This window comes from Shewanella halotolerans (assembly GCF_019457535.1).
Classification (GTDB): Bacteria; Pseudomonadota; Gammaproteobacteria; order Enterobacterales; family Shewanellaceae; genus Shewanella; species Shewanella halotolerans.
Window position 1 is genome coordinate 1,670,060 of the sequence record NZ_CP080417.1, and the last position, 230,686, is coordinate 1,900,745.

The 230,686-nt window shown below is 52.8% G+C and carries 185 protein-coding genes, 2 tRNA genes and 3 rRNA genes (2 of these 190 cut by a window edge); 117 read left to right on the top strand and 73 right to left on the bottom strand.

Annotated elements, in window-relative coordinates; genetic code table 11:
* The 10 genes from K0H81_RS07235 to K0H81_RS07280 form a co-directional block, all read left to right on the top strand.
* Nucleotides 1-1,377: the 3' portion of a DNA polymerase II gene (locus K0H81_RS07235; protein ID WP_258406411.1), read on the top strand. The gene continues 1,035 nt to the left of window position 1, outside the view; only the last 1,377 of its 2,412 coding nucleotides appear in the window; its start codon lies beyond the left edge, outside the window; the stop codon is at nt 1,375-1,377.
* A 233-nt stretch (nt 1,378-1,610) separates the two neighbouring features.
* Nucleotides 1,611-2,822 carry a porin gene (locus K0H81_RS07240; protein ID WP_144200525.1) on the top strand — a complete coding sequence of 404 codons (1,212 nt, stop codon included), beginning with the start codon at nt 1,611-1,613 and terminating at the stop codon, nt 2,820-2,822.
* Between the two features lie 848 nt (nt 2,823-3,670).
* Nucleotides 3,671-6,301, top strand: coding sequence for a TonB-dependent receptor (locus K0H81_RS07245; protein ID WP_220060390.1), 2,631 nt, complete (start codon nt 3,671-3,673; stop codon nt 6,299-6,301).
* Nucleotides 6,302-6,411: 110 nt separating this feature from the next.
* Complete coding sequence (locus K0H81_RS07250; protein ID WP_258406412.1) at nt 6,412-7,371, top strand: class I SAM-dependent methyltransferase; 960 nt, start codon at nt 6,412-6,414, stop codon at nt 7,369-7,371.
* Between the two features lie 502 nt (nt 7,372-7,873).
* Entirely contained in the window at nt 7,874-8,656 is a 783-nt protein-coding gene (locus K0H81_RS07255) for a DUF3450 domain-containing protein (RefSeq protein ID WP_011866275.1), read from the top strand.
* Complete coding sequence (locus K0H81_RS07260) at nt 8,656-10,011, top strand: MotA/TolQ/ExbB proton channel family protein (protein ID WP_144200531.1); 1,356 nt, start codon at nt 8,656-8,658, stop codon at nt 10,009-10,011. The genes K0H81_RS07255 and K0H81_RS07260 overlap by 1 nt, the downstream gene beginning before the upstream one ends.
* A complete protein-coding gene (locus tag K0H81_RS07265) occupies nt 10,011-10,538 on the top strand; it encodes a MotA/TolQ/ExbB proton channel family protein (protein ID WP_011866273.1) in 528 nt (175 codons plus the stop codon). Before K0H81_RS07260 ends, K0H81_RS07265 begins: the two co-directional genes overlap by 1 nt.
* Before the next feature lie 13 nt (nt 10,539-10,551).
* Nucleotides 10,552-10,956 carry an ExbD/TolR family protein gene (locus tag K0H81_RS07270; protein ID WP_011866272.1) on the top strand — a complete coding sequence of 135 codons (405 nt, stop codon included), beginning with the start codon at nt 10,552-10,554 and terminating at the stop codon, nt 10,954-10,956.
* Nucleotide 10,957: 1 nt separating this feature from the next.
* Complete coding sequence (locus K0H81_RS07275; protein ID WP_144200533.1) at nt 10,958-11,575, top strand: energy transducer TonB; 618 nt, start codon at nt 10,958-10,960, stop codon at nt 11,573-11,575.
* A gap of 2 nt (nt 11,576-11,577) precedes the next feature.
* Complete coding sequence (locus K0H81_RS07280; protein ID WP_220060392.1) at nt 11,578-12,825, top strand: tetratricopeptide repeat protein; 1,248 nt, start codon at nt 11,578-11,580, stop codon at nt 12,823-12,825.
* A gap of 59 nt (nt 12,826-12,884) precedes the next feature.
* On the opposite strand, the gene K0H81_RS07285 is transcribed toward K0H81_RS07280, so the two are convergent.
* Nucleotides 12,885-13,394 (bottom strand): GGDEF domain-containing protein, encoded by a 510-nt coding sequence (locus K0H81_RS07285; RefSeq protein WP_220060393.1) that lies wholly within the window; start codon nt 13,392-13,394, stop codon nt 12,885-12,887.
* Nucleotides 13,395-13,473: 79 nt separating this feature from the next.
* On the opposite strand from K0H81_RS07285, the gene K0H81_RS07290 reads away from it, so the two are divergent.
* From K0H81_RS07290 to K0H81_RS07315, 6 genes are all read left to right on the top strand, one after another.
* Nucleotides 13,474-15,315, top strand: a complete 1,842-nt coding sequence (locus tag K0H81_RS07290; protein WP_220060394.1) for a DUF885 domain-containing protein — start codon at nt 13,474-13,476, stop codon at nt 15,313-15,315.
* Between the two features lie 91 nt (nt 15,316-15,406).
* Nucleotides 15,407-15,685 (top strand): peptidylprolyl isomerase, encoded by a 279-nt coding sequence (locus tag K0H81_RS07295; RefSeq protein WP_220060395.1) that lies wholly within the window; start codon nt 15,407-15,409, stop codon nt 15,683-15,685.
* 7 nt (nt 15,686-15,692) lie between these two features.
* On the top strand, nt 15,693-16,238 hold the full coding sequence (locus K0H81_RS07300) for a GNAT family N-acetyltransferase (RefSeq protein ID WP_220060814.1): 546 nt from the start codon (nt 15,693-15,695) through the stop codon (nt 16,236-16,238).
* 48 nt (nt 16,239-16,286) lie between these two features.
* Nucleotides 16,287-16,517, top strand: coding sequence for an RNA-binding S4 domain-containing protein (locus K0H81_RS07305; RefSeq protein ID WP_186300566.1), 231 nt, complete (start codon nt 16,287-16,289; stop codon nt 16,515-16,517).
* Between the two features lie 33 nt (nt 16,518-16,550).
* Nucleotides 16,551-16,937 carry a ribonuclease E inhibitor RraB gene (locus tag K0H81_RS07310; RefSeq protein WP_220060396.1) on the top strand — a complete coding sequence of 129 codons (387 nt, stop codon included), beginning with the start codon at nt 16,551-16,553 and terminating at the stop codon, nt 16,935-16,937.
* A 109-nt stretch (nt 16,938-17,046) separates the two neighbouring features.
* Nucleotides 17,047-19,017 carry an NERD domain-containing protein kinase family protein gene (locus K0H81_RS07315; RefSeq protein ID WP_220060397.1) on the top strand — a complete coding sequence of 657 codons (1,971 nt, stop codon included), beginning with the start codon at nt 17,047-17,049 and terminating at the stop codon, nt 19,015-19,017.
* 3 nt (nt 19,018-19,020) lie between these two features.
* Here the strand turns inward: K0H81_RS07315 and gcvA are convergent, their stop codons facing one another.
* Entirely contained in the window at nt 19,021-19,944 is a 924-nt protein-coding gene (gcvA, locus tag K0H81_RS07320) for a transcriptional regulator GcvA (RefSeq protein ID WP_220060398.1), read from the bottom strand.
* A 111-nt stretch (nt 19,945-20,055) separates the two neighbouring features.
* Here gcvA and K0H81_RS07325 point away from each other — a divergent pair, with 111 nt between their 5' ends.
* The 10 genes from K0H81_RS07325 (at nt 20,056) to K0H81_RS07370 (ending at nt 36,194) form a co-directional block, all read left to right on the top strand.
* Nucleotides 20,056-20,820 (top strand): TSUP family transporter, encoded by a 765-nt coding sequence (locus K0H81_RS07325; protein ID WP_220060399.1) that lies wholly within the window; start codon nt 20,056-20,058, stop codon nt 20,818-20,820.
* Nucleotides 20,821-20,987: 167 nt separating this feature from the next.
* Complete coding sequence (locus K0H81_RS07330; protein ID WP_220060400.1) at nt 20,988-23,264, top strand: hypothetical protein; 2,277 nt, start codon at nt 20,988-20,990, stop codon at nt 23,262-23,264.
* Nucleotides 23,265-23,273: 9 nt separating this feature from the next.
* The gene (locus K0H81_RS07335; RefSeq protein ID WP_220060401.1) at nt 23,274-25,082 is read left to right on the top strand and encodes a toxin-antitoxin system YwqK family antitoxin; all 1,809 of its coding nucleotides are present in this window, start codon (nt 23,274-23,276) and stop codon (nt 25,080-25,082) included.
* Between the two features lie 105 nt (nt 25,083-25,187).
* Complete coding sequence (locus tag K0H81_RS07340; protein WP_220060402.1) at nt 25,188-27,506, top strand: toxin-antitoxin system YwqK family antitoxin; 2,319 nt, start codon at nt 25,188-25,190, stop codon at nt 27,504-27,506.
* Nucleotides 27,507-27,616: 110 nt separating this feature from the next.
* Complete coding sequence (locus K0H81_RS07345; protein ID WP_220060403.1) at nt 27,617-28,660, top strand: toxin-antitoxin system YwqK family antitoxin; 1,044 nt, start codon at nt 27,617-27,619, stop codon at nt 28,658-28,660.
* 140 nt (nt 28,661-28,800) lie between these two features.
* Nucleotides 28,801-29,130 (top strand): hypothetical protein, encoded by a 330-nt coding sequence (locus tag K0H81_RS07350; RefSeq protein ID WP_220060404.1) that lies wholly within the window; start codon nt 28,801-28,803, stop codon nt 29,128-29,130.
* A gap of 280 nt (nt 29,131-29,410) precedes the next feature.
* On the top strand, nt 29,411-30,271 hold the full coding sequence (gene yghU / locus K0H81_RS07355) for a glutathione-dependent disulfide-bond oxidoreductase (RefSeq protein WP_220060405.1): 861 nt from the start codon (nt 29,411-29,413) through the stop codon (nt 30,269-30,271).
* Nucleotides 30,272-30,496: 225 nt separating this feature from the next.
* Nucleotides 30,497-31,639: an exonuclease SbcCD subunit D gene (locus K0H81_RS07360; protein ID WP_144200556.1), complete on the top strand. Its 1,143-nt coding sequence runs from the start codon at nt 30,497-30,499 to the stop codon at nt 31,637-31,639.
* Nucleotides 31,636-34,692, top strand: coding sequence for an AAA family ATPase (locus K0H81_RS07365; protein ID WP_220060406.1), 3,057 nt, complete (start codon nt 31,636-31,638; stop codon nt 34,690-34,692). Before K0H81_RS07360 ends, K0H81_RS07365 begins: the two co-directional genes overlap by 4 nt.
* A 245-nt stretch (nt 34,693-34,937) precedes the next feature.
* On the top strand, nt 34,938-36,194 hold the full coding sequence (locus K0H81_RS07370; protein ID WP_144200791.1) for a peptidoglycan DD-metalloendopeptidase family protein: 1,257 nt from the start codon (nt 34,938-34,940) through the stop codon (nt 36,192-36,194).
* Nucleotides 36,195-36,269: 75 nt separating this feature from the next.
* Here the strand turns inward: K0H81_RS07370 and K0H81_RS07375 are convergent, their stop codons facing one another.
* The 3 genes from K0H81_RS07375 to K0H81_RS07385 all read right to left on the bottom strand — a co-directional run bounded on the left by K0H81_RS07375 (nt 36,270) and on the right by K0H81_RS07385 (nt 38,952).
* On the bottom strand, nt 36,270-36,776 hold the full coding sequence (locus tag K0H81_RS07375; RefSeq protein ID WP_220060407.1) for a M48 metallopeptidase family protein: 507 nt from the start codon (nt 36,774-36,776) through the stop codon (nt 36,270-36,272).
* A gap of 75 nt (nt 36,777-36,851) precedes the next feature.
* Nucleotides 36,852-37,292, bottom strand: coding sequence for a DUF3010 family protein (locus tag K0H81_RS07380; protein WP_220060408.1), 441 nt, complete (start codon nt 37,290-37,292; stop codon nt 36,852-36,854).
* A 316-nt stretch (nt 37,293-37,608) separates the two neighbouring features.
* Nucleotides 37,609-38,952 (bottom strand): DEAD/DEAH box helicase, encoded by a 1,344-nt coding sequence (locus K0H81_RS07385; RefSeq protein WP_220060409.1) that lies wholly within the window; start codon nt 38,950-38,952, stop codon nt 37,609-37,611.
* Nucleotides 38,953-39,204: 252 nt separating this feature from the next.
* Here K0H81_RS07385 and rssA point away from each other — a divergent pair, with 252 nt between their 5' ends.
* The 6 genes from rssA to ribA all read left to right on the top strand — a co-directional run bounded on the left by rssA (nt 39,205) and on the right by ribA (nt 45,397).
* On the top strand, nt 39,205-40,152 hold the full coding sequence (rssA, locus tag K0H81_RS07390) for a patatin-like phospholipase RssA (RefSeq protein WP_220060410.1): 948 nt from the start codon (nt 39,205-39,207) through the stop codon (nt 40,150-40,152).
* A gap of 177 nt (nt 40,153-40,329) precedes the next feature.
* Complete coding sequence (locus K0H81_RS07395; RefSeq protein WP_220060411.1) at nt 40,330-41,067, top strand: hypothetical protein; 738 nt, start codon at nt 40,330-40,332, stop codon at nt 41,065-41,067.
* A 250-nt stretch (nt 41,068-41,317) separates the two neighbouring features.
* On the top strand, nt 41,318-43,435 hold the full coding sequence (gene nrdD, locus K0H81_RS07400) for an anaerobic ribonucleoside-triphosphate reductase (RefSeq protein ID WP_220060412.1): 2,118 nt from the start codon (nt 41,318-41,320) through the stop codon (nt 43,433-43,435).
* Between the two features lie 121 nt (nt 43,436-43,556).
* Nucleotides 43,557-44,030: an anaerobic ribonucleoside-triphosphate reductase-activating protein gene (gene nrdG, locus K0H81_RS07405; RefSeq protein ID WP_220060413.1), complete on the top strand. Its 474-nt coding sequence runs from the start codon at nt 43,557-43,559 to the stop codon at nt 44,028-44,030.
* Between the two features lie 158 nt (nt 44,031-44,188).
* Complete coding sequence (locus K0H81_RS07410) at nt 44,189-44,545, top strand: YibL family ribosome-associated protein (RefSeq protein ID WP_011866244.1); 357 nt, start codon at nt 44,189-44,191, stop codon at nt 44,543-44,545.
* Between the two features lie 234 nt (nt 44,546-44,779).
* Nucleotides 44,780-45,397, top strand: coding sequence for a GTP cyclohydrolase II (ribA, locus tag K0H81_RS07415; protein ID WP_220060414.1), 618 nt, complete (start codon nt 44,780-44,782; stop codon nt 45,395-45,397).
* A gap of 57 nt (nt 45,398-45,454) precedes the next feature.
* On the opposite strand, the gene K0H81_RS07420 is transcribed toward ribA, so the two are convergent.
* From K0H81_RS07420 to K0H81_RS07510, 19 genes are all read right to left on the bottom strand, one after another.
* On the bottom strand, nt 45,455-45,931 hold the full coding sequence (locus tag K0H81_RS07420) for a hypothetical protein (RefSeq protein WP_220060415.1): 477 nt from the start codon (nt 45,929-45,931) through the stop codon (nt 45,455-45,457).
* A gap of 144 nt (nt 45,932-46,075) precedes the next feature.
* Complete coding sequence (locus K0H81_RS07425) at nt 46,076-46,426, bottom strand: VF530 family protein (protein WP_220060815.1); 351 nt, start codon at nt 46,424-46,426, stop codon at nt 46,076-46,078.
* Nucleotides 46,427-46,525: 99 nt separating this feature from the next.
* Complete coding sequence (locus K0H81_RS07430) at nt 46,526-48,937, bottom strand: S8 family serine peptidase (RefSeq protein ID WP_220060416.1); 2,412 nt, start codon at nt 48,935-48,937, stop codon at nt 46,526-46,528.
* Between the two features lie 680 nt (nt 48,938-49,617).
* Entirely contained in the window at nt 49,618-49,932 is a 315-nt protein-coding gene (locus K0H81_RS07435; protein ID WP_434086882.1) for a rhodanese-like domain-containing protein, read from the bottom strand.
* Nucleotides 49,933-50,024: 92 nt separating this feature from the next.
* Nucleotides 50,025-50,237, bottom strand: coding sequence for a YgaP family membrane protein (locus K0H81_RS07440; protein ID WP_011866238.1), 213 nt, complete (start codon nt 50,235-50,237; stop codon nt 50,025-50,027).
* A gap of 11 nt (nt 50,238-50,248) precedes the next feature.
* Nucleotides 50,249-53,503 (bottom strand): efflux RND transporter permease subunit, encoded by a 3,255-nt coding sequence (locus tag K0H81_RS07445; RefSeq protein ID WP_220060417.1) that lies wholly within the window; start codon nt 53,501-53,503, stop codon nt 50,249-50,251.
* 30 nt (nt 53,504-53,533) lie between these two features.
* Nucleotides 53,534-54,550 carry an efflux RND transporter periplasmic adaptor subunit gene (locus K0H81_RS07450; RefSeq protein ID WP_220060418.1) on the bottom strand — a complete coding sequence of 339 codons (1,017 nt, stop codon included), beginning with the start codon at nt 54,548-54,550 and terminating at the stop codon, nt 53,534-53,536.
* Between the two features lie 114 nt (nt 54,551-54,664).
* The gene (locus K0H81_RS07455; RefSeq protein ID WP_144200582.1) at nt 54,665-55,375 is read right to left on the bottom strand and encodes an SIMPL domain-containing protein; all 711 of its coding nucleotides are present in this window, start codon (nt 55,373-55,375) and stop codon (nt 54,665-54,667) included.
* Between the two features lie 74 nt (nt 55,376-55,449).
* Complete coding sequence (locus tag K0H81_RS07460; protein ID WP_220060419.1) at nt 55,450-55,836, bottom strand: VOC family protein; 387 nt, start codon at nt 55,834-55,836, stop codon at nt 55,450-55,452.
* A 105-nt stretch (nt 55,837-55,941) separates the two neighbouring features.
* Nucleotides 55,942-57,258, bottom strand: a complete 1,317-nt coding sequence (locus K0H81_RS07465) for an OmpP1/FadL family transporter (RefSeq protein ID WP_220060420.1) — start codon at nt 57,256-57,258, stop codon at nt 55,942-55,944.
* Nucleotides 57,259-57,636: 378 nt separating this feature from the next.
* Nucleotides 57,637-59,088 (bottom strand): sodium/proline symporter PutP, encoded by a 1,452-nt coding sequence (gene putP / locus K0H81_RS07470; RefSeq protein ID WP_220060421.1) that lies wholly within the window; start codon nt 59,086-59,088, stop codon nt 57,637-57,639.
* Nucleotides 59,089-59,495: 407 nt separating this feature from the next.
* Nucleotides 59,496-60,200, bottom strand: coding sequence for a DUF3379 domain-containing protein (locus K0H81_RS07475; RefSeq protein WP_011866231.1), 705 nt, complete (start codon nt 60,198-60,200; stop codon nt 59,496-59,498).
* Complete coding sequence (locus K0H81_RS07480; RefSeq protein WP_144200587.1) at nt 60,193-60,756, bottom strand: sigma-70 family RNA polymerase sigma factor; 564 nt, start codon at nt 60,754-60,756, stop codon at nt 60,193-60,195. The genes K0H81_RS07475 and K0H81_RS07480 overlap by 8 nt, the downstream gene beginning before the upstream one ends.
* Before the next feature lie 84 nt (nt 60,757-60,840).
* Nucleotides 60,841-62,481, bottom strand: a complete 1,641-nt coding sequence (locus tag K0H81_RS07485) for a BatD family protein (RefSeq protein ID WP_220060422.1) — start codon at nt 62,479-62,481, stop codon at nt 60,841-60,843.
* Nucleotides 62,475-64,526, bottom strand: a complete 2,052-nt coding sequence (locus K0H81_RS07490) for a VWA domain-containing protein (RefSeq protein WP_220060423.1) — start codon at nt 64,524-64,526, stop codon at nt 62,475-62,477. The genes K0H81_RS07485 and K0H81_RS07490 overlap by 7 nt, the downstream gene beginning before the upstream one ends.
* Nucleotides 64,523-65,542 carry a vWA domain-containing protein gene (locus tag K0H81_RS07495; protein ID WP_220060424.1) on the bottom strand — a complete coding sequence of 340 codons (1,020 nt, stop codon included), beginning with the start codon at nt 65,540-65,542 and terminating at the stop codon, nt 64,523-64,525. Before K0H81_RS07495 ends, K0H81_RS07490 begins: the two co-directional genes overlap by 4 nt.
* Nucleotides 65,530-66,024, bottom strand: a complete 495-nt coding sequence (locus tag K0H81_RS07500) for a DUF4381 domain-containing protein (protein ID WP_220060425.1) — start codon at nt 66,022-66,024, stop codon at nt 65,530-65,532. Before K0H81_RS07500 ends, K0H81_RS07495 begins: the two co-directional genes overlap by 13 nt.
* Nucleotides 66,025-66,954: a DUF58 domain-containing protein gene (locus tag K0H81_RS07505; RefSeq protein ID WP_220060426.1), complete on the bottom strand. Its 930-nt coding sequence runs from the start codon at nt 66,952-66,954 to the stop codon at nt 66,025-66,027.
* Entirely contained in the window at nt 66,954-67,910 is a 957-nt protein-coding gene (locus K0H81_RS07510; protein WP_011866224.1) for an AAA family ATPase, read from the bottom strand. The genes K0H81_RS07505 and K0H81_RS07510 overlap by 1 nt, the downstream gene beginning before the upstream one ends.
* A gap of 408 nt (nt 67,911-68,318) precedes the next feature.
* On the opposite strand from K0H81_RS07510, the gene fadI reads away from it, so the two are divergent.
* From fadI to K0H81_RS07525, 3 genes are all read left to right on the top strand, one after another.
* The gene (fadI, locus tag K0H81_RS07515; RefSeq protein WP_220060427.1) at nt 68,319-69,629 is read left to right on the top strand and encodes an acetyl-CoA C-acyltransferase FadI; all 1,311 of its coding nucleotides are present in this window, start codon (nt 68,319-68,321) and stop codon (nt 69,627-69,629) included.
* Nucleotides 69,630-69,633: 4 nt separating this feature from the next.
* Nucleotides 69,634-71,754 (top strand): fatty acid oxidation complex subunit alpha FadJ, encoded by a 2,121-nt coding sequence (fadJ, locus tag K0H81_RS07520; protein WP_220060428.1) that lies wholly within the window; start codon nt 69,634-69,636, stop codon nt 71,752-71,754.
* 164 nt (nt 71,755-71,918) lie between these two features.
* Nucleotides 71,919-72,119, top strand: a complete 201-nt coding sequence (locus K0H81_RS07525; protein ID WP_258406413.1) for a hypothetical protein — start codon at nt 71,919-71,921, stop codon at nt 72,117-72,119.
* Nucleotides 72,120-72,548: 429 nt separating this feature from the next.
* On the opposite strand, the gene K0H81_RS07530 is transcribed toward K0H81_RS07525, so the two are convergent.
* The 3 genes from K0H81_RS07530 to K0H81_RS07540 form a co-directional block, all read right to left on the bottom strand.
* Nucleotides 72,549-73,151, bottom strand: a complete 603-nt coding sequence (locus tag K0H81_RS07530; RefSeq protein WP_220060429.1) for a hypothetical protein — start codon at nt 73,149-73,151, stop codon at nt 72,549-72,551.
* 151 nt (nt 73,152-73,302) lie between these two features.
* Entirely contained in the window at nt 73,303-77,580 is a 4,278-nt protein-coding gene (locus tag K0H81_RS07535) for an EAL domain-containing protein (protein WP_220060430.1), read from the bottom strand.
* A gap of 616 nt (nt 77,581-78,196) precedes the next feature.
* Nucleotides 78,197-80,986, bottom strand: a complete 2,790-nt coding sequence (locus K0H81_RS07540; RefSeq protein ID WP_220060431.1) for an insulinase family protein — start codon at nt 80,984-80,986, stop codon at nt 78,197-78,199.
* A gap of 211 nt (nt 80,987-81,197) precedes the next feature.
* On the opposite strand from K0H81_RS07540, the gene sixA reads away from it, so the two are divergent.
* Nucleotides 81,198-81,668 (top strand): phosphohistidine phosphatase SixA, encoded by a 471-nt coding sequence (sixA, locus tag K0H81_RS07545; RefSeq protein WP_144200613.1) that lies wholly within the window; start codon nt 81,198-81,200, stop codon nt 81,666-81,668.
* 333 nt (nt 81,669-82,001) lie between these two features.
* Here the strand turns inward: sixA and smrB are convergent, their stop codons facing one another.
* On the bottom strand, nt 82,002-82,529 hold the full coding sequence (gene smrB, locus K0H81_RS07550) for an endonuclease SmrB (protein WP_220060432.1): 528 nt from the start codon (nt 82,527-82,529) through the stop codon (nt 82,002-82,004).
* Between the two features lie 79 nt (nt 82,530-82,608).
* On the opposite strand from smrB, the gene prmB reads away from it, so the two are divergent.
* From prmB to K0H81_RS07580, 6 genes are all read left to right on the top strand, one after another.
* Nucleotides 82,609-83,553 carry a 50S ribosomal protein L3 N(5)-glutamine methyltransferase gene (prmB, locus tag K0H81_RS07555; RefSeq protein ID WP_011866214.1) on the top strand — a complete coding sequence of 315 codons (945 nt, stop codon included), beginning with the start codon at nt 82,609-82,611 and terminating at the stop codon, nt 83,551-83,553.
* 131 nt (nt 83,554-83,684) lie between these two features.
* Nucleotides 83,685-84,779, top strand: coding sequence for a chorismate synthase (gene aroC / locus K0H81_RS07560; RefSeq protein WP_220060433.1), 1,095 nt, complete (start codon nt 83,685-83,687; stop codon nt 84,777-84,779).
* A 218-nt stretch (nt 84,780-84,997) separates the two neighbouring features.
* Entirely contained in the window at nt 84,998-86,161 is a 1,164-nt protein-coding gene (locus K0H81_RS07565) for an MFS transporter (RefSeq protein WP_220060817.1), read from the top strand.
* A gap of 20 nt (nt 86,162-86,181) precedes the next feature.
* Nucleotides 86,182-87,333, top strand: coding sequence for an ATP-NAD kinase family protein (locus K0H81_RS07570; RefSeq protein WP_220060434.1), 1,152 nt, complete (start codon nt 86,182-86,184; stop codon nt 87,331-87,333).
* Between the two features lie 22 nt (nt 87,334-87,355).
* On the top strand, nt 87,356-87,637 hold the full coding sequence (locus tag K0H81_RS07575; RefSeq protein ID WP_220060435.1) for a YfcL family protein: 282 nt from the start codon (nt 87,356-87,358) through the stop codon (nt 87,635-87,637).
* 2 nt (nt 87,638-87,639) lie between these two features.
* Entirely contained in the window at nt 87,640-88,164 is a 525-nt protein-coding gene (locus tag K0H81_RS07580; protein ID WP_011866209.1) for an RNA methyltransferase, read from the top strand.
* An 82-nt stretch (nt 88,165-88,246) separates the two neighbouring features.
* On the opposite strand, the gene mnmC1 is transcribed toward K0H81_RS07580, so the two are convergent.
* Entirely contained in the window at nt 88,247-90,250 is a 2,004-nt protein-coding gene (mnmC1, locus tag K0H81_RS07585) for an FAD-dependent 5-carboxymethylaminomethyl-2-thiouridine(34) oxidoreductase MnmC1 (protein ID WP_258406414.1), read from the bottom strand.
* Between the two features lie 175 nt (nt 90,251-90,425).
* Here mnmC1 and fabB point away from each other — a divergent pair, with 175 nt between their 5' ends.
* Nucleotides 90,426-91,637 (top strand): beta-ketoacyl-ACP synthase I, encoded by a 1,212-nt coding sequence (gene fabB / locus K0H81_RS07590; RefSeq protein ID WP_220060437.1) that lies wholly within the window; start codon nt 90,426-90,428, stop codon nt 91,635-91,637.
* Between the two features lie 141 nt (nt 91,638-91,778).
* On the opposite strand, the gene K0H81_RS07595 is transcribed toward fabB, so the two are convergent.
* Nucleotides 91,779-92,516, bottom strand: coding sequence for a YciK family oxidoreductase (locus K0H81_RS07595; protein WP_011866206.1), 738 nt, complete (start codon nt 92,514-92,516; stop codon nt 91,779-91,781).
* A gap of 260 nt (nt 92,517-92,776) precedes the next feature.
* On the opposite strand from K0H81_RS07595, the gene K0H81_RS07600 reads away from it, so the two are divergent.
* From K0H81_RS07600 to K0H81_RS07610, 3 genes are all read left to right on the top strand, one after another.
* Nucleotides 92,777-95,263 (top strand): VolA/Pla-1 family phospholipase, encoded by a 2,487-nt coding sequence (locus K0H81_RS07600; RefSeq protein WP_220060438.1) that lies wholly within the window; start codon nt 92,777-92,779, stop codon nt 95,261-95,263.
* Nucleotides 95,264-95,391: 128 nt separating this feature from the next.
* The gene (gene sohB, locus K0H81_RS07605; RefSeq protein WP_220060439.1) at nt 95,392-96,423 is read left to right on the top strand and encodes a protease SohB; all 1,032 of its coding nucleotides are present in this window, start codon (nt 95,392-95,394) and stop codon (nt 96,421-96,423) included.
* A gap of 138 nt (nt 96,424-96,561) precedes the next feature.
* On the top strand, nt 96,562-97,575 hold the full coding sequence (locus K0H81_RS07610; protein WP_220060440.1) for a helix-turn-helix transcriptional regulator: 1,014 nt from the start codon (nt 96,562-96,564) through the stop codon (nt 97,573-97,575).
* On the opposite strand, the gene K0H81_RS07615 is transcribed toward K0H81_RS07610, so the two are convergent.
* The 3 genes from K0H81_RS07615 to K0H81_RS07625 all read right to left on the bottom strand — a co-directional run bounded on the left by K0H81_RS07615 (nt 97,572) and on the right by K0H81_RS07625 (nt 102,663).
* Entirely contained in the window at nt 97,572-98,807 is a 1,236-nt protein-coding gene (locus K0H81_RS07615; protein WP_220060441.1) for an SO2930 family diheme c-type cytochrome, read from the bottom strand. The genes K0H81_RS07610 and K0H81_RS07615 overlap by 4 nt on opposite strands.
* A 51-nt stretch (nt 98,808-98,858) precedes the next feature.
* Nucleotides 98,859-101,510: a parallel beta-helix domain-containing protein gene (locus K0H81_RS07620; RefSeq protein ID WP_220060442.1), complete on the bottom strand. Its 2,652-nt coding sequence runs from the start codon at nt 101,508-101,510 to the stop codon at nt 98,859-98,861.
* A 559-nt stretch (nt 101,511-102,069) separates the two neighbouring features.
* Nucleotides 102,070-102,663: an arylesterase gene (locus tag K0H81_RS07625; protein ID WP_220060443.1), complete on the bottom strand. Its 594-nt coding sequence runs from the start codon at nt 102,661-102,663 to the stop codon at nt 102,070-102,072.
* A gap of 34 nt (nt 102,664-102,697) precedes the next feature.
* Here K0H81_RS07625 and K0H81_RS07630 point away from each other — a divergent pair, with 34 nt between their 5' ends.
* Together K0H81_RS07630 and K0H81_RS07635 are read left to right on the top strand one after the other, a co-directional pair.
* Nucleotides 102,698-103,438, top strand: a complete 741-nt coding sequence (locus tag K0H81_RS07630) for an ABC transporter ATP-binding protein (protein ID WP_220060444.1) — start codon at nt 102,698-102,700, stop codon at nt 103,436-103,438.
* Nucleotides 103,438-105,888 carry an ABC transporter permease gene (locus K0H81_RS07635; RefSeq protein ID WP_220060445.1) on the top strand — a complete coding sequence of 817 codons (2,451 nt, stop codon included), beginning with the start codon at nt 103,438-103,440 and terminating at the stop codon, nt 105,886-105,888. The genes K0H81_RS07630 and K0H81_RS07635 overlap by 1 nt, the downstream gene beginning before the upstream one ends.
* 99 nt (nt 105,889-105,987) lie before the next feature.
* On the opposite strand, the gene K0H81_RS07640 is transcribed toward K0H81_RS07635, so the two are convergent.
* Together K0H81_RS07640 and folX are read right to left on the bottom strand one after the other, a co-directional pair.
* Nucleotides 105,988-106,917 carry a TIGR01777 family oxidoreductase gene (locus tag K0H81_RS07640; protein WP_220060446.1) on the bottom strand — a complete coding sequence of 310 codons (930 nt, stop codon included), beginning with the start codon at nt 106,915-106,917 and terminating at the stop codon, nt 105,988-105,990.
* Nucleotides 106,918-107,013: 96 nt separating this feature from the next.
* Complete coding sequence (gene folX, locus K0H81_RS07645; RefSeq protein WP_011866196.1) at nt 107,014-107,379, bottom strand: dihydroneopterin triphosphate 2'-epimerase; 366 nt, start codon at nt 107,377-107,379, stop codon at nt 107,014-107,016.
* 75 nt (nt 107,380-107,454) lie between these two features.
* Here folX and K0H81_RS07650 point away from each other — a divergent pair, with 75 nt between their 5' ends.
* Together K0H81_RS07650 and K0H81_RS07655 are read left to right on the top strand one after the other, a co-directional pair.
* Entirely contained in the window at nt 107,455-108,585 is a 1,131-nt protein-coding gene (locus K0H81_RS07650; protein WP_220060447.1) for an AI-2E family transporter, read from the top strand.
* Nucleotides 108,586-108,649: 64 nt separating this feature from the next.
* Nucleotides 108,650-109,573 carry a class I SAM-dependent methyltransferase gene (locus tag K0H81_RS07655; RefSeq protein WP_220060448.1) on the top strand — a complete coding sequence of 308 codons (924 nt, stop codon included), beginning with the start codon at nt 108,650-108,652 and terminating at the stop codon, nt 109,571-109,573.
* Between the two features lie 74 nt (nt 109,574-109,647).
* Here K0H81_RS07655 and K0H81_RS07660 read toward each other — a convergent pair whose 3' ends face one another.
* From K0H81_RS07660 to ackA, 4 genes are all read right to left on the bottom strand, one after another.
* Complete coding sequence (locus K0H81_RS07660) at nt 109,648-109,872, bottom strand: hypothetical protein (protein ID WP_011866193.1); 225 nt, start codon at nt 109,870-109,872, stop codon at nt 109,648-109,650.
* Nucleotides 109,873-110,607: 735 nt separating this feature from the next.
* A complete protein-coding gene (locus tag K0H81_RS07665) occupies nt 110,608-111,039 on the bottom strand; it encodes a hypothetical protein (protein WP_144200647.1) in 432 nt (143 codons plus the stop codon).
* A 327-nt stretch (nt 111,040-111,366) separates the two neighbouring features.
* Nucleotides 111,367-113,505, bottom strand: a complete 2,139-nt coding sequence (pta, locus tag K0H81_RS07670; protein ID WP_011866191.1) for a phosphate acetyltransferase — start codon at nt 113,503-113,505, stop codon at nt 111,367-111,369.
* Between the two features lie 96 nt (nt 113,506-113,601).
* Complete coding sequence (gene ackA, locus K0H81_RS07675) at nt 113,602-114,798, bottom strand: acetate kinase (protein ID WP_220060449.1); 1,197 nt, start codon at nt 114,796-114,798, stop codon at nt 113,602-113,604.
* Between the two features lie 195 nt (nt 114,799-114,993).
* On the opposite strand from ackA, the gene yfbV reads away from it, so the two are divergent.
* Nucleotides 114,994-115,437 carry a terminus macrodomain insulation protein YfbV gene (gene yfbV, locus K0H81_RS07680; RefSeq protein WP_220060450.1) on the top strand — a complete coding sequence of 148 codons (444 nt, stop codon included), beginning with the start codon at nt 114,994-114,996 and terminating at the stop codon, nt 115,435-115,437.
* Nucleotides 115,438-115,443: 6 nt separating this feature from the next.
* Here the strand turns inward: yfbV and pflA are convergent, their stop codons facing one another.
* The 3 genes from pflA to K0H81_RS07695 all read right to left on the bottom strand — a co-directional run bounded on the left by pflA (nt 115,444) and on the right by K0H81_RS07695 (nt 120,664).
* Complete coding sequence (pflA, locus tag K0H81_RS07685; protein WP_220060451.1) at nt 115,444-116,184, bottom strand: pyruvate formate lyase 1-activating protein; 741 nt, start codon at nt 116,182-116,184, stop codon at nt 115,444-115,446.
* A 103-nt stretch (nt 116,185-116,287) separates the two neighbouring features.
* A complete protein-coding gene (pflB, locus tag K0H81_RS07690; RefSeq protein WP_144200652.1) occupies nt 116,288-118,570 on the bottom strand; it encodes a formate C-acetyltransferase in 2,283 nt (760 codons plus the stop codon).
* Nucleotides 118,571-119,131: 561 nt separating this feature from the next.
* Nucleotides 119,132-120,664, bottom strand: a complete 1,533-nt coding sequence (locus tag K0H81_RS07695) for a DUF3360 family protein (RefSeq protein ID WP_144200654.1) — start codon at nt 120,662-120,664, stop codon at nt 119,132-119,134.
* 961 nt (nt 120,665-121,625) lie between these two features.
* Here K0H81_RS07695 and focA point away from each other — a divergent pair.
* Complete coding sequence (focA, locus tag K0H81_RS07700; RefSeq protein WP_220060452.1) at nt 121,626-123,152, top strand: formate transporter FocA; 1,527 nt, start codon at nt 121,626-121,628, stop codon at nt 123,150-123,152.
* A 171-nt stretch (nt 123,153-123,323) separates the two neighbouring features.
* Here focA and K0H81_RS07705 read toward each other — a convergent pair whose 3' ends face one another.
* The gene (locus tag K0H81_RS07705) at nt 123,324-124,238 is read right to left on the bottom strand and encodes a LysR substrate-binding domain-containing protein (RefSeq protein ID WP_220042774.1); all 915 of its coding nucleotides are present in this window, start codon (nt 124,236-124,238) and stop codon (nt 123,324-123,326) included.
* Between the two features lie 343 nt (nt 124,239-124,581).
* Here K0H81_RS07705 and yfcC point away from each other — a divergent pair, with 343 nt between their 5' ends.
* Complete coding sequence (gene yfcC / locus K0H81_RS07710; protein ID WP_220060453.1) at nt 124,582-126,111, top strand: putative basic amino acid antiporter YfcC; 1,530 nt, start codon at nt 124,582-124,584, stop codon at nt 126,109-126,111.
* Between the two features lie 72 nt (nt 126,112-126,183).
* Here the strand turns inward: yfcC and K0H81_RS07715 are convergent, their stop codons facing one another.
* Both K0H81_RS07715 and K0H81_RS07720 read right to left on the bottom strand, forming a co-directional pair.
* Nucleotides 126,184-128,871 (bottom strand): TonB-dependent receptor, encoded by a 2,688-nt coding sequence (locus K0H81_RS07715; RefSeq protein ID WP_220060454.1) that lies wholly within the window; start codon nt 128,869-128,871, stop codon nt 126,184-126,186.
* Between the two features lie 979 nt (nt 128,872-129,850).
* Nucleotides 129,851-130,918 (bottom strand): methyltransferase, encoded by a 1,068-nt coding sequence (locus K0H81_RS07720; protein ID WP_220060455.1) that lies wholly within the window; start codon nt 130,916-130,918, stop codon nt 129,851-129,853.
* A 256-nt stretch (nt 130,919-131,174) separates the two neighbouring features.
* Here K0H81_RS07720 and K0H81_RS07725 point away from each other — a divergent pair, with 256 nt between their 5' ends.
* Nucleotides 131,175-131,831, top strand: a complete 657-nt coding sequence (locus tag K0H81_RS07725; protein WP_220060456.1) for a TetR/AcrR family transcriptional regulator — start codon at nt 131,175-131,177, stop codon at nt 131,829-131,831.
* A 62-nt stretch (nt 131,832-131,893) separates the two neighbouring features.
* Here the strand turns inward: K0H81_RS07725 and cysK are convergent, their stop codons facing one another.
* A complete protein-coding gene (gene cysK / locus K0H81_RS07730) occupies nt 131,894-132,862 on the bottom strand; it encodes a cysteine synthase A (RefSeq protein WP_220060457.1) in 969 nt (322 codons plus the stop codon).
* A 263-nt stretch (nt 132,863-133,125) separates the two neighbouring features.
* Between cysK and K0H81_RS07735 the strand changes: the two genes are divergently transcribed.
* Nucleotides 133,126-134,418: an RDD family protein gene (locus K0H81_RS07735; protein WP_220060818.1), complete on the top strand. Its 1,293-nt coding sequence runs from the start codon at nt 133,126-133,128 to the stop codon at nt 134,416-134,418.
* 189 nt (nt 134,419-134,607) lie between these two features.
* Here K0H81_RS07735 and cysZ read toward each other — a convergent pair whose 3' ends face one another.
* Complete coding sequence (cysZ, locus tag K0H81_RS07740) at nt 134,608-135,381, bottom strand: sulfate transporter CysZ (RefSeq protein WP_144200669.1); 774 nt, start codon at nt 135,379-135,381, stop codon at nt 134,608-134,610.
* Between the two features lie 188 nt (nt 135,382-135,569).
* Here cysZ and smc point away from each other — a divergent pair, with 188 nt between their 5' ends.
* From smc to K0H81_RS07815, 14 genes are all read left to right on the top strand, one after another.
* Complete coding sequence (smc, locus tag K0H81_RS07745; RefSeq protein ID WP_220060458.1) at nt 135,570-138,995, top strand: chromosome segregation protein SMC; 3,426 nt, start codon at nt 135,570-135,572, stop codon at nt 138,993-138,995.
* Between the two features lie 23 nt (nt 138,996-139,018).
* Nucleotides 139,019-140,029: a cell division protein ZipA gene (gene zipA, locus K0H81_RS07750; RefSeq protein ID WP_220060459.1), complete on the top strand. Its 1,011-nt coding sequence runs from the start codon at nt 139,019-139,021 to the stop codon at nt 140,027-140,029.
* A gap of 68 nt (nt 140,030-140,097) precedes the next feature.
* Nucleotides 140,098-142,440 (top strand): NAD-dependent DNA ligase LigA, encoded by a 2,343-nt coding sequence (gene ligA / locus K0H81_RS07755; protein ID WP_258406416.1) that lies wholly within the window; start codon nt 140,098-140,100, stop codon nt 142,438-142,440.
* Nucleotides 142,433-142,744, top strand: coding sequence for a hypothetical protein (locus tag K0H81_RS07765; RefSeq protein WP_220060460.1), 312 nt, complete (start codon nt 142,433-142,435; stop codon nt 142,742-142,744). Before ligA ends, K0H81_RS07765 begins: the two co-directional genes overlap by 8 nt.
* Before the next feature lie 121 nt (nt 142,745-142,865).
* Nucleotides 142,866-143,336 carry a DUF2919 domain-containing protein gene (locus K0H81_RS07770; protein WP_220060461.1) on the top strand — a complete coding sequence of 157 codons (471 nt, stop codon included), beginning with the start codon at nt 142,866-142,868 and terminating at the stop codon, nt 143,334-143,336.
* Nucleotides 143,337-143,835: 499 nt separating this feature from the next.
* The gene (locus K0H81_RS07775; RefSeq protein ID WP_434086883.1) at nt 143,836-145,044 is read left to right on the top strand and encodes a cyclic di-GMP phosphodiesterase; all 1,209 of its coding nucleotides are present in this window, start codon (nt 143,836-143,838) and stop codon (nt 145,042-145,044) included.
* Between the two features lie 63 nt (nt 145,045-145,107).
* Nucleotides 145,108-146,007, top strand: a complete 900-nt coding sequence (locus K0H81_RS07780; RefSeq protein ID WP_220060463.1) for an SDR family oxidoreductase — start codon at nt 145,108-145,110, stop codon at nt 146,005-146,007.
* 193 nt (nt 146,008-146,200) lie between these two features.
* Nucleotides 146,201-146,833 (top strand): thiol:disulfide interchange protein DsbA/DsbL, encoded by a 633-nt coding sequence (locus K0H81_RS07785; RefSeq protein ID WP_220060464.1) that lies wholly within the window; start codon nt 146,201-146,203, stop codon nt 146,831-146,833.
* A gap of 299 nt (nt 146,834-147,132) precedes the next feature.
* Nucleotides 147,133-147,399, top strand: coding sequence for a DUF4212 domain-containing protein (locus tag K0H81_RS07790; RefSeq protein WP_011866169.1), 267 nt, complete (start codon nt 147,133-147,135; stop codon nt 147,397-147,399).
* An 11-nt stretch (nt 147,400-147,410) separates the two neighbouring features.
* Entirely contained in the window at nt 147,411-149,129 is a 1,719-nt protein-coding gene (locus K0H81_RS07795) for a sodium:solute symporter family protein (protein WP_144204479.1), read from the top strand.
* A 138-nt stretch (nt 149,130-149,267) separates the two neighbouring features.
* A complete protein-coding gene (locus tag K0H81_RS07800; RefSeq protein WP_220060465.1) occupies nt 149,268-149,888 on the top strand; it encodes a class I SAM-dependent methyltransferase in 621 nt (206 codons plus the stop codon).
* Nucleotides 149,889-150,009: 121 nt separating this feature from the next.
* A complete protein-coding gene (locus K0H81_RS07805; RefSeq protein WP_220060466.1) occupies nt 150,010-151,857 on the top strand; it encodes a DUF294 nucleotidyltransferase-like domain-containing protein in 1,848 nt (615 codons plus the stop codon).
* Between the two features lie 48 nt (nt 151,858-151,905).
* A complete protein-coding gene (locus tag K0H81_RS07810) occupies nt 151,906-152,538 on the top strand; it encodes an exonuclease domain-containing protein (protein WP_258406417.1) in 633 nt (210 codons plus the stop codon).
* A 154-nt stretch (nt 152,539-152,692) separates the two neighbouring features.
* Nucleotides 152,693-153,277 (top strand): lecithin retinol acyltransferase family protein, encoded by a 585-nt coding sequence (locus K0H81_RS07815; protein ID WP_220060467.1) that lies wholly within the window; start codon nt 152,693-152,695, stop codon nt 153,275-153,277.
* A 111-nt stretch (nt 153,278-153,388) separates the two neighbouring features.
* On the opposite strand, the gene K0H81_RS07820 is transcribed toward K0H81_RS07815, so the two are convergent.
* The 5 genes from K0H81_RS07820 to dapA form a co-directional block, all read right to left on the bottom strand.
* Nucleotides 153,389-154,456, bottom strand: coding sequence for a ketoacyl-ACP synthase III (locus K0H81_RS07820; RefSeq protein WP_220060468.1), 1,068 nt, complete (start codon nt 154,454-154,456; stop codon nt 153,389-153,391).
* Nucleotides 154,457-154,555: 99 nt separating this feature from the next.
* Nucleotides 154,556-155,227 (bottom strand): GntR family transcriptional regulator, encoded by a 672-nt coding sequence (locus tag K0H81_RS07825; protein WP_220060469.1) that lies wholly within the window; start codon nt 155,225-155,227, stop codon nt 154,556-154,558.
* Between the two features lie 106 nt (nt 155,228-155,333).
* Nucleotides 155,334-156,899: an aldehyde dehydrogenase (NADP(+)) gene (locus tag K0H81_RS07830; protein WP_220060470.1), complete on the bottom strand. Its 1,566-nt coding sequence runs from the start codon at nt 156,897-156,899 to the stop codon at nt 155,334-155,336.
* A 26-nt stretch (nt 156,900-156,925) separates the two neighbouring features.
* A complete protein-coding gene (locus K0H81_RS07835) occupies nt 156,926-157,927 on the bottom strand; it encodes a 4-hydroxyproline epimerase (protein ID WP_144204472.1) in 1,002 nt (333 codons plus the stop codon).
* A 20-nt stretch (nt 157,928-157,947) separates the two neighbouring features.
* The gene (gene dapA / locus K0H81_RS07840) at nt 157,948-158,862 is read right to left on the bottom strand and encodes a 4-hydroxy-tetrahydrodipicolinate synthase (RefSeq protein WP_220060471.1); all 915 of its coding nucleotides are present in this window, start codon (nt 158,860-158,862) and stop codon (nt 157,948-157,950) included.
* Nucleotides 158,863-159,065: 203 nt separating this feature from the next.
* On the opposite strand from dapA, the gene K0H81_RS07845 reads away from it, so the two are divergent.
* From K0H81_RS07845 to K0H81_RS07855, 3 genes are all read left to right on the top strand, one after another.
* Nucleotides 159,066-160,106 carry a proline racemase family protein gene (locus tag K0H81_RS07845; protein ID WP_220060472.1) on the top strand — a complete coding sequence of 347 codons (1,041 nt, stop codon included), beginning with the start codon at nt 159,066-159,068 and terminating at the stop codon, nt 160,104-160,106.
* A gap of 14 nt (nt 160,107-160,120) precedes the next feature.
* Nucleotides 160,121-161,434 carry an NAD(P)/FAD-dependent oxidoreductase gene (locus tag K0H81_RS07850; RefSeq protein WP_258406418.1) on the top strand — a complete coding sequence of 438 codons (1,314 nt, stop codon included), beginning with the start codon at nt 160,121-160,123 and terminating at the stop codon, nt 161,432-161,434.
* Nucleotides 161,435-161,595: 161 nt separating this feature from the next.
* Nucleotides 161,596-162,186 carry a uracil-DNA glycosylase family protein gene (locus K0H81_RS07855; RefSeq protein ID WP_220060474.1) on the top strand — a complete coding sequence of 197 codons (591 nt, stop codon included), beginning with the start codon at nt 161,596-161,598 and terminating at the stop codon, nt 162,184-162,186.
* Nucleotides 162,187-162,260: 74 nt separating this feature from the next.
* Here the strand turns inward: K0H81_RS07855 and K0H81_RS07860 are convergent, their stop codons facing one another.
* Both K0H81_RS07860 and K0H81_RS07865 read right to left on the bottom strand, forming a co-directional pair.
* On the bottom strand, nt 162,261-165,200 hold the full coding sequence (locus K0H81_RS07860; RefSeq protein ID WP_220060475.1) for a ricin-type beta-trefoil lectin domain protein: 2,940 nt from the start codon (nt 165,198-165,200) through the stop codon (nt 162,261-162,263).
* Nucleotides 165,201-165,923: 723 nt separating this feature from the next.
* A complete protein-coding gene (locus K0H81_RS07865) occupies nt 165,924-167,243 on the bottom strand; it encodes an aminopeptidase P family protein (protein ID WP_220060476.1) in 1,320 nt (439 codons plus the stop codon).
* Nucleotides 167,244-167,416: 173 nt separating this feature from the next.
* Between K0H81_RS07865 and gmhB the strand changes: the two genes are divergently transcribed.
* The 7 genes from gmhB (at nt 167,417) to K0H81_RS07900 (ending at nt 175,873) form a co-directional block, all read left to right on the top strand.
* On the top strand, nt 167,417-167,971 hold the full coding sequence (gene gmhB, locus K0H81_RS07870; protein WP_220060477.1) for a D-glycero-beta-D-manno-heptose 1,7-bisphosphate 7-phosphatase: 555 nt from the start codon (nt 167,417-167,419) through the stop codon (nt 167,969-167,971).
* Nucleotides 167,972-168,588: 617 nt separating this feature from the next.
* Nucleotides 168,589-170,133 (top strand): 16S ribosomal RNA (locus tag K0H81_RS07875).
* Between the two features lie 254 nt (nt 170,134-170,387).
* A tRNA-Ile gene (locus K0H81_RS07880) sits at nt 170,388-170,464 on the top strand.
* Nucleotides 170,465-170,578: 114 nt separating this feature from the next.
* Nucleotides 170,579-170,654 (top strand) — tRNA-Ala (locus K0H81_RS07885).
* A 273-nt stretch (nt 170,655-170,927) separates the two neighbouring features.
* A 23S ribosomal RNA gene (locus K0H81_RS07890) occupies nt 170,928-173,820 on the top strand.
* Nucleotides 173,821-174,112: 292 nt separating this feature from the next.
* Nucleotides 174,113-174,228 (top strand): 5S ribosomal RNA (gene rrf, locus K0H81_RS07895).
* The 16S, 23S and 5S rRNA genes sit together here with 2 tRNA genes alongside, the layout of an rRNA operon.
* Before the next feature lie 721 nt (nt 174,229-174,949).
* A complete protein-coding gene (locus tag K0H81_RS07900; RefSeq protein WP_258406419.1) occupies nt 174,950-175,873 on the top strand; it encodes a patatin-like phospholipase family protein in 924 nt (307 codons plus the stop codon).
* A 103-nt stretch (nt 175,874-175,976) separates the two neighbouring features.
* On the opposite strand, the gene K0H81_RS07905 is transcribed toward K0H81_RS07900, so the two are convergent.
* A complete protein-coding gene (locus K0H81_RS07905; protein ID WP_220060478.1) occupies nt 175,977-176,732 on the bottom strand; it encodes a DUF2057 domain-containing protein in 756 nt (251 codons plus the stop codon).
* Nucleotides 176,733-176,896: 164 nt separating this feature from the next.
* Here K0H81_RS07905 and K0H81_RS07910 point away from each other — a divergent pair, with 164 nt between their 5' ends.
* Both K0H81_RS07910 and corA read left to right on the top strand, forming a co-directional pair.
* On the top strand, nt 176,897-177,265 hold the full coding sequence (locus tag K0H81_RS07910; RefSeq protein ID WP_220060479.1) for a hypothetical protein: 369 nt from the start codon (nt 176,897-176,899) through the stop codon (nt 177,263-177,265).
* Nucleotides 177,266-177,426: 161 nt separating this feature from the next.
* Nucleotides 177,427-178,374: a magnesium/cobalt transporter CorA gene (corA, locus tag K0H81_RS07915; protein ID WP_144204376.1), complete on the top strand. Its 948-nt coding sequence runs from the start codon at nt 177,427-177,429 to the stop codon at nt 178,372-178,374.
* Between the two features lie 73 nt (nt 178,375-178,447).
* Here corA and K0H81_RS07920 read toward each other — a convergent pair whose 3' ends face one another.
* A complete protein-coding gene (locus K0H81_RS07920) occupies nt 178,448-178,756 on the bottom strand; it encodes a DUF3135 domain-containing protein (protein ID WP_220060480.1) in 309 nt (102 codons plus the stop codon).
* 89 nt (nt 178,757-178,845) lie between these two features.
* On the bottom strand, nt 178,846-180,111 hold the full coding sequence (locus K0H81_RS07925; protein WP_220060481.1) for a cyclic di-GMP phosphodiesterase: 1,266 nt from the start codon (nt 180,109-180,111) through the stop codon (nt 178,846-178,848).
* A 120-nt stretch (nt 180,112-180,231) separates the two neighbouring features.
* On the opposite strand from K0H81_RS07925, the gene K0H81_RS07930 reads away from it, so the two are divergent.
* Nucleotides 180,232-180,927 (top strand): 2OG-Fe(II) oxygenase, encoded by a 696-nt coding sequence (locus K0H81_RS07930; protein WP_220060482.1) that lies wholly within the window; start codon nt 180,232-180,234, stop codon nt 180,925-180,927.
* Here K0H81_RS07930 and K0H81_RS07935 read toward each other — a convergent pair.
* Together K0H81_RS07935 and K0H81_RS07940 are read right to left on the bottom strand one after the other, a co-directional pair.
* Nucleotides 180,924-182,273 carry an ATP-binding protein gene (locus K0H81_RS07935; RefSeq protein WP_220060483.1) on the bottom strand — a complete coding sequence of 450 codons (1,350 nt, stop codon included), beginning with the start codon at nt 182,271-182,273 and terminating at the stop codon, nt 180,924-180,926. The two genes, K0H81_RS07930 and K0H81_RS07935, sit on opposite strands and share 4 nt — an antisense overlap.
* Entirely contained in the window at nt 182,264-182,938 is a 675-nt protein-coding gene (locus tag K0H81_RS07940; RefSeq protein WP_011866145.1) for a response regulator, read from the bottom strand. The genes K0H81_RS07935 and K0H81_RS07940 overlap by 10 nt, the downstream gene beginning before the upstream one ends.
* Before the next feature lie 239 nt (nt 182,939-183,177).
* Here K0H81_RS07940 and K0H81_RS07945 point away from each other — a divergent pair, with 239 nt between their 5' ends.
* The 3 genes from K0H81_RS07945 to K0H81_RS07955 are packed head-to-tail and all read left to right on the top strand — an operon-like array spanning nt 183,178 to nt 186,271.
* The gene (locus K0H81_RS07945; RefSeq protein WP_220060484.1) at nt 183,178-184,032 is read left to right on the top strand and encodes a putative selenate ABC transporter substrate-binding protein; all 855 of its coding nucleotides are present in this window, start codon (nt 183,178-183,180) and stop codon (nt 184,030-184,032) included.
* 4 nt (nt 184,033-184,036) lie between these two features.
* On the top strand, nt 184,037-184,702 hold the full coding sequence (locus tag K0H81_RS07950) for an ATP-binding cassette domain-containing protein (RefSeq protein ID WP_220060485.1): 666 nt from the start codon (nt 184,037-184,039) through the stop codon (nt 184,700-184,702).
* Nucleotides 184,703-184,756: 54 nt separating this feature from the next.
* A complete protein-coding gene (locus K0H81_RS07955; protein ID WP_220060486.1) occupies nt 184,757-186,271 on the top strand; it encodes a PhnE/PtxC family ABC transporter permease in 1,515 nt (504 codons plus the stop codon).
* A 60-nt stretch (nt 186,272-186,331) separates the two neighbouring features.
* Here K0H81_RS07955 and K0H81_RS07960 read toward each other — a convergent pair whose 3' ends face one another.
* Together K0H81_RS07960 and K0H81_RS07965 are read right to left on the bottom strand one after the other, a co-directional pair.
* Complete coding sequence (locus tag K0H81_RS07960) at nt 186,332-186,667, bottom strand: hypothetical protein (RefSeq protein ID WP_220060487.1); 336 nt, start codon at nt 186,665-186,667, stop codon at nt 186,332-186,334.
* Nucleotides 186,668-186,763: 96 nt separating this feature from the next.
* Nucleotides 186,764-187,540: a hypothetical protein gene (locus tag K0H81_RS07965; protein ID WP_220060488.1), complete on the bottom strand. Its 777-nt coding sequence runs from the start codon at nt 187,538-187,540 to the stop codon at nt 186,764-186,766.
* 337 nt (nt 187,541-187,877) lie between these two features.
* Here K0H81_RS07965 and K0H81_RS07970 point away from each other — a divergent pair, with 337 nt between their 5' ends.
* Nucleotides 187,878-189,512 carry a sensor histidine kinase gene (locus K0H81_RS07970; protein WP_220060489.1) on the top strand — a complete coding sequence of 545 codons (1,635 nt, stop codon included), beginning with the start codon at nt 187,878-187,880 and terminating at the stop codon, nt 189,510-189,512.
* Complete coding sequence (locus K0H81_RS07975) at nt 189,512-190,864, top strand: sigma-54-dependent transcriptional regulator (protein WP_186300683.1); 1,353 nt, start codon at nt 189,512-189,514, stop codon at nt 190,862-190,864. Before K0H81_RS07970 ends, K0H81_RS07975 begins: the two co-directional genes overlap by 1 nt.
* An 82-nt stretch (nt 190,865-190,946) precedes the next feature.
* Here K0H81_RS07975 and K0H81_RS07980 read toward each other — a convergent pair whose 3' ends face one another.
* The gene (locus K0H81_RS07980; RefSeq protein WP_258406420.1) at nt 190,947-191,480 is read right to left on the bottom strand and encodes a protein disulfide oxidoreductase; all 534 of its coding nucleotides are present in this window, start codon (nt 191,478-191,480) and stop codon (nt 190,947-190,949) included.
* A gap of 33 nt (nt 191,481-191,513) precedes the next feature.
* The gene (locus K0H81_RS07985) at nt 191,514-192,107 is read right to left on the bottom strand and encodes an acyl carrier protein phosphodiesterase (RefSeq protein WP_220060490.1); all 594 of its coding nucleotides are present in this window, start codon (nt 192,105-192,107) and stop codon (nt 191,514-191,516) included.
* A 179-nt stretch (nt 192,108-192,286) separates the two neighbouring features.
* Between K0H81_RS07985 and K0H81_RS07990 the strand changes: the two genes are divergently transcribed.
* The 9 genes from K0H81_RS07990 (at nt 192,287) to K0H81_RS08030 (ending at nt 200,138) form a co-directional block, all read left to right on the top strand.
* Nucleotides 192,287-192,445 carry a hypothetical protein gene (locus tag K0H81_RS07990; RefSeq protein ID WP_220060912.1) on the top strand — a complete coding sequence of 53 codons (159 nt, stop codon included), beginning with the start codon at nt 192,287-192,289 and terminating at the stop codon, nt 192,443-192,445.
* 71 nt (nt 192,446-192,516) lie between these two features.
* Complete coding sequence (gene queA, locus K0H81_RS07995; protein WP_220060491.1) at nt 192,517-193,554, top strand: tRNA preQ1(34) S-adenosylmethionine ribosyltransferase-isomerase QueA; 1,038 nt, start codon at nt 192,517-192,519, stop codon at nt 193,552-193,554.
* A gap of 168 nt (nt 193,555-193,722) precedes the next feature.
* Nucleotides 193,723-194,847, top strand: a complete 1,125-nt coding sequence (gene tgt / locus K0H81_RS08000; RefSeq protein WP_011866134.1) for a tRNA guanosine(34) transglycosylase Tgt — start codon at nt 193,723-193,725, stop codon at nt 194,845-194,847.
* 27 nt (nt 194,848-194,874) lie between these two features.
* Nucleotides 194,875-195,207, top strand: coding sequence for a preprotein translocase subunit YajC (yajC, locus tag K0H81_RS08005; protein WP_041406650.1), 333 nt, complete (start codon nt 194,875-194,877; stop codon nt 195,205-195,207).
* Nucleotides 195,208-195,246: 39 nt separating this feature from the next.
* Nucleotides 195,247-197,097: a protein translocase subunit SecD gene (gene secD, locus K0H81_RS08010; RefSeq protein ID WP_220060492.1), complete on the top strand. Its 1,851-nt coding sequence runs from the start codon at nt 195,247-195,249 to the stop codon at nt 197,095-197,097.
* 13 nt (nt 197,098-197,110) lie between these two features.
* Nucleotides 197,111-198,058 carry a protein translocase subunit SecF gene (secF, locus tag K0H81_RS08015; protein ID WP_220060493.1) on the top strand — a complete coding sequence of 316 codons (948 nt, stop codon included), beginning with the start codon at nt 197,111-197,113 and terminating at the stop codon, nt 198,056-198,058.
* A gap of 172 nt (nt 198,059-198,230) precedes the next feature.
* Nucleotides 198,231-198,548, top strand: a complete 318-nt coding sequence (locus K0H81_RS08020; RefSeq protein ID WP_011866130.1) for a putative signal transducing protein — start codon at nt 198,231-198,233, stop codon at nt 198,546-198,548.
* A gap of 70 nt (nt 198,549-198,618) precedes the next feature.
* Nucleotides 198,619-199,530 (top strand): precorrin-2 dehydrogenase/sirohydrochlorin ferrochelatase family protein, encoded by a 912-nt coding sequence (locus tag K0H81_RS08025; protein ID WP_220060494.1) that lies wholly within the window; start codon nt 198,619-198,621, stop codon nt 199,528-199,530.
* 68 nt (nt 199,531-199,598) lie between these two features.
* Nucleotides 199,599-200,138 carry a YaeQ family protein gene (locus K0H81_RS08030; protein WP_220060495.1) on the top strand — a complete coding sequence of 180 codons (540 nt, stop codon included), beginning with the start codon at nt 199,599-199,601 and terminating at the stop codon, nt 200,136-200,138.
* A gap of 112 nt (nt 200,139-200,250) precedes the next feature.
* On the opposite strand, the gene K0H81_RS08035 is transcribed toward K0H81_RS08030, so the two are convergent.
* The 3 genes from K0H81_RS08035 to K0H81_RS08045 form a co-directional block, all read right to left on the bottom strand.
* The gene (locus K0H81_RS08035; protein WP_011866127.1) at nt 200,251-201,687 is read right to left on the bottom strand and encodes a carbon starvation CstA family protein; all 1,437 of its coding nucleotides are present in this window, start codon (nt 201,685-201,687) and stop codon (nt 200,251-200,253) included.
* A gap of 119 nt (nt 201,688-201,806) precedes the next feature.
* A complete protein-coding gene (gene btsR, locus K0H81_RS08040) occupies nt 201,807-202,517 on the bottom strand; it encodes a two-component system response regulator BtsR (protein WP_220060496.1) in 711 nt (236 codons plus the stop codon).
* Nucleotides 202,514-204,211, bottom strand: a complete 1,698-nt coding sequence (locus K0H81_RS08045) for a sensor histidine kinase (protein ID WP_220060497.1) — start codon at nt 204,209-204,211, stop codon at nt 202,514-202,516. Before K0H81_RS08045 ends, btsR begins: the two co-directional genes overlap by 4 nt.
* Before the next feature lie 157 nt (nt 204,212-204,368).
* Between K0H81_RS08045 and K0H81_RS08050 the strand changes: the two genes are divergently transcribed.
* Nucleotides 204,369-204,611, top strand: coding sequence for a YecH family metal-binding protein (locus tag K0H81_RS08050; protein ID WP_220060498.1), 243 nt, complete (start codon nt 204,369-204,371; stop codon nt 204,609-204,611).
* 7 nt (nt 204,612-204,618) lie between these two features.
* Here K0H81_RS08050 and K0H81_RS08055 read toward each other — a convergent pair whose 3' ends face one another.
* From K0H81_RS08055 to suhB, 6 genes are all read right to left on the bottom strand, one after another.
* Nucleotides 204,619-204,963 (bottom strand): replication protein RepA, encoded by a 345-nt coding sequence (locus K0H81_RS08055; RefSeq protein ID WP_220060499.1) that lies wholly within the window; start codon nt 204,961-204,963, stop codon nt 204,619-204,621.
* Nucleotides 204,950-205,618, bottom strand: coding sequence for an AAA family ATPase (locus tag K0H81_RS08060; protein ID WP_144204358.1), 669 nt, complete (start codon nt 205,616-205,618; stop codon nt 204,950-204,952). The genes K0H81_RS08055 and K0H81_RS08060 overlap by 14 nt, the downstream gene beginning before the upstream one ends.
* Before the next feature lie 113 nt (nt 205,619-205,731).
* Nucleotides 205,732-206,034 (bottom strand): PilZ domain-containing protein, encoded by a 303-nt coding sequence (locus K0H81_RS08065; protein ID WP_144204357.1) that lies wholly within the window; start codon nt 206,032-206,034, stop codon nt 205,732-205,734.
* 303 nt (nt 206,035-206,337) lie between these two features.
* Nucleotides 206,338-206,742: a phosphate-starvation-inducible protein PsiE gene (locus K0H81_RS08070; protein WP_011866120.1), complete on the bottom strand. Its 405-nt coding sequence runs from the start codon at nt 206,740-206,742 to the stop codon at nt 206,338-206,340.
* Between the two features lie 108 nt (nt 206,743-206,850).
* The gene (locus tag K0H81_RS08075; RefSeq protein WP_220060500.1) at nt 206,851-208,023 is read right to left on the bottom strand and encodes an NnrS family protein; all 1,173 of its coding nucleotides are present in this window, start codon (nt 208,021-208,023) and stop codon (nt 206,851-206,853) included.
* Nucleotides 208,024-208,365: 342 nt separating this feature from the next.
* Nucleotides 208,366-209,169 (bottom strand): inositol-1-monophosphatase, encoded by an 804-nt coding sequence (gene suhB / locus K0H81_RS08080; RefSeq protein ID WP_144204355.1) that lies wholly within the window; start codon nt 209,167-209,169, stop codon nt 208,366-208,368.
* 157 nt (nt 209,170-209,326) lie between these two features.
* Between suhB and trmJ the strand changes: the two genes are divergently transcribed.
* The 20 genes from trmJ to K0H81_RS08180 all read left to right on the top strand — a co-directional run bounded on the left by trmJ (nt 209,327) and on the right by K0H81_RS08180 (nt 230,300).
* Nucleotides 209,327-210,085, top strand: a complete 759-nt coding sequence (gene trmJ, locus K0H81_RS08085; protein WP_220060501.1) for a tRNA (cytosine(32)/uridine(32)-2'-O)-methyltransferase TrmJ — start codon at nt 209,327-209,329, stop codon at nt 210,083-210,085.
* Nucleotides 210,086-210,089: 4 nt separating this feature from the next.
* Nucleotides 210,090-210,911 carry a serine O-acetyltransferase gene (gene cysE, locus K0H81_RS08090; protein WP_220060502.1) on the top strand — a complete coding sequence of 274 codons (822 nt, stop codon included), beginning with the start codon at nt 210,090-210,092 and terminating at the stop codon, nt 210,909-210,911.
* 196 nt (nt 210,912-211,107) lie between these two features.
* The gene (gene iscR, locus K0H81_RS08095) at nt 211,108-211,569 is read left to right on the top strand and encodes a Fe-S cluster assembly transcriptional regulator IscR (protein WP_011866115.1); all 462 of its coding nucleotides are present in this window, start codon (nt 211,108-211,110) and stop codon (nt 211,567-211,569) included.
* 77 nt (nt 211,570-211,646) lie between these two features.
* Nucleotides 211,647-212,861, top strand: coding sequence for an IscS subfamily cysteine desulfurase (locus K0H81_RS08100; protein WP_011866114.1), 1,215 nt, complete (start codon nt 211,647-211,649; stop codon nt 212,859-212,861).
* Nucleotides 212,862-212,897: 36 nt separating this feature from the next.
* Nucleotides 212,898-213,281, top strand: a complete 384-nt coding sequence (gene iscU / locus K0H81_RS08105) for a Fe-S cluster assembly scaffold IscU (RefSeq protein WP_011866113.1) — start codon at nt 212,898-212,900, stop codon at nt 213,279-213,281.
* Between the two features lie 14 nt (nt 213,282-213,295).
* Nucleotides 213,296-213,619 (top strand): iron-sulfur cluster assembly protein IscA, encoded by a 324-nt coding sequence (iscA, locus tag K0H81_RS08110; protein ID WP_011866112.1) that lies wholly within the window; start codon nt 213,296-213,298, stop codon nt 213,617-213,619.
* Nucleotides 213,620-213,634: 15 nt separating this feature from the next.
* Nucleotides 213,635-214,156: a co-chaperone HscB gene (gene hscB, locus K0H81_RS08115; protein ID WP_220060503.1), complete on the top strand. Its 522-nt coding sequence runs from the start codon at nt 213,635-213,637 to the stop codon at nt 214,154-214,156.
* A 72-nt stretch (nt 214,157-214,228) separates the two neighbouring features.
* Entirely contained in the window at nt 214,229-216,091 is a 1,863-nt protein-coding gene (gene hscA / locus K0H81_RS08120; protein ID WP_220060504.1) for a Fe-S protein assembly chaperone HscA, read from the top strand.
* Nucleotides 216,092-216,099: 8 nt separating this feature from the next.
* Nucleotides 216,100-216,435 (top strand): ISC system 2Fe-2S type ferredoxin, encoded by a 336-nt coding sequence (gene fdx, locus K0H81_RS08125; RefSeq protein ID WP_011866109.1) that lies wholly within the window; start codon nt 216,100-216,102, stop codon nt 216,433-216,435.
* A gap of 120 nt (nt 216,436-216,555) precedes the next feature.
* Entirely contained in the window at nt 216,556-216,747 is a 192-nt protein-coding gene (iscX, locus tag K0H81_RS08130; protein ID WP_011866108.1) for a Fe-S cluster assembly protein IscX, read from the top strand.
* A 205-nt stretch (nt 216,748-216,952) separates the two neighbouring features.
* Nucleotides 216,953-217,384 (top strand): nucleoside-diphosphate kinase, encoded by a 432-nt coding sequence (gene ndk / locus K0H81_RS08135; RefSeq protein ID WP_011866107.1) that lies wholly within the window; start codon nt 216,953-216,955, stop codon nt 217,382-217,384.
* A 143-nt stretch (nt 217,385-217,527) separates the two neighbouring features.
* Nucleotides 217,528-218,658, top strand: a complete 1,131-nt coding sequence (locus K0H81_RS08140) for a 4-phosphoerythronate dehydrogenase (protein WP_220060505.1) — start codon at nt 217,528-217,530, stop codon at nt 218,656-218,658.
* Nucleotides 218,659-218,660: 2 nt separating this feature from the next.
* Nucleotides 218,661-219,677, top strand: a complete 1,017-nt coding sequence (locus K0H81_RS08145; protein WP_220060506.1) for an aspartate-semialdehyde dehydrogenase — start codon at nt 218,661-218,663, stop codon at nt 219,675-219,677.
* Between the two features lie 200 nt (nt 219,678-219,877).
* Nucleotides 219,878-222,577: a FimV/HubP family polar landmark protein gene (locus K0H81_RS08150; RefSeq protein ID WP_220060507.1), complete on the top strand. Its 2,700-nt coding sequence runs from the start codon at nt 219,878-219,880 to the stop codon at nt 222,575-222,577.
* Between the two features lie 240 nt (nt 222,578-222,817).
* Complete coding sequence (gene truA / locus K0H81_RS08155; protein ID WP_220042702.1) at nt 222,818-223,603, top strand: tRNA pseudouridine(38-40) synthase TruA; 786 nt, start codon at nt 222,818-222,820, stop codon at nt 223,601-223,603.
* Nucleotides 223,604-223,683: 80 nt separating this feature from the next.
* Complete coding sequence (folC, locus tag K0H81_RS08160; RefSeq protein WP_220060508.1) at nt 223,684-224,982, top strand: bifunctional tetrahydrofolate synthase/dihydrofolate synthase; 1,299 nt, start codon at nt 223,684-223,686, stop codon at nt 224,980-224,982.
* A complete protein-coding gene (gene dedD, locus K0H81_RS08165; RefSeq protein ID WP_220060509.1) occupies nt 224,983-225,657 on the top strand; it encodes a cell division protein DedD in 675 nt (224 codons plus the stop codon).
* Between the two features lie 203 nt (nt 225,658-225,860).
* Complete coding sequence (locus K0H81_RS08170; protein WP_011866100.1) at nt 225,861-226,349, top strand: CvpA family protein; 489 nt, start codon at nt 225,861-225,863, stop codon at nt 226,347-226,349.
* Between the two features lie 87 nt (nt 226,350-226,436).
* Complete coding sequence (purF, locus tag K0H81_RS08175) at nt 226,437-227,951, top strand: amidophosphoribosyltransferase (protein ID WP_011866099.1); 1,515 nt, start codon at nt 226,437-226,439, stop codon at nt 227,949-227,951.
* A 231-nt stretch (nt 227,952-228,182) separates the two neighbouring features.
* Nucleotides 228,183-230,300 (top strand): methyl-accepting chemotaxis protein, encoded by a 2,118-nt coding sequence (locus K0H81_RS08180; RefSeq protein WP_220060510.1) that lies wholly within the window; start codon nt 228,183-228,185, stop codon nt 230,298-230,300.
* A 158-nt stretch (nt 230,301-230,458) separates the two neighbouring features.
* Here the strand turns inward: K0H81_RS08180 and K0H81_RS08185 are convergent, their stop codons facing one another.
* Nucleotides 230,459-230,686: the 3' portion of a hypothetical protein gene (locus K0H81_RS08185; RefSeq protein ID WP_220060511.1), read on the bottom strand. 48 nt of this gene lie beyond the right edge of the window; the window shows 228 of its 276 coding nt (coding positions 49-276); its start codon lies off the right edge, out of view; it ends in the stop codon at nt 230,459-230,461.

The window sequence follows — 230,686 nt, forward strand, 5'->3', positions numbered from 1 at the left end:
ACCGACTGTCGCCTGGTGTGGGAGATCTTTGCCAAAACCGATCTGCTGGCCTTTGTGATGGAGCGTTCGCGTCTAACCGGCTTAGAGCTTGGCCGGGTAGGCGCCTCGGTGGCCGCGTTTAATAATCTTTATCTGCCCCATCTGCACCGCGCCGGCTATGTCGCCCCCTGTGTGCCGGTCAGCGATGGCATAGAGAGCCCAGGCGGCTATGTGATGGATTCCAAACCCGGGCTCTATCAACATATATTGGTGCTCGATTTTAAGAGCCTTTATCCCTCGATTATCAGAACCTTCTTAATCGATCCCAAGGGGCTGGTGGAAGGATTAAAAGAAGGGGCTAATGCTGGGGTAAAGGGAGCAAGTGAAGGCAATGATACCGTGCCTGGCTTTTTGGGCGCCCAGTTTAGTCGCAATTCTCCTATTCTGCCTGAGCTTATCGCAAGCCTGTCTGCCAAGCGCGAAGAAGCCAAGCGCGAAGCCAACGCCCCCCTGTCCCAAGCGATAAAGATCATCATGAACTCCCTCTACGGCGTGCTGGGGTCTCGCGGCTGTGTGTTTCACGATGCGCGCCTGGCAAGCTCAATTACCCTTAGGGGTCATGAGATCATGAAGCAGACCAAGCAATGGATTGAGGCGCTGGGCTTGACCGTTATCTATGGCGATACCGACTCTACCTTCGTACATATCTCCTCGCCCGAGCGTGTCGGTGATATCGATGCCTTTGCCAGGGAGTTGGTCGCATCGATCAACGAGAAATGGCGACTCAAGCTCAAGCAGGAGTTTCAGTTAGATTGTTATCTCGAGCTTGAATATGAGCGACATTTCGAGCAGTTCTTCATGCCGACACTGCGTGGCTCTACCGAAGGCTCCAAGAAGCGTTATGTTGGCGCCTACCTGCAGGAGGACCAAAGCCTCAAGCTGGTGTTTAAGGGGATGGAGCAGGTGAGGAGTGACTGGAGCCCCTTGGCGCGGGAGGTGCAGGCCGAGCTCTATTATCGACTGTTTGCCAAGCAGGATGTGCTCGGCTATTTAAAACAAATTGTGGATGCGCTGCAGCAAGGAAAGCTCGACGACAAGCTGATTTTTTCTAAACGTCTCAGGCGCAACATCGAAGACTATACCGCTAAGTCATCACCCCACGTGAAGGCGGCGACCCTCTGGTGCCAGCGAAGTGGCGATGACAGTCATGGTAAGCGTGGCGAAAAAATTAGCTACCTGATGACGCAAAATGGCGCCGAACCTGTACAGCATCTACTCGGAAAGATCGATTATCAGTATTATCTGGATAAACAGATCGCACCCATTTCTGATCCCATACTTTCAATTTTAAACACTAGTTTCAATAATCTTGTGGCCAAGCAAATGTCGTTAATTTAGTTGTTTTCTGGTTGTTGAGATAGTGATGAGTTGTTAACGTTTGGTGTAAAGTCTGAGTTTTCTGGAATTCTTTAGTTAACTTGGTGAAAAATAGCGCCGTTATTGTGATATTCGTCTTTGAGGGAATGCTAATCTTTTGCTAGTCTTTAGCTGAAATTGGAACGAAATAAAACAACGGAATGTCGCACAATAAGATAAAGCAAACTGAACATAACAAAAGGTTAGACTAACAGATGAAGAAGAGTGTAATAGCAACAGCGTTAGCGGTTGTCATTTTTGTCCCCGCTGCATCCGCTATCGAAATCTATAAAGACGATAAAAATGCGGTAGAAATTGGTGGTTTTATTGATGCCCGTGTTATTAACACTCAAGGTTCAACTGAAGTGGTTAACGGTGCGTCACGGATCAATTTTGGTTTCACCCGTGAGATGAGCGACGGCTGGAAGGCGTTCACTAAGCTGGAGTGGGGTGTTAACCCATTCGGTAACAGTGAAATCGTTTACAGCAGTGAGAGTAACTTCGAATCTAAGAGCGGTGACTTTCTTAATAATCGTCTCGGTTATGTCGGTATCGCCCACGATCTCTATGGTAGCCTGACCATAGGTAAGCAGTGGGGTGCTTGGTATGACGTGGTTTACAACACTAACTACGGTTTCGTATGGGACGGTAACGCTGCCGGTGTTTACACCTATAACAAGGCAGATGGTGCGGTAAACGGTGTGGGTCGTGGTGACAAGATCGTTCAGTACCGTAACAGCGTAGGCGATCTGAGCTTTGCGGTTCAGGCGCAGCTAAAGAACGATAAGTTCTATACCTGTGAATATGATCCTAACCTGTCTACCGACTGTAAAGAGCGTTGGGACAGCCAAGATCCTGTCTTAGATTCAGAAGAAGTTAAGTACAACTACACCTATGGTGCGTCTGCGACCTATCAGGTTAACGACAAGCTTTCTGTCTCTGCCGGTATCAACCGTGGTGAGTTTGATGTCACCTTCAGAAAGACCTCTGAGCAGATCACCGCAATCGACGTGATCTACGGTATGGGTGTGACTTGGGGTAACTGGGACGCCGACGGTTTCTACGGCGCGGCTAACTTCAACAAGAACGAGAACCACGATACCGATAACCTGGGTCGTCTGATCAAGGATTCATATGGTGTCGAAACGCTGTTCTCTTACAAGTTCGACAACGGTTTCCGTCCCTTTGTTTCGTACAACATCTTGGACGCGGGTAAGGACTATGTGATCCAGCCTAACAACGTTGACCCTAACTCGTCGTTCAAGCGTCAGTTCGTGGTTGTTGGTCTGCACTATGTGTGGGATGCCAACACTGTGCTTTATGTTGAAGGCCGTAAAGACTTCAGTAAGTTTGAAGGTGCCGATGCTGAAGCCCAGGCTAAATTCGAAGAAGACGGTATAGCCATAGGTATTCGTTACACTCTGTAATACACCTTGTGATTAAGAGTGAAAGTCTGATCAATTCAAAAAAAGCGCCTAATAGGCGCTTTTTTATTACCCTTCTAAAATCCCAATTCTTATCTGTTTGATGGCGAGTGATACTTCCGCCTTAAGCCCTTCCATCCATTCTATTTATGAGAATTTGAACGCCGCCATTTAAGTGTCTATCAAGAGTCGAAGCTAGGTCTCATTGCCTGACTCTAGACTAGTCTCGATCTGCGCTGATTCTAGTCATAGTCGGGTCTTGGTTTAAACTTAGTCCTTACCTTATTTGATCTTAACTACCCCTGATGCTGCCAAATTTTGGCCTTATGTGAGAGTTACTGCGATTTAACCTTTACCAGCAGGTTGATTTGTAATCAATTCTTTACGTGCGGTTGCCGATTTTACCCAAATGACAGCGTGATTTTACAATTAAGCTCTTTGTGACAACTACCTATATTTAACATCTTGTCGATCATTAGTTTGATAAACCGCTAATTAATAACTTGGCTAATTTAGTTTGTTCTGCTTATGGCTTATGCACGCTTTTGTCTTGTATTTGATTGTTTTTATTTGGTTTATATGTGTCGTCTCTCTAGTTGTAATGCTTGGTAACGGCAATATTAGCCAAAAATCGTCGACTTGTTACAGCTAACAAAAATCTGACTTATTGTGACAGGCGTCTACAAATTGAGCGATCGCCAATTAAATCTGTGAAAATAGTGATGCGATTGTTGATTAAATGTTTCACATGTGGTTCTATTTGTTGGCGAATGTGCACAAGTGTAACGATTGGTGTTTATTTGTGTTTACTTTCACACAAAAATAAAAAATAAAGTCCAGGGAGAAACAACATGTATAAGAACAGCTTATTAGCTAATTCAGTGCGTTTCGCACTAGTTAGCGGTGCAGCTATGACAGCTTTTACTGCCCCAGCAGTATTCGCGGCAGACGAGCAAGCTGCAGATAAAGTTGAACGTATTGAAGTTACTGGTTCACGCATTAAGCGTAGTGATCTTGAAGGTGCTTCACCTGTAACAACGATCACTGCAGACGATATGAAAGTTGAAGGTAACTTTACAGTAGCCGATGCGCTACGTAACAGTAACTTAAACTCTTTTGGTTCATTCTCTGAGCGCTCAGGTAGCTCTGCTCAGTCTCAAGCAACAATCAACCTACGTGGTGCTGGTTCAAGCCGTACCCTAGTTCTGATCGATGGTAAGCGTTTCCCAGGTTCACCTACTCTAGGTGGTTCTTCTGCTAACCTTAACGCCATCCCTATGGCAGCGGTTGAGCGTATTGAAATTCTAACCGACGGTGCTTCTTCTACTTACGGTTCTGACGCGATTGCTGGTGTTGTTAACATCATCATGAAGAAGAACTTCCAAGGTATCGAATTCAACGTTGGTGGCGGTTCACGTGACCGTGATGGCGGCCTGACAAGTAAAGAATTCTCTGTGGTTGCTGGTTATGAAATGGACAAGGGTAACATTACCTTTGCATTCGACCACCAAGACCGTAAGGGTATCGCTGACGGCGACCGTGCTTTCTCAGCTCCTTGGATGCGTGACCTGAACGGTGACGGTGAAATCCAGGCTTACAGCGAAACTGATGGCTGGTCTATCTATGGTGCAACCATTGCTTCTCCAGACTTCTCAGAAGCTCAAGCTTCACCACTTTGTGATGACTTAGCAGCACAATACGGCGACAACGTATTCAAGACTGTTAAAGCTGACGATGACTGGGGCCCAGGTTCAACTTACTGTATGTATGCATACGGTAACGTTTCTTACAACAAAGCTTCTGTTGACCGTAACACTGTATATGTAGATGCAAACTATGAAATCGCTGAAGATGTAGAGTGGTTCGGTCGCATCATGTTCACTCAGAACAACTCTTTCGGTCGTTATGCACCTCCAGCTGCTGCTTGGAACAATATGTCTGCCGATAACCCACATAACCCTTACGGCGAAGAAACTAAAGGTTACTTCCGTTGGGTTGGTATCGGTACTCGTGACGGTAACGTAGATGACTACAACCAAGATTACCTGACTGGTCTTCGTGGTTCTATCAGCGCGTGGAACGATGCGACTTGGGAATTCTACTACCACTACAACAAGGCCGATAACAAGTCTATCGGTGAATACTACCTGAGCTACTCTGGTCTTGCTTACAACGAAGCTAACGGAATCGATCTAGGTTCTGAAGCCGGTGTAAACAACATGAAGGCCACTACTCTGACTCAAGACCGTGCTACCTTCCACCAGTACAATGCTGGTATCGGTTTCGATGCATTTGAACTGCCAGGTGGTGCTGTTGCGCACTACTTCGGTATGGAGTACTTCGAGCAAGATTTCGCTTCTATCTATGACGCGCAATCTGAAGCGGGTCTGATCGGTGGTAGCGCCGGTAACTCTGCTGGCGGCGACCGTCAAGTATGGGCTGCATTCTATGAAGCGGCTATGCCTCTGACTGACACCATCGAACTGAACATCGCAGCTCGTTACGATGATTACAGCGATTTCGGTAACAACGTAGCGCCTAAGGCATCTGTCCGTTGGCAAGCTCTGGATAACTTAGTTGTACGTGCTTCTTACTCTGAAGCGTTCCGCGCACCAGCTCTGGATCAGCTATATGCTGCAACCACTTTCAGTGCTGATGACGGTACTGACTACCCATACTGTGTATCTAACGGCATTGCTGATTGTCCAGAGAAGCAATACGATACTTACATCCGTGCTAACAAGGACCTAGGTCCTGAGACTTCTGAGTACATCAACTTGGGTCTTGCATGGGATATCGTAGATAACTTTGGTATTAAGGTTGACTACTTCGACCTGAAGATTGATGACGTTATCAGCCGTCGCTCTATCACTAACGTAATGCGTGGTATTGCAAGTGGTAACCTGGCTCCATCTGATACCTTCTACGTAGTTCGTGCTCCAGGTGAAGCAGGTAAACTAGGTAAGGCATTAGAAGTTGGTACTGGTTATGGCAACAGCGATAAGCTACAGATCAAAGGTATCGACGTTGGTCTAAACGGTAACTTTGAAACTGATTTCGGTGACTTCGGTATCGCATGGACTAACAGCTTCGTTCTTGAGTATGTTGAAGAAGTTGAAGGTGGTTCAGGAGCAATCGACACTGCTGGTTGGTCAGGACAGCCTGAGTACAAGTCTGTATTTACTACTACTTATACAATGGGTGACCACCGCGTATCTTGGAACATGAACTACACTGACAGCACTTACGAGTCAAGCAAGTCAGTTGGTGACACTATTGTTCCAGAAGGTAGCTTAGATTCATGGTTGATCCACAACATCAGCTACACCTATGATGCAGGTTCTTTCGGTGCAATTATGCTAGGTGTTAACAACCTAACTGACGAAGATCCTGTTCTATCTTCAGACGGTAAGTTCGAAAACGCTGACCTGTACAACAACTATGGCCGCGAATACCGCGCAAGCTACACTCTGAAGTTCTAAGAGTAAGCTAATAGTTTTAGTATAAATATCTGATAAAAAGGCCCTATTTAGGGCCTTTTTTTATGGTATTAATAAAAGCCGATAACAAAAACGACAAAAGGGCGAGCATTATGAGCCATCATTGGGACGAATACTGGCTACAGGGACATCTGACATCTTTTGGTGACAGTTTTTCTGGCAATTACTCTGGCGTGCTAGAGACAAATTGGCATCAGGATTTTAATGCCTTAGCAGATAACTTTAAGGTGCTGGATCTCGCTACTGGCAACGGGGCACTACCGCTGCTATTGAATCAACATTTCAAAGGCGCTAATAAGAAAGGTGAAGTAATAGGTGTAGACCTTGCCCAAATAAACACTAATTTAGACGCGTTAGCGTTAAATGAGGAGGTGAGGGTATCACTGCTTTCCCACATAGATTGTTCGTGCTTGGCTTTTGAGGACAATAGTTTTGACCTAGTTATCTCTCAATATGGTATAGAGTACTCTGATTTAGCCCTTTCCATTCCGGAGGCGATTCGTGTGCTTAAGCCCGGAGGTAGACTTAGTTTGGTGACGCACCATAGCCGTTCGATGATCATTAATCGTAACCGGCGAATATTGAATGTTGTCAGTCAGCATTCGATCACCAAAGTATTCGAGACCATGGAATCGCTCATTTTGCAGATGGGCTCGCTTATCAACGCAGAAGATGTTCAGCGCATCAAGCAAGATACCGAGTGCGAGCGATTGCGCCACCAATTGAATCAGGAGATTTCAACCCTGGCTCAGTCCGATGAGGAAGGACTGAAGGACAGTGAGTTGCTTACCTATGTGGCGAGCCTTTTTCAACAAGGTCTCTTTTGGCCCTTGGCAAAGAAGCAGCAATATCTAATATTTGCTCGTCAGCAGATTGAAACATTAAGAGATCGTCTCGGCGAGCTTGTCGAAGCATCTTTAGATGAATTGGCACTTTCAGCCATGTTAGCTAATCTAATTGAACTGGGTGCGAACTTAAGCAGCATTAACCAGATTGAAGACAACGAAGGTCAGATATTGGGTTGGAAGATTGTCATAAATAAAACTATCTAGTATCTGCGGGACTCAATTCGCTATATGTATAAAAGATGTTTCAGATAGACCACGTGGTAATACCAGCACAACATAATTTGATGCAAACGTTTGCGATAAAGTTATTTGGTTAACAATATGTTAATGGTTTGCTCTGTTTTTGTTGTGGTGTTTATCTGATTAAAATCATATGGTTAACTGTTAATTGTTGATTAAGTCGGCTCATGCGAATTAGATTTGTAAATATTGACTTGTTTGAAAAAACACCTCTTGTGTTATTTTCAGCCCCTAAGAGCTTTTTCTGCTAGTTTTAGCCGTTTCCAAATGTTGACACAGGTCAACATTTTGTGAAATGATGCCTGCGGGTCTACACCTTGATTGGTGTAGAAAAGGGAAGATAATAACTAACAATCACAAGAGAAATGCACACTTATGGTGGCGGAATTCATGCAAATATAAGCAGAAAACCCGTGTTACCAATAAGTTAAACCTTTTATTTTTCACTTCAAATTGGTTGGGAACTATGTCCAAGGTAAGCAATAGAACTAAAATCGCTACGGCGCTCATTGGCGCGCTGGCCTTAGCAGGCAGTAACTTAGTGGTTGCCGATCCACTTTCTGATGTTCAGAAAGCGGATGCGAAAATTCATGCAGATGCAGCCGCATCTCAAAAGAAAGTTGATAAGTATTACGATCAAGCGCAAGACATGGCGTTTGAATATGGCCAAGTTGCAGACACTCGTGAGTCAACTAAGTCATACAACGATTATGTAGCTGGCCTGGTAGCAGACCAAGAAGCCACCATGAAGCTTATTCAAGAAGACATCAACGGTGTTGATAAGCTACGTCAAGGCGTTGTACCGCTAATGTTCAAGATGGTTGATGCACTAGAGCAGTTTGTTGCTCTGGATCTGCCATTCAACAAAGAAACTCGTGAAGCCCGTATCAAGCGTCTTCGTGAAACCCTAGATACCGCTAACGTAACATTGGCTGAAAAATACCGTCTGATCCTTGATGCTTATAACATCGAGCGTGAATATGGTTCTAAGTTGAATGTTGAAACCGGTAAGCTGCAACTTGACGGTAAAGAGATCCTGGTAGATTTCATCAACTTCGGTCGCGTTGCCTACTATGCACAAAGCCTAGATCAAAAGTCTGCATGGATGTTCAATCCTGAGACAAAAGCATGGGATAAGCTAGAAGATAGCTATCTACGTAACATTACTAAAGCAATTCGCCAGGCTCGTGGCCAGGGTGCTCCAGATATGTTCGCGTTACCAATCCCAGCTGCGGAGGCTGCACAATAATGAAAAAGTTAATCTCTACAGCAATCGTTGCTGCAAGTCTGTCTTTAACTGCTGGCATGGTGAGCGCTGCTGATGCGCCTAAGAACATTGACCAGCTACTTAAGCAAGTTCAAACCGATCGTGCTAACGCTGCTAAAGTAAACAAGAAGCGTGAAGCCGAGTTCCAAGCCGAGCGTGGCGATAAAGCTGCACTGCTAAAGCGTGAAAAAGCGGCGCTAGCGGCTGAAGAACAACGCGGTAAAGATCTTTCTCAAGCATTTGCCGATAACGAGCGTAAAATTGCTCAGTTAGAAGAAGACCGTAAGATTGCTCAAGGTGACTTGGGTGAGATGTTCGGTGTTGTTAAAGGTGAAGCCGGTGATTTCGCTGGTAAGCTTGTTTCATCAAACGTAAGCGCTCAGTTCCCTGGTCGTGATGCTTTCATCGCTGAGCTAGGTGCACGTAAAGAACTGCCAAAAATCGAAGAGCTAGAGAAGTTCTGGGAAGAGCAGCTATTCGAAATGGCTGAGTCTGGTAAAGTGGTTACTTTTGACGGTGCCGTAACTGGTATCGACGGTAACGTTCACAACACCAAGATCACTCGTGTTGGTGCTTACAACCTGCTAGCAGATGGTCAATATGTTGTTTATAACGCCGATCTAGGTCTGGTTCAGCAGCTTTCACAACAGCCTGGTAGCGAGCAAGTTGCCAGCGTTAAAAACTTTGAAGGTCAAACTTCTGGCGTTCACAAGCTGTTCGTTGACCCTGCACGTGGTGTACTGCTAAACGTGTTCACTCAGAAGGCAACTATCGAAGAGCGTATCGAAGCCGGTGGTACTATCGGTTACATCATCATCGGTCTGCTTGTTCTTGGTGCCCTGATCTCTATCGAGCGTCTGGTTACTCTGTATGTTGTTGGCGCGAAAGTTAACGCACAACGTAAGAACATCGACAACCCAGGTAACAACCCACTGGGTCGCGTACTTAAGGCATACCACGACAACAAAGATGTTGACGTTGAAACGCTTGAGCTGAAACTTGACGAAGCGATTCTGAAAGAAACTCCAGCACTTGAGACTCGTATCTCTATCATCAAGGTGCTAGCGGCTATCGCACCTATGATGGGTCTACTGGGTACAGTAACAGGTATGATTGCAACCTTCCAAAGCATCCAGCTATTCGGTACTGGTGATCCTAAGCTAATGGCTGGTGGTATCTCTATGGCACTGATGACGACCGTACAAGGTCTGGTTGCTGCACTGCCACTAATGCTAATGCACGCTATCGTGATTGCACGTAGCAAGTCAGTTGTTCAAGTACTTGAAGAGCAAAGTGCGGGTATCGTTGCCGAGCACGCTGAGAAGAGGAACGCCTAATGATGCTATACCTGATGGACATCTGGGATTCCGTCAGGGGCTTCATGGCCTCCGGGGGCGACGTCCTCTGGTTGGTTGCGGCAGTGCTATTCCTCATGTGGGTGTTAATGCTTGAGCGCTATTGGTATCTCAATCTGATTGCGCCAAAAGAGCACAAAAACATTATCACCGCATGGGACAAGCGAGAGGATTCAACCTCTTGGCATGCACACCGTATCCGTGAAGCTTGGGTATCCCAAGCGAAACAAGATATGAATGCTCGTATGCTGATTATCAAAACCTTAGTAGCCATCTGTCCAATGATCGGTCTACTAGGTACCGTAACCGGTATGATACAGGTATTCGATGTGATGGCAGTTCATGGGACGAGTAATGCTCGTATGATGGCAGCTGGTATTTCAATGGCAACCATGCCGACAATGGCGGGAATGGTCGCAGCGTTATCGGGAGTATTCTTTAGTACTCGCCTAGACGCCAAGATGAAAATCAGTATGGAAAAGCTAAAAGATAGCCTGCCACACCACTAGAGAGAGATTGAACATGGCACGTAAAAAGCATTCAAGTATAGAAGAAGAAGCGCAAATTGATATGACACCGATGCTCGACATCGTGTTTATCATGTTGATCTTCTTTATCGTAACAACGTCGTTCATTAAGCCATCTGGTCTTGACTACAACAAGCCAGAGGCTTCTCAAGCGACAACTCAGAAGTCGGCAAACATCTTTATCGGTGTGAGCAAGACAGGCGTAATTAAGATGGAAAACCGTCAGGTTGATATCGAGCGTGTAACAGCAAACGTTGAGCGTATGTTGGCTGAATCACCAGAAGCGGCTGTATTGATCGAAGCTGATAAAGAAGCTGAACACGGCATTGTTGTAAAGGTTATGGACAATGTGAAGAAAGCTGGAATCAACAAGATTTCGGTATCAGCGGGGAAAGACTAATATGCTGAGAGGAATAGTATCATTATTAATTGGTGGTGCTGTTACTTTCGCCCTGTTTGTTTTCATGGCCTTCTTGGTCAGTGGCGGCGCGAAACGCGCCGACACTGCGACTGAATCTCCGGTTATTGAGATCAGTATGGATAAACAGGATACGAAAGTGCAGGACAAGCCTAGGGTCAAACCTAAGCCACCTACACCACCTGAGCAGCCACCTTTACCAGATACGCCACCGCCTGATAGCTCATCAGACATAGACACCAACATGTCTTTCAACATGAGTGGTGTAGTAGCGGGTGCCGCATCTACCGGCTTCAAGCTGGGTAACATGATGACTCGTGACGGTGATGCAACACCTATCGTTCGTATCGAGCCACAGTACCCGATTGCTGCAGCACGTGACGGTAAGGAAGGTTGGGTACAACTTAGTTTTACCATCAACGAACTTGGTGGTGTAGAAGATGTGCAAGTGATCAACGCCGATCCTAAGCGTATCTTCGATAAAGAAGCTAAGCGTGCACTGAAGAAGTGGAAGTACAAGCCAAAAATTGTTGACGGTAAAGCCCTTAAGCAACCTGGTATGACGGTACAACTAGACTTTAAACTTGATGGAGGCAAATAGAGATGCAAAAGGTTAATACACTTGCAGCCGCACTATTGCTTGCCATTGGGGGAAGCCTAGTCGTCGCACCAGCGGCAAGCGCTGCCGAAAAATGCCCCATTGAGAAGCGCCAGTCTAAGGCCGTAGGCCAAAGCTCGGCAAAGAAAGTCCAAAAGTCTTTCGAAGCTTATCAAGAAGGCAATATCGACGAAGCGATTGCCGTATTGCTTGAAGCCAGCCCACGCGATGCTTTTGATAAGGCCTATATTGCCCGTATGTTGGGTAACTTTTATGCCGAAAAAAATCAGATGGGTACGGCGATCAAGTATCTGAAGCAAGCCGTTGACGCTGACATTCTTGGCGGTACAGACCATGGTGCAACCCTACGTCTATATGCCGACCTGTTGATTCAGGAAAAGAAGTTTAAAGAGTCTATCCCTTACTACTACGAGTGGATGAAGTTTACCTGTAAAGAAGATCCACAAGTGTATCGTCGTATAGGTATCGCTTATTCTGAACTCAAAGAGTGGGATAAGGTGCTCGGCGTTGTCGATAAAGGTCTAGCTATCAGTACTAAGCCAGATAAAGGCTTGTACCAGATGAAGCTGACGGCTTACTTCAACAAGAAAGATTATAAAAATGCGATTAAAGTCCTAGAGACTATGGTGCCGCTTTTCCAACAAGATGGCCGTCTATGGGTACAGTTAGCGCAGTTTTATTTGATGACTGAAAGCTATGATAAGTCATTAGCAACCTACGACTTAGCTTATAAGAATGGATTTTTAGAGACTGCGGGTAACATCACGCGTCTGTCTCAGCTGCTGGCGCAAAATGGTTCACCATACCGCGCGGCGAAAATCTATGAAAAGCATATGAAGAGTGGCCTGATTAAGGAAGATGAGAAAACCTTATCTATCCTAGGTGGCTTCTATCACAATGCTAAAGAGCTAAAGGAAGCGGCTGATTATTATGGTAAGGCTGCTGCCATCAATAACGATGGTAAACTTTACCTTAAACAAGCCCGTCTTCTGACCCTGCAAGAGAAACACAAAGAGGCGATCCCTGTGCTGAAAAAAGCATTGGCTGCCGGCGGTGTGAGTGCAGGTGAAGTCGAGTTTGAGCTAACCTTGGCTTATCTAGGTACCAAGCAGATTAAAGCGGCATACAATGCCTGCTTGAAGGCTGCTAAGGATGAGAAGACTAAGCGTTCAGCGACAAGTTATCTCGCCTATATCAAGGAAAAGGCACGTATCTATAACGTTGCACTTTAAGCCTTAAAATAAAAAGCCCCGCAAGGGGCTTTTTTTATGCCTGTAGACAGGTAAACCCGTTAGTTCAGGCAATGCATCGCAGTATGATGTTCCTTCTGTCCCTCTAGGGTGTGGGTTAATGAGCGGACATCTTCAAACAGGTTTTCGATGTTGAGATCGCTCTCGGGTTGGCAGAGACAACCGGCCAGCTCATAGTCGATGCGATTGCTGTGTTTGCGTTGATAATCCTGGTTAAAATCCTTTATTTTCTGTTCTATGCGGGCGATAACGATTTCGGTTCCTTCTCTATCTATGTTAAACAGCCCCAAGGCAAAGTTATCCTGATTCAGTCTGGCGACCATATCTGTCGTCCTAAGTATCGCTTCTTGAACCTGTTTCATGAATAATTCCAGTAAATGAGGTTGCTTTACTGTTTCATGAATGTGTGGGCAAAGATACAATAAGGCCAGCGTCTGGCGTTCGCGCATGTGGCGGTGCCACTCACGGTTAAATACCTCCATAAAATAGGTTTGGTTGTAGACGCCAGTTTCGGGATCTCTGAATCCAGAATTACTAAATGAGTAAATCATTAGCTCGCTCCTCAGATACACCTAAGGTAATTATAGAAAACAACACTCACTTGCACAGAATATGAAGGATATAACTCGAATGAACAAAACGCTTCTCGCATTGACGATATCAGCTTTGGTGGCCATAGTGGGCTGCTCAGACAAGGAAACCAGTGCAAGCCAGGCCAAGAGCAATGCCCCAGCGCCAGAACAGACTATTGCGCCTCAGGTACAAAGCGCAGAGCAGGAATACCTTGCCTTAGTGGATCGTTATTTCAACGACATGCTCAAGCTAGAGCCAATGTACGCGACATTTGTCGGCGTCAATGACTACAACGACCAGTTTGGCGGCGATCTGACCGAGGAGTATCTCAAGGCGCGTCACGAGCTTAACAGTCGCTACCTGAAGGCGGTTAAGGCGATCGATCGCAGTGACTTACCCGAGCCGCTGCAGCTGAGCTACGACATGTTTACCTATGACAGAAACATGGCGCTGGTGTCCGAGACCTTCCCATCCTATTTCATGCCGATGAACCAGTTCTACAGCACAGTCATTACCATGGTGCAGCTGGGCAGCGGTGAGAGTGCTCAGCCATTTAACACGGTTAAAGACTATGAAAACTGGCTATCGCGTCTATCGGGCTTCATCAACTGGACTAAGTTGGCCCAGGCACGCATGGACGAGGGGATTGCCAGCAAGGCCGTGCTACCAAGAGTCTTGGTCGAGCGCATCATTCCGCAGTTGGATGCCCAGTTAGTCGAGCAGCCGAGCGACAGCCTCTTCTATGCGCCTATCACTAATCTGCCCGAGAGCTTTAGTGAAGAGGAAAAGCAGAAGCTGACTCAGCAATATGACACTCTGATCGGCAAAGAGCTGATCCCAGCACTAGCGTCCCTCAAGCAATATTTCCAGGAAACCTATCTGCCTGTGGCTAGAGCCAGCGATGGTTGGTGGGGGCTGCCTAACGGTAAACTCTGGTACCAGCACCTAGCCAATGCCCACACCACGACCACCATGCCGGTCGATGAGATCCATCAGATTGGCCTTAATGAGGTGGCGCGTATTCTCAGTGAGATGGATAAGGTGAGAGAGCAGGTGGGCTTCAAGGGCGATCTCAAGGCCTTCTTTGCTTCACTGTCTTCTGAGCCGCAATACTTCTTTAGCGAGCGTCAGGGGCTGATCGATGGCTACATGGTACTGAAGGACAAGATCAACGCCGTATTGCCTAACTACTTCAATGTCATGCCTAAGGCCGACTATGTGGTCAAGCCGGTTGAGAGCTTCCGCGAGCAGTCAGCGGCCGGTGCATCTTACGAGGCACCAGCGGTCGATGGTTCACGTCCTGGCGTCTTCTACATCAACACCTACAACCTGAAGGCGCAGCCTAAGTGGGGGATGACGACGCTGTCACTGCACGAAGCGGCACCTGGGCATCACTTCCAGATCGCCATCAAGCAGGAGTTGACCGGTGTGCCCGAGTTCCAACGCTTTAGCGGCTATACCGCCTTCGAAGAGGGCTGGGCATTGTACGCCGAGTATCTCGGCATCGAGATGGGCCTGTTTGAAGACCCTTACCAGTATTTCGGTAAGCTATCCGATGAGATGCTGCGCGCCATGCGTCTGGTGGTCGACACTGGCCTGCACGCCAAGGGTTGGAGCCGCGAGCAGGCGATTCAGTATATGAAGGATAACTCGCCGATGGCCGAAACCGACATCATCGCCGAGGTCGAGCGCTACATGGCGATCCCTGGTCAAGCCCTCTCATACAAGGTGGGACAGCTGAAAATCTTGGCCCTGCGCGCCGAGGCGGAAAAGGCTTTGGGTGACAAGTTCGATCTTAAAGGGTTCCACGATCAGATCTTAACCTCAGGCTCGCTGCCGATGGCGGTAATGGAGCAAAAAATCCACCGCTGGATAAAAGCTCAGGGCGCTAAGGCATAATCTGAGGGTTACACCTTTTTAAACCCAGCAAATGTTTTATACTTGCTGGGTTTTATTTTATTCATTTTTAGGGAAATCAAAGGAGTGCCACATGGTACAAGCAACAGCACGTCATCTATTGGTTAGCAGCGAAGAAGAGTGCGCACAGATCAAGCAGCAGATCTTAGCTGGCGCAGATTTCGGCGAGATGGCCAAAGCTCATTCCTCTTGTCCGTCAGGGGCGCAGGGCGGCGACCTGGGGTCATTCGGTCCAGGCATGATGGTACGTGAGTTCGACGAGGTGGTCTTCAGTGCGCCGCTAAACGAAGTGCAAGGCCCAGTTAAGACCCAGTTCGGCTACCACCTGCTCGAAGTGACCAGCCGCGGTTAATCTCTTGATCGTCGAGTTATATACAGACAACTTAAAAATCCGCTCGCTCATACCTGAGGACTGGCCACACTTCTTGTCGGTCCATCAGGATGAGCGGCAAAGTCGCTATGTCAGGGCGCCTCAAACCGAACCTGTCTTACGGGAGAAGTTTGAGCAGCGTCTCGCGCCTTGGGATTACGAGTCTGGCGCCTGGCTGACCCTGGTTATCGAAACCATTGAGGATGGTGAGTTTATCGGCTTTACCGGCTTTTACGGCGTCGATACCAGTCTGGGTCAGATCGAGGTGGGCTATATGCTAAGCAATAGTGGCCAGGGGCGCGGTTATGCCACCGAGAGCCTCAGGGCGGTGATCGATTGGGCCTGTCTGCAGTTTAATGCCCATAAATTTATCGCGCTTTGTACTGACCAGAATCTGGCCTCGGCCCGGGTGCTTGAGAAGTGTGGCTTCGTCCTTGAGGGCACCTTAAGGCATAACTTCAGGCTAAATGATGCCTGGGTGGACGATCGCTATTATGGATTGCTCGCCTCGGAGCGCAGTGATAGCCCGCAATAGGCCAGAGTGATATACTCCCGCCGACTCAGTTAAATAAAGGTAGTTAGCGTGACCACAGAAGCCCAAACCTTAACCCTGTTACCGGGTGAAGAGTTTATCGAACTCTATAAAGTATTGAAGGTGCAATCCATGACCTCAGCTGGCGGCGAAGCCAAGATGGTGATCAGCGAAGGCCTGGTGACCGTCGACGGTGAAGTCGAGACCCGTAAACGTAAGAAGGTGATTGCCGGACAGGTGGTCAGCTACAACGGCGAAAGCGTGACAATCGTCGCTGAGTGATTCATCGCCAAGAGATCCAGAAGGAGTCAAACTATGCAGTTCCCAGATGATGATAATGGCAAGATGTTAGCCGCCATGGCCGAGGCCGGTATCGATTTAACCAAGGCCTTGGATGTGGATTTTTTCCTGATCTTTGAAGATCAGCGCGACGCCGAATCTGCGGTGGAAGAACTTTCCCAATCAGAGCTCGAAGGTGAGTTGGAGTTACACCTCAACGACGAGCTCGGCAAGTGGGAATTGATTGTCTGCATCAACATGGTGCCGGAATATCAGGCCATCGTCGATCAGGAGGTTGAGCTCAACGAGTTTGCCGCCGAGTTCGGTGGGGCGACTGACGGCTGGGGCGTGATGCAGCATCAGGAAGGTGACGATGAGTTTGCCGACCATGACCATGAATGCGATGACGACTGTCATCATTAATCGCGACTAATTTTAAAAGCGACTAATTTATTAAGCCACTATTTATAGTGGCTTTTTTTTGCTGTAACGTAAGCTACAGGATAAGCAAGCCTAGTATTAGGGAGAGCAGATGGCGAAGCAGATCAGTTTTGGGACCCCGGTCAACGACGCCGAGCGCTGGGCATTTGCCATGCTGGCTGACGAGTTGCCTGATAACTACATCTTGCTGACCAATGTGGAGATCCCCACCAAGTCGGGACAGGCGATGGAGGTCGACGCACTGGTGATCGGCGAGTGGGGCGTCTATGTGGTCGATGTGAAGGGCTATATCGGCCGCCTGGACGCCGGTCTGCATGCCTGGTCACTCGATGGCCGTCAGGTAGATAACAGCCTGGCCAAGGCCAACTATGTGGCCCGTGTGCTGGCGGGCAACGTCAAACACAAGATTCCCGTGGGCGTCTATGCCCCCTGGTGCCAGGGGATGGTGTTCGTCACCGGGCGAAAAGGCGAGGAGATTGAGCTTGAGAAACAGCAGGGCTCCCTGAGTATCTATACCCCGAGTCAGATCGTTGCCGCGCTGACTAAGGAGTGGGGCCTGACGGCGCCGCATAAGCATCAGGTGACCGACAAGCAGAAACAGATGGTGCTTGAGACCATAGGCCAGGTGGCCCTGGTTGAGCAGCGCAACAATAAGATCCAGGATTTCGTTAAGCTCAAGTGTCTCTTCATCCAGAGCGGCCTTGAGGTGTGGCAGGCGGAGTACAGCCCCGGCGGTTGGACGGCGCCCTGGCTGCTCAAGGTATTAGTGCCGACTCAGTTTGAGAACAGCGATGAGTCGCTGCAATATGAGCTGCGTCTGCGCGATGAGTTTAAGCGGCTGCAGACTTTGGCTGGTTGTAGCGGTGTGCCGCAATGCGCACCTCTTATTCAAGATGGCGAGCAGTTGGTGTTGCCCATTCGGATGCCACGGGGCGTGCCACTGGATGTGCTCGAACATGAGCTGTTAACCACCTATCAGCTACTGGAGATCCTGCGCCGCGCCGTCTCTGGCCTGCAGCAGATCCATCGCCGAGGAGTCACGGTTGGCGGCTGGCAGAGTAACTGTCTGTTCGTCTCGGATCTCGGCGATGTCGAGTTTATCGATATCAAGGACAACCTCAATGCCAGCCAAGATATCGCCGCCTTCGCCGCCAGTTTTCTTTCATTGGCGGAGCAGACTCGTCAACCGAGGATCTATCAATGGTTTCGCCAGGCCGCCAGTGGAGGTACCACAGATCTGGACATGATCCGCTGTGATATCGCGGCATTGATCGACAACGGCGTCTGCGACACCCTGCCGGAGAGGATCGAGATCGCCAGCGGCGCCATTATCGATCATCACTATCAGCTGGAGCAGTTCATCGCCGCCACAGAGCACAGCCAGTTCTGGCGCGCGCGCCATCTTCAGGGCAATTATCCCTGCGGCGTCTCCATCTATGCCAAGGTGGAGACCGACTGGCTGATGCTCAGCAGCCTCTATCGCAGCCTGTCGAAACTCTATCACCCCCATGTGGAGCAGGTGCTGAATTTCGGTCAACTGCCCCAGAGCGATGAACTGTTTATCAGCCGCGCCTGGGAGCGCGGCGTGTCGCTGGATGAGCTAAGGGATATTCAACTTGGGCAACCGGCAACCTGGTTTACTCAGTTATTGTCGGCGCTGCAGTATCTGCATCAGATGGATATCTATCACGGGGCCATCTGTCCGAAAAACATCATCTGCAGCGACGATAAGGCCGTACTGGTGAACTTCGGCATAGGGCTGGATATCGCCACCAGTCATTATGCTCGCCGTTACGCCGACCCTCAGCTGTGGGCCGCCGAAGGGGAGGCGGAGAAGGACCTCTACGGTCTGGTGGCAAGCTTTATCGCCACCCTGACGCCGGTCAAACTCCAGGGAGATGGTGGTCAGGCCGGGATCATCAAGGCGCTGCATGCCTTCGACCGGGAGTGGTTTGGCGAGAAGACCTTCGATACCTGCCTCAAGGTGCTCAACTTCGAGTTCGATGTGGGCCAGGGCGTTAACTATCTCGAGGCCTTCGACGCGAGCGATCTGCTCGAGTAAGTTCTAGCTTAGATCGTCGCTTTGGTGGCGGTATGGGGCAAAGATCTCCAGCAGCCAGTCGATAAAGGCCTGGACCTTGAGTGGTCGCTCACTTTGCTTTGACGGCGGTAGATTAGGCGTCAACACATAGTAGGCGTAGGGGCTGGTAAATTGGGTCGCTAAGGGGATCACCAGGCTGCCCTCTGCCAGCTCCTTTTCGATGAAGAAGCGGGGGATCAACGCCAGTCCCATGCCACTGACCGCCGCCTGACTTAGCATGTAAAAGTGCTCCATCCCCAACATCTTGTCTGTGGTCAGCTTAAGTCCCACCTTCTCGGCCCACAGTGGCCAGAGCTCGGGGCGGGTGGTGTGCTTCAGTAGCGTCTGGCGGTTGATAGCTTGAAGGCTGTCTATCTGCTCGGCAAGCTGCGGCGCGCAGACCAGGCAGAGATCTTCATCCATTAGCTTAAGCACATGGCAATGGGTCGGGCGCACCGTGGCGCTACGAATGGCCACATCATACTTATCCCGTTTGAAATCCACCTGAAAGTCGCCGATGGAGAGATCCACATAGAGGTGGGGATGGCGGGCCTTAAATTCCTCTAGTCTCGGGATCAACCAGTTGATGGTGAGGCTGGGCAGGACGTTGATCGACAGTGCCTGCGCGATACCCGGTTGTGACCTTAGCTCCTCTGTGGCCTGGCTGATGCTTTGCAGTGCACTGCTGATATGGCGCAGGTAACGCTCGCCCTCAGGCGTGAGACTGAGCTGTCTATGCTGGCGGGTGAACAGGCTGACATCTAAGTAAGACTCTAGTGTTTTTATCTGCTTACTGATGGCGCCATGGGTGACAAAGAGTTCGTTCCCGGCGCGGGTAAAGCTTAGGTGCCTTGCCGCCGACTCGAAGGCGCGCAGGGCATTGAGGGGCGGGAGTGTCAGTTGATTCATCTTCTAATTGTGAGATTATTTCACGCTATGGCGAGGATAACTCCTTTGCTAAATGGATGCAAAGCGCGTTTAATAGCGGCCAATTGTGAATAAACCTTTTATAGAGTCGCTATGTCCCTCGAACTGAGTTATGAACTGATGGCACTGCTGTTTGCGGTAGCCGCCCTGGCCGGTTTTATCGACTCCATCGCCGGAGGCGGCGGCCTGATCACCATTCCTGTGCTAATGTGGGCCGGCCTGCCACCCACGGCAGCGCTGGCGACCAATAAGCTACAGGCCTGTGGCGGCAGTTTCTTCGCCAGTTTCTACTTCGTGCGTAAGGGAATGGTGGATCTCGGTAAGATGAAATTGGCCATCTGCTGCGCCTTTCTTGGCGCGGCGCTTGGGACGGTGGCGGTGCAGCTAATCGATGCCAGTGTGCTGAAGCTGCTGCTGCCCTTCTTGATCCTGGCGATCGGCTGCTACTTCCTGTTTTCCAAGTCCATCAGTGAAGAGGATAAGCATCAGGTGATGTCGCCAACCCTCTTTGGCCTGACAGCCGCGTTAGGGGTAGGCTTCTACGATGGTTTCTTCGGTCCGGGCACCGGCAGTTTCTTCGCGCTGGCCTTCGTGTCGCTCGCCGGATACGGGCTGGCGAAGGCGACAGCCCATGCCAAGGTGCTCAATTTTTCTACCAACATCGCCTCGCTGATCTTCTTCGCCCTAGGCGGCAAGGTGCTCTGGCTGCTGGGCGGCGTGATGCTGTTGGGTCAGGCGATTGGCGCTACCTTGGGTTCGCGGATGGTGGTGACTAAGGGCAGCAAGATCATCCGCCCGCTGGTGGTGACCATGTCGATCGCCATGAGTGGCAAGTTGTTGCTGGAGCATTATCTATAGTCTTTTTTCTGACATAAGAGGGCTGTTGTCACCGTAAGTCAGTGACTTAGGGGAGCTGACAGCGGAAATCGAATGCTGTGTATTTCACCTGAGTTTTGTGTAGAATGGCTGGAGGTTTAGTTTAATCTCATTACATTTCAGTAACATGCAAAGCCAGGGAAGTTAGGATGGCCTTTAGCCAAAACAGGATTGTTTGTACGGCATTGACGCTCTGTTTGAGCCTGTTCGCGTCTCAGAGTCATTATTGTGAGGCGAATAGCCGGGAAACGGATGCCCGCCCCCATGAATATCAAGTCACCAAGAGTACCCTCTATGTTCATGGTGACAGCCAGCAAGTCGGCGTCCGGGCCCGCGCGCTCCTCAAGTATCAAACAGATTCGACAGCAAGTAGCGGCAATGGCGTCAGCCTCTCTGTTATCCCGACTATGCTGCAGTATCAAGACCCTGCCTATCGACTCAATATCAATAGTTTCGATGATGCTGGCCGCGGCGCGGCGCTGGCCAAAATAGTGCGTCAGGGAGTGCGGTTAAGCGTCGGCGACAAGGTCGCTACAAACCAAAGTCAGGTGCGTTTCAAGGCCCAGGATGAGTGGGATGCCTATCTGGCCAAGCAGGGCAAAGAGGCTGCCAGGGCGCTGGCACCGCTGAAATCCCTGTTCATGCTCAATCCGCTCATTCCCCAGACTCAATGGCAAGCAAAGGCGCCTAGTGTGGGTGACACCCTTAAGCTCGGCAACCTGTTTCTAATCGCAGCGAGTGAGTTAACACGCTGGCAGATAACCGCCATCGAGGGGCAATGGGTGACGGCGACGCTCGAGCAGAGCAGTGTGCAACAAGGAATAGAAAACCGGCGCTATGGCCTGCTGAGGTTCAACAGGCGTAGCGGCTGGCTAGATAGGCTCTTGTTGGTGGAACAGCAGGAGAAAGGCGATAGGAGGCAGACGCGTCGCTGGCTGCTGGCACCTAAATCGACTCTCTATGTGAGCGACATGCTGTGGCAGGATGATGGAAGCACTATCGATGATAGTGGCTTCCCCCTTGAAGCTGATGACGATCTCTTTGAGATCCCAACCTTGCCCATGACGCCAGACGACCCTGATGCGACCCTCCCTATGATGGAGTCAGACCAAGGGATTATGTCAGCGGGTTGGGGCGGTGATGATATCGAGCTGCGCTATGTTCATGGCCTAGTCGCTGGGGACTTTGCCACCTCGGTCAAATACCAAAATATCCAGCTTATCGACTGGCGCGATCGGGTGATAAATCTACCCTTGTGGCGCCATAGTGCCCGCGGCGCCAGCGCCCTGGAGGGCGTGGTCAGTTCAGGGGTTAATCTGCTGCCGCTCGGCTGGGGCGAGAGCCGGGCCAAGTTGGAGGAGCTCTATCAGGTCCGCGCCGAGGTGAGTTTTACTCCGGTACGCACTTACACTGAGCAAGTCTCCTGGCAGGCGCTGTTGAAGCAGCCTTACCACTTTGGCGAGGCGACGCTAACAATCAGGGCTCTGAACAAACCCGGTCGCTATCGCCTGGTTGTGACTAATCGTGGAGTTAACAGCCTGTCGCCTGACTTCAATGGTCTAAACGGCAAGTTGGGCTTCGAAGCGCCAGTAGGTCTGCGGCCTAAGTGGCTGACGAGTACAGAGCAACTGTTGCTCGATGAACTCTTTTTTCGCGAGCAGGCCTCTCATGTCTACATCTTGCAGTTAGCCCAGGTGCCCACATCACTCTCAATCCTCCATGGCGAACAGCTAAGAGATAGGGTGACAACTAAAGCGATCACCTTCGTGACTCAGTCAGACTTTGAGGCGAACCTCGCCAATCCACCGCTAACGCCAGCCTCAAGGGGCAGCTTTAACAGCGATGCATCTGCTAAGTCGAGAGAGAGATGGCAGTTGGCTGAGCCATCGGTCGCCTCGCGCACAGGTAACGATCTCTATATTCCCATGCCGACCGCCCTTGCCGAGGTGTGTCGGCCGCAGATAGATAAAGGGTTTAACGAGGCTGGTAAGCCGGTACAGTGGCGCCTTATCGATAACGGTCAGGGGCAGAGCGCCTATGTGCTGGCTAGCCAAGATGGCAGCCGGCGCTATTTCTACGACAAAAGCATCCAGGGCAGCATTGTCTGTCAAGGGCGCCCTCAGTGGCTGAGTATTGGGCAGGGCGATAAGCGTCGTCCCTGGCTGGTGGATCTAACCCCTTGGCTATCTAATCTGGATAAGCGCAAGGCTAAGGTGAGTCGTTTGTATCGTTCGCTGCTGATAACAGACGCCGAAGGGCGACCACTGTCGCCGCGTCTGCCTAAGGATGCCGAGGGGCTGGAGAAGGCCTTGGTTGAGGGACGATTTCTTAGCGTCGATGGCGCGGCGAGCAGCGCCGCCTATCTCAGTGTCGGCGATGAGCCTATGAGCTTTCCCTATCAGTTTAAGCTCAAGCCTCTGCCCTAGGAGATGAGAATGCAGCGTATCTTACTGTTTCTGCTTGTCTTGTGTTTAAGCTTGGGCGCCGCCGAGGCGAGCATCTGGCTCAATAAGGACTGGCAACCGACCGAGCTAAAGAGCGAGGCCAAGTTTTATCTCAAGAAACCGCTCGAGCCTCTGCCCGGCTCATCCTTGGGGCGGTTTCGCTTCGAGCCCTATTATCTCGGCACCAAGATCAAGCAATTTAGTGGCGCCCTAAGCAGTGATCGTCTGGGAGATGAGGGCACTCATCCCGTGGGGCTTTATCGCTTCTTCGCCAGCGATGGCGCCTTGATCGAGCAGGGCGAATTTAATGACCAGGGTCAGCGCCAAGGCCTGGTGAAGATTTACGATGAGCAGGGAAAACTCAGCTGCGACTGCCGCTTTGATAGGGGCGAGAGAGAAGGCACGCAGAAAGAGTATTACCCTACAGGCGAGCTTAAGCGCGAGTCTGTTTATCACCAGGGCAAGCCTGTGCAGCAGGAGATGGTCTATACGCCGACCGGGGCGCCGGTGCGAGTCCTCTGCCATACCGGGCAGTGCAGTGACCGCTTCTATAACCCGCAGGGTCAGCTGACTATGGAAAGCCAGAAGCGCGATGGGCGCAAGCATGGCACCGAAACCTACTGGCAGGATGGCAAGGTGGAGGTGACCCAGGACTATCGTAACGGCAAGGAGGAGGGCGATTACTTTGCTTATTTTCAAAGTGGTCAGCTCAAGCAGCATCACAGATGGAAAAATGGCATCAAGACGGGCGAGCAGCTGAACTATTTCGAAGATGGTCGCCTGGCTAAACGCGAGATCCTCGATGAACGTGGCCGCACGGAGAGCGTGGTCGAGTATCGTGACAATGGCGAGCGCTATCTCGAGGCGGAATATCGCTACCTTGCCGATGGTGACCGCCAAGAGGTGAGGCGCTTCTATCAAAAAGAGGTCTTGGTCAAGCAGATAGAGCAACACAAGCTGAGGCAGTGGCGTCTGGTCAGCCAATATCTTGAGGGCGAGATAATCGGCCGCGAGGAGACACTGGCGGGTAAGCTCACCGGATTAAAAATTGAGGCCAAGCTTGGCGGGAGCATTAAGCTTAGCGGTAACAACAGGCTTGGCGGGAGCAATAGGCTTGGCGCAAACAATAGTCACGCCGCTAATAATAACCACAGCCGGAGCAATCAAGTCGCCTGGATAGAGAAGATCCACTATCTCGATGGCGTGAAGCAGGGAAAGGCCGAGAAACGAAGCGGCGATGGCAGGCTCATCTATCAGGGAGAATATGCCGCCGATAACCAGGTGGGTGATTGGGTGATGCAGAGCCGCGAGATGCTCACCCAGTGCCACTATAACCGTCATGGCCGGCTCGATGGCGAGTATTTATCCCTGGGAGAGGCGGGTCAGGTGTTGGAGCGAATTCACTATCGCGATGGCGAGCTGACCGGCAAATTTGAGCGCTACTATAGCGACGGCGAGATCTACGCGCGAGGCCAATATCTTAACGGTCAGCGTGACGGCGATTGGATAGTGCCGTCGAGCGAGGGGGATTATTCGCCGCGCCCCGTGGCTAGGCGCGAGTATTGGCAAGGCCGATATCGGGCAGGTAAGCAGGTGGGGAAATGGCAGCGTTTCAGCGCCCAGGGCTATGGGCTGGCTATCGCGAAGTTTGATGAGCAGGGGCGCCTGCATGGCACTCAGTATGCGTTTTATGATGATGGCGCCCTGAGCAAGCGAAGCGAGTATCGCCACGGCGAGCCGACCGAGGCTGAACAAAGCTGGCCCTATCGCACTCAGCATGAGCTGATCTTTCGGCGATAGCAGCAGGGCCTGGCTGCTCACAGTATTATTCAGTAAATATTATTTTTCAGAAGTCTTTTAGAAACATGTTTTTAGGAACAAATGGTTAGGTACAAGGAAGCTCATATGCACTCTAATCGCGCTTACTCTGTGTTGTTGGCTGGGATCGGCCTGGGCGTGTCTAGCTTTATCGCCAGCCCCGTGGCGGCGAGTCAGAATATTTCCAGCCTGATGGTGGAGATCCGCCAGCAGGAAGGGATCGCCACCTACTACAACCTGGCCACCGGCATGGCGCTGAGTGGTCAGGTGACCCTAGTGCGAGATAATCAAGGCTATACCCTGGGGGAGTTTGCACAGGGCGTGCCCAATGGTCGCTGGCAGGTCTATCTGCCCAACAATCAGAAGTTGGTGGACGGTGAGTATGTCAGCGGCCTGCAATCGGGACGCTGGCAGTTGTTTAGCCCAAATGGCGAGCTGAGTGAGGAGCAGTTCTATCTCAACGGCGTGCCAAGCGGCGAGTGGGCCGAATATGATGACTTGGGTAATCTGTATCAGAAGACGGTCTATGAGGCCGGAGTAAAGACCCAGGTGCTGCGTTATTTCGCCAGCGGTAAGCTTAAGGCTAAAGAGGCCTATGTCGATAATCTGCGCCACGGAGTGTGGGAGACCTACCATGCAAACGGCGTGCTGGCTCAGCGACAGCAGTATGCCAACAACCAGTTGTCCGGCCCTTATCTTGCGCAAAACAGCGAGGGGCAGGTGATAGAGACTGGCACGCTAGATGCCAACGGCGAGCGTCAGGGCCGCTGGCAGACGTTCTATGATGATGGCACGCCAGAGCGTGACGAGCATTACGTCGCCGGTCGCCTGCACGGCGAGAGTCTAAGCTACTATCCCAACGGCCAGTTATCGCTGCAGGGGCAATATAGTGAGGATCTGCGCCAGGGCACTCTGGTGCATTACAGCGACACCGGGGTCAAGCTCGAGGAGGAAAATTACCTCAATGGCGAACATGACGGCATTCAGCGCTATTTTAACCGCGCCGGTATCCTGGTGAGTGAGCTGAGCTATAAGGCGGGCCTGCAGGCAGGCGTGCAGAAGACCTATTTTGACGACGGTAAACCTAAGAAGGTGATTCGCTACCAGGATCAGATACTGGCCGACAACGGGCAGTATCCCTTGCATGGCCTGCAGCAGCGCTTCGATTCGGCGGGAAACCTGGTGGCCACTGAGCATTACGATCTGGGGCTGAAAGATGGCAAGTTCGAGACCTATCGACAGGGCAAGTTGCAGCGTCAGGAGCAGTGGCGTCAGGGCGCGCGTCATGGAGATTTCATCGCCTATTACGATAATGGCAAGCTGCGCAGCCTAGATCAGTATCAGGACAATCGCCAGACAGGCAGGGCCGAGCGCTATTTCGACGACGGCACCCTCAAGGAGCGCGGTACGCGCATCGAGGGGCAATGGGTCGGCAAGTATGAATCCTTCTATGAGACGGGTAAACCCAGAGAACTTATCCATTACAGCGATGAGAAAGTATCCGGCCGCAGCCGCTATCCGCTTCATGGCGCGTTTTCCCGCTGGTATGCCAACGGCGATCTCAACGAGGCTGGCGAGTACAAGAATGGCGAGAAACAGGGTACCTGGCGTCAGTATCGTCAGGGCATAGTGAGCCGCGAGATGACCTTCGAGGCGGGCAAGCTAAACGGGCCTTACAGCGAGTTCGATAACGGACGTCGCCGGGTAACAGGTCATTATCTTGAGGATCGTAAGGAGGGTGAGTGGACCGAGTATCGCTACCAGGAGAAAGATCCCAGCTTTGGCCCTATTCCCGAGGGCAACATCTATCGCGTCAGCCATTATCGCCAGGACAAACTCGATGGCGAGCGGGCCTATTACAGCTTCAAGCAGGTGCGTTATCGCAGCGAGCAGTATCAGGCGGGTGAGCTCAGCGGCCACTACAGCGAGTATTACGCCAATAACGGCCAACTCAAGCGCGAGGGCGAGATGCTAGACGGAGAGCAGGTTGGACTCTGGCAAAGCTGGTTTGAAGACGGCGTGCTGTCGGAAAGCGGCGAGTATCTTGCGGGTAAGCTTCACGGCGAGTACGCCAAATATTACCCCAATGGCCAGTTAAAGGTGCGTGCCCACTACCAGAAAGACAAGCTCAGCGGCGAGCAGCTGAGCTACTTCCAAACGGGTAAGCCCCAGGCCAAGGAGCAGTGGCTGGATGGGCAACGTGAAGGCGAGGCCAGCTATTTTCACGCTAATGGCAAGCGGGCCGAGCAGGGGGCCTTCCTGCGCTCTCGCAAGGAAGGCTTGTGGCGCGCCTACTGGCCAAGTGGTGAGCTGCGCAGCGAAGGCAGCTATATCGCCGATCGTCAGGCCGGCGACTGGGCCTTCTATGATCAATTCGGCAAGCTGATCAAGACGGAGCATCACTAGATGAGGGGGAGATTCGTGCCACCTATCCAAAGGACGCTGGAACAGATCAATTCGAGCAAGGCTGGAACAAGCACTCGAGCGAAGCAGGAACAAGATGGAGCCGGGATAAGATGAAGCCAGGCGTTAAGCTTATCTCCCCGGCGTTCTTGGCCTTATTGCTGTTACCCGGTTGTCATCAGGCGCCTCAGCTGCCTATAGATGAGCAGTTACTTACGCCTATCGCGTGCAGTAAGCAGCAGGTTTACGGGATCTGGGTCGAGACCGACTGCCTAACAGGCTATCGCGGCAAGCCCTTTAGCGGCATAGCGACTCGGGGCGAGCCGGCGACTTACTTTGGCGCCACCCAGTATCTCGAGGGGAAACGTCATGGATTTAGTTTCTCGGCCGAGGGCAGCCGTATCCTGTCCCAGAGTTGGTATCGCCAAGGGATAAGAGAGGGTGAGCACTTGGACTATCATGTGCAAAGCCAGCGGCCGAAACGTCAGGTCATCTACAAGAATGGCGAGGAACAGGCGGTCGCCCTGTTCGATGAGGCTGGCATCATAGAAAGTTATCGCCGCCTGGAGGGCGAAAAGACAGTCGAGTCCATCACCTATGGGCAGGGACGCCCCTGGACGCACCTCTTCTTTCAGGACGGCGAGCAGCGTGAGCGCCTGCGTCACTATTTCCCAGACGGCAGCTTGGCCAGTGACGTCCTGTTTCGTAAACAGGATCTTAAGCGGCTAAGCGAGATAACCTTCTATGCCAGCGGCAAGGTAAAGACGCGCTATGCCTATGATAGGCAGAGCAATCTGGCCGCGCAGCAGACCTACTGGCCAAACGGTCGCCTTCAATCTCAGCAGCAATATGGCTTCGATCCGCTTATCGAGCGCCACGGTGAGCAGCGCCGTTTCTGTCAGTCTAGCGGCGCGCTGGAGGAGCTCGCTCACTATGAGATGGGCGTCGAGCATGGGCGATTCGAATGGTATCACTGCAATGGCCAGCTGATGAATGCCAAGCAGTTTCGACAGGGTGTCCTGGTGGATACAGAGGTGAAGACCTTCGATGAATCGGGCAACCTGATTAAACGCGAGCGCTTCGACGGCCAAGGGGAATTACTCGAGGCGTTTTACTTTAACGCTGCGGGTCAGCAGATCTATTATGAGCGGCCTTGATTCAGGCGCTATTATTTCGGGGGCTAAGATCCGGGCGCTATGATCCAGGGGCTATGATCTAGGTCCTGTTTTGTTATCTCAGGGAAAGGTAATATAGCCGTCTTATTTTTCGTCAGATTCGATGCGATACTTTAATTTACGTGACGCGCAAACCAGATAGCACCACCGCCATGTTGCAGCTGATCGATCAGGTCAAGCAGGCGATGCCGCTCAATGAGCCCGAGACCTTCGTCTGTGGCCCTCAGGGTTCCTGTATCGGTTGCCCCAAGAAGTTACTCGAGCTGGTCGACAGCGAGATGCGCTATTGGGAAAGCGCCATCCAGCAGGGGGACACGCCATTACTCGGTGAGGTGAGCCGCTTCGCCAAGTTGTGCCGCAATGTGCATCGCGGACTTGCCCGCAGCGGGATCTTAGAAAGATACCAGGCCAAACAGGCCGGCGAGTCGGATGCTGATGCGGATTCGGATTAAGTCATTCAGAAACGCCTTTTATTGAGCGAACGCCTGTCAGTTGTGGCCTAGCGGCGAATGGCGATTTTCTTTCATGCCAATTCAGTTGGCCCTATAGCCAAAGGTTCTATCCAATTGACCCCACTAGGGTTTAAATTGTCGGCATACGCCCCGAGATCACTCCAGGACAGAGTATGTCCCCAGCGGGCATGGCGCGAAGCGATCGCGACACTATTTCGAAATTATTTCGAAACTATTGCGACGCGATCGCGATACCAACTAATAAGATAAAGGAAGCAGTATGTCAGATACCTACATTCCCCCGAAAGTGTGGACCATGGACAGCGAAAATGGCGGTACCTGGGCCAGCATCAATCGCCCCACGGCGGGCGCCCGTCATGAGGCCAAACTGCCCCAGGGCGAGCATGGCTTGCAGCTCTATTCTCTGGCGACACCCAATGGCCAGAAGGTCACCATAATGCTCGAGGAGCTTCTCGCCCTCGGCGCGGATGCCGAGTATGACGCGCATCTTATTCAGATAGGTGAGGGCGAGCAGTTCTCCAGCGGCTTCGTGGCGGTCAACCCCAACTCTAAGATCCCCGCCTTGCTGGATAAGACGGGTGACACTGAGGTTAACGTGTTTGAGTCGGGTGCAATCTTGTTCCACCTAGCTGAGAAGTATGGCCATTTCCTGCCAGCGACTGGTCCTGAGCGCACTCAGGTGCTCAACTGGCTCTTCTGGCTGCAAGGTGCGGCGCCCTACCTCGGCGGCGGCTTCGGCCACTTCTACGCCTATGCGCCGGAAAAGTTTGAGTATCCTATCAATCGTTTCTCCATGGAGGTAAAGCGCCAGCTGGATCTGCTGGACAAGCAATTGGCCGAGCACACTTATATCGCCGGGGACAATTACTCCATCGCCGATATGGCGATCTGGCCCTGGTATGGCAATCTGGTGCTGGGTCATGCCTATGACGCGGCTGAGTTCCTCGACGTCGACAGCTATGTGCATCTCAAGCGCTGGGCCGAGCAGATCGCCGCGCGGGATGCGGTGAAGCGCGGTCGTATCGTCAATCGCACCTGGGGCGAGCCCTGGGAGCAGCTGGCCGAGCGTCACAGCGGCGCCGATATCGACGCCGTGCTGGCGTTGACGCCGGAAAAATAGCTTAGGCATACAAGCTTGGTAAACAGAGAAGGCCCACCCGTTAAGGTGGGTCTTTTTTATTTAGAAGAAACGCTGGCCAAGAGTTTATGGCAGGGCAGGTTTTGGCCTAATGCAATAACCATCGACTAGAAAGCCTAGGCTGGCGCATTGCCTAATGGGGTGACATTTCTTACTATAGCCAGCAGAGCTTCTCTTCCTATCCTCCTCATTTTTAAACGAGAAAAGATGAAATTTATCCATACCTCAGACTGGCATATCGGCCGTCAGCTGCACAATCAGAGCCTGCTGGACGATCAGCGTCATGTGCTCGATCAGATAGTCTCCCTGGCTAAGACCCATGAGGTCGATGCCCTGATTGTCGCCGGTGATATCTACGATCGCTCCGTGCCGCCGGCCAACGCTGTGGCCCTGCTCGATGAGGTGCTCAACGAATTTATTGCCCTTGGGATCGACGTCATCATGATCGCCGGAAACCATGACGGCCATGAAAGGCTGGGGTTTGCCGCACGCCAGATGCAGGCCAGCGGTTTGCATATCATTGGGCCATTGGCGCCCAAGGTCAGCCCCATAAGATTAAGCTCAGGCAGCGGTGATGCCATCTTTTATCCGCTGCCCTATGCCGAGCCTGCCACCGTCAGACAGCAATTGGAATGCGAGGCCAGCAGCCATGAGGAGGCAATGGTCGAGCTGCTCAAGCAGGTGCAGGACCATGACAGTCAGGGATTGCCTAAGGTGGTGATAGGCCACTGTTTCCTCGACGGCGGCAGCGAATCGGATTCGGAGCGACCACTGAGTATCGGTGGCGCAGACAAGATCTCGCCTAAGCATTTCGTGCCCTTCGACTATACGGCCCTGGGCCATCTCCATGGCCCGCAATACAAGGGGGCGGAGCAGGTGCGCTACTCTGGCTCCATCCTCAAATACTCCTTCAGCGAGCAGCATCAGAACAAGTCGGTTACCCTGGTGGAGCTCACGGCAGACAGCCAGGCTGTCATGACACTGCTGCCGCTCAGCCCACTTCGCGATGTGCGCATCATAGAGGGCGCCCTCGATGACTTGTTGCAGCAAGGGGTAAAAGATCCCGGCCGAGAGGATTATCTGATGGTGCGACTACTGGATAAACACGCCATCTTAGATGCTATGGGTAAGCTCAGAAGCGTCTATCCCAACGTGCTGCATCTGGAGCGCACCGGCCTGATGGCCAATAATCAGCAGCTGGCTATCGCCTCGGATCACATCAAGAAAGGTGAGCTCGAGATGTTTAAAGATTTCTTCAATCAGGTCTCCGGCGATCCACTTAACGAGGCGCAGCTTGAGCTGATCACTCAGACCCTGGATGAGCTGCACAAAGGGGAGGCGGCGCAATGAGACCACTGCGACTGACCATGACCGCCTTCGGCCCCTTCGCCGACGAGCAGACCATAGACTTTTCCGCCCTGGGCAGTAACCCGCTGTTTCTGATCAACGGCCCCACGGGGGCGGGTAAGACGACGATTCTCGATGCCATCTGTTTCGCCCTCTATGGCAAGACCACGGGGGATGAGCGCGAAGGCACCCAGATGCGCTGCGACATGGCCGATGAGCAGAAGCTGACTCAGGTCAGCTTCGAGTTTGAGCTGGGCAGCACGCGTTATCTCATTCGCCGCGTCCCCGAGCAGCCAAGGGCCAAGAAGAGTGGTGATGGCGTGACGCTGCAAAAGAGCGAGGCCCAGCTGTCTCGCTTCGAACAAGATGGCAGCGAGACCCTGCTGGTGGCGGCCAAGGTGTCTGATGCTACCGCGCAGATAGAGCAGTTAACCGGCCTGGATGTGGATCAGTTCCGTCAGGTGATGGTGCTGCCCCAGGGCAAATTTCGCGAGCTCTTGATGGCCGACTCTAAGGCTAGGGAGAAGATCTTCAGCCAGCTGTTTCAGACCCACATCTATCGCCGCATCGAGGAGCGCCTCAAGCAGCAGGCTGCCGGAATTCGCCGCGACGTCGAGGCGATGCGTAATCGCCGTGGTGGCATTCTGGAGGGCGCTTCGCTTGAGAGCGATCAGGCGCTTATGGAGGAGCAGGCGCTCATCGCGCCCGAGCTGGAACTCGCCCAAGCGCAAAAGCAGCAAGCCGAGCAGGCACTGCTGACGGCCAACCAGAATCTGGACAAGGGCCTCAAGCTGCAGAGTGATTTCAATCGCCTGCAGGCGCTGCAAAGCGAGGGCGAGGGGCTCAAGGCCCGCCAGCTTGAGGCGACTTTGTGGCAACAGAGGCTGCAGGCGGCCGGTCGAGCCAATAGCCTGAGCCCCCTTTACCGGGCGATGCAGTCCCGCCTCGGCGAGCAGCGCTCGGCAAGCCAGCACTTAGGTGAGTGTCAGCAGATTCAAGCAAGCGCCGAGCAGGCATTGAATCAGAGCCAGCAAGCATTCGAGCAGCTGGGCGCGCTCGAGCAAGAGCAATTGAGCCAGCAGCAGCGCTTGACCCAGCTCGAGGCACTAGCGCCTCAGCTTGAACAGCTCAATCAACTGAACCAGCGACTCGCCGATGGCCAGGCTAAGATGCAGGCGGCCGAGGCGAGTGGTAAGCAGAGCGCCAAGCAGCTAGACGAGCTTAATCAGGCCCGTCAGGAGATGGTGAGTCGCCGCGAGACCCTAAAACGTGACGCCGAGCCCCAGCTCGCGTTGCAACAATTTCTAAGCGACGGCCGTGCCCAGCTCAAGGTGTTTGAGCGCTGGCAGCAGCAGGGGCAGGAAATAGCGGCGCTCGAGCAGAAGTTATTGGCGGCTAAGACAGCAGGCAGTGAGCTTGCCGAAAAGCACCAGCAGGCGATCGATGCCCATAAGCGTCTGGAGCTTAGTTGGCATCGCGGTCAGGCGGCGCGCCTGGCGGCAGAGTTATCGCCAGGCGAGCCTTGCCCCGTCTGTGGCAGCCTGGAACACCCAGAGCCTGCCATGGGCGAATTTGACCTGCCGAGCGACGAGGCGCTGGCGAGCGCCAAGCAGCGAGAGAGCGACGCGCTCAATCTGCTGCATCAGGCCAGAAGCGAGTATAAGCTGCTCCAGCAATCCCTTTCGAGCCTGCAGCTAAGTGCATCTCAGCTACAAGAGGAGCTTGGCGAGGCGGCAGACTTGTCGTTTGATGAGCATCAGGCGCGACTTGTAGATCTAAGCGACGGGTTCGAGCGGGCCAAGGCGGCGCAGCAATCACTTGCCCAGCTAGAGACTCAGCTTGAGCGCAGCGAGCACCAGGGACGAGAGCTACAAACCGCGCTGGATGAGGCGCGTGCCCACTACGGCAAACTGGCTGAGCAGCTGGCCAGCGACAAGGGGCAGTATCAGCAGATAAGCGCGGCCATTCCACAGGGCTTTAGCGACCTGGCGACGCTCAGCACGGCCATTGCTGAGCTTACCAAGTCCATCGCAGAGCTTAAGGCGCGCCAGCAATCGGTGAGGGCGGCCCATGCCAAGGCGGAGCAGGACAACGCGGCGGCCAAAGCTTCGATGGAGGCGGCCAGCCGTCGTCTTGGTGAGGTGAATGCCCTAGCCGAGCAGGAGACCCTGAGTTTCCAACAGGCGCTAGCGGCTTCGGAATTTGAAAGCGTTGCCGCCTTCGAGCAGGCCTGCCTGACCGAGGCCGAGCAGGCCGAGCTGTCCAATCAGATTAAGGCGTTCGAGCAGGCGCTTATCACTCATCAGGCCAACCTGTCTCAGCTCCAAGAGGCCTTAGCCGGTTGTGAGGCGCCGGATAATAGCGCGCTCGAGCAGCAAAAAATGGACGCCGAGCAGGTGATGCAGCAGGCCTTGGCTCAGTGGCAGAAACTGAGCGCCAGGGCGGCGCAGCTCCACCAGACCCAGGAGCAGCTTAAGGCGCTGGATCTTAAGGCTGGCGCTCTCGAGCAGCAATACAGCGTGGTCGGCACCCTAGCCGATGTGGCCAATGGCAACACGGGTAATAAGATAAGCCTGCAACGCTTCGTGCTGAGCGTATTGCTCGACGATGTCTTGCTGGAAGCCAGCCACAGGCTACAGCTGATGAGTAAGGGGCGCTATCGTCTACTTCGTAAGGAGGAGCGGGCCAAGGGCAACAAGGCCTCTGGTTTGGAGCTGGAGGTGGAAGATGCCTACACCGCCAAGGTGCGCTCAGTGGCGACCCTGAGCGGCGGCGAGAGCTTTATGGCGGCTCTGTCCATGGCCCTTGGGTTGTCGGATGTGGTGCAGGCCTATGCCGGCGGCATTAAGCTCGATACCCTGTTTATCGACGAGGGCTTCGGTAGCCTGGATCAGGACTCTCTCGAGCTGGCCATCAGAACCTTGATGGATCTGCAATCGGCCGGTCGCATGGTGGGGGTGATCTCCCACGTGACCGAGATGAAGGAGCAGATCGCTAGCCGCATCGATATCCTTAAGAGTGCCGAGGGTAGCGAGATTAAATTAGTTTTACCTTAAGCTAGATTGAAAGGGTGCTGATATCAGTGGGATTTTCAGCACTTTTTTAGTTTTTTTGTCTGTTTGGTCGCCAAAAACCTCTGTTTATTCCATTAAATTGTGTTGTCGATCGGTTTGTAAATGCCGTTATTTTTGATATAACTTGGCATCGACCCCATGTTTTATGGGGTTTTGGGGTCTAATGATAAGCATAATAATGAAAAATGAGGCACAGGTTGCGCGCAGGTAAAATTTCTTTTTTGAGCATGTCTCAATCCCGTATCATGGCGTTACCCTCGCCCCACAAGAAGATCTTATTGGCGGCTGGGCTGGTCGTGGGCGCGGCGCTGCTCTGGCCAAGCCAGAAACAGGCCCTGCCACAACGCATTCCGGTGGCGCTGGATATTGAGTCTCTGGTGACTAACCTGCACCTGGGCGACGAAGCGGTCGAAACCGTGTCTCATGCCGATTTTGTTAAGACTATAGTGTCTGGCGATACCCTCAGTGGCTTGTTTGTCGAGGCTAATGTGGATCAGCAGACCATGTACAAGGTATTGGAGGCGGATCTGAACATCCTGGCCCTAGATACCCTCAAACCCGGCAACATCATACGTTTTTGGCTCGATGACTCGGGCCAGCTCGAGAAACTCGAACTCTACTTCAATGCGGCGCGTCAGGTGGTGTTTAGCCGTTACGAGGAGGGAGGATTCAGCGTCGATGAGATCAATATCGAGGGGATCTGGCAGGACAGGGCTTTAAGCGGTGAGATCCAGGGCTCTTTCTATCTGTCGGCTCAGCGTATCGGCCTGAATGCCGGCGAGATCCAGCGTATCGAGACGCTGCTGAAAGAGAAGCTGAATTTTGCCCGGGATCTGCGCGCGGGCGATCGATTCTCTGTACTTAAGAGCGATCAATATATCGATGGTGAGGTGACGGGTAACAGCGACATTCTCGCCATCACCATAGAACGTGGCCGCAGCACGATCAACGCCTACCAGAATAGCGACGGCAACTTCTATGACGATCAGGGCCGCAGCCTGGCAAGGGCCTTCCAGCGTGTGCCGCTACAGAAGAACTACCGTGTCAGCTCGCGCTTTAATCGCCATCGTCACCATCCGGTTACGGGTCGCACCGCGCCCCATAACGGCACAGATTTCGCCACGCCGATTGGCACTAAGGTGGTAGCCCCTGGCGATGGTATCGTCTCTTTGGTGACCGACCATAGATATGCAGGTAAATATGTGGTGATCGACCACGGCAACAAGTACCGTACCCGTTATCTGCATCTCTCGAAGGCCTTGGTGCACAAGGGCCAGCGAGTGTCTCGAGGCCAGGTGATCGCCCTGTCGGGAAAGACGGGCCGCATCACAGGACCACATCTGCACTATGAGTTTCATATCAATGGCCGCCCCGTGGATCCTATGAAGGCGGATATCCCTATGGCGAGTAAGCTATCGAAGAAGCAGATGGGCGAGTTTGCTCAGCTGGTAAAGGTGCGTCAGATGATGATGGGCCAAAGCTAAAACGCTAATTAATACCGATTGATTTAACGGCTTATCGAAGAGAAAAAACGCCACATGATGTGGCGTTTTTTATGGTTAGGCTTTCTCTTGGGCCTCGAGATCTAGCATGGTGAGCCATAGCCGCAGGTCAAATTCCAGCTGATGATAGTCGCCCAGCATATGACAGCAGAGCTGATAGAAGGCCTTGTTGTGATCCTTCTCTTTAAGATGTGCCAGCTCATGTACCACTACCATGCGCAGCAAGGGCTCGGGCACCTCCTTGAGGCGGGCGGCGATGCGGATCTCATTCTTAGACTTGGTCTTGCCGCCGTGATTCTTGGCGACATAGCTGTGCAGGCCGAGAGCCTGCTTCTTGAGGGTGATCTTATCGTCAAAGATCACCTTACTCAGGGGCGAAGACTTCTTAAGATAGCGGTTCTTTAGCGCCATGGTGTAGTCATACAGGGCCTTGTCGCTGCGGATCGTGTGACCATCGGGGTAGCGGCGTTCGAGGACGCTCCTCAGTCTATTGGTCTCGACCAATTCGTTGACCTGGCTGATAAGCTCGGGCCGATAGCCTTGCAGATAGGGCAGTGATGACATAAGCGAAAGCCTAGTGGATGACGGCTAAGGTGAAGCGATTAGAAAACGCCGGGCGCGATGCGCCCGGCAAAAGGCTTAATCTTTCTTGGTGAAGATGCACTTGTTTTGATAGCAGTAGGCGACCTCGAAGGCGCTCTTTTGGAAACGCTTGAGATCCAGTCCTTCGAAATCCACCATAGGTGGATTGCGCTTGAGCTGCTCCTTGATGTTGACCGGTGAGATCAGCTGCACCGGCAGGCCGCAAAGCTGAATCGCCGCTTCCATCTTGAAGCTGGTGGCGCTGCCCGCCAGTTTGCCTTTCTGCTCGCGCTCTATGATGGCGACCTGATCGACCTTGTAGTCTTGCATCAGCTTGCTGAAGGCGAAGTGGAACTCTTTGATCGACTCAGTGCTGGCCGAATTAGAGATGGTCAGTGAGCGAGAACGGCAATCAGGGATGTTAAAGGTCTCACCCTCATAGCTCAACAAACAGATGATGGCTTCGCCACCTTTTAACTCAACGCCACAAACTCTCATGATAACCCTAATATAAAAAAATCAATGGCGGCTATTGTAACCTTAATTGGCCCGATTGAGCACTAGTTGATAGGTGAAAATCGCCGCTATCGTCTGCCGCTCGATTTAAATAGGGTGGTATGTGCCATAGATAACCGCCCGACACGATTAGCGTCGGGAGATGTAGCACAAATACAGAATAGATGCAGAAAGGGTACAGAACAGATAGAGAGCAGATAGACGATAGATAAAACGGGCAATAAAATGCGGCCCTCAGTGAATACTCAGTGACCGCTAAGTGACCGCAAATCATAGGTTTTTGGCTCGGGGCCAGGCGTTAATCTTCAGGGGTATCCTGCAGTTTCGCCTTGGGCTTTCGCAGCATAGGCGCATCGCCTACATCGACGCCTGTGATGAAGCGCTTATCCCGCGGCTTCGGCGGCTTGGCGCTGCTGGCGGCTTTAGCCTTCTTGGCCTTAGGTTTCGCCTGTTGCTTACCCAGGCGCTTCTCTTGGCTCGGCTTGTCTTTTAACCCCTTAAACTTAGGCGCCAACTCCTCCAGCTCGCTGAACTCGAAGCTTTTACGCAGGAAGTTTTGTACCTGCTTGAAGTTGACCCAGTCTTTCGGACCTACCAGGGAGATGGCATCGCCCTTGGCGCCGGCGCGGCCGGTACGACCGATACGGTGAATATACTCTTCGGCAAACTTTGGCATGTCGAAGTTGATCACCAAGGATACGTTAAGCAGATCCAAGCCGCGGGAGGCCACGTCTGTGGTGACCAATATCTGCTGCTGACCGCGGCTGAACTGGTCCATAATCTGGTTGCGCGCCGCCTGTTTCAGCTCGCCGCTGAGGGAGCTGGTGCTAAAGCCCTGTTCGGCCAGCACGCCGGCCAGGCGGTCGGTATCGCCACGGGTCGCGGTGAAGATGATCACCTGCTTGTGGGGCTCAAGCTGTAGCAGACGGGTGAGCAGCTGCTCCTTGTGGCTCAGGTTGTCGCACAGGTAGATCTTCTGGGCGATATCCTGGTTCTCCACATGGGAGGCGCCTATAGCCACATGCTCCGGCTCCTTGAGCAGCTCGGCGGCAATCTCGTTGATCTGACCGTGATCTAAGGTTGCCGAGAACATCAGGGTCTGGCGACGCTTGTGATCGGCGGCCTGGTTGATGGCTCTAAGCTGCTCGGCGAAGCCCAGGTCCAGCATGCGGTCGGCCTCATCCAGGATAAGCAGCTCGAGTCCGTTGAGGTACAGGTGACGCTGAGCTAAGTGATCCGCCAGACGGCCCGGTGTCGCCACCACGAAGTGGGGGTCTCTGGCCAGGGCCTTGGCCTGATCGTTAAAGTTTTCACCGCCGAGGATCTTGATCGCCTTGTATTGGGTGTTGGCGACCAGTAGGCGCAGTTGACTGTAGACCTGGGTGGCCAGCTCTCGGGTCGGTAGCAGGATCAACACCCTGGGATCGCGCTTGCTTAGCGCCTTGGTGGCGATGACACGCTGCATTGCTGGCAACAGGAAGGCCAGGGTCTTGCCCGAGCCCGTCTTAGACGATGCCATAAGATCTCTTCCCGATAAGCCTACGGGTATCGATTGCGTTTGGATCTCGGTCGGCGTGTCGATGCCCATGTGTTCAAGGCTGGTCAGTAGACGTTTATCGAGTGAAAAATCTGAAAATTGCAATGCTGTGCTCCGAAATATAGATAGGGGCGCATTATACATCGCCGTGAGCGATTCAGCCATGACTTGCGCGCTGGCTCGTCGCCAGTCAATGCTAAGGCGCAGCGCTTAGATTAATTTTTACCGCTATGGGCTGTGCCAGTGCCTAGATTGGCTTATGATGAAAACTAAAGACAATAAGACGCGACTTTCTCAAGCTATTTATTTAAGTGACTAGCTCAAGTGGCTCGCGTCCTCGGGAGAGAAACAAAGAAGATGGCGAATATCGGCATTGCACTGGGCAGTGGTGCGGCGAAAGGATGGGCCCACATAGGGGTGCTAAACGAGCTGGCGAACATGGGAGTCTTCCCTAACAAGGTGGCCGGCTGCTCTATCGGCGCCGTGGTGGGCGCCGCCTATGCGCAAGATAACCTTAACGATCTGCAGGCCTGGGTGACCAGCTTTTCCAGCTGGGATGTGTTGGGGCTGATGGATCTGAGCTGGCGCAAGGGGGGACTGATTGGCGGCGAGAAGGTGTTTGACGTTATGCAGCAGCATATCGGCAACCTGGATATCGAGCAGATGCAGATGCCCTTTGCGGCGGTGGCGACCGATCTCTATACCGGCCAGGAGATCTGGTTCAAGCAGGGTAGCCTGCGTCATGCGGTGCGTGCCTCCTGCTCTATGCCGGGGATCTTGCCGCCGGCACGCATTGGCGAGCGCTGGCTGGTGGATGGCGCCGTGGTTAACCCTGTGCCCGTGTCGGTGAGCCGGGCAATGGGCGTCGACCTAGTGATTGCCGTGGATCTTAACGCCCACAGGAAGACCCGCCAACAGCAGCTGCCAGTGGCTATCTCTTCCGATGTGAAGGCCAGTCAGGCTGAGCAGGTGAAAGCCGAGAAGGAGCTAGAGAGCGGCTTCATGGATCTCCTGGCCCGGGGACGGGATTATGTCAGCGGCTTGACCGACAAGTTTTCCCTCGGTAATCGCAGTGAGCCAGGCATGTTGGCTGTGATGTCCCAGTCGATGGATATCCTGGAGCAGCGCCATAAGCGGGTGCGCCTGATGGGAGATCCGCCGGATATCCTGATCACCCCTAATGTGATGGAGATTGGTACCATGGAGTTCCACCGCGCGGGCGAGGCGATCGAGGCGGGGCAAGAGGCGGTCAAGCAGGTGGCTCATATCATCCGCGCCCGTATCGATGAGCTGGAGCGTCATTAATAGCCTAAGTATTAGTTTAAGTAATAGCTCTTAGGCGTCAGTCCTTATAAACAGGAGTTGTTTAAATAAGCAGCTAACATTCCCTAAGGCTTGTCTCTTTAGGAGCTCTGGCTAGGTCTTTGGCCTGGTTTTTGCTGCTTGCAGGGATATTTCTCTGCAGTAGTCGGAAAATTGACAATGAATTCAATTAGCCAGGCCATTAATGGTTCACAAGCCAATCTGATCGCCAACAGCTATGGCCTAGAAACACACGGCCAAGAAGCACATGCCCCTGATACACAGGGTCAGGACACACGTGATGTCGACGGCTCATCGGCCAGCGACAAGGTGACCCTGTCAAATCAAGCCTCCAAGACGAAAACGACAGGCCCAGATATCCCCCAGGAGGCGGTATTTCTCTCGCCAAGGGCGGAGCGGGCGCAGAAGATAGAGGCGATGGCCAAAGACTTCTTTTCCAAGGGGCAATTTGGCATAGGCGATATTCCCAAGTTAATTCAGCGTCTGCATCAGGACGGCATCTTGTCGGAAAATCAGCTTAATCGCCTGAGCCAGGCGGGCTTTGAGATCCCAAGGAGCGAAGGCTCGCAGCCGTCGCTGCTCGACTTTATCGCCAGCCAGCGCGAGCAGCTCAAGGAGAGTAAGCCCGATAGCGTGATGATCGCCATGCTCGATGACGCCGAATCTGTGCTCAAGCAGATGGACAGCCTCGACACTCAGGGACTGAACCAGAAGGCGGCGCGGGTATCGGCACAGTTGTCTGTGTTCGTACAGGGCGATCAGGGGCTGACGCCAAGTGATAAGTCTATGTGGCAGGGGCTTAAATCTACCATGCAATTGGCGGCCGCGTCGGGAAGTTCGCAACAGGCTTCCGGGCAATTACAGCGTTATCTGGCACTATCTAAACGAATTACGTAATTTATTCACAGTTTGTCCCATTTTTATCCCGCATCTAGCTCCCTTTGCCGACTGGGTCAAGGCAAGTTTTAACGATAAGTGGCCCAGTTGGCAGTAATCTTGTGTCACAAAATTCCATCCGCAAATTAATGATCTGGATCAAGGTACTTGAGCCTAACTTGTAGCTTAATGCGCTACATATTGTGTTCATCGTCTATATTAACACTATATATGGTGTTAATTTGGCCGTTACTTGAGGAGATATTGAACAATGCCAGTGGTTATTAAGCGGGATGGTTACCGCACGCCTTTTGACGAAACAAGGATTCGAGATGCAGTGGTTGCTGCAGCAAGTTCGGCAGGTATTGATGATGTTGCCTATGCCACCGAGGTGGCCTTACAAGTACGCCAGTCGGTGGCCGAGCTCGAGCAGGTGGATATTCACGACCTGCAAGATGCGGTAGAAAATCAGTTGATGGAAGGCCCCTATAAGCAACTCGCCAGGGTCTATATCGAGTATCGCCATGACAGGGATATCCATCGTGAGTTGAGCAGCCGTCTCAACCGCGAGATCCGTGGCTTGGTCGAGCAGAGCAATGCGGCGCTGCTGAATGAGAACGCCAACAAAGATTCCAAGGTGATCCCCACCCAGCGTGATCTACTGGCGGGCATTGTGGCCAAACACTATGCCACACGCCATATTCTGCCTAAGGATGTGGTGGCGGCCCATGAGTCGGGTGAGATCCATTATCACGATCTCGACTATGCGCCTTTCTTCCCCATGTTTAACTGTATGCTGATCGATCTGGCCGGCATGTTGACCCATGGTTTCAAGATGGGTAACGCCGAGATCGAGACTCCTAAGTCAATCTCGACTGCGACTGCGGTAACTGCGCAGATCATCGCTCAGGTGGCCAGCCATATCTATGGCGGTACCACCATCAACCGTATCGACGAGGTGCTCGCGCCTTTCGTCGCCAAGAGCTATGACAAGCACTATCAGGTCGCGCTGACCTGGGGGATCACAGATGCCAAGGCTTTTGCCACGGCGCAGACGGAGAAAGAGTGCCACGACGCCTTCCAGTCGCTGGAGTATGAGGTCAACACCCTGCACACGGCCAACGGCCAGACACCTTTTGTCACCTTCGGCTTCGGCCTGGGCACCTCCTGGGAGTCGCGCCTCATCCAGTCTTCCATGATGAAGGTGCGCATGACGGGCCTGGGTAAGAACCGTAAGACGGCGGTCTTCCCTAAGCTGGTCTTCGCCATTCGCGACGGCATCAACCACAAGGCGGGCGACTGCAACTATGATATCAAGCAGATGGCGCTCAAGTGTGCGTCGATGCGCATGTACCCGGATATCCTCAACTATGAACAGGTCGAAAAGGTCACCGGCTCCTTTAAGACGCCTATGGGGTGTCGCAGCTTCCTAGGTACCTACGAGGAGGAGGGCGAGCTGGTGCACGAAGGGCGTAACAACCTTGGCGTGGTCAGCCTGAACCTGCCGCGAATCGCCATCGAGGCTAAGGGCGACGAGACGCGGTTCTATCAGCTGCTGGATGAGCGTCTGGCGGTGGCCCGCCGCGCCCTGGACACTCGCATCGAGCGTCTACACGGCGTGAAGGCGAGGGTAGCGCCAATTCTTTATATGGAAGGCGCCTGTGGCGTGCGTCTGCGTGCGGATGATGAGATCAGCGGCATCTTTAAGAATGGCCGCGCTTCTATCTCCTTGGGTTACATCGGCCTGCATGAGACCATCAATGCCCTCTATGGCAGCGAGACCCATGTGTATGACAGCGAGGCTCTACGCGGCAAGGCGCTTGCCATTATCGAACACCTCAAGGCGGCCACCGTGCGTTGGCGCGAGGAGTCGGGCTATGGCTTCAGCCTCTACAGCACGCCGAGCGAGAACCTGTGTAGCCGCTTCTGCAAGCTGGATACCGAGGCCTTTGGGGTGATCGACGGCGTAACGGATCGCGGCTACTACACCAACAGCTTCCACCTGGATGTGGAGAAGAAGGTGAATCCGTACGATAAGTTGGATTTCGAGCAGCCCTATCCGGCACTCACCAGTGGCGGCTTCATCTGCTACGGCGAATACCCTAACATGCAGCACAATATCGAGGCGCTGGAAGATGTGTGGGATTATAGTTACAGCCGGGTGCCTTACTATGGTACCAACACCCCGATTGATGAGTGCTACGACTGTGGCTTCACCGGCGAGTTTAGCTGTACCAGTAAGGGTTTTACCTGTCCTAAGTGTGGCAACCATGAGCCGAGCCGAGTGTCTGTAACCCGCAGGGTGTGTGGCTACCTGGGTAGCCCGGATGCCAGACCTTTCAACTATGGTAAGCAGGAAGAAGTTAAACGCCGGGTGAAGCATCTCTAATGAGATGAGGGTAGCAGCACCAAGGTTTTTGCTGCTGGCGTAAAGTGAATATTGAGAGTGAAAGAAAAGATGAAGATAGCAAGGCGCCCCGGGGCACTTGCTATCTTTGTATGAGGGGCACATGAACTATCATCAATATTTTCCCATCGACGTGGTCAATGGATCCGGCACCAGGGCGACCCTGTTTGTCTCGGGCTGCGAGCATCAGTGCCGGGGCTGCTACAACCAGTCGACCTGGAATCCTGACTCGGGCCATCTGTTCGACGAGGCTATGCTCGAGCAGGTGATTAAGGATCTCAATGATACCCGCATTGTACGCCGCGGCCTGTCGCTCTCTGGCGGCGACCCGCTGCATCCGGGCAATCTCGATGTCATTCTGACTCTGGTGAAACGAGTAAAGCAGGAGTGCCGGGGCAAGGATATCTGGCTGTGGACCGGCTATAGACTCGATGAACTCAGCCCGGCCCAACAAGCGGTTATCGCCCATGTGGACGTGCTGGTGGATGGCAAGTTTGAGCTGTCGCTCGCCGATCCCAGTCTGGTGTTTCGCGGCAGCAGTAATCAGGTTATTCACTATCTCACCGAAAAACGCTGAATTTAGCAGCAGATACTGCTGTGGCTAGGATGCTGCCGATGCCGGATGACTTGTTCGTACCTTCCTCATTAGTGGTATAATGTTCGCCAAACTGGCAAATGCTGCCTATTTTTATCTGAGTGGCATTTGTATATTCGCGAGATTTTTAAGGCAAGTTAATGAATTTAAAGCAAGAGTTACAGCAGTTAAACGATCGTCTCGACAAGTATCGTCGTAAATTAGATGCGGCGGAGAAGCGTGGCGATCAGGCGGTGATTTTGCAATTTAAGCAAGAGATCAATGCGGTAACTAAGCAAATTACCCATGTTAAACAGCAGCAGAGCCGTCAGTTGAACAAGCGCGGCACAGAGGTGAGCGAACTTGCCTTTAGCCGTGCGCTGACCAAGGCCGAGCAGGCCGATATGGGTAAGCTCAAGCGTTCGGTGAAGGGCTTGATCGTTGTGCATCCCATGACGGCCCTTGGACGTCAGATGGGACTGACTCAGGTGACTGGATACGCGCCTAAGGCTTTCTAGGCCATAGAGGATTTTGATGGCGGCGTGAGCGACTTCATAGCCTTGCCGCCACTTAGGGCGTATCCTTATAAGCCAAAGCGGTTGCGGTGAAGCAATAACCGATTTCATCACTCGGGTATTTCACTGTTAGGCAAAAACACATAGAATGCTCGGTCTGAGAAAGGGGAGAGTCTCTCCTTCTGGTTTTCATTTTTCGTTCGCATCTCAGACAGAGCGAGTTGTAAAGGTTATTTCATGTCGATTAAGTATGTCGCCACCTCAAAGCTTCCCACCCCTTGGGGAGTATTTGCCATGCATGGTTTCGAAGATACAGAGACGGGCAAAGAACATGTGGCGCTCACCTTTGGCGAGTTAGATGCGAGCCAGCCCATCCTGGGCAGAATTCACTCCGAGTGTCTGACCGGCGATGCCCTGTTCAGTCTGCGCTGCGATTGTGGTTTTCAGCTACAAACCGCGATGCAAAATATCGCCGAGGCGGGTCAGGGATTTATTCTCTATCTGCGTCAGGAAGGCCGTGGTATCGGTCTGCTCAATAAGATCCGTGCCTACGAGCTGCAGGATCAAGGCGCCAATACGGTGGAAGCTAACGAGCGTCTGGGCTTTGCCGCCGATATGCGCAAATATGACATGATCAAGCCCATGCTTGAGAAAATTGATGTGCAGCAGGTGAAGCTGATGACCAATAATCCCCGCAAGGTGAAGGCGATGAAGGAACTTGGCATCGCGGTGATCGAGCGTGTGCCACTGCAGGTAGGTAAGAATCGTTATAACGAGGCCTATCTTAAGACCAAGTCGACCGAGCTGGGTCACATGATGTCTGAATATCACTTCACCGAAGAGCATCAAGACTAATCCTGCCTGTGCCGACGGCGACCTTAGTGTGTCGCCGTCGGCAAATGTTTTGTTTTCTTATGCTCTAGTTTGAACCGGTTTTTCTTTGGCCTTAAGCAGAGTCATCAACTGAGTAGAAGTGATGGCTATCTGATCCTGCAACATTTTTCGTTTCAACTCGGCAGTTTCAGAATCGTCTCCCTGTAGGGCCTGAAGCTCTAGCTGTAACTCTTCGAGTTTCTGTTTCAATTCTTTGATCTTCTTGTCGATCTCTGACAGGTTTTCGTCCTCTTCTGCTTCCTTTGCCTTGCGCGTTTTGTCCGTCTTGGCTGCCCCGTTATCATGCAGCGCCTTACCAGTGGAATAGGCTAGGGCCTTCTTGCCGGCCTCAGACAGGCTGACTCTGTCACTGCTGGACTGAGTTTGTTCACTCTGGTTTCGGTTGCTTGGGTTTTGAGCCGCCTCGGGCGCATTGGGATCGCGCACCTCGACTGAACTTAGGCTCTGGGGGCCCAGACTTTGGGCGCCGAAGGAATTTATACCGTTCACATTCATCAGCTTAACCTTCCTTGTTACTTCATTAAATAGATGGAATTAAAAGTATGCCTGACGTTAGTATCGGCAGGCAGGGCAGAAGCTTAAGCGGATTTTGATGTGATTAATCTGATGAGGCTCGATTTTCTGGTGAAATCACCTGGTTTAGTCGTCAGATTTGCCCCAAATATGTTGGTTGACGCCGCTGCTGCCTGAGCTTTCCGCCTCATCGCCAGCAGTGGGTTTAGGCTTGGGGGCATCTATAGGACGACTGGGATCGCCGCGTAGGTGCGCCGGGATAGGCTCGCCAATCATCTTGAGGTAGAGGCGCTCCACCTTTTCCCTGGCCCACTGGGTCTTACGCAAGAACTTGAGGCTGGATTTGATGGATGGGTCGTGATTAAAGCAGCGTATGTCGATGCGTCTGCCAAGCTCTTCCCAGCCGTAGTGGTCGACAAGGTCTGTGAGTAGGGCTTCGAGTTTGATGCCGTGTAGTGGATTATTCGCCTGAGTCATGGTGATAGCTGAGTAAAAAATTTGACCCATTATATCAGCTTATCCAAGGCGTTTTCGATAAAAAAGGGGACCCTGAGGTCCCCTATCTTGATGATGCGATTATTGGAAGCTTAGCTGCCACGCATCGATAGTGCCTGTGTCGCGACGGGCGCTATCAACTGCCTTCAGTGTCCAGGTGCCGGCAGATTCAACGCCAGACATGTCGACTGTGTAGCTCTTGATGATGTTGTCGGCACTGCCGCCGCTGTTGTCATGTAGCACGGCTACCTGACCGCTTGGGCTGTGCAGTTCAACCTGTAGATCGCCGATGTAGGTGTGGGTAATGTTAACCGTTACCGTTACCGTGCCTGAGTCGCCGCTGCGAGCCACATCGATTGGGCTGCTGATACCCGCAGTGTTGTTATCAGGGATCGCATAGCTGGTGTTGTTGGTATAGGTGGCTGGGCCGCCTGTGTTACCGCCAGTGCTCTGCTCTGTGTAGCTGGCTGTCAGGCTAACACCGCTAAAGTCGCTATAACCTTGAACCATTACATAGTAGGTACCCGCCTGTGGCGTGCTCACTGGGCAAGACTCGCTGTTGCCGCCTTTCCATGGACGACAGTCGTAGCTGCTCAGAGTCGGCGCCGCGCCATACTGGACGTAAAGGTCGGCATCGCCGGTGCCACCGCTCATGGCGAAGTTCAGATCGCTGGCACCGGCTGGTACGTCGATAGAGAAGTGTAGCTCGTCGCCTTTCACGCCAGTCAGGTTGGTCTTAGCCACGCCATTTTCCAGCACGTTGCCACCGCTGCCTGTACCTGGATCGGTTGGGCCATTACAAGAGGCATCTAGGTACTCTTTGGCGGCAACCGCGTTAACCAGACCGTAACCAGTTTTGTCGTCGCGACCGGCAATATCGAGATCTTCAGCCGTTGCTGTTAGCGCAGCACGCACCTGAGCGGCGCTACACTCTGGGTGGTAGCTCCAAACCAGTGTTGCAACACCCGATACGTGTGGCGTCGCCATAGAGGTACCGTTGTAGTACTCGTAGTCTTCACCACTAGTGTTAGCTACTGTGACGTTAGTGCCTAGGTGAGCACGTAGTGCCTGACCCGTGGCGCGATCGACAGACACAGAAACCATTGGGGCTTCGTTGTTGGTGTCAACCAGGAAGGGGTTTTGCAGACCTGGCAGCGCGGTGTTACTGAACACGATAGCTGCTTGGGCGCCGGCGTTGTTACATGCCTTGACCGCGTCGAACTCTGGATAGCTTGCGCCTTGGTTGCCAACACGCTCAACCAGACAGACTTTGCCAGTCATGTCGCCACAGTTAAAGACACCGCCTGATACGCTACACTCGGCCAGTTCGGCAGTGACAGAACCTGTGATAGGGGTGCCAACATAGTTGCCGCTGCTGTCTTTCACATAGCGGTTATGGGGCACTACGCCATTGTCGAAGTATGACTGACCACCGGCTGTGATGTTAGCCAGACGACCTTCACCGCGTGTAACGGTTGATAGGATCGCTTCACCTGGACCTGAGATCTCCACCTGGTTGGTGTACTGAGAGAAGGCCGCGTGATCTTTGTTGTTATCTACTGCCGCTACAGACATAACCGCATCGTATGATGCTGGGTAGCTGTGGGTGTTGTTACCGTCGTTGCCGGCCGCTGCGATCAGCAGCACGCCGTTGTTGGCGTGAGCGGCTAGGGCGTTTTTCTCTGTGGTGGTTGACTGAGAGCCACCCAGAGACATGGTCACTACGTTCGCGCCGTTAGCCACACAGGTGTCAACCGCCGAAACCAATGATGAAGAGTAGCCCCAACCATCAGAGTTAAATACTTTCACCACGTGGATGTTGGCGTTCTGGTTTGGCATCACACCGACCACGCCGTCGTTGTTGGCGATTGCAGCTATGGTGCCCGCTACGTGAGTACCGTGAGCGTTATGAGCGCCTGGCTCATACCAGTTCCCCGTACCTGAGTTGTTGGTACCTGTGACATTGTTGCCGCTCAGCTCGCTGTGGCTACGGTCGTAACCCGAGTCGATGATACAGATGGTGCGGTTACCGGCCATGCTGTCGCTCAGGCTGGTGGCGCCCACAAAGGTTTGACCCCAAGGTGTGGTTTCGCTCAGCAGGTGGCGCGGCATATCTTCTTCGACATAATCAACGTCGGCGCGCAATTTCAGGGCCTTGACGCCATTGTTATCCAGCTGGGCCGAGTAAGCATTTGAGCGACCGATGCGCTTCATCTGCTTAGCCTTAACGCTGTTCAGTGCTCTGTGCTGAGAAAAGACTTCGTTGGCTCTTGGCTGATAGTCGTTCAGGCTGTTGGCATCGGCCTGTGCGGCGGCCTGGGCATTCTTAAACTTGACGATATAGCGCTTAGGCAGGGGAGATGCTTGATTGATACGAGCATTATCTGCCTGAAGGTGGAGTCCTTTCGTAGGCGCCGCATTGACGTTTGCTGCAATTGCCAGGGCAAGCGCAGACAAAGACATAGCGACCGCAGTTGTCTTTTTAACTGTCATATTGTCTTCCATTTTAAAAGTTAGAATTAATAATTATTATTGGAGTGCATAGCAGCATGACTGCCATCATATGCGTTACTCGACAGTGAATTTATCTGGTGGTGAAACATTTGTAAACAGGCTGTTAAGTTGGCGCTTGGGTAAAAGAAGCGATCTGGTTTGAGCATTTTTATGCAGAAAATATTCAGTGAATACGATTGTTTCGCCGATGGGATAGTGTGTTTTTGAGTATTTATTCGAATTTTAAGACTGTTTATTTGTCTGGATTGGTGCCTGATCGCCAGCGACGTAAAATTGACCTTAATTTATAACTTATTGTAATTATAGAATAATCGTTATTCCATAATTGTAATAACATATAGCGAATAGTTATATGTTGTTTCAATTGTTACAATTGGGCAGCGTCCTAATGTCGCGAAATCCTTAGCCTTCTATTGGGTGAGGCATGCATTATCTGTGAAAAGGCGCCTGTTTAAGAAGGTCGCTAACGGACCAGCTTGCTAATGAGCGAGGCTGCTAGTCAACAAGGCTATTAGTGAACAAGGCTATTAGTGAACACGGCTACTAGTAAATAATACTGGAAATAAAAAAGCAGCCAATGAAAAAGGCAGCTAATGAAAAAGGCACCCAGGGGTGCCTTAGTCGGTTTAGGGATGTCTGAGCGTTAAGCTCATCTTCTCCTAGTGCTTAGCCAGGCTCTGATAGCCGCCGCCATTATAGGTGTTGTCGTAGCCGAGTTTTACCAGACTCTCCTGAGCGATGCCGCTGCGACGGCCGCTGCGACAATAGAGCACCACAGACTGATCTTTGGCGATGCCGCGCTTGGTAAACTCTTCGGCAATGTTTTCAAAGGGAATATTAATCGCGTTCTCTAGATGTCCCTCGGCAAACTCCTCCGGGGTTCTGACATCAACGACCATGGCCCCTTGCTGTATATGCTCCCAGGCAACCTTAGGGTTTTTCTCTTCGCCATAGCTTGGCGCCGATACGCCCATGATGGCGACAAATAGCAGCGCCATCAGGCTGATGATTGATTTGGGTAGCATCTTATTGGCTTGTCTCACGTTGGCTCCTTGTGATCTGTGAGTTATTTCATGCGGGCCAATTCCGCTTCCGTCTTGATCCCCATCTTCTTCATTAACATGGCGGCCGGACAGAAGCCGGTAAAGGCGCTTTGAAATAGATTAGCGCCTACAAAAGCCGTTAGCCAGATAAAATTAGGGTGGACAAAGGTCGTGAGCAGTAAAGACAACATGACCATAAAGCCTGCAAAGGCGAAAATACTACGTTCAACAGACATACTGTATCTCCTTAAGATTGCGGATTAACCGCGGCAAAGTATTCGGGACGGTGACGCATCACGGCGTAATAGAGCACGGGGATCACCACCAGGGTTAACAGGGTTGAAACCAAGATGCCGAAGATCAGGCTGATGGCCAGGCCGTTGAAGATCGGATCATCTAAGATGAACAGGGCGCCTATCATGGCGGCCAGTCCCGTCAACATGATGGGCTTAGCCCTGACGGCGCCAGAATGGATCACCGCCTGCTCGAAGGGCACACCTGCGGCGGTTTCCTGATTAATAAAGTCCACCAAGAGGATGGAGTTACGCACGATAATGCCCGCCAGGGCGATCATGCCTATCATAGAGGTGGCGGTAAATTGAGCGCCAAGCAGAGCGTGACCCGGCATCACCCCAATGATGGTGAGCGGAATAGGCGCCATGATGATCAGCGGCACGCTGTAGGAGCGGAACTGACCCACCACCAGGAGGTAGATGGCGATCATGCCCACGCCATAGGCGATACCCATATCTCTGAAGGTCTCATAGGTGATCTTCCACTCGCCGTCCCAGAGCACGGCTATGCTGTCCAGCCCTGAGGGTTGGTTGACATAGTGTTGATCGAAGCCCAGACCACCCTCTTGATTGATGCTGCCGGCGATCTCAAACATGCCATAGAGAGGGCTGTCCAGTGGACCCGCCATGTCGGCGACCACCATGATCATAGGGATCATGTTCTTGCGTATGATAGGCGCGTCTATGGCCCGCTTGTGTATGGTGATCAGCTCAGAGACGGGCACAGAGTTACCCGAGGCGTTGGTTAGCCTGAGGTTGAGTACCTGCTCGAGATCTACCTTGGCGCCTTCCTCCAGCTGAAGCTTGATAGGCACAGGCGACTTCTGATTCGGCTTGTGCAGGTAGCTCACCGCCTTGCCGCCCACCGAAGTGGCCACCAGATCGACGATATTGCTGTAGGGCACGCCCATCAGGCTGGCCTTGGCGCGGTCGATATTGACCTGCCATTTCTGCTGCGCAGCCGGCAGGTAGATGTCGATATCCACCACATCCTGGGTATCGTGGAACAGCTGCTGCAGTGCATTGGCTGCGGTCTCACGCATCTCGGCGTTAGGGCCATAGACCTCGGCCAGGATCGGCGACCATACAGGTGGGCCAGGGGGCACTTCCACCACCTTGACGTTGGCATTGTATTGTTTGGCGGTGGCCTGCAGCGCGCGGCGCACCTCGGAAGCTATGCTGTGGCTGTCTCTGTCGCGATCGCCTTTATCGACCAGATTGACCTGAATGTCGCCCAGCTCCTGACTCTGTCTGAGGAAGTAGTGACGCACCAGGCCGTTAAAGTTCATCGGCGCGGCGGTGCCGGCGTAGAGCTGGTAATTGTCTACCTCTTCGACCTTATCCAGCTCCATGGCCAGGGCCTTGAGTACGCGCTGGGTCTGCTCGATCGGCGTGCCTTCTGGCATATCCAGCATCACCTGAAACTCCGACTTGTTATCGAAGGGCAGCATCTTGAGCACCACCAACTGACCCACAGGCAGGGAGACGGCGATCATGATCAGCAGGGCAATGGCGGCGCCCAAGCCAATCCTCGCCTTACCGGCCTGCTTGCCTCTGACGAAGGGGGAGATCAGCCTAGTAAACAGCCTCAGCATGCGATCGTCTACGTCATGCTCACCATCACCGCCTTGGTGTTGATGACCCTTGAGCAGCTTAGTGGCCAGCCAAGGGGTGACGATGAAGGCGATGGCCAGGGAGATCAGCATCCCCATGCTGGCATTGATGGGGATCGGGCTCATGTAGGGGCCCATGAGACCAGAGACGAAGGCCATGGGCATCAACGCGGCGATCACGGTAAAGGTTGCCAATATTGTCGGGCCGCCCACCTCATCGACGGCGACGGGGATCAACTCCACGAAGGAGCGTTTGCCCAGCGCCATATGTCTGTGGATGTTCTCCACCACCACAATGGCGTCATCTACGAGTATGCCGATAGAGAAGATCAAGGCGAACAATGAGATACGGTTAAGGGTAAAGCCCCAGGCCCAGGAGGCAAACAGGGTGATCGCCAGGGTGATGATGATGGCGATGCCCACCACCACAGATTCGCGTAGCCCCATGGTGAGGAAGACCAAGATCACCACGGCCGAGGTGGCAAACACTAGCTTTAGGATCAGGGTGTTGGCCTTGTCGCCCGCCGTCTTACCATAGTTGCGCGAGACTGTGATGTTGACATCGTCGGGTACCAGTATGTTGTCTATCTTGTCCAGACGCTCGAGGATCACATTGGCGATATCCACGGCGTTCTCACCCGGCTGCTTGCCGATGGCGATGGTGACCGCAGGATAGATGGCCGACTTATCGCCGTGCCAGGCGTGCTGGACCGGGATGTCGCTGTTGAGGCTTATCTTGGCGATATCGCCCAGATACACGGGGGCGCTCTGGCCCGACTCGTCCTGATACACGGCGACAACCAGCTGCTCAACCTCTTGTTTCGATTTTAAAAACTGCCCAGTCTGAACCTTGATCTCTTGATTATCCTGCACCAGAGATACCGGCATGGAGACATGGTTATTGCTCGACAGGCTACGGTTGATATCGTCGTAGGTGAGGCCATAGAAGCTCATCTTGGCGGGATCGATGCGCACGTTGAGGCTGATCTCATGGCTGCCGACGCTGTAGATCTCGCGGGTGCCCGGAATGCGTTTCAGCTCGCTCTCCAGCCCCTTGGCTATATGGGTCAGCTGCTCGGCAGATTGCGCCCTGTCTTTCGACCATAGGGTCAGGCTGACGATGGGCACATCGTCGATGCCGCGGGGCTTGATCTGTGGCTCGCCCACGCCTGCCTGGCTGGCAACCTTGTCCTTGTTGGAATAGACCTGATTGTAGAGCTTAACGATCGCCTCGTTGCGCGGGATCCCCACCTCGAAGATGGCGATGATCAGTGCGCCGTCTGGCTGTGAGAAGGAGTAGAGGGTGTCTATTCCCTTGATCTGCGAGATCACCTCCTCCATGGGCTGGGTCACCAGATGCTCGACCTCGCTCGGCGTGGCGCCGGGGAAGGGGATGTAGATGTCGGCAAAGGTGACATCTATCTGCGGCTCTTCCTCTTTTGGGGTCACCATGACGGCGAACAGACCCAGCAGCAGGCCAAGCAGGGCCAGCAAGGGGGTGATAGCGCTCAGCTGGAACATGGCCGCCAGGCGTCCGGAAAATCCCAGACGTTTTGGGCTGTGCTGATTATCTTGGTGTCGATCTTGCTGATTCATATCTATACGGCTCCTATTCGATCACCAGATCTATTGTTTCAGCTTCAGCAGTACTTGATAGGCGTCTACGGCGATGGTATCGCCATCACTCAGGCCCGACAGCACCTCGAAGCTATCGCCCTGCTTGTTGCCCAGGCGTACCTGATTGAGCATAAACTGATGGTTCTGCATCAGATAGACCGCGCTCAGTTCGTTGTTGTAGATCACCGCAGACTCAGGGATGGTCAGGGTATTGCGATCGCCGGCGTTGAAGCTGGCCTTGACCCACATGCCCGGCATCAGGTTGGGCTCCTGAGGCGGCAGGTTGATACGTGTCTTATAGCTGTGGCTCTTGGCATCGGCGAAAGAAAAGATCGTTAGAGCGTCCGATTCGAGCTCCTTGCCGTTGGTCAGCACTAGCTTCATCTTAGGATTGGCACGCAGCGCATCTATGTAACGCAGGGGTACATGGGTGACGGCGCGCATATGCTCGGTGGCAAAGCCGCTCAGCAGTGCCTGGCCGGGTGACACGGTTTCGCCCACTTCTACATGGCGCTTGGTGACCACGCCGGCAAAGGGGGCGCTGACAGTGGTGTACTGCAGAGACTCGTTGGCCTGGATGATACGGGCCCTGGCAGCGCTGACGGCCTGAGCCGAGGCGCGGGCGTTGGCGATGGCCTGATCCATATCACCTTGGGAGATGGCGCCTTGGGGGAACAGCTGCTCATAACGCTTACGCTGTTTCTGCGCCTCTTCGTTTTGGGCTTGGGCGCGGGCAAAGTCGGCCTCGGCGGCCGCTAGCTCGGCGCCCTGTGCCTTACTGGTGATCTCCAGCAAGGATGCGCCCTGGGGCACGATATCGTTGACGTCATAGTTGATCTTGATGATGCGGCCAGAGGTTTGAGCCGATACAGTCGCCGATTTTACCGCCTCAAGTTGTGCATCTAAGGTGATCCACTGGGGCTGAGAGTGTTTGGCTACCGTCATGGTGGGCAGTTCGCTGGCGCCAGATACCAGGCTGACGAGTGACAGCAAAATGCCGATGGAAAGTGTGTGTTGTACTTGCATGGAAGATCACCTCTTAAAACTTCATAAGAAAATTCTAATGGACTTTTTAAGCTTGTGCAATCTTTTATTAGAAAAATACGATTGAAGGGGTGAAAATCCTTTGCCCCTTTAAAACTAATCGTTTAAGTAATAGGTCAGGGTCGACACCACCCTGACTTTCTTGATGCTCGGGGTGTTGCTGTCACGGTTGCTGATGGTAAATTGCCCCTGAGATGCCTGCTTTATCTTGCCAAGCTGTGAGGCGGAGTCCTTGGCAAACTTCTCGGCGGTTTGGCGGGCATTTTCCGTGGCCGTCTGCACCATCTGCGGCTTGAGATCATTCAGGCCGGTAAAGAGAAACTCGGTGCGGCCGTTGTAATCCTGATTGGAGATGGCGATCCCTTCCTTGGTCAGCTCGATAAGGTTGCGTTGGGTGCCTAGCAGCAGGTCTACCCGCTTGGTATAGAGGGATACGGTGACCTGAGCCGCATAGCGATACTTGACGTTAGGATCCACATATCCTTGGGCCTGCCTGTCTTCGATAGAGGGGAGGGAGCTTGAGATCTCATCTTGCGTAAAGCCTTGTTTAATCAGGAAGGCGATCACCTTATCTGTCTTACTCTGCACCTCCTGATAGAGATTATTGAGATCATTGTCGACCTGGGTGAAGCGGATGGGCCAGATGGCGGTATCAGCCTTTACTTCGACTTCGGCGAGGCCCTTGACCGTGACGGTTCTTTCCATGGCGCGCATCTTGATGATGCTGTCGCCAAGGCTAGTGCCTAATAGATAGAGACCGGCGCAGATGAAGCCGCCTAAGAGAATACTTGCCAGTGATTTTTGCATGGATAAGCGTCCGATTTGCTATGGGGTAACGCCAGCATATGCTTGTTTCGTTTGGTTTTCCAGGGAAACAGCGCTCAGGTTTGGGTGCTGGGTTGCCAGAGCTCGACCTTGTTGCCGTCGGGGTCGATAAACCAGCCGAATCGGCCAAATTCTGAGTCCTCGGTCTCGGCCAGCAGCTCGGCGCCGCCTTCGGCCACCTGACATAGGGCCTCGTTGAGATCGTCAACGATCAGGTTAAACATAAACTCTTTGCTTGAGGGGTGAAGATAATCTGTGTCTCTCCCCATTGGGGTCCAGACGCTGTAGCCGGTGGCAGCCATAGGCATCAGATTGTTGAGGTAGAAGGCCGCGCCGCCCCAGTTTTCTACCGGCACCTGCAGGTAGGTTTTGTACCACTGTGCGAGCCGCTGGGGATCGTCACTCTTGAAAAATATGCCACCTAAACCAATTACTTTTGCCATTGTCCATCTGTCGTCACGGGAACTTTATATTAACTGTAGAAAAGTTTTCCGATAACTACAAAAAAGCCGCAGTAGGCTGCGGCTTTTTGGGGACACTGGTACAAGTTAGAACTTGTAGTTGTACTGCATTGAGTAGTAAGTGGCGTTCGAGCGTGTGGTCGCGTGAACCATGCCGGTATCAGGACCGATTGGCAGACCGCCTGTGATGGCGCTGTGCTCGATAAGATCTACATCTTCACCGCGGATGAAGGCGACACCGAAGTCCAGGCTCGCATGTTTGCCCAGGTTATAGGTGGCACCGGCGGTGAACCACTGGCGGTCAGAGTCAGGGATAGAGATAGAGCTGACTTCGCCAACGACGCCTTGGTCAAACATGTAACCGGCGCGCACTGTCCAGTCCTGATTGAGGGTGTAGGTGCCGCCGACGCTGAACAGCCAAGAGTCATCCCAGGCGTAGGTCTTGAGGCTAGCCTCAGGCGCCACAGGCACGCCGCCTATGGTACCGTCGGTCACAGTGATCTCTTTGAAATCGCCCCAAGTGGTCAGCTGCGCCGTGTAGTGCAGGGCAAACTTCTCGGTCAGCTGATGGAAACCCGCCACCTGGAAGATATCCGGCATAGGGATGTTGATCTCATCGAAGGCCACGTTGGCACCGGCAACTGGGTTATACATGTTGATGTCGCCCGTCGCCTTGAAATCTGGGCTGAAACGGTAGCTCATACCGAATCTGTGATCGGCATTGATCTCATACACAGCGCCTATGATGCCGCCAAATGCTACGCCGTCGGCGTCCACATCCACAAGGTCTTGCTGTACTGCACCGGCTTGAGTCGGTACCAGGCCGCCGCGGGTCAGGGTGCCTTGACCATAGATCACATCGACGCCGGCACCGACGCTGAAGTGGTCGTTAAAGCGGTAAGAGGCGCTCAGGTTGAAGTTGAGCGTGGTCACTTCTGTTTTACCCAAAAGATCCAGCGGCGCAGGCAGGCCGTTAACCAGCTGCTGTGACATAGGGGTAGTGTCTGTGCCTGTGCCGAAGTTGCTAAACATGGCAACACCGTAGGCAAATTTGTCGTTTACCGGGCTGACATAGTAGAAGTTAGGGATGATCTTGGCTTCTGCCGCATCCTCGACGTGACCATAGTGGATCTGTCCAAGAGCTGAATCTATATAGACATCTTTTACGCTGACTTCGACATCGGCGTAGGTCAGGCCCATAGAAAGTTGCTTCTCGTCAAACAGGGCCATGGCCGCTGGGTTGCGAGACAGCACTGAGGCGTTGTCAGCGATCACGGCATCACCGGCAAAAGCGCGGCCGACACCAGTGGCTGACTGGCTGTTGAGTTGGAAACCGGCGGCCATCGCCTGTGAGCTAGCGAGTGTGACGGCTACTGCGAGTATTGTCTTGTTGAAACGCTTCATAGTTTGTTCTCGTTATTGTCGGCCCGGCCGCCACGACTCATGCTTGTGCCTGAGTCGTGGCGGCCAGGTCCATTTTATAATTCCCGTGCATAGTAGGGATGAGGTGTTACCTCAACAACTCCGACCAGATGCAACTTTTTGTTGATTTTGTGTTAAATGGATGGCCAGTTTTATGCAGGAAAGTTAGCTGTTGTTTGAAGAGGTGCTTGATGGCGCTATGCCACGTAGATTCTGGGTTTGATTAAGGTTTTGCTAAAGGTTAACGGGTTGTGAAATGGCAAATTGTAAGTAAAATTTATGCGGTATAAAAAAAGCGTACACTTGTACGCTTTTTTGATCTTCCGCTCATTTTTACGTCAGCGAAGTGGGAGCCTTGCCTCAGAGTTTCTGGCTAAATTGCTCAAATTGTTCGCGGGTGCTGTCTGCTGGCGCCGAGACCAGGCTGACTAAGACACCGGCCAGGGTGGCGAAGAGGAAACCAGGTAGGATCTCATACAGGTCGAAGATACCGCCTGTGCTCTGTTTCCACAGCACCACTGTGATGGCGCCAACGACGATAGTGGCTACCGCGCCATTGCGGCTATAGCCACGCCAGAAGAGAGACAGGATCACCACAGGGCCAAACGCCGCGCCGAAACCTGCCCAGGCATAGCTCACCAGGCTCAGTACGCTGCTCTCAGGGTTCAGGGCGATGACGCCAGAGATGACGGCTATGGTCAGCACGCCGATACGGCCAATCATCATCAGCTCCTTGCTGCTGGCATCGGGTCTGAGCCACTTCTTGTAGAAGTCCTCGGTGATCACACTAGAGCAGACCAGCAGCTGTGAGTCGATGGTGCTCATGATGGCCGAGAGAATCGCCGCCACCAGTAGGCCGCCTATCCAAGGGTTAAAGGCGGCGTGAGCCAGGTGGATAAAGATGGTCTCAGGGTTATCGATAGGCTGATCGGCAAAGTAGAGGGTGCCGGCAAGACCGGTCGCCAGTGCGCCCATCAGCGCCACTATCATCCAGCTCATGGCGATACGGCGCGAGACCTTAAGGTCGTCGGCGCTGCCGATGGCCATGAAGCGCGACAGGATATGGGGCTGACCGAAATAACCAAGACCCCAGGCAAGCAGCGATGCCAGGCCTATCATAGTGGTGTTGTCGCTTAGCAGTGACAGCATGGCAGGATCCAGGCTATGGATGCCGTTCTGGGTCTCAGGCTGGCTGAAGATGGTAACCGGCACGATCAGCAGGGCGATCAACATCAGACAGCCCTGGAAGAAATCGGTCCAGCTCACGGCGAAGAAGCCACCGACGAAGGTGTAGGCCACTATGATGCCAGAGCCGATAAGCAGGGCCAGATTGTAGTCAAGGCCAAACACCTTCTCGAACAGTATGGCGCCGCCCACCATTCCTGATGAGGTGTAGAAGGTGAAGAAGACCAGGATGGTGACCGCCGAGACCAGCTTAAGCACAGACTGCTTGTCTTCGAAGCGTTTCTCGAAGAAGTCCGGCAGGGTGAGGGCATTGTCGGTAAATTGGGTGTAGATCCGCAGGCGTTTGGCCACGAATAGCCAGTTTAGCCAGGCGCCAAATACTAGGCCTATGCCGATCCAGGCTTCCCCCAGGCCGCCGAGATAGACGGCGCCGGGGAGCCCCAATAGCAGCCAGCCGGACATGTCCGAGGCACCCACGCTGAGTGCGGTGACGGCCGGTCCCATGGAGCGGCCACCCAAAATATAATCGTCGACAGAGTCGGTTGCTTTATATGCCCAAAGGCCAATGCCCATCATCAGGATGAGGTAGCCGAAAAAAGTAATTAATATCGGTAATTCAATATTCATGCTTTCGCCATATTGTTCTCATGCCAATGCCTTTGTTAGCCGGGATGTGAGCCCAGAGCCAAAGCGCGCTGACATGTCTGTTTTAAATGAGCCTGTATGCTAGCAGATGTTTGAGCGCTAGCCCAAATTTGCCGTGAAATGTGATCAAGATCTAGGCTTTGTCGGTCGATTAATTGCCAAGTTATGCGGAGATGTTGTGGCTTTGTTGGTCATATTGGCAGATTGCGGCTCGTATATGTTAGTGGCCGTGGGGTTAAAACAGAGTTTGCAAGTGCAAGTACAAGTGCAGGGGAGTCAACCTGAGGTCGACTCCCTGTATGTAGTATCCCAGATCACCGAGCGAACTAGAATTCGCTTTGGATGCTAGTCTAGTGATTGGTCTAGTCACTGGTCTAGTGGTAGCAGCCCTAGATGAAAGACTCTTTCACTTCGTCTCTGACAAAGTCCAGATCTGTGGCATGCTCGCCGACCAGCAGGACGTAGGCGTTGTCTGACTTGAAGCCCATCCCCTGATAGCGGTTGTCGGCAAAGGCCTCCTCGAGCACCATGCGATCCTCCAGCGGCACGATAAACAGGGTGACCTTGCCCTGCTTGCCCTGCATCACCAGATGGATACTTTTGACCCCTTGGAAGTCACAGTAGGTGCTGTAGAGCACGCGACCGGGCTGCTCGGTAAAGTGGGCATGCTTCAGGCTGGTCAGCGAGGCCAGCTGAGTATTGACCTCATCGACGCTGATGTTCTCTTCACTCTTCATCGCCATCTCTTCATGATAGACATGGGCCAGGGCGTGCTGTCCCAGATCCACCGGGGCAAGACGCAGCAGGGTGAAGCTGATGCCGGCGATGAAGGCGATAGAGGCCACCAGGGCCAGGGTAAAGCCTGTCTTGCGGCGATCCACCTGATGCTGATGCAGCTGTTGGTTGAGCAGCAGTTTAGCCTCGAGATCCTCTGGCACCTCTATTTTGAGGGCGGCCTCGAGTTTCTTGTCTAATAGCTTGAGATCGTTGACAAAGGCAGTGCGCTCACTCGACTCGTGCATCGACGCAAGAAACTCGTCGTCTTGACGGTTTGGATTTTCATAGGCCTCGCGGCGGAATTTGAGCTCATCCATTAGAGCGCCCCCTGGTTTGCGTGTCATCGAGTATCTCTTTTAGCTGATTTCTGGCGCGAAATAAGCGAGTCATTACGGTATTACGATTCAGATCTAAGATATCGGCGATCTCTTCGCCGCTGAAGCCGCCGATCACCTGCAGGATCAAGGGCTCGCGATATTCGGCCTCGAGCTTGGCTATCTGGCGCCTGAGCATATGCTGCTCCATGTTCTCTTCGCTGGAGGAAGAGATATGGTCGGCGATATCGGCCTGCTCCACATCCGAGTAGTCAAACTGCTTACGCTCGAAGCGGCGGGCATTTTCACGCCGCAATATGGTGATCAGCCAAGCCTTGGCGGCCTTGTCATCTTTGAGTGATTCCAAGGAGCGCCAGGCGCGTAAGAAGGTTTCTTGGGTGATATCTTCGGCGATATGTTTATCCCCGCACAGCCAGAAGGCGTAACGGAACAGGTCGCCATGAAGTGCCCTGACAAGGCTATCGTATCGTCGTTGTTTATTCAGCATGTCTCTATTGACCGACTTTTTCGGTTTTTTATTTCGTATCACGCTAAACATTTTTTACTCGCAGCATAGAAAGGAGGGGAGGCGCGTCAATTGTTTCGACTACGTTAACGCCATTGGCGCGCCTGAGGCAAGTTGTTATAGTGGATTTAAGGGCCTTAAAGCAGATGGTGTGCTGTGGGGCGCAGTTTTTGGGGCATTTTTCACCGCTGTGATCACTTTTTCAACCTCTAGCCCTTGGCCATCTGGGCTGTAACCCTGACGCTGAATGGCTTGAATCGCCTGGTCGAGATCGTAGCTTACGGCGGCGATATCGGTCAGGGTCATCGGCTTGCCCGCCTGCTGGCTCATGTGACGCTGCAGGGCGACCAGGGCATCACCCGTTTTGCCATTCCGGCAGGCGGTTTCAAATTGGCGTAATGCATCCGTGGCTTCGGGCGCGTGACTCGCAGTCCCTTCGTTTGCACCGCTTGGCGCAGCGCGATAACGATAAGCTTGGTAGTGACGGTACCAGAGCGAGATAGTCGCCAACCACAGCAGGGCAAACAGCGCGCTGATGGCAGGCCAGAGACCAGCAGAATCACCTTGCGGTGTTACCGTGGTGAGCTGCGGACTCTCCTGGCCGGCGCTTGCCGGCGCGACGCTGACGGTGCGCGCGGGCAGGGTGGCGAACTCCTGCTTCTGGGTACGGCTGTTCCACCAGGGAATACGGATCTCGGGCAGGGTATAGCTGCCGGGCTGTGTCGGGACTATGGCCGTGGTCTGGTTAAGCTGGGCGACCACCTGCTTATCGCGCACATAGGTCTTGCGTTGAGGCTTTTCCGGATAGACCTTAAAGGAATCAGGCAGGCTCAGGCTGATGCTGGGCAGGCTGGTGTCGTCGGCATTGGAGGCCAGCAGGCTGATGTTGCGGGTAATGGGCACGCCTACCTGATATTGGACATCTTTCTTCCAGTCCTCTTTTAAGACCACGAGATCGCTGACCAGCCAGTCGCCCTGATAGCCTGCGGGGATAGGTAACACCTCTATCTCACTCGGGGCGGCCTTGGCCTGCATGGGACGGCTCTCATTGAAGGAGAACATGCCGCCGCGACGGGAGGATTCCACTAAGACATCGCCCGAGAAGCTGGCGCCGGAGAGCGACAGCGTGCCGGGCTCGTCGGCGATCAGGCTATAGGTGCGCTCGATCACCCGGTAGCGGCGGCCGTCGATGATCTCTGTGCCATCGATATCGTCCCCCAATTGCTTAAGCTGCGCCCCTTCGACGTTGGGCGCGCTGAGCACGCCCCGTTGCAGCTCGACGCCCAGGTAGAGCTTGACCTTATAGGTGATCAGCTGACCCACATAGGCGGTCTCGGTCGAGACGCTGCTGCGGATAAACAGATTCTTCATCTGCTCGGGTTGGCTGCCGGGGGCGGCCACCTTGAGCTCTATGGGATCTGAGCTGATGTTGTCTATGGTCATGGCGGGGATGATCACAGTGCCGATCTTCTTGGGCGCCAGCAGGATCTGCCAGCGGGTCTCTTTGCTGGCGTCGAAGTTCATGATCTGGGTGCTACGACTGACACTGGTGCGACCGACGATAAAGTCCTTTAATAGGCCGCTGGTATCCAGGCTGGCGTTGTCCACATCGTCATCGGCCTTGATGCTGAGCACCAGATATTCCCCCTGGATGGCGGGATTTCTGTCTACCGATGTTTCTACCTTGGTTAAGGCATAGGCCGGCGCCGATAGGCAGAGCGCCAAACAGGCTAAGGTCAAAAAGCGTCGTATTACCACTGTTGATTGTCCTTTATGGTCGCCCCCTGACGGCGGCGTTTTTGATATTCCAGTTGCATCTTGTTGCGCAGCAAGACCTGAGGGTCGTCTATCACCCCGGTAAGGGCGCGTTGCATCTCAGGGGGCAGATCCTCCGGCGCAATAGCGTTGGTTGCGGCCGCGACCGGCTCACCTTGCTCATCGCCCTCGCCGGGTTTGCCCTGGGTCATACTCGCGGCTTGGGCTTGAGTGCTCTCTTGATCAGCTTGCGGCTGTTGGCCTTGTCCCATCTGCTGGCTTGCGTCGGATTGGCTCGCGTTGGCGTCCATTTGTTTTTTGGCGTCCTTGGCCGGATCGGCGCTCATCTGAGCGTCATTAGCGGCGCCTGCCTGCTGGTCTTGCGACTGACCATCCTGACTGGCATCCTGCTCGCCAGAGGCTTGTTGCTCGGGAGTTTCTTGCTCAGGACTTTCTTGGCTAGCGCCTTGCTGGTTTGAGTCTTGCCCATTCTCTCCCTGAGCATTCTCTCCCTGAGCATTCTGGCCCTGATCATTCTGGCCTTGAGACTGCTGGCCTCTCGATCCCTGGCCCGATTGCTGATCGCCTTGGCCTTGTTGTTGACCTTGATTTTGCCCGGTGCCCTCTTGTTGGGACTGCTCTTGCTTATTTGAGTCCTGATTCGACTGGTCTTTATCAGATTGGCCTTGATCTTGGCTAGTTTGCTGTTGCTGCTTTAGCTGCTCGGCCAACTCAAGATTTTGCTCGGCCTGAGTAAGCTGAGGGTCTTTCTTGAGCGCCTGCTGATAACGCTCGATGGCCTTATCGAGGTCATTGAGTTGCATCAGGCTGTTGCCCTGATTAAACAGGCCGCTCGCCGAATCATCCTGCTCGAAAAGCTCGAGCGCCTCTTGATAATCGCCATTCTTATATAGGGAGGCGGCCTTCCATTGGGGTGAGGTAAATTGCTCGGCCGCGCCTTGATAGTCTTGCGCCTGATAGGCCTGCATCGCTCTCTGATCGTCTGTGGAGAAGGGATGTTGCCAACTGGCGGCCTGGGCCTCTGGGCTTGGGGCGAGAATAGCCAGGCAGGCCAGTGCGGCGAAGGCGTGTCTGAAACTTAGCAGCGCCGGCAGCAGTAGGAACAGGGCCAGATAGGGCCCGAGATCTTGCCAGGCTTCTCCCTGAAGATCTGAGGTCTTGGCATCACTCTCCTGGCTTAAGCTCTGGGTCAGTGCCTCAAGATCTTTGCCATCGGCGCGGTAGGCAAATAACTTGCCGCCGCTGTTGCCAATTACACTATTAAGCTGAGCGAGATCCGTTTGACTGACCACCACCTGATCGCTTTGGTCACGCATCAGTTGTCCATCCGGTAAGCGGATGGCAGCGCCTTGCTTTGTGCCCATGGCGATGATGGAGAGGCGATATTGAGTATCCTCCAGTATCGATTTGGCTTCGCTGATTTGGTCCGGGTTGACGCCATCGGCCAGCAAGATGATCTCGCCCTTGAGGTGACCGCCCTGGACAAGCAGCTGCTTGGCCTGCTCTAGCGCCGCTGGCAGGTTGGAGCCCAGCACCGGCATGATCTCCGGCGACAGGGTTGGCAGCAGGTTTAGTAGAGTTGATTTGTCCCGGGTCAACGGGCTGATGGTAAAGGCGTCGCCGGCGTAGGCCACAAGACCCGTCTCACCCTCCTTGAGGCTCTTGATCAGATCCGTAGCCTTGAACTTGGCCTGAGTCAGCCTGTTAGGCGCCAGATCGGTCGCGTACATGGAGAGCGACATATCCACCACTATCACCCGGCCCAGGTTGGCTTCAAATACAGGTAGTTGCTGCTTGGTCAGCGCCGGGCCAGAGAGCGCCAGGACGCTAACGAGCCAGATAAAGGCGATGAGGCCCAGGTGTTGTTTCTTGTTGCTTGCCTGACCGCTCACCAACACCTTAGCCAGGTGCGGCGCGATATAGCGATTCCAGCTAGAGGCCTGATGCCGCTGGCGTTTTCGCAACCAGAGCAATAGCGCCAGGGGGATGAGGGCCAGCAGCCATTCGGGACGGAGAAAATGGATCATGAGGCGCTCCGTGGTAAACGTTGAACTAAGGCCTGCACGGCGGCAAAGCCGCTTAACATCATGAGCACACTGACAAGCAGGGCAATGGCCAAGGGATAGTAGAAGAGCTCGGCCTGTGGTCGATAGCTGAGTTGGTCGCTGTCGGTGGGCTCTAGCTTGTCTATCTCCTGATAGATCTGCTCCAGTTCATCCGAATTACGCGCTCTGAAGTAACGCCCCTTGGTCTTCTGGGCCAGCAGGGTGAGCTGCGTCTCGTCGAGATCCATCGACGGATTAACGCGCTCCTTGCCAAACAGGGTGCGGCGCTCCATCACCTCGGCACCCACCCCTATGGTGTAGATGGTTACGCCTCGCTTGGCGGCGATATCGGCGGCCTGCTCCGGCGTGATACTACCTGAGTTATTTGAGCCATCGGTAAGCAGGATAAGCACGCGGTTACTCTGCTCGGCCTTGTCGAAGCGTTTAACCGCCAGCGCGATAGCTTCGCCGATGGCGGTCTGTTTGCCCACCAGGCCGATTTGCGCCTCGGTCAGAAACTGGGCCACCGAGCGTCTGTCCTGGGTGAGCGGCGCCTGCAGATAGGCGTGATCGGCAAACAGAATTAGCCCCAGCTTGTCGCCCTTGCGGCGCTCAATAAACTCGCTCATTACCTGCTGTACCATGGTGAAACGATCGACCGTCTTACCATTTAGCACCATATCCTCTATCTGCATACTGCCCGACAGATCCACCGCCAGCATGAGGTCGCGTCCCTTGCTGGGCAGTTCTATGGCATCGCCAACCCATAGCGGGCGGGCAACGGCAAATACCAGCGCCGTCCAGATGAGCCAATAGGGCCAGCGGCTGCGGCGAGGGGAGTGATCGAATCTTGTCGTTGGCGCTTCAGCGACGCCGGGCATCTGTAGATGACCGCCGCCCGTCTGCGTTGCTTGTTTGCTGCCGCTTGCTTTGCCGAGAGAAAAAATCAGCGGTAGCGGCAGTAATATGAGTAGCCAGGGCCAGGCTAGTGTGAACATGATGCCTCCTTACCAGCCTTGAGCGGCAGCGCCTGCTGTAGCCAGGCTTTGGCGCCATCGAGGAGTTGCGTGGCCTCGCTTGGTGAGAGCTTATCCGCTTGGAAGCGCTTCTCCAATAGGCTTGGCAGCATAGGATCCATGCTCGGCACTTGGGCGCTTAGCCAGGCATACCAGTCGTCTCCCTGTAGGGAGGCGACCTGTTCGCGAGGCAGATAGCTCATGGCGCTGCGTTTTAGCAGGTTGTTCACCGTCAGCGGCAGCTGAGGATCCTCTGGCGTTACTTGAGAGAGTAGTGTTAGCGCCTCGCGTTTGGCCGCCAGCTGCTTGCCTCTACGCTTAATATAGATGAACAGGACCGCTATCAGCATAAGCAGTAGTAGCGCCAGCAGGTAATAACCATAGGCGAGGGGCCAGAAGCCGATAGGCTCAGGGGTGATGATATCCTGCAGATTGGCGAGTGCAGGTTGACTTGCCGCTTGCATCTACCTCAGGGCTCCAATTTGTTGGTTTAACGGCTGGGCCGCGTCGATGCGTCTTGGCCGCGCGTTGATCTGATTCATCATGGTGATAAATCCCTGTTGCTGTGTTTGTTGCTGAGCCAGCCAGGCATCATAGCTGTGTCTGTCTAACATCAGCTCCTTATCGCCGTCCCTCACCGGAAATTGAAACTGGGGCGGCAGCTTTAGGGTGCCTTGCCTGAGGGGGTCAGTGATCAGAAAGGCGCCGATATCGCAGTGGCGTTTAAGCTCGCTCAGTGGCCCCAGACACTGGGGGCTGAAATGGCTGCCATCGCTGATGATCCAGATTAGCGAGCCAGGCTTGGCGATTCGCCTAAGGCGCTGACAGGCCTTATAAATATGCTCGGGCTGTTTCACCGGCTGATTTAGCTGATGAAGTTGCTGCTGGTGCACCTGCTCTATGGCCGAGATGAGTGCCAGCATGCCTGTTTGTCGGCTGCGGGGCTTAAGCTCGAGATGCTCGGCCTCGCTGGCGATCAGTGCGCCTAAGCGATCGCCGTGACCGACGGCGGCCCAGCCTAGGGTGGCTGCCAGGTGCGCCGCCTGCACCGACTGCAGCATCAGACTCGAGCCGAAATAGAGGCTGTGGCTGAGATCCAGTAGCAATAATACCGGGCGCTCACGCTCCTCGACAAACAGCTTGGTATGAGCCTTGCCAGTTCTGGCGGTCACTCGCCAGTCTATGGTGCGTACATCGTCGCCGGCTTGGTAATGGCGAACCTCGGCAAACTCCATCCCCCGTCCCTTGATGCTGCTGGCTCTGTGGCCGGCCAGTGCCGCGCGCGCCTTGGTCTTGCGCTCGGGCAGGGCCCGGGCGAGATTTTGGCAGGCTAACAGCTCTTTCTGATTGAGGGAGACGCCATCGGCAAATAGGGGTAAAGCATTCTGTCCCATTAAGGCACCGCTACCTGACTCAGAATATGATTGATCACCTGGTCGCTGCTCACGCCTTCGGCCTGGGCCTGATAGCTGAGTAGCAGGCGGTGACGCAGTACGTTGGGCACCACGGCCTGAATATCTTCTGGTGAGACGAAGTCACGTTCCATTAGCCAGGCGCGGGCGCGGGCGCAGCGCTCGATGGAGATGGTCGCGCGTGGGCTAACGCCATATTCCAGCCAGTTGGCCAGTTGATCGCTGTATTGCTGCGGCTGGCGGGTGGCCATGACGATGTTGACAATATATTGCTCCAGCGGCTCGGCGAGATAGATATCCAGCGCGGCCTTACGGGCGGCGAATACCTCCTCCTGGGCGATCGGCTCAACCTTTGGCAGTTCCTGGGTGAGGGCTTCGCTGCGGGACAGGCGCATGATCTCAAATTCGGTGGCGGCGCTGGGGTAGTCGAGATTCAGGTGCATCAGGAAGCGGTCAAGCTGCGCCTCGGGCAGGGGATAGGTGCCTTCGTTTTCCAGTGGGTTCTGTGTCGCCATCACCAGAAACAGTTTTGGCAGCTTGTAGCTCTGCTTGCCCACGGTAACCTGGCCTTCGGCCATGGCTTCCAATAGCGCCGACTGTACCTTGGCCGGTGCTCGGTTGATCTCATCGGCCAGGATCAGGTTGTGAAAGATAGGGCCGGCCTCAAACTCGAAGGTGGCCGTCTGGGCGCGATAGATGTCGGTGCCGGTGAGATCCGCAGGGAGTAGGTCCGGGGTAAACTGAATACGGTGAAAATCCCCTTCTACGCCATCGCTGAGCGCCTTAACCGCTCGCGTCTTGGCCAGGCCTGGTGGCCCCTCTACCAGTAAGTGACCATCGGCAATCAGTGCGATCAATAAGTTTTCGGTAAGAGTGGGTTGACCTAGGATCACTTTATCCAGGTATTCACGTAATGCATGAAATCGACTTAAGGGCATGATGCTACTCGGTATTATCTATTGTGTGAGCTGTAGACAGCGTATCGGGTAAAAGATTCATTGATAAACGCCTTACCGTAGCCTTAGGTGTGTTGGATGACCTTGGGGGCTTGGCGGCGCCAAATTTCAATCAGCAAAATAAGTTAGCATGCTTAAACCGGGATTTAAACTGGCTTTAATGGCTAATTTTGCTTTTATTAAACATTGTTAATCAACATCTTTTTCGATATTTGTCGTTTAAAAACCAAACAGGTGTTTAAAACCTTGAAATAAGAAGTTAGAATCAGATCACACTTTGATGGTCTGACCTGTTGCGGGAGTGTAGCGAGATACCCGGCAACGGGGTAGGGAAGAATAATAACGGCGTTAGTAGAAGCGTTTCTATCAGACGCGTCACGAGGGCAAAAGATGAGTGAATTACAGCAAGTAAGGAACGCGAAGGGCGATCGCATCGCGATAGTGATGGGGCTTAGAACCCCCTTTGCTAAACAGGCGACCGCGTTTCATGGGGTGTCGGCATTGGATATGGGCAAGATGGTGGTGAACGAACTCCTGTCTCGCTCGGAACTCGAGCCGAAAGAGATTGAACAGCTCGTTTATGGTCAGGTAGTACAGATGCCTGCGGCGCCCAACATCGCCCGCGAGATAGTGCTCGGCACCGGCATGAATGTGTCCACCGACGCCTATAGTGTGACACGTGCCTGCGCCACCAGTTTCCAGTCGACGGTCAATGTGGCCGAGTCCATCATGACGGGCAATATCGAGATAGGGATTGCCGGCGGCGCCGATTCATCATCCGTACTGCCAATCGGTGTGTCGAAGAAGCTGGCTCACGCCCTGGTCGATCTCAATAAGGCGCGCAGCTTTGGTCAAAAGTGGGCCATTATTCGTCGCCTTGGACTGAAAGATTTGCTCCCTGTGCCCCCTGCGGTTGCCGAATACTCGACCGGCCTTTCTATGGGACAGACCGCCGAGCAGATGGCCAAGACCTATAACATTAGCCGCGCCGATCAAGATGCCCTGGCGCATCGATCACATACCCTGGCGACAGAGACCTGGGATTCGGGCCACCTGCGTGATGAGGTGATGGTGGCGCACGTGCCGCCATACAAATCCTTCATCGACAGAGATAACAACATTCGCGAGAACTCTTCGCTCGACTCTTACGCCAAGCTGCGTCCAGCCTTCGACCGTAAACACGGCTCTGTGACGGCGGCCAACAGTACGCCGCTGACCGATGGCGCTTCGGCGGTACTTCTGATGAGTGAGAGCCGTGCCAAGGCCCTGGGCTATGAGCCGATTGGTTATATTAAGAGTTACGCCTTTAGCGCCATCGACGTGTGGCAGGATATGTTGATGGGGCCTTCCTATGCGACGCCGTTGGCGCTTAAGCGTGCCGGCATGGAGCTTGAGGATCTTACCCTTATCGAGATGCACGAAGCCTTTGCGGCGCAGACGCTCGCCAACATGCAGATGTTTGCCTCTAAGAAGTTTGCCAAAGAGAAACTGGGCCGCGATCGCGCCATAGGTGAGATCGACATGACTAAGTTCAACGTCTTGGGCGGCTCCTTAGCCTATGGTCACCCCTTTGCGGCGACCGGGACACGTTTGATCACTCAGGTGTGTCGCGAGCTGAAACGCCGTGGCGGCGGTACCGGCCTGGCAACGGCCTGTGCGGCGGGTGGTTTAGGTGCAGCTATGATAGTAGAAGTGGAGTGATCTCATGGAAAAGAGTTTTACATTAAATCGTCTCGACAACGGCATTGCCGTGCTGACCATGGATGTGCCTGGCGAGACTATGAATACCCTCAGAGCCGAGTTTGGCCCCGAGATCTGTGAGATGTTGGCCGAGATAAAGGCCGATTCCGGGATTCGCGGTGTGGTGATCATCTCGGGTAAGAAGGATTCCTTCGTGGCGGGCGCCGATATCTCTATGCTGGATGCCTGCGCTACCGCCGAAGATGCCAGGGAGCTGTCCAAGCAGGGCCACGAGGTGTTTTTTGCGTTGGAGTCGCTCTCGATTCCCGTGGTAGCCGCCATCAATGGCGCCTGTCTCGGTGGGGGGCTAGAACTGGCCCTGGCCTGTCATCAGCGAGTCTGTACCGACAGCAACAAGACCATGTTGGGGCTGCCCGAGGTACAACTCGGCCTGCTGCCAGGTGGTGGCGGGACTCAGCGTCTGCCCCGTTTAGTGGGTATCGCCAAGTCGCTGGACATGATGCTCACCGGCAAGCAGCTGCGTGCCAAGCAGGCGTTGAAGATGGGGCTGGTTGACGATGTGGTGCCGGAATCGATTCTTTTGCAGACGGCGATAGAGATGGCACTGGCCGGAGCACGTCCGGCGAAGAAGCCTAAGTTGTCGGCGGTAGAGAAACTGCTCGAAGGCACGCCTGTTGGTCGCAACATCATCTTCGAACAGGCGCTTAAGCAGGTCAATAAGAAGACTCAGGGCAACTATCCTGCACCTGAGAAGATCATCGACTGTGTGCGTCAGGGCGTGACCAAAGGCATCGTGAAAGGCCTCGAGGTTGAGGCGCAGCATTTTGGTGACCTAGTGGTCTCCAGCGAATCGGAAGCCCTGCGCAGCATCTTCTTTGCAACCACTGAGATGAAGAAAGAGTCTGGTGCCGGTGATGTATCGCCAAAGGCCGTCAACAAGGTGATGGTACTGGGCGGTGGCCTGATGGGTGGCGGTATCGCCTCTGTGACCACCACCAAGGCGAAGATCCCTGTGCGGGTGAAAGATATCAGCGAGACAGGTTTAAGCAACGCACTGGCCTACGCCTATAAGTTGCTGGCCAAAGGGGTGAAACGTCGTCACATGACGCCTGCGGTGCGCGATAACCTGATGGCGCTGATGACCACCACCACCGAATATAAAGGGATCAAGGATGCAGACATGGTGGTTGAAGCCGTGTTTGAAGATCTTAACCTCAAGCATCAGATGGTGAAGGATGTCGAGCGTGAATGTGGCGAGCATACGATTTTCGCCTCTAACACCTCATCCCTGCCCATCAAGCAGATCGCCGAGGCCGCCGAGCGTCCTGAGAATGTGATCGGCCTGCACTACTTCTCACCGGTAGAGAAGATGCCACTGGTCGAGGTGATCGCCCATGATAAGACCTCACCACAGACTATCGCCACTACGGTTGCCTTTGCCCGCAAGCAGGGTAAGACGCCTATCGTGGTGAAAGATGGTGCCGGTTTCTATGTTAACCGTATATTGGCGCTCTACATGAACGAGGCGGCGAATCTGCTGCTGGAAGGTCAGAGTGTAGATCATCTAGATAAAGCGCTGGTGAAGTTTGGTTTCCCGGTAGGTCCTATGACGCTGCTCGACGAGGTCGGCATAGATGTGGGTGCCAAGATCTCGCCGATTCTGGAGAAGGAGTTGGGTGAGCGCTTCAAGACTCCCGCGGCCTTTGACAAGCTGTTGGCTGATGATCGTAAGGGTCGTAAGAATGGCAAGGGTTTCTATCAATATGGCGCTAAGTCGAAGAAGAAGCTGGTGGATGAGAGCGTCTATGGTGTGCTTGGGTTAACACCTGGCGCCGATAGCGAGCCAAGAATGCTGGCTGAGCGTTGTGTGGTACAGATGCTCAATGAAGCGGTTCGTTGTCTGGAGGAGGGGATTATCGCTTCGCCACGAGACGGTGATATCGGCGCTATATTTGGTATCGGCTTCCCGCCATTCTTGGGTGGACCTTTCCGCTACATGGACTCACTGGGTGCCAAGCACTTGGTTGAGACCTTGAAACGTTATCAAGATCAATTCGGGGATCGTTTCGCGCCATGTGATAGCCTAGTTGAGATGGCAGAATCGGGCAGTAAGTTCTACGAATAGCCTGTTCTATATTTAACAATGCGGCAACATAATGCCGCATTTTTTTTGCCTGAGGATTATTTTTGCCTGTTTTTTGTTCATCAAAGGCGTGGATTCGGTTATCATGCTGGGCTCGTTTTGGCTGTTTTTAGCCTTATTGGCGCCGTTGTTGTGAGGTAGTGTCTGTGGTGATTTACATTCTTGGTGTGCTGATGGTAAGTAGTGTGGCGATGGGCAATATGGCTTTTCGCGCCGGGCTAGGGGTGAAACGCTGGGCCATGCTAGGGCTCATCATAGGGCCGGTCGCCTATCCGCTATTTAGTACTCACAAGCGATTTGCGCAGAAGCGGGTACAGGGCAAGCAAAGCATGTCAATTAAGGTATAAAGCCATTAAGGTATAAAGCCATTAAGGTATAAGGCTATCGTATAGCGCTATCAAGATGCAGAGTGGCAGTGAATATGAGCGGCGTATCGGCAAGTTTGAAATGTTAGTAGCTGCCATCTCCTCTGCTCGTTCAGAGTAGTCAGGGTACTGGCCTAGATATCTACATCTCGGACAAAAGTCAGTTCATATAAATAATTAATTAAAAAATCAGATAGATAAGTCAGATCAAAAAAGGAGCCTCTTAGAGCTCCTTTTTTATGTGTCTGGTTTTCGAAAGACGTTTGAAGTCAATTAGCTCCACCAACCTTTTGCAGGGATCACCTCTAAGTGATTCAGGCCTTCTGGAAGCTGTACTTTTTTGCGCTCTGGTTTGTGAGTAAGTCCTAGAGCTTTTTTCAATGAATCTAACATAATCATTCTCCTTAAGACTTAAGCAACGGCTGAGTTGATGAATTTGACGTGTGGGAAGCCAGCGACTTCGACAGGCTTAACTTTTACATGTGGGAAACCAGCGACTTCGACAGGCTTAACCTTTACATGTGGGAAGCCAGCGACTTCGACAGGCTTAACTTTTACATGTGGGAAACCAGCGACTTCGACAGGCTTAACCTTTACATGTGGGAAGCCAGCGACTTCGACAGGCTTAACTTTTACATGTGGGAAGCCAGCGACTTCGACAGGCTTAACCTTTACATGTGGGAAGCCAGCGACTTCGACAGGTTTAACTTTTACATGTGGGAAGCCGGCAACTTCGACAGGTTTAACTTTTACATGTGGGAAGCCGGCAACTTCGATAGGCTTAACTTTTACATGTGGGAAGCCGGCAACTTCGACTGGCTTAACTTTTACATGCGGGAAACCGGCAACTTCGACAGGCTTAACTTTTACGTGCGGAAAACCAGTAACTTCCATAGGCTTTACTTTCACATGAGGAAAGCCAGCGGTGACTACCGAATCCTTAGAAATTGTTTCAGCATTTACTGAAGAAATAGAAAGCGCTAAAGCGATGGCAGTAACTAGTCCGTTAATCATTGTCTTAATCTCTCAGGGTTATTGAAGTTATAGTGCCAACAATTTGTTGACGTCTGAGAGATGTACTGCAGGTGTTATGCCAATTTTTATCTTTCGCTTTATTTTAATTAAACATATTCTTCTTTAAGTCAGTTGTTTTCCCATTTTATGATTAGGCTTTCCTGTGTTGTGAGACAGGTGTATAGGTAAAACTCTCTTGTTTTAGTAGCTCGGTGAAGCTGGTCTCATTTACTGCCTTGCTGTATATAAAACCTTGTATTTCTTCACATTTAAGTGCTTTTAATATGCTGAGTTGAGAAGCTTCCTCGACGCCTTCGCCGACTACAGAGAGGCCCATGTTATGGGCGATAGTGATAATAGAGTCGACCATCTTTAGATCTCTGTCAGATTTATCTATGTCGTCAACAAAAGCCTTATCAATTTTTAGGGTGTCAATTGGGAAGCGCTTTAAATATGACAGTGACGAATATCCGGTGCCAAAGTCGTCTAACGCGAGGCTGACGCCCATCTTAGAGAGCTGCATCATCACCTTTATCGCCTTTTCTGGCTGTTTTATGACGGTGCCTTCGGTAATTTCAAGCTCAAGGTTGGCCGCAGGCAGTTGAGTTAGACGTAAAATTGACTCTATCCGTTGTTGTAGGTCCGGAAGAGCGAATTGTTGTGATGATAAATTGACGGCGACTCGGCCGTTGAACAAATTTTGACGACGCCAATTTTGTGCCGCAAAGCAGGCTTTACGTAGAACGACCTCGCCAATCTCGACGATGAGTCCATTCTCCTCGGCCAGTGGGATAAAGTCGCCCGGCGGAATGAGACCGTGTTCAGGGTGATTTAGCCTTACCAGGGCCTCCATACCGGCCATCTTACTGGTTCTGAGGTCAATCTTAGGTTGATAGTAGACTTCGAAGAGATCGTCCCTTAAACCTTCGCGGATAAGGTTCTCTACTTCCAGCTGGCGAATGGCATTGCGATTGAGTGATTCCGAATAGAATTGATAACGATTGCCACCGGCAGATTTTGCGTGATACATGGCAATGTCAGCCTTGCGCAGAAGCGCCTGTTCATTTTGATCGTCTTCTGGGTAGAGCACTATGCCTATACTCACCCCGACAACGACTCTGTCTTTGGTGAGCTCGAACGGGCTTGAGAAGGCATCGACTACATGATTGGCGATGACGGCGCTGGAGCCGATATCTGGATTGTTATCGACCAGTATGGCGAACTCGTCGCCGCCCAAACGATAGATACTCGTATGGTAAGGCACGGTGGATTCGATGCGTCTCGCTACTTTGATCAATAGCTCATCACCCACTTGGTGCCCAAGTGAATCATTGATCTTCTTAAAGTTATCTAAGTCCAAAACCATCAGGGTGTGATGGGTATCTTTCTTCACCAAGTTACCCAGGGTGACCATGAGGCTAGAGCGGTTTGGTAGGCTGGTGAGTAGATCGTTGTTGGTTAGTTTACGTAACTCTTCTTCCTGCTGCTTACGACGGGAGATATCAGAGAACACCCCTACATAGTGGGAGAGGACACCTTGTTCATCGTAAATCGCATCGACGGTTAGCTCCATCAGGAAGCTGCTGCCGTCGCCCTTGGCGGACTCAACTTCGTTACTCCAGCTACCTTGTTGCTGCAGAATATGGCGAATCTGCTCTGAGTAGCTCTCGGGATAAAGGTCAAACTTAAACAGCTCGCCAATAAAGTCATTACGGCTCTTCTCACACAGATCACAGCAGGCTTCGTTGACTTCAACAAATTTAAATTTGTTGTCCAGGATGAACATGCCTTCCGAGATGTTCTCGATGGCGCGTTCGAACAGTCTTAGCTGTTCCTCGGCTTGCTTAAAGTTGCTGATGTTTTTGATTGTACCTGTCATACGCAGGGCTTTATCTTCTTCATCGCGTTCAACGATTTTCGCCCTGTCCAAGATCCAGATCCACTGGTCATCTTTGCCCTTAACGCGATAGGCGGCCTCGAAGTGATCAGTTTCACCGTAGAAGTGTTTATTCAGCGCTGTGTTAACACGTTCTTGATCCATAGGGTGAATGTTACTCTCTTCACCTTCTTCACCGGAGCGCTGGCCATCCCGTGGAAACTCGAGAGACCCCCAGATGTTAGAGCGGTAGATTTGACCCGTCTCGATATCCCAGTCCCACATCTCATCACCACTCCCCCACAGGGAGAGTTTCAGCCGTTCTTCCGACTTAGCGATCTGGCGCTGTACTTCTCTTCTTCTAAGGGCTGCCTTGACTATGACGCCCGTGATCAAGATGGTAATAAGTAGGTAGACGAGTTTAGCTTGAATCGATAACCACCAAGGTGGAGTGATTTCAACTTCAATACTTTTTGTAGGTCCAAATTTTTCTGTAAGTGGATCTATGGCATGTATTTTAAAAACATATTGTCCTGGAGACAGATTGGTATATGTTGCTGAATTAATTCCCTTTGAATTAACCCATACATCGGATAACCCTTCTAATTGATAAGAGAATTGTAGGTTCTTATTGAGGTTTCCTGGTACTAAAAATCTAAATGCAAAAGGGTAGTCAGAGTATTTCAATACAATTTTCTTAGCTTCTGAAAGTGGGGATTTGAGTATGTTACCCCCAACTGTTTCCGGTATATTAAAAACTAATAACTCGTCAAGAAAAACGTTAGGTGGTGACATTGACAAAGCGGTTGAGAATAGCTTTCGGGGACTTATTTTAGTAATGCCGTTTATTCCACCTATAAAAACTACATTCTCTATTTTTTCGATAGATTGGGTATTGTATTCATCTTGACTACCGAAATCTGATGTTAAAGTGAGTAGTTCACTGTTTTGTCTGTTGAAAATTAATATTTCTGAGTTTGATGAAGCGACGATGAAGTCATCGATAATGCTTATTGAATAAATGGGTTTGTTACCAGTTTCAAATGGTTTTGTGATTGAACCATTCTTTGATATTTTTAGTAAAGAGGTTCTGGTTCCAAAATAAACATCGTCTTTATCTATGTAAATGTTGGTTACAAGGTCGTCTAAAAATATCTTCTCAACATCATTATTTTTTAGCTTAAAAAGTCCCCCTTGACTGGCGACGAATATGTCTTCATTCTTGGTAACGATGTCGTAAATAGGGTTTCCTTTGTCAACGATAATTTCACTGGTGTTCATTGACTTCACATCTAAAATTATTACCTTCCCATTCAATGTTCCTGCTATTATTTTTTTTGTCTCTGGGATGTTCTTTACTATGAAAAGACTTTCATTTAGCAATTTAGTTTGCTTTTCATTTTTTAGATTTATAGAAAACAAGCCATCTGACGTACCAACGAAAATGTGATTGTCTTTAACTATCGCGGTTTTAGGACCATTTATGCCTGTGTCGTAACTAGCTCTTCGATCAAGTTTAGTGCTGTAGATATTAACAAATGAATCATCGGAAGCGATTACCAAATTATCATCATTAACTCTACTTATTGACCAAACGTTTTTCTCCGTATTGTAAGTTTTTAATAAATTCTTTTTATTGTCAATTACGGAAAAGCCATTGTTAGGATGTTCTAAAAATATTTTTTCTTTACTCATGTAAATGTTTGATGTTTTTAGCCCATCTTGGTCTAGGTTTAGTTCTCCTAGTAAAGTTAAGGTATTTTTATTTACTGTTAATATTTTTCCTTTGCTAACTAATAATAATTTGTCTTTTAAACTTGATGCCAATTCTATATCGTCTAGCTTTAAATTAATTTCGTTGTTATTTGATGCGCTGGTTAACTTTCCATCTTTTAGATAATAGATTTTATCATTGAATAAAATTATATCTGTGGCATTGTCAGTGATTTTTTCTACGTGCTCATCTGTCAAAATAAACACATCGCCATTGTATGCTCTAACTGCTACGTTAGCATTGTAGGGGATTATTTTTTTTATTCCGCTTGTGTTTATGTGTTGTTCATGTGTCTTTCTGAAGTCGTTTTTATTTAGTCTTGTTACTGTATTTTCATTTGCAACTATGAATGTTTCATTGTCTTCATTTAAAGACCAAACAGGCATATCCCGTAGAGCGGGAATTTCGATAAAATTATCCAGTAGTCGATCATAAATAACAAGACCTTTGTCAGTCCCTATTAATAATCTATCCTTAGAGTCGATATAAAGACTTCGAATAAATGAACTGGGTAACGCTCTATTACTTCCATCTGAGAAGTAATGTTTAAAGTTCGTACCGTCGAATCTATTAAGTCCATTAACTGTGCCGATCCATACATAACCATATTGATCTTCTACAATCGAAGAGACAGTACTCTGTGATAAGCCTTCGGGAACGTTATAGTGATCGACCTTTAAGATAGGCGCGTTGCTTGGAATTTCACTGGCGGAGACATAGCCGGAGACCGTCAGGGCCATTAGCAGTGAGAGTAGCAATCTTGAGAGGATTTTAGGCATAATTATTAGTTTGATTATTAGCCAATAATGCATAGGCAACAGTTATTTAACCTACTTTATTCAGAAATAGGGGGATTTGTCAAAAGAACACTGAATTTTCTTGTTTGCAAATTACTTTCATTTTCATTGTCTTTTAGGGTTTTGTACTGCTGAATCTTCTTAGTGATTAGGCTTTGTCTGTTGTGTGGGTGCCAATTAGGCGTTTGTACTATATCGAGTGTTTTGGCGATTAGAGCAAAAAAGATGCTAAGAATCAGTGTCCTGGCGTTGGGGTAATGTTGGGTCGGCGATGTGAGATAAAAACAGGTTTGATCTGTTAACGATTCTACCCAGTAATTTCATAGTGGGCCAGATAGTGGGTCAGATAGGGGGGATTAGCGCTTAAATCATAAGGACTCACCAAAGGATTAAGATGAATGTATCAAGTAATGAGGCTAGCAATGCTGTCATAAACACGCAGAGTGAACGACTTCTTTTCAAAAGTATGCGCTTAAGCATCATATCTGAAAAAACTACCTCAAGAGTTGCGCCTTAAACACTGTGGCTATTTAGGTGCCAGGCCCCAAGCCCAAAGCCTTGTACACTATCGTGCCAGACTTTAGGGGAGGGCACTAGCCTAATAGCTAAACTTGGCGGCTCGCTGTTTAAAGCTTCTCAGATCTGTGATCATATTGTCTGAGGTTAGCTGTTCCTGATTTCTGTGTTGCTCCCCTGTGGTGAAGAGGATTAGGCGGTCGCCGTGTTTGGTACGCATCTTCTGCATCATAAACTTAATCAGATCCGAACGGGTGAGTTCGCCAATTTGCTCGGCGACCAGTTCTCGCTGATTAAAGTCGTAGTCTTTGTTTCCTATGCTCGACCAATATCTCTGCCCCCGGGTCTTGAGGTTGGGGTCGTGTTCCATGATCTGGTTGATCAGCCCTTGCTTGGTGAGCTCCCATTGATCATTGGTGATCTGCATGACGGCGTAATTAAAGTCGGCGATAAACTCGTCTATGGCCTCCAGTAGCTTTAAGGGGCCGGCGGTGGGCGATTGCACATAGAAGATCATCCCAGGATAACGATTCAGTGGCAGATAACCCGTGCCCACCATGTAACCTAGTTGACGCTTGGTTCTGAGCTCGTGGAAGAAGGTCGACGACATGGTATGATTTAACAGGCTAAACAGGGCCATCTTTAGCGGTGTTGCCTGGGCCGACTGGTAGTAGACTATGATGCTGCTGTCTTGATGATTAACGCTGACCTCACGCATCAGGGTGCCGACATTCTCAAGTTTTATCAGCTCTCGCTCCGACTCGCCGCTGGGTGAGGATACTAGAGAGAGTATGTGATCCAATCGTTTACCCAGGGCCTGAGCCTCTTCGGTCAGCCAGTCGCCATAGACCAGACCCTCGAGATGGATCTTCTCATAGAAGGCCCGCACATGGTTGTGGAGATCGTCCAGGGTAATGTCTTCTAGCTCCTCAGCCATACGTTGCGGCTCGAAACTGCGTTTCTGCAGCGTTACCGTCAGGCTGGTAAATAGCTGAGAGATGGGTTTTGCGCGGCTCTGATTAAACCAGTTGCGTAGGATCTGCTTCTTTATCTGCTTAAACCTGTCCTGGGTAAAGTTACGTTCCCTGGCTTTGTTGATCAGCAGTGACAGTAGGGCCTCTTGTTTACCGGTCAAGCCCGTCAGATGCAGAGTGATCCCCCCTTGGTGAGGGTAGATGTTGTAGCTGAGCCCGGCGACTTCGGCTGGATAGGTAAACTCGGTCAGATAATCGAGCAGCATCTCCACGTAGAGGCGGGTCAGCGCCGCATGTTTTGGGGTCGCTGCGGCCTGGTGCGAATCCAGGGACAAGTACATATGTCCCTTTGGCACGTTAAATTCATCATCTTTCTTATGCCAAATTCGGTAGCCAGTTTCCTGACAGACGACAACTGGCACCGGATGGTCACTCTTAACGTCTCTGGCGATCGAGTCTTCGATGATGAAGGGGTTAGGCTCCGGCAGTTTCAGCGCCTCTCGAATCTCAGGCTCGCGCCAATGCTTGAGCCTCTGTGCATCTATGGGTTTCATCTGATAGGGCGAGTGATACCAAGCGGCCTGTTTCTCTGTGTCTAAGTCGGGTGAGATCAGCTGAATACGCAAATTATCCGGGCTCATCAACTCCAGCAACTCGGTGACCTGAGCTACATCCAAACCATCCATGCGATAGTCGCCATAGATGAGATCTGATACCTCGTAGTGGTGCATGTTGATGCTGAGATGACTGGCCAGATCCAGCGGCTTGATCTGTTCCTGATATTTAAAGGCAAGCTTGAGCAGGTTGGCTCGTTCTTGATAGCGCCAAGCCTGCATGCCCTGGGTCTTGATCAGTTTCAGGTATTCGAAGCTTGCCTGAATCACATCGTCGAGCTGTAGCAGGCCTTTCTCGGTCAGCTGAATGCTGATGTTATAGTCTTTAAAGTTATAGCCATTGACCCCGCCACCGGCTGAGAGGTTGATGGCCAGCCCCTGATCCTTGAGGTGACTCAGCAGGCTGCCCTTGCCTTCATAGCCCAATAGATGACTGATAAAGGTCAGCGGCTTGCGCTTATAGAAGCGGTCGATGGCGGGTAGGGGAAAGGTGATCGCCACGCGGCGCTGCTCTTTCAGCGGTACTATGTTGATCTGTTGGCCAAGTTGAGCTGCTTCATAGATGGCCACATTTGGGTATTGCTTTGCCAGCTTCCGGTTTTCAATCGGCGCAAAATAGCTCTCGGCCAATGCCAAGAGTTCTGCTAGTGGCAAGGGCGCAACCAGACACAGGGTCATCAGGTTGGCGCTGTAATGGGTTTGATAGAAATCCAGCAGCTCCTGTCTCAGGGCTTTCTCATCGCCGTCCAAGGTCTTGAGATTGCCAACCGAAAACTTTGAAAAGGGATGAGCCGGATTAACCGTTTCCTTCTGAACCTGATAGGTGCGGCGGATATCATCTTTGAGTTTTAGGCTAAATTCAGACTCGATGGCGTGGCGCTCTCTATCGACCAGCTCAAGATCGAAGCAGGGAGCGATAAAAAACTGGCTAAAGCGATCCAGCGACTCCTCGAACACTTCGGCGTCGATGGAGAAGAAGAAGTTGGTTTGCTCCGTGCCTGTCCATGCGTTGTTGCTGCCGCCGTGTTGATTGATGAAGGCATGGTATTCGCCAGACTTGGGGTATTTTTCCGTGCCCAGAAACAACATATGCTCGAGAAAATGCGCCATGCCAGGACGCGATGCGGGATCGTCAAAATGGCCGACGTTGACCGCCATCGATGCGGCGGCTTGTTGCGCCTGGAGATCCTCCACTAGCAATACACGTAGCCCGTTGTCCAGCTGCAGATACTGATACTGGCGATGATCGTTGGGACTTTTAGTGATCGGCATAGATGTTTGCAATGGCTGGCTCCATCCTTATGCTGGACAAACGTATGATATTCATCGGAGTTTAGGCGGCTAAAGCGGTAAGCCTACATATTGAGCCTCAAAAAAGACTTTGGCAAATATCTTATCCATTATTCGACTAATTAATAACAGGGTTAAGGTTTGTTGCGCTGCACTTTAACGCTACAATTCATAGTAGAACAAGAATAATCATAGCGAGAGTAGTATGAAGCTATATTTGATGCGACATGGCGAGGCGGGTTATCACGCCCACTCAGATCGAGAACGAGTACTGACAGAAATCGGCCGTTATCAGACTGAATTGATGAGTAATTGGCTGGCCCGTGATGTGACCGAGTTCGATCTCGTGTTGGTGAGTCCCTATCTGCGTGCGCAGCAAACATGGCAGGAAGTGAGTAAGCACTTCCCCGAACCGAGAAAGTGGTTGGTATTAGATGAGCTGACCCCATCGGCCGAGCCGACCCTGGCCGCCGATCTGACCCTGGCCTATGCCGAACAGTATAAGGCGGACAGTGTGTTAGTGATTGCCCACATGCCGCTGCTAGGCTATATGGTGAGCGAGTTGGTGCCGGGCATAGAGCCGCCGCTGTTTGCGACCTCTGGAGTGACCCTTATCGACCGTCATGGCGAGCGTGGTTCGCTCAGCTGGCAGCACACCCCTCATACGGTGAGCTAACTTAGAGAAGAGTAATTAACGCATTTGCGTAGTAGTTAGTTAAAAATAAAAGGACGCCTCGGCGTCCTTTTTGATCACTATTAAATTGAGAATGCGGCTATTCAGTCGGGCCTTCAATCGAGTAGTAATGCTATTCAAATCTACTGTTCACTTTCTCAACAGATAAAGCGTTATACCAATCACGGTGAGTAAGTGAGCAGAAGTAGCGTAGGAAAAACGTTCGAGAACAAGGCATGATTTTTCGATAAGTAGTTATTCTACAATCAAAAATAGTAACGCAGTTATCGGACGTTTTAACTAGCTAGCATGATCAGTTATTTACTACGATTGGTATTATTCCCAGCTCGGCAACTCGCCAACATCAATCAACACCAGGAGGGCTGCATCGCCGCCCCATTCTTTAGGCGCCTTGTGAAAGGCCTTAACCTGAGGGTGCTGGGCAAGCCACATGGGAAGATTCTGTTTTAAGATGCCGGTGCCATGGCCATGCATGACGCAGCAGCAGTGGCTGTGCTGTTTAACACAGGCCTGGATCAGGGCCGCAAGTTCGAGTTTGGCCTCGGTTTGACGCATGCCGTGTAGGTCCAGCAGCAGATCCGGTTGATAGTCGCCGCGTCTGAGCCGTTTGAGCTCGTGGCTATCGACATCATCCCGTGACCAGCGCATGGCGCCCTCTAACGGCAGCAGGGGCTGGTAGGTATCGGAGAAGTAGCTGTCGGCGTGCAGCTGGGTGGTGGCTATCTCCAGCTCTCGCTTCGGTTTTTGCGGCGCGGCGAAATGACGCTTATCCTGTTTAAGCGGCTTTATCCCTTTGGTTAACGCCGAAAAAATCGCCAATTCATCATCATTTTCTTTATTCATGGCGCTATTTTATTGAATCCGATGCCATATGAATAGAGTTCAGTTACAATGAGGCGGAACTATCTAGCGGGAGCCAGTTTTGGACAAGATTTTTGTTGATGAAGCCGTGACGGAATTACGAACAATCGGCGATATGTTACGTTGGGCGGTGAGTCGCTTTAACGATGCCAATATCTACTATGGTCATGGTACCGATAACGCTTGGGATGAAGCCATCGCTCTCGTATTCCATGCGCTGCATCTGCCAGAAGAGATTGGTCAGCAGGTGATCCATAGCAACCTCACCAGCAGCGAAAAGCATAAGATTGTCGAGCTCATCATTCGCCGGGTACGCGAGCGTCTGCCCGTGCCTTATTTGACCAATCGTGCCTTCTTTGCCGGCCTGGAGTTCTATGTGGACGACAGGGTATTGGTGCCGCGCTCGCCGATCGCCGAGATGATCGCTAACCGTTTCAGCCCTTGGCTCTATAATAAGCCGGTTAACCGTATTCTGGATCTCTGTACCGGCAGCGCCTGTATCGCCATCGCCTGTGCCTATGAGTTTGAAGATGCCGAGGTCGATGCTATCGACATCAGCAGCGATGCCCTGGAAGTGGCGCAGATCAACATTGAATCATTAGGCGTGATGGATAGGGTATTCCCTATCGAGTCTGACATGTTTGCCGCTATCCCTAAGGGGCCGCAATACGATCTGATCGTCTCGAATCCGCCTTATGTGGATGCCGAAGATATCGGCGACATGCCAGAGGAATATCACCACGAGCCAGAGCTAGGCTTAGCCTCGGGGCGCGATGGTCTGGATCTCACCAAGCGCATCCTTGCCAATGCCGCGGACTACCTGACCCAAGACGGTCTTTTGGTGGTCGAGGTGGGTAACTCTATGGTTCACCTTATGGAACAGTTCCCCGAGGTGCCATTTACCTGGGTTAACTTCGAACATGGCGGTGACGGCGTGTTTGTGCTGACTCGCGATCAGTTAGTTGAAAATGAATCACTTTTCGCCATCTACAAAGATAGTGAATAATGTATGGTCGGGTAGAGTCTGATTGGCTAATGTTTTGTCGGCTTAGAATGACTAAGCCGATTTAGGAATATAGCCAGTGGCGGCTTTAGGTTATGCTGAGGCAAATAATCAAGTAGAGGTGAAGTAAGCGAATGTCGGGTAATAGTATCGGTCAAAATTTTGTGGTGACGACTTTTGGTGAGAGCCACGGTAAGGCACTGGGCTGTATTATCGATGGCTGCCCTCCGGGTTTGGCGATCGATGAAGCCGATATGCAGCATGACCTCGACAGGCGCCGTCCGGGTACCTCGCGTTATACCACAGCCAGACGCGAGCCAGATCAGGTGAAGATCCTCTCAGGCGTGTTCGAGGGGCAGACTACAGGTACCTCTATCGGCTTAGTGATCGAGAATACCGATCAACGTAGCCAGGACTATTCCAACATCAAAGATCAGTTCCGTCCGGGCCACGCCGACTACACCTATCAGCAAAAATATGGCCTTAGGGATTATCGCGGTGGCGGGCGCTCATCGGCGCGGGAAACCGCCATGCGTGTAGCGGCCGGCGCTGTGGCCAAGAAGTATCTAAAACAGGTGCACGGCATAGAGATCAAGGGTTATCTGTCGCAGCTTGGGCCTATCTGCGCCGAGACCTTGGATTTTGAGCAGGTTGAGCACAATGCCTTCTTCTTTCCCGATGCCGCTAAGCTAGAGCAACTCGACGAGTATATGCGTGAGCTTAAAAAGAGCGGTGATTCCATAGGCGCTAAGGTGTCTGTGGTGGCGACCAATGTGCCCGTGGGACTGGGTGAGCCGGTGTTCGATCGCCTCGATGCCGATATCGCTCACGCCCTGATGGGGATCAATGCCGTCAAAGGGGTGGAGATTGGTGATGGCTTTGCCGTGGTAAACCAAAAGGGCTCAGAGCACAGAGATCTCATGTCGCCCGAGGGGTTCGCCTCTAACCATGCGGGCGGTATTCTCGGCGGGATCTCATCGGGTCAGCCTATCGTTGCGCATATCGCCATGAAGCCGACTTCCAGCATTAGCGTGCCGGGAGAGAGCATGACGGTGCAGGGTGAGCGCGCCGAGGTGGTTACCAAGGGACGTCACGACCCCTGTGTGGGCATTCGCGCCGTACCGATCGCCGAGGCGATGTTGGCCATCGTCCTGATGGACCATCTCCTCAGGCACAGGGCACAAAACATGAATGTCGATAGCATTACCCCTGTGATTGGGATGAAGTAAGACGCAATTGAGCGAATAAGAGGGCACAGAAATGTGCCTTCTTTTATGGGAGCCATTAATGCTATGGGTTCCAGTCAGAATAAAGTCATTATAAGAAGTCGCTCCGAGTCACCTCGAGAGCAGATAGTAACCCTGCTAGAAATCGCCCTATACATAGGAATAGCCCTACACAAATGTCGTCCAACGCCCAGTCATCCACTAGCATGTCGCCAAATGGCATGCAACAGCCTGATCCAAAACACCAACTGCACTGGATTAGCGCCTGTTACTTTTTCTTCTTCGCGATCCTCGGCGTGCTGGTGCCTTATCTCGGGGTCTTCTTCGAGAATCGGGGTTTCGATGCGCAGCAGATTGGCTTTTTGCTCGCCATCCTGATGGCGACGCGCATCATCGCCCCCAATATCTGGGCCATGGTGGCCGATAAGACGGGCATGCGTGGCCAGCTGGTGAAGATGGGGGCGGCATGTTCGGCGGTCACCTTCATGAGTTTCTTCTATCATGGTGGCTTTCTCTACTTGGCCGTCAGCCTCAGCATCTATACCTTCTTCTGGAACGCTATCTTGGCCCAACTTGAGGTGATCACCCTAGAGACCCTGGGGGAGAATACCGGGGGCTATGGTAAGATCCGCAGCTTCGGCAGCCTGGGTTATCTGGTGTTCGTGGTCAGCGTAGGCTTTGCCATTAGCCAGTTCGGCACAGAGATCTTGCCCTTCGTCGGTCTCGCTCTGTTCCTTGGCTTGCTGGGCTGCTCCCTGTCTCTGCCAAGTACCCGGGTGAAGGTCGACAAGAGCCAGGTACCCACGCCTCTAAAGCTAGATACGGGTATCATTTGGTTCTTGCTATCGGCCATGTTGCTGCAGATGAGCGCCGGACCTTTCTACGGTTTTTTTGTGCTTTACCTTAAACAGGTGGGTTACAGCGAGTCCAGCGCCGGCATCTATGTCGCTCTTGGGGTGCTGGCCGAGATTGTCATGTTTATGTTTGCGCCGAGATTGTTGGGGCGATATGGGGTCAGTGCCTTGCTGGTGATCTCTATCGGCTTTACGGCGGTGCGGTGGCTACTCATGGCCTTTTGTGCCAGCAGCATGTTCTGGCTCGGGGTTAGTCAGCTGCTGCATGCCTTCACCTTTGGTCTGGTGCATGCGGCCTCGATTCAGTTCGTTCATCAAAGATTCGACGTGCGCCACCGTAGCAAGGGGCAGGCGCTCTATGCCAGCCTGAGTTTTGGTGTCGGCGGCGCGCTCGGCACCTGGCTGTGTGGCTTCATCTGGGGGGATGGTTCCCAGGCCTGGCTGAGCTGGTTGGCGGCCGCCGTTTGTGCCCTGCTGTCCATGCTTGCGGTACTGTTAATCCCTAAGGCGCGCGAAGTTGCAAAACAATAAGAGATGATAAGGAAATATCCATGAAACAGACATTTCGCCTCGGCGTGATCATCAATCCTCTGGCAGGCCTTGGAGGGAGTGTGGCACTCAAGGGAAGCGATGGCGTGGCAGATGAGGCGATAGCCCGCGGCGCCGAGCCTAAGGCCCACTTGAGAATGGCCCAGGCGCTGGAAGTGATCACCCCTTATCTGGATAAGATCACTGTCGTTACCGCCTCCGGTGCCATGGGCGCCGATTTAGCCGCGCAGATGGGATTTAACCATCAGGTGGTTTATCAGGTGGGCGATACCACCGCGGCCAGCGATACCCAAGCCGCCGCCAAGGCGCTGCAGGCCGCAGGGGTGGATCTCTTGCTGTTTGCCGGTGGCGACGGCACGGCGCGTGATCTGTTTGAGGTGGTAGATGAGGCTCAGCCTGTGCTGGGCGTGGCGGCCGGGGTGAAGATTCATTCGGGCGTCTATGGTATTACGCCCCACGCCTCTGGCATGGTGGTCAAGTTGCTGCTCGAGGGCGCTTTGGTGAGCCTGATGTCGGCCGATGTGATGGATATCGACGAGGTGGCCTTCAGGCAAGGAGTGGTAAGGGCGCGCCGATTCGGCGAGATGCAGGTGCCTGCCGAGCCCCGCTACATTCAGGCGGTTAAGATGGGCGGCAAAGAGGTCGATGAGTTGGTGCTGGCGGATATCGCCGCCGAGGCGATTGAGCAGATAGACGATGGGCTCGCCATCATGGGCTCGGGCAGCACAGTCGCCGCCGTGATGGAGGAACTTGGGCTGGATAACACCCTGCTGGGAGTGGATTTGATTGACGCGGGCGAGCTGCTTGCCAGCGATCTCAGCGCCACGTCGCTGCTCGAGGCAATCACAGGCCGTGAGTGTAAGTTAGTGATCACCCTCATCGGCGGCCAGGGGCATATCCTGGGGCGGGGTAACCAACAGTTGTCGCCGGCGCTTATTCGTCAGGTGGGCAAAGAAAATATTATCATCCTGGCGACAAAAACTAAGTTAAAAGCACTTGAAGGTCGGCCCTTAATTGTGGATAGTGGCGACCCAGAGTTAGACAGCGAATTATGTGGTTATTATAAAGTCGTGACCGGCTACCACGATTATGTGATGTATCAGGTGGCTAATCCTGACTTAATCAGCCCAGATGTGATCGGGCAGCCTGAATAGCAAGAAGACAATTGGAGACACAATGTTAGAGCAGTATGAGCAAGCATTAGACGAGTGGATCGCCACCAAAGTAGCAGGCGGTGATGACGACCAACTCTTTGCCAGTGGTTACCTACAGGGGCATGTGGCCGTGGTGCTGTCAGAGCTCGAGCAGGAAACGGTGCAAGACAGCGAGGCGCTGGAGGCTAAGATGCAGGTCTGTCTGGAAACGGCCAAGTCTGAGCTCGAGCCTGCCGATCATGCCCTGGTGGTTAATGCCTGGGCTGAGCTGCGCGAGAAGATGGCTCAGGTAGCAAACGCCTAGTCATGGCTAATGCAAGCAAGGTGATCATAGGGCTGCAAAACCCAAAGAGCCCGACGAACGTGGGCGGCGTGATGCGCGCCGCCGGCTGTTATCGCGCCGATGAGGTGCGTTACACGGGTAAACGTTATGCGCTGGCCGCCCAGCACAGGGGCGAGCAGTACAATACCGACACCAAGCGGGTGAGTCAGCATATTCCCCTCAATGGCGTAGAGTCGCTGCTTGACTCACTCGATGCCGATACCAAGGTGATCTGTGTCGATCTGGTGGAAGGCGCCACGCCGCTGCCAGCCTTTAGCCATCCACAGAAGGCCATCTATCTCTTTGGCCCCGAAGATGGCACCCTAGATCAAGCGCTTATCGACTGCGCCGATGAGGTGGTCTATGTCCCGACTGTGGGCTGCATGAATCTGGCCTCCTCGGTCAATGTGCTGCTCTATGACAGGTTGGCCAAGGGGGAGCATCTCTCGGGCGATGACCTCATTCGCGCCAGTCGTGACACCAACAACCGTGTCAAGGTCAAAGCCTAACTCATCTGGTGGATCACTTACCAAGGGCTTAACGACTCGCCCTTGGTACTCATTGTTTACCCCTAATCTTTCAAGTTAGCGCTTACAGCGCCTTACCCTTAATCAGTTTTCGCATCCACATACGATTGGGGTTGAGCAGGGTTAATATATCATTCGTGGCAGGTAGCAGCTCGCCGCAAAGCTGGGCGGCTAAGATCTCTGCCGCCAGCGGACCAGAGGTGAGGCCCCGCGATCCAAGTCCGCCGAGAATAAACAATCCCTGATGAACGGGTGCTGGTGTCGTCTGCCAATACTTGGCGCTTTCCTTGGGGCCCTTTTTGGTTTGCTGATGGTCGATATAGGTAGCCGATATCGCCTCGAAATCTGGGGCACAGCCCATCATGGGGGCATGATCCCGTGTGACCATACGCACGCCTACGCGAGCGCTATGGCCTGTGATATCCACCGCCTTGGTCCACTCCCCGCCGTAGCTGGTGCGGATCTTGTCTAAATTCTCCACCTGCTCCACCGCGCTGTAGTCGAGATTGCTGGCGTCTTTCACATAGCTGGCCCCTGTGCAGTGCAGCTTATCGTGGGCAGGCGTCAGGTAGCCGTGGGCGCAGAGCACCGTCTTAAGGTCTCTAAGTGGCGCTCTTGCCGGGATATGGCTAACCTGACCACGAAAACCGCTGATGGGTAAGTGGGTGGTTTGGGCGAAATCGGTCAGGTGACGCCCATTGGCCAGCACCAGATTGGCAAAGGGGCCAAATTTAACTTCTTGATCATCTTGAACCGCACTCAGATACCACTTCTGGTTCTCAAATCGAATTGCCGTGACTTGGCAATTGTAGTGGCTGGTCTGTTTACCTAACCGTTCGGCCTGGCTGATGGCCGCGCGGGTAAAGGCTTGTGGCGACACCCAGCCTGCGAGCGGATAGTAGATCCCTTGGTGTTCTATGCTGACCCCAGCGAGCGCCGTAGCCTGGGAGGCATCGATGGAGCGGGCGATCGATTCCGCCCAGGGCTGAGCTTTGATTATCTTGGCGAGGCGCTTATGGCTGCGCTCATCGTGGCCGGTCTGCAGCACGCCGCAAAAATCATGGGGGATCTCATGGCCCGCCTCAATGAGTTGCTTGAGCCTTTGACGACTAAAGAGGTAACCCTGCAGAAAATAGTGACTCAGGCTGCCATGTTCTGGGGTGAGCAGGGGATAGATTGCGCCCTGTTTATTGCCAGATGCCTGCTCGCCCGGCGACTTATCCATACAGAAGAAGCTAACCTTTTTGCCGCGCTCGGCCAGTGAGAGGGCCAGGTTCGCGCTGGCGACGCCACCACCTATGATGGCGATTTCTCCCTCATGACCTTGTGTCAAAGGATTGAAGGCGAACTTATCTAATTGTTGGCGCCTGAGGGCGCGCCGCTCAACCATGGCGATATCCTGCGACGCTAGACTTGGTTTTTCGAGTAGAGTCACAAGCTGGTCATCTTTTAGAGATAAGTTAAGGCGATAGCAGGTAAAACCCGCCTTGATGATCAACTGGGTCAGTAAGTTGGTATTGGCGTTATTTGAGGTCTTGTCTAGATTAACATCGACATTCTCGAGAAGGAGAAACTCGGCGTTATCTTGGCTGAGGCGCGCCATCTGCCAGATAAGCGACTCATCGGTAGCCTGGGTATCGGCCAGCCAGCCTTGGATTGCTTGACTTGCTAGGCTTGGTGAAACTAAGTCTTTGAGTTGCGTAAGCGGATCGCCAAGATGGATGTCGATGATAAGCCGCGCGTTTGCCAGCTTGAGCCTGTGACAGCCCGACACCCGAGCGTCGTAAATTGCCTTAATCTGTTCTTTGGCTGGTGACGCCAGGGGCTCACTCTCGGCAAGGGCCTTAAGCCAGCTTGCCTGATGCTCGGCAAACAGGTGTAGATGAAGATGCTGCTTTTGAAGGTGTGGCTTTTGAAGGTGCTGCTTTGAACCAGCTTGCGTTAGTCGCTCTGCTATAAGCGCGGCTGGCCAGTTGGCATCACTGCTTGGGAGTAGGGCGATAATTTGGTGAGAGTTTTGACTCTTTACCGCCGATAAATGGCTGAAAATTGCGTCGAATGTAGGCATTTTGTCACTATTTTGTGCGTTATTCGGGTGTTCGGTGGCCAATGAATTTACTCTCAAGGGGATATTAGGCATTATTTTACCTGCCTTTATGGAAAGCTGACCACTTAAATGCAGTAAAAGCGATACTATTGACGCAGCTAAATTGGTACTAGACGTACGGAATGGATAGTAAATAATGAAAAGAGTCGTGATCACCGGCCTTGGCATAGTGTCAAGTATCGGTAACAACAAGCAAGAAGTCACCGAGTCACTCAAAGCGGGTCGCAGTGGTATTACCCACTCAGATCAGTTTGAAGAAATGAAGCTTCGTAGCCATGTTTGGGGCGACATTAAGTTAGACCCTAAAGAACATATCGACCGTAAAGCATTACGTTTTATGGGTGATGCAGCCGCATACGCTTATATTGCCATGGAGCAAGCGATAGCCGATGCTGGCCTCACCGAAGAACAATATTCAAATCACCGCGTCGGTATCATCGCCGGTACTGGCGGCGCGTCATCGGCTAACCAGGTTCAGGCTGCCGATACCCTGCGTGAGAAAGGTGTGAAGCGCGTTGGTCCTTATATCGTGCCACGCATCATGTCGAGCACGGCCAGCGCCTGTTTGGCCACGCCATTTAAGATCAAGGGCATGAACTACTCAATCAGTTCGGCTTGTGCCACCAGTGCTCACTGTATCGGCCATGCGGTGGAACTCATTCAGATGGGTAAGCAAGACATGGTCTTCGCCGGTGGTGCCGAAGAGGTGGATTGGACCCTGACCATGGGCTTCGACGCCATGGGCGCACTGTCGACTAAGTATAACGACTGCCCTGAGAAGGCTTCTCGTACCTATGATGCGGACCGTGATGGTTTCGTTATCTCTGGCGGCGGCGGGATCGTGGTTGTCGAAGAGCTTGAGCATGCGCTCGCTCGCGGCGCTAAGATCTATGCCGAAGTGATCGGGTACGGCGCTTCTTCAGATGGTTACGACATGGTTGCACCATCGGGCGAAGGCGCGGTGCGTTGCATGAAGATGGCGCTCGAAAGTGTAGACACACCGATCGACTACATCAACACTCATGGTACTTCAACGCCTGTTGGCGACATGCGTGAGCTGGAAGCCTTAGCCGAAACCTTCGGTGACAACTTGCCTGCTATCGCATCGACCAAGTCTTTGACTGGTCACGCACTGGGCGCCGCGGGTGTGCATGAGGCGATCTACAGCCTGATCATGATGGAGAACAGCTTCATCGCACCGAGCATCAACATCGATAATCTTGATGAGAAGGCTCAAGGTATGCCTATCGTGACCGAATATCGCGATGCCGAGCTTAACACTATCATGAGCAACAGCTTCGGCTTCGGTGGCACAAACGCTACATTGGTCATGCGCAAGTACAAGTAATCGCTCAGCTGTTTTTGACAGTCATTAGAAAAGGGAAGCAGATGCTTCCCTTTTTTGTGTCTAGCTTCAGCTGGCATCTTACTGATAAAAAGTGAAACACGCCCATTAAAGCGGGCGCGTGAGCTATGACTGAGCCTTAAACTACTGGGCGTTAAACTGCTGGCCAGTGACGCCCTTAGCGTCGTCACCCATGAGGTAGAGATAGGTCGCCATGATCTCTTCTGGCGCCTTGAGATCCTGTGGGTTTTCGGCAGGGTAGGCATTGGCGCGCATCTTGGTACGGGTGGCGCCAGGATTGATGCTGTTGACTCTCAGGTTGCTGTCTTCATATTCGTGGGCCAGAGACTGCATCATGCCTTCGGTGGCAAATTTTGAGATGGCATACTCGCCCCAGAAGGCGCGTCCCTGACGGCCAACACTGCTGGAGGTGAACAGGATTGAGGCTGCAGGAGCTTTCTTCATCACGGGAAGCAGCGCCTTGGTCATCATGATCTCGGCGACTAGGTTAACCTGTAGTACTTCCTTGACCGAATCCATCGAGATATGTTCGAACGGGCCTAACACGCCTAGCAGGCTGGCGTTGTGCAGCAGGCCGTCGAGGTGACCAAACTGCTGCTCTATGGTTTCGGCCATGTCCTGATAGTTTTGCTCTGTGGCGCCTTTTAGATCTAGGGGCACGATAGCGGGGGTAGGGTAGCCCGCCTGTTCTATCTCGTCATAGACGGCTTCCAGTTTCTTGACTGTCTTGCCCAACAAGATCACCGTGGCACCATGTTCAGCGTAGGCCAGAGCAGCGGCGCGACCAATACCATCTCCGGCGCCTGTGACCAGTATCGTTTTATCTTTAAGTAAATCTTTTGCTGCCTGATATTCCAACATGAGTCAATTTTTCCTGTTAGCGGAATTCCCCGCCATTTCTATGATTTATTTGAGCCTGAAACGAATGTTTAAAACAAATGACTGATTAATGACCATCGTTCTGTTGTTTGTGTGTGACAAAATTGTAGCTAACTCAATAATTTTGCGTTAACTTGAGTAGCAATAAGGACTGTAAAAGTCCTATTGGTCACGCAAGGAAGACTATTGTGACCAATTTTTGGGGAAAACAAAATTATTACAACAAGATTTGGGGAAAAAAGATGAAAAGACTCTTTTTGGGTGTCGCAATTGCATCCGCATTGGGAATGGCTGGTTGTAGCGAAGATAGCGTCGATCAACTCGCAGAGAAGACTGAGCCGCTAATCCCTCTTTCACACATGGTATTCGATCCTGCTAACAGCAAGGTACCATTACCCAACGATCTACTCTTTAGCGGCACCACTGATGGTACCCTGACCATGCCGGGCGAAAAAGCCGACGGCTCAAGCGATTACACCGACCCTCAGATGGCGCTGGGCGCACTGGACGGTTGGTCTACCACCTCTCCTATCTCTATCACGGTTGAACCTGCAACCGACCATGACGGCACCATGCTGACGCTGGCGGCGGCCTCTGTGGCACAGCCTGGAGCGGTGCGTATGTTCGAAGCCACAGTAGGTGGTCCGCTATCATCGGATCCCGAATGTCAGTCTGCGCCATCTGTGTCAGCCTGTAAGATAGGCAACGAGCTTCAGTTTGGCGTCGACTTTGTCGCCAGCGCCTCGGGCAACACTATCGCTATCGTACCGCTCAAGCCACTTAAGGCGGGTCAATCTTATGTGTATGCGACCACAGACCTGATTCAAGACTCGGCAGGTCGTCCTATTGCGCCGTCGACTACCTATGCCACGCTGAAACTCGATATCGAGACCAAGCCGCTGCAGACACCCGATCAGCTGATGCTGCAAACGCTAGTGAACAGTTATGAGAAGGGCATGGCTGCCGCTCATGGCGTAGATAGCGCGACTATCAGCTATGCGGGCCTGTTTACTACCCAGGCGATCAGCGATGTCTATGAGACGACTAAGTTACTGATGCTGCAAGAGGGCACACCTTTTGCGCCGTCTATCTCTGTGCCTCAGCCGCATCCGCTGGGGATCACAGTTGCCCAGGCGGCTGGCCTGACACCTGCCGATGGCGTGGCCTATGTGGTCTCTAGCCTGGCCGATGTTTATGTTGCCGAGCTTACCCTGCCTACTTATGGCGCCTGTAACTCTGTGATGTGTAATGGCATCAATGGTAACTGGCATGCGCTGGGCGACAGCCCTGTAGCCGTATTGCTAGCCCTGCAATCGGGTACCTTGAGTCAGCAAAATTACGGCGCTCAGGCCGTGGCACACGGTATCGACCCTGCAGCGGGTCTGGCCGATCCTGCCCTGTTGGCGGGTAAGGCCTGGCTACTCGATGATGGCACACCGGCCGATAAGGCCAAGCATCTGACTAAGTTTAACCCTATTCCTGCTCCGACTGGTGCAGAGAAGGTCCCTGTGTTGATCTCTATGCCAAACGCCGAGCGTCTGGCGCAGTTCTACGCCTCTCAGGGATTACCTTTTACGCCGCCAACTGGTGGTTGGCCGACCACCATCGCCATGCATGGCCTGGGCGGCGGTAAAGAGATGTCACTGGCCTATGCCGGTAGTTATGCCGCCATGGGGGTTGCCACTATCGCCATCGATATGCCGCTTCACGGCGCTCGCTCATTCGACGCCAACGGTGATGGCATCTATGAAGTATCGGCTTCAGATCCAGCATTTGGCGCTGTTATAGGTAACCCAGATGCGTTTAAGAATGGTAATCCCTTGGTGTTTGTTAACCTAGAGAGCACTCTGGCAGTTCGTGATAACTTCAGACAGGCAACGGTTGACCATCTAGCGCTTCGCGCGGCCCTCACAGGGCTTGCCGGTGGCCTGGCCGCCGCACAGATGCCGCAGATGTTCGATATCACTAAGATCAGCGCACAGGGCCTGAGTCTTGGCGCCATCGTCGGCACCGACTTTGCTACCTATGCTAACTCTGGCCTGAGCCATCCGGCTAACGGCGCAGACCTTAGCTATGTGCATAAACTCAATGCGGTTTCTCTGGTTGCGCCAACTGGGGGCTTATCGGGCACCTTCATCGGCTCTGCCACCTTCGGCCCGCTGCTGTTTGCAAACGTGACTGCCAGCGATACCTTCAAGGCGCTGGTTGACGAGGCAAACGTTGCCGGTTATGAGCCTGGTACGCCTGAGTATGCGGCGCTGGTTCAGGCTGTGTATGCCGAGTTCATTCCAACCTTCGCCTTTGCGGTGCAGACGGCGGTAGATGGTGCGGATCCTATCAACCATGCAGCGACGCTTAAATCCACTGGCCTGCCTGTACATCTGATTGAAATCGTTGGGGATGGCAGCAACTTAGGGGATCAGGTACTACCTAATCGCGTCGACAAGTTCCCTGTGGCGGGTACCGAGCCGCTGATTGCCAACCTGGGTCTTGAGTGTATAGATACCACAACAGTTGGCTCTGGCGCCGTGCGCTTTAGCAAGGGGCATCACAGCTCGCTGATTAGCCCAAGTGAGGTACCAGGTGTGACAGATGGTAGCGCTGCCGCGGCTACGGTTGAGATGCAGCAGCAAGTTGCCGCGTTTGCCCTGACTGCGGGTAAGGGCCAGGCAAGCGTACTGGTGCAGGATGATTCAGTGATTCAGCCTTGCGCGGTGCCAGCTAGCTAAGCCTAAATCCAAAAAGGACTAAATAAAAACCCAGCCTGGCTGGGTTTTTTTATGGCTGGATTTGTTATTGCCCTCAGGGCTGATAGAATAGCGGCCAGATTTTAAAGGCCTGATCACGGAGCTGAATTTTGGAATTTTTGTACGAGTATGGACTCTTTCTGGCAAAAGCCGTCACCATAGTGGTGGCTATCGTCGCTGTCGTGGTGTTGGTGCTGGCATCGGCGGTAAAGCAGAAGGCCGATAAGGGTGAGCTCAAGCTGACGAATGTGTCTGAGGAGCTTAAGGACCTCAAACATGACCTAAAGGAAGAATTGCTGAGCAAGAAGCAGTTTAAGGCCTACGAGAAGGGCCTCAAGGCCGAGGCGAAGGCCAAGGAGAAAGCTGAGAAGGCCGATGGCGAAGCCGCGCCTACGCCTCGTGTGTTTGTTATCGACTTCAAGGGCAGCATAGATGCCCATGAGGTGGCGTCACTGCGAGAAGAGATCAGCGCCATCCTGGCCATTGCCGAGCAAGGCGACGAAGTGGTGGTCAATGTCGAGAGTGGCGGCGGTATGGTCCATGGCTATGGCTTGGCGGCCAGCCAGCTCGATAGATTGCGCAGCGCGGAGATCCCATTGACCATCTGTGTCGACAAGGTGGCCGCGAGCGGCGGCTATATGATGGCCTGTGTGGCCAATACCATCTATGCCGCGCCTTTTGCCATCGTCGGTTCTATCGGCGTGGTCGCGCAGATCCCTAACTTCAATCGTCTGCTGAAGAAGCATGATATCGATTACGAGCAGCACACCGCCGGTGACTTCAAGCGTACCCTGACCCTGTTTGGTGAAAACACCGACGAAGGAAGACAGAAGTTCCAGGAAGAGCTGGAAGAGACCCATGTACTGTTTAAAGCCTTCATCAGCAAGTATCGTCCTACGTTGGACATTGCCAAGGTGGCGACCGGTGAGCACTGGTATGGTCAGCAGGCGCTTGATCTTGGTCTGGTCGATGGCCTCTCTACCAGTGACGATGTGGTGATGAAACTCGCCGAAGAGAAGACGGTGATCAAGGTTCGCTATCAGCTGAAGAAGAAGATTGCTGACAAGTTTGCCCACAGCGCCTCACTGGCGGTCAATGCCGTGTTCAATCGCTTGGCGGAAAAGAATCAACCCCTCAACTAAGGGTTGTGACTTTCACCGGATAAAAACCCGCCCTCGGCGGGTTTTTACATATTTGTAACTTTTTATCCCTGCTAGGCTTTTACTCGTCTCTAAAATCTTATACAACATACTATTATCCTTAGATTTTGTAATGATGAGATGACGAGTAATACCCGCTATCAGGCGACATTAAAAGTCGGCGATCAATCTTATCCTGCCTATGAACTGAGAAGCCTGGTTCATTTCATGGCCGAGCGTTACGGCGAGCATCATGCCGAGCAGCTATGTCAGGAGATAGGCCTGGGGCTAAACGAGCTGGCCAAGTTAAACTTTGTCTATGTCTGGCAGGTGGATTATGCCATGGCCTTTCTGGGGCGCTTAGGCAATGACCCTCAGATAGGTGCACGGCTAGGTGAGACCTACAGGGTGGAAGAGCTGGCGCTTATTTGGCCCTATCTAGCTAAATGTCAGACCTTAGGAGAGTGCCTTGAGTTTGTTATCGCCCATCCCGAGCTGGTGGGCAGCGTCTCTGATACCCTAGTGAGCCATGGCGAGCGATGCCTCTATTTTCGCTGGCTCAACACGGCGAAGATCTCGGCGCCCTATTTCAGCCTGCAGTTTCAAAACAGCGTCTGCTCCATGTTAGCCCTTGCGCGTCAGCTCACGGGCCAGATGGTCACACTCGAGCGGGTGCAGCTGGCCACCCCGGTTCACGACAGTGGGTTCCTGGCGGCGTTCTGTCAGGCCGATGTTGGTTTCGACGGCGAGTTCTTCGAGTGGGCCATCTCCCATGAAATGCTTTCGCTGCCTGTTGTGTATGACTTCTCCCTACTACAACTTGATGAGCAGGCTCTGCATGACACCTCCTTAATCGAGAAGGTGCTGGCCATCCTAAACCAGGATTTTCCCAATAATCCTAAGCTGGAGTCGATGGCGCTGAGACTCAACATGAGCGATCGCACCCTGAGGCGACACCTGGCGAGTGCCGGCACCAGCTATCAGAAGCTGGTGGATCAAGTGCGCTGCCAGACGGCTATCGGCCTCATTGTTCAGGGCGACAAGAGCATAGTGGATATCGCAGAGATCATGGGGTTCGGCGATGTGAGCCATTTCCGTCAGAGCTTCAAACACTGGCTTGGCCTGCCGCCAGGCCAGTTTATTCGCAAGATCTAGCCCCCATGCTGGCAGTTGCCTAAACTTGGCGACAGGCTATCTATCCAGCTTTGCAGCACGGTCAATGCCTCCACATGACTCAGGCTGCGGCCAATAGGCGGCATGCGATCTTTGGGCGCATCCAGCATCTGGCGGTAGAGCAAGATGGAGTGCTCGCCATCGCCGGGGATGATGTCGTAGGAGAGGCCCTTTTCGCCGCCGTCCCAGCCTGGTGGCTGCTTACAGATCCCATATTGATAGCTGGTATGATCCACATAGAAACCCAGGCGCAGGCCTGAGATGCTGGCAAAGCCTTCGGCCCTGTGACAGTGGGCGCAGTTGATATCCAAATATCCCTTGGCCCTGGTGGTCAGATCGCCGCTCTCATCTGTGATTGCAGGCGCCGAATCTGGGGCGCCGTGCTGTGGCAGGCCGTTCAAGCGCCCCTGGTCGCGCCAATGTTCGAGCTGATTCACCGTCTGATTCTCGACGAATACCTCATGGTTAAGCAGATAGGGCTTGAGGCCTATGGGATAGATCTGGACGCCACCGTCACTGGCGCGTTGATGGCACACCTTGCATTCCGCCCGGCTGGGCACATGGTAGGTGAACTCCAGCTGCTCGCCCTGACGCGTCAGGCTGTGGGCCTGATTGGCGCCGGCAATGGCGAGACGCGCCTCGCCGCCTTGCCAGAGATAGGGCAGCGCCGTCCAGCCGTTTTCGCGGTGGATAAGCAGCCGGGTCTCGACCAAGGTCTCGTTGGCTTCCCCGGTGAGCTGGGTGTCGCTCGGCAGGGCAAAGGTTTTAACCAGCACGGCGCCTACCGGCAGGTCGAAGGTGTCGCTCGGGTGATAGTCGATCCGGCTGCCATCGGGCAGGAAGATGATACGGTATTTATGGGCGTAGTTGGTAAACAGCTGGCTTGAGAGTTGATAGCTAAAACCTGGGCCATTAGGGCCTGCTGTTGGTTTATCAGGCTCCTGAAATAGCCGATATTGGGACAGTAGCTGACAGTCTTGTGTCATCAGCGCCTGCCAGTTGATCTCCCCCTCCTGGCTATCGCAGATATCCGTGGAGGGATCTGTGCCGCCCGTCGGTGGGGTCACAGGCGTGCCAGGTTGGTTGGTGTCTGTGCCTGTTTGATTGGTCGAGGTGTCATCGCTGCCGCCGCAGGCCGTGAGGCATAGCAGCAAGAGGCTTATTAGAACTGGGCTCAAAAGCGGCAGCAAACCTTTTTCTGGGCTGGTTAACATAATTTCGGCTCGTGAGAAAAAGGGCCGCCAGATGGCAGCCCTTGGGTGGGGTTATTGAGAGCAGGTGGCTAGCGGCAGTCGCTTGATCCACTCGGCAATCAAGGCCGTGCCTTCGGTGTGGGACAGGCTGCGACCAATCTCTGGCATGCGATCGCCAGGTGTCGTGCTATCCATGCGGAAGTGCAGGATAGAGGTCTCGCTCGAGCCAGGCACCACGTCATAGCTCAGCGAGCCACCGCCATAGGCGATTGGCGACTTACAGGTACCGTGAGAATAGCCGCTGTCCTCCTCGTAGGTACGCCAGTACTCCAGCTTCAGGCCTGTGTTAGAGGCGTTGCCTTCTGGGCGGTGACAGTGGGCGCAGTTGATATCCAGGTAGCCCTTGGCGGTTTGCATCAGCTCGGCATCTGTCATGGCTGCTACCTTGGCCTCATCGCCATCGTGGAAGGCGGGGACTGTCGGGATGCTTGCCGTGTCTGGCACACCCTGCAAGATACCGGCGGACTGCCATTTCATCAGCTGGTTCATGGTGCCGTCGCTATAGGCATAGTCCTTGTTCAGATGACGCGCCTTAGGGCCAATGGGCACGAATACCGCGTTACTGGCGTCGTCACTCTTGAACTGGTGACACTGCTTACACTGGTTCATGCTGGGGACCACATAGTCGAAGTCCAGCGTCTTACCATTGTGAACCACCTGCTTGGCCTGGATGGCACCGGCCTTGGCCAGCACGGCATCTGTTTGCTCCGCGTTAAACACATAGGGCAGGGCTGACCAGCCGGTGGCGCGTTTAATAAGCAGTCGGGTCTCGACCAGTGTCTCGTTGGCCACGCCGCGCTTGCTGGTGTCGCTTGGCAGGGCGAAGGTCTTAGTGATCACAGTACCGACCGGGAAGTCCATACTCTCGTTAGCAGAGTAGTTGGCCACCTTGCCCTCTGGCACGAAGACGAAGCGATACTTGCTGGCATAGTCGGTAAATAGCTGAGTGTTGAGATCGTAAGGGATACCGCCTGAGTTCGCCCCGGTACTCGGATCTTTAGTATCGGCAAACAGCTGATAGTCAGAGAGGTTAGGGCAGTTGGCGCCCAGCAGGGCATCCCAATTTACGCCAGGGGTGTTGGTGCTACACAGACTAAGGTCACCATCGCCCACCAGACCACCTTCACCTTCGCCTATGGTGCCGCCGCCACCGACCAGATTGCCGCCGTCACAGCCCTCGACATCGTCATCCACGCCGCAGCCGAAGATCTGATCGCCAAAGGTGACAGTATGCACAGGCAAACTGACCTGGGCACAGTTCATGATCTTATCCTGGGTCTTCTCATAGAGGACGTCGGCGATGCTGATATCTGTGTTGCTGTTGGCATAGAGACGACCGAAGGAGACATCGCCGTTATCCCGGGCACAGATGTTGTCGCTGCCATCGTCGGCAAATGGCAACTCCTTAAGCCCCAGGTAGGCGGCGGTGCCGTTGTTGGAGAGCATCTCGCCCAAGCCATCGTAGAGGATCCCCGGGAAGGCGCCGTGGCTCAGCAGGTAGGCCTTGATGATATCTTCGATCAGATAGCCATTAGGCTTCTTGCCATAGTCTGTGATGACGTTGTCATGCAGATAGATGTTGCGTGGTGTCGGGCGCCAGCCATCTTCTATCGGTTGGCCCGGCTGGCCATAGTTGCCCACAAAGCTGGTCATATCCGGCTCGGCGATGAAGAAGCTGGAGACGGTCACCCCTAAGGTGTCGTGGCCGGTGATCTCGTTGTTAAAGATCTCCACATCGTTAGTGGAGAGGATGATCACCCCTGTGCCTGGCGGCACGATATGCACCCCGGCAGGGTTTGAGGAGGCATTGGCGAAGTTAGGGGTATTGTTGTTATACACCTTGTTGTTGAAGATACGCACGCTGGAGCCATATCTATGGTTGTTGATCGGCAGGTCGAATACCAGGATACCGCCTGTGTTACCCATGGCCTCGTTGTCGTAGACGTCGGCGTATTTAGAGTTTTCAATCTCGATACCGGCAACGTTTTCCTTGGCGATGTTACGGCGAACCACTATGTACTCAGACTGACCTACATAGATGCCCGCATCGGCGCTGCCGCGTACATAGGTGTCTTCGATGAGGATGTTTTCACACTCTACCGGATAGAGGCCGTAGGCGCCGTTATCTTCATCAAGCGCGCCTTCCCATACTGTGGCCAGGCGTCTTAAGATGATGCCGTTGGTGTTTTTCAGCTTGATGCCGTTGTTCTTGGCCTCATTGACCGACAGATCCTGGATGGTGATGTTAACGGCGTTCTGCACGAAGATACCATCGCCGGTGATCGACTCGGAGAAGTCCAGAACCGTTTCTTCCATGCCGTAGCCCATGATGGTGATGTTCTTGGCATAGGCGCCGTCACCGTCCACGTCGCCGTCAAACAGCAGGGTAGACTCTATCTTAAAGTGTCCCTTAGGCAGCACGATCACATCATTGCTTTGGGCGTTGATCAGGGCTTCCTGGATACGTGTGGTCAGGTTCTCACCATCTTCGATGATGATGGCACCTACTGGAAAGCTTGGGCCGGGATCCGTTGGTGTGGTGGTAACAGGTGGTGTTTCTACTTGAGGTGTATCTTCATCATCTGAGGAACAGGCGGTGATGGAGAGGGCCACTGCACTGGCCACTAGACTTGGGAGCAGCCACGAAGGCATCTTGTTGAACATAGTATCTCCTACTTATTGTTATTATTCCCACTCTAGATTGCACTGGCGTACTAGATAAGCAATGTGAAATCCGGCCAACAAATCATTAACATCCGTAACAATCAGTGGCTTAGTACATTTATTAAACAGGTGTTTGAGATAAAATTGAGGGAAAACAGTGAGGTGTGGGATTTATCAAACGGTAAAATTTGCCACACTCAACTGGTAGGAGGAGTTGATTTAAGCATTCAAGCCTGATAGGGAGCCTAAACCTTTAGTCTTGAGGCCTAGGGCCTAGAGCCTAGAGCTTAGAGCTTGGTGACATGGGCGTAAGCCGCTTGCGGTAAATCGTGGCGAGGCACAGATAGGCAGAGGGGATTTAGCACGGGTTTGAGCAAGCAGGAGTTTGAGCAAGCCAGAGCCTGGGGAGATATCGGATCGCAGGTTGGTGTAATACAGGAAGGGAAACGCCAAGTGTACAGTCGGAGAAGACGGTCAGTACTCGGCGTAATAATTCATCTCTCGGGCAAACAGGTCAGCATACCGGGATAGTCTGCCCAAATCCGTGCCCGAGGTGATCCTATTCACTCGATTGCTGCGTATCGATAAGCCAGGGGCGGATAAAGCTGGCGATCTGTGGCTGTGCCTGTTCGTTGGGGTGTATGCCGTCGGCCTGCATCAGCTCGGGATGAATGGCTATTTCTGACATGAAGAAGGGCACTAAGGTTACCCCATGTTCGCTCGATAGCTCCTGATAGACCTGGGTAAATTGCTTGGCGTAGCGTGGGCCATAGTTGGGCGGTACCATCACCTCGCTGAGCAGCACCTCGGCGCCCGAGTCCTTGGCCAGCTGGATCATTTTTGTAAGATTATTTTTCAATTGCTTAGGCGAAAATCCGCGCAGACCATCGTTGCCGCCGAGCTCGATAAAGACCCGCTTGGCCTTGGTCGAGTCAAGCAGGGCGGGCAGTCGGCGTAGGCCGCCGGCCGAGGTCTCACCGCTCACCGAGCCATTGATGATGGTGACATCGGGGGATTGCTGCTGCAACAGATGCACCCAGCCCTTGTCTTGTTCCATGCCGTAGCTTGCGCTTAGGCTATCACCTAAGATCAATATCGGGTTAGCATGGGCCTGGGGGATCAAGAATAAGACAAGCAGGCAAGTGGCTTGCACCAAACGGCTTAAGCGACGAAGCGAGAAGGAATTTATGTTAGAAAATAGTGCTATCAAGGTCAGTGATCTCTATAAATCGGTAACTACCCAAGAGGGAGAGCTTACTATCCTCAATGGCATCAATCTGGATGTCAAGTCGGGGGAGAGTGTGGCGATTCTTGGCCCCTCTGGCTCGGGCAAGTCGACTCTGCTCGGATTGCTGGCCGCGCTCGATTCGCCCAGCAAGGGGGAGATAGTCCTCGATGGCGTGACCCTCAATGGTTTGGATGAGGAAGGCAAGGCCGCACTGCGTAAACAGAAAGTCAGCTTTATCTTTCAGTCTTTCATGCTGGTCGATACCCTCAACGCCCTGGAGAACGTCATGCTACCGGCAGAGCTGTCGGGGATCAGTAACGCCAAGCAGAAGGCGCAGCAGATGCTGGAGCGAGTGGGATTAAGCCACAGACTCAACCATTTCCCCAACCAGCTGTCGGGCGGCGAGCAGCAGCGTGTTGCCATCGCCAGGGCCTTCATCTGCGAGCCAAAGGTGCTGTTTGCCGACGAGCCGACGGGAAACCTGGATGGCGCCAACAGCGACCGGGTGGCGGACATGCTGTTTGAGCTCAACCGCGAGAGCGACACCACCCTGGTGCTGGTGACCCATGATCTCCAGTTGGCTAATCGTTGTCAGCGCCGCCTGAACATGCAGGCGGGACAGTTGAGTGAGGTGGTGAGCGAAACTGACAACAGCGGCGAGCAAGAGATGGCCCGTTCGAGCGCAGCGGAGGCGAGTTAATGGAGTCTCGCATCGCATGGAAATTGTTTAAACGAGAGCTGCTACAGGGGCAGCTGTTACTCATCATTTTGGCGATCACCCTGGCGGTCTTGTCGGTATCAGGCCTAGCGCGGGTCAGTGAGCGCCTGCAGCTGGCCATTAACGGCCAGGCCTCTAAATTTATCGCCGCCGATCGCATCATCAACTCGCCGGTTCCGCTGAACGAAAAGATCTTAACCAAGGCCGAGGCGCTGGGGCTAAGACACGTTGCCAGCATGCAGTTTAACTCCATGGCTTACGCCGGTGATGCCTTTCAGCTGGTGACGGTAAGGGCGGTCGGCGACGGTTACCCCTTGAAAGGGGTGATAGAGCTGAGCGATGGCCCGACCGATAAGCTGCCCAAGGCGGATCAGATCTGGTACGAGACCCGCCTGGGTGGGATCTTGGGTTACCCTAAGCAGCTCGAGCTAGGTAATGCCAATTTCAGCCTGAGCGCCGAGATAGCCAGGCTGCCCGATGCGGGCTTTAATCCCTTCGCCTCATCACCTGTGGTGCTGATGCGACTTCAAGATGTGCCCAAGACTGGGGTGATTCAACCTGGTAGCCGGGTGAGTTATATCCATCAGTTCGCTGGAGAGGCTGACCAGCTCAAGGCTTTCGAGGCCGAAGTTAAGCCGCTGCTTAACAACAGTCAGCGCTGGGTCGATGTGCAGTCGGGGGATTCGCCCATCGCCGGTGCGGTCAAACGGGCCGAGCGCTTCTTGCTGCTCGCCAGCCTGCTGGGAATAGCGCTTGCCTGCGCCGCCATAGGGATAGCCGCCCAGCGTTACTGCCAGCGCCATTTTGACGTGGTGGCTATGCTCAAGACCTTCGGCGCTTCCAGCCGGCAGATCCGTATTCTCTTTGGCCTGCATCTACTATTAGTAACCCTTGCGGGTATCGTGTTGGGGCTCATCGGCGGTTTTCTGCTCGATACGCTGATCAGCGCCTATCTGCCAGCCTCGATCTCGGCGTATTCGCCACCGCTGTTTAGGCCTATCGCCTTAGGAGTCGCCACCGGGCTTATCTCGGCCTTCATGTTCTCAGCCTACCCGCTGATGAGGCTGCTGGCCATTCCACCCCTGAGGGTGTTGCAGCGCCAGCTGGAGGGGATCCAGCTGGGGATGTGGCTGCACCTGGTGCTTAGCCTATCGGCGATGGCACTGCTGGGGTATCTTTACTCACAGAGTCTGGTGCTCACCCTAACCGTGGTTGCTGCCGTGATGTTGCTCGGCATCTTGCTGAGTCTGTTTGGTTTCTTGTTGATCCGCGCAGGTCACAGCGTAGGCATGAAGACCACCAACCCTATGCAGCTGGCCTTGGCGGGGCTAAGACGCCGCGCCAGGCAAAACGCGGTGCAGCTGGTGGGCTTTAGCAGCGCCCTGGTGTTGCTGCTGACCATCATAGCGCTTAGGCAAGACCTGCTCGATGAGTGGCATAAACAGCTGCCCGAGCAGTCGCCCAACTACTTCCTGGTGAACATAGCGCCCGAGGAGCAGGCGCCGCTGGAGGCCTATTTTAGCGACAATCGCGTCAAGGCGACCGATATCTATCCTGTGATCCGCGGCCGTCTGGTAGCGATAAATGGAGAGAAGCTGATCTCTGCCGAGCAGGCCGATGAGGGGACCGATGGTCGAGTGGGGATTTCCCGCGAGCTGAATCTGACCTGGCGGACCTCTCTGCCGCCTAATAATGAGCTGGTGTCGGGTCACTTTAACCAAAAGGCCGATGAGGTGTCGGTGGAGTCAGGCGTGGCTGAGCGCCTCGGAATAGGGCTTGGAGATGAGCTTAGCTATGTGATAGATAACCAGCCGCTGACCGTCAAGGTGGCCAGCATTCGCGCCGTACACTGGGAGACGATGCAGCCAAACTTCTTCATGATATTCCACCCCGATGCCCTGGCACCCTTTGCCTATACCTCTATGGCCAGCTTCTATCTTGACGACAGCAAGCGACCTTTGGTGATCGAGTTGATCAAACGTTTTCCCACGGTATCCATCATAGATGTCGGCGCCATGGTGAAGCAGCTTAGACAGATCATCGACCAGGTCTCTCTGTCGCTGACCCTGGTGTTGGTGTTGGTACTGCTGGCCAGCAGTCTGGTGATGATAGCGCAGACCGAGGCGGGAATGGCGACGCGTCAGCGCGAGCTGGCGGTGCTGCGCACCTTCGGTGCATCGGGTTGGTTGCTGCGAATGGCCACGGCACTGGAGTTTGCCCTGCTAGGGCTTATCGCCGGCTTGCTGGCCGCCATAGTGGCCGAGTTCACCATCTATCTGCTGAAGACTCAGGTGTTTGAGCTGGTGGTCTATATGCATTGGGACTGGTGGCTGTTGGCGCCGCTTGCCGGCGCGGCCATCGTTGCGCTGCTGGGCACCTGGCGTTGTCGTCAGCTGCTGCAGAAGTCCTGCCGTCAACTCCTGCAGGGCTAGCGGGAAGTAAAATAGGAGAGCGGCGCGAGTGGTTAGCGCGCCGCTGGTTCAAAGTTCAAGGCTCTAGGTTTAAGCCTTTTAGGCTCGAGGGGTAAGACTTTAGCTTGTGGAGGCGCCAAATAGGTTTGTCAGAGCGTCATCCAGATGGGTGTAATGAAAACTAAAGCCCGCTTGGGTTAGCCGATCGGGGTAGACATATTGGCCTTCAAGTAACAGCTGGGACATCTCACCTAGAGCCAGACTTAGGACAGAGGCGGGCATGGGCAGCAGGGTGGGGCGGCTCAGGGCTGTGCCCAAAGAGTTGGTAAATTCGCGATTGCTGACCGGGTTAGGAGCGGTGGCGTTATAGATCCCTTGGCACTGCGCGTTATTTAACAGAAACAGTATGATGGCGATAAGATCTTCTCTGTGGATCCAGCTCATCCCCTGTTTCCCTGAGCCCACCACGCCGCCGGCGCCCAGTTTAAAGGGCAGCAACATCTTCTTCAGCGCGCCGCCGTTTAAACCTAGTACCAGGCCGATACGAATAACGCAGACCCGGGTCAGCCCCTGGCACTGCAGGGCTAACTCTTCCCATTTGGCGCAGACGCTATGGGGGAATTTCTCCTCCTTGCCTGTGTCTTTGAAGTGGGCGAGGTCGAAACTCTCATCCAAGTGCACCTGCTTGTCATGATCGCCATAGATGCCGATAGCAGAGCCGCTGATGAAGACCTTAGGCGGCGTCTTGCTGGCCTCGAAGAGTTTGGCCAGACGCGCTGTGGTATCCCAGCGACTGTCGCAGATCTTCTGCTTTATCTCCAGGCTCCAGCGCTTATCGGCAATGGGTTCACCCGCCAGGTTGATGACCGCATCGAAGCCGTCGAGATTGGCCAGGGCGCCAAGGTTACCCAGTAACTTATGCTGGTTACCAAGGGTGAGGTGGGCCTTACCGGCCGAACGGGTGAGCAAGGTGAGTTGATGTTCGCTTTCCAAGGCCTTCACCAAGGCCTTGCCTATGAATCCGGTACCGCCGGTGATCAAAATCCGCATGCCGACTCCAATTTTTTAGGGGATATCAGAAATATACACCATAGCGAGGGATTCGGATCACTTTTAGGCGGCAGGTATTGAGGGAATGGATTAGGCTTAGCCCTTCTGGTAGCAGAGCTGCATCGAGACCGAATCGGCAAATCTCAGGGCGTGGGGCTTGTCTATCTCGACCGAGGCGAAATCGACCCATTCATGATCGCTGGCAATGCTTAATACCTGATCCGTGAGGTGTTCTAGCAGTGAGAAGCGATTGTTTTCAACTAAAGCAATGATTTTTTTCGTTATCGTGCGATAATTCAGGGCGTCTTGCATGTTATCGCTGTTACGGGCCTTAGCGGCGCAGTAATGGATTTCTGCGTTGATGGTGACGTCCTGTTTGTTGTTGATCTCATCTTCCTTGATGCCAATGTAAGTGCGAAGACGGAGATTTTTAATTCGAATGATGGCGATTTCTGGTTTCATGATCGTAATTTTTCTTGTGTAAGATTTAAGTTAAGCCTATCAATATTATGGGTAATTCAGAAGGACTTTATCTAGATGACTCGATTTGATAATCAGGGGGTCGCGTTTAAAGGCTTTGCCATCATGGCGTTTATCGTCGTGATTCTGGCAGGGATCAAAGCCGCCAGCCCTATTGTGGTTCCCTTTGTGTTGTCGGCCTTTATTGCGGTGATCTGCAATCCGGCCATCAACGGCATGACCCGCCTTAAGCTGCCCCGCGCGTTGGCGGTGGCCATCATGATGGTGTTTATCGTGCTAATGGGGCTCTGGCTGGCCTCCTTGGTGGGGAGCTCCATCAACGAATTTTCCCGTCAGTTGCCACTTTATCGGGATCAGCTGGTGGAGCAGTTTGCCTGGATATTGACCAAGTTGCAGACGCTAAATATCGAGGTCTCCAAGGAGCAGGTCTTGGCTTATTTCGACCCGGGTATTGCGCTGTCGATGACCACCAACATGTTGTCCAGTGTCGGCGGCGTGATGGCTAATCTGTTTCTGATCATACTAACCGTAGTGTTTATGTTGTTTGAGGCCCAGGACTTGCCCAAGAAGCTGCATTTCGCGCTGGACGATCCTGACATGCGCATCAAGCAGATAGACAAGTTCCTGCAGTCGGTTAACCAGTACATGGTGATCAAGACCTTGGTGAGTGTGGGGACCGGTGTGGTGGTCGGAACGGGCCTGGCATTGATGGGGGTCGATTATGCCTTGCTCTGGGCCGTTGTCGCCTTCCTGTTTAACTATATTCCCAACATAGGCTCTATCATCGCCGCGATTCCGCCTGTGCTGCTGGCCTTTATTCAACTGGGCCCTGCCGGGGCGGGGGGCACGGCACTGCTCTATCTGGCGACCAATACCGTGATGGGGAATATCGTCGAGCCTAAATATATGGGGCGCGGCCTGGGACTCTCGACCCTGGTGGTGTTCCTCTCCTTGATCTTCTGGGGCTGGCTGTTGGGCTCGGTGGGCATGTTGCTCTCTGTGCCGCTGACCATGATCGTCAAGATAGCGCTGGAGTCGAGTCAGAGCGGTGGTTGGCTGGCCATCTTGCTGGCCGATCGCGTCGATGAGACTCTGGTTAACGCCGAGGTACAGGTTAACGAAGCTAGGGTTAACGCCGACGCTCAAGTTAGCGCAGGGGCCGGCGAACAAGCCGACGCGGAAAAGTAGTTCATTGTTCGTTAAAGCAATTAGCATTAGTTAAAGCATTCAAGTAATAGGTAAATAGCGTTAGATGGAGTCATTTAAGCAAGCAATACAGCAGGTGCAATTCTCTGACGAGGCCGAGCGGCTGTTTCATGGACGTGGTGGTCGTTATAAGGGCGCCGAGCATCTGTGTCTCGACTGGTTTCCCCCTGTGCTCCTGCTCACCAGTTTTAAAGAGATCGATGAGGCTGCACTCGAGGAGCTGACCCAGGCGATTCAGACGCGCTGGAGGGCAGAGAAGGGAGAGCAGGGCTTTAACCTGGTATTCCAGCACAGATGTGCCGGGCAGACCCAGACCCATTTGCTATATGGCGAGGTGCCCGATCCACATCTGGTGAGTGAAAACGGGGCGCGTTTTCAGATCCATCTGCTGCGCGGGCAAAATCACGGCTTGTTTCTCGATATGCGCGCCGGGCGCGCCTGGGTAAAGGCTAATGCCGCCCAGGCTAATGTGCTCAACCTGTTTGCCTATACCTGCGGCTTTTCTGTGATGGCGCTGCAGGGCGGTGCGGATCAGGTGGTCAATATCGACATGAGCAAGGGGGCGTTAGCCATAGGCAAGCAGAACCATCTGCTCAACGAGTTACCCCATGGTGCACGTTTCCTGGGGCACGACATCTTCAAGTCTTGGGGCAAGCTAACCAAGATGGGGCCTTATGATCTCATCATTGCCGATCCTCCGAGCAATCAGCGGGGCAGCTTCGTGGCGACTAAGGATTATGCGCGCCTGCTGCGCCGCCTGCCTCAACTATTGGCGCCGCAAGGCGAAGTCCTGCTGTGTCTCAACGCGCCCGAGCTTGGTATCGATTTTCTCAAACAGCAGGTGGCAGAGCAGAGTCCGACGCTGGAGTTTGTCGAGCAGCTGGCTAATCCCGAGGTGTTCTTGGATAAAGTCCCCGACAAGGCGTTGAAGGTGCTGCGCTATCGTCAGCGCCAAGCAGAATCAGAATAGGCTTTAAGGGCTAATGAGCTGTGCTCATGGCTAGATCCATTAAAGCCATGAGCTTCTAATTTGTAGGGGTAGAGTTAGTAGCGGTAGAGTTCCTGAATCAAGGACTGACCGTGAGATTCGATGACCTGGGCTATCTGTTGGTGGTCCAGGTTTTTTAACGCCGAAATTTCGTTAAACAGTTTCTCTTGTACGTCGAAGGGCATGGACATTGAGTCCATGAATAGGTGGATAGATAAGGTGTCTCCCTGCGTAAACAGGTCGGCTAGCCTTTGGGCCTCAAATTCGATCAGCGTGTTCATTGCATCACCTCACTCCTGCTTGCGCAAACGATTCGCTATTAATTAATTGATAGCAGTTCGCATTTGAGTCATTAGATCGTTTTATTGTAAAGAAAATGTTTTTTAGTTTTCGAAGCAGTAAAAAAATGAAAGACTTTCACTTTGATCATTGAATATTGACACTTTTAGGCATTTTTTCGCTAAATGCGGCCACAATACTGAAAGTTTTCTGTAAGTCATGTTTTTTTAGTGGTACACTAGCACCCATGAGTTAGCAGATAGTTGCAGCTTATACCCAAGGCAAAATGCACCAATAAAAAAGCATGCCTGTACCCTACACAAAAATCTGGAGTTGTTATGGAAGCCCGTGAATACGAAAGCGCTTATTACCAAGTACAAGATGAAGTAATTGAGTCATTACCTGTCGAGATGGATGACGAAGCGTTTTTGGATTAAGGAAATATCCAAACTGAATTTTCACTTAGGCGCCGAGTCTGGCTGGGTGCGTTAAGGTGAGAGTCTTCAGACAGAAAGAGCAGCCCTAGGGCTGCTCTTTTTTGTGGTCGGTAGGTTTGTTTCTTTCTTATGCCGCTTTGTGGGCGACACGATCGGCCGTGTTATTGTAGGCTCGGTCTCTAAGTTAGACCTCTAAAGCTAGGCTTCTAAAGCTAGGAATCTGGTATCGGCCATTCCGCTTGAGGCCAGCACTTATTGAGATTAGCGCTTGTTGAGACTAACGCATGAAGAGACGAGTGCTTAGTTGAGATTGCCTTTCTCCGGCAGAATTTCCACTATTACCCAGCGTTTATTGACCTTATGCAGGCGTATGGTGCGATCGTCTATCCAAGGTTGGCCACCCTTGAGTCCCGTCATTTTGACGATCACAGTGACATCCTTGGTAAATTTGCGGAAGAAGTCGATATCTATCTCTTCGATCTCCAGGGTCACATCGCGCATGGAGAGGTTTAACACGTGGCGCTGTACCGAGGCGGCGATATAGTAGTGCGACAGCACCTTCTGCATCGGCTCATCGACAAACTGCTTAGCCTTCTCGACATCTCTGTCGACATAGATGGCACGAAAGAATCCTAATGAAACCTGCTCTGGTGTCATGACGCCCGACATAGTTTCCGAGTCTGGACTGCAGGCCGTTAAGAATAAAATGAAGATAAAGAGTAATTTTTTCATAGGGTTTAATCGAAAGGCTTTGGCCTAGTATCGCGATTCTCTAAAGCCTTGGCAAGCGGGGCACGTCAGTCGAAAGTACTTGACTCTTAGGAGCTGGGCTGGCATATCTGAATGAACAAATTGTTACGGTTATCCACAGAATCTGTGGACAAGTATGTTGAAGAGTCGATGCATAACTCTTAAGTGACTGAACTTAATTGGTAAATTTGTGTGGTCATTTTTTGACGCATTGTGTATCTCTGAATATTTTTTAATCTTGCCAAACCGTTTGAGTATAAAAAAAGCCTGTCTCGTGACAGGCTTTTTCGATCTTATGGCGAGTACAGATTAGTTCTGTGAGGCTTGAATCGCCGTCAGTGCGATGGTGTAGACGATGTCGTCTACCAGGGCACCACGAGACAGATCGTTAACCGGCTTGCGCATACCCTGCAGCATAGGGCCGATACTGATCAGGTCCGCACTACGCTGAACTGCCTTGTAGGTGGTGTTACCTGTGTTCAGATCCGGGAAGACGAACACGGTTGCCTGACCGGCCACAGGGCTGTTAGGCGCCTTAGACTGAGCCACGTTTGGCATCACGGCGGCGTCGTATTGCAGTGGGCCGTCGATCACCAGCTCAGGGCGTTTCTCCTTGGCGATACGGGTTGCTTCACGCACCTTATCGACGTCTGAACCTGTGCCTGAGCTACCGGTTGAGTAGCTGATCATGGCAACCTTAGGCTCGATGCCGAAGGCGGCGGCGCTGTCGGCCGACTGAATGGCGATATCCGCCAGCTGCTCGGCGTTTGGATCTGGGTTGATGGCACAGTCACCATAGACCAGTACCTGATCCGGCATCAGCATGAAAAAGATAGAGGAAACCAGGCTAGAACCGGGTGCCGTCTTGATCAGCTGTAGTGGCGGACGTATGGTGTTGGCCGTGGTGTTTACCGCACCAGAGACGATACCGTCGACTTCACCCTGTGCCAGCATCATGGTACCCAGTACCATGTTGTCTTCCAGCTGCTCACGGGCAACCACTTCTGTCATGCCTTTGTGGCGACGCAGTTCAACCATAGGCGCAACATAGCGCTCACGAGCGGTTTCAGGCTCGATGATTTCAACGCCTTCGCCCAAGGTTACCCCCTGTTGGCTGGCGATACGCTGGATCTCTTCAGGGTTACCAATCAGCACACAGCGGGCGATGCCACGCTCGGCGCAGATGGCGGCCGCTTCGATGGTTCTTGGTTCGTCACCCTCAGGCAGTACCACTGTCTTGGCCGCTGCGCGGGCAAGTTCGGTGAGCTTGTAGCGGAACGCTGGTGGCGACAGTCTGTGCTCACGCGGTGAGTTCATGGTGACGCTTTCTACCCAGCTCTGGTCGATATGGCTGGCAACATATTCCTGCACCTCTTCGATACGCACGGCATCATCCACAGGCACTTCATGGTCGAAGCGCTGGATGTTGAGCGAGGTCTGCCAGGTGTTGGTGTCAATCAAGAATACCGGTAGGCCAGTCTCGAAGGCTTGCTCACACAGGGCCATGATCTCAGGCTCTGGCTCGTAGCTACCTGTCAGCAGCAGTGCACCCACCTTAACACCGTTCATCGCCGCCAGACAGGCAGAGACGATCACGTCCGAGCGGTCGCCCGACGTCACCAGCAGAGAGTCTGTCTTGATGTGGGTAACCATGTTAGGAATACTGCGGGCGCAGAAGGTGACCTTGCGCAGACGACGGGTATTCATCTCACCGGCGTTGATGATGCGGGCACTCAAGTGCTTGGCCAAGTCTGAGGCGCGTGGCGCGACCAGATTCAGGTTATATGGCACGCTGCCTAGGATACGCAGCTTGCTCTTGCCGGGAAGTTGGAACATGCTTGCGGCGTCAGGACGCTGCACATCCTGGTGATCGAACACCTCTGACAGATCCGGGCGGGCGCGGCCTTCATCGTCTACCGGGGCACCAATCTTGTTGATGATGGCGCCAATGAGGCGTTTGTTCTTGCTGCCACCCCAGGCGTTGTGGGCGATTTCGAGACGGTTCATCAAGGCGGTCGGCGTTTCGTTACCCGGTGCGGCGACGAAGATGATGTCTGCATCCAGTGCCTTGGCGATCTCATAGTTGATGTCGTCAGAGAAAGGGTGGTTGCGGGTCTGTACCAGACCTTCGACGATCAGAGTCTCACTTGGGTCGGCACACTCGGTGGCGCGGGCGATGATCTGCTCCATCAAGACATCTGTCTGATCGGTGCGGATCAAGTGCTCGGCGTGAGCCATGTCGAAGGGCTCGAGCGGGTTAACCGTCGGCGACTTGCTAAGTATGGTGGTCGAACGCTCTGGGCCCTTATCGGTTGGGCGCTGCTGGGCGATAGGCTTGAAGAATCTCACCTTTACCCCGTGGCGCTCCAGTGCACGTACCATGCCTAGACTGATAGAGGTCAGGCCGACGCCGGTACCATTGGGGATGAGCATAATATTGCGAGACATAGTTACCTCTTATGCCCCGGCCAGACACTTGGCCGGGTCTTGTCAAAATTGGTGGCGGCGCTAGGTGCCGCGATAGCATTTACTGCTGCGATAACATTACTTTAGCAGTGAAACGGCGTCTTCGGCGATCACCCACTCTTCGTTGGTTGGGATCACCATGGCAACTGGACCATTGTCTGTGGTGATCTGTCCCTGGTTACCAAAGCGTGCCGCCTGGTTACGCGCTGGATCCACTTCGAAGTTGAAGATAGCGAGCAGGTTAAGCACCTTCTCACGGATAAGATCTGAGTTCTCACCGATACCGCCGGTGAATACCAAGGCGTCCAGACGACCCAGTGGCACAGTGTAAGAGGCGATATATTTGGCCAGACGGTAGCAGAAGATCTCAAGCGCCAGTGTCGCGCCCTTATGGCCTTCGGCGTAGCCTTCTTCGATGCCGCGACAGTCGTTAGTCAGCTCAGAGATGCCCAGCAGACCGCTCTGCTTGTTCATCAGGTTGTTGACTTCATCTAAGGTGTAACCCAGACGATCTACCAGGTGGTAGATGATAGAGGGGTCTATGTCACCACAGCGGGTGCCCATGACCAGGCCTTCTAGCGGTGTCAGACCCATAGAGGTATCGACACTCTTACCGCCTTTAACCGCGGTGACAGACGCGCCGTTACCCAGGTGGGCACAGATGACGTTGGTGTTGGCTAATTCTTTACCCAGCGCCTTGGCGGCTTCGCGGCTCACAAACAGGTGGCTGGTGCCATGCATGCCGTAGCGACGGATGCCGTGCTCACGATAGAGCTTGTAGGGCAGGGCATACACGAAGGCGCGCTCTGGCATGGTTTGGTGGAAGGCGGTGTCAAACACGGCTACCTGTGGCAGGCCAGGGAAAGAGGCCTGGGCGGCGCGAATACCAATAAGGTGTGCTGGGTTGTGTAGCGGTGCCAGGGCGGCACAATCTTCAATACCCGCGATCACGCTGTCATCGATCACCACAGAGTGGGTGAACTTTTCACCACCGTGAACCACGCGGTGACCGATCGCCTGGATCTGGGCGGCGACGTCAGGATACTGGCCCAGAATCTCTTTAACGATAAACTCGACCGCCTCGCGGTGGGCGGTGAAGGCCCCTAGCTTAGACTCGAATTTGTTGCCATCGACTTTCCACTTGATGCGTGAATCTTCCAGACCAAAGCACTCTGCTAGACCTGAGATCTGGTCGTCACCCGTAAGCGCGTCGATAATGGCGAACTTCAGTGATGAGCTGCCGCAGTTTAGTACCAAAACCAGTTTGTTAGACATGTTTAAAACCTTTTGCAAAGTGAGTGAATGACTGGCATTCACCAAAATTAAATGACCACAAAGCCTAGGGCCGGTGTCGCTTTAAATTCTCGTTCCTGAGATTAAGATTCGGTCTCTGCCAAGGCGATGCCGCTTGGGGCTGACGCTCGCCTTGTGCTATGGTAAAGACAGTCTCTTAAGTGTTAGGTGTCATCATTGACTGTTCAAGTGTTAAAAACCTTAGGGGTCGGTCGTCGCTATATGAAGACTTGGCCTATGGTTAGACAACTTAGTTTATATTTTCCAGAGTATCGCGTGATCCGCGCGACGGCTCTGGCGATTCGCTTGATGCCGCTGCTGGCCCTGCTGGCCGGCGGCAGTCAACTCTATCTTTATGGCTGGGCCTGGTTACCTCAGGCTATTACCATCGCCTTATTCTTTATCAGCTTGCCTATTCAAGGCTTGCTTTGGCTCGGTTGGCGAGCCAAGCATCCGCTGCCACTTTCTCTGCTGGATTGGGGCAATAATCTGTCCGCCAAGCTCCAAGGTATGGGAGTGGCTTGTCCCCCTCTCGGTGCCAGTGCCTGTTATCTGGACATGGCGGTCATCTTGAAGATGGCCTTCGAGCGTCTCGATAAGCACTACTGGGAAGCGCTCTAACCTTTGTTAGTACACGGCAGTTATGCCGGCTTCCACAAACACCTGTTTAATCTGTTCCATGGTTTCGCGCGATGGGGGAGAGATATCCTTGAGGGTGTACTCTTCGCCCATGGCTTCCCATTTGTGTTTTCCTAGCTCGTGGTAGGGCAGTAGCTCCACCTTCTCCACGTTGGTCATAGGTTTAATAAATTCTGCCAAGCCCTTTGCCGAAGCAATATCATCGGTATAGCCGCCCACGACCACATAGCGTATCCACACTTTTTGTTGGCGTTTTTGGAGATACTGGGCAAATTGCAGCGTGCGATGATTGCTGACATGGGTTAAGGCGATGTGTTGGTCGTCATCGATATGCTTGATATCGAGCAGTACCAAGTCTGTGTTATCGAGGAGTTCATCGATAACTGGGGTGTATTTACGGACGAAGCCGTTGGTGTCTAGGCAGGTGTGTATTCCTTGCGCTTTGCAGGCCTTGAACAGGGCCGCGACAAATTCGGCTTGCAGTATGGCTTCGCCGCCACTGGCAGTGACGCCTCCGCCGCTGGACTCGAGAAAAGGTCGATAGCTGATGATCTGTTCCATCAGCTCGTCGACCTCGATTTCACGTCCACCGTGAAGATCCCAGGTATCACGATTGTGGCAGTATTGGCAACGCATCAAACAGCCTTGCATAAAGGTGATAAACCGAATGCCGGGACCGTCAACTGTGCCGAAGGATTCCAGTGAGTGAATCCGCCCTTTTACTGTCATTGTGACTCCGAAAACTTCAATTAAAGTAGGCTGTGCTAAATTAGTGCACAGCCTAGCTTATATTCACCAAAAATCTAGCGTTTGACCGCTCGATTGACGGAAATTACATCCCTTTGGTGAAAGTACGTGTAATGACGTCCTGTTGCTGCTCTGGTGTCAGTGCGTTGAAGCGCACGGCGTAACCAGATACACGGATAGTCAGCTGTGGATACTTGTCTGGGTTAACCACTGCATCTTCCAGCATTTCGCGGTTCATCACGTTCACGTTAAGGTGTTGACCACCTTCGCGGGTCTCGTTGTGAGCGAAGTAACCATCCATCAGCGCAGCCAGGTTAGCGCGGCGACCGTCGTCATCTTTACCCAGGGCATTTGGCACGATAGAGAAGGTATAAGAGATACCGTCCTGTGCGTGAGCAAATGGTAGCTTGGCAACTGAAGTCAGTGAGGCGATAGCGCCTTTCTCGTCACGGCCGTGCATTGGGTTTGCACCCGGTGCAAATGGCGCGCCTGCTGGACGACCGTCTGGCGTAGTACCTGTCTTCTTACCATAAACCACGTTTGAGGTGATAGTGAGGATAGACTGAGTCGGGATCGCGTTACGGTACATCTTCTTGTGACGGATCTTAGCCATGAAGCGCTCAACCAGCTCGGTAGCCAGGTCATCGACGCGTGCATCGTTGTTACCAAACTTAGGATATTCACCTTCGATGTCGAAATCGACAGCGATGCCGTTTTCGTCACGAATTGGCTTAACCTTGGCAAACTTGATGGCTGACAGTGAGTCGGCAGCAATAGACAGACCAGCGATACCACAAGCCATGGTGCGACGTACGTCTCTGTCGTGTAGCGCCATCAGGGCCGCTTCATAAGAGTACTTGTCGTGCATGAAGTGAATCGCGTTTAGCGCAGACACATATTGAGTCGCTAACCACTCCATCATGGTGTCCAGGCGGCCCATCACATCGTCAAAGTCCAGGACTTCATCTTTGATTGGCTCAAACTTAGGACCTATCTGAGTCTTAAGCTTCTCATCCACACCGCCGTTGATGGCGTAAAGCATGGTCTTGGCCAGGTTGGCGCGGGCGCCGAAGAACTGCATGTGTTTACCAACAACCATAGGGCTCACACAACAGGCGATAGCGTAGTCGTCAGAGTCGAAATCGGGACGCATCAGGTCATCGTTTTCGTACTGAATAGAGCTGGTGTCGATAGAGACCTTAGCGCAGTACTTCTTGAAGTTAAGCGGCAGCTTCTCTGACCAAAGCACTGTGATGTTTGGCTCAGGGCTTGGGCCCATGTTGTATAGGGTGTGCAGGAAGCGGAAGCTAGACTTAGTCACCAGAGTACGGCCATCAAGACCCATACCTGCGATAGACTCGGTAGCCCAGATTGGGTCGCCAGAGAATAGCTCGTCGTACTCAGGGGTACGTAGGAAGCGCACCATACGTAGCTTCATCACGAAATGGTCAACCATCTCCTGAGCTTGCTGCTCGGTCAACACGCCATTGTTGATGTCACGCTCGATGTAGATATCCAGGAAGCTAGAGGTACGGCCAAGAGACATGGCGGCGCCGTTTTGGCTCTTCACTGCGGCCAGGTAGCCGAAGTAAGTCCACTGAATCGCTTCTTTAGCGTTGGTTGCAGGACCTGAGATGTCACAGCCGTAGCTGGCAGCCATCTGCTTCATTTGACCCAGGGCTTTGTGCTGCTCGGCGATCTCTTCGCGTAGCTGCATTGTGGCTGAAAGATCTTCACCCGCTTCAAACTGCGCTTGCAGTGAGCTGAACTGGGCAAATTTTTCCTGCATCAGATAATCGATACCGTACAGGGCGATACGACGGTAGTCACCAATGATACGACCACGGCCGTAAGCATCTGGCAGACCAGTCAGTACGCCAGACTTACGGCAGCGCATGATCTCAGGGGTGTAGATGTCGAATACGCCTTGGTTGTGAGTCTTGCGGAGTTCTGAGTAGACATACTTGATGTTTGGATCCAGTTCACGACCATAGGCAGCGCATGACCCTTCGACCATGCGGATACCGCCATTGGGTAACATGGCACGCTTAAGTGGCGCGTCTGTTTGTAGACCGACAATGGTTTCAAGATCTTGGTCGATGTAACCTGCTGCATGAGAGGTAATGGTAGAGACTTTGTCGGTATCGAAATCAACAGGTGCGTGGGTGCGGTTTTCCTGTTTGATACCTTCCATCACTTTGTCCCAAAGCGCGCTGGTCGCTTCGGTGGGGCCGGCTAGGAAAGATTCGTCTCCTTCATAGGGCTTGTAGTTCTTTTGAATAAAGTCGCGTACATTTACTTCAGACTTCCAATCACCAGGAGTAAAACCTTCCCACGCTTTGGTGAACAGCTCAGTTTTTTCGGTCATCGTACTAATACCTTCTGTTTGAGATAAAGGTTATTGGTTATCGATAGGCTGTCACTGCAGACGTTGCGATACACCAATAGCTATTCTTCGCAGCTCCCTTCAATGTATTACCCGGATGATGGGAACTGAATTATCGAACCGGTAAACCGTGTCGATTTAAATCTGTTTTACGCGATATCCGAAGCCATTTGACACTCACTGTCTAAATCGATTCGGTTATCGTTAAATTGGTAAGACCAATTAACCATATGCATAGTACCATATCTCCCTAGGCGCTGCATCTGAATCGGTCTGCTTTTGCCCGAGTTAATGCCAAAATTGCTATCGGGTTATCATTTTTGGCGCAAAATTTCGTTTGCATCTCACCTAAGAGTCGGTTATTTGCGCGAGGTGGTTCACACCTTTGTCTGACAACCTGTGACATCGATGATAAGGGTGATTCCCCGGCGTTATGAGCGCCATGCCCATAGGGCATATTGATGCCTGTTATCAGCAAGTTTGATGTAAGTATAGGGGAGATAAAAATGAAGAGGGCCTAAGCCCTCTTCGTCGTTTGCGCGATTAAAGTAGCGCTGGGATCCCTTGAATCATTCCCACTGCCAACATGGCGGCGAGACAGATAACAAAAGCCAGACCCGGAATGATCAGTCTGTCGGCTAGACTCAGGCTAGCGGCACGTTCTTTGTCGCCGATCAGGCCGTTATTATCTAGCAGCATGGTGAGTGCCCAGGCTAGCACAGGGTTGGCAACGAATGAGGCGAAGATACAGATCCCCGCCGCTTGGCTGCTTTGGGTGTCTTTCACCATCTGCATGCCGGCTTCCAGTAGTGGCAGGAATACGCCAACCAGCAAGGCGATTGACATCACAGGGCGCCATACGGTGACATCCATTGGATAACCCAGTACCGCGACTATGATACACAGGCTGCCCAGCAAGATGGCGCCGGCAGGAATAGGACGCTTAGCGATTGCCGCCGGGATCATGTAGGTACCCCATGAAGAGGTGATGTTACCGCCACCCACAGCTGTGCCCACAATTTGACGTAGCGAACAGGTGGTCATGGTGTCATCCACATCCATCAGCACTTTTTCTGTGCCTTTAGGGTAGTTCAGCTCCTGGAAGATACGGTGACCGAGGAAGTCTGGTGACCACATAGCAACCGCCAGGATGGCGAAAGGCAGTGATGCGATGAAGTGCTCGAAGTTAGGTAAGCCTAGCTGCCAGCCGTATTCCGTAGAGCCCCACCAGTACGCTGGGTTCAGGTTAGGGATGCCAGGCGCCGTAACAAATTGCAGATCTAAGCCGGCGCCGAGGGCGAAGGCCAGCGCAATTGCCGCGATAGAACAAAGCGGAATAGCCAGCCAGCGTTTACCCACCTTGGCCAGATAGGCGTAGAGAACGACGTTCACCAAGAGGATGAAGAAGGCAACATAGCCCAGGCTATAGTCCAGGGCGTGCTTGGCCTGCAGGCCACCGGCCCAGTCAAACAGCGAGGTGATCTGACTCTTGGCGCCCATGAAGCCCAGGAAGACCAAGAGGCCCCCCGCGACGCCGCTGGAGGTGAGGTTCACCAACCTGGAGCCACCTTTAAAGTAACTAAGCAGCAGACCAAAGATCCCCAGAAGGATCGCAAGCGCTAACGGGTGCGCGCCAGCTAAGGCGATGGTACCGATAAGCGGGATCATGGGGCCGTGGTTGCCGCCAAGGTTAGCGCGAGGGTTGATAAATCCGGAACTGATGATACAGAAGAGCAGGGCGGGGATGAGCATTTCGACGCGAACCACCTGAATGGCGAATTCGGCGCCCAGGTTGATGTGTTCCCAGCGCTCACTCAGGCCCGAAGCCCAGGCGGCCATTACGGCGGAATACATTACCGTGATGCCGATAGTACCAGCAATGGCGGGTACCAAGTCTTCCCACTCGAAGCGGAAGTCGCGTCCCGGCAGGTTGAGGCCCCAACGTCTGGGCTTCATGATCTGTAATTCGTGGTCTAAATATTCTTCACGAGTGGCAAACTCGCTGGCAGGACGGTGAAGCGCCTTGTAAGTCAGCTCAGAGGCTTCCATCTCTTCTTTTTTGACTGTTTCTGACATAATTTCTCATTCTCCGAAAAGAACTTATTGACTCATCGATTCGATGAAGACTTAGAGGTAATCCTTGCAAGTCAGCGAGTGTCGTTTGTTGAAAAACCCCCAGGTGCCACTCGAGTAACTTGTCCGCCCCCTAGAATGGATAAAACACCCTAAATCCGGCGAGCAGTTGCATCCCTAACGCTGTTTGAAATTGGTCTGACCAATTTACCTTATAAATCTTAACATAGTGAATTTCACCTGACATTAACTATCAATAAACTTGAAACTGGTGATTAGATGATTTGGGAGCTAGTTAACATCTTGTATCGCCATTTCAGATCAATTTTTACATTAGGCATATATATTGCGTTTGGATATGGATCGCGCCTTTTGTCACTTTTGGGAGCCACTCCCCCCATTCTCGGCAAATTAGAGATGCCTCGCACGGCTCACATTTTTGGCTGGGGCGGGCTTCACAAAAAGCCTGTGTGATGTGCGCCGTATCTCGAAAATGCTTATCTTCGCTTCTCGCTTCGTCTCCTGCGCGCCCTGACAAAGTGCTCGCCAAGGTTGTTAATCAAGATGCCTTATAGCTTAGGCAATAGGTGGTTAGTTGCCAGTTTGCCTTGGTGAGCCGCACGCCTTTACGCCTCATGGGCGCTTTTATCTCTATTTTCCTAAGTAACATTTTACTCCTTGTAACTTATTGTATTTATTTGGTTTAAAGGTTGTTTGTTGCTGACTTAACAACTTGCTTACCTCCAGGTCTGGTTATCAAATTTACTGATTGTCTCATTCATTATTATCAAATTTTATTCCCTTCCTTTAATGGCTAATCTCGGCACCAGAGAGTGAGGCAATAGGCTAACTCTTTGTAAAAACATTTATTAATCAATAGCCGTCTTTCGAGACTTGGCACTTGCGGAGATGATGTTAATGAAATTTCACCCTTGTTTTACGCTCGGCTGGAGATGGACGCGCCATGACGATACCTAATCTAGTGCCATTAGCAGCCAGGCGGGTCGAGCCAGCGCCTTTGAGCGAGCCTAGCCTGTGTCAACGCGCCGCGACTTATGGTCAGGAGAAGGTGACTAAGCAGGCGATGCAGTCTATCGGTCAGGCTATGTTTGCCGGCGCCTTTATCGCGCTCGCCTTCGTGTTTTATCTCACCGTCACTACGGGGGCGTCGGGCGATTGGGGCATGGTACGCCTCGTTGGCGGCCTGGCTTTTAGCCTAGGGCTGATGTTGGTGGTGATCTGTGGTGGCGAGCTGTTTACCAGTAGCGTGCTGAGCAGTGTCGCCTGGGCGCAGAAACGTGTCAGCACGCAGGAGCTGCTGGCCTGTTGGGGACGCGTCTATCTGGGTAACTTTTGCGGCGCCATGTTCATGCTGGCATTGATCCTCAGTGCCAAGATGTACCTGTTAGACGGCGGATTATGGGGCCTCAATGCCTTAAAGGTCACCCAACATAAGCTGCACCACTCCTGGGGCCAGGCGTTTGCCCTGGGTATCTTATGTAACATGCTGGTTTGTTTAGGGGTTTGGATGACCTTCGCCAGTAAGGAGGCGCTGACTAAAGCCATCTTGTTGATGCTACCCGTGGCGATGTTTGTCAGCAGCGGCTTCGAGCACAGCATAGCCAATCTCTTTATGGTGCCGCTGGGGATCGCCATTAAGCAGCTGGCCATCTGGGGCTGGTATCAGATCCCCGGATTTACCGCCGAGCAATTTAGTGATCTGACACTGCTTCATTTTCTGACCAATAACCTGATCCCTGTGACCGCGGGCAATATCGTCGGCGGTGGCCTAGTGGTGGGGTTGGGTTACTGGTGGATAGATTCAAGTAAGGCACGTATTGGCCCACTCGCTCAGGTGACATCTATGTCGGTGCATCTCGAGCCCGTGTTAAGCCGCAGTGATCAGAGTAACAGACAGGACAACGGCAGCGAGCTCGCTGCACATTCAATCTCAATATTATCTAGTAAAGCTTGTAGGGGAGAGACCCAAATGCCTAAATCGATTCAAAAACTAAATGTCAGTGCGCTGATGGAGCAGACACCTTTTACCCTTGCACCTGAGCTCTCTGTGTATGAGGGGCTTAAGCAGCTCAACGAGGCGCAGCTGCGCGGCGCGCCCGTGGTTGATGCTAAGCAACGTCTGCTGGGGTTTGTCTCTCAGCAAGATCTGCTGCGTAGCCTATGGTCAGAAGAGTTTGTCCGTGGCATTAGCTACAAGGTGGCCGATCTGATGCAGACCCGTGTGCTGACGGTAACCCCTGATGATGCGGTGGCCGACCTGATAGAGGTGATGGTGGTAGATCGTGACAAGCTGTTTCCCGTGAGTGACATGGGCTTGTTGACCGGCCATACCTATGCCAGTTACGAGGAGCGACTGCGCCACGCCAGCGCGAGTAAGCCCAGCTGTTTTCCCGTGGTCAGTGAAGGCAAGTTAGTTGGGGTGATTAACCGAGAGTCCATCGTAGCCAAGGTATGCGCCATCTACGAATAGTGTCCAAGACCAGCTGTAAACAACAAAAAAGGGGCGAATGCCCCTTTTTAATGTCTACTGAATTGCTGGCTCAACTGTCTGTTTGATTTCCAGTTTAATTGCCCGTCCAAGTGCCGACTCATTTTACCTGTGAGTTAAGCAGGCAGTGAGTTGTGCAACTAACCAAATTCGCTATTTATTGCTTTTGGCGTGCTGGCGATGTTTGCTCAGGCGTCTGGCCTCGGTGATCACGCAGTCACGTAGCGGATTCTCGCCTGAATCGCAGCGCCACACGAAGGAGAGGTGCCTCTGCATGTTGAGCTGCGGTGTCGGTAAGATAACCAACTCGCCGGCGGCGACCTCTTTCTCCACATCCAGGAAAGGCAGGCTACTCAGATAGGGGCCATTTTTCACCAAGGCCTTGAGCAGGGAGACATGCTCATACTCTTTCCATACGTTGAGCTTTTCGATGACACCGTGAATGGCTCCCTCGAAGATGCGGCGGGTCCCTGCGCCTTGCTCGCGCAGCACCCATCTTGCCTGTTCAAGCTGCGCCAGGCTGATGTTGGTCTGCTTGGCATAGGGATGATGTGGCGAGGCGACCACCACCAGATGATCGTCTAACCATTGCTCCTGATAGAGTCGGCTGTCGTCGTTGCGGCCTTCTATGATGCCAAAGTCATATTCGTAATTAAGTAAGCCCTCGACCACGTTCTCGGTATTTTCCACTGTGAGCTCGATCCTAAGTTCGGGAAAATCGGTATCGATTTTACTGATGAGCTCAGGCAGCAGATGCTCGGCGGCCGTCTGACTCGAGCATAAACGAAAACGACCACTTATAAGGTGTTGTTCGTGAAGGCCTAATTCGATCTGTTGTGCATCTTGCAGCAGGCGTCTTGCCCTTGGGCGCAACCAGTTCCCCCAGTGGCTGAGGGTGAGGCGATTGCCCTGTCTGATAAACAGCGGGCGGCCGAGCAGGTTCTCCAGCTGGCCAAGGGACATGCTGACGGCAGACTGTGTCATTGACAGTTTTCGCGCCGCGGCACTCACACTTTCCAGGCTGGCTACGGCATCGAACACCATGATTTGTTTTAGTGAGTACTTCATCGACCTTGTGGCGTCCTAACTGATTTGAACAATAAAGAAAACTATCAATAAAATTGATGCTTGTGTGATATTGATTGTATGAGTGCCCGGGTGCTTTCACAAGTAAAGCGTTGATTTTATCTAAGTTACTCGACCTGCCTCACTCTTTGCCCGCGTCTTGTGCGCCCCATGACATTTCTTGCCAATACGTGAATCCTATCTAGGGATGCTTGAGTCATTATGGTCGCCTGGTCTGAGCGTTATCCCTTATTCGCTGGTAAGGGGGATTCTTGTGCAGTGAAAAGGGAATTGGTTTATATTGGCGGGCAATAACTTAGATTCCAAGAATAACCATGGAAAAGCAATGGCAAATCAAGCGCCTTCCCCGGCGGCGAATCCGCAAAAGAAAATTCATTTACCCGATACCTTAGTGATCATCTTCTTCGTGGCCCTGGCCGCCATGTTGCTAACCTATCTGGTACCCGTCGGCTCCTTCGAGACCCAGGAGATCCATTATCTTGCCGATGGCGTAGAAAAACAGCGTAGTGTGGTCGACCCGAACTCGTTTCGCTTTAGCCTGGATGAGGCCGGAGAGCATCTCAAGCAGCCGGTCGCCCTGTTTGAGGGAGGCGGAGGCGTAGGTTTCTTTAACTTTGCCTTCGAAGGCTTAACCTCGGGTTCTAAATGGGGCACCGCCATTGGGGTGATCATGTTTATGCTGGTGATAGGCGGCGCCTTCGGCATAGTGATGGAAACCGGCACCATAGATAACGGCATCATAAGGCTTATTGATAAGACCCAGGGCAATGAGCGCCTCTTCATTCCCGCGCTCTTTATCCTGTTCTCCCTTGGTGGCGCCGTGTTTGGTATGGGGGAGGAGGCGATCGCCTTTGCCATCATTATCTGCCCTTTGATGATACGTTTAGGCTTCGATGGCATCACCACTGTGATGGTGACCTATGTGGCGACTCAGGTGGGCTTTGCCAGCTCCTGGATGAATCCCTTCAGCGTGGCGATTGCCCAGGGCATCGCCGGCATTCCCGTGCTGTCGGGCGCTGGGGTAAGGGGCCTCATGTGGGCAGGCTTCACTCTGATGGGGGTGATCTTTACCATGCGCTACGGCGCCAAGATCCAGGCCAATCCCCAAAGCTCACTCTGTTATGAGTCGGACAGATATTTTCGCGAGCATCATGCCGCGAGCGAATTACAGAGCCGGTTTAACCTTGGCGATAGCCTGGTGCTGCTCACCATCTTGCTCACGGTAATCTGGGTGATTTGGGGCGTTGTCGCTAACGCCTGGTTTATTCCTGAAATTGCCAGTCAGTTCTTTGCCATGGGGATTGTCGTGGGGATGATTGCGGTGATCTTCAGGCTCAATGGTATGACGCTGAATCGTATGGCGACCAGCTTCAAACAAGGCGCTGGCACCATGCTCGAGCCAGCTCTGCTGGTTGGCTGCGCCTCGGGGATCTTGCTGCTTCTCGGTGGCGGCAAGCCTGATGAACCAAGCGTACTCAACACCTTACTCAATAGCGCAGGCGGACTGATTGGCCAGTTACCTGCGGTCGCTTCGGCCTGGTTTATGTTGCTGTTTCAGTCGGTGTTCAACTTCTTTGTGACCTCGGGGTCGGGTCAGGCGGCGTTGACCATGCCTCTGATGGCTCCTCTTGCCGATATCGTCGGTGTGTCCCGCCAGGTGGCCGTATTGGCCTTTCAGTTGGGGGATGGTTTTACCAATGTGCTGGTACCGACGTCGGCGTCATTGATGGCTACATTAGGTGTATGTCGCGTCGATTGGGGCATTTGGGTCAAGTTTATCTGGCGTTTCATGTTGGCGCTGTTTCTGGTATCTAGCCTTGTAGTGGTTGCTGCTCACTATCTCGGCTTCGTCTAAGAATAAGCCTTTAATTTTGGCAATAAAAAACGGCATCCTAGGATGCCGTTTTTTCATTTAAGTTCAGTGAGATTAGAACTTCACTTCACCTTCTAGGAACCACTCACGACCACGTGCGTTGTACACTGAACGTGGGTAGTGCGGCCAAGAAGTATCGGTTGGGTCGAAGTTAGGACCTGCATCGAACAGGTTAACTACGCCAGCTTTCACCTTGATAGCATCAGTGATGTTGTAACCTGCAGTCAGGTTCCACTTAGTTTGTGATGCCACTTCGTGTGCGCTCTCATCGAATGCTTCGTTGTTGTCGATAGCAGATTGCTTGAACGACTTGTACTGAACACCGTGCATACGCGCAGTGTGGTAAGCACCTAAGGTCGCTTCGAAGTCATCGATGTAGTAACCCAGTACAACGTTTGCACGGTACTGTGGCAGACCACCGTTTTCTAGATCGTCTTCAACTGGATCAGTTGGTGACAGTTGGTACTCAGACAACAGGATGTAAGTACCGGTGAAGTTAAGCTTCAGCTCACCAATGTTGTCCAGATCCCAGCTATAACCAGCAGTGATATCTAAACCACGTACTTTTTGGAATGCCAGGTTCTGTGCAACGGCGTTCACGTGAGTGATAGTGCCGCTTGCATCACGAGTCAGCATGCTTTCGTACTGTTCATATTCACGAGCAGCCTTGCTAGCGCTGATGTCGCTAACCATGTCATCCAGTTTCCATTCCCATAGGTCGAATGATGCGTTGAGTGCATCACCGCCCCATACCGCGCCTATGTTAGCAGTGTAACCAGTTTCGGCTTCCAGATCTTTGTTAGCACCTGTTGTAGTGTCTACGTGCAGTTCTTTACAAACAGCATTCAGTGTTTCATCGCCTGGGTAGCCCTGACCTGGAGTACCACCAAGCGCTTGACACTGTTTGAAATCGATAACAGTAGAGAAGCCCTTAGTCGCATCGCCATACACGCGGTGCATGTCTGGTGCACGGAATACTGAGCTGATAGAACCACGAACCAATAGTTCGCTTAGCGGACGGTATTCAATAGTCAACTGTGGAGACAGGTTGCCACCGAAATCGTCATAGCGGTCATAACGTAGTGCCGCGTCGACAGTCAGTACGTCAAGAACGGGTAGGCTCAATTCGGCATAAGTTGCCCAGAATGAACGCTCACCGGCACCTGAAGAACCACCAGTGGTCAGGATGTTACCTTTCTTAGACTCTGAATCTGTGTTGGTTTCATAGTCTTGCTCTGTGTACTCAGCACCGAATGCAAACTGAGCGTCACCCGCTGGCATTTCGAAGGCCATACCAGAGATGTTAGCCTGGATGTTCTTCTGAGTAGACTGAGCCTTCTCAAATGGTGAGTAAGAGGCTTGTTCTACATCTTCTGCGCTCATGTTCTTCAGCAGAGAGTTGCCGTTTTCACCGGCAGTGATGTAGTCGAACATGCCGCCAACAGTAGCATAACCACTGCGGAACACGTCTACGTTAGTACGGCCGTAGTTAACTGATGCATCCCAGCTGTATTCATCAGCCAGTGTGCCTTCCAGGCCAGCGGTGAAGAAGTAGTTACGCGTCTTAGTTTCGCCAGCACGGTTGCTGAACTCATGTAGACGACGTAGGTAGTTGTAATCACCATCGGTTGCGTTGGCGAAGTCACCGCCTAGGGCAGTAGTCTTGTCTGCAAAAGTCTTGCTTAGATCGCCATTGCTTACGGTGACGCTGTTGCCTGCAACTTTGATGTCGTAGTCGTTGATCGCCATAGGCTCGATGTTAGTGGTAGATTTCGCTTCGGCAAAATCTAAACGACCTACGAAGCTAATGTCGTCAGCCAGCTCATAGTTGAAGTTGGTCGAGCTGATGAAGCGTGAGCTCTTAGGTTGTAGGTCGCGCCATTCTGAACGGTCGAAACCACACAGAGAGCCAGTCCACAGATAACCACCAGCTGTACACTCTTCTTCAGTCAGTTGACGTGCGCCAGTGCCAGAACCTACGATGCGAGCACCGTACGAGCTATAAGAAGAAAATTCGCTGTGTGGGACTTTGTCTGTGTGAAGACCGAAGTTTTCACGATCAGTCGCTTTTAGCTGCTCGTTGTCGGTGAACTCGATGAAGGTCGATACATTACCGCGATCAGATGAAGCACCCAGAGAAAGCGCGATACGGTCGCTTCCGCCGCCACCGTTAGTGGTGTCACCGTGACGGTACTTAAGTGCTACGCCTTCGAAGTCTTTTTTCAGGATGATGTTGATCACACCACCAACGGCGTCAGCACCGTAAATAGCAGAACCACCAGATTGCAGTACTTCGATACGTTGTACGGCTTCCATAGGCAGGTTAGCAGTATCCACGAAGTTATCGGTACCACCAGATGGCTTTGGATATTGGTTTAGACGCTTACCATTGATCAGTGTCAGCGTACGGTTAGCACCGGCGCCACGTAGACTGATAGAAGAGGCGGCTGGTGTGAAACCGTGAACTGACTGAGTGGTCATTGCACTGGTGGTTGAAGTTAGGCTTTCCAACGCATCTTGAACGTTAGTGAAACCCTGTTTCGCCATGTCTTCTGCACTCATGACGGTAACAGGTGTAGCCGTTTCCATATCGGTACGCTTAATACGTGAACCTGTTACTTGAATACGTTCTACGCTGTCTTCATCTGCCGAATAAACGGCAGGTACGCTTAGTGCTGCCGTCGCGGCACCACCAATTAATGCGAAACGAACAGCTTTAGCCAATATAGAATTAGGCTGCATTATGTTTCTCCCTGAGACTTATTTTAATTTTTGATTTGAACACTTATGGATTGACCGTTTGTATTCGATCTAAGTGTCGATCTTTATTTAGTAAAAACTTTTCAAATATTTACTTATATTGATAAATCTTTACCTCGTGCTCGATATAATCATAGAGAGGTAACAACTGCAACAAGGCGGCTACAGCCGATACGCCTGCTCACGCACTTAGATTTTTATCCTTTTTTTAACAAAGCAAAAACAATTAACATTGCAAGATGAGTGTTAAATAAGCGATTTATTTCAAAATGCTTATGTTTGTTGCTTTTTGTGGTCTATTGTTTCTTTTGTGTAAATTTGGGTGGATTTATTTGTTTGGTTTTTGTTTGTGCTTATGTGCTTGGTTGTTTTTTATTTGTGCTGTTTGTTATTTAAAAAAAATACAAAAAATATGAAAAATATTGTGGAAATGATTTGTTTGTGACCAAAATCACCTCTATTAATGCCTGTTTAATTGTTTATATATTGTTAACAGTAAGGTCTGGGGTTATTAATCTCTAATACTAATGTGCGGTGTTTTTCTTAATTTATGGTCTATTTGGTGCCCGTGATAAGTCATTACTATTAAGCTTGAGGGGTAGGCTTGTTAAATCTGTGTTGCTCATTTCCGCGGGACTATGTACACCAATAAGAGGGGAGGAAAAGGAAGAGGAAGGAAAAAGGAAGTCACCTTGACGGGCGACGGTTTGTTGGCTGAGCAGGAGCTTAGCGACACTCAGGTGGCTTCGCCGGATTTGGCGTTAGGCTAATGTACATTCACCAAGCGCCTATTAATCTATGGCTCATTAACCTGAGTACACTCCGCCCTAAAGAGCGTGGTAGCCTAAAGAGGATAGAGAGAAGAGAGAACTAGGTAGACCGCATGCCTGGGGTCATTGGTCTACCTAAGATTTAAGGTTATAGATTTAAGGTTAAAGATTTAAGACTTTAGGTTTAAGTATCAAGACTTTCTACGACAGCGCAGCAAGGTATGGCCCAATCCTATATTATCAATATCCTCGTCGACATAGAGGCCTGCCGATGAGATCAGCTTAAGCAGATCTTTCGAGTGGTACATGCGGCTATTGCCGTTTGCCATGGCAGTGAAGTAGAGCGAGGTGGCATTGACACAATAGGCACCGGCTTCACAGGGTTGTCTGTCCCAGAAGGTCTCTAAGATACAGAGTTCGCTATGGGAAGCCATATTGGCGGCGGCTAGTTTTAATATGGTCAGTATCTGCTCCTCGGAGAAGCAATCTAAGAACTGACTCATCCAGTAAAGATCTCCCCCCTTAAAGAAAGGCGTATCCGCCTTTAACAGATCGCATTCGAAGCCATGGATACGGTCACTCAAGCCCTTGTCCTTGGCATTTTCCATGGCGACCTTCAGCTGACCGGGGAGATCCATGATGGTGACTTCGACCTCGGCATCGTAGCGGGTGCAGGCAAGGGCCCATTTTCCCGTGTTACCGCCGATATCCACCAGTGTCTTCGGCTTGGCCTTAAAGATCAGTGGCAGCACAGTGCCAAAGGCGTGATCGGAATAGAAGTGGTCGAACTCGAACCAGCTCTGCTTGGCCGCCGGTGGCAGCTGGCTTAAACCAGGATAGATGGTCTGCCAATCACCAAATACTTTAAGCCCACTGGCTTCGCCATTCTCCAATGCCTTGTCGAGTTCGAACATGCCTTGATAACAAACGTCATGGTTGAAGTTAAGGTTGACTCTGGACATCTCATCGTGAAGCAGGAAATGGCCTATCTTGTCCAGGTGGAAGCCTTGATCATCTTGCCAGACGAGTCCCATGCTCAGGGCCATATCCAGTAGGACGCCAACGCCATAGTCTGAAAGTTTAGCCTGGCTCGCGAGCTGTGCGCGGCTCGAGCCTGGTTTAGCTTCGATTTGGGCTAATAGATCGAATTTCAGCAGGCAACGGGCAACCTGGAAGGTTATGGGAGCGAATGCGATTTTTTGTGCTTCAAATTTGGCATCAAATGCCGATATCTGTTTCGGCGATTGGTAAAAGTCCATCAGAGTCCTGACGTTTGAGTGAGTGAAATGCCATCCACTCTAGCCCGATCCCCTGCAGAGAACATCAAGTCTATGTCGTTTTATCGACCTGGCTCGCGAAAACAGTCCCAAGATAGCTGAAATTATCGACGATACAAGGCGTTATTGGTCACTGAGAAGGGGCGTGTAACGACGCTGTGCTAGGTCAAGTGTTACTCAGGTGTTAATATAGCATGAGCTCTGTCGCCGACGGCATAGATCGATAAGGATAGAATTAATGCAGCAACCTCTTAGTTATGTTGGACGTATCACCCACAGGGCCGATGGTGAGGCGCGGCGCGTGGCCATCTTAGAGGCAACCCTAAGGTTGATCGTCAAGGAGGGGGTACGCGGCGTGCGTCATCGCGCCGTGGCAACAGAGGCGCAGGTACCGCTTGCCTCGACCACCTATTACTTTAAAGATATCAAAGATCTGATCAGCGACGCCTTAACCTACTTTGCCGAAAAAACTCTGTGGATGAATAACACTCTGGAGCAGAAGAGTTTTCAGCTACTCGAGGGGCTTAAAGTGGACAGTCACCAGATGGCCCCTGACAAGGTGGCGGCGCATCTGACCGATTTTCTTTGCGAGCATATTCAAACTCAGGTGAGTCACAGGGATGATCGCATTCTCGAGGTGGCGTTTCACGAAGAGGCGCTGCGCAATCCAGCGCTAGCCGAGGCGATTCAGCTGCTGGACAATGGCTTTGTCAGCACTATCGAGCAGTTTTTTACCGCCTTAGGATCAACCACGGCCAATGCCGACGCCCATCAGCTACTGGGGCTGATTCGTTGGGTAGAGTATCAGAGTATTATCAGTGGCAATCCGGACAGTGACTTTCTAAAGCAGACCCTTGGCGCCTGTATCGACAAGATCCTGCGCGCCATAAAATAAAGCCCCAATAGTTTAAAACTATTGGGGCCTCAAGTGAGTTAACCTGCCTTATTAGGCGAGTCTTACTGAACGTTTTCCGCGTCGCCAAATTGGCCTTGGAAGAGGACAGAAGAGAGGTAACGCTCGGCCGCAGATGGCAGGATCACCACTATGTTCTTGCCTTCAAACTCTGGCAAGTCGGCGATACGGTTAGCCGCAACAACTGCTGCACCCGAAGAGATACCTACCAGGATACCTTCCTCTTTCATCAGACGCTGGGCCATCTCGATCGCTTCTTCGTTGGTCACGGCCTCTACGCGGTCGACTACGTCGAGATCCAAGTTGCCTGGGATGAAACCGGCACCGATACCTTGGATCTTATGTGGACCAGGCTGTACAGGCTGACCGGCCATGGTCTGGCCAATGACAGGAGAGTCTGCAGGCTCAACCGCAACCGAGGTGATCGCCTTGCCCTGGGTTTGCTTGATGTAACGACTTACACCGGTAATGGTACCGCCGGTACCCACGCCCGCCACAACCACATCGACTTCACCGTCTGTGTCGTTCCAGATCTCTGGACCTGTGGTCTTCTCGTGGATCTCAGGGTTGGCTGGGTTATCGAATTGACCCAAGATTAGGTATTTTTCTGGCGCAGATTGACGCAGCTCTTCAGCCTTGTCGATGGCGCCCTTCATACCCTTGGCACCTTCGGTCAGCACAAGATTGGCACCCAAGGCTTTAAGCAGCTTGCGACGCTCGAGGCTCATGGTGTTTGGCATGGTCAGGGTTAGCTTATAACCACGGGCCGCGGCGACATAGGCCAGTGCGATACCTGTGTTGCCTGAGGTCGGCTCAATCAATTCTTTGTCTTTAGTGAGCAAGCCCTTCTTTTCGGCGTCCCAAATCATATTCGCGCCAATACGACACTTTACACTAAAGCTAGGGTTACGGGCCTCAACCTTGGCGAGCACATTTCCCTTGCTGACGCGATTTAGGCGAACAAGAGGTGTATTACCTATGGTATATGAATTGTCTTCGAAAATTTTACTCATGGATTACTTGCTCCTTAATGTATACAGCTAAATCATAGTGTGGTTTGGGCGCATTAGAAATGATAGTTTCATCTTCGTTATTCTTTTCTGTTATAAAAGCTGTCACTTATATCATAATTACATCGCTAAGGGGGCTGGTCTAATGGGGATCCTATTGATAACTTAGCGAAATGTATCAGGCCCGCTAGCCAAAATAATCAGAATAATTCGCAGGGAGCAGATGAGTGAGCAGCACAAACGATAGGATAGGGGATGCGGCGAATATGCCGAGCACAGCGCATCAATCTGCGAGCCCTGAGTCAGCTAAAAAATCTAAGACCAAAGATGTTAAAACGAAAGCTCCTAAGACCAAAGACCCTAAGACAATAGTCACCCCCTTCGCCTTTCATGTGGCGCCAGAGCTGCTCTATACCCCGCTGGCCTCGCCACTCAAGCGCGGCCTAGCGATGCTGATCGATGGTTTGCTGATTAGCGTGTTGGCCGAGCAGGCCGGCGCCCTGTTTATTCTCCTGGTCGGCTTAACCTTAGTCATTGAGCGTCGCAGCCATCAACTGGGCAAGGCGCTGAAGTGGGGCCTCTATCTTGCCATGCTCTTGATGACAATCTGGGTCACCAGCGACAATATCATCTCCTACGGCGATGCGGATAAAGGTAAAGACGGGGAGAAAGTGGCGCAGACCACAGGCCAACAGGCGGAGTCCTTGAATGCACTAAAGGTCATGCCGCAGATCTTAGCCCTTAGTCTGTGTGAGGAGGCAAGCTGCGCCGACGAGAAGTTAACCAAGCTGCTTGGTGCGATGGACAGCTTAAAGGCAAGCGACAGGGAGAAAGTGGCGCTGGCATCTCAGCTGATCGACGAGCTGTCTCTGCCGAGTCAGGAAAAACAAGCACTGATGCAGCGCCTAAACCAGGCCTATCCCAATGCTTACGCAGTAAATCAAGAAGCGATGAAGCAAGAAGCACTGAAGCAAGAAGCACTGAAGCAAGAGACAGTGAAGCAAGAGGTGGTGGAGCAAGAAGCTAGCGAGTCAAGCCCGGCGCCTAAGGCGGAGCTAGATGGGACTGAAGCAGTGCTGGACAAGCAAGTGAGCAAGGTCGCCGAGCCAAGCCAACAAGCCTTAATGGATGAGCCAGCAGCGCTAGGGATTGACCTGGACAAACTTGATGAGGAGGAAGATAAGCCTTCGCCCTACAGCCTGCTGGAATGGGCCAAAGGCATCTTAAACGATCTCGGGCTCGGCTTTGGCTGGGCCGCCTTCTACTTCACTATCTTTACCGCCTGGTTCGATGGCCAGACACTGGGTAAGAAGCTGCTCAACATTCGGGTGGTGCCGCTGGATGCATCGTCTATCTCGCTATGGGATGCCTTTGGACGATATGGCGGCTATGGCGCCGGTTTCGCCACAGGTTTACTCGGATTCCTACAGATATATTGGGATGCTAACCGTCAGGCGATTCAAGATAAGATCTCCGAGACAGTGGTGATCGATCTCTCTAAACCCAGAGAACTGCCTAAAGAGATGCCTAGAGAGGAGCCCGCCGAGGCAATCGTATAGGTAACTGTTTAGGTAAGGGTTATCGCCTAGCCAATAAGCCAATTGTTGCCTGTGAAAGCTGCTGGCAGCCCCGGGGATAACTGAGTCGACTGAGTCGAGTTAAGCCATTAAAAAAGCCTGCAATTGCAGGCCTTTTTTATTGAAGTCATTTTCATAACGTCGTTGCGTTTAAGAGACTTGAGGTGAGCACTATTCCGGCGCAATCTGCGCGTTGCGGTAGGCGGCGCGGTACTTGTCTACCCACATAGAGGTGGCGCCACAGATGGCAACCGGCATTACGATAAAGTTAATGATGGGGATCATCGAAAACAGGGTGACTGCGGCGCCGAAGCTAAAGCTGCTGCCCTTGGTCTGATTGAGGGCAAACTTCATATCATTAAAGGGCACCTTGTGGTTATCGAAGGGATAGTCACAATATTGAATCGCCATCATCCAGGCGCTAAACAGAAACCAGAGCACAGGCGCGGCGGTCTGGCCGATGAAAGGCACCCAGAACAAAATGAGAAACAGTATGGCTCTGGGCAGGTAATATTTCAGTTTCATCCACTCGCGCCCCAGGATGCGCGGCAGATCTTTAATCAGATCTATGGTGCCGCCGGTATTGAGGTCTTTGCCGGTGAGATATTGCTCAACCTTCTCAGCCAGTAGGCCGTTGAAGGGGGCGGCTATCCAGTTCATGACCGAACTGAAGATAAAGGAGAGCACCACCAAGAGGGTAAGCACCGCCAGCGGCCAGAGCAGGAAGTTCAGCCAGCTCAGGTACTCTGGCAGTTGACCATTGATCCATTGAAACACCTGTTCCAGCTGGCCGATGGCGAAGTAGATCACCGCCGCAAACAGCACCAGGTTGACGCTCAGCGGGATGAAGACGAAGCGTCTCAGGCCGGGCTGTTTGATCAGCCGAAAGCCATCGAGAAAATAGTTCACGCCACTCTTAGCGGGCTTGCTTGCTTTTTGATTCATAGTCTTATCTGAATATCCTTATTTCGTGCTTAAGGCCGATTGTGTGTCAGCCCTGTTGTAAAAACAAGGGTGAAATCACGCCACGTAACAGAAAAAACGTTACAAAATGCGGCATGCTTTGATAAAGTGGCTAGCAATAATAACAGCGATACCAAGCGCGCCTCCCAATAGACGACCAAACTGGCACAATGAGACTCACACAGATAAAACTTGCTGGATTTAAGTCGTTTGTCGATGTCACTAAAATCCCTTTTAACCAACCGCTTACGGCCATTATCGGCCCCAATGGCTGTGGCAAGTCCAATGTGATCGACGCGGTGCGCTGGGTGTTGGGCGAAAGTTCTGCCAAACACCTGCGCGGCGACTCTATGGCTGACGTTATCTTTAACGGCTCCTCGGCCAGACGCCCGGTCTCTGTGGCCAGTGTCGAGCTCAGCTTCGACAATCAGCAGGGCCGTCTGGGGGGGCAGTACGCCAGCTATCAGGCGATTGCCGTAAAACGCCAGGTGAGCCGCGACGGTGAATCCAGTTACTTCCTCAATGGCCAGAAGTGCCGCCGCAAGGACATTACCGATCTCTTCATGGGCACGGGCCTAGGTCCGCGCAGCTACGCCATTATCGAGCAGGGCACCATCTCACGGCTTATCGAATCTAAGCCTCAGGAGCTGAGGGTCTTCATCGAAGAGGCCGCCGGCATCTCCCGCTACAAGGAGCGGCGACGCGAAACGGAAAACCGCATCCGCCATACCCGCGAGAACCTCGAACGCTTAGGGGATATCCGTCAGGAGCTGGGCCGCCAAATAGATAAGCTGGCCGAGCAGGCAGAGGCTGCGCGTCAATATCGGGCGCTGAAGCAGACGGAGCGGGATCAACAGGCTCAGCTCGAGGTGGCCAAATATCTGGAGCTGAGTGCTCAGTCTGACAAGTTGTCCCAGGAGATAGAGGTCAAGACGCTGACCCAGAGCGAGGGCGACGCTGGGCGAGAAGCTCTGTCGCGCAACTTGACCGAGCTTAAACTCAAACTCGATGAGCTTGAGCGCCAGGAGCAGCAACAGGTCGAGGCCTTCTATCTCAATGGTAATCAGATCGCCAAGCTCGAACAGGAGGTCAAGCATCGTCAGCAGCAAGATGCGCATCTCAAGCAGCGTATCAAGCAGGACGAAGAGAAGCTGGCACTGCTAAAGGCTCAGGAGCAGGCGCTCATATTAGCGCGCGGCGATCTCGATGAGCGTCAGCACGGTGCCCGGCAGGCCCATCAGGCGTTGCAGCTGCAGCTCGAGTTACTCGATGAGCAGCTCGGCGAGGTCGAGTTATCCCTGGAGCAGGCACAGGAGGCCGAGAGTCAGGCCAAGCAGGCGGCTAGCCAATGTCAGCTACGCCTGGAACTCACCAAGGGGGAGCTCAAGCATAAGCAGAGCGCCCTGGCTCAGCTAAAGTCGCAACATCAGAGCGCGTTACGCCAGCTTGAGCAGCTATCCCATCAGGATGAAACCGCCAATCTTGCGCTGCAACATGCTCAGTGTGAACGGCTCGCCGAGCGGGTCGATGAGCTTAAGGGCGAGATCGAGCAGGGGGCTGCCACTCAGTCTCAGTTACAGGAGCAGGCGCGCCAGACCCTGGCGCAGGTCGATGCTCTGTCGCAGTCCCTGGCCGAGGAGAGGGGACGTCTGGCGGTGGTCAAGCGTATCTTACCTCAGGAAGATGCGCTTCAGGGCCGCGCCCTCTGGCAGGCGATTCAGGTCACGCCCGGCTGGGAAGCGGCGGTCGACCTTTTGCTCGATGGTCTGCTCACCCAGAAGGTGAGTGACAAGCCAAGCGCAATGGAAACAGAGAATGAGAGCGGCTTTGAGTTAAGTAGATCTCAGCAATGGACCGGGCTTAGCAGCGAGGTCAACCTGGCGCCTTGGCTGTCCAGGCTTAGCTGGGTCGATAGCCTGAGTCAGGCTAAGGCCATGCTGGGAGCACTTGAGGATGACGAGCGCATCGTCACTGCCGATGGCTACATCGTCGGTAACGGCTTTGTGCTGCAAAAGGCCGAGCAGGGCAGCCAGCTGGTGCAGCTCAAGGCCGAGCAGCAGGCGCTTGAGCTCAGCATAGCGGCCAGTGTCGAGGCTATCGATGAGCGAAGGGCGGTGCTTGCCGAGGTCAATCAGGCCTTGGATGAGCAGCGTGAGGCGTTCACCCAGCTTAATACCAGCTTGCAGGGGACGCAGCTTGAGCGTGAACGCCTGATGGCGCAGGCTCAGGCGACCCAGGAGCGTATCGCCCGGCAAGGTGAGCAGCAAGCCAGGCTGAAGGCCTTGCTCGAAGAGCAGAGCGGCGAGCTAGTAGCCGTGGAGCAAAGCATTAGTGAGCTGACAAGTCGTCGCGATCAAGACGAGGCGCAGCTGACTGAGCTGACGCGCTCAGCCGACAGCCAGGTGGCAGGACTTGCCGATCGCCGCGCCCAGCATAAGGCGCTGGGCCGCGAGCGTCAGGCGTTGGCGCAGCAGTCCCAGCAGCTACAGCAGTCGCTGCAGGCGATCAATACCGAGCAGGCGCTTAGCCGTCAGCAGGGGGAGCAGCTCGAGCGGCAGATGAAGGAGCTGGCCCAAGAGCTGAGCGAGCTTCAGGGGCAACTCGAGGGGCAGGATAAGCTAGATGGTAAGCTGCAAGCCGATGCCATGACGGCCCAGCTCAATGATGCCCTGGCGCGTCAGGGAGAGGCGCAGGCGGCGCTCGATGCCCTGCGTCTGCAGCAGGCTGAGCTGCAAAATCAAGCAGACGAGATCGGTGCCAAGCAAAAACAACAAGTTGGCAAGTTAGAGCACTTGACTCAAGCCATCAGCGCGTTAAAGTTACGTCGCGAAGGGATAAAAGGTCAAATTGACAGCCAGTTAGCTCAGATCAGGGGCCAAGAGGTGGATATCGCCGAGGTGCAGGCAACCCTGGATCTGACGGTGAGCCTGAGCCATCGTCAGAAGATGCTTGAGCGCACAAAGGCGCAGATCGAACATCTTGGCGCGATAAATTTGGCGGCGATTGAAGAGTTCGAGCAGCAGAGTCAACGTAAGGCCTATCTCGACAGTCAGGATGCGGACTTGGCCAAGGCCCTTGGTAGCCTGGAGGAGGCGATCCGCAAGATCGACCGCGAGACCAAGACGCGCTTTAAGGAGACCTTCGATAAGGTCAACCAAGATCTTGGGGTGCTGTTTCCTAAGGTGTTCGGCGGAGGCAGCGCCTATCTGGCGCTGACCGACGATGATCTGCTGGAGACTGGGGTCACCATCATGGCCAGACCGCCAGGGAAAAAGAATAGTACGATTCACCTGCTTTCGGGTGGAGAAAAAGCATTAACCGCTTTATCATTGGTATTTGCGATTTTCAGGCTGAATCCGGCGCCATTTTGTATGTTGGATGAGGTCGATGCGCCGCTCGATGATGCCAATGTCGACAGGTTCTGCCGACTGGTAAAAGAGATGTCTCAGAGCGTGCAATTTGTTTATATTAGTCACAATAAGATCACCATGGAATTGGCCGATCAACTAATAGGTGTCACTATGCACGAGCCAGGGGTTTCACGCATAGTTGCCGTCGATATCGATGAGGCGGTGGCATTAGCCGACGCAGTATAATTTTGGGAAAAACAGGGTAATCAATGGAAAATTTGCAACTGGTATTGTTCGTGTTAGGCGCGGTAGCCATTATCGCGGTACTTGTGCATGGTTTTTGGTCCATTAGGCGGCAGCAACCTAAATCATTAAAAGAATCGCCCATGACAGGGCTATACACAGATAAGACACGTGACAGTGACGGTTTCGACGCCGATGGCGTTGGCCCTGTAAGAGTAATTAAAAATAACGGCGAAGATCGCAGCATTCCTAAGGCCACCTCGACCAGCCGTGCCACACCTGCCGGTGCTCGCGCGCAAGAGAGCGAGCCAGCAGAGGTCTCGCCTAGTTTCTCCCTGTCGGACGAGCCTAAGCAGAAGGCGCCGCGTTCGCGTCAAGAGCCGGTCATGTCAGCAACCCCTAACGAAGAAGTTAGCGACGCCCATCTCGAGCAGATGGAGCTTGGCCTGGGTCAGGCCCCGGCGCAGCCTTCGCTGTTTGAAGACCCAGTTACCGAGCGTAAGCAGGAAGCAGTGCGCCCCGCGCCGAGAGTCGAAGCGACTCAGTCAGTAGCGCCTGCGTCTGTAGAGCCAGTGCCTGTTGAACCAGAGCCAGCGCCAGAAGTGGCCGAAGAGGCGCCGCTTGGCGATCCACAGGATGTACTGGTGCTGCACGTGGTGGCTAAAGAGGGCGAGGCCCTCAATGGCGCCGAGCTACTACCTAGCCTGTTGACCCTTAACTTCAAGTTTGGTGACATGGATATTTTCCATCGTCATGAGGATAATGCTGGCACAGGCAAGGTGCTGTTTTCATTGGCTAACATGGTTAAGCCTGGGGTATTCAACCCAGATGAGATGGAGCAGTTTACCACTCAGGGCATAGTGCTGTTTATGACGCTGCCTTGCTATGGCGATCCTCTGATGAATTTCTCCATCATGCTTAACTCGGCCCATCAGCTTGCCGACGATCTCGGCGGCGAAGTGCTCGACGGTGGTCGTGGCGCCTGGAGCGAGCAGACCAAACAGTCTTACCTGCAGCGCATTCGCGCGCAGATGTGATACCTAATCGGATATTCAAGATAGAGGCCGCATGAGCGGCCTCTGTTGCTTAAACTGGATAAGAAATCATGCAAGCCATACAAGACGAGATTAAACAGTTAACCGACGAGCTTAATCAGCACAACTATCGCTACTATGTCGATGACGCGCCCTCAATTCCCGACGCCGAATATGACCGTCTGATGCGTCGCCTGCAGGAGCTGGAGGCCGAGCATCCCGAGCTGGCGCTGGCCGACTCGCCAACCCAGAGAGTCGGCGGCGAGGCGCTGAGCAAGTTTAATCAGGTGACTCACCTCAATCCCATGTTGAGCCTGGATAACGTCTTTAGCGAAGAGGAGTTCAACGCCTTCTATAAGCGCGTCGGCGATAAGCTGCCGGAGGCGCCGGCATTTTGCTGTGAGCCTAAGTTAGACGGTTTGGCTGTGAGTATCCTCTACCGCGATGGCGTGTTTGAGCGCGCCGCCACCCGCGGCGATGGCACCGTCGGTGAAGACATCACCGAGAACGTACGCACCATCAAATCTGTGCCATTGAGACTCAGAGGCAGCGGTTTCCCGCCACTACTCGAGGTGCGCGGCGAAGTCTTTATGCCTAAGGCGGCCTTCGAGGCGGTCAACGACAAGGCCCGCGCCAAGGGCGAGAAGCTCTTCGTTAATCCGCGTAATGCGGCCGCCGGTAGCCTGCGTCAGTTAGACAGCAAGATCACCGCCAGTCGCTCCTTGGCATTCTATGCCTACGCTCTGGGCGTGGTGGAGCCGGAAACCTGGCCGCTGGCAGCCAGTCATTTCGAGCAGTTGATGCAGCTTAAAGAGTGGGGCTGTCCGGTGAGCAGTGAAGTCAAGGTATGTGCGGATATCCCGACCGTGCTGGCCTATTATCAGGATATACTGACCCGTCGTAGCGAGCTGGCCTATGAGATAGATGGCGTGGTGCTTAAGGTGAATGACATCGCCCAGCAGCAGACTCTTGGTTTCGTGGCTAAGGCGCCTCGCTGGGCCACCGCCTATAAGTTTCCGGCCCAGGAGGAGATCACCCTGCTCGAAGGAGTAGACTTCCAGGTGGGCCGTACCGGCGCCGTGACCCCGGTTGCGCGCCTGCAGCCTGTCTTTGTCGGTGGGGTTACCGTCTCCAACGCCACCTTGCATAACGCCGATGAGATCGCCCGTCTCGATTTAAGGGAGGGTGATACAGTAATCGTTAGGCGAGCAGGAGATGTTATTCCACAAATAGTATCAGTTGTCCTTGAAAAAAGACAAAGTGAAGCAAAATCTATAAAGTTTCCTGAAAATTGTTTGGTATGTGGCTCACCTATAGAGAAAGTTGTTAAGCAGAAAAAGTTAAAAACTAAAAGTCACTTTCTTGAACAAGCAACTCATAAATGCTCCGGGGGACTTAAATGTAGGGCTCAATTAAAGGAATCCATTAGTTACTTTGTTTCTAAAAAGTGCTTTGATATAGATGGGTTGGGTGACAAAATTGTTGAGCAGTTAATAAATGTAGGTTTGGTTAATAATCCTGCTGATTTATTTAAGCTTTCGTATGATGATTTTGTGAGCCTAGAGGGGTTTGGCGAACTTTCGGCCAGAAAACTTTTTGATGCAATTCAAGATAAAAAGACTATCTCACTTGAAAGATTTGTATTGGCTTTAGGTATAGCAGAAGTTGGTGATGCAACAGCTAGGGAATTAGCCAAACATTTGGGTAGCGTAAAATTTATAGTAGAGTGTCCATTCGAAGCATTGTTGCTTATACCAGACGTCGGTACAGATGTTTCCCGTGAAATACGGGATTTCATGGATAATGATGTTAACTTTAATTTTATTAAAGAGCTATATAATGAAGTAAATATAAAACCAACAGAAAAAGGGATCTCTAAGTATATTTTTGAGCATTCGAAAATGGAACATTATGTTGTTAACCTACATATACCAACAATAGCCAAGGTTACAGCATCGTTGCTATCTGATGTATTTGTTAGTCTTGAAGATTTATTTGAAGCGACTTTTGAAAGTTTACTAAGCATTAATGGTCTTACAGATAAACGTAGGAAAGCGTTGCTGAAATTCATTTCAGAGCAATGTAATAGGGAACATGCTCTAAAACTTGAATTGGTTTTAAAAAAACTTGGGTTACATTGGACACAGAATTACGATGGTGAAGATGAAATCAGCTTGGTTGAGTCCTTTTTTACAGATAAGACGTTCGTTTTAACTGGTAGTTTTACAAGTTTTACTCGGAATGATTTAAAAAATCTTTTAGAAAGCAAGGGGGCTAAAGTTTTAGGAAGCGTCTCTAAAAATACTAATTTCCTTATAGCCGGAGAAAAGGCTGGAAGTAAGTTAACTAAGGCTGAAGCACTTGGTATTGAAATATGGGATGAAAACTTAGTCAAGGAGAAGTTAAGTGAATAAATGGATTTTTCATGTGCAAGGATCAGCTGCTGTGCCATATGTAGTCACTTTTGAGAAAATTATTGAACATATAAAGGTAACCTGTGATTGTCCTGCTGGTCTAAGAGGAAAATTATGTAAGCACAAGCTTGGTATCCTAACCGAAAATATTAAAAATAATACAGATTTGGGGAGGGAGCTTGTTAATGATGGTTATAATGATTCACTAGCAGAACTTACCAATTGTGAAGTTAGCATCAAACAATTGAATGATGAAATGGCTAGATTAAAGAAAGTGCTTGCTAATAAAATGAAGAATAATTGATTCAGGAAGCGTCATCGAGAGATGGCGCTTTTTTTATCGTTCACCGCCTCCATTTGTTATCAGATGTTGAAATCCGCGACATCATCACCATATAGAGAGAAACGGGGGAGGGAGAACACTATTGAATTTTGGACATATTAATTGGTTAGACGATAAGGGACACTTTAAGCCGCCGCTTATGTTGTACCTGATGCTAGCCTTTATCGCCCGGGGATGGTGTGTGTTTATCGCCTCCCTGACTCAGGCCAGCGATCGAGCCGGTTTGGTCGCCCTCATCTATCCGCAAAAGTCTGACTTTCTGATGGCCTTGGCGGCCGGTGTCGGTGGCTTATTTCTCTATGGATTAGTGATCGCCGAGCGTAAACGCGCTCCACTCTGGTTAAGACCCGCCTTTAATCAACTTAAACCTCTGCTGATTGCGCTTTTGATGGTAGATGCCGGCCTTTTGTTGCAGCGCCTGATTCACAACCATTTTCTCTATAGCTGGAGCTTTGGCCTGGACGCGCTGTTTCTCTTCTGGAGCCTGCTCTATATCGGCAAGTCGAAGCACCTTAAATACTACCTGCAGGATTGGCGCAATCAGACGGATTAGCGAATCCCGGCCAAAAAAAAGCGCTGCAAGATGCAGCGCTAAGCATATCTCTATTGAATGAAAATTCAGTCTCAAGATATCGGAATGTTACAAAATACCTTATAAATCAATGTGAAAAACAACAAATTCACAGGACTTATATTAAGGACAATTGACAGCAACACTCTTTAAAGAAACATAATCCGGGGTTGCTACGTATCTCTAAAGAACAGAAGCATACTAACACCAATTGAATATTGTATACAATAAATAATTTCAATCTTAGTTTAGATTTTTTGCATATCTTATAACCAGCAGCTAATTGTCTCTCGGTGCACTTTGGCGTCAATCTGTGCGTAAGTGGTCAATTTAATGACAGATTGTACAAATTGAGTTGCTATTGACTATAGTTATGTTATTAAAGTTAGGTTGCTTTTCATATTCTTAGGGGATCATCTCGCATCCGGATCTGGAGCAGGGGACCCAATGGGTATGGGGAAAATCAATGGAGTTGCTTCGAGTGGCCAGAACTGAGCCGATACAATTACCCCTGTCTAAGTTACAAACAGGTATCACTGTTAAGTTACCCTTGTCTTGGAAAAACCATCCTTTCCTTTTTAACCGCATCAAGATTGAAGAAGAGGCGCAGATAGAGCTGATCAAGAGTCTTGGCGTGCCCTATGTTCTGTTGGTGTCGGGCGAAGAACTGTTGGAAGAGGAGAATGATGAGGGAGACGAGCAGGCTGAAAAGGCAGAAGAGGTGGTGGATCCCATCATAGAAGCCAAACGCAATGTGCGTAAATCCCTGCGTCTGAGTCAGAAACGCTTTATCGATTGTGTCAACGAGTGCCGCTCGACCTTTAGCAAGATAGCCAGCGATCCCGAGGGCGCTTATCGTGAGGCTGCCTCGCTGGTGGAGTCACTCATCGAGCATATGTTTGAGTATGAACAGACCCACCTGGCGTTAGTGACCGCAGGTGAGAGTGACAATAGCGTCACCCAACACGGTATCTCGGTGGCGGTATTAGCGCTAATGATCGCCAGGGCCATGGAACTGCCCAAATCGGATATGCGCGACATCGCCTTGGGCTGCCTGTTCCATGATATAGGTAAGCTCAAGGTACCCGAGTCTATCCGGCGCAAGAAGACACCGTTAACGGCCTCCGAAGCCAATTTCCTCAAGATGCACCCCAACTTTGGCTACGAGATGCTCAACAAGACGGGCCTGTTTAATAAGGCGGTGCTCAGCATCGTCCTGCACCATCACGAGTTTATCGATGGCTCAGGCTTTCCCGACGGCCTGATAGAGAAGAAGATCCCCATTACCACGCAGCTGGTGAGTCTGGCGAACGATTATGACGGTCAGCTGTGGGCCGAAGAGAGCCGCTCGCCTCAGATAGCCCTGGGTTATCTGTTTAAGAATCATGCGGGGAAACATTCGGAGACGCTGATCGCCGTGTTGGTTAAATTGCTTGGGATCTATCCGCCGGGCACTCTGGTGCGTCTCAGCGATGGCGATGTCGGCAAGGTGATGGTCACCACTCAATCGGTGAAACAGCCTCAGGTGTGGGCCTGTCATCCCGACGGCAGCGAGCCCGGCCTGCGTTTCCTCAGTCAGGAGGAGGTGTTTGTCGATAGCGTGTTAAAGCTTGAAGAATTAACCGAAGGTGCAATGCGCGTGTTACAGGCCGACAGTGGAATTAGTTTTTATTTTGCTGGCACCCCCTAGTCCCGTTGCGTTATTTTAGAAGTCTGGTTTCAAGTCAAAATATTTTAATTTAGAGCATTCAAGATGATAACTTCTGTTGCCGTCGTCGGCTGCGGCTGGTTTGGCTTGCCTTTGGCCAAGGTGCTGGTAAGCCAAGGATTAAAGGTTACGGGCTCCAAACGCTCGCCACAGGACGCCGAGGCCTTATCAGCCGATGGAATCGCAGGCTTTGCGCTGGATTTAGAAGCACTCGAGAGTGAAGATTTGTCTTCTCGCGCCCGTGAAGCGATAACCCAAGGCCTCGCCTGCGATGCCTTAGTGATCAACATCCCCCCCGGACTTCGCCGTGGTGATAACGGCTATCTGGATCGCCTCAAGCGCCTCAAGGTGTTAATAGGCACCCACGAATATCAGCGCATCATTTTTATCAGCACGTCTGGTGTCTATCCTGCCGGTGGCGACCGTTCAGGCAGTGGCTGCGTCGAGATCGATGCTAAGGCCCACAGCCCTGGGAGCGAGACCTTGCTGGCCGCCGAGGCGCTCTTCTCTGGTGCTAACTCCGAAGGTGGCGTGTCTAACAATCACTCTGCTGGTGGCGAGTCTAACAATAACTGCGTCGTCGTGCGTTTCGCCGGCCTCATAGGTCCCAAAAGGCATCCAGGGCGATTCCTGGCGGGAAGAGAGAATGTGCCTGGTGGTAACCTGGCGGTGAATATGGTGCATCTCGATGATTGCATTGGTGCCGTGACCTCGCTGCTGAAAGCTGAGGGGCCTTTATCGCCAGCCTATAATCTCTGCGCGCCGCTGCATCCCACCAAGGCGGAATTTTATCAAAAGGCGGCGACTCAGTTGGGGCTCACGCCGCCAAGCTTTATCGAGGGAGACTTAGCTGAAGATAAGCGCGTCGATGGAGGCCTTATCACCCGGGAGCTAAACTATCGGTATAAGTTTACCGATCCTCTAGCCATGTTGGCCCATTGCTAGGCTAATGCTTGTGAAAGCCAGTGTTCATAAAGATTAGCGTCCAAAAGGCCGAGAGCGTATTTGATTGAATTTATGAGTTCAGGCCCTGGTAAGAGAAGATGGTAAGAGAAGATTGTGAGAGAAGGTTGCAAGATAAATAGCCTCAGCTAAGCCTGGGGAGCAAACATTTTTTCAATAATAAGAAGAGTTGGTTATGAAAAGAGTCGTGAATCTATGTCGTTATGTGAGTCTATTATTTATCGCCCTGGCTGCCTTTCAGGTCAGCGCTCAAGCTAAGTATGTCGAAGGGGTCGACTATGTGAAGGTGGCGGGGATCCCTGAGGTGAATCAGCCTGTGGTGCGTGAGTTCTTCTCCTATAACTGCCCTCACTGTTATCGTCAGGATGGCTTGATCACCTCGGCCGTGGCCAAGTTAAAGGCCGAACTGGGGGATAAGCTGGCATTTGAGCGCACGCCGGTGGCGGGCGGCCGTGCGGCCTGGCAGCTGAGCCAGGAAGCCTACTACCTAGCGAAGAAGTTTCATGTGACCGAACAGACCCATGGCAATCTGTTTAAGCGGATCCATGAGGGTAACGGCGCCTTTAAGCGTCAGGAGGAGCTGAGTCAGTTCTTCGTCGAGCAGGGCCTGTCGAAGGCAGAGGTCGACAAGGCGCTGGCGTCGGTAGATAACAAGTTGGCGATCGCCGACTATGATACTCAGGCACAATTATCTGGGATCCGCGGGGTGCCTTCGCTGCTGGTAAACGGTAAATATCTGGTGAGCAATAAGCAGCGCAGCGCCGAGGAGTTGGCCGATCTGCTTGCCTATCTCTCGACCCTGAAATAGGTCATTCTTCTCATTAGTGAGGCCTTTCAACAGGGAAGCCTCTCTATCCCATCAGCCGCCACTTGGCGGCTTTTTTGTACATTCCTTTAACAATTCTGTTCGACCTTAGTCTAGTTTGCAAGCCTATGAAAATTATAGGTTTACGCTGGCGTCAACCTTGATCTTATTGTTTTGTAACGAAAATGTTTTAATATGCGTTCAGGTTGACGCTGGCGTTAGACCAAAGTCGCGATTGTCCTAATGACTGCGCTTGCTAGATTAATCCATGACTTAATAATAATCAGCACAGGGGAGTCGCAATGGCTTTTGAAAATAACGAAAAGGCAGAAGGTTACTGGCGTGAAAATTTACGTCTAGTGCTCGGACTGCTAGCAATTTGGGCTGCAGTGTCATTTGGCTGCGGTATTTTATTGGTCGATGTACTCAATGAGATCCATTTCATGGGCTTCAAACTGGGCTTCTGGTTTGCTCAGCAGGGGGCCATGTATGTATTCGTTGCACTGATTTTTGTCTACGTGGCGAAAGCCAATGCGCTGGACAAAAAATACAATGTTCATGAAGACTAAGGAGCAATGAGATGGATGTTCAAACGTTAACCTATTTGATAGTGGGCTTTACCTTTGCCCTCTATATCGGCATTGCGATCTGGTCTCGTGCCGGCTCAACCAAAGAGTTCTATGTTGCTGGCGGTGGCGTACACCCTGTGATGAATGGTATGGCCACGGCGGCAGACTGGATGTCGGCGGCGTCTTTTATTTCACTGGCGGGTATCGTCTCCTTCGTCGGTTATGACGGTTCCGTCTACCTGATGGGCTGGACTGGCGGTTATGTGCTGCTCGCGCTCTGTATGGCACCTTACCTACGTAAGTTTGGCAAGTTTACCGTGCCCGACTTTATCGGTGATCGTTACTACTCCCAGGCGGCCCGTACCGTTGCGGTAGTCTGTGCCATCTTCATCTGTTTCACCTACATCGCCGGTCAGATGCGCGGTGTGGGCGTGGTATTCTCACGCTTCTTGGAAGTAGAGGTCGATACCGGTGTTTATATCGGGATGGCCGTGGTCTTCTTCTACGCAGTACTCGGCGGCATGAAGGGCATTACCTATACCCAGGTGGCTCAGTACTGTGTATTGATCTTCGCCTTCATGGTTCCAGCCATCTTCATCTCTGTGATGATGACTGGCCATATCCTGCCGCAGCTTGGCTTCGGTGCCGAGTTGGTGGATGCCGCGGGCAATGGCACGGGCACCTATCTGCTTGAGAAGCTCGACGGTCTGTCTGCTCAGCTTGGCTTCTCTCAGTACACCGAGGGCTCTAAGGGGATGATCGACGTATTCTTCATCACGGGCGCACTAATGTTCGGTACTGCGGGTCTGCCACACGTTATCGTTCGCTTCTTCACCGTGCCTAAGGTAAAAGATGCACGTGTCTCAGCCGGTTGGGCATTGGTGTTTATCGCCATCATGTACACCACTATTCCTGCACTGGCCGCCTTCTCTCGCGTGAACATGATCGAGACAATCAATGGTCCTGAGTCAACGGGTGTGGCTTATGAAACGGCGCCAGATTGGATCAAAAACTGGGAGAAGACAGGTCTGATCAAGTGGGACGATAAGAACAACGACGGCAAGATCTACTATGCCAAGGGCGAAACCAACGAGATGAAGATTGACCGCGACATCATGGTACTGGCTACCCCTGAGATCGCTAATCTTCCAGCGTGGGTGATCGCACTGGTTGCGGCAGGTGGTCTGGCGGCGGCGCTGTCAACTTCTGCGGGGCTGCTACTGGTTATCTCAACGTCGGTATCGCACGACCTGTTGAAGAAGAACTTCATGCCGGATATCTCGGATAAGCAGGAGCTGCTCTATGCCCGTATCGCTGCAGCGCTGGGTATCGTCATGGCGGGTTACTTCGGTATCAATCCTCCAGGCTTCGTAGCGGCCGTGGTGGCAATCGCCTTCGGTCTGGCGGCATCGTCACTCTTCCCAGCGATCATCATGGGTATCTTCTCTCGTACCATGAATAAAGAGGGCGCCATTGCCGGTATGGTGACGGGTCTGCTGTTCTCGGCAAGCTACATCATCTACTTCAAGTTTGTGAACCCAGGTGATAACAACGCGGCGAACTGGTTGTTTGGTATCTCGCCAGAAGGCATAGGTATGCTGGGGATGATCATCAACTTCGCGGTAGCCTTTATCGTCAGCAAGGTAACGGCTGCGGTACCACAGAATGTGGTTGATATGGTGGAATCAATCCGCTTCCCTAAGGGAGCCGGTGAGGCCCACGACCACTAAGTTGATAAACTTATCGACCTAGGGAGCGCAATGCGCTCCCTTTTTTTATTTCATATCTTATTGATTTACCTTTTGCTTATCTGGCAGTCTCAGGGTTTGTGTTTAGAGTTTATGTTTGGAGTTTTCGGGGAAGTAGGGGTGAGTAACTATCAATTATCTGTGGCGACCTTTAATAAGCTGGCGCGCCAGTATCAGGATAAATATATGCAGATGCCGCTCTACGAGACCACCTATGCCCGCTTGAGTGAGTTACTCGGCGAGCAAGACAAGGTGCTGGAGCTTGCCTGCGGCCCGGGTAACATTGCCCGCTATCTGTTAGCGCGTCATCCTCAGCTTGATTACTTGGGGACAGATCTGGCGCCGCAGATGGTGAGCCTGGCAAGAGAGAATAATCCCACCGGCAAGTTTGAGGTGATGGACTGCCTGGCTATCGACAGTTTAACTAAGATGTTTGATGCCATAGTGTGTGGATTTTGCTTGCCTTACCTCAATAAAGAGGAGGTCAAGGCCTTGATCCAGGCGATGGCAAGAAGGCTGAATGCTGGTGGGCTGCTCTATTTGAGCACCATGGAGGGCGATTATGCCGCCTCAAAGCTGCAGACCTCCAGCAGCGGCGAGCAGGCCTTCATCTATTATCACTGCGGCAAGTGGCTCAGCGCTGAGCTGAGTTCGGCAGGTTTTGAGCTGCTAAGCTGCCATCGTCAGGACTATCCCGAGCGGGGCGATGTGGATCTCTTCATCATTGCCAGGCGGCGTTAGGGAATTGGCTGGCCTTTAGTCGTATAGCAAGAGTTTGTTTGTTAAGGCTATAGTGAATAGAACGGCCGATGCTTGGCGAGATTATAGGGCGAGATGCCGACCATAACGTAAGAGGGAGATCATGGACGCGAGCGAACTGCAACCTATTACCCAATTTCTTGGCCAGCTGACGCCCTTTGACAGCCTATCTGAGCAGACTCTGGAGCGTTGCTGCCGCGCCCTCACCGTCGGTTATTACAGCCGCTCCTCCGTCTATGTGCCGCTGGATGAGGAGCATCCTCAGCTCTATATCGTCCGCAGCGGCGCCTTCGAGGTGCGCGGCGAAGATGGCGACCTGATCGACAGGCTCGGCGACGGCGATTTTTTCGGCTTTCCCTCGCTGCTCTCCGGCGAGAAGGTGAGCAACAGAGTACAGATCCTCGAAGATGGTTTGGTATATCACTTAGACCCTGAAACCTTCAATCAGCTGAGAAGTGAGAGTCGCGAGTTCGATCGCTTCTTTAACCGTGCCTTTGCCAAGCGATTGCGCCATCAGGGGCGCTTCAAGGCCAAGGAGCTTGGCTCCACCAACAGGGTCAGCAGCCTGATGTCCAAACAGCCCCTGTGTCTGGATATCAATGCCAGCGTCAGCGACGCCGCCCGTCTGATGCGGGATAACCGGGTCTCCTCGGTACTTATCATAGATAACCACAAGCTTGCGGGGATCCTCACCGACAGGGATCTGCGTAACCGCGTGCTAGCCGAGTCCCTCGACGGCTGCCTACCTGTGCACCAGGCGATGACGGTAACCCCGACCACCCTGAGCGCCAATGCCCTGGTGTTCGAGGCCATGTTACTGATGAGCCAGCATAATATTCACCATCTGCCTATCATGGATGAGGGACACCCCATAGGGGTGATCACTAGCACGGATATTTTGCGCGGACAAAGCTCACAGCCTCTGTTGCTGATCGGTGAGATAGAGCGTCAGCATGATCTCGAGAGCTTGATCCATGTCTCTAAACAGATCCCGCTGTTGCTGCAAAACCTCATCAGCGCCGATGCCAGGGCCGAGGAGATAGGTAGGGTGCTGACCTCGGTAACCGATGCCTTGACCCGGCGGCTGATCGTGCTCAATCAGCAGATCCTCGGTCAGGCGCCCATGCCATTTTGCTGGCTGGCGTTCGGCTCTCAGGGACGCCAGGATCAGGCGGCCTGCTCGGATCAGGACAATGGCCTGCTGCTGGCCCATGAGATGGATGAACATGCCCAGGGCTATTTCGAGGCGCTGACCAAGGCGGTCTGCGCCGGGCTGGATCGCTGCGGCTATGTCTACTGCCCAGGCGACATCATGGCGCAGAACTCTAAATGGCGGATGACGCTAGCCCAGTGGCAACAGAAGTTTGCCAACTGGGTCGAGCATCCCGAGCCCAAGGCCCTGATGCATGCCAGCATCTTTTTCGATATGCGCTGCATCTATGGGCCTTCGAGCCTGTTTGAGGGGCTGCAGTCTCAGGTGCTGGAATCCACCAAAGATAACGATATCTTCCTCGCTGGGATGGCGGGCAACGCTTTGCAGGTATCACCACCGCTGGGCTTCTTCAAGAAGTTTGTCCTGGAGCGTGACGGCCAGGAGGTGAAAGGCATCGATCTTAAGCACAAGGGCAGTGCGCTCATTAACGATATCGCCAGAGTCTACGCCCTGTCGGCGGGCATTAGCGAGGTGAATACCGCCAAGCGCATTCGCCTGCTGATGGAGCAGAACATCATCAATCGCAAAGATGCCCTGAATCTAGCCGATGCCCACGAGTTTATCGCCCACATGCGCCTGTCGAATCAGGGTTATCAGTATACTCACAACCAACCCCTCACTAATTATCTGATGCCCCAGCAGCTCTCCTCGCTGGTACGTCATCAGCTGCGTGACGCCTTCAAGGTGGTACATGACGCGCAGGCGGGTCTAAAACTCAAATTTACCCGGAGCTTCTAGGTGCTGGCAGGAATTAAGGTCAGATCGCAGCTCTGTTGGCGAGCCCTGATGGCAAAAAATGCCGGGCTCAAGGCCTATCAGCAGGCGCTGATGCCGGTTATCGACAAGCCATTGTCTGAGGTGGATCTGCTTGCAATAGATCTCGAGATGACAGGGCTCAATGCCAGCTTCGATCAGATCTTGAGTATCGGCGTGGTGCCTATCCGCCAGGGGCAACTTATTCTCAGCGAGGCGCAGCATAAGCTGGTGCAGATAGAGGGCAGTGTCGGCCAGAGCGCCACCATACACGGTATCTTAGATACCCATCTGGATACGGCCTTGACCCCTGAGCAGGCGATGGCCTGGTTTTTATCCGTGAGTGAGGGCAAGATGTTGGTGGCCCACCATGCGCCGCTGGATCTCGCCTTCTTACAATCTGGGCTGCAGGCCTGTTTGGGAGAGAAGCCGCGCCTGCTCGCCATAGATACCCTGTTGCTCGAGAAGCAGCGCCTGCTGAGACAACAGGAACATCTGCAAGAGGGCAGTCTTCGCCTGGGGCGCAGCCGCGCCCGATATGGTCTGCCCGTGTATGCCGCTCATAACGCGCTCATCGACGCGCTGGCCTGCGGCGAGTTGCTGCTGGCGCAGGTGGCGGCCATGGGCGGCGCAACTAAGGTAAAGATCGCCGAGCTGCTGCCTTAATACCTGGTTATACTTGGTTACATTTTGCGCCTTTATCTTTGGCAACTTTCCGCCATTATCTCAATAGAGACAGGAGCTTGGACGGATCCATTTAGATGGTATTGTCCGGCTATGGCCTGAGTCATGGCATAAGTAATAAGCAAAGAGGTTAATTATGGCGCTTCCTTTACTCTGGCTCGGTGGGGCCGCCCTGGGGGCCGCCTTTATCGCCGACGCCAAGCAGAAACAACGACAGTTGACCTTAGACAGGCGGTTGGGGCGTGCGCCTAAGGCGCCAGAGGGTAAGCGGGTGAGCCCACTCGCCCCCAGTGTGTTGCATCTCGGCGAGGTCAAGGTCACGCCGCCCCCCGGCGCTATGGTGTGCTGTTTCGTCTTCGGGGTGATAGAGCATACAGGTATCTGGCTTGGAGACGATACCTTAGTAGAGCTGCATGGCAGCGGCCTGATCCGGCCTGTGTCATCTAAGCGTTTCTTGGCGGGGCGCACCGGTAGCCGTATCTTCGTCGCCTGTGACCATCAACATAGACCCTTAATTGGTGAATCTGTGCTGGAGAGGGCGCAGCAGGCCATCTATCAGTATCGCGACTATGATCTCTTCGACAACAACTGTCATCGCTTCGTCTGGAATTGTCTTACTGGCGAGGAGCTGAGTATCTCGAGTTTCGATAAGTTTAATCGTCTGCTGGCCGGCCACTTCGCCCAGGCGATCTATTGGGATGAGGCGGCGATAGCTAACTAAGTGTGATTAAGAAAGGCTTAGGTTGGGCCTGGTTCTAAGGTCAATTCATTAAGTGTTAAGCTAAAAAAAATGCCGACATGATGTCGGCATTTTCTGTTCTCAATCTGGCGATTATTCGCCGCAGAAGTAGTTCACGGCGCGCTTGACCAGCTCGATACCCGTCTGATCGCATGGCGGTAGCTCGGCATCTGATTCGCTGATCGGCGTCACGCGATCGCCCCATTTGAACAGCACTGCGGCCGAGGTCAGGCCGGCACCGAAGGCGCAAGACAAGATGGTTTGATTTGGCTTGATTAGACCCTTCTCCAGCGCATCACAGATGGCGATAGGGATAGTGGCCGCCGAGGTGTTGCCGTAGTTGGCGATGTTTACCACTGCCTTCTCTTTCGGGATCTTCATGCGGTTGATCAGGGTATCGATAATGCGCTCGTTCGCCTGATGCGGGATCACCAGATCCACTTCGTCTTTGTCGACGCCACATTTTTCCAGCACTGTGTTGCTGAGCTTGCCCATACCGGCGATGGCGCGCTTGAAGATCTCCTGACCGTTGAATTCGATGTAGAAATCCAGTGAAGCGGCGTTGAATCTGTCCATGGCGGTACCAAAGCCAGCCTTGAGGATATCGCGACCGGCTGGGTCGTTGTTGAGCTCATAGCCCAATACGCCGCCAGGCTGATCTGTGGCTTCGACGACCACGGCGCCTGCACCGTCACCGAAGAGGACCGCAGTTTCGCGGCGAGACCAGTCGAGGTAGAAGGAGAGACGCTCGGCGCCGATCACCAAGACTTTCTTCGACTGACCACTCTTGATCTGTGAGCTAGCCAGACCTAAGCCGTAGAGGAAACCACTACAGGCGGCGTTGATATCGAACGCACCGCAGCTGGCGCCAATGTTGGCTTGTACGGTTGATGCTATGTTTGGAATCAGCGTATCAGGGCTGGCGGTCGCCAGTATGATAAGATCTATCTCTTCGCCCTTAACACCGGCTGCGGCCAGGGCGCGCTGGGCGGCAACGGTCGCCAGCTCAGAGGTGTTGACATGACTGATGTGTCGCTGACTGATCCCAGTACGCGGCTTAATCCATTCATCGGAAGTGTCGATAAAAGTGGCAAGATCATGGTTGGTAAGCGTTGCGGGGGGAACACATTTTCCCCAGCCGGTAATGGTGGCGTACTGCATCTGAATATTCTCTCAAAAATAAAAAGGCAGAGTACATCAGCTCTGCCTTATCAAACTAATCTAATAAGCCTAGCAATAAGTCAAGCAAGCTACAGTGATTTAGCTCACCTGTTGGGCAACCAGCTCACGTATGGCATTGGCTGCATGTAATATATGGTCTCTCAGAAGCGTTACTGCCTTGTCAATCTCTTGGTTACGACAGTAGGTGAGCAAGTCTCTGTGGTCTTGCGCCGCTCTGGGGATGCCGCCTGCCAGCAGAAGCTGTAGACGTATGTAGCGATCACAGTTGGTATTTAGACCGTGTACCACATCCATGGTGTGAGGACGACCGGCCGCCTTATACAGGCAGGTGTGGAACTTGGTATTGAGTTCGCTCCAGCTGCTCACGGCATCTTCCTGTTGGAAAGCCGCCTCCAGTTCATCCAGGTAACCCTGGGCCTGAGCCAGCATCTCATCATCGAGATTCGGGATCGCCTTGGCAAGCAGATCGGTTTCGATAAGGGCCCTTAGCTCAAACAGCTCGGTAACCTGATCGACCGACAATTCGGTGGCAGTAGCGCCCTTATGGGCTTCAAACTTTACGAGTCCTTCGGCTTCGAGTTGCAGCAGGGCTTCTCTGACCGGGATGCGACTGACGTTCAGTGCCTCGGCTAAGGCGCTCTGGCGTAATGGTTCGCCGGCGGCAATTTCGCCTGAAAGGATTTTCTCTCTTAAGACTTCCACCACGACCTGGGTGCGCGTTTTATGAACGATTGGAGTTGTTCGGCTCATAGTTCCCGTAATGTCTTTTCGTTATTATATGTGATCCGCATAAGATTACCGCTTATAGCACTATAAATAAAGGGAAACCGTGGTTTCCCTTTATTTAATATGCCTGTTAGAAGTGCTTTAGGAGACTTTGCCCATCTCGCAATGCTTCGGGCAGCAAAGCGGTTGGCATGTTTTGATAGCAGATGGGCCGTGTCCAGCGATGTATCGCCATGCTGCCCACCGAGGTGCTGCGACTGTCGGTGCTGGCAGGGTAGGGACCGCCATGGTTCATCGAGTGACACACCTCGACGCCTGTTGGCATCTGATTGAAGATAAGCCTGCCAACTCGCTGGCCTATGGCATCCACTAGGCTATGGGCATGAGCCCAATCGCCCTCGTTGCCATGAAGCGTGGCGGTAAGCTGCCCCTCAAGATGCTCGGCAACGGCCTGCATCTGCGCGCCGTCCCGGCACTCTACCACTATCGCGAAGGGCCCAAAGACCTCCTGTTGCAGGGCGCTGTCGGCCAGATAACCTGCCGCATCCACCTTTACCGCCGCCGGGCGGGTATGGTGGCTGGCCTCGGCTGCCTTGCCCTGGGCCAGTAGCGTTAGCTGCGGATGTGCCAGCAGGGTCTCGGTTTGCTGCTGATAGGTGGTAGCGATGCCTGGGGTGAGCATGGCGCTGGCGGCTTGCTCGGCCAGGGTCTGGCTGAGTCTATCGCAGTAGCGGGTCAGCGCCTCACCCTTGATGGCGACAATCACCCCAGGGCTGGTACAGAACTGACCGTGGCCCATCATCATAGACTGCACCTGAGTTTCGGCCAGCGTCTCTGCCTGCTCGGCGAGTATCCCTGGCAGTAGGAATTGTGGATTGGTAGAGCCAAGTTCGCCATAGAAGGGGATTGGTTCGGGGCGCGCCGCGCAGCGATCGGCCAGGATGCGACCCACCTTTAGCGAACCTGTGAAGCCCACCGCCTTGATCTCTGGCGCCTCGACCAAGCCCGTCGAGAGGTCCGGGGTATGTCCCTGCAGCAGACTAAATACGCCGGCTGGCATGTCGCATGCCTGGATCGCCTTTTCTATGGCCTGGGTGACCAGCTCACTGGTGGCCGGATGCGCCGGGTGGCCCTTGACGATAACGGGGCAACCTGCGGCGAGCGCCGATGCGGTGTCGCCCCCCGCGGTGGAAAATGCCAGCGGGAAGTTAGAGGCACCGAAGACGGCCACAGGCCCTAAGGCAACCTTGCCTAGGCGGGTATCTGGCTTTGGCAGCGGCTGACGCTCTGGTTGAGCCATGTCTGCAATCGATTGCTCTATTGGGTTAACAAGATTTTGGGCAAACAGGCGCAGCTGACCACAGGTGCGCCCAGTTTCGCCCTGTAATCTGGCCAGAGGCAGGCCGGTTTCGAGGTGGGCGGCTTCTATTATCGCCTCTTTGTCGGCCTCGATATGCTCGGCAATGGCGCTTAGAAAGGCGGCGCGCTCACTGTCGCTCTTGTTGCGATAGCTGTTAAAGGCCTGCTCAGCCGCCTTGGTGGCCAGGGCGAGCTGCTCATCGTCCGCGCAGGCAAAGTGCCAATCAATCTGAGCATTAGCGACGGGGTTAAAGCTTTGAAAGGCACAGGCTTCGCCCTGCCACTCGCCATTGATGTAATGCTGGCCGGTTAATCTGTTGGTGATGCTTAATGTCATTGCTATTGTCCTTTTGAGGTGGCCGGTTAGACCACCTGAAATCCGAAGGCATAGGGATCGTCATCGTCGACCGTGATGGCGTTGTGCCCGGTGATCCGCGCCCAGCCCTTGATACTTGGCATGATGGCGTCAAACGCGCCAACCTTGGTGGCGGCTTCGATGCGGCCGACAAACTGGCTGCCTATGATGCTCTCGTGGGTGTACTCATCGCCGACCTTGAGCTCGCCGCGGCTATAGAGCTGAGCCAGACGGGCGCTGGTGCCTGTGCCGCAGGGTGAACGGTCGATCGCCTTGTCGCCATAAAACACTGCATTAGCGCCGTTGGAGCCTTCGCTGATGGTGTCGCCGGTCCAGAGCACGTGGGAGACGCCGTTGACCGTGGGGTCGTCTGGGTGCACGCAGCTAAGGGTGTTGTGGGCGATTTCGCGCACGATCGGGCTCCAGCGCAGGATATCGCCGGCGTTCCAGTGGCGCAGGCCAGGGAAGTTGGCCTGGGGATCGACGATGGCGTAGTAGTTACCGCCGTAGGAGACATCTATCTTGAGCGGCCCAAGGCCTGGGATATCCAGCACCACATCTTTATGGGCCAGATAGGCGGGTACGTTGAATATCTTGACCCAATCCACCTTGGCGCCGGTTTGCTGGTACTGCACCTTAATTTGCCCGGCGGGCACGTCTATGGTGAGCTGACCCGGCATCTTGGGGGTTAACAGGCCAGACTCGAGCGCGGCTGTGATGGTGCCTATGGTGCCGTGGCCACACATGGGCAGGCAGCCGCTGGTCTCGATAAACAGGATGGCGGCATCGGCGTTGTCGCTGCAAGGGGGGTAGAGGAAGGCGCCGGACATCATGTCGTGGCCCCTGGGTTCAAACATCAGCGCCTTGCGGATCCAGTCATACTGCGCCAGGAAATCCTGGCGCTTTTCGCTCATAGTGCGACCCTTGAGGTCCGGATGGCCACTGGTGACCAAACGGACCGGGTTGCCGCAGGTATGAGCATCGACGCAAAAGAAGGTACCTTTTAACATCTATGCCATACTCCCTAGATTTAGTTGAGGTTGTACTTGTCGAGATCCAAGCGGGTAGCCAAGGCTTCGGCCATCACCTTTTCCACATAGGCACGCTCGTCACCGATCAAGGTCATACGAGGCAGGCGCACATTTTCGCTGCCGCGGCCGACGATCTGCTCGGCAAACTTGATGCACTGTACCAGGGTCGGAATGGTGTCCAGGCGTAGCAGCGGCATGAACCAGCGGTAGATCTCACGGGCTTCTTCGATACGGCCGGCACGGGCCAGTTTAAACAGAGTAACAGATTCTCTTGGGAAGACATTGGTTAGGCCGGAGATCCAACCTGTGGCGCCCAGCAAAATGCTCTCCAGCGCAATATCGTCGACACCGCAGAGGATGTTGAAACGATCGCCGAAACGGCTCTGCAACTCGGTGAGACGGCGGGTATCTGTGGTCGATTCCTTGATGGCCACTATGTTTGGCTCTTCGGCCAGCACTGCGGTCATCTCCAGGTTGATGTCGACGCCATAACCCACAGGGTTGTTGTAGATCATGATTGGCAGTTTGGTCGAGCGCGCCACGTGTTGATAGTGGGCTATCACCTCACGGTTTGTGCCGCGGTAGATCATGGCGGGCAGTAACATCAGGCCATCGACGCCGAGCGCCTCGACATCTTGGGCGTATTTCGCCGCCTGCTGGGCCGTGTTTTCGGTGCAGCCAGAGAGCACCAGGATGCGGCCATTGACCGTCTTGACCGTGTGCTTGATAAATTCACGTTTTTCTTCCGGAGAAAGGGAGGCGTTCTCGCCTATGGTACCCAGGGCGATCACCCCATCGATACCGTCACGAATGAGGTCTTCCAGCATTCTTGCGTTCGACTCATAGTTGATCGAACCATCGTCATTAAATTGGGTAGAAATTGCTGGGAATACACCTTGCCAGTTTACTTTCATGTTCAGACCTCTATAGATATTGCCGTGCAACGTGCGCGGCGAAAAAGTGATATCAAGTTTTGGCGTTTACCAAAAGCTATAGTATATTGTATACAATTTTAAGGGGAAGAAAAGCCCCTTGATGAGATTGCCGCTATTTATGTTTTTATCTCTCACCGGTAAATACTATATATTGCATACAAACAATAACAAAGGAAGTCCCTATGCGCCTATTAGATTTAAGTCCTAGCTATCTCGATGCCTGCACCCGATTTAAGACCCTCGACGCTCACACCGAAGGCGAGCCGTTACGGATCCTGCTGGAGGGATATCCCGAGATCCCTGGAGACACCATATTGGCCAAACGCAGATATCTCACGGCGCATCTGGACCATTATCGTCAGCTCTTGATGCATGAGCCCAGGGGCCATGCCGATATGTATGGCGCCATCATCACTGCGCCTGTCACCCCCGGTGCCGATTTCGGCGTGCTGTTTCTCCATAACGAGGGTTACAGCAGCATGTGCGGTCACGGCATCTTGGCCTTAGTAACTGTGGCAGTTGAGACGGACACCCTAGCGCTAGGCGATACGCCAAGAGAGATAAAGATAGATGCGCCGGCTGGGCTTATCCATGCCAAGGCCTATCGTGATGAGACGGGTGAACTCAAGGTGAGTTTTCGTAACGTGCCTTCTTGGGCCGAGGCGCTGGATTGTCGCGTAACCGTCGATGGCATAGGCGAGGTGGCTTACGATATCGGTTTCGGCGGTGCCTATTACGCTTATGTCGATGCCGATGCGCTGGGGTTAAGCTGCGCGCCGGATAATGTCGCCCAGCTGATCGATTGGGGACGCCGCATCAAGCATGCTGTAATGGCTCAGCATCCGTTAGCTCATCCATTAGAAGCGGATTTAGGCTTTCTCTACGGCACCATCTTTACATCGAGTAAGACCAGCTCCGCGGATGCCCACTCGCGCCATGTGTGCGTTTTTGCCGATGGCGAGGTGGATCGCTCGCCAACGGGAACAGGGGTTGCGGGTCGAATAGCTATACTTCACGCTCGAGGCGAGGTCGCACTGGGCGAGCGCCTGAAGATTGAGAGCATAGTCGATGGTGCCATGCAGGTTTACGCACTGGATAACGCCGACTTTTATGGCAAGGCGGCGGTGATCCCAGAGGTGAGCGGCCGCGCCTTTATTACCGGGCGTCATGAGTTTATCTTAGATCCTAAGGATCAGTTTCAGCAGGGATTTATGCTCAGATGATCGAGGCTAATCACATGACAAACCAAGAGTTAACTGACCAGGATAAAGCCTCACAGGCCAGCGCTGCCTCTACCCGAAACGCGGATATCACTGTCATAGGTGCTGGCATTATAGGGCTTGCCAATGCCATCGCCCTGCAAAAGGCAGGCTTTAGCGTGCGCGTCATCGACAAGCAAGGGGTGGCGGCGGGCGCCTCCTTTGGTAATGCGGGCCACTTCGCCACCGAGCAGGTGTTTCCCCTAGCCGACCCGGCCATGCTCCCCAAACTGCCCGGCATGTTGCTCGACCCGTTAGGGCCGTTTCGCATTCAGCCGCGCTATTTTCTCAAGGCCCTGCCTTGGTTTATGCGCTTCTTAGTCAATATGTTGCCCGCAAAACGCGCCCATAACTCGGCGGCGATCAAGGCGTTAAATCAAAAGAGTATCCATGCCTGGCAGCAGCTGGTGAGCGAGTGCGGCTGCTCTGAGCTACTCAAACTCGAGGGCAGTCTCTTGGTGTTTGAGCAGACGCCTTTTATCGAGGTCGAGCGCGTATACCAGAGCTACCGTGATGCCGGCGTGGCGGTGCAGCTAATCAGTGGTGAGGAGGTGAGGACGCTAGAGCCAGATCTCAGCCCCAATATCAATCACGGACTGTGGTTTACCGAGGTTGGCCATACGCCAGACCCGGCCGAGCTGTGCCATTGTTTAGCGACGCAGTTTGAGAAACTGGGGGGCGAGCTGGTGATCGGTGAGGTGACTCGATTGGCTAATATCGGCAAGGGCGAGCAAAGTGTCAGCGTCTGTGTGGGCGAAGGTGTTAATTATCAAAGTGACAAGTTATTGCTTAGCGCCGGCGCCTGGTCTAAGCCTTTGGCGCAGCAGCTTGGCTTTAAGGTGCCGCTGGAAACCGAGCGTGGCTATCATCTGATGATGCCACAGCAAAGTCGTCTGCTGCGGCCGGTGGCCTCATTTGAGCGCAAGTTTATTATTACCCCCATGAGCCGGGGGACCTGTTTGGCTGGTACGGTTGAATTTGGCGGCCTAAAGGCGCCGCTGGTCGAGGCTAGGGCCGACTGTCTGCTGCCCCATGCCAAGGCGCTGCTGCCAGATGTGTTAGCCAGTGCTAAAACCTCCCAGGGAGAGCGGTGGATGGGCTTTAGACCCTCGCTGCCCGACTCCTTGCCTGTGCTGGGCGCCTCACCTAAGAGTGATAAGATCTTCTTTGCCTTTGGTCACCAGCACCTGGGACTCACCTGGGCCGCCTTTAGCGCACAGCTTATGGCGAAGACCATCAAGGAGGAGAAGACTCAGGTGGATATAACCCCTTACCGTATCGACCGATTTTAGGTGGCACACTATGAGACAAGGCGAGTGATTCAAGGATAACGAGATAAAAGAAAGCCGGCATGCATGTCTGTAAAATCGCATCTCGGTAAAGATTCGATTGCGCTTTAGCTTTGGCATTGCTGTAGCATTATAGTGGTTAATAACATTTTGCTGGGGCCTTTATGGAAACCTTAGATCAACTACTCGAGCGTATTGCCCGCTGTCAGATCTGCCAGCCGCATCTCAGCTATAAGGTGCGGCCCGTGCTGCAGGCGGCATTGAGAGCCAAGGTGTTGATTGTCGGTCAGGCGCCGGGCACTAAGGCCGCGGCCAGCGGACTTCCTTTCGACGATCCAAGCGGTGATAGGCTCAGGGATTGGCTCGGTGTTAACCGCGAGCAGTTTTACGATCCCTCCCTTTTTGCCATCGTCCCCATGGGGTTTTGCTATCCGGGGAAGGGACGCTCAGGGGATCTGCCGCCAAGGGCCGAATGTGCGCCGGCTTGGCGAGAGCCTCTGCTGGCACACCTAAAAAACATTCAACTCACCCTAGTGATTGGCCGATATGCCCAGGCCTATCATTTCGGTAAGCAGTGTGGCGGGGTGACTGAGTGTGTGCGAGACTGGCGGCGCCATGGTAGCCAGGTCATGCCGCTACCGCATCCCAGCCCTCGCAATAATCTCTGGCTCAGGCGTAATCCCTGGTTCGAAACCGAATTATTGCCCGTGCTCAAAGCAAGAGTGACGAGCGCCATTTCATTAGGCGTTAAATAAAGAAACTCATCGGCTGGCTATTACCGGCCGATGAGATTTGCGTGATTGGCTACAGCTTGTTGGCTATAGCGGGGTTAGTTGATTACGTTGCGCCAACGCTGGTTTGAGCCGCCGTGATAGTCCCATATACTGATCTCGCTCCTATCTCCACTGCCATTGGCATCGATCACCTTGTTAGGATTGAGGTGTGATCTAAAATAGCCACCGTCGTTATTCCATTGCTGGCTGGCAGAGTTGTTACAGTCGGCGATGACTATGGGGGTGTCGTTGGCGGTGTTACCGTTGAGTAGGGTGACACACTTGTTCCAGTTTAGTTTACTGTGTAGCGTTCCCTGTTTGGGCTCATAGTACCATTGTTGGTTGTTGCCGCCGTGACAGCGGTCGAGCAGCAGGGTGTTGCCATTGGTCAGATCGCCATAGGGGATATCCAGACAGCGTCCACTCTGATGGGTACGCAGTGTGCTCCAGGTATACAAGGTTTTCTCTGTGCGCAGTTCCCAGGCCTGACTGTTCGAGCCATCAAACTGCCAACTGCCGATAAAGTCGTTGTTGCTGTTGCCCCAGACATCGATAACATAGTTGCGGTCTTTATCTGCCCTGAGCCAGTAGCCATCGTAGAACCAACGCTGGCTCAGACTGCCATCACAGAAACTGATGCCTATGTTACCGTTGTTGTAGGCCTGATCTCGGTTGTCCAGGCACATGTTGGGATCAACGCGGCTGCGCAGGGTTTGTGCGGCTTTATCATAGATCCACTGTTGGTCATCCGAGTGGTGTTGGCAGCTGTATTGCAGCACCTTTTGTCCGTTGAACAGGTTGTTATCGTCACCGGGAATATCCAGGCACTTGCCGCTGCTCCAGTTGACGATGCGAACATAGGTGGGTAGGGGATCATAGTAGTCGCTGCTCCGGTTGGCCTCGGCCCGCTCCCACATCTGTAGGTAGGCCTCAGCCGAATGCATCACGGCTTCATAGATACGTGCCGGAGCCTGCTGACGAATATCTTCTAGGTGATCGGCGACCATGCCATAGTGGGCCATGCCGTCGAGATTGTAATTATAGGTTCGGTTACCCGATTGCTGCTTATCTATGACAAGGCCAAACTCTGTGGTGAAGGGGTATCTCAGCGGGTGGATGTCGGCGTCTTCACGGGGGCCGGGTTGATTACCCAGGCCACTCATGTCGGTGGCAAAGCTCACACCATGCACATAAGGCGTCTGCTCCACCTCATCTAAATATTGACCTATGGTCTTGGCTACCTCGGTTGCAGTCCAGTTGTAGGGGGTGACGAAGCCGCCAAGCTGTACCGCACGCTTCAGGTTATTGTGCAGCTCGCCGTTTTTACCCTGGGTCATCCAGCTATGGGAAGAGATCACGCCGCTGTATTGGCGCGCTTCGGCAATCGCTAACACTGACGAAGCCGTTTTCTCGCTCATGTGATCGAGTTCGATCAACATCTTCTTATCTATCATGCGATTAACCAGATAGACACCGAGATCGGATAGGCCTTGTTGGTTGCAGTGCTCTATATCTGGTTGATATTGGGGATTGACTATGCTGTTGGCGATGTCACCAATCACAGGAATCGAGCCCAATAGCGGGAAGCCGGAGGTCATGGCGGGGCCGTGGGTGTCTGCATCACACTCCTGGGTATCGAAAGCATAGCCAGTGCTAAGCACCTGACCGACATTGATCAAGCCGTCTTCGACTCGAGAGCCGCCGAATCGATTGTCGAACTTGTGGGTCGGGTAGAGGACGCGTACCCCGAGATCATAGATCTCTTGCAATTGACGTTCGACATCGGCGCGGTCGCAGTTGTCTTTTAGGCCACAGTTAAAGGTTTCTGAGGCTTCGATACCCATGAGTACGGCTAGCTTTCCATCAGCAATCACGGCTCTGGCCTGTTCGGGTGAGGTCACTATTCTGAAGAAGCCTCTGCCTATGCCGCCGGCCTGTGCATCGATATAGGTTTGCATCTCTTTAAGCCGCTGGATCTGCAGGCGTATGCTGTCCATGGTGTTACAGCTATTGTGTCCCACCCAGGCGGCTGGGTTGACCGAGGATTGAAGGTTACACAGGACTTCGTTCTCGACGATATGGGTCACTATCATGCGTTGGCCGCCAAGATAGGCCCGTTCAAGCCACTTGTAGTAATAGCCCATGTGGCTCATCTGTTTGTAGTTGGGCCAATGGGGAAAATCGGGCCAGCCGCGGGTATCGTATCGATAATTGACATCGTTATAGGCCATCAGATTACCAATGATATCTAATGCGCCCCAACTGCCGTGTACACCGCTGCTGTCGTTGAGGGCGCTGGCGACGCCGAATCTGTGGAAAGGCTTGCCGTGCATGAAGCGCCCCCCCATGAACTCATAGGAGGTGATATGGGTATGAGGATCGACAAAGCCTCTTACCGGTTGGGATGCGTCACTCTTTAGTGCATCCAGGTTGCCAGTGACATTGGTTTGGATCTCGGGAAAGGGCGTACAATCTGTTTGTGGCACCAGGATGAAGTCGGTTTCGCTGGTGTAGTTGTAGGGGTTGAGTTCATCGACAAAGTAGAGGCTGTCTGAACTGTAATTGTGTCTCAGGGTACGATTGAGGCCCGTCACGGTAAAACGATAACGATAGCTTCCGTCTGGCTGGGGAACTGCATTGGTGCGCCACTCGGCAAACTTACCGGCGTAGGTGCCTGCGGTGATATGGTATGGCAGTCGGGCGGCGAGATAGTAACCTTCGCTGTCTGTCATCATGTAGTGGTCTAAGCCTGTGGGTTTAAAATAGAAACGCCCCGCCGTTGCCAGACTTGCGTCGAACAGGCCGAAACTCTGACCGTCGTTGACCAAACCACCGCTGGTATAGCGATGAACAAATTTGCCTGTTTGTGGTGATTGGATGGCGTAACACCCCTGGGCGAGCGAATGTACAGGGTTGTCGTCACTCGCCCAACTGAGAGCGGGCGTGGCCATACTTAGGGTTAGTATGAATAGCGAGGCTATTGTGCTTACCTTCATTGTACATGTCCTTATATTTATATGAATTTTTGTATCCTGGAAAACGACTCAGGTGATCGCTGTGCGAAATTGTCTCAACTGTTAAGAGTTACCGACGAAATAACTCCAAGGCTCAAACCGAAAAGAACAAAAAGTGTACAGCTATTCATAAATTGAGATAGTTCAGCAATCATTCATATAGTAGAAAAGTACTGTTTTTCATTCGTTGAGTTGGCGAGCAGTTCAGGGCGAACCCTGGTCACATCGAAATGCTTGGGTGAGGCGGCAGCTCTCTGATTGAACTGGTTTAGATTAGCCATGATTTTGACGTTTAAAACGATATTGGCTGCCATTCTTATTACCGGTAACTCCTACCTTAGATTATTTAGCGTTAGGCAAGAGAAAGTCCGCTATTTAGCCATCTTGTTCTCGCTCGCAGTTTACCGGTCAGGCTAGCTTCTAGCTGTTGCTGGAGAGGCTATTGTTTGAATCATATAAAGAGCACTATGCTGTTGTCATCTGTTTGCACTTTGTAAAGCGCACCTAGCCGCGAGAGCCGATGATATAGAGATAATAAATAGAAAGGTTTTGCTCTTTTTTTATGCGTTAATATTCTAAACGATTGTTTCAATTTGATGTTTGGAAACAGGTTTGACTGACTTGGGTGAGAAAAGCGAGCATATGGAATACTCGCTTGGCGATAGTGCAGGGACTTGGAGGATAATGACTTTGGGCGTACAGCTGTTAGTTTTGCTGCATAAACGTCTCTATCTCAGCTATGGTGCGCGGCACCTTTCGGGATAGGTTTTCATGGCCGTCAGCAGTAACCAGGATATCATCTTCGATGCGGATCCCCATGCCGCGATAGGCTTCAGGTAGATCTGTGGCCGATGCCGGAATATAGATGCCGGGTTCTATGGTAAAGATCATCCCAGGCTCAAGCTTGCGCCACTGGCCATCCTCATCGTGATAGGGGCCGACGTCGTGGACGTCCATCCCCAACCAGTGTCCCGTCTTATGCACAGTGAAGCGTTTGTAACTTTCGCTGGCCATCACCTCCTCATAGCTCCCCTGTAATAGCCCGAGTTCGATGAGGCCCCGGGCCATCACTTGCATACAGGTCTCATAGAGGTGATTCCAGGGCGTGCCTGGTTTGACTCTGGCGATGGCGGCATCGAGGGCATCGAGCACGAGCTGGTAGATCGCTTTTTGCGCCTGAGTAAAGCGGCCATCTACCGGATAGCTGCGGGTGATATCGGCGGCGTAGTGATTGAGCTCGGCGCCGGCATCGATCAGTAGCATCTGACCGGATTGGGTCTGACAGCAGTTTTCTTCATAATGCAGGCAGCAGGCGTTGTCGCCCGCCGCCACTATGTTGGGGTAGGCCACCTCGATAGCGCCGTGGGCGGCGATGGCAAAATTAAAGGTGGCGGCAAGCTGCGCCTCATTTATCTCTGCGCGGCAGGCAGCCATTACCGCCTTATGGCCGTCGATGGAAGCGTTAACTGCGGCGCGGATCGCCGCCTGCTCGCTCTCATCTTTGATAACCCTCAGTGGGTGCAGGTGCTTGGCCAGCGGCGTGATGCTGCGAAAGCATTTAGGCGTATCGAAGGCGCTACCTTGACGCTGGGCGTTACACCATTCCAGTAGTTTATGATTAAAGCGGCCCAGCTCGTCGCTGATAAATACCTGAGTCTGATGAGTGAGGCTGGAGGCGATGACGCTCTCTAGCTCGGCGATATCAAACGCCTGGGTGGCGCCAAAATGTTCGATGGCACCGGTAATGCCGGCTCTGGCGCCGAAGCTGACCTCCTGCTGAGGATCCTTTGGGCGGCAGAGCAAGGTATAAATTATCTCGCCTTGGTGGCCACGATAGAGCAGGGCGACCGCGTCGGGCTCGTTAAAACCTGTCAGGTAGAGAAAATCATTGTCTTGGCGAAAGTGATACTTGATGTTCTTGCTGCGTACCTTTTGCTGATAACCCACGAGGAGCACAAAGCTATCCTCGGGTAGGCTATCCATCAGGTGTTGGCGTCTAATGGCGTATTGGCTGTTTGCGGGCATCTCTATCCCTATCTCTTTATAGCGGTATGCGAATGGCTTAACTATATTTGTATATTTTATTCATTTCTAGTCCCGGTCGACTTTATTCGTGATTGTTCGGTGCATTTTGTTGATTCAAGTGTGATAATAATGGTCAACTAATTTTTGGATTCAGTCGGATTGGGGAAGTTTTCGTGAATCGTGCCGTTTTCCTGGATAGAGATGGAGTGATTAATATCGACCATGGTTATGTGCATCAGGTCGATGATTTCGAATATGTCGAAGGCGTATTCGATGCGTGCGCCGCGTTAAAGCAGCAAGGCTATAAGCTGGTGGTGGTGACCAATCAGTCGGGCATCGCCCGCGGACTCTACACTGAAGATCAGTTTCACAGTCTGACCGAATGGATGGACTGGAACTTTGCCGATAAGGGTGTCGATCTCGATGGCATCTATTACTGTCCTCATCACAGCGAAAAAGGCATTGGCGAGTATAAACAGGACTGTGATTGTCGTAAGCCTAAACCCGGCATGCTCAAGAGTGCGGCGCAGTTTTTAAAGATAGACCTGAGCCGCTCTGTCATGGTGGGGGATAAGCGTGACGATATGCTAGCCGCCGAGGCCGCAGGGGTACCGACCCGTATCTTAGTTCGCTCAGGCAAAACGGTAACAGATGAAGCCATCGCCGCGGCTACTGTCGTTTTAGACTCTATCGCCGATGTGCCCGCTTACCTGGCGTCGCTAAACTAGTTACAAGTCCTTATAAGCTAGTGATCAAGTCATTATCGGATTAAGCCGTTATCTGATGAATGTGTTATCTGTGGTTGTTTTCAATAGCTATTAAGTCGCCTTTATATGCCTTTGATGGGCGAATCTAGTCAGAATCGCCCTTTTGCTCGTTTATCTCGACCAGATTAGGCGAGTCTAGTGACCGAAAATCGCTTTACCATTCCTCAAAAAGTACCTCTTCTGATGGCTAATTCGTCATATTGTTCGATGTTTGAGCATTTGGGCCGAATTTATAAAACAATATAAGAAAAGGCCTTGACGCCTCGGTCGCCCTGAGTAGAATACGCAGCCCTAGCCACTCGGGAATCACCGGGATGTGCTAACGCTCTTTAACAATTTATCAAGTAATCTGTGTGGACACTCACAGGTATTGAGTTAATCGAAAACGATTTAAATCTCAATGCATGATTTACTAAATCTAGTTTCACTAGAGATAGTGAGTGTTCATAGCAATATGTCTTATGCTCATGTTTTTACAAGAGTGTAAGTATCGAGTTTGCTGCTTCTTTGTGAACGCAGTGAATGAGAAACAGTAGAATTCATTGAGTCGTTTGGCGCAAGCCAAACACAAAAACTTTTAATTGAAGAGTTTGATCATGGCTCAGATTGAACGCTGGCGGCAGGCCTAACACATGCAAGTCGAGCGGTAACATTTCAAAAGCTTGCTTTTGAAGATGACGAGCGGCGGACGGGTGAGTAATGCCTAGGGAACTGCCCAGTCGAGGGGGATAACAGTTGGAAACGACTGCTAATACCGCATACGCCCTACGGGGGAAAAGAGGGGCTCTTCGGACCTTCTGCGATTGGATGTACCTAGGTGGGATTAGCTAGTAGGTGAGGTAATGGCTCACCTAGGCGACGATCCCTAGCTGTTCTGAGAGGATGATCAGCCACACTGGGACTGAGACACGGCCCAGACTCCTACGGGAGGCAGCAGTGGGGAATATTGCACAATGGGCGCAAGCCTGATGCAGCCATGCCGCGTGTGTGAAGAAGGCCTTCGGGTTGTAAAGCACTTTCAGCGAGGAGGAAAGGTTAACGGTTAATACCCGTTAGCTGTGACGTTACTCGCAGAAGAAGCACCGGCTAACTTCGTGCCAGCAGCCGCGGTAATACGAGGGGTGCAAGCGTTAATCGGAATTACTGGGCGTAAAGCGTACGCAGGCGGTTGATTAAGCGAGATGTGAAAGCCCCGGGCTTAACCTGGGAACTGCATTTCGAACTGGTCAACTAGAGTCTTGTAGAGGGGGGTAGAATTTCAGGTGTAGCGGTGAAATGCGTAGAGATCTGAAGGAATACCGGTGGCGAAGGCGGCCCCCTGGACAAAGACTGACGCTCAGGTACGAAAGCGTGGGGAGCAAACAGGATTAGATACCCTGGTAGTCCACGCCGTAAACGATGTCTACTCGGAATTTGGTGTCTTGAACACTGGGTTCTCAAGCTAACGCATTAAGTAGACCGCCTGGGGAGTACGGCCGCAAGGTTAAAACTCAAATGAATTGACGGGGGCCCGCACAAGCGGTGGAGCATGTGGTTTAATTCGATGCAACGCGAAGAACCTTACCTACTCTTGACATCCAGAGAACTTTCCAGAGATGGATTGGTGCCTTCGGGAACTCTGAGACAGGTGCTGCATGGCTGTCGTCAGCTCGTGTTGTGAAATGTTGGGTTAAGTCCCGCAACGAGCGCAACCCTTATCCTTACTTGCCAGCGGGTAATGCCGGGAACTTTAGGGAGACTGCCGGTGATAAACCGGAGGAAGGTGGGGACGACGTCAAGTCATCATGGCCCTTACGAGTAGGGCTACACACGTGCTACAATGGTCGGTACAGAGGGTTGCGAAGCCGCGAGGTGGAGCTAATCTCACAAAGCCGGTCGTAGTCCGGATTGGAGTCTGCAACTCGACTCCATGAAGTCGGAATCGCTAGTAATCGTGGATCAGAATGCCACGGTGAATACGTTCCCGGGCCTTGTACACACCGCCCGTCACACCATGGGAGTGGGCTGCACCAGAAGTAGATAGCTTAACCTTCGGGAGGGCGTTTACCACGGTGTGGTTCATGACTGGGGTGAAGTCGTAACAAGGTAGCCCTAGGGGAACCTGGGGCTGGATCACCTCCTTACCTATACGATTGAGTGATACTTGGTCGAAAAATGCTCCTGCATTTTCGACATTCGGTACATCCGTGTACCTTTTGAGTGTTCACACAGATTACTTGATAGAAAGATAGAGCAAAGATATACACGTCTATTTAGACGCTGTTAATTTGTTTCAGCGCTAGGCGTTTGAGTTGCGAACGAAAGAATGTAGATAACTACATGACTGAGTGAGTAATGAAAAACAACAACGCGATGGAGCAAAGAAACAAGTATAAATGGGTCTGTAGCTCAGCTGGTTAGAGCGCACCCCTGATAAGGGTGAGGTCGGTGGTTCAAGTCCACTCTGACCCACCAATTCTTCGTTGATACTGCGTTATGTATTTTGTCGTTTAGCAGGCTAAACGTCCTCAATACATGCCTTGTTTCAACTCGAATTGGCAATGGTATACTTTGTTCGCTGCATGTAATGGGGCTATAGCTCAGCTGGGAGAGCGCCTGCCTTGCACGCAGGAGGTCTGCGGTTCGATCCCGCATAGCTCCACCATTTGCTCTTGAAGAGAGCATGCAGTTATGGTTAGAGATGCCAAAGATAAATGCAGAATTTATCTTTGGCTTTTTTAAGCCCGCTCTTTAAAAATTTGGAAAGCTGATAGTGTTAATGTGAAAGGGATGGCGATTTATCGCTGTTTGTAGCATTAGCGCGAAAAATAATTGAGTTCTCAAAACACACTTTAATCAAGTGACTTGAGTATTCTTTTGGCGAAAGTAGAAACCGTTAGTTGCGATGCGACTCAGATGAAACTCATTTGGGTTGTATGGTTAAGTGACTAAGCGTATACGGTGGATGCCTTGGCAGTCAGAGGCGATGAAGGACGTAGTAACTTGCGAAAAGCGTTGGCGAGCTAGTAACAAGCATTTGAGCTAACGATGTCCGAATGGGGAAACCCGGCACCATAAGGTGTCATCATTAAGTGAATACATAGCTTAATGAGGCGAACGAGGGGAACTGAAACATCTAAGTACCCTTAGGAAAAGAAATCAACCGAGATTCCCCTAGTAGCGGCGAGCGAACGGGGATTAGCCCTTAAGCCTAGAGGGTGTTAGTGGAATGTGTTGGAAAGCACAGCGATACAGGGTGATAGCCCCGTACATGAAAACTAACTTTAGGTGAAAACGAGTAGGACGGGACACGTGATATCTTGTTCGAATATGGGGGGACCATCCTCCAAGGCTAAATACTCCTGACTGACCGATAGTGAACCAGTACCGTGAGGGAAAGGCGAAAAGAACCCCTGTGAGGGGAGTGAAATAGAACCTGAAACCGTATACGTACAAGCAGTGGGAGCGGTTCTTGAGACCGTGACTGCGTACCTTTTGTATAATGGGTCAGCGACTTACATTTTGTAGCGAGGTTAAGCGAATAGCGGAGCCGTAGGGAAACCGAGTGTTAACTGCGCGTTTAGTTGCAAGGTGTAGACCCGAAACCCGGTGATCTAGCCATGGGCAGGTTGAAGGTTGAGTAACATCAACTGGAGGACCGAACACACGTATGTTGAAAAATGCGGTGATGACTTGTGGCTGGGGGTGAAAGGCCAATCAAACCGGGAGATATCTGGTTCTCCTCGAAAGCTATTTAGGTAGCGCCTCGAGCGAATACCATTGGGGGTAGAGCACTGTTAAGGCTAGGGGGTCATCCCGACTTACCAACCCTTTGCAAACTCCGAATACCAATGAGTACTACTCGGGAGACACACGGCGGGTGCTAACGTCCGTCGTGAAAAGGGAAACAACCCAGACCATCAGCTAAGGTCCCAAAGTTATTGCTAAGTGGGAAACGATGTGGGAAGGCTTAGACAGCTAGGATGTTGGCTTAGAAGCAGCCATCATTTAAAGAAAGCGTAATAGCTCACTAGTCGAGTCGGCCTGCGCGGAAGATATAACGGGGCTAAGCAATACACCGAAGCTATGGGTACTAGCGCTTGCGCTAGTGCGGTAGAGGAGCGTTCTGTAAGCCGTTGAAGGTGAAGGGGTAACCCACGCTGGAGGTATCAGAAGTGCGAATGCTGACATGAGTAACGATAAAGGGGGTGAAAAACCTCCTCGCCGAAAGACCAAGGGTTCCTGTCCAACGTTAATCGGGGCAGGGTGAGTCGACCCCTAAGGCGAGGCCGAAAGGCGTAGTCGATGGGAAACGGGTTAATATTCCCGTACTTCTGCTAACTGCGATGGAGAGACGGAGAAGGCTAGGCTAGCGCGGCGTTGGTTGTCCGCGTTTAAGGCTGTAGGTAGGGTACTTAGGCAAATCCGGGTACCTAATACTGAGAGTTGATGACGAGTCACTACGGTGATGAAGTAGTTGATGCCATGCTTCCAGGAAAATCTTCTAAGCTTCAGGTTAGTAGGAATCGTACCCCAAACCGACACAGGTGGTCGGGTAGAGAATACCAAGGCGCTTGAGAGAACTCGGCTGAAGGAACTAGGCAAAATGGTACCGTAACTTCGGGAGAAGGTACGCTCCTGTTGGTGATGAGACTTGCTCTCTAAGCTGACGGGAGTCGCAGATACCAGGTGGCTGCAACTGTTTATCAAAAACACAGCACTGTGCAAACTCGCAAGAGGAAGTATACGGTGTGACGCCTGCCCGGTGCCGGAAGGTTAATTGATTGGGTTATCTTCGGAGAAGCTCATGATCGAAGCCCCGGTAAACGGCGGCCGTAACTATAACGGTCCTAAGGTAGCGAAATTCCTTGTCGGGTAAGTTCCGACCTGCACGAATGGCGTAATGATGGCCACGCTGTCTCCAGCCGAGACTCAGTGAAGTTGAAATTGCGGTGAAGATGCCGTATACCCGCGGCTAGACGGAAAGACCCCGTGAACCTTTACTATAGCTTGGCACTGAACATTGACCCTACATGTGTAGGATAGGTGGGAGACTTTGAAGCGGGAACGCCAGTTCTCGTGGAGTCATCCTTGAAATACCACCCTTGTAGTGTTGATGTTCTAACTCTGGCCCCTGAATCGGGGTTGAGGACAGTGCCTGGTGGGTAGTTTGACTGGGGCGGTCTCCTCCCAAAGAGTAACGGAGGAGCACGAAGGTTGGCTAAGTACGGTCGGACATCGTACGGTTAGTGCAATGGCATAAGCCAGCTTAACTGCGAGACATACACGTCGAGCAGGTGCGAAAGCAGGTCATAGTGATCCGGTGGTTCTGAATGGAAGGGCCATCGCTCAACGGATAAAAGGTACTCCGGGGATAACAGGCTGATACCGCCCAAGAGTTCATATCGACGGCGGTGTTTGGCACCTCGATGTCGGCTCATCACATCCTGGGGCTGAAGTCGGTCCCAAGGGTATGGCTGTTCGCCATTTAAAGTGGTACGCGAGCTGGGTTCAGAACGTCGTGAGACAGTTCGGTCCCTATCTGCCGTGGGCGTTGGATGATTGAAGGGAGCTGCTCCTAGTACGAGAGGACCGGAGTGGACGAACCGCTGGTGTTCGGGTTGTCATGCCAATGGCATTGCCCGGTAGCTACGTTCGGAATCGATAACCGCTGAAAGCATCTAAGCGGGAAGCGAGCCCTAAGATGAGTCATCCCTAGACCTTTAAGGTCTCTAAAGAGCCGTCCGAGACTAGGACGTTGATAGGCAGGGTGTGTAAGCGTTGTGAGGCGTTGAGCTAACCTGTACTAATGACTCGTGAGGCTTAACCATACAACCCAAAAGGGTTTTTACTGCAAAGTACCGGAAATGAGTCCAATCATTTCTTGGCACTTCCTCCATCCATGGAGGTCGTAATAATGGTTACTGAATCAAAAGAATACAAAGTACTTGATTAAAGTGCGAACTCAAGCAGCTTTCTAAATTTACTGTTTTGGTTAATTACGCAGGTAATTGTTTGGCTGACAAAGCCGTAACGAAGCGAAGCGCACAGTGTACTAGAGTACATGAGCACTGTAGCGAGGAAACAATGCCGTCAGACGAAGAATTAACCAGTAAGAATTTGTCTGGAAACCATAGCATTGTGGTCCCACCTGATCCCATCCCGAACTCAGAAGTGAAACGCAATCGCGCCGATGGTAGTGTGGGGTCTCCCCATGTGAGAGTAGGTCATTTCCAGGCGCCTAATTAAGTGAAGAAGCCACCTGAATAAGGTGGCTTTTTTGCGTTTGGGGTTTATGAATTTATTGGGTACCCTTTCGAACCACCTTAATTAAAGTCAGGTGGCTTATTCACTTATGTAGGCATGAATGCCTACTCCCGACGTCGCCCCACCGCTGAGCGGGGTCTCCGGCTACGAAGCATAGCTTCTCCGCGTTCAAGTGAGGCTAAATACTGCGTATTTATAGCGCCTCACTTTCACCCCCATGTGTTCGCTACGCGAACCGAGTAGGTCATTTTCAGCTGCTACCGTTCTTTTGCTTTTGACAAAGTAACTGGAATGTTGATTCCCTCTGTTCAGTTCTAATCGGATGTCTTACGCCCCCATGTGTGAGGCCTTCTGCGTATGCCATTTCTTTTGCTGGCCTCGACCTAGCAGTTTATCTCCATCCGTTAATTAAGCACTGAATTAGCAGATGTCTTACGCCTCTATTTGAGAGGCTTGGATAAGTTACTTTGAGCTTACTTGGGCGTTAATAGATGTTTTCTATCTGCGCGATTTGATCATTCAATTATACAGGGGAGCTAGGGGGATTTAGATTTAGGGTATGAAGCTAATGGCTAACTGGGCACTATATCTGTGATGCATTCTCTTAATACTGGCTTTCCTAATGCAGGTGTTTCTAACACTGGCTCTCTAGTTACTGATTCTACCGGCTTGCTTTCTCTGCTGGGGCCATCCTTGACACCTAAGGGAGAGGACAGTCAGATTGCGCGAGTAATTACGCCTGTACAGGCCAACACGGCGCTGATCGCCGAAGGTGGTGGGCAGCGCGGGATATTTACCGCCGGCGTGTTAGATGCCTGGCTTGAGAGGGGGTATAACCCTTTTGCGCTGCTTATCGGTACCTCCGCTGGTGCTCAGAATCTCTCGAGTTATCTCACGGGGCAGATTGGCTTTGCCAAGCAGGCGATTAAGGGCTTGTCCCGCGATCCGCAATTTGTAAAGGTGAGTCGCGGTCTTGCCGGGAAGAGCACTGTGGATCTCGATTGGTACTTTAATCAGGTGCAAGGCGAGTCCTTAGGCTTGGACCTGTCTGCCGGGATGCGGGCAATGACTCATCGCCGGCTGCTTTTTAGCATGACCAATGGTTCTAACTATCAGGCGATATTTCGTCAGCCCAATAAGCAGAACTGGCTTGAGTTACTCAAGGCGTCGAGCGCGCTGCCGTTTCTTTATCGCCAAGGTGTGCCTTTAGAGGACAGTTTTTATGTCGATGGCGGCCTGTCGGCGCCGCTGCCGGTAGAGGAGGCCTATCGGCGCGGGGCGACTAAGATAGTGGTGATCCGTACCATGCCCGAGGAATACCAGGCTTATACCCCTTGGGTGAATCGTCTCAAGTCTTGGATCTGTAGCTCGAATCGCTGTCCGAGGGCGATTGAGTATTATCTGCATCATGAAGCCGAATATAAGCGCTCACTTTCCTTTATCGACAATCCACCTGAGGGGGTTGAGATCATTCAGCTGTTTCCCCGCCGCGCACTGGCGAGCAAGTTACTCGGCAGTTCGACGGCTGAGCTGGATAGGGATTATCGACTCGGGCGGCAGGCGGGATTTAAGTTCCTGAAACAGGATGCTCTTTCCACTTTGAAGCGTGCCGCATAACGTTATGCTGGCTAAAGCTATTCCACTTAAAGCTGTTTCACCCAAAGCTGTTTCACTGAAAGTCATGGCGCCTATCGTTACCGAGAGAATCTAACTGGCTGGCTTAGTGCCCGTCTTGCTGAGCCTGTTCGATGAGTCCTATACGCTTTTTAAAGGCTTCTCTGGTGGCTTCATCCGCTTGTTCATACCAGAAGTCCAGCATCTGGCCGACATTGATCTGATCGCGGCGTGAAGTGCCTGTTTGAGTTACAGGTTGAGTGCTTGGTTGACTAGATGGCTGGCCAACAGGCTGCGCAGCCATGGCAGCAGAGGTCGCCGCAGGACTTGCTGCGCTACTTGAGGTACTGCCAGAGGCACTGCTTGAGGTGCTAGGCGCCATCTGGACAGGCTGATTGATCGCTATGGCTGCAACGCCTTGGCCCATGTTGTAGGCCTTTATCTCTTCGCTGTAATCGCGGCCTATCTGAATGCCATCCTTTAGCAACTTATCTATCTTGTAAGCGACCTTATTGCCCTGGGTATCCGTGAGACCAATTTGAGGGACGTCGTTAAATTTCTCTGCCGATTTAGGTGAGCTGATCTTAGGTAGGCTGACGCGATAGTGATTGTTTTCGCCATAGAAGGTGACGATAAGGGTTTCTGAGACGAAGCGCTTCTGTTGGCCAAATTCGCGGTAGTTGGCGCGGGCATTAAAGACCAGCTGCTGTGGGCCATTTTGCGAGATCAGCTGATGGCTAGTGATATCCTTACCGTTAAGCAGTAGTGGTTCTGCGCTATCTGGCAGAGTGATGGTAACTTCGGCGTGCGCTTGTACAAAAAAGAGTGGGATCAAGAATAGGCAATGGATTAAAGATTTCATGGTAAACCGGGAAAAGAATAATTTATCTGTGTTATAGCACCTCGTGGCCCAGTTGGACAACTTTACAAGCGGCCATTGGGCTTTTTGAGCATCATGGGGGATGGGTTACAGTAATTTGCTTGCTAAGACTCTATAATGGTGGGGATTAATTCCAGGAGCTTAGCGTGTTAACTAAAATTTTAGTGACTCTGTTAGTGATTGCCGCGGCGATCGCCTATCTTCGACGACCTAAGGTGGTCAGCCAACCGACGGCCAGTCAGTTGGGTCAGCGAATCGTGTTTAAATACCTTGCCTTTGGTATCGCCGCCCTGGCACTGCTGGGGAGTGGTGGCTACTGGTATTGGTCCTGGCAAGAGGGCAATCAGCTGGTGTATGTTACCATTATCTCGCCGGCATCGGCCTCGAAAGAGGTCTACCAGGTACGTAAACGCGAGTTACAGAGCGATGCCTTCACCACAGTCGATGGCCTCAAGGTTCGCTTGTCGACCCAAGAACGAATTGTGATAGCCGATACCCCGCCGAATATGAGGTAGGCTGGTTTTTAACACCGCTTCATTTTTATTTTGGTTATATTCCCTTCATTAGCAGTCAATTAGGCTGTTCAATGGCGCGTTATTCGGTAGAATAACGCCAATTTATACCCTGCGCTTGGATGTGGTGCGTTTTCATCTGAGTGTCTTTTTCAGGAGGTCCTATGATCACGGCTTATGTCTTTCAAGCGAATAAGTTATCCATTGTCGAGTTGAATATTCGAGACAGTGTTCCCGAGGGTACCTTATGGCTGGATCTCTACAAACCTGAAGATGACGAACGTGAATGGCTGAGGGGCTATTCGGTAGAGGAGCTACCGGACGAGGAAGATATTAACGAAATTGAGGCCTCGGCGCGTTTCTATCAAAACAAGGATGGTCTGCACATCAACTCATTGTTCCCCCAGCGTGTCGGACAAGATGTTAAAGGGGTGAACGTCTCCTTCAACCTGCGTCCACAGTTTCTGGTGACCCTGAGGGAAGATGATGTGGGGCTGATCCGCTTACTGCGTAACTATCTGCGTTTAGGCCGCTTAGAGGTACAGACGCCACAGGCGCTGTTCCTGGAGCTGTTCAACCTTAAGGTGGATTACCTCTCGGATCTTATCGAAGATGTTTATTCCGTGCTGGATAGTGTGGGTGAGCAGGTGTTTGAGAGCAGTGAACTCGACGATGTGTTTAAGCTGATCACCTTGCAGGAAGACTCCAACGGTAAGATCCGTCTGAGTTTGCTCGATACCCAGCGGTCCCTGCGTTACATGCAGCGTTATTATCGCGGCAAGCTGACCGAGGAAGATCTGAAAGATCTGCGGGAGATGTTATCGGATATCGAATCTCTGATGCCCCACAGTCAGTTCATCTTCGATAAGTTGAACTTCCTGCTCGATGCGGCCATGGGTTTCAGTGGGCTACAACAAAACAAGATCATCAAGATCTTCTCGGTTGCGGCGGTGATCTTCCTGCCTCCGACCGTGATTGCCAGCGCCTACGGGATGAACTTCGCCAACATGCCAGAGCTCGAGTGGCAGTGGGGTTATCCTATGGCGATCATGATGATGATTGGCAGCGCGGCCTCGACCTATTTCTTCTTCAAGCGTAAAGGCTGGCTCTAATATCAGCCTGAGCTTGGTACCGGCCTGGCTTAAAGCTTTGGCTGGCAGCCAAACGCACTTCTTAAGGCGTGAGCTATTTACCTGGATAACAGAGCACCTTGGCTCTGTTTTCTGTGTAAAGGTCGGGTTGATTGATCACCTGATTTAAGGTGATGAACTTGTCATTCATCAGTCGCAGCGCCATATAGCTGCGGGCGTAGGGCGTGGTGCAGCGCGACAGCTTAAACTCGAGATGATGATGAATGGTTTCTAACTGGGCGCGGTTGTTGGCATGGGCCTCGCTGATTAATGCCTTATTGAGGTTTTTCTGCAGGGTGGCCAGTTGCTGCGGCGCATGCTGCGCTAGCCATTTCAGGCTGTCGAAATCGGGTAGCTCTACCATACTCTTTCCCCTTAGCGCATAAACGCCATAATGCAAGGCCAGTACTCTAATTTTAGTCTGGCCTGCGGAGAAAGACAGTCAGGTGCGCTTTACGCCTTCTTATCGCCACCGAAGAAATAGCTAACCCGCTCTCTGGGGCTCAGGTATTTGAAGATCTTCTCCGGCAGGGCCGAGGGGGCGATACACCTGACGATACTAAGCCCTTCGCTCTCCAGATCCACGATAGGCGCCTGCTCTTTCGGCACCAGTGCGTCGTATACCAAGATCCTTGGGAAGAGGATCTTCTCTAGGTTTACCGCCATCACCATGGCATATTGCCCGCTGGATAGCTCCACCACACTGCCTGGCGGATAGACGCCGAGCATCTTGATGAGCTTACCAATAGCCTCCTGATTTAGCCGCTCCTTGTAGTTCTTATACAGGTAGCCCAGTGCCGCATAGGGGGTTCGAGCCTTAACTTGCCCCTCTGGGTGACAGAGCTGATCGTAGAGGTTGACCGCGGCGACCAGTTGGGTCGGTAGGCTGATCTGTTCCGCCTTCAAGCCTCTGGGATAGCCGCTGCCATCGAGAAACTCATGATGATCTCTGACGATTGGCGCCGCATCTTCGGGGAAGTTATTGGCCAGCTTCAATAGTTCTATCCCCATGGCGGGGTGTTGCCGGATGAAGTTTAGCTCGGGCTGGGTGAGAGGGGTCTTCTTACGAAGCAGCTGAGGCGGGATCTTGAGCTTACCCGTATCGTGAAACAGGGCGCCCATGCCGACCGCCTCGATATCTTCTCTTGGCCAGTCCAGTTCCTTGGCGATCATCATTGAGAGCACCGCAACGTTGAGAGAATGATAGTAGATCCCGTCGCTGTCTTTGGCGTCGCTCATTAGGTGCAGTACCAGGTTGTCGGAGTTAAGCAGCTCTTCGGTGATGCTGTTGATCAGCTCCTTGGCGTCGGAAATGGCATTAAGCGGGCGATTTCTCAGCTTGGCGATCAGGTTGCGCATCATGGCGACGGAGCGGTCAAATTCCTGCTCGGTTTTCTTAAGATCGCGCTTGAGTTTCTTGAGGTGCTCGATACGCTCCTGCTTGTTTTGATTCATCTGCTGACTGAGCTTGGTCAGGTCGCCGTCATCTCTAAAGCTTGGGGCATCGTAGGCATCTTCTTTGCCCAGCGGCGGCGCTGAGCTCTTATCCAGGTCGACAAACACATACTCGATGCCGAGTTTTTTGATCAGTTCGATCTGAGCTTCTTGCTTGAGTCTAAAGGAATTAAATAGAAAGGGATGGTCTTTCCAGGAGACAGGTAATCTAACAAAATTGCCCACTTGTAGTTGGTTTGTGTTTACCTTACAGCTTCTGCTCATGTGTCTTTACGTTTGCCTTAAGTTGCGCGTTATTTTATCTGAACCAGCTGGCTTTACAATTACTTAAGCTATGTGTCAGCATAGTTGCATCACAAATTTGTCTAATTTAGCGAGTTGTACATGGATTTCATCGAAGTCTACCCCAATGCCATCCCAGATGAACTGTGCGATCGTCTCATCGAGACCGTCAACACACATCCTGGTGTCATTGATGGTATTACGGGTCATGGTGTTGACCTGGAAAAGAAAATTAGCCGTGACATAACCATGGATAACTTTCAGGAGTTACTGCCACTGAGAAACGAACTCCTTAATTATACGCTAAAACACAGCGCGCAATATTTTGAAAAATATGCCCTGGGGTTGATGGGGGCGGTGGCGGTCACTCTGGCGGACGAACAGGGTAAGCCACAGACACTGACCCCGGACAACTTCGATACCCTGGGAAGACACAGGGTACAGCCTTTGGTGCAATACCTGTATCGCAGCGGCACCATTAATATTCAACATTACAAGCAGGGTAAGGGGGGCTACCCCCATTGGCACTCGGAGCAGTTTCCGCAGATGGGACACAACGAGGCGCTGCACAGGGTCGTGCTTTATATGTTTTATCTGAACGATGTGGAAGAGGGCGGTGAAACCGAGTTCTTCTATCAGCAGCGTAAGATCAAGCCGAAGAAGGGCACCATGGTGATCGCCCCCGCTGGCTTCACCCATAGCCACAGGGGCAATATGCCCATCAGTGGCGACAAGTATATCGCCACCTCCTGGGTGATGTTTAACCGCGCCGAGAAGCTATACGCCCCTGTGGGTTAAAGCGGGATCTTGATGGTGAACCTCGCTCCCTCGAGGGATGAGGTATCTATGCTGAGGCTGCCGTTGTAGCTGGAGACGATTTCGTTACAGACGGCAAGCCCTATGCCTTGGCCAGCCTTTTGAGTGTCGGCGCGAACGCCGCGCTCTATGATCCTTTGACGTATGGCCTCGGGTACCCCCGGGCCGTCATCCTCCACGATCAAGACAAACTCGCTGTTATCGCTGTAACGGGCGGTGACCGCTACCTTACTAATACACAGCTTGAAGGCGTTCTCCATCAGGTTACCACACAGCTCCATCAGATCGCCTTTGTCACCAGGGAACACCTGATCATCGGGGATATCGGCGCTAAATTGGATCTGCTTGTCACGGTAGACCTTAAACAGCATCTGCGATAGCTGGTCGATCAGCGGCGCGACCAGGGTCTGCTCCTGCTTGAGGCCCTTACGGCCGAGCATGGCACGCTTGAGCTGATACTTGACCAACTGATCCATCTGACTGACCTGTTCCATGATCTTCTCGCTGGCCCCGGACTTGCTCAGGGTCTGGTCATCCGTGATGGCGTGCACCGCCGCCAGACGCGTCTTCAGGCTGTGGGCAAGATCGTTCATCGCGTTCTGATAGCGCTCCTGCTGGGCACTGGATTGCACCAGCAGTTGGTTGAGGGCCTGGGTGACCCCTTCGAGCTCCACAGGGTAATCTTCGGAGAGCGCCTTGGCCTTGCCGCTGCTGACCTGGTGCAGCTCATTACGCATACGCACCAAGGGGCGCATTCCCCAGTAGCCGGCACTGATCAATAGCACCAGGGCCAAGGCCAAGATCATGCCCAGGCGCCAGTAGGTACGGCGACTGAACTTGTCGAACTCCTTCTCCAGCTTCTGCGCGTCTTTCATCACCAGCAGGTTGTATTTTTGCTTGGCGATCTCCACCGAGAGCAGGTAGACGAAGTAGTTTTTACTGTCGGCGAGGTTGAGGTAGTAGGGCGGCGAGTCGAAGCGTATCTCGTTGAAGCGCTCGCAGGTGTCGAACAGACCGCGATCAACGGCCAGGGAGGAGGTCCACACCTGTTTGAAATCCTCGTTGCAGCTGGCGATGATATATTTTTCCGGGGTGTTGTTCTCGTCCAGCCATTCTGAGGTCTCGGGGATCAGGTCGTGCTCCCGCAGCTCGGCGGCCACCTTGGGGATCTCGGCGATAAGCTCGGCGGTCTCTTCGTTGTAGCTATTCTGGGCGTACAATAGGTTGACCAGCCAGGCGAGGCCGAAGCCCACCAAGGCGATGATGGAGAGCGAGGTGAGAAACATCCGCGTGAGCAGACGCTGTTTGGGTTTAAACCTTATTTGCATGGCAGATTAAACTTGTAGCCCTGACCGCGAATGGTGGCGATGGGGTTTTCCAGTCCGCCCTTGGTCAGTTTCTTGCGCAGACGGCTCACCATTACTTCAATAGTGTTGGGATCGCCTTCCTTATCGCCATAGATCACATCCAGCAGTCGCTGTTTGGCCACTACTTCGTGACAGTGGCGCATCAGGTATTCGAGGATCTGATATTCGAACGCGGTCACTTCCATAGGGCTCTGATCCAGGGTGACCTGTTTGGCGGCCAAGTCCAGCTCTAACGGTCCGCTGGTGATCTGCGGCTTGACGAAGCCCGCACTGCGACGCACCAAGGCGTCGAGCCTGGCGACCAGCTCCTCTTTCTGGAAGGGTTTCACCAGATAGTCGTCGGCGCCGGCGTTGAGCCCCTCGACCTTATCCTGCCAGTTGACCCGGGCGGTGAGGATAAGAATAGGCGCCTTGAGTTCGGCCTTGCGCAGAGACTGGATCAGCGAGATCCCGTCTTGATCCGGCAGGCCAAGGTCTATGATGGCAATGTCTATGGGATAGTTAGTTGCCTGATAGAAGCCTTCTTTGGCAGTTTGGGCGACTTGAACCTGGTTGCCCAACTCACTCAGTTGTACCTTGAGGTGGTGGGACAGTAGGGGATCATCTTCAACGACCAAAATTCTCATATGCTTTGCCTATGTTTAATTATGTGCTCGCTCGGTGACCCGATAGGGGATTTGTTAACCAAGCGAAGGACGTTTTATAAAACATTAATTTATAATGGATTAGCTTAACAGGGACTGACTCATCTTAAAACAAAGTTTAGTTGTTAGATTTTTGTGAGCAATAAGGCCATGTTCCGCCTGTTAATTTGCCTGTCAAATGGTTAGAATCCGGTAAGTTTCTTACTCATTTAGGCTTGGATATGTCCTTCGCTAAAATTCTACCCTTAATCTTTACCTGTTTGTTTGTGCCGGCGACGTTAGCCGAAACCTTTACCTTTACCGCCATCCCTGATGAAAACGAGAGTCAGCTAAAGACGCGTTTTAATAAGGTGGCTAAGTACTTGGAGACAGAGCTGGGCGTTAAGGTGAACTATGTGCCGGTCAAATCCTACTCGGCAGCCGTTACTGCGTTTCGTAACAATCAGGTGCAGCTGGCCTGGTTTGGTGGCCTCTCAGGCGTGCAGGCGAGACGACTGGTACCTGGCTCACAAGCGATTGCCCAGGGCTATGAAGATCAATACTTTAAGAGCTTCTTTATCGCTAACACCTCGGTACCACTGGAGATGTCGACCAACTTCCCGAACCTGAACGGTTATACCTTCACCTTCGGCTCGAAAGGGTCGACCTCGGGTCGCCTGATGCCGCAATTTTACATCGAGCGCAACATGGGCAAGCAGGTGAAAGATATCTTTACCCGTATCGGTTTCTCTGGCGACCATAGCCGTACTATTGCCCAAGTTGAGGCCGGTGCCTATCAGGTAGGCGCGGTGAACTACAAGGTGTGGGAAACCGCCGTAGCCAATGGCACAGTCGATACCAATAAGGTGAAGGTGATCTGGGAAACTCCAGCCTATCCTGACTATCAGTGGACGGTACGTGCCGATGCCGATCAACGTTTCGGCGAAGGCTTTACCGAGAAGCTGACCAAGGCGCTACTGGAGATGAAAGATCCGGATCTGCTGGCCAGCTTCCCACGTCAGTCGTTTGTTGAGGCAGACAACGCAGATTACGAGCCTATCGAATCTGTGGCCACGGCGATCGGCCTGCTAGATTAATTCTATGCTCCACATCGAATCACTCTCCCTGAGTTATCGTGAGACTCGGGTCATCGACGATCTTAACTTGTCGATTAAGCGGGGAGAGTCTTTAGCCATAGTCGGGCCCTCTGGGGCGGGTAAGTCGACGCTGCTGAGCTATATCTACGAGCAGCTTAAGCAAGACGCCGCCCTATGCAGTCAATCCCAAGGTTTGGTCGATGCCCTGAGCGTGTTCCATAACGTCTATATGGGCGCACTGGCCAGGCACTCCTTTGCCTATAACCTGTTGAATCTCGCCTGGCCATTGGCGGCAAGGCGTGAAGAGGTGGCCAAGCTGTGCGCCGAGCTCTACCTTGAGGCGCCGCTGCAAAAGCCTGTCTCTTCGCTCTCTGGCGGCCAGCGCCAGCGGGTTGCCCTGGCGCGGGCGCTCTATCAGCAAAAACTTAGTTTCATCGGCGACGAGTCGTTTTCCGCCTTGGATCCCGTGATGGCCCAGCGCCTGCTGAGTTTGGTCAAGGCCCGTCACGAAACCGTGGTCATGGTGCTGCATGACAGCGACCTTGCTTTGAGTCACTTCGATCGCATCATAGGCCTTAGCGAGGGCAAATTGGTGCTCGATAAGCCGACGAGTCAACTCGATGGTGAGCAGCTGGCTTGCTTCTTCGATGACCAGATGGCGGCGAGCTAGGGTGTGTACAATTAGATGTTTAACTCAGATGTTTAACTCAGATGCTTAACTTAGATGTTTAACTTTGTCGGGCCCTGGCAGCGACTGACATTGGGCCTCTGGTTGCTGGTGGGGATCAGTCTGCTGTTTGTCGATATTGAGATCATCAGCCTGGATCCCTGGGGGGAACTGCTGCGCATGGGGCAGGGGCTGCTGACACCAGATTTCTTCGCCACCGAGTCGCTGGTCAATGCTCTGTGGCAGACGGTGAGCTTCGCCCTGCTCGGGGTGAGCTTCGGCCTGCTGCTCGGCTCCCCCTTGGCACTGATTTATCGCTCGCCCTGGGTGGCTGGGATCTGCGCCATGGTGCGGGGGATCCATGAGATCTTCTGGGCGCTGCTCTTTCTGCAAGTCTTTGGCCTGTCGCCGGTAACGGGTGTGCTGGCGATCGCCTTACCCTATGGCGCCACCTTCGCCAGGGTATTTCATGACATACTGCAGCAGGCGCCGAGTAGCACCAATGACACCTTGCCATTCGGTTGCGACAGGCTGAGTGCTTACTTCTACGGAAAGCTTGGCCATGTGCTGCCTTTGATGCTGGCCTATGTGCGCTACCGGTTCGAGTGTGCCCTGCGCAGCAGCGCCGTGCTGGGCTTCATCGGCATGCCGACCCTGGGTTTCTACTTAGAGACTGCCTTTCGTCAGGGTAAGTATCATGAGGGGGCGGCGCTGCTCATCCTCTTTGTGGTCCTGATTGGCACTATCCCGCTCTGGTCACGCAGGCGTCTGTTGCCGCTCTATCTAATGGCGGCGCTGTTTACCCTGCCTAAGCTGACCGGCGTCGATTTGCAGCTGGTCTGGCAGTTCTTAACGGTAGATATCCTGCCTCCTGGGATCCGTGAGGTGATCCATGGGCAGCAAGAGTTTGCACAGGGACTATCACGATTTGCCAGCTGGTGGCAGCGCTTGACGCTGGAGCAGGCCTTGCCCGGCGTGGGCGCCACTTTAGTGCTGGCGGTGAGCGCGCTTGGCTTGACCCATCTGCTGGCACTGCTTGGCCATCGTTTTGCCAGCATGCATAGCCGCGGCAAATTTTCTATGCCTATAGGGCAGCTTTTACTACTGATCATGCGCTCCATGCCAGAGTATATTCTGGCTTTCATCTTCATGATGCTCTGTGGCCCCTCCATGTTGCCCGCCATCTTGGCATTGGGGCTGCACAACGGCGCCCTGATCGCCTACCTGCTGACGAGCCAGGATAGCCTGGTCAAACCCAGTGCCCTGTATCAGCGTCGCAGCGATCACTATGGCTATGAGGTGTTGCCGCGCATCTATCCCAACCTGATGTCGCTGCTCTTCTATCGTTTCGAGGTGATACTGCGGGAAACTGCCATCTTCGGCGTGCTGGGGGTGATGACCCTAGGTTTCTATATCGATAGCGCCTTTAGCGAGATACGCTACAACAACGCCTTTTATCTGCTTATCGTTACCGCGTTACTCAACGTGCTAGTCGATAGCCTGGCGCGGCGAATGCTGGCCAAGCGCCTGAATCAAGGGATGGCAGTCGGCCAGGTATCTTGCGTGGTCTAACTTTTTTGCGAAAGACAAGTTCGCGAATGACTCGTTAGTGAATGATTATAAAATGAGAGTCTAGGGCCTAGCCTGTCTCAGGCGCTGCACGCCTTGGCAGCAAAATGATGCCAGCAGGGTAAACAGGGTCACCGCCGACATTATGATGGCGAGTCTTAGCCAAGGGGCGTCCATTGAGATGCGCATCTGCACATAATCCAGGCCGCTCAGGCCCCAGACGAAGATGGCGCTTAAGATAAGCACCAGCTGTAGGGTGCGGGTGATGGCCACGTGGCGAATGAGTAACAGTAGTGGCGCCACGATGAAGGCCGCGCTGATCAGTGTCTGGCCGAAGCGCATAAAGTGGGCGCCGAGTAGTGCAAAAGCGAGAAAGATGATGAGAATGCGCCACCACATGATAATTGCCTCAAGTTGTTGGAGTGAGAGTAAACATCTTGATGGCAGATTACCTTGGGGCTGCGGCGCATTCTATCGCATTGTTCACAATTTCATTTATTTGCGATCATCATTGTTTAGCGCCTGTTGAAGTTTGCGCCTTTGGGCATCGCTCAGCTTGCCAGTTTCGATAAGCTGGATCAGCTGCCCCACATCGGCCTCGTCGTCGCCTCTTATCACCACAAACTCGTGCTCGCCATCGCCGTGGTATTTCATTTCGATCTCCGCTATCTCGGTGGCGATCTCGGCGATATCGTCCGATAACAGCTCAATGTTCTTATTAAATTCGCCATCTTGCGTATCGATAATCACCTCAAATTCACGGGCTTTAGCCTCGAGCTCTGCAGCTTTACGTTCCATTTCGGCTCTTTTGGCCTCCATTTCAGCACTTTTGGCCGCAACTTTAACTTCTATCTTGGCGATGTGCTTGGCTAATTCGGCCTCTTTCTTGGCCATCTTCTTGGTGAGCGCGTCCATTCTGGTCTTGTCGGTCTCAGATAGCTCACTGTGGCGCAGATAATGGTAGTGAGATTCGTCACCGTCGATCTGCTTGAGCAGGCGAACCATCTTATCTTGGGTCTCTTTAGGCAGTTTGGCGAGCTTTTGCCTGATGAGCTTCTCATCTTTTATCTCATCATCGCTGAAGCTGTAGTGGTGCTGTTTACCTTCAAGGTCTAGGGTCAACTTAGTGTCCTTGTCACCATCTTGAATCAAGTTGGCCTTGAGTTGCTTGTCATTAAAATCGATTTGACGCACGTCGGTAGGCGCCGCCGTCAGGGTAAATGACAGTAGCGCAGAGCAGGCGATAAGCGAAGTGAGTTTATTGAGTTTCATGATGTTTCCTTCCATAGTGATGAATTATGATTTCCCTATGTGTAGCTAGAGGCGTGCCAAACTAGCGAAACTCAGACTGGATAAGGCATTCGCAAACAGCTGTCGTAAAAACTCGCCTGTCGCCCCAGGGGACTCACCCCCATATGGGACATGGATTTCCCGATATGGGGAAACTCATGGCTTAGTCTGGGCATGGCTATAGACACCCGGCGGTTAATAGGGTGATCCACAAGGGGTTTTATCTTGGTACTGTTTTTGTATAACCTGAGAGGCGGGCGCTCTATTACTAATCTTCTCAAGCGCCGACGCGGCATTGTTATCGAAACTAGAGGGCTCTATGTCGATTAAAGGTTATCTGTTTGTGCTATTTGGCGCGCTCATCTTGATATTGGGGGGCAGCCAGCTGCTGGTGTCCCATTTCTATAAGGCGCAGTTGCAGAGCGAGCTGAGTGAGCGCTCGCGGGATCTGTCGCAAAACCTGGTGAAGGTGCTGATCGACAACGTCGGCACAGAGCAAGAGTTTGTGGTGCAGTTTGATGAGCAGGCCCTGCAGGAGTCTATCCAAGATGCCGAGGCGCTCAGGCAGGAGTTTGAGCAGGATATCGAATCTGTCTCCCAGGCGATTGCCCAGCTCAGCGAAGAGGTGGTGCGCATGGAGATGGAGACGGACAATGCCTCCGCCGAGCAGAAAGCCTTCTTTCGCGCCAAGCTGGCGGCCAAGCAGCAGGAGCTTAGGGATCATCTCAACGCCATGATGTCCTACGAGAGGGAGCTTAAGCACCGTCAGAGAGCCAGTATTGCCGAGGCCAAGCGCGAGGCCGCCGATGAGTATCGCAGGCGCCTGCATGACGCCGTGAGCCAGATTGAGATAGACACCAACAGCTGGCTCGACAAGGGTAACGTGGCCATCATAGACGCGCCTATCTCGCCCACCACGCCGGAGAAGGGTAAGGTTGCGGTGGAATTTGCCCATGATATCGACCTGCCTAATCAGGAGACCAACGAGCAGCTAGAGCGTTTCAGCGAGTCCATGATAGGGGCGATTCTGATGAGCTCACTGGCGGGCCTCTTACTGGTCTATATGCTCAGCCATGTGATCAGCGCGCCGCTATCGGCTCTGGCGAAGGGGCACAAGAAGTTGGGGCAGGGGGAGCTTGGTTATCAGGTGGATGAGCGTGGGGTCAAAGAATTAAAGAGTATCCTCAACGGCTTTAATAAGATGAGCAGTCAGCTCGCCTCCCTAAGCGAGCAGAAGAAGCAGATGGCGCAGCAGAAGCAGCTGGCCGAACTGGGTGAGGTGACTCGGGGGATCGCTCATAGCCTGCGTAATCCGCTGCACACCCTGGGGCTCTTGTCTGAGGCGGTCGCTCAGTCAGAATCGATAGAGGATGCAAACAAGCTGCTTAGCCAGATGCAGCAGAAGATCGCCATGATGGATAAGAGCATTCAATCTCTGCTGACGCTGTCGAGCACCCAGGTGAATCGCCAATCATGGGTGCCACTGGCAGCTACGGTGCAGGATATCTTGCTGGAGCTGTCGATCAACGGCAGCAAGCCCAGCATCGCCTTTCACTGTGAGGATCAAGGGGTTCAGGTGCAGGGCGCCGAGTCGGAGATCCGCAGCATCTTGCATGCCGTGATGATTAACGCGGTGGAGGCCACCCCGGACACAGGCCGTATCGATCTGACCCTGGCGGAAGATGATGAGAGTTATACCTTAGTGGTGGCCGATACCGGCAAGGGGATCAGCCCTGAGGTGCGTGATAAGCTGGCCCAGCCCCATGTGACGACCAAGGCGGAAGGTACCGGCATGGGGATCTATATCGCCGAGCGTTTGATTCAAGGGCATTATGGTGGACGCATCACCTTCGATGATAATCCCGGTGGCGGCACTCTGGTGACTCTTTATTTCGCGAAGCCCGATAGTAATAAAACACAGCAAGAAGATAAGCCCCAGACTGAGGAAGTATGATGGAGCAGCCTAAGTTGCATATTTTGGTGGTTGAGGATGAGCCTGATCAGAGAGCATTGATCGTACAGATGTTGACGGCCAACCAGTATTTGGTGGAGAGTGCCGACAGCGTCGAGCAGGCGATTGTGATGATTAAGGCATCGGCACCGGATCTGGTGTTTTCCGACTGGAAGCTGGGACAGTTGACTGGGATGGATCTGCTTAATTATGTGCGCCGCGAACATCCCGATATGGGCTTTATCATCGCCACCGCCTACGGCACCATCACCCACGCGGTGGATGCCATGCAGGCGGGGGCAGATGACTATCTGGCCAAGCCCTATCAGCGCCAGAGTCTGCTGTTGGCCATCGAAAAGGTGGCCAAATCTATCGCCCTTAAACGGCAGAACCGTCGTCTCTCTTCCGAACTGTCTCAGCAGCAGGAGCTGGTGGGGCTGGTGGGGCGCTCCGCCTTGATGCAGAAGGTGTATCAGAGGGTACAGCGGGTGAGCGCCACAGATGCGACCGTGCTGATTGGCGGCGAGAGTGGCACGGGCAAGGAGCTGGCGGCGCGAGCGCTTTACCAGCTGTCGGGCCGTAGCCATAAGCCCTTCGTCGCTATCAACTGCGGCGCTATCCCAGAGTCTCTGGCCGAGGCGGAGCTGTTCGGCGCCGAGAAGGGGGCTTACACGGGGGCCAATACCCAGAAGATAGGTAAACTGGAGGCCGCCGATGGCGGGACAGTTTTTCTCGATGAGATAGGCGAACTGCCCCTGCTGCAACAGACCAAGCTGCTGCGTTTCTTGCAAGAGGGGGTGATATCCCGTCTCGGGCAGAACAGCGAGATCAAGCTGGATGTCAGGGTGATTGCTGCGACCCATAGGGACCTGCAACAGGAGGTGGCCGAGGGGCGTTTTCGTGAGGATCTCTATTACCGCCTCAATGTGGTGCCTATCCATATGCCGGCGCTCCGGGAGCGACCCGAGGATATCGGCCGACTGGTGGAGCACTTTCTTAAACTTCACGCCAATCAATATGGCATGGAGGTGCCCAAGTTAAGCCGGGATACCTTAAAGTCGCTGCTAGACCATAGCTGGCCGGGTAACGTGCGCGAGCTGGCGAATCGCATCGAACGTTTCGTGTTACTCGGCGATGAAGAGGAGATGGTGCAGGAACTCGGCGCCGCGCCGCAGCCGCTGGATACCAGGCGTTTTGTCTTGCCCGAGGCGGGTATCGAGTGGGAGAGTTTCGAGAAGGATTGCCTGCGTCAGGCCCTGGACCGTTTCGAAGGCAATCGCACCAAGGCGGCTAAGTGTTTAGGCCTGAGCTATAAGGCCTTTCTCTATCGCCTGGAGAAATATCAGCTGGTCTAGACTATCGGTATGTTGTCGCATTAGCGGCCTGCTGTCGCTCTAGGAGGCTATTGATAGCGTCTATGTCAATTAAAGCGATAGCTCACCAGGCCGCGAGCAACAGCCTGAGTCTCATGCCCCAGCTGCTGGTGGCGCCAGAGGTCTTAAAACGAACTTGCCCTTGCGTGTCGACGATGTAGATGGCGGGGAAAACGCTTGCGCCCCAGGCTTGGTGCAGCATCTCCTCATCACCGATGACGTCAAACTGATAGTCGTGCTCCGTCATAAATTGGTTGATCTCATCATCTGTGCCCGAGGCAACGGCTATGCTGATCACCTTGTGCTGTTCGGCCACGCTATTGACCATGGGCGAGGTAACGCGGCAGACCGGGCACCAGGTGCCCCAGAAATAGACCAGGGTAACTTGCCCCTGCTCAAGTGCAATGGGTTGATCTCGGGTGGTGAAGCCACTCAGGAGCGGGGCCTCGCCTGAGATCATGTTGCGCTGCTGATAGCTGAGCAGGGCAATGGCAAGTAGCGCCATTAAAGCCGCATCTCTGAGATAGCGATACCGCTTGCGCCTAGGCTTAACCAACGGCATTAGCTTGCTTGCCAGGCTTTTGAAGGTCGATGACACAGAATTGACCCCTTAGGTTTAGCGCCTCACTGGCTAGAGAAACTCGGGCGGCGTCTGGCGGGTCCAGATGCGGCTGTAGGCCATCAGCTGAGGATAGAAGGTGCGAAAGGCTATCTCTATCTCTGTATCCATCCGCTTAACCGTGTCGATGGCGCCATCGAAAATTTCCGGCTTAGAGACCCTTTTGCTCACCGCCTTGATGGTTTGATTCAACCCTTCACGGCTTTCATAGGCGATAAGCCAGTTTTCCTGGCGCATGCGGATGATGAGATCGCTCAGATTGACCGGCAGCTGCTCGGCGCTGCTGAGCGCTAGATAGGCCTGCTGGGCAAAGTCGGACAGGGACAGGTGATGATACTCTTCCCAATATTTGGCCAGCATATGGTCAAAGGCCAGATCGATCAGTATTGGCGCGGCGCGCTGCAGCGTCTTGGGGAAGGCGGCCTTGAGCTCCTTGGTGAGCTCATGGCTATCGGTTAGCGAGTCTATCTGCCGGTGCAGCCAGATCCCCTGTTGTAGGGCCTTGGGATGGTCGGCGATATTGCCCTTGGCAAAATCACCGGCAAGATTGGCGGCAAGATCGGTTTTACTGTTATCTGCCAGGTGCAGATGAGCCAAAAAGTTCATTAGATAAAGTTAATTGCTTTGTTTAATCACGCTTTTCACGTTATCATGCCAACAGGTGCGATGAAACCTTTATTCTACGCGACGTTATCTTTAACCGACTGCTCGCTTAGGTATTGGGATCGACAGGATGTGCACCTATGACTCCTCATATTAATTATCGGTTTAAAGGATCATGGATGATGTGGAACTGGTTAATGAAACGCCTAGGCAAAAAATCTTCCTCTCGACGGCGGCGGGTCGAGGTCGATATCCCCTTCGAACAACACAGTTATCGAAAAGCCAGCTTAGATCTACAGACCAATATTGTCGTGACCGACAAGGAGAAGAAGGCCAGCTAAGCTGTGTGTCTTGATCTTATCATCATCAGCCAATAGACTAGCGGCCGATTTATGCTAAGCAGAGACAGACTATGCGCGTTGCCGACTTTTCTTTCGATCTTCCCGATGAGTTGATCGCCCGTTACCCCATGCCTAATCGCACGGCGTCCCGACTATTGACACTCGATGGTAATAGCGGCGCGGTGGCGGACAAGCAATTTACCGATATTCTGGAGATGGTTAACCCTGGCGATCTCATGGTGTTCAACAACACCCGAGTGATCCCGGCGCGCGTCTTCGGTCAAAAGCAAACCGGTGGCAAGCTGGAGATCTTGGTCGAGCGTATGCTGGACGACAAGCGAATTCTGGCCCATGTGCGCAGCTCCAAGTCACCTAAGCCCGGCACCATCATCTGCTTAGATGGCGGCTATGAGATGACCATGCTAGCCCGTCACGACACCCTGTTTGAGCTTGAGCTCAACAGCGAGTCCACCATACTCGAGGTGCTCGAAGAGGTTGGCCATATGCCACTGCCGCCCTATATCGACCGTCCCGACGAGGATGCCGATAAGGAGCGCTATCAGACAGTCTACAACCAGAACCCTGGCGCAGTGGCCGCGCCGACGGCGGGCCTGCACTTTGACGATGCTCTGCTTGCCGCGCTGCAAGAGAAAGGGGTAAATGTTGCCTTTGTGACCCTGCATGTGGGCGCGGGCACCTTCCAGCCGGTTAGGGTCGACAGCATCTTAGATCATAAGATGCACTCAGAGTGGGCCGAGGTGCCTCAGGATGTGGTCGATAGTATTAAGGCCGCTAAGGCGGCCGGTAATCGCGTCATCGCCGTGGGCACCACCTCGGTGCGCTCATTAGAGAGTGCGGCCAAGGCCAGCGAAGGTGAGCTACAGGCCTATAGCAGCGATACCGACATCTTTATCTACCCTGGTTATGAGTTTCAGGTTGTCGATGCCATGGTGACTAACTTCCATCTGCCGGAATCGACCCTTATTATGTTGATCAGTGCCTTCGCTGGCTTCGATGAGGTGAAAAACGCCTATCAGCATGCGATTGCGCAAAAATACCGCTTTTTCAGCTATGGCGATGCCATGTTTGTGACTAAAAAAGCGATCTAAGCGATGATTTTGCTTTAAAATACCCACCCACACTTGAGGTGGGTATTTTTTTAGAGATTTTTATTGATAAGGGTTGATACTGAGTTGTTTGCCCTTATCTCTATTGTTCAGCTGTGTCTGTTTTAATGGCACGAAGAGAGTCAGACTGTTTCTCTGGCGAGGTTAAAAATGAAATTTGAATTAGATACAACCGATGGTCGCGCGCGTCGCGGTCGCTTAGTGTTCGAACGCGGTACGGTAGAGACGCCGGCATTCATGCCAGTGGGCACCTACGGTACGGTTAAAGGGATGACGCCAGAAGAAGTGCGTGCCACAGGCGCCGACATTCTGCTGGGGAACACCTTTCACCTTTGGTTACGTCCTGGCGAAGAGATCATGCGTAAGCATGGCGATCTGCATGACTTCATGAACTGGCAGCGTCCTATCTTAACCGATTCAGGCGGATTCCAGGTTTTTAGCTTGGGTGACATTCGTAAGATCACCGAAGAGGGCGTACATTTCCGCTCGCCAATCAACGGCGAGAAGATCTTCATGGACGCGGAAAAGTCGATGCAGATCCAATACTCGCTCGGCTCAGATGTGGTGATGATCTTCGACGAATGTACGCCATACCCGGCGACCCATGACGAGGCACGTAAATCGATGCAGATGTCGCTGCGTTGGGCACAGCGTTCACGCGATGAGTTCGACCGTCTGGAGAACCCTAACTCCCTGTTCGGGATCATTCAGGGCAGTGTGTATGAAGACCTGCGTGATGAGAGCCTTAAAGGCTTGTTAGAGATAGGATACGACGGTTATGCCGTCGGCGGTTTGGCGGTTGGGGAGCCAAAGGAAGATATGCATCGTATTCTGGAGCATGTCTGCCCACAGATCCCGGCCGATAAGCCGCGTTACTTGATGGGGGTAGGTAAACCGGAGGATCTCGTTGAGGGGGTACGTAGAGGTGTCGACATGTTCGATTGCGTCATGCCGACTCGTAACGCGCGCAACGGCCACCTGTTTACCAGTGAAGGCGTTATCAAGATCCGCAATGCGCGTCATCGTGATGATACTTCACCGCTCGATGCTAAGTGTGACTGCTACACCTGTAAGAACTACTCACGGGCGTATCTGTACCATTTAGATCGTTGTAATGAAATTTTAGGAGCACGTTTAAACACCATTCACAACTTGCGTTACTACCAAATGTTGATGGAAGGTTTGCGTGGCGCTATCGAGACAGGTACATTAGACGCCTTTGTTGAGGAGTTCTATACCAGTCAAGGTCGCGAAGTTCCTAAGTTATCCGATTAATTTTACTGCTAATAAGAAGAGAGAAATATGTTCATTTCAAATGCATACGCAGCCGATGCGCCAGTAGGTGGTGCGGGTGGTACCATGGAACTGGTTTTCATGCTGGTCATTTTCGGTCTGATCTTTTACTTCATGATTTTCCGTCCGCAATCTAAGCGCGTAAAAGAACATAAGAACCTGATGAGCTCGTTGAGCAAGGGTGATGAAGTGCTCACCAGTGGTGGGATCTTGGGTAAGATCGCTAAGATCAGCGATGACAACGATTATGTGTTGCTGACGATCAACGAAACCTCAGAAATCACAATCAAGAAGGATTACATAGCGGCTGTTTTGCCTAAAGGGTCTATTAAGTCACTTTAAGTTGAAAGTTAAGTCACTTTAAGCCAAGAGGGCGATGGTGTGTTAAATAAATACCCAATGTGGAAGAACCTGATGGTGGCGTTGATCATCGCCGTCGGTGCCTTCTACGCAATACCAAATTTATTTGGTGAAGATCACGCGGTGCAAGTCGTGGCCACACGTGGCGCGGAAGTTAATGCTTCTACTCAGAGTGAAGTCACTGACATCCTGTCGGCGAAAGGCATCGCGGTAAAGCGTTCAGAGTTGGAAAACGGTCAGCTATTGGTACGTGTTGCCGATGCGGACCAGCAGCTGCTGGCGAAAGAAGCAATTGCCGAGGTACTCGGCGACAAATATATCGTGGCACTTAACCTGGCACCGGCTACGCCTCAGTGGCTGGAGTCTATGGGTGGTAGTCCGATGAAGCTGGGTCTGGACCTTCGCGGTGGTGTGCACTTCCTGATGGAAGTGGACATGAGCGAGGCGATCCGCAAGATGACCGAGGCGAAAATTGCCGATTTCAGAACTGATCTTCGTGGTGAAAAAATTCGTTATGCGGGTATTCGCAATACCCCTAAAGGGATTGAGATCAAGTTTCGTGATGCCGAGAATTTAGCTAAGGCAGAACGATTCCTCAAGAGCCGCACTAACGAGATGGTGTTCGTCGATGCGTCGTCTGGTAGCGATTTCATGCTCCTGGCGAACATGAGCGAGATCTACCTCAAGCAAGTTAAAGAGGAAGCACTGCAGCAGAACATCACCACCTTGCGTAATCGTGTAAACGAGTTGGGTGTTGCCGAGCCAGTGGTTCAGCGCCAGGGCGCGGAGCGCATCATCGTCGAACTTCCGGGTGTTCAAGACACAGCCCGTGCCAAGGATATCCTGGGTGCTACCGCGTCTATCGAGTTCCACATGGTAGACGAGAAGGCCGATGCGGCGGCGATTGCAGCCGGTCGCGTATCACCAGGTTCGCAGATCTACGATCGCCGCCAAGGCGGTAAAGTGGCCCTGCATAAAGAGGTGATGCTCACCGGTGACCATATTCAGGGCGCACAGCCAAGTTTTGATGAGTACAGCCGTCCTCAGGTGTCTATCAACCTGGATTCTAAGGGTGGTTCTATCTTCTCCAACGTGACCAAGGACAACATCGGTAAGCCGATGGCGACCCTGTTCATCGAGTATAAGGATAACGGTGCCAAGAACCCTGACGGCAGCGTGAAGATGGATAAGATCGAAGAGGTGATTTCGGTTGCGACCATCCAGGCGCGCCTGGGCCGTAACTTCGTTATTACCGGTCTTGACCACTCTGAAGCGCAAAACCTTGCGCTATTGCTACGTGCCGGTGCCTTGATTGCACCTGTCTCTATTGTCGAAGAACGCACCATTGGTCCTAGCCTGGGGGCCGAGAACATCGACAACGGTCTGCAGGCGATGATCTGGGGTATGGCGGTCGTGTTGATCTTTATGCTGGTCTACTACCGTGGCTTTGGCCTTATCGCTAACCTGGCACTGACGGCTAACCTGGTGATGGTAGTAGGTGTCATGTCTATGATCCCTGGGGCCGTGCTGACCCTGCCGGGTATTGCAGGTATGGTATTGACAGTCGGTATGGCGGTTGACGGTAACGTACTGATTTACGAGCGTATTCGTGAAGAGTTACGTGCCGGACGCAGCGTACAGCAGGCGATCCATGAAGGTTATGGCAACGCGTTCTCAACCATTGCCGATGCCAACATCACTACCTTTATGACGGCCTTGATCCTATTCGCCGTGGGTACAGGCGCCGTGAAAGGCTTCGCCGTGACCCTGATGATAGGTATCGCGACCTCTATGTTCACCGCCATCGTGGGTACTCGCTCGATAGTTAACGCTATCTGGGGCGGTAAGCGCGTGAAGAAACTGTCTATTTAAGGGGACGTTGACCATGTTCGAGATTTTATCAATTAAAGGCACGATCAACTTCCTGCGCCACGCAGTGGCCATCAGTGCGCTATCACTTGTCTTGGTGATTGGCTCTCTGGCTTCTCTGGCCGTGAACGGGATTAACTGGGGCTTGGATTTCACCGGCGGTACCGTCGTTGAGATGGAGTTTAAAAACCCTGTCGATCTAAATCAGCTGCGCGCAGCCCTGACCTCAGACGAGACAGATGGTGCCGTGGTGCAGAACTTTGGTTCGAGCCGTGACGTGCTGATCCGTCTGCCGGTGAAAGAGGGCGTGAAGAGCGACCTACAGGTTGCGCATGTGATGGAGGCTGCGGCCAAAGTCGATCCAGGCGTGAGCCAGAAGCGTGTCGAGTTTGTTGGTCCTCAGGTGGGTAAAGAGCTTGCCGAGCAGGGCGGCCTGGCCGTCTTGGTGGCGCTGATCTGTATCCTTATCTATGTCTCTTTCCGTTTCGAATGGCGCCTGGCGCTCGGTTCGGTAGCGGCGTTGGCACACGACGTGATCATCACGCTCGGTGTGTTCTCGCTGTTCCAGCTGGAGTTTGACCTGACGGTGCTGGCGGGTGTGCTGACGGTGGTGGGTTACTCACTCAACGATACTATCGTTGTGTTTGACCGTATCCGTGAGAACTTCCTCAAGATGCGTAAGGGCACTCCAGAAGATGTGGTGAACAACTCTATCACCCAAACCATGAGCCGTACCATCATCACCACAGGTACTACCCTGGTGGTGGTTGTGGCCCTGTTCCTCAAGGGCGGCACCATGATCCACGGCTTCGCGACAGCCTTGCTGATGGGTATCTTCGTGGGTACCTTCTCCTCTATCTATGTGGCGAGTTTCCTGGCTGTAAAACTGGGGATCAACCGCGAGCATATGATGCCGGTGGAGATCGAAAAAGAGGGTGCGGATCAGGATGCATTGATGCCATAGGCGCATGCTGCCCGACCAGTGTCATGAAAAAGCCACGATTTCGTGGCTTTTTTATTGCCAATTTGGCCGGATCCCGACTCGACAAAATGTAAGTTTTAAGGCTAGGATGTTCAGCGATTAATCAATACACCTGATAATTTGCCAAAAAGAGCAAGCGTTGTAGGGGATAAAGATGGAAGAGCGCAGTAAGTTGGTGGCCGGCGGTAACTTGTTACAGGCCCATGCTTGGAAAGGGATGTTGGAGGCCTGCGGTATCGGGGTCGAACTGCGAGGCGAGGCCTTGCTGGGTGGGATCGGCGAGTTGCCGGTCGACTTGCAGGATGTCGAGCTGTGGGTAGCCGAGTCGCAATATGAGGCGGCCAGGGCGCAGCTTGAGACTTTAAACAGCGAGAGTCCCAAGTGGCAGTGCGTCAAATGCCACGAGATGAATGAAGGTAACTTTGAGCTCTGCTGGCATTGCAGCGCCGAGCGTAGCGAGCAGCTTAGCTAGTAGTGCTTGCCGCTCGCAGAGCCTTACTTTACTCTTGTCTTATCCTTAGTCGAGACAAGTCATTTAATCGATGCAATATTTTCCCATTTTCGCCCAGGCCGATGGGCTGAAGATCCTGATGATAGGCGCTGGCATTGTCGCCAGCCGCAAACTTGAGCTGCTGAGCCGCACTCAGGCCCATATTCGGGTGATTGCCCCGGAAGTCTGCGATGCCGTGATGGCCATGGCTAACCAGGGGCTGATCGCCCTGGAACAGAGATTTGCCGAACTCGACGACCTCGAAGGGATAGATCTGCTCTACATGGCGACCAGTGACGAGCCTCTCAATCGTCAGTTTGCCCTGCAGGCCAAAGCGCTCGGGCTCTGGGTCAATGTGGTCGATGCCCCCAAACTCTGTAACTTCATCACCCCCGCCATCGTCGACAGGGGCCGCTTACAGGTTGCCATCAGCACCAGCGGCGCCGCGCCTGTGTTTGCCCGCGAGCTTAGGGCACGTTTGGAGACCTGGCTGCCGGCATCCTTGAGTGAACTGTTTGATTTCATCGCCGATAAACGCACCGAGGTACAGCATCGCCTGCCGGCATTTGAGCAGCGTAAGCTGTTCTGGGAACAGTTCTTCCGCCTCAATGGCGACAGATTCGACGAGCGCACGGATAACTACTTCGAGCAAGCGTTCGGTACGCTTTCGGGTTGCGGCGAGCTCTTGCTGCTCGAGGCCCACACCCCAATCGATCTGCTGCCTCTGGCCGCCGTGCCTATGATGCAGCGTCTCGACTGGCTATGTAGTGACTTAGCGTTGCCTGAGCGCCTGTCTGAGTTGGTGCGCCGTGACGCCGGGCGTCAGCCCATGTTACCGCTCAGTGAGTTATCAGCCAGGTTAGACAAGGGCGAGCGGGTGATGGTCTACGCTGAAACTGAGACCATAGCTCAGCTGGTGGCCCATTTCCCCATGGCGAAACACCTGCGCCCGGGCGCACTGTAACGCATCTCTTGCTCAAAGGGCGCCTATTTAGGGTAAACTAGGCGCTTTATTCTTAACGACTGAGCATTATGGCGCCCAAAGCAACCGTTTATAAAGTGCAGCTGCAGATTGCCGACATGGATCGTGGCTACTATCAAGATCATTTCCTCACGCTGTCACAACACCCATCCGAAACCGGTGCCCGCATGATGGTCAGGCTGCTGGCCTTTGCCTTGAACGCCAGCGACACCCTGGCCTTTAGCAAGGGGCTGTGCGTCGAGGGGGAGCCCGAGCTGTGGCAGAAATCCTTGAGCGACGAGATAGAGCTGTGGATCGAGTTTGGTCAGAGCGATGAGAAGTGGCTGAGAAAGGCCAGCAGCCGCGCCGATAGGGTGTTGCTCTATACCTATGGCGGCCGCGCCGTGCCTATCTGGTGGCAGCAAAATGAGCAGGCTCTCAGCCGTTATCAGAACCTTGCTGTGTGGAACTTGCCCGAAGAGCAGGTGAAGGCGATGGGCGAGATGGTTAGTCGCAACATGAGCCTGCAATACAATATCAGCGAGGGTGAGGTGTGGCTCTCCAACGATAGCGGCAGCGTGCATATTACCCCTGAGCAGCTAAAGGGATAATACGCTCTGGCGTTTAGCGCTAAAACGATTGGTGTTGTGAGCGTCACAGATACCGGCATAAAAAAACCAGTCTTGCGACTGGTTTTTTACTTTGGGGGATGTTACGGAGTGTTTAGGCTTCTTCTGGTAACTCTTCTTCGCCGCGGCCCTTAGTCTTCACTATGATGAGTGCGGTAATTACCAAGGTCGATACCACACCGGCAATGGTAGAAACCGTCATAGGTAGGCCTGCACCTAAGGTGGCAGAGTTCAGCAGGAAGCTAATAACCACAGTGGTCATGAACATGGCCGGTACGGTACAGATCCAGTGCAGCTTGTTATGACGCAGCAGGTAGGCAGAAGCGGTCCAAAGCATCATCACGGCTGTGGTCTGGTTAGCCACACCGAAGTAACGCCAGATCACCCCGAAGTCGACCTGAGTCAGAATCGCACCAATCACAAACAGTGGGATAGCCAGGACCAGACGCTTAGGCAATGCAGTCTGTGGCATCTTGAAGAACTCAGACAAGATCAGACGTGCAGAGCGGAATGCAGTATCGCCAGAGGTGATAGGGAGAACAATCACACCCAGGATAGCCATGAATCCACCCACAGCGCCTAGCAGGCCGGTAGAAGCTTCATACACAACGTTTGCAGGGTTACCCGCCATGCCGGCATTCAGACCTTCTACGCCGCCGAAGAATGACAGGGCGATAGCACACCAGATCAGGGCGATAATACCTTCACCTATCATGGCACCGTAGAACACGAAACGGCCGTTAGACTCATTCTCGACACAGCGAGCCATCAGCGGTGACTGAGTGGCGTGGAAGCCAGATACGGCGCCACAGGCGATGGTGATGAACAGGGCAGGCCAGAGAGGCATGTCGTTAGGGTTCAGGTTAGACAGGAAGTCACCGGCGCTGAAACCTGGCAGCAGAGTGTGCTCGCTAGAGACGATCAGTGCTATGGTCAGACCCACAGACATGAACAGCAGCAGGGCGCCGAAGAAGGGATAGAGGCGACCAATGATCTTGTCGACCGGCACGATAGTGGCGATCAGATAGTAAGTGAAGATGATGCCTAGGAACAGGCTAACGTCCCAACCGGTCAACTTGCCTAGGAGGCCAGCTGGCGCCGAGATGAAGACCACGCCCACTAGCAGTAGGAGTATGATGGCAAACACGTTCATGAAGTGCTTGGCGCTGTTGCCCAGGTACTTACCGGCAAGGTTTGGCACAGACTGGCCATTGTTGCGCACCGACAGCATGCCAGAGAAGTAGTCATGCACCGCACCGGCGAAGATACAGCCGATCACGATCCACAACATGGCGGCGGGACCATAGAGGGCACCTAAGATAGGGCCGAAGATGGGGCCAACACCTGCAATGTTCAGCAACTGAATCAGGTAGACCTTACCTTTTGACATAGGCACATAGTCGACGCCGTCTGTCTTGGTAAAGGCGGGGGTTTGGCGAGCGGTATTGATACCGAACACCTTCTCAACAAACTTACCGTAGATGAAGTATCCGCCGAGTAGCAGGCCGACACACATTAGAAACCACATCATAATTAGTACTCCCATTTAAAGTTAACAAGAGTGTAACCTGTCGGCAATTTAAGGAAACCGACATTTAGGTGAGTGGTCGAATAAGCAGATTAAGCGGTAAAATCGAGCCGGTAACTGTATTAGTGAAAGCCGAAGAGCTGTTTTATCGGTTTCAGGAAGCGGCGGGAGACGGGGACCGTCTTACCCGAGTGGGTCAGGACCTCGGCGCCATTTTCTAAGATCACTATCTCGCTGATCGCCTGGGGTGAGACCAGATACTGCTTGTGGCAGCGTACCAGATCTGTCTTCTCCTCCAGCACCTTGAGGGTCAGATGGGTGTGTACTTGCTCCTGCGCCGTGGTGACATGGATGCCGCTGAGATCGCTAAAGGCAAACTCCACCTCTTCGACATTGATCACCTTGAGACGGTTTCCGCAGTAACAGGGGACATGTTCGAGCTGGGTGGGCAACACGGCGTCGAGTGGCACTTGGTGCAGGTCCCGGCGCACCCTGGAAATCGTGGTGGCCAGACGCGCCTCATCCACGGGTTTGAGCAGATAGTCGAAGGCATGATTGTCGAAGGCCTTGATGGCGTATTCATCAAAGGCGGTGACAAACACCACTCTGGGCATGTTGTCGGGATCTAACATGGCCACCATTTCGAGCCCACTTATCTTGGGCATCTGAATATCGACGAAAATAAGTTGCGGTTTGAGTTTGCCTATTGCCTGCATCCCCTCGATGGCGTTGCTGCATTGGCCTATTACCTCGAGATCGGGATAGATCTTGAGTTGGTCGTTGAGGGCTTCGCGGGCAAAGGGTTCATCATCGATAATTAAGCAAGTGATCACGCTGTGGGTTCCGTTTGTGCCGCATCATTTAGCGGCAGGGTAATAATAACTTGAGTAAAACGGTCCTTCTCGCAGTTGATCTTAACGCCATAGTGGAGGCCAAACAGGCTCTGGATCCGCTTATGGACGATGGACATACCTAATCCTGAGGTGTCTGTATTGAGCTCTTCTCGATACAGACCTGCATTATCTCTTACTTCCAATATTAATAAATCTTGCTCGGCTCTGCCACTGACCCAGATTTCCCCGGGTTCCAGCAGGTGTGAGGTACCATGCTTCACCGCATTTTCTATGATGGGCTGCAGGGTAAAGGCCGGTAGGCGGTAATGGTGCAGCGTGGCTGGAATGTCGATATGCACGCTGAGCTTATCGATAAATCTTGCCTTCTCTATGGTGAGATAGGCGTCGATATGTTCCAGCTCATCGCTGAGGGTCACCAGGCCTGTGGTGCGCTTGAGGTTGATGCGCAGGAACTGCGACAGGTGTTGCAGCAGCTGCCTCGCCATCAGGGGATCCTTGCCTATGATGGCGGCGATGGTGTTGAGTGCATTAAACAGGAAATGGGGATTAACCTGCGCCTGCAGCAGCTTGAGCTCAGCCTGAGTCAGCAGGCTTTGTTGCAGCTCATAGCGACCGTAGAGGATCTGGTTACTCATCAGCCTGGCAATCCCTTCACCTAGCGTGCGGTTAATGTTGAGAAACAGCTTATTCTTGGGCTCATAGAGTTTGATGGTGCCTATCACTTCAGACTCGCACCTCAGGGGGATCACCAGGCTGGAGCCAAGGCGACACTGAGGCGAGATGGAGCAGGCATAGGGGGTCTCCACACCGTCGGCGAACATGACACAGTTCTGTTCTATGGCATCTTGGGTGATCTTAGATGAAATGGGCGTGCCGGGAATATGATGGTCGTCGCCGATGCCGATGAAGGCGAGTAGTTTTTCTCTATCGGTGATCGCCACCGCGCCGACATTAGTCTCCTCCAATATGATCTGCGCCACCTTAGTGCTGCCCTCCTGATCGAATCCCTTGGAGAGGATCCCGACGCTGCGCTCGGCAATCTTAAGCGCCTTGGTGGAGAAGGCGGAGGAGAGCTTGTCGAACATGGTCTTCTGATCCCGCACCATGCTCATGAAGAGGGCGGCGCCGATGGAGTTGACCGTCAACATGGGCAGGGCGATCTGTTTAACCAGGGCTAGGGCATCACCATAGGGCTTGGCGATGGCCAGGATCAGCGCCATCTGTAGCATCTCGGCCGAGAAGGTGACCAGGGCGACCAGCAGCGGCGCATAGACCATCTCGCTGCGGTTTTGCTTTCGCAGGTAATAACCGACTATGCCCGCCGATAGGCCCTCTAACGTGGTGGAGATGGCGCAGGCCAAGTCGGTAAAGCCGCCCATGCTGTATCTGTGCAGGCCGCCGGTTAAGCCCACCAAAAAGCCGGTAACCGGTCCACCTAACAGGCCGCCGAGCACGGCGCCCATGGCGCGGGTATTGGCGATGGCATCGTTGGTCTGCTCACCAAAATAGGTGGCCATGATGCAGAAACCCGAGAAGATTAGATAGATGTAGACCTTATGGGGCAGACGGGTTGCCGTCTCGGCAAATAGCTTAAACAGCGGCGTCTTACTCAGCAGGTACACTATGACCAGGTAGAGGCACATCTGTTGGGTGAGCAGGAGGATTAAAGGCATAGAAACTTGGGTACTCGTGTGGGAGAGGCCTTAGTGATCCTCAGCATAGCACTGGCGCTGGTTTTAGGACAAGGGCGGGCTTTGGGCTCGGGATCAAAGTTTCTGCTACCGAGATAGGTTATAAAGAGACATCTATTTTATATCTTTTAGGAAGAGTATGTCAGATTCAATTCATGGCCATCAGGTGATGGAACTTATGTTGTCCTTGGGCCGCGCCGTATCTAAGGGGGAGCTGACTCAGCTCATGCATGAGGAGTTTGGTGAGCAGGCTCGTTACCATACTTGCTCGGCCAGCGAGATGGATGCTCAGGAGCTGATCGCGTTTCTCGAGCGCAAGGGTAAGTTTACCGAGTCGGCCGAGGGGATCGCCACCGCAGCCGATCGTATCTGTAATCACTAACGAATGATTAGTCTTGGCTGAGCTCTATCAGGGCTTGTAGCTCGGCCTTGGATTTTCTGGCGAACTCGGTGATCATCATACGGATCAGCCGAGACTTGGCGACCTTGCTCTCCTTCGCCAGGGTATTGAGCTGGGCTATGCTGGTCTCGGTCAGGGTGAAGGTGGCGTGGCGAAAGATGCGACTCGCCTGCTTCTTCTGGTTGACCGTGGTGTTTGTTTTACGTGACTTTTTGACGCGATTGGAAAGGCTCGGCTGACCAAACGCATAGTTGTTGGCATCCTCGATAAATTCTTCAACCGACAATTTCTTGCGAGGTTTGGATTTACGACGTTTAAGATCAGTTAAGCTCATAGGAATTTTCTGGTGGTATCGCAAACAGTTCGTCTGCGATAGCACGTATCTCGGCGGCGGCTTTTCCATCCGGTTCGATTTCGATGACCGACGATCCCTGTTCTTCACTGTCATCGTAGACGTTGCGGCTAAAGGTTACCGCGTCCAGCACCCTGAGCCCGAACGACTCAACCACCTCTTTGGCCTCCAATATGCGTTTATATTGGCTGGGCAGCGCAGGACATTGTGTCATCACCACGGTTGCAACCATCTTAGGGTTAACCATCTTACAGGTGCTGAGCATATCTTCCATATGAGGGAGGGTCTTGAGATCCCGCCGCTTGGGCCTGAGTGGCAGCACCACATAGGTGGCTACCGACATGGCCGCGCGCATCGCCAGGTTATCCTGACCGCCACAGTCCACGATCACATAGTCGAACCTTTGGTCTAAGCCAAGCAGATCATTACGAATTTTACCGTACAGTTGAATACAGTTGATAGCGGGTAGACTGGCATCTTCGTTACGGGCCTGGATCCAGTCTGAGGTGGTGCGCTGGGGATCACAGTCGACCATTAATACATTGGCATTGTATTTTTGAGTGATATGTACGGCGATATTCTGGGCCAGGCAACTCTTGCCCGCACCGCCTTTCTCACCCCCAACAAGCAGAATCATAGCGTGTCTCCCTCAAGCATTGGCACTGGTTTATGTCGCAGAACTTGTGCTGTTTAGTATAGAACAGAGTTATGGATACTGCCTGAACTCCCGTTTTTAGTTCACTGAAAAGGCTAAATAATTTGCATCGCAACCTGGAAACGGTGCGGGCCACATTCGCTGCAGCGACACACCTGAGCCTTGATGCTGTTTTGTTTGTCTGTATTGGGGTTGAAGGTGACCGTGAGCAGTTCGCCCAGTGTAAAGGCCTGCTTGTATTCAATCAGCACACCACGACGTGCCAGATCCATACAGATAGCATCATCTGTGTGCACCACGCCTAAGCCATCTGTCCATGAGATCAGGATGCGCTCGGCTTCCATGTCAACCCGCAGGGATTGACGGCGTTCTTCAAAATCTTCGTGGCTTTGATCCATCAGAGTATTCCTTGCTGTTAGAGATAGGGGTAAAGCCTTTTAAACGTAGCACAGTTTATGAGGGAAATAATAGTTATAACAACATGAATAACGGTTAGTTATTTGCAGGCGAGCTGATGGGATAAACCGGCTAGTGAGGAGCGATAAGGAGTGAATAGGTGCGCAGTGACGCTTGAGGGATTTACGTGTGTCGGCTGAGTCAGGCATTTTGCGATAAGAGGGGCGGCGCTTACCGTCTTATGACTTACCGCCCCGTAACTTGTCTGCCATTGCTGGCCTACAACTCGCTGGTTTATAAACAGGCTAGTGGTCGTCCTCTTTGCGCGGATAGGGGAGCTTTAGCTGACCCCAGCGGATCACGATAACCGTGCTGGCGAGGACCAGGGTAGATACAGATATGGCCAGAATGCGCCAGTCTTCCATTCCCTTCATATCGAGTATCAGATAACGGGCCAAAGCGACGATGGCGATATAGAGCGGCATTCGCACCGGCAACTTACCCGATTCGGCATAGTTAGCCACCATGGCCAGCACCTCGAGATAGATGAAGAGTAGCAGCAGATCAGCCAGCGCCACCTCTCCCATCTTGATGATGTGCGCTATCTCTTGCCCTATAGCCACTATGGTGGCGATGGCGATGATAATTAAAACAAAATGTTCTATTGCTTTGAGGCTTTTAGAGCCATATTGCGTGTAGAGTTTTCCCATAAATAGCGCTCAATAGTGTTTTTATAGATGGTAACAAGTATTGAGCGCTACGCCAGCGTCTGGGTGTGATGCTTTTCACAATCTGACGCTTTAGCCTCTGTTAGGCACCTAGCCCGGTCTGCCATCTACCCTTGGCGTGAGCAAAATGGGGGCATAGCAGATAACGAAGGTGCCAAAGGCGAAGATCCAGGCGACCATCGCTATAGTCAGCCAGAGCATAAACTGCGTCGGGAACAGGCTGGCCAAGACCCGGGTGATGGTCGAGATAAGGATCAAGGCGAAGGCGCCCGTCATTACCTTAGGTGGCAAGAGGTTACGACCCGTGTGACCTAGCGAGACCCTGGCCATCATCGCCAGGATCATACCACCTAGTCCCCCCACCGTCATGGCATGCAAACCGGCAGAGACGCTGGCCCCTACAGCGATCAGCAGTAGACCCACAGGGATGCAGAGATAGCTCAGGTGTAGCGACCAGAGCAGTGGCACGCCAAAGGTAGACTGCACGCCCCAACGAGACCAGCGCACCAGCAGGGTGAGCCCGGCCACGGTGGCGCAGAGCATTATTGCAAGTGGCTGACCGATAAGCATGGCGATAAAGAGCGCCATCAGGCTGACGAAGGTGAGCTTTTCCAGCCAGGAGATGTTGTCCAGTCGCTGCCACTGTGTGGCTCTGTCGGTGAAGAAGGGGATCACCCGACCGCCGATGAGGGCCACTATGGTGACCATCAAGATGGTGGCGCCTTGAAAGGCGTGGGATACCAGCAGGCTGTTTTGGCTGCTGACGCCGTAGTAACTCAGGGCGTTGGCTACCGTCAGCAGGAGGAGAATGGGGATGAAGGCAAAGTTACGCCACTGCCTGACGGCGATCACTTGTCTCGCCAGTACCAGCGCGGCCGCCGGAGCGAACAGCAGATCAAGCATGGCGACCACCTCAAATGTGCCCCATTGATTGTGTGCCAGCAAGATGCGCGGCGCCAGCCATAGCAGGAAGAGGGCGCCCAGAGGCCAGCCCTTGATACTCTTCTGGCCGGTCCAGGTCTGTGAGGCGGTCAACAGGAAGCCAGCGACAATCGCCATCACGAAGCCGAATAACATCTCATGGCCGTGCCACCATAGTGGATTACCATGGGGCGTGAAGCCGAGACGACCGGTGAGAAAGCTTCCCCACAGCGCCAGAGCGACCAGGCTGAACAGGGCGCCAAATAGGAAGAAGGGACGAAATCCCAAACGCAGTAGGGCGAGTTTGGGTTGGAGATGGGCGGGTTCGTCTATGTTAAGCATACGCGTCTCATTATATATCCGAGTAATTATGTCGGGTATTATAAGGTGTAATTTATATGCATGTAAATAAGCGCCGCTAGCTTTTAATGAATATCGATTGAGTCAGGGCACCGGCTTTGAATGAAGGCGGCTTCTTCGTCTGGGACAGCATTTTTCGCGTGGCGGCTTTTAACAGTGCGCACCCTTTAGGAAAGCTTACGGCAACTGATGGTTGAATGCAGGATAGACCTAGAGAAAGCGCTACTCAAAGGCATAACAACAGCCATTATCCAATGTAAAAATCAGGCATAAAAAAACCGCCATGAAGGCGGTCTTTAGCGTGCGATGCTATTTAATCCGGGATTAACGCTTAAGGGCATCGCTCAGCAGAGGGCGGAAGCTCTTCACCATGGCAACAGTTGCCTTAGGACTACCTGCGATGATGTTGCCTGAACCCATGTAGCCATGGTTGCCGGTAAAGTCGGTAACTGTACCGCCGGCTTCACGGACGATCAGGTCGCCAGCGGCGATATCCCAAGGCTTGAGACCGATCTCGAAGAAAGCGTCCATACGACCGGCTGCTACGTAAGCCAGATCCAGGGCGGCAGAACCTGCACGGCGCAGATCGGCACATTGGCTAAAGGTAGAAGCAAAAAGTTTCATGTAAGTTTCAGTGTGTTGCTTCGCTTTGAAGGGGAAGCCAGTACCTACGATGGCCTCATCGAGATCGCTCGCCTTGCTTACACGGATACGGAAATCATTTAGCTTGGCGCCTTTACCGCGCACGGCAGTGAACAGCTCGTCACGAACAGGATCGTAGACGACGGCAACTTCGGTCTTGCCTTTGTGTTGTACGGCAATAGATACCGCGAAATGAGGGATGCCTCTAACAAAGTTGTTAGTGCCATCCAGAGGATCGACAATCCACAAATAGTCGCTGTTTTGACCCTTGTTCTCACCATTTTCTTCACCAACTATGGTGTGGTCCGGGTACGACTTGCGGATTTGATATGTAATTGCAGCTTCTGCTTCTTTATCTACGTTAGTCACGTAGTCATTGATACCTTTTGTGCTAACTTCTACACGGTCGAGTTCGGTATAGGCACGCATAATCGTTTGGCCGGCGGCGCGAGCGGCGCGCACGGCGATGGTCTGCATCGGATGCATTACAATCCCCTGGATGTTAAAGAACAGATATAAATAATCGGCGCGTATTATACGCTTTTTAAGCGTTATATCAAATATAGATTTTTATATTAAGGGATCCCCTTACGCTGTGATACCATCAATCCACTGTTCTATAGAAAGAAATCAAACTTGTTTCATGCTTAGCAATATTCGTGTCGTTCTCGTAGGAACCACTCATCCAGGTAATATAGGTTCAACCGCCCGTGCCATGAAAACCATGGGCCTTTCCACGCTTTATCTCGCCGAACCCAAGGTGGCACCCGATGGCCAGTCTGTGGCGCTTGCCGCCGGGGCGTCGGATATCCTTAAACATGCGGTGACCGTCGATTGTCTGGAAGATGCCATCGCAGATTGCAGCCTGGTTATCGCCACCAGTGCCCGCAGCCGCACCCTGGACTGGCCCATGTTGGATCCCCGTCAGGCGGGTGAGAAACTCGCCGGCGCCGCCGTTAACGGCCCAGTAGCCATCGTCTTTGGCCGCGAGAGTAACGGCCTGAGCAACGACGAACTGCAAAAGTGCAACTATCATGTGACCATACCGGCCAATCCTGAGTACACCTCGCTTAACCTGGCCCAGGCGGTGCAGATCATCTGTTATGAGGCGCGCGTGGCACACCTCGCCATGGATCCCGAGACGGTAGAAGAGCCGGCGTATCCCCTGGCCAAAGAGCAGGAAAACTTCTTCGTTCATCTGGAGAAGACGCTGCTGTCGACTGGATTTATCATTAAGCAACATCCGGGGCAGGTGATGACTAAGCTCAGACGCCTCTTTAGCCGGGCGAGAATCGAAAGTCAGGAGATGAACATCCTCCGCGGTATCCTGACCTCGGTCGATAAGAAGGTTGAATTGGCACAGCAGGCCACACAAGACGCACAGTCAACGAAGGAAGAATAGAGCCATGGGCGTGATTTCCAGAATTAAAGATGACATAGCCTCCATCTATCACAGAGACCCGGCGGCAAACGGTACCCTAGAGATCCTGCTCAACTATCCTGGCATGCAGGCGATTTGGATCCACCGCGTCAGCCATAAGCTTTGGAAAGCCAAGTGGTGTCTCACCGCACGCATGATCTCTACTTTCTCCCGTTGGCTGACCGGGGTGGAGATCCATCCTGGTGCCACCATAGGCGACCGTTTCTTCATCGACCACGGCATGGGCGTGGTAATAGGTGAGACCGCCGAGATAGGTAACGATTGTACCCTTTACCATGGCGTCACCCTTGGGGGAACTACTTGGCAGGCGGGCAAACGTCACCCGACGCTAGGCAATAACGTGGTGGTTGGCGCCGGCGCCAAGATCTTGGGGCCGATCACTATGCACGATGGGGCGCGTGTCGGCTCAAACTCTGTGGTGGTCAAAGAGGTGCCAAAAGATACCACAGTAGTGGGGATCCCCGCCCGCGAGGTGGCCAGGCCCAGCGATGAGTCCAAGGAGCATGCTCAGCGCCGCACTGAGATGGCCAAGAAATATGGCTTCGATGCCTACGCGGTATCGCCCGATAATCCAGACCCTGTGGCCAATGCCATCGGCAAGATGCTGGATCATATGCACTTGATGGACTCTAAGGTGCAAGAGGTGTGTCAGGCCGTGCAGAGCATGGGCGGCAGCGTCTGTACCGAGCGCCTTCCTGAGCTTGAGGTGGGTGAATTTAGCGACGCCGAGCAGGCCGCGGCCGAGAAGCGCCAGCAGGCGATAGATGAGTTTGATCCCATTATTTAATAAAGAGTGAGATTTATTGCCCTCTGAGCGTTGAATCTTTGCCTTGAAACAGGTTAAATACCCCAGCAACGAAGCAGGGTATTTCCTGTTTCCGATAACGTCCTTAATACCTGACTAATCTGCTGGGTTTTATACTTGACTAAAATAGTCAAGTATGGTTGAATTGACCTAAGCATTTTAGAGAGCAGTGGTAGCTATGAAACTAACTTCAAAAGGTCGGTATGCGGTAACGGCAATGTTAGACGTTGCAATGCATTCTACTTCTGGCCCGGTCCCATTAGCTGACATCTCCGAGCGTCAGGGAATCTCCCTTTCCTATCTTGAACAACTCTTCGCTAAATTACGTAAGCATGGTTTAGTCTCCAGCGTCAGAGGACCCGGTGGCGGTTATCGTCTCGGTTTCGACGCCAGCGACATCTCCGTGGGCATGGTGGTTCGGGCGGTAGATGAGTCGGTCGACGCCACACGTTGTCAAGGTTTGGGAAATTGTCAGAGCGGTACTCGATGTTTAACCCATTCGCTCTGGGGCGATTTGAGCAAACAGATTTCAGATTTTTTAAATGGCATTAGCCTTGCGGGTCTGATGAACAAGCGAGATGTGCAATTTATCTCAATCAAGCAAGACAAGATGCAACAGGAACAAAGGGTAACCCTGTAAGTTAACTTTGTTATTAATTATTACTATATGTACGTGGTTAAGTGGTCGCGCCATGACTACTCAGTACGGAGTGTGAGATGAAGCTTCCTATTTATTTAGATTATGCTGCTACGACGCCGGTCGATCCGCGCGTGGCAGAGAAAATGATGCAATACATGACGATGGACGGGATTTTTGGTAACCCCGCTTCACGTTCTCACCGTTACGGCTGGCAGGCCGAAGAGGCGGTGGATATCGCCCGTAACCAGGTCGCCGAGCTGATCAACGCCGATCCACGCGAGATCGTCTTCACCTCGGGTGCTACCGAGTCTGACAACCTGGCCATCAAGGGTGTTGCGCATTTTTATCATAAGAAAGGCAAGCACATCATCACCAGCAAGACAGAACATAAGGCTGTGCTGGACACCTGTCGTCAGCTTGAGCGTGAAGGCTTCGAGGTGACCTACCTTGAGCCTGAGTCAAACGGCATCATCCCTATCGAGAAGCTCGAAGCGGCGATGCGTGAAGACACCATACTGCTCAGCCTGATGCATGTTAACAATGAGATCGGCGTGATCCACGATATCGACGCCATCGGCGAGCTATGCCGTGCCAAGAAGGTGATCTTCCACGTGGATGCGGCTCAGAGCGCGGGCAAGCTACCTATCGACCTGCAAAAGAGCAAGGTTGACCTCATGTCAATCTCGGCGCACAAGATGTACGGCCCTAAAGGCATTGGTGCCCTGTATGTCCGTCGTAAGCCACGTATTCGTCTGGAAGCGACTATGCACGGTGGTGGACACGAGCGTGGCATGCGCAGTGGTACCCTGGCGACTCACCAAATTGTCGGCATGGGTGAAGCGGCGGCGATTGCCAAGGCCGACATGGAAAGCGATAACGCCCGTATCCGTCGTCTGCGCGACAGACTGTGGGATGGCATCAAGCATATCGAAGAAACCTATATCAACGGTGATGCAGAGCAAAGATACTGCGGCAGCCTGAACGTCAGCTTTAACTTCGTCGAAGGTGAGTCTTTGATGATGGCGCTGAAAGATCTGGCGGTCTCTTCTGGTTCTGCCTGTACCTCAGCAAGTTTAGAGCCTAGCTATGTGCTTCGTGCATTAGGATTAGACGATGAAATGGCGCACAGCTCAATCCGTTTCTCTATCGGTCGTTTCACGACTGAAGAGGAGATTGACCATGCGATCGAGACCATTACCAAGTCTATCGGTCAGTTGAGAGAGATGTCTCCATTGTGGGAGATGTTTAAAGATGGTGTTGACCTGTCAACAGTGCAGTGGGCACACCATTAATCCGGCCGATAAACGAATAGAGATTGGAGCAGAATCATGGCTTACAGTGAAAAAGTAATAGATCATTATGAGAACCCGCGTAACGTAGGTTCATTTGACAAGAACGACCCTTCAGTGGTTACCGGCATGGTAGGTGCGCCTGCCTGTGGTGACGTCATGAAGCTTCAGCTGAAGATCGACGACAACGGTATCATCGAAGATGCCAAGTTCAAGACTTACGGCTGTGGTAGCGCTATCGCGTCTAGCTCTCTGGTCACCGAATGGGTGAAGGGTAAGACGATTGAAGAAGCGCAAGCGATTAAAAATACGGATATTGCTGAAGAGCTTGCCCTACCGCCTGTGAAAATTCACTGCTCAATCTTGGCTGAAGACGCCATCAAGGCAGCGTTAGACGAGTACAAGGCTAAGCACGAAAAGTAATAGTCGGAGTAATAATGGCAATAACGATGACACCGGCGGCGGCCGATCGAGTAAGAAGCTTCTTGGCCAACCGCGGTAAAGGTATCGGATTACGTTTGGGACTGAAGACGTCCGGCTGCTCCGGCATGGCATACGTGCTGGAGTTCGTCGACGAACTCAACGACGACGATGAAGTTTATGAGATCGATGGGGTGAAAATCATCATCGATGCCAAGAGCTTCATCTACCTGCAAGGGATCGAGTTAGATTTCGTCAAAGAGGGGCTCAACGAGGGCTTCCAGTTCAACAACCCCAATGCGAAAGGGGAGTGTGGCTGCGGCGAGAGCTTCACCGTTTAGAGCGAATCGAGATACATGAACTATTTTGAGTTGTTTAGTTTATCGCCATCGTTTGAGCTAGATACCGCTGTGCTTTCAGAGCGGTATCGCGAACTGCAGCGTGCGGTGCACCCTGACAAGTTTGCTAATGCCAGCGAGCAGGACAAGCGCCTGGCGGTGCAGCACACCGCCCAGGTCAACGATGGTTATAACACCCTGAAACATCCCATCTCGCGCGCCGAGCACATGCTCAGCCTCAAGGGAATCGACCTCAGCCACGAATCCACCACGGTTAAAGACATAATGTTTTTAATGCAGCAGATGGAGTGGCGCGAGGCGCTCGAGGAGATTGCCGATAGTGACGATCCCGACGAGGCTATCGAGCACCTGCATCAATCCTTTGGCGAGTATCGCAGCGACATCACGGCGCAGCTGGCACAAAAGATAGGCAGTGAAGAGGCTTCAGTCTTGGAGCAGGCCGCCGACCTGGTGCGTAAACTCAAGTTTATGGATAAGTTGCAGGCTGAACTCGAGCGAGCCGAAGACGCTCTCTTTTAAGCGCGAATGTTTTTTATGGCTCTGTCGTCGATTGCGGTCGACTGAGCCTTTATTTTTTTAAGTTGGAAAGATATGGCACTTTTGCAGATCGCTGAACCCGGACAGAGCGCCGCGCCGCACCAGCACAGGCTGGCGGTAGGCATTGACTTAGGTACGACCAACTCACTGGTGGCGGCCGTGCGCAGTGGCGTAGCCGATACCCTGGCCGACGAATCTGGTCGTCATGCCCTGGCCTCCGTTGTGCGTTACAGCGAAGACGGAGTGCAGGTTGGCGTGGATGCCGAGCGTTTCTCCGCCCAGGACCCACTCAATACCGTGGTCTCGGTGAAGCGTTTCATGGGCCGCAGCCTGAGTGATATTCAGGCCAAGGATGCCTCGCTACCTTATCATTTCTCTGCCAGCGAAAATGGCCTGCCACTGTTCAATACTCAGGCGGGGCAATTTAATCCCATTCAGATCTCTGCCGACATCTTAAGGCCACTAGTTGATCGCGCTGAGAAGACCCTTGGCGGCGCTTTAGAAGGCGTAGTGATCACTGTGCCAGCCTATTTCGATGACGCCCAGCGTCAGGGCACCAAAGAGGCGGCAAACCTGCTTGGTGTCAAGGTGCTGCGTCTGCTCAATGAGCCGACGGCGGCGGCTATCGCCTATGGTCTGGACTCGGGCCAGGAAGGGGTGATTGCCATCTATGACCTGGGTGGCGGTACCTTCGATATCTCGATTCTGCGCCTGAACAAAGGCGTGTTTGAGGTACTGGCGACCGGCGGCGACTCGGCGCTGGGTGGTGATGACTTCGACCACGCCCTGGCCGATCATCTGCAGAGTAGCTGGCAACTGACCAGCCTTACCGCCAGTGAGCGCCGCGCACTCTTAATCGAGAGTCGCCGCGTGAAAGAGGCCCTGACCGAACAGGCCAGCGTGACCGCGAGTCTGACCCTGGAGCAGGGCAGAGTGCATGAACAAGTTGTCGACAAGGCGCAGTTTGACGCCTTGATCGAATATCTGGTGAAGAAGACCATCGCCAGCTGTCGCCGCGCACTGCGCGATGCGGGGATCAGCAACGATGAAGTGCTGGAAACCGTGATGGTGGGCGGCTCGACCCGCGTGCCTCTGGTACGTGAGCGTGTCGAAGGCTTCTTCGGCAAGGCGCCGCTGACCTCAATCGACCCCGATCGTGTGGTCGCCATTGGCGCCGCGATTCAGGCCGATATCCTGGTGGGTAACAAGCCAGAATCGGATCTGCTACTGCTGGATGTGATCCCGCTGTCGCTGGGTATCGAAACCATGGGTGGCCTGGTGGAAAAGGTGGTTTCACGTAACACCACGATTCCGGTCGCCCGCGCCCAGGAGTTCACCACCTTTAAGGATGGTCAAACGGCCATGGCATTTCATGTGGTGCAGGGTGAGCGTGAGCTGGTGGCCGATTGTCGCTCCTTGGCACGCTTTACCCTCAAGGGCATTCCGCCAATGGCAGCCGGTGCGGCGCATATTCGCGTCACCTTCCAGGTCGATGCCGATGGCTTGCTCAGCGTGACCGCCATGGAGAAATCTTCTGGGGTGCAGGCGAGCATTCAGGTGAAGCCTTCCTTCGGTCTGACCGACGAAGAGATCGGCACCATGCTCAAAGATTCGATGGCCCATGCCAAAGAGGATATCGAGCGCCGCATGTTGGCCGAGCAGCAGGTGGAAGCAGCCAGGGTATTAGAGTCCCTGTCGGCGGCGCTGGCCAAAGATGGCAATCTGCTGGACGAAGCGGAAGCGGCGACTATCCAGGCGGGCATGGCCAATTTGGCACAGGTGGCGAGCCAGTCTGATACTGATGCCATCGAGAAGGCAATTGCTGCGCTGGACGATGCCAGTCAGGACTTTGCCGCGAAACGTATGGATAATTCCATTCGATTGGCGCTTAAGGGCCAGTCGGTTGACAATATATAGGTAACAATATGCCTCAGATAGTTTTTTTACCCCATGAAGAGTTATGCCCGGACGGCGCGGTAGTCGAGGCCCAGGTGGGCGAGACTGTGCTGGATGTGGCGCTGCGTAACGGCATCACCATAGAACATGCCTGTGAGAAATCCTGTGCCTGTACCACTTGTCATGTGATCATTCGTGAAGGCTTCGATGAGCTGGAAGAGAGCGATGAGCTGGAAGATGACATGCTGGATAAGGCCTGGGGCCTGGAGCCTGAGAGCCGTCTGTCGTGCCAGTCTAAGGTACCTGACAGCGATCTCGTGGTAGAGATCCCTAAATACACCATCAACATGGTGAGTGAAGGCTAAGCCTGCTTAACGTATTAGCTATCTCAAAGAAAGCCGGTCTATCAGATCGGCTTTTTTGATCCCGCCAATTATCCAAGGGGCTAAACTTAAGGGATAAGCATTTGCGATAGAGGTAAGACAATGAAATGGATAGATTCTCTCGATGTGGCGCTCAGTTTGCTCGAGGCCCATCCCGATGTGGATCCCGCCAAGATCCGCTTTACCGATCTGCGGGAATGGATCCTGGCGCTGGATGAGTTTGACGACGACCCTAATCATTGTAACGAGCGGATCCTGGAGGCGATTCAGGCCTGCTGGATCAACGAGTACTGAGCCGGTACTGAGGGCTAAAGTATCGCTCGCTCGCTTGCTAGCTAGTTTCGATTTGCACAAGCCAGTTTGCTAGCAGGATCGCGCCAGCCTAGATGACGGTTTGATGAATGTCTCATTCATCTCGCTATAAAGGTAGGTTTTTCGGATTTAATTTCGTATAATCCGCGCGAATTTTTAAAAACCTGTTTAATGAAGGAAGCTAGACATGGCTATCGAACGTACTTTTTCTATCATCAAGCCTGATGCCGTTGCTAAAAACCACATCGGTGCTATCTACAACCGTTTTGAAACCGCTGGCCTGAAAATCATCGCTTCTAAAATGGTTCACCTAAGCAAAGAACAAGCTGAAGGCTTCTACGCCGAGCACAGCGAGCGTCCTTTCTTCGGCGCACTGGTTGAGTTCATGACTTCTGGTCCTATCATGGTTCAAGTACTGGAAGGCGAAAACGCTGTTCTGGCTAACCGTGAAATCATGGGTGCAACTAACCCAGCTGAAGCGGCTCGTGGTACTCTGCGTGCTGATTTCGCCGACAGCATCGACGAGAATGCCGTTCACGGTTCTGACGCCGTTGCTTCTGCAGAGCGTGAAATCGCTTACTTCTTCAGCGCTGAAGAACTTTGCCCACGTACTCGTTAATTCGAGTCTGATGCAAAACTCTCGAAAAGGAGCCTTAGGGCTCCTTTTTTGTGCCCGAAATTTACTGCAAAAAAATAGTGCGGCAAAATAGTACGGCGAATAATACGATAAAGTAGCCCCAAGTAAACTGTGAAGAGAAGTCGATGAAAATTGTAGCCGATGAAAACATGCCCTATGTCGAAGCCCTGTTTGCCGATCTTGGCGAGGTGGTGATGGTCGATGGCCGCACCCTGACCCAGGCTCAGGTGAAAGATGCCGATGTGCTGCTGGTGCGCTCCGTCACTAAGGTGGATCAGAATCTACTGGACGGCTGCGACAGGCTCTCCTTCGTGGGCAGCGCCACCATAGGCATGGATCATCTGGACTTGGACTATCTTAAGCAGCGTGGCATCTTCTGCACCAATGCGCCGGGCTGTAACGCGGTGGCTGTCGGCGAATACGTCTTCAATGCCATGTTGGAGCTGGCCAGACGTTTTCATAGTCCACTCAAGGGCAAGACGGTCGGCATAGTTGGTGCGGGTAACACGGGCACGGCGCTGCAAAAGTGCCTTGAGGCCTATGGGGTGAAGACCCTGCTCAACGATCCCTTGCTCGAAGAGGCGGGCGATGAGCGAGAGTTTGTCTCGTTAGATGAGTTAGTTGAGTGCTGCGACGTGATCTCTTTGCATGTGCCCCTGACTCGAGATGGAGAGCATCCCACCCACTATCTGTTTGACAAGGCGCGCCTTAACACACTTGCCGAAGACTCCTGGCTGCTGAACTGCTGCCGCGGCGAGGTGATCGATAACCGTGCGCTTATCGAGGTGAAACAGCGGCGCAGCGATCTCAAGCTGGTGCTGGATGTATGGGAGGGGGAGCCTCTGCCAATACCCGAGTTGGTGCCATTTGTTGAGATAGCCACCCCTCACATAGCCGGCTATAGCCTGGAGGGCAAGGCCCGCGGCACCTTTATGCTGTATCAGGCCTTGATGGCGCAGCTGGGCAGGGCGGTGGACAAGTCGCTTTCCAGCCTGTTGCCAGTGCTCTGGAGTCATCAGTTGTCACCCTTGTCTGTGCCCGATGAAAAGGCCTTGCTCAGCCTGGTGCGTCTGGTCTATGACCTGCGCGATGACGACGAACTGTTTCGCCAGCGCTTTCAAAATAACAAAGGCTTCGACCTGATGAGAAAAAATCATAAGCATCGACGTGAATTTAGCGCGTTAATGCTAGCCAATACCGCGGGTTCTGATGTAGATTGGTTGCTCGAATTAGGTTTTTCAGGAGTCGGTCTGTAATTATGTCGCAGGAATTTAACGTCGTCGTTTTAGGTGCATCGGGAGCCGTGGGTCAAACAATGATTGAGATCCTCGAAGAGCGCAACTTTCCCGTTGCCAACTTGTATCCTCTGGCCAGTAGTCGTAGTGCGGGCGACACGGTAACTTTCCATGGTAAACAGGTCGAAATTTTGGATGTGGAGACCTTCGATTGGTCTCAGGCGCAAATAGGTTTCTTCTCGGCGGGCGGTGACGTGTCGGCGAAGTGGGCCCCCATCGCCGCCGAACATGGTTGTGTGGTGATCGATAATACCTCGCACTTCCGTTACGACATCGATATCCCTCTGGTCGTTCCCGAGGTGAACCCACAGGCGATCGCCGATTTCCGTAATCGCAACATCATCGCCAACCCGAATTGCTCGACTATCCAGATGTTGGTTGCCCTTAAGCCTATCTATGATGCCTTTGGGATCTCTCGCATCAATGTAGCGACCTACCAGTCGGTATCTGGTTCGGGCAAGCAGGCTATCGAAGAGCTGGCCAATCAGTGCGCCAAGCTGCTTCAGGGACTACCGGTAGAGCCTAAGGCCTATCCTAAGCAGATCGCCTTTAACGTGTTGCCGCAGATCGATAAGTTTATGGACAACGGCTACACCAAAGAAGAGATGAAGATGGTCTGGGAAACCCAGAAGATCTTCGGTGATGATCAGATAGTGGTTAACCCAACAGCGGTACGTGTGCCGGTATTCTATGGTCACTCTGAGGCGGTACATATCGAAACTGTGCAGCCGGTGAGTGCCGACGATGTTAAGGCCGTGTTGCGTGATGCGCCTGGCGTGGAGCTGTTCGAGTCTAACGAAGAGTATCCAACGGCGGTGACCGAAGCGGCAGGAACCGACCCTGTATACGTGGGCCGCGTGCGCGAAGATATCTCTCACCCTAACGGCATCAACCTCTGGGTTGTGTCTGATAACATTAGAAAAGGCGCTGCGCTTAACAGCGTACAGATAGCCGAAGTCTTGGTCAGAGACTACTACTGATAGCCAGCCCTAACGGGTGAAGTAGTGCATAAGTGGAGAAAAAGCCTGCAGTTTGCAGGCTTTTTTTGTGTGATCACTTGTTTTTGAAATGTGAACAGTAGCAGGTCACCTAAAACTGGTTTATAGTAATCTCAATAAATACAATTGCCTAAAGCACACTGCCAAATGGCAGTCCATCATCGCTTGAAAGGGAAGAATTGATGAACTTTCGCACATCGCATCTTGCTGGTTTGCTAGCCAGCGCACTGCTTGTTCTCTCGTCGACTTCGGGTCTTTTATCTGCCGCAGAACCTCTCAATATTACCGGTCCAGATGGTGAAAGTCGCCAGACCCTGCGCCAATATGGCCCAACTACGGCATCCGATACCTTCTGGAGTATTGCGCAGAAAACCCGTCCCGATGCGAGTGTGACTATCTATCAGGTGATGGCAGCGATTTATGAAGCCAATCCTCATGCTTTTACCAGCGACAACTACAACAGCCTAGAGAAAGGGATGATCCTGCTGATCCCATCTAAAGAGGTGATGCTGGCTATTCCTAAGAGCCTGGCTAAACAGCAGGCAGAGAGTAACGATAAAGGCTGGCGTCAGAAGCCACAGACGGCAGCAAAGCCTAAGCCGGCAGTGACACCGACTAAACAGGCTCAGGCGGCAGAAGCTAGTCAGCCAGAGATGGTTCAGGCTGATAAGCCTAGCGCCGAGCAGCAGAAGCAGATCGAGGCGTTAACCGCCAAGCTCGAGGCTGAGCAGGCCAAGAACCTGTCGCTCACCGATGAGTTGGCCAGGGCACAGGATAAGTTAAACCTGGGCAACAACGACAGCGAGATGTTGCAGGCCAAGATAGATGAACAAAGCAGCCGTATCGCCGAGCTGGAAGAGGCGCTGCTGGTACAGAAAGAGCAGAAGGCGCAGCTAAACAGCGAAGTCGAGCAGCTTCGTCAGCAGCTGGCCGCCGCGACCCAACCGACAAAACCTAAAGAGGTGGACGACAGCTGGCGCACCATGATGGACAACCCGCTCTATCTCGGTCTGTTCGCGGCCATTCCAGCACTATTGCTATTGGTATTGGTATGGCTATTTATCAAGCGTCGCAATAACAAGAGCGAGGCGGTCGAGTCGAACGCGCCTGTGACGCCACCTATGGACGATAAGCCTGTCGCGCCAGCACCTGAAGATAGTGAAGAGATGATGGCTGTGCATCTGGATACAGATGATGAGGCCGATTCGCTGGATTCCTTGATGAAGGTCGATGAGACCCAGTTAAAACCTGAGGCGGATCTGAGTGATGAGCTGCCCCAAGAAGCTGCCGAGATGGTAGTGGATGCGGGTGATGAGCAGGTGATGTCACCGATTGAGGATGAAGGTCAATCGCTGGACGATCTCTGGGCCGAGGCCATGGGTGAACAGGAGCAGGAAGAAGCCAAGACAACTCAGGAAGATGATCTCGACAGCCTGCTTGCCGAACTGGACGCGCCGCAAGAAGCGCCAGTCGAAGAGGAACATGCTGAAGAGAAGAGCATCGAAGAGACTGCCTTCGAGGCGCCAGTTCTTGAGGAAGAAGAGGCGACCGCAGAGACAGATCTCGACGAACTGCTGGCCGAATTTGAGCAAGAAACTCCAAGCGAAGACGCCAAAGAGGAAGACTTGGATGCGCTGCTGGCGGAGTTTGACCTGCCGGCAGAAACTGTGAACGACGAGACTAACGTAGAAGAAGAGATTCGCGCAGAAGAGACTAGCTTAGAAGAGATTAAGCCAGAAGAAGCCGCCGAGCCTGAAGCGACAGCAGCGTCCGAGGAAACCCTGGCCGATGAGATTGCTCAGGAGCTTGAGGAGGCGATCGAGGCCAAGGGCGATGAGGGCGATGTCGATGAGACAGATCTCGATGCCTTGCTGGCAGGATTCGATGCCGAGCCCGCTGTCCAAGCGTCCGATAGCGAGGATGATGAGATTGCTCGTCAGATCGCCGCCGAGCTTGAGGAAGAAAACGATGAGGTTGAAGAGGCGGATCTTGATGCCTTACTGGCCGAATTCGAACCTGCTGCATCGGCAAGCGAGCCAGAAGCCGACGTCGCCGATCTTGAGTTCGCCGAGGCTGAAGCTGAGGAGGCTGCACCTGAGGAGACAGGGCCAGAACTTGACGTTGCAGCCGAGTTAGCCGCAGAGCAGGAAGAAAGCAAACCGGCCGGTCATGCGCCGCTCGAGTTCGACCTGGGTGAAGATAAACCGGCTGTAGAGCTAGAAGCTGAGGAAGAGATTAAGGCCGAAGATGACGGCGAGGTGGATCTCGACACGCTGCTCGCCGATCTTGAATCGGTCGAAGAGGCGGAAGAGCCTAAGGTTGAAAAGGGCGAATCGGGCTTCTTCGGTGATCTCAAGGGGAACAAGCGCAGCAGCGATAACATGCTGGAGTGGGAATCCGCCTTGACTAGCGACGTGCCAAGCGACCAAGAGACTCAGGTTGAGGACGATGACGACGCTATCTCGCTGCAGCTGGACGATGACGATAATCTAACCGTTGATCAGGCCTTGGCAGCCCTGGATGCGGCGGAGAATAAGCGTCCGGCCAGAGCCGTGCCCGAGCACGACCTGACCGCCTTCCAGCAAGACAACGGCTTTATCGATATCGACAGACTGCTCAATGAGGCCGACGAGGAGCAGCTGGATGTCGATAAGTACAAGGAGCTGGATGTCGACATGGGGGAGCTCGATAGCCTGATGGGCAACGCCTCCATGGTCGATGTGGATGACGAAGAGAATGCCGTCAACGCCAAGCTGGATCTGGCCCGCGCCTATATCGAGATCGACGACATGGACAGCGCCAAGGCGCTGCTCAAAGAGGTCGAGCTGGACGGCAACGAGCGTCAGCAGCAGGAAGCCAAGAAGCTGCTAGACGAGCTCTAATCCTGACGAGCTCTAAAATAGAAAAGCGATTTGAAAAACGGTGCTTAGGCGCCGTTTTTTTATGGAGGCGAGCTAGGTCGGTAACTATCGGGATAGTTGACTCTCCATTTAACTCTCCACTTAACTATCCAGTTAACGCGCCATTTACTATCCAGTTAACACCTAGCTTGTGCTAGAATCCGCCGCCTAGCGAACAGATTTATTTAAACGTGAGTAATTAAACATGAGGACAGGTATTTCATGCGCGTAGCATTAGGTATCGAATATGATGGCAGCCGTTATTTTGGCTGGCAACGTCAGGCCGAGGTGGACTCGGTACAAGCCCAGCTCGAGAGAGCCCTATCTTTCGTTGCCAACGAACCTATTTCGATTCAATGCGCCGGACGTACCGACGCGGGCGTTCATGCCACGGGTCAGGTGGTGCATTTCGAGACCAATGCCGTGCGTAAAGAGAGTGCCTGGACATTAGGGGTCAATGTCAACCTGCCGGATGATATCGCCGTGCGCTGGGCCAAGGATGTGGATGACGAGTTCCACGCCCGTTTTACCGCCACCGCCCGCCGTTATCGCTACATGATCTATAACCATCAGTTTAGACCCGGCATTCTCCGCTCTGGCGTGAGCCACTATCCGGGGCAGATAGATGAGAGCAAGATGCATGAGGCGGCCCAGTATCTGCTGGGTGAGCAGGACTTTACCAGCTTTCGCGCCATTCAATGCCAGTCAAACACCCCGTTTCGCTGTGTTCACGAGGTCAATGTGACCCGTCAGGGCATGTATATCTGCGTCGACATCAAGGCCAACGCCTTCTTGCACCACATGGTGCGTAATATCGTCGGCTCCCTGCTCGAGGTGGGCTATGGCCGCCAACCCGTGAGTTGGATTAAGGAGCTGCTGGCGCTGAAGGATCGCACTCAGGCGGCGGCGACCGCTAAACCTAACGGTCTCTATCTGGTGGATGTGACCTATCCCGAGCACTATGCCTTGCCTAAGCTGGCCCTGGGGCCACTGTTTATGCTCGACTAAACCCAAATAACCAAGATCCTGAACAACAACAACAACAACAACAACGACACTGAATAACAAAGAGTTAGAAAGATTCTGATATGACGCCTGTACCCAACGCACAATCTGGCCTTAATGACTGGCTGAATCATCTGATGGCAATTCATCCCACAGAGATAGATATGGGGCTTGGCCGCGTTGCGACCGTCGCCAAGGTCATGGGGCTCGATAGCCTCGAGGGCACCAAGGTGGTGACCGTCGCTGGCACCAATGGCAAGGGAACCACCTGCGCCATGATAGAAGCCATCATGAGAGAAGCCGGGCAGCGCGTCGGAGTCTACAGCTCGCCTCATATGCTCAAATACAATGAGCGGGTACGCATCGATGGGGTGGATGCCGGCGACGAGGCGCTTATCGAGGCGTTTTGTGCCATAGATGCCGCACGTGGCGACACCTCGCTGACCTTCTTCGAATATGCCACCTTGGCCGGACTCTACCTGTTTAAGCAGGCGAAACTGGATCTCGTATTACTCGAGGTGGGGCTGGGTGGACGCCTGGATGCCACCAATATTATCGATGCCGATATCGCGGTGATCACCGCCATCGACATCGACCATCAGGAATACCTGGGCGATACCCGGGAATTGGTGGGCCGCGAGAAGGCGGGGATCATGCGCGCGGGCCGTCCCGTGGTGATAGGCGACCCAGACTTGCCGGTAAGCGTTGTTGAGTACGCCGAGTCTATCGGCGCCAAGATGGTAAGGGTGAATCACGAATTTAGCTACCAGGCGAGCGAGACTGAGTGGTGCTTTACCTTAGGCGAAACCATACAGCCGCAGATCTCACTGCCTAAGCTCTCAATAGAAGGGCTGCCACTACCTACCCTACCGTTAGCCAATGCGGCAACCGCCCTGGCTGTGGTGCAGCAATTGCTGGCAGAGCAGTTTGTGACAGCAGCGGCTCGCACATTTATCGATGCCGGGCTAAGCGGGGCTAAGTTAACCGGTCGTCTGGAGGTGGTCAGCGAGCAGCCTAAGATCATCTTAGATGTGGCCCATAATCCCCATGCGGCGGCCTATCTGGCCCAGCGACTCGAGGCTTACAAGGGTAAGCGTATCTTCGCCCTGTGCGGCATGTTAAAAGATAAGGATTGCCGCGCGGTGCTCGGCCTGCTCGAAGATCAGATCCACGCCTGGTATCTGACGGACCTTAACTGTGAACGCAGCGCCAAGGCGCAAGACTTGCTCAGCTATCTGAGTGGCGATAAAGCTGCCTATGGGTTTGCCTCGGTTGAGCAGGCATACCGGGCGTTAAAGCCAGAGATTGGCCAATCCGATGTGGTAATTGTGTTTGGCTCCTTTTACACTGTGGCAGAGTTTAAGCAATTGGACCTAAGTTAAATGCAGGTGGATGAAGTAGAAGTCAAACAAGAGAAGGTATCGAGCCAGTTTCAAAACCGTCTGGTGGGCATCATAGTCTTGGTGGCCCTGGGGGTGATCTTTTTGCCCGATATCTTAGATGGTAAGAAGCAGCATCAGGAAGAGCAGTTTGCCGAGATCCCACTGCGGCCCCAAGCCGAGTCTCGCCTCGAAGAGCTGGAGAGCATTACGGCCATCGACCTGAGTGATCAGCAGGCTCAGTTCGACAACCAGGTGAGCGCCCAGAATGATAGCGCCAGCCAAGCCTCAGCCGAGCAGCAGGGGGTCAATGATGGCGCGCAGGCGAAAACGGACGCCTCTAATACTGACGAAGCTAAAACCAGCGAGCCTAAGATAAGCCCAGCGAAAGTCACGCAAGCTAAGGCTACTGAATCTAAGGTTGAGGTCGCAAGCTCGGCCTATACCCTGCAACTGGGCAGCTTTAAGAATGCGGATAATGTTAACGCCCTGGTCAAGCGACTGCGAGGCGAGGGCTACCGCGCCTATACCGTGCCGAAAAAGCCGGTGGATGGTCAGCTGACTAAGGTGTTCGTCGGCCCGGATATCTCCAAGAGCAAGCTACAGAAGTTGCAGACCAAGCTGGATAAGTTTACCGGCCTCAAGTCGGCGGTGGTCGATTATAACCCACTGCTGTGACCCAGCTCATTTGATCATACGCCCAGGCTTCGTCCTGGGCGTTTCTGTTTGTGGGTTCTGGCCAAAATGGCTTTAGGGCAGAACTCAGTGTCCGTAATTGCGGATAAACTAAATCACTTTTAAATCAGGCTAGGGGGTGAGAATGTCTTCAGTCTCTGGTAAAATCCCGCCGTCTTAATGCTAATGCTGGATCACCTTATTCAATGGTTTGGATCGATTATGCCATTATTGCGGTTATCGCAATCTCGACTTTAATTAGTCTGCTTCGTGGTTTCGTTAAGGAAGCCATGTCACTCGTGGTCTGGTTTGCCGCCTTCTTCGTGGCGAGTCAATTTTATGAAGATCTCGCCGTCTACCTGACCCAGATGCAAGATGAAATGGTGCGTAACGGCATCGCCATCGCCATCCTGTTCATCTCGACCCTTATTCTCGGTGCCTTAGTCAATTACCTTATCGGCCAACTTGTGGTCAAGACGGGCCTGTCTGGCACAGACAGGGTACTGGGCCTCTGTTTTGGCGCCCTGCGCGGTGCACTCATCGTTAGCGCGATACTCTTTTTCCTGGACGCCTTTACCGGGGCGCCCAAGACAGACTGGTGGGCCAGCTCGCAACTGGTTCCCGAATTCGGAGTGGTTATCCAGTGGTTCTTTGACTACGTGGAAAACACCTCAAGCTTTGTACCTAAAATATAAGAATGCGTAAGCATAGGCGCGCCTTAACCTCAGGTCATGGCCGCAGATAATAATTATCAGAACATCTTAAAATGAGGAAACCTACCCATGTGTGGTATCGTCGGAATAGTTGGCCGAACATCGGTTAATCAGACAATCTATGATGCACTCACAGTGCTACAGCATCGTGGCCAAGACGCCGCGGGCATTGTCACCGTTGATGGCAATGCGTTTAGATTGCGTAAGGCCAATGGTCTGGTAAAAGACGTATTTGAACCTAAGCATATGCAGCGCCTGCAGGGCACTGCCGGCATAGGTCACGTGCGTTACCCAACTGCGGGTAGCTCGAGCGCGTCTGAGGCGCAACCTTTCTATGTTAACTCTCCTTTCGGGATCTCTCTGGCGCACAATGGCAACCTGACCAACACGGTCGAGCTGCACGAGCGTCTGGTGAAGCAACGTCGTCACGTGAACACCACTTCAGATTCTGAAGTCCTGCTTAACCTGTTGGCCGACGAGCTGCAACACACCAAGAGCCAGTACCTCACTGCCGACGAGGTGTTTGAGGCGGTCACTAAGGTACATGAGTTGACACGTGGCGCCTACGCCGTGGCGGCGATGATCATCGGCCAGGGCCTGGTGGCGTTTCGTGACCCTTACGGCATCCGTCCACTGGTATTGGGTAAGAACGAGACAGAGCAGGGCACCGAATATATGGTGGCCTCTGAGAGCGTGGCGTTAGACGCCGTAGGTTTCGAGACGGTACGTGATGTCGCTCCAGGCGAAGCCATCTATATCTCGTTAGATGGTCAGCTCTATACCCGTCAGTGCGCCCAGTCGCCAAGCTATTCACCTTGTATCTTCGAATACGTTTACTTCGCCCGTCCAGACTCGACCATCGACAAGGTGTCTGTCTACGGCAGCCGCGTCAACATGGGCACCATGTTGGGTGAGAAGATCAAGAAAGAGTGGGAAGATCACGATATCGACGTGGTGATCCCGATCCCTGAAACTTCATGCGATATCGCCCTAGAGATCGCCCGTAACCTGGACCTGCCATACCGTCAGGGCTTCGTGAAGAACCGTTACATCGGCCGTACCTTCATCATGCCGGGTCAGCAGGAGCGTAAGAAGTCGGTTCGCCGCAAGCTAAACGCCATCAACGCCGAGTTTAAGGGCAAGAACGTGCTGCTGGTGGATGACTCTATCGTGCGCGGTACTACCTCAGAGCAGATCATCGAGATGGCCCGCGAAGCCGGTGCCAAGAAGGTTTACTTCGCCTCGGCGGCCCCTGAGATCCGTTTCCCTAACGTCTATGGTATCGACATGCCGACCTCGAGCGAGCTGATCGCCCATGGTCGCGACGCGGAAGAGATCAACAAGCTGATTGGTGCCGATGGCATCATCTTCCAGGATCTGCAAGATCTGATCGAAGCCGTACGTCAGCAGAACCCGGACATCAAACGTTTCGAGACCTCAGTATTCGACGGCAATTATATTACCAACGACGTGGATCAGGCCTATCTGGATCACCTGACCCAGCTGCGTAACGACGATGCCAAGGCTAATCGCATCAAGGATATCGGCACTAATTTAGAGCTACATAACGTCTGTCATCCCTAAGGGATAGCACATGCGTCAGCTAAAAACCGACCCCTAGTGGTCGGTTTTTTTATGGGAGTGGTCGGTATTTTTATAGAAGTGCTCGGTTTTTTTTATGGGGCATTTTGCTACATATCTTCCCATGCGAGAGCAATTAAATACCTGATAGCATGGTGTTTTAATGCTTTAGTGCTATGTTTAATGAGTGAAAGTATTAAGCCTCGAGCCTGCCGTCATCCCTAGGAGTGATAAATGAAACACTTGTCCATCAGTACTAAGTTGCTTTGGATCACCTCAGCGCTATTTTTGATCATAGTCGCCATCCTCTCCTTCAGCCTCTGGTGGTCGCTTAGTGATAAAAACACGCAACTGGCAGGCCAGGTGCAAAGCGCTTTGCATGATGAGACCCGCCAGCGCCTCAGCGCCCGGGCCGGCGAGTACGGCGAGCGGGTGGCGGGTTTTATCAACGAGGCCTATCGAATCCCCTTTTCGTTTGCCGGCATGATAGAGCAGAGCGCGGCTAGCCAGCCGTTATCGAGGGAAGGGGTAGAGGAGTCGGTGGCCGGTGTGCTGCGAAAGAACAGCCAGCTCTCTTCTATGTATGCCCAGTTCGAGCCCAACGGCTACGATGGCCGCGACGGCGACTATACCCAGCAGAGTAGCCACAGCGTGCCTGAGGTAGGTACCCTGGAGATCTATTACACCCGCAGCGACGATGGCAGCGTCGAGCATCAGCAGGTGGATGACGCCAGCGAGAAGTATGATGCTACCCTCAAGGAGTTTGGCGTACGCGAGGCCGAATGGTACCTGTGCGCCAAGGACACTAAGCAGCCTTGCCTGATGGAGCCCTACCTATATGAGATCAGCCCGGGCAACACGGCGCTGATGACCTCCTTGACCGTGCCTGTGGTGGTGAACGGCAGCTTTCGCGGCGTAATCGGCGTGGACGTTAATCTGCCTGTGTTTCAGAAGCTGATCGACGAACTCTCGGCCAGCCTGTATCAAGGTAAGGCCAAGGTGACCCTGCTGAGCCAGAAGGGCTTAGTGGTGGCGGCCAGCCACTATGATAAGAAGGCGCGTCCACTGGGCGAGTCTATCGCCCCGTCACTTGCCAGTCAGTTGACCGGGCTGCATCGCCAGGGCGGTTACCTAGAGCAGGGGGATAACATCATAGTCGCCTATCCCATCGAGATCCCGCTCGCCAAGGCGCAGTGGTCGCTGGTGATAGAGGTGGCCAAGGCCGACGCCTATCAGGCGGCGAATGCCATGGATCAGGCGATGTCCGCCATGGCCAGCTCTCTGGGCAGCCTGCTGCTGATCGTAGGCGTCATCGTCTCACTGATCGCCGTGGTTACCATCAGCCTGGTGATCCGCTCTATTGTCGCGCCGCTTAAAGTGATTCAGAGCCGGGTGGAGAACTTAGCCAGCGCCGAGGGGGATCTGACCCAGCAGGTCACAGTGGAGTCCCACGCCGAACTCATCGCCCTGGGCGGTGGCATCAACGGCTTTATCAATAAGTTGAGGCTGCTGATCGGCGAGCTGAAGGAGCTAGCGTCACGCTCGCAGGCCGAGAGTCAGGTGGCGGCGGAGATAGCTCTGCAGACCCACAACAGCGTCAATCGTCAGTACAGCGATATCGAGAGTGTGGTGACCGCGGTTAATGAGATGAGCGCAACGGCGCTCGAGGTGGCCAAGGCGTCTGAGCAGACGGCGTCGGAAACCGAGGCGATGACCCTCAACGTCAAGGCAGGTGAGGACAGCCTGAGCCAGGCCATGGGCTATGTGACTCATATGTCTCAAGAATCCCTGCTAGCGAAGGAGGCCGTAGGTAAGGTGGCGGAAAGCAGCACCAATATCAGCAAGATCCTCGAGGTGATCAGCGCCATCGCCGAGCAGACCAATCTGCTGGCACTTAACGCCGCCATCGAGGCCGCCCGCGCCGGTGAACAAGGCCGGGGCTTCGCCGTGGTCGCCGATGAGGTGCGTGCGCTGGCCTCCAAGACTCAGAGTTCGACCGATGAGATAGGCAAGTTGATCGAGGCGCTACAGCGAGAGGTCAACAGTGCCTCGCAGATCATCGATCAAGGGGTGGATGGTGCCCAGCGCGCCGTGGCCCAGACAGAGTCGGCCCTGAGTTCACTCAACACCATAGTGAATCAAATTCAGGAGGTTTCCAGCCAGGTGACCCATATCGCCACCGCGGCCGAGGAGCAGAGTGCCGTGACCGAAGAGGTCAGCCGTAATATCACAGGTATCTCAGATTCCGCCTCCGAGCTGGCGAGACTCGCCGACGAGGCCCAGCAGAGCAGTGCCAGCCTGGCGGGCCTGGTAGAGCAGCAACACCAGCAGCTGGGCAAGTTAAAGACCTAGAATGTCTTGGCATTGCGATAGGGCGTCTCCTGGGAGGCGCCTTTTTTGTGGCCAGATGGCAGCCGCATCGAATGCACGGTTGTGGCTGTGGCTGTGACAGGGGCCGCGGCCGCGGAAGAGCTAAGTTTTAGCTTAGAGGGGCAAGCGCAGGTTAGCGATCACACCGGCATGAGCAAACCCTGGCTTACCCATACCATTAGCCAGAGGCCGAAGAGTAGTCCAAGGGCCGGTCTATGGTGTGCGCCATGGCGGGCGAGGGCAAACAGGGTGCCTGCGCAGCTTAGCAACAGCAGCGCGCCAAACAGCATCAGGGGATCCAGTCGCCAGGGTAATGCTAAGTTAGGCATTAAGAGCAGAAGCAGCGCCGTCGTTGTCAGCGTGGCATA

Bases quoted from the DNA above. Each gene is read 5' to 3' on its own strand.
- K0H81_RS07425 (WP_220060815.1), bottom strand. From the start codon at position 46,426: ATGACTCAGGCGAATAATCCACTACACGGCATCAAACTCGAAGCCCTA.
- hscB (WP_220060503.1), top strand. From the start codon at position 213,635: ATGAACTATTTTGAGTTGTTTAGTTTATCGCCATCGTTTGAGCTAGAT.
- sixA (WP_144200613.1), top strand. From the start codon at position 81,198: ATGAAGCTATATTTGATGCGACATGGCGAGGCGGGTTATCACGCCCAC.
- K0H81_RS07940 (WP_011866145.1), bottom strand. From the start codon at position 182,938: ATGAGAATTTTGGTCGTTGAAGATGATCCCCTACTGTCCCACCACCTC.
- aroC (WP_220060433.1), top strand. From the start codon at position 83,685: ATGTCGGGTAATAGTATCGGTCAAAATTTTGTGGTGACGACTTTTGGT.
- zipA (WP_220060459.1), top strand. From the start codon at position 139,019: ATGGAAAATTTGCAACTGGTATTGTTCGTGTTAGGCGCGGTAGCCATT.
- K0H81_RS08060 (WP_144204358.1), bottom strand. From the start codon at position 205,618: ATGATTCTGCTTGTTGGGGGTGAGAAAGGCGGTGCGGGCAAGAGTTGC.
- pta (WP_011866191.1), bottom strand. From the start codon at position 113,505: ATGTCTCGCAATATTATGCTCATCCCCAATGGTACCGGCGTCGGCCTG.
- ligA (WP_258406416.1), top strand. From the start codon at position 140,098: ATGCAAGCCATACAAGACGAGATTAAACAGTTAACCGACGAGCTTAAT.
- K0H81_RS07905 (WP_220060478.1), bottom strand. From the start codon at position 176,732: ATGAAATCTTTAATCCATTGCCTATTCTTGATCCCACTCTTTTTTGTA.
- corA (WP_144204376.1), top strand. From the start codon at position 177,427: ATGATCACGGCTTATGTCTTTCAAGCGAATAAGTTATCCATTGTCGAG.
- K0H81_RS07965 (WP_220060488.1), bottom strand. From the start codon at position 187,540: ATGAAACTCAATAAACTCACTTCGCTTATCGCCTGCTCTGCGCTACTG.
- K0H81_RS07820 (WP_220060468.1), bottom strand. From the start codon at position 154,456: ATGCAGTACGCCACCATTACCGGCTGGGGAAAATGTGTTCCCCCCGCA.
- hscA (WP_220060504.1), top strand. From the start codon at position 214,229: ATGGCACTTTTGCAGATCGCTGAACCCGGACAGAGCGCCGCGCCGCAC.
- fadJ (WP_220060428.1), top strand. From the start codon at position 69,634: ATGGAAAAGAGTTTTACATTAAATCGTCTCGACAACGGCATTGCCGTG.
- K0H81_RS07340 (WP_220060402.1), top strand. From the start codon at position 25,188: ATGCACTCTAATCGCGCTTACTCTGTGTTGTTGGCTGGGATCGGCCTG.
- K0H81_RS07495 (WP_220060424.1), bottom strand. From the start codon at position 65,542: ATGTTCACACTAGCCTGGCCCTGGCTACTCATATTACTGCCGCTACCG.
- focA (WP_220060452.1), top strand. From the start codon at position 121,626: ATGACGATACCTAATCTAGTGCCATTAGCAGCCAGGCGGGTCGAGCCA.
- K0H81_RS07365 (WP_220060406.1), top strand. From the start codon at position 31,636: ATGAGACCACTGCGACTGACCATGACCGCCTTCGGCCCCTTCGCCGAC.
- K0H81_RS07615 (WP_220060441.1), bottom strand. From the start codon at position 98,807: ATGTTAACCAGCCCAGAAAAAGGTTTGCTGCCGCTTTTGAGCCCAGTT.
- K0H81_RS07640 (WP_220060446.1), bottom strand. From the start codon at position 106,917: ATGCGGATTTTGATCACCGGCGGTACCGGATTCATAGGCAAGGCCTTG.
- fabB (WP_220060437.1), top strand. From the start codon at position 90,426: ATGAAAAGAGTCGTGATCACCGGCCTTGGCATAGTGTCAAGTATCGGT.
- K0H81_RS07635 (WP_220060445.1), top strand. From the start codon at position 103,438: ATGGAGTCTCGCATCGCATGGAAATTGTTTAAACGAGAGCTGCTACAG.
- K0H81_RS07420 (WP_220060415.1), bottom strand. From the start codon at position 45,931: ATGAATGTGAACGGTATAAATTCCTTCGGCGCCCAAAGTCTGGGCCCC.
- K0H81_RS07985 (WP_220060490.1), bottom strand. From the start codon at position 192,107: ATGAACTTTTTGGCTCATCTGCACCTGGCAGATAACAGTAAAACCGAT.
- K0H81_RS07815 (WP_220060467.1), top strand. From the start codon at position 152,693: ATGGCGCTTCCTTTACTCTGGCTCGGTGGGGCCGCCCTGGGGGCCGCC.
- K0H81_RS07295 (WP_220060395.1), top strand. From the start codon at position 15,407: ATGGTACAAGCAACAGCACGTCATCTATTGGTTAGCAGCGAAGAAGAG.
- K0H81_RS07805 (WP_220060466.1), top strand. From the start codon at position 150,010: ATGGACGCGAGCGAACTGCAACCTATTACCCAATTTCTTGGCCAGCTG.
- K0H81_RS07290 (WP_220060394.1), top strand. From the start codon at position 13,474: ATGAACAAAACGCTTCTCGCATTGACGATATCAGCTTTGGTGGCCATA.
- K0H81_RS07330 (WP_220060400.1), top strand. From the start codon at position 20,988: ATGGCCTTTAGCCAAAACAGGATTGTTTGTACGGCATTGACGCTCTGT.
- K0H81_RS07725 (WP_220060456.1), top strand. From the start codon at position 131,175: ATGCAGCAACCTCTTAGTTATGTTGGACGTATCACCCACAGGGCCGAT.
- K0H81_RS07255 (WP_011866275.1), top strand. From the start codon at position 7,874: ATGTCCAAGGTAAGCAATAGAACTAAAATCGCTACGGCGCTCATTGGC.
- folX (WP_011866196.1), bottom strand. From the start codon at position 107,379: ATGAAACCAGAAATCGCCATCATTCGAATTAAAAATCTCCGTCTTCGC.
- K0H81_RS07480 (WP_144200587.1), bottom strand. From the start codon at position 60,756: ATGTTTAGCGTGATACGAAATAAAAAACCGAAAAAGTCGGTCAATAGA.
- K0H81_RS08140 (WP_220060505.1), top strand. From the start codon at position 217,528: ATGAAAATTGTAGCCGATGAAAACATGCCCTATGTCGAAGCCCTGTTT.
- K0H81_RS07975 (WP_186300683.1), top strand. From the start codon at position 189,512: ATGGAGCAGCCTAAGTTGCATATTTTGGTGGTTGAGGATGAGCCTGAT.
- secF (WP_220060493.1), top strand. From the start codon at position 197,111: ATGTTCGAGATTTTATCAATTAAAGGCACGATCAACTTCCTGCGCCAC.
- K0H81_RS08035 (WP_011866127.1), bottom strand. From the start codon at position 201,687: ATGATGTGGTTTCTAATGTGTGTCGGCCTGCTACTCGGCGGATACTTC.
- K0H81_RS07705 (WP_220042774.1), bottom strand. From the start codon at position 124,238: ATGAAGTACTCACTAAAACAAATCATGGTGTTCGATGCCGTAGCCAGC.
- dapA (WP_220060471.1), bottom strand. From the start codon at position 158,862: ATGAAAGTAAACTGGCAAGGTGTATTCCCAGCAATTTCTACCCAATTT.
- K0H81_RS07655 (WP_220060448.1), top strand. From the start codon at position 108,650: ATGGAGTCATTTAAGCAAGCAATACAGCAGGTGCAATTCTCTGACGAG.
- K0H81_RS08075 (WP_220060500.1), bottom strand. From the start codon at position 208,023: ATGCTTAACATAGACGAACCCGCCCATCTCCAACCCAAACTCGCCCTA.
- pflA (WP_220060451.1), bottom strand. From the start codon at position 116,184: ATGACAGTAAAAGGGCGGATTCACTCACTGGAATCCTTCGGCACAGTT.
- K0H81_RS07780 (WP_220060463.1), top strand. From the start codon at position 145,108: ATGATAACTTCTGTTGCCGTCGTCGGCTGCGGCTGGTTTGGCTTGCCT.
- K0H81_RS07275 (WP_144200533.1), top strand. From the start codon at position 10,958: ATGCTGAGAGGAATAGTATCATTATTAATTGGTGGTGCTGTTACTTTC.
- fadI (WP_220060427.1), top strand. From the start codon at position 68,319: ATGAGTGAATTACAGCAAGTAAGGAACGCGAAGGGCGATCGCATCGCG.
- K0H81_RS07970 (WP_220060489.1), top strand. From the start codon at position 187,878: ATGTCGATTAAAGGTTATCTGTTTGTGCTATTTGGCGCGCTCATCTTG.
- K0H81_RS08045 (WP_220060497.1), bottom strand. From the start codon at position 204,211: ATGCCTTTAATCCTCCTGCTCACCCAACAGATGTGCCTCTACCTGGTC.
- pflB (WP_144200652.1), bottom strand. From the start codon at position 118,570: ATGACCGAAAAAACTGAGCTGTTCACCAAAGCGTGGGAAGGTTTTACT.
- K0H81_RS07630 (WP_220060444.1), top strand. From the start codon at position 102,698: ATGTTAGAAAATAGTGCTATCAAGGTCAGTGATCTCTATAAATCGGTA.
- K0H81_RS07610 (WP_220060440.1), top strand. From the start codon at position 96,562: ATGACGAGTAATACCCGCTATCAGGCGACATTAAAAGTCGGCGATCAA.
- trmJ (WP_220060501.1), top strand. From the start codon at position 209,327: ATGCTTAGCAATATTCGTGTCGTTCTCGTAGGAACCACTCATCCAGGT.
- K0H81_RS08055 (WP_220060499.1), bottom strand. From the start codon at position 204,963: ATGAGCTTAACTGATCTTAAACGTCGTAAATCCAAACCTCGCAAGAAA.
- K0H81_RS08100 (WP_011866114.1), top strand. From the start codon at position 211,647: ATGAAGCTTCCTATTTATTTAGATTATGCTGCTACGACGCCGGTCGAT.
- yfcC (WP_220060453.1), top strand. From the start codon at position 124,582: ATGGCAAATCAAGCGCCTTCCCCGGCGGCGAATCCGCAAAAGAAAATT.
- K0H81_RS07410 (WP_011866244.1), top strand. From the start codon at position 44,189: ATGAATTTAAAGCAAGAGTTACAGCAGTTAAACGATCGTCTCGACAAG.
- truA (WP_220042702.1), top strand. From the start codon at position 222,818: ATGCGCGTAGCATTAGGTATCGAATATGATGGCAGCCGTTATTTTGGC.
- K0H81_RS07865 (WP_220060476.1), bottom strand. From the start codon at position 167,243: ATGCCCGCAAACAGCCAATACGCCATTAGACGCCAACACCTGATGGAT.
- nrdD (WP_220060412.1), top strand. From the start codon at position 41,318: ATGCCAGTGGTTATTAAGCGGGATGGTTACCGCACGCCTTTTGACGAA.
- queA (WP_220060491.1), top strand. From the start codon at position 192,517: ATGCGCGTTGCCGACTTTTCTTTCGATCTTCCCGATGAGTTGATCGCC.
- K0H81_RS07510 (WP_011866224.1), bottom strand. From the start codon at position 67,910: ATGCCCTTAAGTCGATTTCATGCATTACGTGAATACCTGGATAAAGTG.
- K0H81_RS07435 (WP_434086882.1), bottom strand. From the start codon at position 49,932: ATGGGCGTATCGGCGCCAAGCTATGGCGAAGAGAAAAACCCTAAGGTT.
- K0H81_RS07445 (WP_220060417.1), bottom strand. From the start codon at position 53,503: ATGAATCAGCAAGATCGACACCAAGATAATCAGCACAGCCCAAAACGT.
- suhB (WP_144204355.1), bottom strand. From the start codon at position 209,169: ATGCATCCGATGCAGACCATCGCCGTGCGCGCCGCTCGCGCCGCCGGC.
- K0H81_RS07960 (WP_220060487.1), bottom strand. From the start codon at position 186,667: ATGTGGTGGCGCATTCTCATCATCTTTCTCGCTTTTGCACTACTCGGC.
- smrB (WP_220060432.1), bottom strand. From the start codon at position 82,529: ATGAATAAAGAAAATGATGATGAATTGGCGATTTTTTCGGCGTTAACC.
- tgt (WP_011866134.1), top strand. From the start codon at position 193,723: ATGAAATTTGAATTAGATACAACCGATGGTCGCGCGCGTCGCGGTCGC.
- K0H81_RS07360 (WP_144200556.1), top strand. From the start codon at position 30,497: ATGAAATTTATCCATACCTCAGACTGGCATATCGGCCGTCAGCTGCAC.
- K0H81_RS07930 (WP_220060482.1), top strand. From the start codon at position 180,232: ATGGATTTCATCGAAGTCTACCCCAATGCCATCCCAGATGAACTGTGC.
- K0H81_RS07315 (WP_220060397.1), top strand. From the start codon at position 17,047: ATGGCGAAGCAGATCAGTTTTGGGACCCCGGTCAACGACGCCGAGCGC.
- K0H81_RS07250 (WP_258406412.1), top strand. From the start codon at position 6,412: ATGAGCCATCATTGGGACGAATACTGGCTACAGGGACATCTGACATCT.
- K0H81_RS08020 (WP_011866130.1), top strand. From the start codon at position 198,231: ATGGAAGAGCGCAGTAAGTTGGTGGCCGGCGGTAACTTGTTACAGGCC.
- K0H81_RS08180 (WP_220060510.1), top strand. From the start codon at position 228,183: ATGAAACACTTGTCCATCAGTACTAAGTTGCTTTGGATCACCTCAGCG.
- K0H81_RS08065 (WP_144204357.1), bottom strand. From the start codon at position 206,034: ATGGATCAAAGCCACGAAGATTTTGAAGAACGCCGTCAATCCCTGCGG.
- K0H81_RS07735 (WP_220060818.1), top strand. From the start codon at position 133,126: ATGCCGAGCACAGCGCATCAATCTGCGAGCCCTGAGTCAGCTAAAAAA.
- ribA (WP_220060414.1), top strand. From the start codon at position 44,780: ATGTCGATTAAGTATGTCGCCACCTCAAAGCTTCCCACCCCTTGGGGA.
- nrdG (WP_220060413.1), top strand. From the start codon at position 43,557: ATGAACTATCATCAATATTTTCCCATCGACGTGGTCAATGGATCCGGC.
- K0H81_RS07810 (WP_258406417.1), top strand. From the start codon at position 151,906: ATGGCAAAAAATGCCGGGCTCAAGGCCTATCAGCAGGCGCTGATGCCG.
- K0H81_RS07925 (WP_220060481.1), bottom strand. From the start codon at position 180,111: ATGAGCAGAAGCTGTAAGGTAAACACAAACCAACTACAAGTGGGCAAT.
- K0H81_RS07450 (WP_220060418.1), bottom strand. From the start codon at position 54,550: ATGCAAGTACAACACACACTTTCCATCGGCATTTTGCTGTCACTCGTC.
- K0H81_RS07500 (WP_220060425.1), bottom strand. From the start codon at position 66,024: ATGCAAGCGGCAAGTCAACCTGCACTCGCCAATCTGCAGGATATCATC.
- folC (WP_220060508.1), top strand. From the start codon at position 223,684: ATGACGCCTGTACCCAACGCACAATCTGGCCTTAATGACTGGCTGAAT.
- iscX (WP_011866108.1), top strand. From the start codon at position 216,556: ATGAAATGGATAGATTCTCTCGATGTGGCGCTCAGTTTGCTCGAGGCC.
- K0H81_RS07650 (WP_220060447.1), top strand. From the start codon at position 107,455: ATGACTCGATTTGATAATCAGGGGGTCGCGTTTAAAGGCTTTGCCATC.
- K0H81_RS08145 (WP_220060506.1), top strand. From the start codon at position 218,661: ATGTCGCAGGAATTTAACGTCGTCGTTTTAGGTGCATCGGGAGCCGTG.
- K0H81_RS07530 (WP_220060429.1), bottom strand. From the start codon at position 73,151: ATGATTAACGGACTAGTTACTGCCATCGCTTTAGCGCTTTCTATTTCT.
- K0H81_RS07920 (WP_220060480.1), bottom strand. From the start codon at position 178,756: ATGGTAGAGCTACCCGATTTCGACAGCCTGAAATGGCTAGCGCAGCAT.
- K0H81_RS07935 (WP_220060483.1), bottom strand. From the start codon at position 182,273: ATGCAAATAAGGTTTAAACCCAAACAGCGTCTGCTCACGCGGATGTTT.
- dedD (WP_220060509.1), top strand. From the start codon at position 224,983: ATGCAGGTGGATGAAGTAGAAGTCAAACAAGAGAAGGTATCGAGCCAG.
- K0H81_RS07280 (WP_220060392.1), top strand. From the start codon at position 11,578: ATGCAAAAGGTTAATACACTTGCAGCCGCACTATTGCTTGCCATTGGG.
- fdx (WP_011866109.1), top strand. From the start codon at position 216,100: ATGCCTCAGATAGTTTTTTTACCCCATGAAGAGTTATGCCCGGACGGC.
- K0H81_RS07440 (WP_011866238.1), bottom strand. From the start codon at position 50,237: ATGTCTGTTGAACGTAGTATTTTCGCCTTTGCAGGCTTTATGGTCATG.
- K0H81_RS07945 (WP_220060484.1), top strand. From the start codon at position 183,178: ATGTCCTTCGCTAAAATTCTACCCTTAATCTTTACCTGTTTGTTTGTG.
- K0H81_RS07845 (WP_220060472.1), top strand. From the start codon at position 159,066: ATGCGCCTATTAGATTTAAGTCCTAGCTATCTCGATGCCTGCACCCGA.
- yghU (WP_220060405.1), top strand. From the start codon at position 29,411: ATGTCAGATACCTACATTCCCCCGAAAGTGTGGACCATGGACAGCGAA.
- K0H81_RS07720 (WP_220060455.1), bottom strand. From the start codon at position 130,918: ATGGACTTTTACCAATCGCCGAAACAGATATCGGCATTTGATGCCAAA.
- K0H81_RS07380 (WP_220060408.1), bottom strand. From the start codon at position 37,292: ATGAGAGTTTGTGGCGTTGAGTTAAAAGGTGGCGAAGCCATCATCTGT.
- K0H81_RS07715 (WP_220060454.1), bottom strand. From the start codon at position 128,871: ATGCAGCCTAATTCTATATTGGCTAAAGCTGTTCGTTTCGCATTAATT.
- K0H81_RS07665 (WP_144200647.1), bottom strand. From the start codon at position 111,039: ATGAAAAAATTACTCTTTATCTTCATTTTATTCTTAACGGCCTGCAGT.
- K0H81_RS07460 (WP_220060419.1), bottom strand. From the start codon at position 55,836: ATGGCAAAAGTAATTGGTTTAGGTGGCATATTTTTCAAGAGTGACGAT.
- K0H81_RS07850 (WP_258406418.1), top strand. From the start codon at position 160,121: ATGACAAACCAAGAGTTAACTGACCAGGATAAAGCCTCACAGGCCAGC.
- K0H81_RS08050 (WP_220060498.1), top strand. From the start codon at position 204,369: ATGTCAGATTCAATTCATGGCCATCAGGTGATGGAACTTATGTTGTCC.
- K0H81_RS07660 (WP_011866193.1), bottom strand. From the start codon at position 109,872: ATGAACACGCTGATCGAATTTGAGGCCCAAAGGCTAGCCGACCTGTTT.
- K0H81_RS07325 (WP_220060399.1), top strand. From the start codon at position 20,056: ATGTCCCTCGAACTGAGTTATGAACTGATGGCACTGCTGTTTGCGGTA.
- K0H81_RS07310 (WP_220060396.1), top strand. From the start codon at position 16,551: ATGCAGTTCCCAGATGATGATAATGGCAAGATGTTAGCCGCCATGGCC.
- iscA (WP_011866112.1), top strand. From the start codon at position 213,296: ATGGCAATAACGATGACACCGGCGGCGGCCGATCGAGTAAGAAGCTTC.
- K0H81_RS08170 (WP_011866100.1), top strand. From the start codon at position 225,861: ATGGTTTGGATCGATTATGCCATTATTGCGGTTATCGCAATCTCGACT.
- K0H81_RS07955 (WP_220060486.1), top strand. From the start codon at position 184,757: ATGTTTAACTTTGTCGGGCCCTGGCAGCGACTGACATTGGGCCTCTGG.
- K0H81_RS07475 (WP_011866231.1), bottom strand. From the start codon at position 60,200: ATGGATGAGCTCAAATTCCGCCGCGAGGCCTATGAAAATCCAAACCGT.
- K0H81_RS07790 (WP_011866169.1), top strand. From the start codon at position 147,133: ATGGCTTTTGAAAATAACGAAAAGGCAGAAGGTTACTGGCGTGAAAAT.
- K0H81_RS07695 (WP_144200654.1), bottom strand. From the start codon at position 120,664: ATGTCAGAAACAGTCAAAAAAGAAGAGATGGAAGCCTCTGAGCTGACT.
- K0H81_RS08025 (WP_220060494.1), top strand. From the start codon at position 198,619: ATGCAATATTTTCCCATTTTCGCCCAGGCCGATGGGCTGAAGATCCTG.
- K0H81_RS07465 (WP_220060420.1), bottom strand. From the start codon at position 57,258: ATGAAGCGTTTCAACAAGACAATACTCGCAGTAGCCGTCACACTCGCT.
- yajC (WP_041406650.1), top strand. From the start codon at position 194,875: ATGTTCATTTCAAATGCATACGCAGCCGATGCGCCAGTAGGTGGTGCG.
- K0H81_RS07245 (WP_220060390.1), top strand. From the start codon at position 3,671: ATGTATAAGAACAGCTTATTAGCTAATTCAGTGCGTTTCGCACTAGTT.
- K0H81_RS07240 (WP_144200525.1), top strand. From the start codon at position 1,611: ATGAAGAAGAGTGTAATAGCAACAGCGTTAGCGGTTGTCATTTTTGTC.
- K0H81_RS07270 (WP_011866272.1), top strand. From the start codon at position 10,552: ATGGCACGTAAAAAGCATTCAAGTATAGAAGAAGAAGCGCAAATTGAT.
- K0H81_RS07580 (WP_011866209.1), top strand. From the start codon at position 87,640: ATGGCTAATGCAAGCAAGGTGATCATAGGGCTGCAAAACCCAAAGAGC.
- K0H81_RS07265 (WP_011866273.1), top strand. From the start codon at position 10,011: ATGATGCTATACCTGATGGACATCTGGGATTCCGTCAGGGGCTTCATG.
- iscR (WP_011866115.1), top strand. From the start codon at position 211,108: ATGAAACTAACTTCAAAAGGTCGGTATGCGGTAACGGCAATGTTAGAC.
- K0H81_RS07785 (WP_220060464.1), top strand. From the start codon at position 146,201: ATGAAAAGAGTCGTGAATCTATGTCGTTATGTGAGTCTATTATTTATC.
- K0H81_RS07455 (WP_144200582.1), bottom strand. From the start codon at position 55,375: ATGCAAAAATCACTGGCAAGTATTCTCTTAGGCGGCTTCATCTGCGCC.
- K0H81_RS07950 (WP_220060485.1), top strand. From the start codon at position 184,037: ATGCTCCACATCGAATCACTCTCCCTGAGTTATCGTGAGACTCGGGTC.
- K0H81_RS08030 (WP_220060495.1), top strand. From the start codon at position 199,599: ATGGCGCCCAAAGCAACCGTTTATAAAGTGCAGCTGCAGATTGCCGAC.
- cysZ (WP_144200669.1), bottom strand. From the start codon at position 135,381: ATGAATCAAAAAGCAAGCAAGCCCGCTAAGAGTGGCGTGAACTATTTT.
- K0H81_RS07430 (WP_220060416.1), bottom strand. From the start codon at position 48,937: ATGACAGTTAAAAAGACAACTGCGGTCGCTATGTCTTTGTCTGCGCTT.
- K0H81_RS07595 (WP_011866206.1), bottom strand. From the start codon at position 92,516: ATGTTGGAATATCAGGCAGCAAAAGATTTACTTAAAGATAAAACGATA.
- K0H81_RS07570 (WP_220060434.1), top strand. From the start codon at position 86,182: ATGAAACAGACATTTCGCCTCGGCGTGATCATCAATCCTCTGGCAGGC.
- iscU (WP_011866113.1), top strand. From the start codon at position 212,898: ATGGCTTACAGTGAAAAAGTAATAGATCATTATGAGAACCCGCGTAAC.
- K0H81_RS07600 (WP_220060438.1), top strand. From the start codon at position 92,777: ATGAAAAGACTCTTTTTGGGTGTCGCAATTGCATCCGCATTGGGAATG.
- ndk (WP_011866107.1), top strand. From the start codon at position 216,953: ATGGCTATCGAACGTACTTTTTCTATCATCAAGCCTGATGCCGTTGCT.
- K0H81_RS07575 (WP_220060435.1), top strand. From the start codon at position 87,356: ATGTTAGAGCAGTATGAGCAAGCATTAGACGAGTGGATCGCCACCAAA.
- K0H81_RS07825 (WP_220060469.1), bottom strand. From the start codon at position 155,227: ATGAGCCGAACAACTCCAATCGTTCATAAAACGCGCACCCAGGTCGTG.
- cysK (WP_220060457.1), bottom strand. From the start codon at position 132,862: ATGAGTAAAATTTTCGAAGACAATTCATATACCATAGGTAATACACCT.
- K0H81_RS07855 (WP_220060474.1), top strand. From the start codon at position 161,596: ATGGAAACCTTAGATCAACTACTCGAGCGTATTGCCCGCTGTCAGATC.
- K0H81_RS07860 (WP_220060475.1), bottom strand. From the start codon at position 165,200: ATGAAGGTAAGCACAATAGCCTCGCTATTCATACTAACCCTAAGTATG.
- K0H81_RS07490 (WP_220060423.1), bottom strand. From the start codon at position 64,526: ATGATCCATTTTCTCCGTCCCGAATGGCTGCTGGCCCTCATCCCCCTG.
- K0H81_RS07345 (WP_220060403.1), top strand. From the start codon at position 27,617: ATGAAGCCAGGCGTTAAGCTTATCTCCCCGGCGTTCTTGGCCTTATTG.
- K0H81_RS07795 (WP_144204479.1), top strand. From the start codon at position 147,411: ATGGATGTTCAAACGTTAACCTATTTGATAGTGGGCTTTACCTTTGCC.
- K0H81_RS07375 (WP_220060407.1), bottom strand. From the start codon at position 36,776: ATGTCATCACTGCCCTATCTGCAAGGCTATCGGCCCGAGCTTATCAGC.
- K0H81_RS07990 (WP_220060912.1), top strand. From the start codon at position 192,287: ATGTGGAACTGGTTAATGAAACGCCTAGGCAAAAAATCTTCCTCTCGA.
- ackA (WP_220060449.1), bottom strand. From the start codon at position 114,798: ATGTCTAACAAACTGGTTTTGGTACTAAACTGCGGCAGCTCATCACTG.
- mnmC1 (WP_258406414.1), bottom strand. From the start codon at position 90,250: ATGCCTACATTCGACGCAATTTTCAGCCATTTATCGGCGGTAAAGAGT.
- K0H81_RS07260 (WP_144200531.1), top strand. From the start codon at position 8,656: ATGAAAAAGTTAATCTCTACAGCAATCGTTGCTGCAAGTCTGTCTTTA.
- K0H81_RS07505 (WP_220060426.1), bottom strand. From the start codon at position 66,954: ATGGGACAGAATGCTTTACCCCTATTTGCCGATGGCGTCTCCCTCAAT.
- K0H81_RS07620 (WP_220060442.1), bottom strand. From the start codon at position 101,510: ATGTTCAACAAGATGCCTTCGTGGCTGCTCCCAAGTCTAGTGGCCAGT.
- smc (WP_220060458.1), top strand. From the start codon at position 135,570: ATGAGACTCACACAGATAAAACTTGCTGGATTTAAGTCGTTTGTCGAT.
- K0H81_RS07565 (WP_220060817.1), top strand. From the start codon at position 84,998: ATGCAACAGCCTGATCCAAAACACCAACTGCACTGGATTAGCGCCTGT.
- putP (WP_220060421.1), bottom strand. From the start codon at position 59,088: ATGAATATTGAATTACCGATATTAATTACTTTTTTCGGCTACCTCATC.
- K0H81_RS07335 (WP_220060401.1), top strand. From the start codon at position 23,274: ATGCAGCGTATCTTACTGTTTCTGCTTGTCTTGTGTTTAAGCTTGGGC.
- rssA (WP_220060410.1), top strand. From the start codon at position 39,205: ATGGCGAATATCGGCATTGCACTGGGCAGTGGTGCGGCGAAAGGATGG.
- K0H81_RS07285 (WP_220060393.1), bottom strand. From the start codon at position 13,394: ATGATTTACTCATTTAGTAATTCTGGATTCAGAGATCCCGAAACTGGC.
- purF (WP_011866099.1), top strand. From the start codon at position 226,437: ATGTGTGGTATCGTCGGAATAGTTGGCCGAACATCGGTTAATCAGACA.
- K0H81_RS07395 (WP_220060411.1), top strand. From the start codon at position 40,330: ATGAATTCAATTAGCCAGGCCATTAATGGTTCACAAGCCAATCTGATC.
- K0H81_RS07535 (WP_220060430.1), bottom strand. From the start codon at position 77,580: ATGCCTAAAATCCTCTCAAGATTGCTACTCTCACTGCTAATGGCCCTG.
- K0H81_RS07830 (WP_220060470.1), bottom strand. From the start codon at position 156,899: ATGACATTAAGCATCACCAACAGATTAACCGGCCAGCATTACATCAAT.
- gcvA (WP_220060398.1), bottom strand. From the start codon at position 19,944: ATGAATCAACTGACACTCCCGCCCCTCAATGCCCTGCGCGCCTTCGAG.
- cysE (WP_220060502.1), top strand. From the start codon at position 210,090: ATGGGCGTGATTTCCAGAATTAAAGATGACATAGCCTCCATCTATCAC.
- K0H81_RS08150 (WP_220060507.1), top strand. From the start codon at position 219,878: ATGAACTTTCGCACATCGCATCTTGCTGGTTTGCTAGCCAGCGCACTG.
- K0H81_RS08070 (WP_011866120.1), bottom strand. From the start codon at position 206,742: ATGGGAAAACTCTACACGCAATATGGCTCTAAAAGCCTCAAAGCAATA.
- K0H81_RS07835 (WP_144204472.1), bottom strand. From the start codon at position 157,927: ATGTTAAAAGGTACCTTCTTTTGCGTCGATGCTCATACCTGCGGCAAC.
- K0H81_RS07370 (WP_144200791.1), top strand. From the start codon at position 34,938: ATGTCTCAATCCCGTATCATGGCGTTACCCTCGCCCCACAAGAAGATC.